This window comes from Stieleria magnilauensis, assembly GCA_007753675.1.
Taxonomy (GTDB): domain Bacteria; phylum Planctomycetota; class Planctomycetia; order Pirellulales; family Pirellulaceae; genus Stieleria; species Stieleria magnilauensis.
In genome coordinates, this window is the sequence record CP036432.1 from 4,201,728 (window position 1) to 4,432,413 (window position 230,686).

The window sequence follows — 230,686 nt, forward strand, 5'->3', positions numbered from 1 at the left end:
GATCACTTTTCACGATGAAACCTCTCGCCCGTCGAAGTCTGCCGATCGTCGCGATCTTGACTGCTGTCGCCGTTTTCTCCGTCGCATATCGCTGGGGCAGACGATCCGCCCACCCGAATTCGGCTGCGAGTGATTCGTCCGGCCGCCCCGCCAACGACCGCGCCCCCCTCCCCTCGGCGTTTCGGATCGTCGGCAATTCGATGGCCCCCACGCTGGTCGACGGCGACGTTTGCCAGCTCGCCGATTGCGACACTCTGCAGATCGGCGATGTCGTGGCAATCCGCTGGGGCGGCAAGCGTCACGTCAAACGCGTCGCCGCTGTCGAGGGAGACGTCGTGGATCGCGTCGAAGGTCGACTGACCGTCGGGGGGTGGCGGCTGGAAGATCGGCTCGCCCAGCGCGACACCGACGAGTTTCTGCCTCCGGCGCTGGTGCCAGTCAATTCGCAACCGGACCACTGGAGCCGTGACGCCGCGGTTCCCAGCCGACTCGTCTACGGCCATCGCAACCCACACCAAGCTGGCCGAATCACTCCCGTGATGGACGACTACCCGATCAACCAAACCGTGCGGCGAGTCCTCAATCGTGTCGATCGCTTGGTCGTTGAGATTCGAGCGAAGACGCCCACCGTTGGTCCCGAAGCTCCTTTCCGCGTCTTCTTTTATGATGCCGAGCGATCTTTGGTTTCCACCACCAGTCGCGGCGGCTGGGCGCGCTATCGCGATGCCGTTGCTGATCACACTGCTGATACCGAGCGAGGAAACGAACAACTCGGAATGCTGGACGCGGCCCATCCTGTCGCCGTCGAGTTGGACGAGCCGCAGGCATCACGGTACACGCTGCATGTTTATCGCGAAATCGAATATCGCGACGATCGACCGAGCGGCAACGTGAATTATCCGGTCACCGTGGGCGATGAAGAAGTCTTTGTGGTCGGGGACAACGTTCCCATTTCGGTCGACAGCCGAACCCTCGGCCCCCTCCAACGCACCGCCATCGAAGGACAAATCCGAACGCCAAGCCGTTGACCTCAAATCTAACAGCTAACAACTTGGCAGTTTTAACGCGGTCGCCTCTTCGGCTTGTCATCGCCGGGCGCCTTGGCCACCTCCGACGGCTTCTCGTTCTCGTCAGGCTTCTCAGACTCCTCTGGCTTGTCCGCGGGTTCCAATTCGGGCGGCGTCGGGATCGCTGATTCTTGCCCGTCGTCGCTTGAAGCGATCATGCCGTGGCCTTCACCGACATCGCCGAATTCCGGCCATCCTTCGTTGAACCGCGTTTCGGCGCTGTAGTCCACCGCGGGACGCTCATAGTCTTCGGCAACCGATGCGTTTCGACTCCGTCGGCCGAACGCAATGCCGCTGCCCACCAACTTGGTCTTTTCTCGGATTGACCCTCCCTGAAACGGCCCGATCCCCATCACCCAAGTGTTTTTCGCTGTCGCGGTTGAATGGCGGACGCCCGATTGCCAAATCGGTTTGCGGGTTTCACGGTCGTAGGCAAACGCGGCGATCTTGGCGGCGGCTTCGCGAGCCTCGCGTCGGGCCACGGAGATCTCGGGCAACGTGGGGATCGTCGGGGCGCCCGGGATGACGTTGGCTGCGCTGTTGAGCGAGTTGTTTTCCGGAATCCCGTACGTCACCTGATGCTCATCGGCACCCAACGCACCGATTCTTGCTTCGATGATGACGTCGGACTCGTTGGCCGAGTCCTGCAACAGACAGCCCGCAGCCAGGATTTGCTGACGCAAGGCACTGATCACATATTCCGCGTTGACAAAGCCGACACTCTTGACCTGTCTCAGATAGCTCGAATCCAGATAGACCTTGCGGCCCGAGAGCGGGCGAAAGTCCATGTGCTGAATGCCGCGATCGACGGCATCACTGACGACCAATTGTTCGGTCGCCTCGTACTGACGCGTGGTGCCGCAACCGGACAGTGCCAGAATCAGCAAGCTTGAGACCAACAGGCCCCGCATTGCTAGCAGGCATCGTAATCCGACAGCGTGAAACATCTGGTGCAAAGGCAGGCGAAGCGGTGGGAGATCGAGCGGCAGCCGGCACTCCGGCGTGAACTGTCACTGTTAGCGAGTCCCACCGGGCCCTGACAAGTCCGGTTCTGCCCCCGGCGCCCACCAGGAACAAGCGCCCACCGGGTCATATGCGCCCACCAAAAGAGTCGATTGGGGACACGGCACAGAGTCGATTGGGGACACAGACTCGATTGGGGACACGGCACAGAGTCGATCGGGGACACGGCGCCGTTGCAGCTGCAGGAGATAGAGTCGATTGGGGACACGGCACCGTTGCAGCTGCAGGAGATCGATTTGCAGTCAATTCCTAGCTTTCAACCGTTGCGATGCCTGCATTTTTGGAGCTGGTGCCATGTCCCCGTTTCCGAGGGTCTGTCCCCATTCCCCAGGGTCTGTCCCCATTCCCCAGGGTCTGTCCCCATTCCCCAGGGTCTGTCCCCATTCCCCAGGGTCTGCCCCCACTCCCCAGGGCCTGCCCACATTCCCCAGCGGTAGGGCATCGGGGACACGGCACAGAGGGCATCGGGGACACGGCACCGTTGCACTGCAGGAGATCGATTTGCAGTCAATTCCTAGCTTTCAACCGTTGCGATGCTTGCAATTTGGACCTGGTGCCGTGTCCCCGTGCGGTGAGTCTGTGTCCCCGTGCGGTGAGTCTATGCTTGCAATTTGGAGCTGGTGCCGTGTCCCCGTGTGGTGAATCAGTTGCAATGCTTGCAATTTGGCGTTGGTGCCGTGTCCCCGTGTGGGGAGTCTTTGAATAAAGCAACAACTGGCCTAAGAAAACCAGCGTTGAGGCGTCCAATGATCGGGGGCGAGGTGTCGTTTGCCGTTCGCCACCAGGTGGCTTACCCTGTTTCAAGCTGCGGTTTGCCGTGTCGTGGCAGCGTCTGGCGACCGGCATCGGCGGACAATCCATGGAGATGACCATGCTTCGAATTTTTCTGATCGCGTTCAGTTTGCTCGTCGCAATGGTGACGCCCGCGTCTGCGCTGATCACCGGCGGCAAAGACGAGCCCGTGAACGTCCAGGGCCTACCGGACGGCTCGTTGCCGCTGGCAAACTTAAAAACGCGAATCGCTTGGTGGGAAGGCCCGCCCTTCGGCGGTGGCCAATATCACTTTGAATACTCCGGCACGACAAGCGATCTGCAAGCGGCCATCGACCTGTTTGCTAAGATCGATTCCGCTCGCAAGCAGTTGATCGTTCGCAGCGGTGTCCAAAATAGTTTTTGGCTGAACATCACCGACAAAACGAAACAGCAAACGATCGACTGGCAATTCATGGTGTGGCGTCCGGCCAACTGGCAGCAACTGCGCGGCGCCAAAGCCGGCCTGTTGCCGCCGGGGGAAGAAGGAGACGGCCCCATGACCGAACTGGTGGTGCATGTGAGCGATCGGATCGACTGGAAGTCGCTGATCATTCCGCCAACGCTGACGGTGGTCGATGAACGCTTGGAATCCAATGGACTCTCGCTCGATCAAGGTGCCGCATTGCAGGGCCACATCCATGACACCGACGGGGGCGCGATCGCCGGAGCGACGATCACGATCGGCAAGGACACGGATCAGGTCACGGCAACGAGCGACGCCGAAGGGGCGTTCCTGGCGACCCAAATCCCTGCTGGCACCCATCGGGTCGTGGTCGCCGCCCAGGCATTTGCATCCAAAGACAACTACTACCATTCGTTCACAAAGTCGACCTTCAAAAGGCTGGACGCAACCTTGGCCAAAGCCGCCAACGTCCCCGTGCGCGTGGTCGATGACCAAGGCAGACCACTCGACGGTGTCGAGATCCGAGTCGCAGTCTGCCTCGATCGCTCGGGGGATTTCTATCGTGTCGCCGGCGAACATCAATACACATCGAATGCGGCCGGCGAGTTTGTGGTCACCGATGTGCCCCACGGCAAACTCAAGTTCAGCAGCCGAACCCAAGGCTATTACTACAATTCGGTGTTGAACGAACACGATACCGCCGAGTCACCGATCATTCTGACTTTATCGCCGACCGGAACGGTCAAGGTGTCCGTCGCCACCGTCGACGGCCAACCGGTGACATCGAAGTACATCGTTGAAATCGAAGAGGCCGGGATCGACCGCGACAAAGACACGACGGTGGGCAGCTGGGGCGGTTCGGCCAACATCGGCGGCGACGGCAGCTACACGTTCAAGAACGTTCCACCAGGCGAGTACACCATCAGCGGCAAACCGAACCCGGGACGAAGCGCCGATCGGACGGATCCGGCAACGGTCCAAATCAAGGGCAAGGACCAGCACCACGTCAAGCTGACGGCGAAGTGAGACGCGGCGACGATTGAAGATGCCCGCCGATGGCTCGGGATTCAGCAACCCTTGGTGTCTAGCCTTTAGGCGATTCTTGGGTCGCTGCGATGCAGCGAAGGTGGGCGGTAGTGGACGAGGCGACGAGTCCTTGTCAGTATGCCGACTACAGAGGACTCGTCGCCTCGTCCACTACCCGAAGCCTCGTCCACTACCCGAAGCCTCGTCCACTACCCGAGAATTGAGTTGCGGTAGACTTCTAGTGGTGCGTCAAAGTCTAATTTTAGGGTAGACGGATTTGAGTTTAACCCGGGCGTCGTCAATTTTCATCTGCCAGTCAACGCCTCGTTGTCTTGCATTGATGTCCGATGACCATGCTGCAATCTCTCTGGCCAACTCCTCAATACTTCCAATGCGTCGCCCGCCAACACATTGACGGGTGATGCTGCTTAACTCGTTCTCTGCGATATTGAGCCAGCTACCGTGCTTGGGCGTATAGCACCAGTTGATTCGCTTCACCAACGCCCGTGCTCGAGACGGCTCAAACACTTCGTAGAAAGCCCCGCGAGTGTGCGTGTTGAGATTGTCGCAAACCAACGTCACCGTCTCGCAATCGGCGTAACGTCCCTCAAGCAGCTCAGCCATTAGCAAGGCCCAGTCCGCTTTGGTCTTGGTCTCTCTGGCGTAGGCTTCTCGCCATCCTGCCAGCGGCTCGGTGTACATGAAAATGTTCGCTACTCCGGCACGTTCGTATTCATAGTCCACCCGGCGGGGATGTTCGGTGGTCGCTTCGATCGGAACGTTGACGTCCTTGATCAGTTGGACCGGTTGTTCATCCATGCAGATCACCGGATGACTCGAATCGTACGGTTTTTCGTAAGTTTCTAGCACATCTTCCATGCTCGCGGCGAACTCCGCATCGCACTGTGGCGGGATCACCCAGTACTCGATGTTGCGATTATTCATGCGATTTTTTTTAGCGTCTGGCGAACGGTTTCATGCGAGACCGAATCGCAGATCCCCAGTTCGACGACTTTCTCGGCGAGCAATCTCAGCGACCAGTTGGCATAGCCTGCTGGCGGTTTGCCTAGACGAGTGGCGATGATTTTCGCCTCTTCTTGACCGCTGAGGCATTTAGGTCTGGCAGGCTCCGCACGTTTCTTTCCCTGCAGTGTTTGCTCAAAGCCAAACTCGACAAACCGCTGTCGTATATTTTCGACCGTCTTGGTGCGGCAACGATAAGCTTCAGCAATCGCCGCATCGGTCCATGCCAAATCGTCTGCATCCGCAGCAAGCAAGATTTGGGCACGACGCACCTTCTGGCTAGAACCGCTAAACTTCTTGACGATTGCATCGAGCGTCCGACGCTCCTGATCGTTCAACCGAACGATGTACTTTTTCTGCATTGGAAAACCCTCCGTGTTCCCCAAAGCATGAAGCTTTTACGCGATTAGACCAACCCTAATTCTTGAAGCTGACGCACCACTAGTACGCCTTGGCAAAGATCGCCTGTTTCTCCGCCGGCTTTCCGGTCGCGAAGCACGTCCCCGGCGTGTCGTTGTTTTCACTCGGCACGCAACGGATCGTCACCTTCAATTCTTTCAACAGCGCGTCGATACTCGCTTCATCGGCGAAATGACACATTGCGAATCCACCATGGATCTCGGGGTTGTCCGCATTTTTGGGCGTGAAGAAATCGCGAAAATCGGCTTCGTTGGTGATCGTGACCGTGTTTTCGATTCGCAATTGATCGGCGCGATCGTAGAGCGATTGCTGGATCTCGCCGAGCAGTGTTCCGATATTCGCGACCAATTCGTTGCGGTCCATGCCGACGCTCTTAGGCTGGTCGCGTCGTCCCATGAAGACCGAGTTCTTTTCCATGTCTTTGGGGCCGACTTCCAATCGGATCGGGACACCGCGTTTGACGTGATGCCATTTCTTTTCACCGCCACGCATGTCGCGGTCATCGATTTCGACGCGAACGGGAGCACCGTTGTAGGTCTGATCGCGGAGGGCGTCGCGTAAGGCGTGGATGTATTCCATCACGGCGCTGCGCGAGTCGTCTTTGTAGATCGGCAGAATCACGACGTGGATCGGCGCCAATTTTGGCGGCAAGACGAACCCGTCGTCGTCGCTGTGCGTCATGATCAGGGCGCCGACCAGGCGTGTCGAAACACCCCACGACGTCGTCCAAGCATATTCGCGCGATCCCGATTCGCTTTGAAACACGATCTCTTGCGCTTTGGAAAAGTTTTGGCCGAGGAAGTGGCTGGTACCGGCTTGGAGCGCCTTGCGGTCTTGCATCATCGCTTCGATCGAAAGCGTTTCGATGGCACCGGGGAAACGCTCGCCGGCGGTCTTGGCGCCGATCGTGACCGGCATCGCCATCCAGTTGCGTGCAAAGTCGGCATAAACGTTGATCATCCGCTCGGTTTCTTCGATCGCCTCGGTGTCGGTGGCATGGACCGTGTGTCCCTCTTGCCAGAGAAACTCGGCGGTCCGCAAAAACATTCGCGTTCGCATTTCCCAGCGGACGACGTTGGCCCATTGGTTGATCAAGATCGGCAGGTCACGATAGCTTTGGACCCACTTGGCGTACGTCGCCCCGATGATCGTTTCGCTGGTCGGCCGCACGATCAAGGGTTCTTCCAGTTGGCCGGCCGGTCGTAATCCGCCCTCGGGATCGGGTTCCAAGCGATGGTGAGTGACGACGGCGCATTCTTTGGCAAACCCTTCGACGTGCTCGGCTTCCTTCTCCAGAAAGCTCATCGGAATGAACAACGGGAAGTAGGCGTTCTGGTGCCCGGTGGCTTTGAACATGTCGTCCAAGGCGCGTTGCATGTTTTCCCAGAGCTGGTAGCCCCAGGGTTTGATCACCATGCAACCGCGAACCGGCGAGTTTTCCGCCAGGTCGGCTGCTTTGATGACTTGTTGGTACCACTCCGGGTAATCGTCGGCGCGGGTGGGAGAGATCGCGGTCTTGGGGGCTTTGGCCATATCAAATCAGCATTGTCAGAGAACGAGAAAGATTCCTTCACTCAGTTAATCGGTCAATCGACTGAGGTCCTCAATTTCTTCCTTGGTGAATTTACGGTCCAACCGGGCGCCCAATTGCGCGACGACGCGGGCGGCGGCGTGCGACGCCAAGTGCCCCGCGGTCCGCCAATCCAAACCGTTGGTGATCCCGTACAACATCGCACCGGCGTACATGTCGCCGGCACCGGTGGTGTCGATCGCGTCGACCTTCACCCCTTCAATCGGGAACTCTTCACCGCCGTGCATCACGATCGACCCTTTGCCGCCCAACGTCAGCGCCACGTTTTCGCAGTGTTCGTGAATCTTGACGGCGCACTTCAGCGCGTCGGTTTCTCCGGTCAGCGACTTGGCTTCCTCTTCGTTGCAGAAGAACAAGTCGACAGGGCCGGTGATCAGCTCCCAGATCTCATCGCGGATCAAGTTGACCAGGAACGGGTCGGAGGCCGTGAAGGCGACTTTGACGTCATGCTTTTTGGCCAATTCGAACGCCTTGTAGGCGGCCGCTTTGGTGGTTTCGCCGGTCAACAGATAGCCTTCGACGTAGACGTATTTGGAACTGGCGATCTTGTGCTCGTCGATGTCGTCCGGGCACAGGCTGGTCGAGGCGGCCAGATTGGTCAGCATCGTGCGCTGAGCGTCTTCGGTGATCAGCACCGCGCAGGTGCCCGTGGGCTGGTCCGCCGGCGTGACTTGGATCGACACGCCCAGGTCGCTCATGTCTTTTAAGAAGAAGTCGCCGATCGCGTCGCTGCCGACCTTGCCGATGTAGCCCGCCGCCCCACCAAATTCGGCCAGGGCGACAATTGTGTTGGCCGCCGATCCTCCGGCACAGCGATTCAGGGGGCGTCCATCGAGACGGCTGAGCACGCCGGATTGTTGTTCGTCGTCGACAAGCGTCATGATGCCCTTGTCGAGTGATAGCTCGCGCAGCAGGGCATCGTCGACGCGTGCCTGAATGTCAACGAGCGCGTTCCCTACACCAAAAACGTCATACAAAGCCATCGGGAGGCCTCTGGGAGAAAATAACGGTCAAACCGGGATGACCGATAGCGTAGTGCAGAGGCGTGATTTCGGGAAGTTGACCCGCACCCAATCTCAACTGCGAGCGTTCCCCGCGGATCGTCAGCGCCGCTCTTGATTGACCCGAAGGTTTCCCGGGTGATTGCCCGAGCCCCGATCCATGCCCGCGGGGAGCGCCGTCGGCTTGTCCCCTGGCTCTTTCCGGGACCTCACTGAGATGGCATTCCAAGGCCGATGCCTTGGAACGAGGGGCCACGATTGCATCAGCGGATGCGTTTGAGGACCACGTCGAGGGTCTTGCGGAGTGCGGCGCCGCTGGCCCGCATGCCTTGGACCTCTTTCGGCCACAGATCGATTTCCATCCGATCGACGACGCCGGTTCGGCCGACGACCGTGGGGACCGAAAGCGCAACGTCGCGAACGCCGAAACAGCCGCGTTGGACGCTGCTGACCGGAAGCACACGGCGTTGATCCAGAATCACGGCGTCGATCACATCACGAATCGCGATGCCGACCGCAAAGCCGGCTCCGCCCTTGCGTTTGATCACTTCGGCGCCGCTGCCGCGCGTCCGCGTGAACAGTTGCGTCGCCAGCGTCGGCGACCAACCGGGGTACTTGTCCAACGGCAGTCCCGCGATCGTCGCACTGCTCCAAACCGGCACCATCGACTCGCCATGTTCGCCCAAGATCAAGGCGCGCGTCTGGGTCGGCGGTGCTTTGAGCTGCTCGGAAATCAACGCACAGAATCGAATCGTGTCGAGCTGGGTGCCCAAACCGATGACCTGGTTTTCGGGCAGCCCCAGTTTTTGCGCGGCGACGTAGGTCAAGATGTCGACCGGGTTGCTGACAACCAACACAATCGCCGTCGGTTTCGGGCCGGCCGCTTTGACGTCGTTGAGAATCTGGACGAACAGATCGGTGTTGCGATTGATCAAATCCAACCGTGACTCGTCCGGCTTGCGGCGCAGTCCGGCGGTGATGCAGATCACATCGCTGCTGGGGATGTGTTCGTAACCGCCACCGACGATCGTCTGGTCGGCGACGCTCGGTCCGCCATGCTGCAAGTCGAGGGCTTGACCGACGGCCAGTTCCTGGTTCACGTCCAGCAGCGCGATTTCACGGGCCAGACCGCCACACTGCAGAGCATACGCGGCACAAGAACCGACTAATCCGCCGCCGCCGATGATTGAAACTTTCATGATGTTTGATTGATGAGGGGATGATTTGTTTTGGATCGTCGCCAGGAAGCAGTGGGATCGGCTTCCAAGCTGTGCCGAGCGGATGCCGCGGTACCTAGGCCTTCATTTGCCGCATGACTTCGTCGGTGATCAGCTTGACGAGTTGTTCTTCGTTGATGCCGGCCGGCATCGCTTGTCCGTTGCCGGAACTGGCCGGTTTGGCCGGCATCGCCGGTGGCGGAGTGAACGCACGACGTTCGACACCCGACTCTTTCCACGAGTCACGGAAGATATCGTTGGCACAGATGTCGCAATCCTCGTACTCCTTGGTGTTCCGCGGGTCCTTGTATCCCCATTGGTCCTTCAAATCCAACAGCTCTTTCGATTTCTGTTGATCCAGATACGACACGTTGCCGAGTTGTTTGGCCAGCATCAGCATGCGGCAGTACGAATCCAGGATCTCCGTCCACCAGTACGCCTGTTCGACGGTTTCGCCATAGCTGACCGTGCCGTGGTTGGCCAGAATCATGACGTTGGTCTTGGCGACGAACGGAATAATCGTGTCGGCAAACGCCTGGCCACCGGGCGTTTCATACTTTGTGATCGGCACATCGCCCAAGAACACTTCGACTTCGGGCAAGATGCACTGCGGGATCGGCTCGCGTGCGATGGCAAACGCGGTCGCGTGCGGCGGGTGGCAGTGGACGACGCTGCGAATGTCTTCACGCTGTTTGTAGATCTCCAGGTGCAACAACGCTTCGCTGGATCGTTTCTTGCGACCGGCGATCTGCTTTCCCGTCATGTCGACGGTGGAAATGTCTTCGGGCGTCAAAAACCCTTTGCAGTGCAACGTCGGCGTGCACAAGACTTCGTTGTCGCTGATTCGCACGGTGATGTTGCCGTCGTTGGCAGCGGCGAATTGGCGGTTGTAGATGCGACGGCCGATGTCGCACATGTCCTGTTTGATCTTGTGGATATTTTGCATGGGATTCTCGAGTGACAGTGGAACGTGTGTGGTGTGGTGTGTTGGTCGAAACGTTTGAGTGAAACGGGCTACAATTCAACCTCGTCCAGCAAGGCGACGATCGAAGCATCCAAGGGTTTGACGTCTGGTTTGAATGGCTGGGCGGCCTCGGGGCCTTCGGCTAGGGCGACCAGGTCGCCCAGTCCGGTGCTGCACAAGTCCCAGGCCACGATGGTGTCCCCACCGAGCGGTTCGGTTTCGACTCGATCGATCGAATCCACGACCTCGACCAGACGCAGCTTGGCGTTGGCCATCGCGGGATGCGACTTGGAAAGTGTGATCGAGCCGATGGTGCGAGCGAGTTTCATCGGGAACCTCCGGAAGTTTGCGGCACCGCCGAGGAGCCCGTTGCTGAACAACGTGCGATACGAGCGGCCACGTTGACCGCCGCAACCAGATTCAGTTTCTGGCGATCCAAAACCCAAACGTTGGGCGAAAGTTCGGCGGCGAATCGTTCGACGTCCGACAGGGCGCTGACCATCGCCGCACGCTGTCCCCCGCTGCAACGCCGGTACACTTCCGCGGCGGGCTCGTCGGTCCAGAGGATTTCGACACCCGCCGGCAACGTGATTCCACGCCGGGCGAGTTGATTGCCAAGTGAATCCGGCAGCTGCATCTCTGTCGGCGGCGACGTGTCCGCTTGGGCATTCGCGGCGTTGCTGGACGATGTGATGCTGGGTGATGCGACGCCCGACGCGGCAAATTGAATTTGGATCCCCCGCTGCGCCGCTTCTTCACGGGCGGCGGGGGTGATGACCGCGCCTTCGACCGCGAGGATCTGGCCGGTGCTCGCATAACGATCCAAGGTTGCGATCGTGATCAGCTTTTCGCCGCCGACCGGGGACGGTCCGGCGGGAGCGGAGGTTGTCGAAGCCGAGGCGGCTGAACCCGGTGAACCACTTTCGCGCAGCCGCCGAATCACCTGGCGCGCAATGTCAGCGATCATCGCTGTCTCGTTGCTGCGGTCGTAGGTCAGGCGGCTCACGTTCGAATACTGGGGTTGGGTGTCAGGTGTAAAGAGGTTGTGAAGGCGGTTGGCTAAGCTTCGATGTCGTCGATCAATCCGATCACCGTCCAACGGGCCGGCGTCAGATCGTGTCCGCATGCCTCGCGGGCGTACGAACCGTCGCTGGTGATCATCACGTGATCGCCCTTGCGTGAACCGAGTTGGTCCAACGCAATCAGCGGCGGTCCGTCAGCCTTCTCGTCCGTCCCGATTGGCTGCAAGACGACCAAACGCATGCCGACCAAGCTTTCATGCTTGACGGTGGCGTGGGTCGATCCGAGGACAATCGCAGGCTGCATTCTTTGAAACTTGAAACTTGAAACTTGAAACCTCAAACCACCCGCAGTTCGCCGATCATGCTGCATCGTCGTTCGCGGGTGAACGTGGTCGGCGTGGTGACGCCTTCGCCGGTCGGCCCGGCGATGGAGAATGACAGGTAGCCTTCGCCGCCCAGGCCGAGTGACGCCATGCAGGGTCCGTTCTTGACGTACAGGGTCGTGTCCAGTTCGCGTCCCATCTTGGTCATGTTGCGAACATTGCGCGAGTGGATGATCGCGGTGTGACGGAAGCCGTGTTCGTAGTGTTTGGCCATCGCGATCGCGTGATCGACATCGCGGGCGCGAACGAAGGGCATGAACGGCATCATTTGCTCGACGCTGACGAACGGGTGATGCTCGTCGGTTTCCCCGAACACCAACTCGGTTTCTGGGGGGACCGAAACGCCGGCGGCGGCGGCCAGGAACGATGCGTCCTTGCCGATGTAGTCTTTGCAGGCCGCGTCGTGTTGGTCATCGCCGACGGTGACGATGGCTTTGGACGTCAGTTCGGCGATTTGCGCGGCGTTGAGCTGGACGGCACCGGCACGTCGCATCGCATCCATCATCGCATCGAAGACCGAGTCGACGACGAAGACTTCTTTTTCGGCGATGCACAGCAGGTTGTTGTCATAAGCGCCGCCGGTGATGATCGATCGGGCGGCCAGATCCAGGTCAGCCGTTTCGTCGACGACGACCGGCGGGTTGCCCGGTCCGGCGACGATGGCGCGTTTGCCGCTGTTGAGCGCTGCGCGGCCGACGGCGGGACCGCCGGTGACACAGATCAAGGCGACGCTGCGGTGCTTGAACAACGCTTCGGCGGATTCCAACGTCGGTTCGGCGATCACGCAGATCAGATTGTCGATCCCGATTTCCGCCTCGATCGCTTCGTTGAAACGACGCACGCCTTCGGCGGCGACTTTCTTGCCCGACGGATGGGGATTGACGACGACGGTGTTTCCGCCGGCGATCATGCTGACCGCGTTACCGGTGATCGTCGGCAAGCTGTGAGTGACCGGCGTGATCGCTCCGATGACGCCGAACGGGGCGCGGTCGATCACGGCCAGACCGTAGTCGCCACTGAAGGCTTTGGTTTCGAGAAACTCGACACCGGGCGTTTGCTCGCCCAGGGTCTTGAGTTTTTCGATCTTGTGTTCCAGACGGCCGATCTTGGTTTCTTCCATCTCCATCGTGCCCAGCTCTTCGCACTGCTCGATCGAGATCCGCCGAATGACGTCGATGATCCGTTTTCGATCGGCCAGGGTGCGTTCGCGCAGTTGCTCAAACGCCGCACGTGCCGCCGAGACGGCCGACTCGGCATCGTAGAACACGCCGTTGTGTCCGCCGGCCGAAGCCGCCTGCTGGGCCGCCTGCTGGGCCGCTCCGTTACCCGGTGGCATCGGACCGACCTCGGCCAGGACCTGTGCGACTACGTTTCGGATCAGGGTTTCGTCGTATTGCATGGTGGGTTGCTAGTTGGGGGTGAATGTCGGCCTGCCGCGATCACGCGAGAGCGGGGCGGTCTTAACGGTCGTTTGATTCGTTGCGCGAGTAAACGCTGAACTTGTCGATGTGGACTTGATCGACGATCCCAATGATGACGGCGTCGATGGGTAAAACCTTTGTTTCCGGCGTCAGGCGTGCGCTGCTGCCTTGTGTGATCAGGACAAAATCGTTCTCTCCGGCACCCAAGGTGTCGACGGCGATAAACGTTCTTCCGGTTGTGACGAGCGATTGACGCTTTTTGTCATCGAGCCGATAGGGCTCGACGACCAGTAATTTGTGACCCGTCATCGTCGCAACCTTTTGAGTGCTGACGACCGATCCGGTGACTCGGGCGATGAACATTCGTGCCAGGCTCGTTGGGGGTTAAGGGAGGAGGAAAGGTCGGCTTCACGAATGCTTCAATGCATGCAGGGTCTGCCTGGCCACGATCACTTCTTCGTTGGTCGGGATCACCCACAATTGAGTTTTGGAATCGCCGGCATGGAACGAGGCCTCGCCGAGATCGTTGGTTCGATCACGCAGGCTTTCGTTGGCCGATGAATCGACAACGATGCCCAGTTGTTCCAGTCCCGCACAGACGCGGCTGCGAACGAGCGTGTCGTTTTCGCCGATGCCGCCGGTGAACACGATCGCATCGGCGCCGCCGAGCGCGACCAGCATTCCACCCAGGTAACGCCGAATCTCTTCGATGAAGACATCCAAGGCCAATTGAGCTTGGGTGTTCCCCTCGGACGCCGCTTGTTCCACGTCGCGGATGTCACCGCTGTGGTTACTCAGCCCCAACAGTCCGCCTTTGCTGGCCAGTTCTTGCAACGCTTCGTCCAAGGACAAACCGGTCCGCTGCAGGATCAGGGGCAAGGCGAAGGGGTCAAAGTCACCGACGCGGTTGTTCTGCGGCAGACCCGTTTGGGGTGTCATCCCCATCGTCGTCTGAACGCTTTGTCGATTTTCGATCGCGGTGATCGAACTGCTGCCGCCCAAGTGACAGGAGATCACGCGGGCGTCTTGACGGCCCAGGATCTCGGCACTGCGGAAGGCGATGTAACGGTGGCTGGCACCGTGGAAGCCCCACTTTCGAATGTGGAACTCGTCGGCCCACTGACGTGGGATCGCGTATTCCTTTCGGGCCGGGGGAATCGTTTGGTGAAAGTCGGTTTCGAACGCGGCGACCAGCGGCAGATCCGGGAACCGGGCTTGCAGGGTCTTCATCGCCGCGATGTAGGGCGGGTTGTGTGCCGGTGCGGCGGCATTCATTTCGGCCATCGCATCGAGCACCTGATCATCGACCACAAACACGCCCGACAATCGTCCGCCGTGGACGGCTTTGAAACCGATCGCGGCGACCTGGGACGCATTTTCGATCGCACCGTTTTCGGGGTCGGTCAGCTGATCCAAGCAGGCTTGGACGGCCACCCCGTGATCGGGCACCGACATCGTCAGCTCGTTGGACCAATCACCGATCTCGACGGTGCACTTGCTTTGCGCATCGCCGATCCGCTCGACCGCGCCTTTGGCGAGGCAACGTGCGTTTTGGATGTCGTCGATCGCTCCATCATCGGTCATTTCGAACAACCGATACTTGAAACTGGTCGATCCCAGGTTTGCAACCAGTACGAGCACTGGCGGTACCCTCCGCGATGAGTTGGGGTCTGTCGTGGACGTCAGCGTGCGTTCGTCATCCCGCGGGCGGTCTTGCGACTCACCGGGCGGGTTGACGCTTAAGCCAAAAAAGCTTTCGCAACACCTTCGGCGGGACGAGGGATCACGTGGCTGGAAACCAACTCGCCGACTTGCGAGGCCGCGTTGGCACCGGCTTCGACCGCTGCGCGAACGCTGCCGACGTCTCCGCTGACCACGGTGGTGCAATACGCACCGCCGATGTCGACTCGCTTGACGATTTCAACGTTGGCCGCCTTGGCCATCGCGTCGGTCGCTTCGATCAGTGCCAGCAAACCCTTGGTTTCGATCAATCCGATTGCGTCATTCATCTTGGTTTTATTTCTTTCGATTGTTGTGGAGGGGGTGTTTCGATCGCGTCGGATGACACGACCGGTGGGCGTCCGCGATTGCTTGGCGGCCACTACTTCTTGGCGGTCGGTGCGCTGGTTTTGAGCACTTTCTGCAAATCGTCGTGCGGACGTGGGATCACTTGCACGCTGACGACTTCGCCGATGCGTCCGGCTGCCGCGGCTCCGGCATCGGTGGCGGCTTTGACGGCGGCGACATCGCCGGCGACAAACACGCTGACCAGTCCGCTGCCGACCTTGTCCCAGCCCAGGAATTCGACGTTCGCCGCTTTCAACATTGCGTCGGCTGCTTCGACCAGGGAAACAAACCCTTTGCACTCGATCATGCCGAGCGCTTCATTACTCTTCGCCATTGGAAATCTGCCTATTGATAGGAGAAAAGGAGGTGTAAGTACTATTGATGACAGCCGCAGCCGCCCTTGGTGAGTTCGACCTTGGACGCGCCGTCCAAGAAACACGCGTTGCCCTCATCGGTGTCGATGTGGACTTCCAGCTTGGCCGCTTCATCGGCACGCACCAGCACGTCGTCAAACACCGTGGTGCATTCGTGGCTGGTGACTTTCAACTGCATCATGTCGCCGTTGGAAACGCCGAAGTGATCCGCATCGAAGTAATTCATGTGGACGTGACGCGCCGCCCGGATCACGCCCTGTTCCAGCTGGACGCTTCCGACCGGTCCGACCAACACGCATCCGGGCGTGCCGTCGATGTGGCCGCTGTGACGGACCGGTGCGTCGATGCCCAACGAGATCGAATCGGTGAATGCCAATTCAACCTGGCTGGCTCCCCGCGTCGGCCCCAAGACCCGCACGCTGGGTAGCATTCGCCGCCGTGGCCCGACGATCATCACCGTCTGCTTGGCGGCGTAAAAACCGTCCTGGTACAGATCTTTATCCGGTTCCAGCACCGATCCGGCGCCGAACAAGATTTCAACGTGCTCGTCGGTCAAGTGAACGTGCCGGGCAGAAATGCTGACACGCAGATTCGGCTTGCCGTCGACCCAACCGGGAGGATCATGGGAAAGTCCGATGTCGGGCCGAGACGCCGACGAAGTGCCGAGGCCGCCGGCGATCGCGCGACGAACCAGGGATTCGATTCGGGCGCGGTCAATTTGAGTCGCGTTCATTCGGTTCGGGGAAAGGGAGGTGGTGATGGGGGAAAATAGATTAGAAGAGTGAAACGCTCCGCCCTCGGAGCTCATTCTGAATTGGATCCGGCGTCGGTTTCGTCGCTGCGTCGGTTGTCTGCTAACACTAGTTCGACACCAGCGTCGTCAATCCGCTTTTTCCAGTGCGATGCCAGACCGGAGTCGGTCACGACACCCTGGACGTCCTCCAACCGGCACAGATGGGACAAGCTGACTTTGCCAAACTTCGTGTGGTCGGTGACGACATACGCTTGGTCGGCGGCCGCCAACATCGCTTTCTCGCTTTCGACCAACATCATGTTGTTGTTGAAATACCCACGCTCGTTGATCCCCGCGACCGACAAGAACGCCAACCGCACGTTGATCTGACGCAGCATCGATTCGGCCATCGGGCCGATCGCCACCGCCGTGCGACCGCGGACGCAGCCACCGATCGTGACCAGGTCGATGGAATCACTGCTGGAAAGCAAGTGCGCCACGGGCAAGCTGTTGGTCACGACCTGAAGCCGCCGACCGACCAGACAACGGGCCAATTCATAAGTCGTGCTGCCACCGTCCAACAGGATCGTGTCGTGCTCTTCGATCAGCTTCGCGGCCGCCGCGCCGATCGCGGCTTTCACCGTCCACGTCGTGTCCTTGCGGCCTTCGAACGCCCGGATCGTCGCGCTCTCTCCGGTCCAAAACACCCCGCCGTGCGTGCGGCGGACATCGCCCGATCGCTCCAATTGCTCCAAGTCGCGGCGGACCGTCGATTCGCTGACCGAAAGCGACTCGGCCAACTCACCCAACGATGCGAACCCGGTCTGACGCACCATCCGTCGCAAACGCTCACGACGCCCGCCACTGGACGTGCGGGTTTCGCTGCTGACGCCGTTGGACGAGTTGACGGATCGGACCACAGAAATTGCCTATCTTGCGCAGGTATTGCGTTTCGTGATAGCTTTCTCTCATTCGTGACAGTTTTCAAGCACCAATTGACAAATATGAATCATTTCTGAAAGAAAACTTCCTTTTGAAGCACGTGCGGTGTTTGACGTCCCCCAGGCGATGGAGATGCATGCCCGTTGGGCAAAACGCGACTTATTAGATGCCAATGCCTGCCAGGAGGGCGACGTTAGAAACCCCACGACAGAGCCCCCTCCCCGACGGTTCGTCGCCCGCCCAGAAAACGAAGCGGTTCTTTCTCGATCTCTTTGCCGCATGGTTTTCCCGCGGTCGCCGTCGCGATACGCTTTTCGCTGATTCATTTCGGGCGGACTGTTTCACTTCTTGTAGCGTCAACACATCAACATGACTGAACTATCCGGAAAGCGGGCGATCGTCAGCGGGGCATCACTTGGGATCGGTCGCGGCATCGCGGTCGAACTGGCTCGTGCCGGTGCAACCGTCGCGGTCAACTATCGATCCAACCCCGACCAGGCCGACGAAGTGGTCGCCGAATGCAAGTCGGTCGGCGGAGATGCGTTCAAGGTCCAGGCCGACGTCTCGGTGCAAGAAGAAGCCGAAGCGATGATGCGGACGTCGATCGAGACGCTCGGAGGGTTGGACATCGTCGTCAGCAATGCGGCCTACAGCGACCGGCACCTGATGCTGGAATCGGACATGCAGGAGTTCCGCAAGACGATCGATGTCAGCATGTGGGGTGCATTCTACGTCGTCCGGTCGGGCGCCGCGGAGATGGTCAAGGCCGGCAAGGGCGGCAACATCGTGGTCATCAGCAGCCCCCACGCGCACCTCGCGATGCCCGGCGCGATGGCCTACAACATGGCCAAGGCGGCCAACGACCAGATGGCGCGGACGGCCGCCTGCGAATTGGCTCAACACCGCATCCGATGCAACATCATTCACCCCGGCTGGATCAACACGCCGGGCGAACGAAAATTCTTTTCCGAAGAGACGCTGAAAACCGAGTCGGCCAAATTGCCGATGAAACGTCTGGGCGAGCCGAAGGAAATCGGACGCGGCGTCGTGTTCCTCTGTCGCGAAGAAAGCGAGTACATCACCGGCAGCACCCTGACCATCGACGGAGGCATCCAGCTACCGTGGCGCGACATGTTCCGCGTCGAAGAGACCGCAGCGACGGCCAAGCCGATGCAGGACAACGCGTAAGCAGCGAGACGGTGCAGAATGGGCTTCCACTGGGAGCCTCTTCCACTTGCCGCCCTACTTCGCTGCCTGAATGTCCGCGAGCGTCTCGGCGTAGCGATGGCCGAATTCCAACAGCGATTGACGATCAAAATGAGTGTTGTCGCTTTTGAGCGCCAACCCGGTCGACTCGACGAACGCGCACGCCGGCAATTCCGAAGCGACTTCGCGATGGGCTTGGTCCACTCGCTTTCGATGCTCCGTCCACTTTGGCGTGTCGCGCTGCGCCAGACCGCCGATGAGGATCGGAGTTTTCGCGCCGACGTGACTGCGGAATCGTTCCATCACCTCCGTCAGATTTGACTTGTACGCCTCGGCCAGTCCCGGTTTGCAATCCGATTCGCCTTGATGCCACAGGATTCCCTTGAATGTTCCGCTGGCCATGGCCGTTTGAATCCGCCGCAAGGCGTCATCGTAAGGATGCGTTTTGGTTTGTGGGTGATAGCCTCCGGGCGCCCATGCGGCGATCGGTGATCCGCCGACGGCACAGGGCACCAATCCGACAGTGACATCGGGGTGCTCGCTCGCATAGCGTCTGGCAAACCCGCGTCCGAGTCCCACGCCGGCGATGGATTTGTCAAAGTGCAACGGGTCGGTCGCCGGGACCCAATTTCCGTCACGATCGAGCATCAGGATTCGCGGATCGGGGACACGATCGGCCGGCGTCACCTTGCCTCGACCGGCCATGTTCGATTGCCCGGCAAGCAGAAACAGGTGGAATTGTTTTTTCGACGGCAGGTCCGCGCTGGTAATGGTCACGCCGCCGAGTTCGATCATCTGGCCGTCCTGTTGGCGTTTCAGTTGCAGAGTCGTTTGTCCGGCCGCGATGTTGATCATCCCCAAAGACTGTTGGCCGAAGAACAGCATACGGCGGGGCGTTGCCTGAGAATCCCAGTCAGGACGGACGACCGATTCGGACTTGAAACGTTGCAGCGTCGCCGAAATGTCCTGGTCCGCGATCGCTGCCGAGACCGAGACGTCTTTGGCGTTGCAAACGTAGTGCAGCGTGATCTGGTAGCGTCCCGATTCGGCAACGTCGATCGGCCACGAGATCGTGTCGGCGGCCGAGGTCCAGTTGTCGACCCAGCCGTGCGCCCAGCTGATGTTGTCTGCGAACCCCGGGTTGCCGGTCAGTGTTGCATCGACCGATGGAATAAAGGTCGGTCGTTGTTTGGTAATCGGAACGTGACGTGCTTGCGTGATGCTTGGCGTGATGGCGTCGACATAGCCTTCGATCTCGGATTTCAACCGCTCGGTGGTCTCGGGATGCTGTTCGGCGATGTCGGTTTCCTGTCCGGGATCGGCATGCATGTCAAACAGCGCGACCTTGGCATTTTCGATGGTCAGCCGATATTGATTGGTGCGGACGGCAGCCTTGCCGAATTTTTCGAGCTGCGATTGGTTCGGGCGATAGGTCAAAATGGAACGCTCGGCGAGTGCCGGATCGCTGCCGTCTTGAATCAATTTCACCAGGCTTTGGCCGTCCAACGCAGCCGAATCATCCGATGGAATTCCACACCATTGGGCGAGTGTCGGCAGCAAATCGATGTGGGCGGTGATTTGCTCAATCCGCTTCGGTTGGATCTGCCCCGGCCAGCGGATGAAGCACGGCACGCGGCACCCGCCTTCGTGGACGCTGCCTTTGGCGCCGCGCATGCCGCCGTTGAATCGTTTGCCGTTGGGCCCGTTGTCGGTCAAGAACAGGACGATGGTGTCGTTCGTTTTGCCTTGCTGCTCGAGCGTGTTCAACAAGCGGTCGACGTTGTCGTCGATGTTTTCGACCATCGCGTAGACCGCCGCGGTTTTCTCTGAAACTTCTCCGGTGTCGTACTTGTCGAACAGGTCTTGGCGGACTTGGAACGGTCCGTGCGGCGCGTTGTAAGGCACGTAGCAGAAAAAGGGTTGCTCGCGCGGCGTCTTGAGGAACTCGATCGCGGCGTCGGTCAGCACATCGGTGATGTAGCCTTTGGTTCGCACGGGGACGCCGTTTCGTTCCAGCAGCGGATCGTCGTAGAGGTTGAAGTGACCGCCGCAAAAACCGAAGAATTCTTCGAAGCCTTGGCCGTTGGGATGCAACGGCATCTGGGCGCCGTTGTGCCATTTCCCGAAACAGCCGGTTGCATAACCGGCGTCGCGAAACCGTTCCGCCATCGTACGTTCCGCCGCCCGCATGACTTCGCGGCGACCGGTGACGCCGGCAACGCCGGTGCGTTCGGGGTACCGCCCGGTCAACAGTGCCGCCCGCGTGGGTGCGCAAACCGGTGACACATAAAACCGGTTCAGCCGAACGCTCTCGCCGGCCAGGCGATCCAGCGTCGGAGTCGAAATGATGGAGTTGCCGCTGGAACCCAAATCGCCCCAGCCCTGATCGTCAGTCAGAATCAACAACACGTTGGGGCGGGCGGTTGACTCTGCCGCCTCGGCCTTGAGCAACGATGTGAGTAGGGACGCGGTGGCGAGAACTGCGAGTGCCGTGATTTGACGTGACAATAGACGCAAAAACATACTGCGGGGACCGGGCGATGTCGGGTGATGAAACTTGGTGATCAGGCTAGATCTTATCCAAGTTTGCCGCGCCACTCGCCACATCTGAAAAAAACTCTGCAAGATCCCTGGGCGATCGACACATCCGATCGCAATGTCGACCTTACAAAGTTTGGCAAGCCGCCCCCGTATCTCCCCAACCCGTCGTCCGTGCGGCCATGACTCGCTCCGCGGAATCCGATACGCTGAACAGCTTGACATCCTCCTGCGTGCCCGTTCGGTCCGCAACTTGCATCGTCGACTCAGTCGTCTCCAGCATGTTCAAGGAGGAATCATTCGTGGCTGGCAACCCGACCGCGTTCCCGTCAAAGACCGTTCCACTCCTCCAGAATTCTATTGATGCCCCCTCGCAGGCCCACCGTTGAACTTCGCAAGACGCTTGCCGTGTTGCCATCGGTCGTGCTGGCGCTGTTGCCGAGACTCGCTTGTCCGTGCCAGTATCCCGCCTATGCGGGACTGCTCGGCTGGCTGGGGCTGACGTTTCTCATGCAGACCGTGTACCTGTTTCCGCTGACCGCCGCCTGTTTGACCTTTGCCGTCGGCGGGCTGGCCGTCGGTGCCACACGTCGCCAAGGCTACGCGCCGTTTGGGATCGGACTGTTGGCGGCGATTGGGTTGCTCGTCGGTAAGTTTGTCATCAACGTTGACCTCGTCGTCTACGTCGCGATCGCCGTCTTGTTGGCCGTCTCGGTTTGGAATGCGTGGCCGAGCAAGAAGCGGTCCAAATTGCGGTTTGACGCCGAGGGGTATGTCCATTCGGATGAACATTCGACGCGCTGAAGACCGTGGGCGTTCGGCCTCGAGTGGAGTCGCAGGTTAGGCTGTGCCTGACGGCCCGATAGCTCGATAGCGCGATGGCATGCACAGCATGCCCTACTTGGCTACTCGGCTCATTGCTTCGCTTTGACGCGACTTGAGATTTGAATTTGCGTCAGTTCCGGCGGGCGGCGACTGGGCGCAAACGACAACGCGGCGGTGGGGCAGGCGTCGACACACTCTTCCGCCACCTTCGTCAAGGCATCATCGAGTTGCCCTTCAAACGGCACGCTCAGCAAGACATCAAAACCGCGACCGACGAAGGCCAGCCCCAGCGGCTCCTGGGCTCGTTCGGCAATCTTGATGCACAGTTCACACTTGATGCACTTGCCCGGTTCGAACAACACCGAGGAGGCGCGTCCGACCACCTCGTAAGGACGGCGCACCCTGGGAAAGCGGTTCGGGTTTGCGCCGTAGTACTCGGACCAACGTTCCAGTTTGCATTTGTTGTGTGCCACACAACCACAGCCCAAACATCGCTCGGATTGCTCCGTCGCGTCGGAGGGCACGTAGTCCGTGCCGTTCGCGGGAACGGAGCGTGGGGCAGGGACGGAGTTGGCCAGAAACTCTTCGATCTCGCCCGATTCCAAGCGACCGATGCGCGAAGAAAACTCGTGCCCCAGGCTGAGCTTCTTCCAGCCGGCGAGGTACTGGTTGATGATCGTTGCCGCTTCTTTGCCGTCAGCCGTACTCCGCACCACCATGCCGTTTCCTCGCAACGCATTGCCGACGGCGAACACGCCCCGGCGGTTGGTCGCGTAGGTTGCCGAGTCGACATCGATGCCCTTTCGACTCGCTTTGATTCCCAAGCGTTCCACCTGGTCGGGAGTGGCCCTGCCGATCGCCAACAGCACCGCGTCAAACTCCTCGCACAATGCATCGAGTTGCTCTTTCGTGGTGACAGACGTCTGCAAACGCACGTCCACGCCGAGCCGAATGATCTGCTTGATTTCCGCATCCAAGATGTCACGTGGCAAACTCTGTTCGTCTTCTTCGGTGCGGAGACGGCCGCCGAGTGATTCGTTCTGTTCGATCAACGTGCAAGCGTGCCCGGATCGACGCAGGTAAAACACGCCGGCCAGACCGGAGGGGCCGGCGCCGACCACGGCCACGCGTTTTCCGCTGTCCGGTTTGCAGGGCGGCAGATACGGATCGTCGGTCGCCAAATCGGCATCCGCCACGAAGCGTTTCAGATCGCAGATCGCGACGGGTCCGTCGGCGGTCTTGCGGCGACAGCCCTTTTCGCACGGCTTGGGACAGACGCGGCCGAGCACCGCCGGCAACGCAATGTCCGCTTTGATTGTGACGATGGCATCACGCAAATTTTCATGGCTGATTTGATCCAACATCAGCGGGATGTCCATGTGTGCCGGGCAGGCAAAGTCACAGGGGGCGCGACAGTCTCCGACGTGCTCGCTGAGCAGCAACTCCAACGCCGTCCGCCGCACGTCGCGAATCTCTTCGGTTTCGTTGTCGATCTCCATCCCCTCGACAACCTTGGTGCCACAGGCCGAGATCAATCGGCCGGAGCGGCGATCCTTGACCGTGCACACCTGGCACGAATTCGAAGGCTCGTAGCCTTTGAGATAACAGAGCGTGGGAATTTCAACGCCCAACAGCTCGGCGGCATCGATGATGTTCGATCCCGGCGGAACCTCCACTTCACGATCATCGATTTTAATTTTAAGCACGGTGGGCGACCTCGTTCTGAACTCTACTGTAAGAGCGTTGCAGGTTTTGATTTCGATTTGGATTTAGATTTGGGTTCCGACGCGATGAAGACGGCATCCTCGGGACAGACTTGGTAACAGGTGTCACATCGTGTGCAGCGATCCAGGTCGATCGTGTGTTTGTAATAAGGCGTCATCGGGATGGCATCGACGGGACAGTGTTGCGAACACAGCGTGCACCCGATGCACTTGTCGTTGATGCAATAGTCGATCAGATCGACACATTTGCCGGCCGGGCAGTATCCGGCGATGTGCGCCTCGTACTCCTCGCGAAAGTACTTCAACGTGGAAAGGATCGGATTGGGCGCGGTCTTGCCGAGACCGCACAGGCTGCCCGCACAGACCGATGTCGACAGCGTTTCGAGTTGTTCCAGATCACCTTGCTTGCCGTTGCCCGTGCACAGCCGGTCCAGGATGTCGAGCAAACGCCTGGTCCCGACGCGGCAGAACGTACATTTACCGCAAGACTGATCTTGGGTGAATTTTAGGAAGTAACGGGCGATGTCGACCATGCAATCCTTGTCATCGAGCACCACCAGTCCGCCGCTGCCCATGATGGAACCGACCGCGGACAATGATTCATAATCGATTTGCGTGTCCGCCAACTCGGCCGGGACGCAGCCGCCGGAGGGCCCGCCGATCTGCACGGCTTTGAACGTTCGCCCGGGCTCCACCCCGCCCCCGATGTCCTCGACGATCTGGCGAATCGTGATTCCCATCGGGACTTCGATCAAACCGCCGTTGCGAACCTTTCCGGCCAACGCAAACGCCTTCGTCCCCTTGCTGGTTGCCGTCCCCAGCTTGGCGAGTTCTTTGCCGCCATGGCGCAGGATCCAGGGAATCGTGGCCAGGGTTTCGACATTGTTGATCAACGTCGGTTTCTCCCAGAGTCCGCTTTCAGCTGGAAACGGCGGACGGATCCGCGGCGTGCCACGACCGCCTTCGATCGAGTGAATCAGTGCCGTTTCTTCGCCGCAAATGTAGGCCCCCGCGCCTTCGCGAATTTCAAGGTCGAAACGAAATTCGGTGCCCAACACGGAATCGCCCAGGATGCCGCCCTGCCGGCAGATTTCGATCGCGTTACGAATGCGTTCGACGGCCAACGGGTATTCGGCGCGGACGTAGAAGATGCCGTCATGGGCGTCGACCGTACACGCGGCGATCGCCATGCCTTCGATCACGCGAAACGGAATCGACTCCAACAGCACCTTGTCCATGAACGCGCCGGGGTCGCCCTCGTCACCGTTGCAGATGACGTATTTCGTCGGGCTCACTTGGCGACGGACGGTTCGCCATTTGATGTGCGTCGGAAATCCGGCACCGCCACGGCCCCGCAACCCACTGGCCTCGATCTCGTCAAGGATTTGTTCCGGCTGCAGTTGCGTGAGACATTTCTTTAACGACTCGAATCCGCCATGACGCATGTACTCGTCCAAATCGAGTGGATCGATCGCATCGAGCAAGTCCAACGTCAGGTGCTTTTGCGGACCGATGAAGCAGTCGACCACACCGTCGCGAGCGGCGCGGTGTTTCTGCAACACATCCTGGTCTTCATCGGATTGGATCCAATCGAGAATCCGCGACGCGGCGTAGCGGATCGGCTTGGAAATGCCCTTCGGGCGAAAGTGTTTCTCGACGATCTTTCGAGCCATCTCGGGATTGACATTCGTGTAGCTCTGGGACGTGCCGTCGGGCGATACCAACTCGACCAGCGGGACCTTGCTGCAGATCCCCGTGCAACCAATTTGTTTGACGTAGGCGTCGCCGCCGGAGTCATCGATCGCATCACACAGCGCTTCATGCACCTTGTCGCTGCCCAGTGCCAGGCAACACGAGCCCAACCCGATCCGGACCTCCGTGGTGTGCGGCCCCCGCGGCTGTGAGATCGGACGGTGCACGGCAGACAATTTGACGAATTCCGCTTCGTCGTATTCCTGCAGCATCCGTGGCGTCGTCTGTGAACTGACATGGCCGAAAATCGCATCATCGATTTGCACGACCGGCCCCAAGGTGCAACATCCCAGACAGGCCACTTTCTGGACCGTGAACTCACCCTCGGTATCGGTGTCCTCGTGCGGGGCGAGCTTGAGCTCGTGTCGAATCGCATCGTCGACCAGATCCGCCCCTTTGACGTGACAGGCCGTTCCCGTGCACACGCTGATCATGTGCTTGCCGACGGGATGATGTCGAAAGTGATCGTAGAACGACGCGACGCCGGTGATCGCGGCCGGCGTGATCTCGGTTTGTTCGCAAATCCGCCGCAGCGCCTCCTGCGGCAAATAACGATACTCCCTCTGCACCGCGTGCAAGATCGGGATGACCGCATCGGGGCCGCGACCGATCTGTTCGATCATTCGATCGACGGCGGTCAAGTCGATTCGTGGGTTTGTCGTGATCATTCGGCAGCTCGCCCGAAACTCGAGTCATTGATCATCAGCGTTTGCGCTCCCGATGCAGAACAAGTGCTCGCTTCCTCGGATGAAAATCTTCCCCTGGTGAAACGCCGGACAGGTCACGCATTCTTCTCCCAATTGAGCTTCCGAGATGCGATTGCACGCTTCGCCGGTCGGCTCGACCACCCATGCCGTGCCGTCTCGGCTGAACAAATAAACTCGATCTCCAACCAGGCTCGGGGACGAAAGGAAATCCGCTCCGAAATCTTCTTCCCACAACGGTTCACCGCCTTTCTGCTTGTCGAAACAGAACAGCGTGCCGTAGGAAGCCAGCGTCAAAACAAACTCGTCGGTGACCAGGGGGCTGCAGGTATCTGGCAGCCCGTAATCGGCGGTCCACTGCACATGGGTTTCGGTCACGTCGCCCGATCCGTCGACTGCAATGGCGGCATAGATCGCAGTGTCGTTGCCGGCATAGACGATGCCGTCGGAGTACACCGGCGAGGGGCCCACTTCGACACGTTCCAAGCAGTTTGCCCGCCACAGTTCCATCCCATCGCTCGGCGAGTGCGACATCACCCAGGGATCGCAACACGTAATGACCTGAGCTTGGCCGTCGTGCTCGATCACGATCGGTGACGACCAGGACGCCGGTGTCGCACGAATCGTTTCCCAGATCGGACTGCCGGTTGCACCGTCGAAACACATTAATTTGGAAAGCTGGTCCTCGCTGCTTCCCTGGTCGTACTGCACGATCACCGAACCCTGGTACGTCACCAGCGAAGACGCGTGGCCATAATTGTTTCGCTGCGGCACGCCCAACGAACGCGTCCACATTTCGTTGCCGGCGAAATCGAGTGCGACCAACTGCCCATCGGCAAACATCGCAAACACCAGACGTCCATCGGTCGCCATCGTCGGCGCGGCATAGCCGGTGTCATCGGAGGTCTTGATCGGCTGGCCGGCGACCGTGGGATCGACGGCGATGTCGGTGCTCCAAAGCAAACTACCGGAGCCGGCATCGAAACAGTAAACACCACGTTCCTCTGCAGTCGCGCCGGAGAGAAACACGCGGTCTTGCCACACGATGGGCGAATTGACACCGGGCAGCGGCACCACCGCCTTCCAAACTATCCCTTCGCCGGATTCACCGTCCCAGACCGTTGGGGCGTCTTGATCGGAAGCGATTCCCGAACCATCGGCCCCACGGAAACTGGGCCAGTTCGCCCGCATCTCGGCAGCACTTGGAAGTTCTGCAAGCACCGGTTCGATCACCGCATCTTGACCGTCGCTCTTCCGCTCGCCGACCGGATGGTGGACCGACGCCAAGGCATCCAAGGTGGACGGCAACACACTTTGGTGACCGGCTTTCATCGCCCAGGCCGTGCCGACCAGGACCAGCATCACGACGGCGACCGCCCATGGCCCCCGGTGGCTCAAGACTTCGTCGCTATCAGGACCGGGCAGTTTCGGCTTGGGGCGGGGCAGCTTGCGGTACAGCGTGGCGGCCCACTTGCTGAAGATCAGCGTGACGAGGATGCCGCCCAGCAACAGGTACGAACCCCGCTCGGTGAAACGCAACTCGCGGAAGTATTCTTGACGCAGCGCCAGGTCCAACGCCTGGATCTCTTGCCGCAGCTGATCGTTGTCGGGCTGCTGGAGGAACTGTTCCCTGAGCTGGACGAATGAAGTCGCTTCCAGGGGAACCTTGTCCAACCGGTTCATGCCATCGATCACCAAGATCACGCCGACGAGCGTCGAAAACACTCCGGCCACCCACGCGGAGAGCAGGATCGATCGATAGCCCAAATAAGCGTTCACGATTTCTTCCCTCCGACGGTCAATTGGACCAGCGGCCCCGTCGGCAGCTGACCGTCGGGCAGGGCTTCGGAAACATCGGAAATCAGACCGAGTCTGACCTTTTCGACCGGGCAATACCAGTAGCAACGACCGCAAGAAACACATCCCGCACGGTCTGCCTGGTAATCATCACGGCGACGCCGCACCGACAGATGGATCAGCTTGAAACCGATCACCAACCCGGTCCACGCACCGAGCAATCCGCCGAGGGTGACAAAGTCATTGCGCCGCGATAGCGCCGATTGATACAGCTGTTCCACCGACCGTCCCGATCCTCGAAAGGCGTCGCTGGCTTCGGTGGTGGATGCCGCCACACCCAACTCTTCCAGCCGCACCTGTTCGGCCAAACGCGACTCCGGGTGCCACTGCGACAGTGGAACAGCCAGCGCCGTCCCGAGCCACCAGAAACCGAGCACCACGACCGGCGCTACCATCAAGGCGGTTACCAATCGACGTTTCCCTTTTCGCCGACGTTCCGGCGACTGCGTGACCGTCGGCGGATGAATCGCTCCGTAGGGACAGACGTCTTCACAAAGCTGGCAATTGATGCAGGTGTCCGGCGGAATGCTCAAACGCCATTTGGAAAAACACGACAGCACACGCAGAATCGCGCCGTAAGGACACAGATAACGACAATACGGTCGACCGACAAACACGCTGATCAGCAAGATGCTGCTGCCGAACAGCAGCATGTCGGTGTTCGCACCCAGGCGGAAAAAGGGAATGAACGGATCGTAGCGACAGATGATGAATCCGGTTTTGGTCGCGGCGAAGATGACCGCGGCACCCAAGTAGATGTAGGCGACCAAACCCAACGAATGGTCCAGCCAGCGGGGCACCCTGATCGAGCGAACCGCGAGCAGCTCCTGCATCGCGCCGAGGGGACAGACCGACGCGCAGAACGTGCGTCCAAAGAACAGCGTGAACACCAACGGCAGCACAAAGAACGCCACCACCGTCAACGGCACCACGTACGTCGGATCAAAAATCGCCAACGCGACGTTCTGGGTCGCCCCCACCGGACAGACACAGCCTTGCCGCCAAAAACCGAACCACAGCAAGCTTGCGATCGTCAACAACAGCACGTTACGACGCGAACGCGACACCAGCGTGAAGTAGGACGCCAGGCACAACGCGACAAACAGAATCGCCACGTCCAAGAGAGGCGCCACCTCGCCCTGCACTTCCGGGACACTGGCCGTGGGGATCGGATGATCGGAGAATTCCGGAACCGGGAACATCAGATCCGACGACTCGTCCGCCATCACGCCGCCCATCAAGACACCGCCCACCAGGGCAACGACCAGCAACGCGGCAACACGGAGTCGAAAGATCCTATTCATCGGCTTGCACCTGATCGATCAGCTTCTGCGCGGCCTTGTCGGCTTTCCCCGCCTTTTGCCGCATCACGCCCAACGCCACCCGTTTCAATCGATAGGGTTTGTCGGCGGAAACGTTGACGAACGCGTCGCTGGGACACGCCACCGCGATCGCACACTCGTTGCAGTTGACACAGCGATCGTGCATGACTTGCAGGTACAGCGAACCGTTCATCAGGGCACAGCCCTTGACGCACATCGCACAGCCGATGCAGGCGTCGGTATCGATCGTGTACTCGTAGAAGTTTTGGCCCGCTTTGCCTTCGACGAAGGTGCGAATGATCGCTTCGGTCGGGCACAGCAAGTCCTCCGCGGCCGTGTCGCGACTGTCCAGTCCGTCCAGCGTGTAGTAGCCGGTGCAACGGTTGCAGAACCCGCACATGTCGAAACACTGAACGCATTTGACGGCCGATTCGTCGAGCACACAGTGGGTGGCACAGTTGCCGCATCCGACGCATTTGTCGGGATCGATCTGCCAACGGTTCTCGTCGGCCTGACCCCGACGGCCGGCCAGAAATCCACCCAACACCCCCGCGGACACGACGCCGGCGACGCGTGCGCCGTCGGCGAGAAAACCGCGTCTGTCGGTTTGTTTTTCGCTGTTCATGACGCATTCCCCTCGCTCGTTGATTGCCTGGCCTCGGCCGCTTTGGAAAGCTCACACGCTTTGAACAGCTCGCAGCTCTGGCAGGGAGATTCCAGCCGCACGCATCCACCGCGCAGCGCGCGGTCGATCAAGTTCAGTGACAAGACGGACAGGCCACCGAGGAGCATGTAGCGTCCGGTGCGAATCAGATATTGTCGACGATCGTCGTTTGTTTCTGGATGCGTCATTGGATGGATCCTCTTGCCGATGCCAGCGGGAAGCGTAGGCGAGCGGCGCGTGGGCGTTGTCGTGCGTCATGCGCCACTGGCTGACGCCACGTGCTGATAACGTCACGCGCCACTGGCTGACGCCGTGTGTTGGCAACGTTGATTTCGGCTTGTTTTTTATGCATCGTCGCCACCGATCCTTTCGAAAATCCGCACCGACTTTCGTCTCGGATCCAAAACCAAGATGCGACCCCGGCTGTCGGTCGCCACGTCAAAGATCGCTTCGGCTTGGACGGCGCGGGGGTCTCCGATTTCCGACTGGGCGACTCCCAACATGCTCGGCCCCGCGACCACACACTCAAATTCTCCGAACTCGCTGTAAACCTTGATCCGTGGGATGCCCTTTTCCGACGTCACGATTTCGCCACCGGGCAAGACCGCAAACTCGCTCGGATTGCAGCAACCAAAGAAACGGTCGATCGTCGCGCCGGGCTCGCCCCAACGAACTTCCAGCGCTCCGTCGAACGTGTACGTCTCCAGTCGCAGGGCGCCCGGGTTGGCAACGTGCAGCCGTCCTTCGGATCCGATCGCGATGTCGAAGTGGGCACTGGGGACGTTGAAGGTTCGTCCGCCGTTATCCGGATCGCCGATCGTTCCCACGCGTTGGCCGAACGGGTCGTATCGCAACACCACGCGGTTGCCCGCGTCGGCGACGAACACATCGTTGCCCGCAACCGCGATCGATGCCAGGATCACGTTCTGCTCCGGCACGTTCCAAATCCCGACGCGACTGCCGTTCGGCTGGAACACTTCGATCCTGTCGCCGCCACCGACGTAGATTCGACCCGGGAAGACATGTTCGTCACCACCGACGGCCACGCAGCCGGGTTGGCCTTCGGTTCGGATCACCGCCAACTCGGTGCCGTCTTGCGAATACACACGTACGGCTTGGTCACCGGCGACATAAATCTTGTCCGCGGGGCCGACGTCCATGCAGCGAACGTCATCCAACTGGACTTCGATTTCGCCAGTCTGCTCGAACTGGATCAATCCCGGATCGATGTCGTAGACACTGGAAAAATCGATCGTGAAGGATCGACGACTGCGCTGGGCCAACGGGTCGCTGCTGACGACGGCATAACTGGCGATGCCGACCGCCACAGCGATCACGGCGGTGACCAGCGTTCCGCGATGCTGATTCAGGAATCGCATGTGTCGTTGAACTCCATCTTCATCGGGGATCGGGTTTTCATCGCCATCAATTCGCTCGCAGATCCAGGCAAACCAGTCGTGTCATGTCGCGGAGGATCAATCGGCCCGCGACCATCGCCATCGGGCCCCAGGCATCATGGCCGCCGGGTAGCACCTTGTGCCGGGCCAGTCGTTTGTAGCCGGACGGAGTCGCCTCGGCGGCCGTCAGCGTTGCGTCGTCGTCCAAGATCAGCAGCAGGTCGTCGGCGAACAGGTAGGGACCGAGTCCGAACCGATCGCCGCCGCTGTCCCAAACCTCATTGCCATCGAGGTCCAAACAGACCATCGTTTTTGCGCCGACCTTTCGAATGCCGAACAGATGGCCGTCGCGGTAGATCGGTGTCTGTTGTTCGGAACTGAACTGTTTGGGCGTCAGTTCAAACAGGCTCTGGGCCTCGATCCCGCTGTCGGTCTTGACCAGTTGCAACATCAATGCTCCCGATCCATAGCCTCGGGACAGGAAAAGACGATCATCGGGTAACACCACCGGTGACGGACTGGTGGCATTGATTTCTTTCCAGGCGGTCGTTTCCCAAAGCAGTGTTCCGTCGTCGGCCGCAACGCCGGCGACGCCGCCGCTGGCGCAGTAGACATACGTCCGACGTCCCTGCAACTCCATCGGAACGATAGAAACATGCGTCATGTTCCAGCCCTTAGGATTCGGTGACTGCCAAATCACGTCGCCCGTCCGGTAATCAATCGCCATCAACATCGCGTCGCCACAAGGGGCAACGATCAAACGGTCTTGATCCACCAACGGGCATTGGCCGGTATACCATTCCGGCACTCGGGTTCCATGATCGCGTTCCAGATCGATTAACCAATGCGATTTTCCGGTCGCCGCATCCCAACACGCCAGATGACAACGAGGTCCCATCGTGATCACGTAGTCACCGACGATGGTCGGCACCGTTCGTGTCATGCCGTGATGAAACGCGACGACCACGGGATAGCTGTTGCGCCAGATTTCGCGGCCGTCGTCGAGAGACAAGCAACGCAGCGTGTCCGCTTCGGCTTCCTCGTCGTAATCCAACACGTAGACTCGCCCGTCGCTGATCGCGGCGCCGGCGTAACCCTCGGCGACGTCGATCGACCAGAGCACGGGGGGACCTTCGGCGGGCCAGGAGCGTGCCAACGGTGGGCCGCCGGTTGCAATCGAATCGCGGCCCGGACCGAGGAATCCTGGCCACTGGCCGGGAATTTCCGACGCGGTTCCAGGCCCGGCGATCGGCTGTCCCGGCTCGGGGCGAGCCGTCTGGCCGGACCGGTCGATCGTGCCGTCGCGTCCCGAAGTCCGCGGTTCCAGATCGCTCGGCGGCCCGGTCGCCAACCAGAACGCCAGCAACACGACTCCGACCGTCGCGGTCAGCGTGGGGAGAATCGCTTCGGGGGCGTGGACTTTCACAGGAACTACCTAGACAAACTCAACGAACTCACTTGCCGATGCAATACAGATGCTCTTCCGTGCGGATAAAGATTTGTCCCTCCGAGAACGCAGGCGTCGCGTTGGTCACGCCGCCCAAGTCGTTGCTGGCAACCTCTTCGTACTCTTGCGGGTTGGGCTTCAAAACGATCGTCGAGCCGCGTTGGCTGAGCGCGTACAAGTGCCCACCGGCCAGCACCATCGACGCCCAATGATCCTTCGCTCGACTCTTCCACGTACTCTCGCCCGTTTCGGCATTCAAACATTCCAGCGTGCCGGGACCGGAGTTGGGTCGAAAGATGTGACCGTCGACCAAGACGCCCGTGCCGACGCTGCTCGGGTTCCGTTTCTCGACGTGCCACAGCCGATTCGATGCGGTGACGTTGCCGGTGCCGCCCAGCTTGAAACCCATCGCCGGACCGCGCAGGTCGGCCATGGCGAAACCGATGCCCTCACCGATCAGCGGTGAAGAGCTGACCACGTCGTAACGCGAACCGTTCAATCCGTCGCACCACCACATCAGATCGCCGCTATCGAGATCGTAGGCGTTCACTCGCGTGCTCATGGCACAGATCACCTGCGGTCGGCCATCGACTTGGGCGACCACCGGCGTACTCCATGACCCGACGTCGTCGGGGCTCTTGTCGCCGCTGTAGGCTTCGTCGGTTTCCCACAGGGTCTTGCCGCTGGCCAAGTCAATCGCGGTCAAAAAAACGCGTTCTCCCGGGCCCGTTTGCAGCAGGACCTTGTCCTTGTAAATGATCGGCGACGAGCCATAACCCCAGATGTGTTTGAACTCGCCCAGATCGCGCGACCAAAGCGGCTTTCCGGCAAAGTCATAGGCGTGCAATCCCGCCGAACCATGCCAGACAACGACGTGCTCGCCATCGGAGGCGGGCGTCGTGCTGCCGAACGGGTTCTTTGAATGCGTGATGTCTTCACCAAACTCGACCGTCCGCGTCCAGAGCAGCTTTCCGTCGCTGCGGTCGACGCAAAGCAGACTGCGTTGGCGACCGTCCTCGGTGGCGCTGGTGAGGAACACACGTCCGCCCGAAACGATCGGACTGCCGGCTCCGGCGTCGGGAAGATCGACTTTCCACTTGATGTTTTCTTGCGGACTCCATGTCAACGGATAGTCAACGCCCTCGGCCACCCCGTTCCCATTGGCCCCGCGGAACTGTGGCCAATCGCCGGCGTTCGCACCCGGTGCCGCCCAGATCGGTGCCGTCCAAATCGCGGCCGGCCAAACTGCCGCCACGACGATGACCACCAAGCCCATGGTCAGTCCACCTCTCAACTTCGTCATCCGCTGGTCCCTCTTCGTGATACACCTGTTACGTCGATCCCCCAAATGGTTTTTCTCCGTCCATCACTACCGCACGTCGTGTTCCGACCCCGTTAAAACTTGGCGTGTGGCGCGACGCCGATCCCTGATGCGGGTGATTGCCAGAGTTTGCCGGGAAAAGCCTGGGAATCTCACGCCGCCAGCCAATCCTGTCGGGCAACGCTGTGAAGCATTTATTCCCTGCGTTTGACGAGGTGTTAGCGGCAGGGCGCAAGCCCTCCGATCCCTCATCGTTCCCGAAACACCGGAGGGCTCGCGCCCTACCGCTAAAAAATGCTTCACAGCGTTGCCTGTCGGGGTGGAAAAAGATCTACATGCGAAACGAATTGCAGAGCGTCGCAACGAAGACGTGAGACAACGCGTCACGAAATGTTGCGATGCCTCAGCGAGCGCGGGCGGATACGCACGCGGCTATGTCGCACAGAGATCAAGAGTCTTCGCCGCTTCCGCTACCGGTGGGCGGACGAGATTCCCCCGTTTTAATGAAACAAGAACAGCGGCAGATGCGACGCTTCGATCAACGTCTGGGTGAACGATCCGAGCAACACCTCGCGGATCCGTGAATGGCCACACGATCCTGCGACCAGCAGCCCCGCGTCCACCTCGGCGGCGAGACTCAACAACGCCTGTTCGACCTTCGTTTCCCCTTCGATCGCGTGCAGCTGCCCGTCAATGCCGTGAAGCTGTAGAAAATCAATGGCGGGCTGCGCGATCATCCGGGCCGATTCGACTGAAGCCGCCGCGGTCGCGACGTGGACCTTTCTGCCCGCGCCCAGACCCAACGTGACGAACGCCAACAGCGCTTGTCCGGCCGGCCGGCTGCCGTCATAGGCAATCAGCACATGGTCTTGCTGAGGCAGTGACAGGGGCACCGTGATCAGCGGACGCGGAGCCTGACGGAGCACCTTGCCCAAGGTGCTGTTGGCGGACGTTGCCGATTCCAAGGGCGTATCGCGGCTCAGGATGACCAGGTCCGATCGTTGGGCCTCCGTCACGATCTGCTCTGCCACATCCCCGCTTTTCCCACAACACTCCGCGCTGATCCCGGCAGTGCGACATCGCTGCTGGAAAGCGTCCAGGTTTTGCCGGGCCCGTTCGCGCAGCTGCCGGATCTCCCGTCGACGCTCCGCCTCGGCCGTCTCATCGGCGACGCCATAGATCGCAAGTTCCGTGTCGTCTTCGTCGACAATGTCGATGCCCACCAATCGGCATCCGTAGCGGCTGGCGAATTGAATCGAAAAATCCACGGCCACGTGACCGTTGGCGGAGCCGCCCACCCCGACCAACACGCGTTGCAGGTTCGAGACTTGGTTCATTGAATTTCCTTCTTGCTCGACGGTGGCAAAACGATGCGCATTGTCGCAAATCGTGCGCCATGCCGTGACAGGTTGTTTGCGACAACGAGTCACCCGCGACGGCTCCACTCCGCCTCACACCGCTCTTCATCTCTTCATCATACCCGCTCACATCCGTTCGAGTGCATTGACGATCGGCCCTTGCTCGGTTCTCGACCACGGTGGGTTCCCGGCATCCAGGCAAACCGATCCAACCCGGTGATTTACGGGCTTTTCGCTTTGGATTCACGCAAACATTTGATTTGGCACGGCAATCGCGTCGGTCGGTTGGCACTCGGCAAGTGGTGAAGTCCACCGCTTTGAAACAACCTGTTTAAACCCTGGAGATTGACATGTTGAGTTGGGCACTAACCTTTTTGGTGATTGCATTGATCGCCGCCGTCCTCGGATTCGGCGGCCTCGCCGGAACCGCTGCCACCATCGCAAAAATATTGTTCGTCGTGTTCCTGGTGTTGTTCATCATCGGACTGATCATGGGGCGCCGCGGTCCGGCCGTCTGACCGCTGGGCAACCACTGGCGATGCCACGGTGACCGTGGACCTATGCGTTGCAGGGTCCAAGTGCCCGACATTTTGACGACAGACATTCCAGTCACTGCAAACCGTCAGTTTCTGTCCGTTTAGCTCTCAATCGTTTTTTGGAGAAAGGTGATGCGCGCGATCATTGGTATAGCAATCCTTCTGCTCGTTCTGGCTTGGGTCGGCTGGGTTCAATTCAGTTCACCCGAGGGTGATCCGACGATGCGCGTCGATACCGACAAAGTTCGGCAAGACACCGCCGTGATCGTCGAGAAGTCCAAACAGGTGCTCGACGAAACGGCGGAGAAAGTGGATGCCAGCCTGGACACCGAACCGCATGACCATGACACCGAACCAGTTGAGACGGAACAGTAGCAGTCGACGCGGGCAACATGCATTGCACGCCTTGCGTCATCCGATGGAGCCACGCCCCCTGACGATTGACGACATTCTGTGATCGCGACGATCCAACCATTTTCAGCCTTGGAGACAAACCATGACCAACCGATTGTGCGCCGTGCTGGCGATTGTGTGCAGTTCCATGTTCGCCGTCGCGCCGGCGCCCGCCGAAGAGAAACAGGCCGAAGAGAAACAGGCCGAAGAGAAACAGGCCCACGAGAAGCCGAATGATACGCTGATCGAAAAGCTGCAAGGTCGCTGGGAAGTTGTCTCGGGGGTCAACCAGGGCCGCGAGCTGAGCGAATTGGAGGTCGAGGGGACCTATGTCACGATCTCGATCAATCGGATTGTCACCTATGATCGTGACGACCAACAGCGGTTTCGCGCCGTATTTCGCATCGACTCGTCCGCCAAGCCCGCGAAGATCACGATGACATCGGTGCCACAGCTGGCCAGACCCAGCGAGATCGACCCGCCACCGAAACCGGACGCGGCGGTCGCGGAGGGCATCATCCGATTCGACAACGATCATCGTTGGACGTTGTGCTACGCACTGAACGGCGCCGATCGGCCGAAGGACTTCCAGTCGCCCAAAGGCAGCAAGAACATGCTGCTGACCTTGGAACGAAAACCTGGCGATCCGACTCCCGATGAGTTAACCAAGAACAAGTCCAACTAGTGTGCTTTTTCTCGCCACCTTTTTCGGTCGTGGGTACGGTGACGAGTCCTGTTGAAAGTTGAAACCATGCTTGACTCCGTTGATTTAGCGAACCTGCAAGCGATCGCGATCTCGGCCGCGTGCGGTGGGGTGCTCGGGATCGAGCGTGAAATCGCCGGTAAACCCGCCGGGATCCGCACGCACATTTTTGTCTGCGCCGGATCGGCCCTGATGATGATTCTGGGTCAAGAAATCGTTAATCAATTTGAGCAGCAGGAAACCGACTCCCTGCTCAAGGCGGACCCGATTCGGATTCTGCAAGCGATCGTCGTCGGCATCAGTTTTCTTGGCGCGGGGACGATCGTGCATCAAAAAGGCGAGGGCGTGGAGGGGTTGACGACCGCTGCCACGATCTACCTGACCGCCGGGATCGGTGTGGCCGTTGCGGTCGACCGTCTGGGGCTCGCGTTGGCGGTCACCGGACTCGCCATCGCCGCCTTGTTATTGCTGGGTCTTGTCGAACGCAAGATTCAGTTGTTCAACGATGCCGGCAAAGAAAGAAAAAAAGACTCCGACGATCGCAGGTGAATTCGTGCAGCCATCCGCGTTCACCGTCATGATGGTCTGATGACCGCTTCGCTCACCGCTCTTCAAACACGCCACCGATGACCATTGCCAGCATCAATCCAGCGACTAACCAAACGATCCAGGAATTCGCACCGCTCACCAAGGACGACGTGATCACCGCGATCAGCGTCGCCGACACCGCCTACCAGGACTGGCGTCGGAAGAGCTTTGCAGACCGCAAACGATGTTTGCTGCGGTTCGCCGAGTTGCTCCGCGCCGACGCCGACGAGTATGCCCGCACGATCACGCTGGACATGGGAAAACGGATTTCCGAGAGCCAGTACGAAATCGAATACTGCGCCAAGATCGCGGAGTTTTATGCCCACGGCGCCGAACGTTTTTTGGCGGACCAACCGATGGAAGTCGAAGGCGTCGATGCCTACCTCCATTACGAACCGCTGGGCGTCGTGATGGGCGTGATGCCGTGGAATTTCCCCTTCTATCAAGTCGTCCGCTTCGCAACGCCGAACATCATGGCCGGCAACACCGTGTTGGTCAAACACGCCAGCAACGTTCCCCAGTGTGCCAAGACGATTGAAGAACTGTTCTCTCGGTGCGGATTGTTACGGGGCGTGTACACCAACCTGTTTATTCCGTCGGAGTTTGTGGAACGGATTGTCTCCGACGCGCGGGTCCAGGGGATCTCATTGACCGGCAGCGAACCGGCCGGCGCGGCGGTCGCGGCACTGGCCGGCAAGAACCTGAAACGCAGCGTGCTCGAACTGGGCGGCAATGACCCCTTCATCGTGCTCGAAGACGCGGACTTGGATGAGGTGATTCCCCAAGCCGTCAAAGGTCGCATGGTCAACGCCGGGCAATCGTGTGTCGCGTCCAAGCGGTTCATCGTCGTCGAATCGGTCGCCGATAGGTTTTTGACCGGATTCAAAGAACAGTTGTCCGAGCTGAAGATGGGCGATCCGATGGACGAAGCCACCACGTTGGCTCCATTGTCGAGCGAGGAGGCGGCGGTGAAGTTACAAAAACAAGTCCAAGCATCCATCGACGCCGGCGCCACGGTCCTCTTGGGAGGCGATCGGCCGGACCGCGATGGCGCCTACTTCAATCCCACGCTGCTGACCGACGTCACACCGGACATGCCCACGTTTGATCAAGAGTTGTTCGGACCGGTCGCGACCGTGTACGTCGTCAAAGACGAGGCCGCAGCGATCGAGTTGGCCAATCAATCCTCCTACGGTCTCGGCGGCAGCGTCTTCACCGCCGACGTCCAACGCGGTCGCCGCGTCGCCGAGCAGATCGAAACCGGAATGGTGTTCGTCAACCAACCCACTCGATCACAAGCGGAACTGCCGTTCGGCGGAATTAAAAACAGCGGCTACGGCCGGGAGCTGTCCCACTTGGGCATTCTCGAATTCGTCAACAAGAAGCTGATCCACCTGGGTAAGAAATAGCTTGAAGGCTTTTCCCCAGGTCCATCGATTGTGGCTCACGCCATCAACAGACGCGTCAAGAGATTCGGCGTAGGTCAGGCTGTGCCTGACGCCCTTCTGGCATGCACAGCATGCCCTACGCGGCTACGGCATCCGGAAGGCGTCCTGAAAACGAAGCTCCGGGTTGATACGGCGTATAATCGGCCGGGCAAATCGCGATGAACCGCACGTCCATGGGGTCCACGTTCCAACACCCTGCCGCACCGAGTTTCCCCGACCATGCACCGAATCCTCTTTCCGCTCTTGCTTGCACTTGTCGCGACGCCAGGCTTCGCGCAGGACACATCGGTCCCGGTCAGCATCAACGACTTGCGAACACGCATAGCGGCGGTTGCCAAAACCCACCCGCGGCTGATCGCCGATGCGGCACAGCTTGATGCGTTGCGGACGTCACGGGGTGATTCGTCGTCGACGCGAGATGTGCTTGCCAACGCCGTCATCCGCCATGCCGATCTGCTCGCCGACGTTCCGCCGATCACGCGAGCACAGCAGGGGCGACGATTGCTGAGCCAATCGCGCCGCTGCATCGAACGGATGCTGAATCTGTCGATGGCGTACCAATTGACCGGCGAAGTGAAATACGTCGAACGCGGCAAACAGGAGATGCTGGCGATCGCGGAGTTTTCGGATTGGAACCCAAGTCACTATCTGGATGTGGCTGAGATGACACTGGGCATGGCGATCGGATACGACTGGATGTTCGACGCACTGGACGATGCCAGCCGGCAAACCATTCGCCAAGTAATCAAAGATAAGGGAGTGTCGCTGCCGTTTACCACCAAACACAATAAATGGGTCCGCGCCACGAACAATTGGGGACAAGTTTGCCATTGTGGAATGACCGCCGGTGCGCTCGCGATCCTGGAAGACGAACCGGAGTTGGCGGCACAGACGGTGCACCATGCGATTCAAAACGTGCCGCGGTCGATGAAAGCGTTCGCGCCCCATGGCAGCTATCCCGAAGGGCCGGGTTACTGGGCCTACGGAACCAACTTCAATGTCATGCTGTTGGCGATGCTCGACGGAGTCTTGGGAAGCGATTTTGATTTGAGCCAGATGGCGGGCTTTGATGAAACAGGTCAATACATGCCTCTGATCACGGGGCCGTCGGGTGAAACGTTCAACTATGCCGATGGCGGGTCGGGCCGAAAACCCCAAGCTGCCTTGTATTGGTTTGCACGTCGCTATCAGCGTCCGGATTGGTTGCTCGGTGAAGACGCACGAGTCCGGGCGGAGATCGCCGGCTTTGACCCACGCGAAGCCGGTTCGGGCGGAAACCGTTTGCTGCCGCTGGTGTTGCTCTGGATCGGTGACGAAAAACGATTGGACGAAACCGAGATCCGAATGCCGTTGCATTGGCAAAGTGAAAGCAGCACCCCGGTTGCGGTGCATCGCAGTTCGTGGACGGATCCACGGTCCACATTCGTAGGGCTGAAAGCCGGCTCGCCCTCGGCACCGCACGGGCAAATGGACACGGGTTCGTTTGTGCTCGACGCCGACGGCGTGCGTTGGGCGCTCGACCTGGGCGCCGAAGGTTACCACGGCATTGAATCGCGGGGCATGAACTTGTGGAGTGCGGCGCAGGATTCCGATCGCTGGAAGATCTTTCGCCAATGCAACGCCGGGCACAACACGCTGGTCATCGACGGAAAGCTGCAAGTCGCGAAGGGACATGCCGAGATCACGGACTTTTCAAGTGAACCTGATTTCCCACACTCCATCGCTGATTTGAGTTCGGTGTACCGTGGCCAAGCCGAAAAGGTTCGTCGCGGCGTGGCGTTGCTGCCCTCAGGTGAAGTCGTGATTCAAGATGAATTGGACGGATTGGCGACCGGCAGTCGGGTGCGTTGGGGCATGATCACGCCGGCCCAGATTGAATCACGATCCGGTCAGACGTTGCAGCTGACCCAACGTGATCAACGGCTGAAACTGACCATCGTCGAGCCGCGCGGGGCGAGTTGGACGGTCGTCAACACGGAGCAACCGCGGCATGAATGGGATTCGCCCAATCCCGGAACGCAAATGGTGGCGTATGAAGTCGAAGCTCCGGCCTCGGGCGAGCTTCGCTTGGTCGTCGTGGCAACGCCGGGAAGTTGCGAAATTCCTGTGGGCGAACGATTCACCGTCGGGTCGCTTGAAAACTGGTAGGGTGCTCGCGAGACTTTCGATTCATCCCCATCAGGCAACGCTGTGAAGCATTGATTCCTTGCGTTTGACGAGGTGTTAGCGGCAGGGCGCAAGCCCTCCGGTCCCGCATCGTTCCCGAAACACCGGAGGGCTCGCGCCCTACCGCTAAATAATGTTTCCCAGCGTTGCCCATCAGGCGAGTGAAAACCGGGCGTCGGGCACCATGTCTTCGAGATCGGCGAGCACATGGCGCAAGTGCCGCTCACGGATTTGTTTTCCCACATTCATGATGCTGTTGGTGTCGGCCAGGTACGGGCTGGCTGCGTGCGATTCGTCATGGTGGTACCCGATCGCGTGCAAAAACTCGTGGGGAATCGCGTTGTGGATTCCTGTTTTTCCCGCCACATTCGTCGGCTGATAGTCCTTGATGTCGGCGGTATCCAAGTGGATGGTCGAGCTATGCGGCATCACCTTGCTCTGATAGGTAAAGGACTCGCTGGTCGGATGAACTTTGCGGAGCAAGACGGTCCAGTGCCGATGTTTCTGCAGTCCACGACCGATGCTGAAGTCCACGCCGAGTGTGGTCGTGAACCCCCGATCGGTCGCGGTCATCCGAATGCGTGTGTTGCGGAACGCATCGGCCAACAACAGATTGAACACGTCGTGATAGAACTTCTTCTCACGTTCCACCCACGGCGTTGTCACTCCCGGCCCGAGCAGCCAGCGGTAGTACCAGCGGCTGACCAGGATCACTTTCGGGTACACCGAAAACGCGTCCACCTCGATCCGATACCAGGGTGTTTCTTTGGCAACCTCTTGTGAAATCGTGCGACTCATCTTTCACCTCACCCGGGACAGAACGTGGACGTTTGTGGAAGCCCCTTTCGCGCAGACGCGCTTTCCCTGTTATCGTGGCCACGATTGAATCGTGACCTGAAAACGAGAAAAATGGTTGCGAAAACACTCCACCTGTTCAGATGCATCCTGCCGTCACAGCGGGGCCGAGACGCAGACGCCGTAGGGGCTTGCGTCGTTTCCGCAATGCGCCCGACGATAGAGCCTGGCTGGCGGACGACGGAGACGGCGCCCGCTACACTGTTCTGCGATTCGGGTTCTCTCCATCGACCATCAACCATTGAGGCACTCCATGTGCGACCAAGATCACTTTGAAGAAGATCTCAAAAAATACTCCCGCCGAGACATCGGCACGCTGGCCGCCGGCGTCGGGGCGGCGATGATGCTGCCCCGCGCGGCGAACGCCGCGGAGGTACAGGACCGCGACGTGACGATCACGACACCCGATGGCGAGTGCGACGCGTACTTCGTCGCCCCGTCGACGGGCAAGCACGCCGCCGTGCTCATCTGGCCCGACATCTTTGGACTCCGTCCGGCGTTTCGCCAAATGGCCAACCGTCTCGCCGAATCGGGCTATAGCGTGTTGGTCGTCAATCCGTTCTATCGCACCCAGAAAGCCCCCACGGCAGCCAACGGTGCGAGCACGTCGATTTCGGACGTGAGACCGCTCGCGCAGTCGCTGAATGCCACCACACATACGACCGATGCCAAGGCGTTTGTCGCGTGGCTGGACGCGCAGTCAGAAGTGGACACGACCAAAAAGATCGGCACCACCGGTTACTGCATGGGCGGACCGATCGTGATGCGTACCGCCGCGGCCGTACCCGACCGCGTCGGCGCCGGCGGCACCTTTCACGGCGGCGGGCTGGTCACCGACAGTCCGGACAGCCCCCATCTGCTGATCCCGCAAATGAAGGCGCAGTTCTTGATCGCAATCGCCGAGAACGACGACCAACGCGACCCCGAGGCCAAGAACGTGCTGAAGCAATCGTTCGCCGACGCGAACCTGGCTGCCGAGATCGAGGTGTACCCGGCAGGGCACGGTTGGTGCCCACCGGACACCCGCGTCCACAACCCCGAACAAGCAGAAAAAGCCTGGGGACGCATGCTCGAGCTGTTCGAGCGGGCACTTGGCTGAGCCACATCTGACATGATTAAGACCTTCGAACAAGCGTTTCAATTTATTCTCGAACAAAAGGTCTGCACGGCCGGTCGGCGAGTTGGATTCGTTGTCACAACAGGTTTGTGAGTTCATCCGCTTGGAACCCAATTACACCGGGGCACTTCGCAAACAAGCGATCGCGCAGCTAGAGTGCACGAAGAGTCAATTCGATACGACGCTCAAGAGGCTGCAAGTGAGCTTGAATATCGTTCGCTCGAACGACCCGAAGCATAAGAAAGATTTCTGGTTGCCGATGCGTGAAGTGCATTTGGACATCGTGCAAATGCACGAGGCGAACCAGTAGAAACGAGTGGCATGCACAGCATGCCCTACGTTGACTTGCCACGACGATTTTCAATTTTTCTCGGAAACATCTCCACGACACCTTCGCTTGGATCGGTGTCGAGGAGGGTGGTCGGGTGTTCCGATCAACGCCAAACGTAGATTCTCGGCACACACTTTGTTTCGGGAGAAACTTCGATGGCTCGTTCCAAAAACCAAGCATCAAAAAAACGACGGCTCGGACTTCAGAATCTGGAAACCCGCAAAATGATGGCCGGTGACGTCACCGTGGATATCGATATCTCCGGTAGCCGAATCGATGTCGAACTGACCGGCGACGGGGCCGCCAACGGCGTCGAAGTGCGACAGATCAATGACACGCTGCGAATCACCGGTTTGACTCAAGGCGGCGCGCCGACGACGATCAACGGAAGCTCATCGCAAGTCAACATTCCGACCAAGCTGTTCACCGGGGGCTCTTGGAGAACGCTCGACGATCTGACCATCAAGCTCGGCAACGGTGACGACCAAGTCGTCATTCGCGACGTCAACATGCAGCACCATTCGCACAGCGATCTAAGGATCGAAACCGGGCGTGGCAATGACCGGATCACGATGCTGGATGTCAATGTTCTGGACGACATCGACTTGATCGACCACTCCACCGATGACGGCAACGATTACTGGTGGATGCGTAACGTCGATGTCGGCGACCGATTGAGCGCGAACATGGGTGATGGTGCCGATACCTTCGTCGCCTCGTACACCGACGCCCGAAGCCTGAACATCGACAGCGGACGGCACAACGACTACGTCAGCTTGTTCGGAATCGACGTCGACAACCTGGACGTCGAGCTGCGCAGCGGAAACGACACGCTGCGAATCGATGCATCCGATGCGGACAATGCCCATCTGGACGGTGGCAGCAACCACGACACGCTGGACGTCAACGGCACCGGCTTCTACGCCAACGCCTTCGATGCCGTCCTGGCTTCGGAAGACTTCGAGACGATTTACGCTTGAACGTGATCGGCAAGGCTTCGGGTGTCCCCTCGAAGCCTGCCACACATTTCATCGCGACTCGTTCCCAGGCACAGCTTGGGAACGAGTCCGCAAGATCATTCTGCCCCGCATTGTCTGGCTTCCTTTCCACGTCAGCGGTTTGTCTGATCGGAACCAGGTGGCATGCAGAGCAGATCCGACGCCTTACTCCTCGGTGGACTCGGCGGCCTTCTTCTTTCGCGCCGCAGCAGCTTCCTTCGCGGCTCCTTTGGCGCGAACATGGAAGCCGGCTTTGTTCATCAGGGTTTCCGAGTGTGGGGAAGGGAAGAAATCCGTGCGCTGCAATTCACTCGGTTATTCTACATCCCACGCGACCCCATGGGCGGCCCCATGGGCGGCCCCATGGGCGGCCCCATGGGAGGCCCCATGGGAGGCCCCATGGGAGGCCCTGCGAAGCGATTGGTACCGGGCGGCTATTGGTCGCCTTCGGAAGCGTCCGAGCTGGTCGCCATGTCTCCCTCGGCTGCCGCCACCGCCGCTTCGTATTCCGCGATGGCTTGCGCGTCGGCTCCTTCGGTGGACGTCTGGGGACGGCTGTCGCCACAACCGACAACGGCGGCGACCAAAAGCACGAGAACCAAGCAGGACGACAATTGGGTTTTCATTGAAGGGACCTGATGTAGGGAAGACGCGGGCGATGGACCCGCACAATCAATCGATCGACAAACATAAAATGACTACGGCCCGATTGCCCCTTTGGGCAGCGCTGTGAAGCATTGATTCCCTGCGTTTGACGAGGTGTTAGCGGCAGGGCGCAAGCCCAATACCGCTAAAAAATGCTCACGGCGTTCCCGTTGGTCCTGCCCGCTGGGACAATCGAGCGGCATAAGCCATACGGAGTGCGTTAGATCTCTTCGTCGATGGTTTCGTTGCTGGCACGCGTGCCCAACGCGCCCCAGAGCCCGTAGGGACTTTGCGAACCGGGAAGCTGGCCGCCGGTCCCGTTGAGCCAAACACTGCCGGCCGTCTGGTCACCGGCTTCGATGGAATCGGTGATGAACTTAACCGCTCCGTCGCCCATCAACACGTGACATCCGCCTTGGTGGCGGCTGGACATCGTCGCAATCAGGGTCGTGCCGAGCGTGTTGTACGGTCCGCAAAGCTCGCGATTGGGAGACAGAATCGTCAAGCAACCGGTAAAGAACGGCCCTTGGTCAGCCCAGCGATAGCCACGGGCAAACAGAGCACGAGAGATCATGTTGTACTGGGGATCCCAAAACCGGGGCCTGTCCGGGTCGATCAATGGCTGGCAAATCGACGGGTTGTCGCGAAGGTTCGCCAGGGAGACCCCGGGCGCACTGCGGTTTCGGGCCGATTCGGTCACCTGACCACGGATATCATTGTCGCCCAGATAGGTGATGATTTCTCCCATCGCGATGGTGTTGGACAGACCGTCCAGGCAATCGCGGAATTTTGCTTCCTGCAGCGGCTTGAAGAACCCGCGGTGGGCGGCGTTTGATTGTCGGCTCCGTCCGTTGGTCACCTGGGTTCGGTTGTTGTTGCGATTGGCGAGGTGGAGCAGCCACGAGGAATCTCCCAAGCAGGCGGCGTAGTTCGTCCGCCCCAGGGCCGGAAGTCCAACCCCGGGATCGCTCGGGCAACGGTACGTCGGAACCTCGGTCGTCCAGGGAATGTACTGAATCTTCTCGGGGGTCGGCCCCATCGCCGGCCATGGATTGGTCGGTGTGCCCACCGCCGCACTGGTGTTGCCGTCGGTTCGCTTCGAATTCGGGTTGCTGATTTCATTCCACAACGCCTGTTGCTCGATGAACGGCAGAATCGGAACCAGCATGCTCAAGCGGTGACGATTCCCATAGTCCGAGGTGCGGAACCAAGGCGCCGGCGTCCCCGGTTGGGTTCCCGAGCCGTGTGTCGGCAACTGTTTGTAGGCCGAGTGATAGTTGTGGATGCCAATCCCAAGCTGTTTGAAATTGTTACTGCAACTCATCCGTCGGGCTGCTTCACGAGCAGCCTGGACCGCGGGAAGCAAGAGTCCCACGAGGATTCCGATAATCGCGATCACCACGAGCAGCTCCACCAACGTGAAGCCCGCCCTCTGTTTCTGTCTGGGCATTACCATAGGAGCACCTTGACTGTTAAAGAGATAGAAAGAAATAAAAACGAAACTCGAACAAGATCGCCCGGTTTCCATCGTTTCTAGCTGACTGGATACAGCCGAGTGAAGTGATGTAAAAATGCGTCGTCGTGACAACAAAATGCGTCATGGCAGTTGACCGGCTCGAAGCCGCTAAATGTTTCAATTCTACAGCGGCCAAATGCCAAGGTGTTGGGAAACCAAGTAATCCCGTCCGCCGGTCAAGTCGCCGAGCGATTCGTTGCTCCCGTCGGGCCACGTCACGTTGACGTCTTCCAATGTTTCGACGCCCGGCACCGCCACCACGATGCACGCTTCGTTGGCGCACTGGAACCCGTTTCCGGTTAGCAATGATTGTTCAATGGTTCGGTCGTTCGCGGTGAACCGGACCCGTGCGCCGATCGCGTCGCGATGCGTCGCGGTGGCCCGCAAGAAGAACCGCGTCTGCTCGGCCGATGTCTCGGATCGATTGATCAACAGCGCCACCGGATCGAATAGATGTGTGACGATCAAGTCGGTGCGGCCATCACGATCGGCGTCGAGCGTCGCAACGGACCGGGCCAGTCGAGGCCGAATGAAATAGTCACCCAACGAGTCCGCATCCCTCTCGCTCCATCGGCCGCGCCTGGCCTGCTGCAAGAGCTGGGGAAGTTGCCGAAACGATCGTCCTTCGAATTCAAAGTCGTCGATGTCACCGTTGGCAATAAACACTTCCAACATGCCGTCATTGTCGACATCGATCCACTGGATGCCGTAAGCGAGCATCGGTTTGGAGGAATCCGCAAAGCCGGCGGCTTGGGACGCATCGGACCACACGCCCGGGCTGTCTTGCCGGTAGAACGTATTGTGATCATCGACGAAATGCGTCAACAAAAAATCGATGTCGCCGTCGTTGTCGGCATCTGCCGCGGCGATGCCCATCGAGGCCTGGGCGACGGAGCGACGGTTCAGCGCCAATCCACGCACGGCGGCTTGATCGGACAGCCCGAACGCGGGCGTCTGGTCCGATTTCGCCCAATAATGATTGGCCGTCATGTCGTTGGCCACATAGGTTTCCAAACCGGGACGGCGATCGAAGTCTCCAATCACCAGGGCGAATCCGCGGCCTGGTTCGTGCGGCCCGAACCAGTCGGTCGCGTCGGCAAACGTCCCATCACCATTGCCGACCCAAATCCGGTCGGGTTCGGCATCAAAGGCCATCGGGTTGCACGATCTGGCTTCACCGATCGACTCGACCACACAAGGCAATTGCAACGGTTCTTCGCCGCGGCAGTAACCGACTTCGTAAAGATCGGCGTGTCCATCTGCATTCAAATCGGCGATCGCGACCGACGTCGTCCAACCACTTCCGCTGAGTCGACACGACGCGGTGACATCACGAAACGTCCCGTCGCCGTTGTTTTGATACAGACGGTTTTCTCCGATGTTGGCAACCAAGACGTCCGGCCAACCGTCGGCGTTGTAATCACCGACCGCGACGCCTTGGGAAAACCCACGATCCAGCAGCGCCGAGAAGTCCGTGACGTCGGAATACTCACCTGCCAAGTTTCGATACAACCGATTGGGCCCGGAATCCTCGCGACGGGGCGTCCCATCCATCACCGTCAAATAGGTATCAGGCCAGCCATCCAGGTCAAAATCCACCACGCCCGCCCCGCCCGCCCCGGATTGATAAATCATCAGACCGGATTCGGCGTCGCCGGTCTTGTCGAGGGCACAAACGTGATCGAGCGATCGCGCTGCCGCTTCGTCGCGAAACCGCAGATTTCTGTCCGAGTGTTCCTCCATCGGCGGCGTGGGAGACCGATCCGAGCGATGCCAAACCATCGCCGGAAAAGAAGACAGGTCGACGTTCGCCGACACCGTTTGCTCGGGCAATTGCCACGGCGTCGAACCGGTCAACCGATCGCGGATCGCGCGGAAGGTCTTCTCGAACTCGGGATCGGGATGCTGTTTCATCGTCGCCCCGATCATCAACCAATTCGTCGCCTCCCACCGTCGCCCCAGTTGTTCCAGCGTCAGCGCGAGATCGACGACGGTGGATTGGGAATCAAGGTCCCAGCTGCTCAGCGTTGCCAGATGACTCCGCAGTGCGGCAATTTTTTCGCCGCGGCGGGCGACACGTTCCGCCTGCTCGGTGCGTCCCAATTGGGTCAACGCACTGGCCAGCCCCTGAAGCGCCTCGAGATCGTTCTCGTTCACTCTCACCGCCGACCAATAGGCGCGCGCCGCTTGGTCGACCGATCCGTGACGTGACGCCCAGTTACCCGCCGCCATCCAGTATTGCGAGTAAGTCTCGATGTCCCCGGGCAACGATTGGCTCCATTGTTCCACCGCAACGGTCTTGTTCTGTTCCACCAATGCCCGACCATACAGGGCGACGGCCGGGGAGAAATCGGGGTGCTGCCTGACGACCGCCGCGAGCGTTTGTTCAACTGCATTCCAATCGGACTCGGCGGCGTCGTGTTGAGCCAACGAAAACACCGGGCGAAGGTCTTCGGGGTTGCGACGCAGTGCCGATTTGCACGTCTCGTCGTGAGTCTGCGGACGTGTCAGGTCGGCCAAGATCAGTAGGATGGCCTGGCTGCCGTGCTTGTGTTGGACCAGCCATTGAAACTGCTCGGCGGCTTCGTCTTGCAAGCCGACGCGGGCAAGAAAACTGGCCAGGTTCTGTCGGATCTCCAATGCCTCGGGATAGTCTTGGACTGCCTCACGCAAAACCGCAATCGTCTCGAAGGGGCGTTCCGCGGTGATCGTCGCCCCCGCCCATTTGAACCACAACTCCTTCGTCGGTTTGCCCTCTTGCACTTCCCTTGTTGCTCTGGCTGCCGCCTCATAGAACCCGATCGCGGCGGCCGCATCGCTTGCCTGGATCGCACCATCACCGGCCATTTCCAGGGCTTGGGGATCGTCGGGGTGCTGTTGCAGATACCGCCGGATCACTTCGCGAGCGGCATCGAATTGCTTGGTCGCGATCAATCGACGCGCATTGTCCAAATCAGCCCCCAAAACCTGCGAGTCTGGATCGACACCCTCGCGGCCCACTTCTGTGGCCGAGCGGTCGCATCCGTTGCAAAACGCGAGCACTAGGGACAGACACAAGGACAGCGGTCGCAGGTTGAGTTCCATCATCCAGCCTGAATCAGCGGGTGAAGCCGTCACGGAACTGGAAGGCGTATAGATCGGCGTCCTTCATGACAAAGCGGAGGCGGACAGGGCGGCCGGCGAGAGGGGACACGTCGGGGCCGGATTTCCAGGAAACCACGCGTTGGATTTCGTTGCCGATCTGCTCGCGAGATTCGGCGAGCGTGAAGCCGGGGATCGGCGTTCCGGAAGCGTCTTGGATCTCCACGCGAATGCCGCCGGCGGCGGAGGTGGCAAAGTTGAGCGCCAACTGCGATCCGCTAAACGCCAGCGGCTTGGTGACCAGTTCCCCGCCGTGATAATCGGCTTGGGCCGACGCGAACCCGTCCAGCCGCATCGAATAGCGGCGCAGATGGGCCGTCGGTTGCGCGTAGTCCTGGTTCAGATACATCGACATCTCCGTCGGCCCGGTTTGCACGACGTTCAATGCCGGGTAGTTCGTTCGCGACACCCAGTTGTGAGCCCCGATCCCCGGTCGCACGAAGCTGCTCAGGAAGGTGCGGTCGTAAACGTCGCTTCCCGGCCGTGAGGTCATCAGGATCGCATCGGACGTGTCCTTGAAGTAACGCGGATTGACGTGGATCGCCTGAGCTTGCTCGTCGGTCAACACCTGTCTGCCCGGCATGAAACGGGCGGCGATGGAGACATACAAATGCGGGGCGCGAAAATACGGATGCGTTTGGTTCGTGTACAAGTGCTCGATCGGTGCCTCGCCGCCGCGATGTCGATACCCCATCAGCACCGGCGCCGACCACTGGACGAAATCGTCGCTGACCGCCCGCGCGATGCGACGAATCTTGTCCTGGAAGACGCGGAAATAGCAGACGTACTGTTGTTCCGCCTGCGACCAGAACGCCAGGTTTTGAGAGTCGAAGAAATGGGGATAGGCAACCTGGTCACTGGGGATCACGGGTTGTTCGCGCAGCTTACGCCAACGCGTTCCGTCGGCGGAAACCCAGGCGATCAGACCGCTTTTGACGGTCCCGCCGAGTGCTTTGAAACGCTCCTCCGCCGGGACGCCTTCGCGCGTGTCCAACATCGGGCAGAAATTATGCGTGACCGGCGCGGCGTCGGCCAACACCACGTTGTTCTCGCGCGTCCCCTGGACTTCGAACAGTCCCAAATTCGGCTTGGTCCACTCGATGCCGTCGGTCGACTCCGCGTAGCAAGTCGTCTCGGCACGGTTGCCATCCTGGCCGGCGACGCCGAGACCACGATAGTACAGTCGCAAGCGGTCGCCGTCGCGAATCACGGTCGCATAAGCACTAAAACCGCCTTCCCATGGCTTGTCAAACGCCAGCACCTGACCTTCGTCACGCGGCCGATGCATCACCAAGTCGACATCGTCGCGCGTTTCGATCAAGGCTTCGTCGACAAACAGCTCGCGTCGCGAACCGATCTCGTGGACGTTCGGCAACGGGTCTGCGGCGAAGGTTCGGCGGGGCATTGAACCGGTTGCAGCAATGACCGCCGAAGCACCCGCTGATTGCATCCAGCGGCGACGAGAAAGCGAATTCAAACTCATGGCAACTCCTTGTCGTGAATCGAGTGATCCAGCAGTTTACTCGTTCCGCGGACGCAAAGGTTGCGTCCATCGAGTCGCCGAAAATGGACTGGTCAAAAAATGGACTGGTCAAAAGATGGGGACGTCTGGGTTGAGATGTTTCAGGACTCAGCCAACCGCATCAAGCCGTCTTCCATTTCATACCGGGTGTCGAAGACGTCCAGGGATCGATGGTCGTGGGTGACGACGATGACGGCGGCTTGCTGTTCGTGGGCGACCTTGGCGAACAGTTCCATCACTTGTCGGCCGCGGTGGCTGTCCAGCGCCGCGGTGGGCTCGTCGGCCAGAATCACGCTGGGGTGGTTTGCCAGCGCGCGGGCCACGGCGACGCGCTGTTGTTGGCCGCCGGAAAGCATCGACGGCAAGTTCTCGCCCCGATCGCCGACGCCGAGATAGTCGAGCAACTCCTGCGCGCGGGTGCGGGCCGATTTGGGCGTGTCGCCGTTGAGCTGCATCGCGATCTGCACATTTTCGCGGGCGGACAAAAACGGGATCAAGTTCGATTTTTGAAACACAAATCCGAGGTGTCGGCGGCGAAACGATCGCAGATTGGTGTGCGGGACGTCGCCTTCGACCACCAACTTGCCGCCGATCAACACGCGTCCCGCCGTCGGCGGGTTGATCAGGCCGACGGCGGTCAGAAACGTCGACTTGCCAGAACCACTCGGCCCCAACAACGCCACCACTTCGCCGCGATGCACCTGCATCGAAACGTCGCGCATTGCGACGACTTCGGTATTGCCGCTGCCGTAGATCTTGGTCAGCCGGTCGGTTTCGATGGCCAACGTTTCCCCGGCATCGCTCATGACAGGGCCTCGTTGGGCGAGATCCGCAGCGCTTTCCAAATCCCCAGCACGCTGGACAAGATCGAGATTCCCAGCACGATAGCGGCAAGCTGTATCAAGTCGGGTTGCGTCACCAGGACGCGTCGGGGAAACATCGGAAACACCTTTTGCCCGACCAGGTAGGCGATCGCAAACCCGAACGCACCCAACAACAACGCTTGCTGCAGAATCAAACCCAAAATCACGGTGTTGGGGGCACCGATTAATTTCAACAGCGCGATCGAATGGATCTTGTCCAGCGTCATCGTGTACAGGATCAGCGCCATGATGATGGCTGCGATGACGGTCAACAGCACACGGAACAGTCCGATTTGGCGTTTGATCTTTTCGACCGTCCCCTTGAGCAACAACTCGCGTTGCCCATCGGAGGTGTACACCGAGACGTCGCCCCAACCGCCGATGATGTCGGCGACGACGTCGGCGTCCGCGTCGGGCTTGAGCGAAACCATCACGGCACTCAGCCCGGGACGGGCGACGGCGGGCAATTCGCTTCCCGGGCGTTGCGCGTTGGCCAGCAACATCGGTTGTTGTGCGACCAGATCAAAGCGGCGACCGCGGGCTTCCCGGGCGGCCCGTTCCAGACGGACCGCTTCGCCGGGCACGTCAAATTGAATCGCCTGGGCATCGCGGACGGTGACAAACGCCATGCCGTCGCCGCTGCTGCCGATCATGTTATTGGTCGTGCCGACGACCGTGTAGGTTTCCTGCCCCAGTTGGATGCGATGTCCGACCGGCAGCCCCAGCGATTCATTGGCGATCATTTCAAAGTGGTTTTGACGCAGCACTCGGCCGCCGGTCAGCGCGATCCATTCCCCCTTGTCGGTCGGCCAACTCAATCCCATCACCGCGATCCGTAGGGGTTTACCGTTCCGCTCTCGTTGAATGGTGTGGTAGACAAACTCGCGGGCCGAAGCGACGCCGGGCACCGCCGTCGCACGATGCACCAGACTGGGCGGCACCCGCGAAACTTCGGCGAACGGGCCACGGGTGTCGCGTTGGACGATCCACAAATCGGCATCGACGCGATCGATCAACAACGTCGCGTCTTCGATGACGCCACGGTAGATCCCTCCCATCCCCATCACCACCATCAACAACATGCCCACGCCGAGGGTGGTCAACGCAAATCGTCCAAAGCTGTAGCGGATGTCCTTCAAGGCCAGGTTCATGATTCGTCCACGCTCACGTGACGTCCGTCGACCAATGCCGCGCTGCCATGACGTGGCATGACCACCTGGTCCGTTGCGGAAAGCCCCAAGATGACTTCGACGCTATCACTTCCGCGCAATCCGAGCGTCACCGGTCGCAGCCGCGCCACTCCGGCGTCGTTGACGAACACGGCGTGACCGTCGTCTGTACGCACTAATGATGCGGCATCGATCTGAATCGCGGAAGGCTTTCTGCCGGTTTCCAAATACACTTCGGCGCGCTGCCCAACGGCCCACTGATCCGGCATTGCGTTGGCTTGCACGTCGACCACAAACTCACGCGTTTCTCGATCGGATTCGTTGGCCAATCGAACCACGGTCCCCGGATACGATTGCTCGGGTTGGGAACGGAACACGATGCGGGCGGGTTGGTCTTTGGCGACCCTCGACATCTCCGTTTCATCGACCCAGGCGCTGATCCAGAGCACGTCGGTGGAAATCAGTGTCAATATGCCGCTGCCGGGCACCACCACGTCACCGGATTCGCGATGTCGCGCCGTAATCAGACCGCTGAAGGGGGCGAGAATCCGCGTGTCCCGCAACCGCGCCTGATGGTATTGAAGCGTCTTTTCCGCCGCCAACAAAACCTTTTGTCCTTCGGTTATCGCCGCTTCGGCGCGGGCCACATCGGCGACCGCAACCGACATCGCTTCGGTGGCACGTTCAAACTCCTCCTGCGACGTTGCCGATCGTTCCAACAAACTTTCCAGCCGTCGACTGGTTCGTTGCGTTTGGTCCAGCACCACCGTCGCCCGTTCCTTGTCCGCACTCAGTCGCACGATGGCTGCTTGGGCGGCGGCCACGTTGGCTTCGGCGATTTCGACTTGCTGCTGCAATTCGGCCGCGTCCAGCTCGACCAGTAAATCGCCCTCGGCAACCGCGTCCCCCTGGTCGGCCGACACCACCGTGATGCGGCCGGATATCTTGGGGCTGATCGTTGTCGACACGCGGGCTTCGAGTGTCCCGGTCCCGATGATTTCCGAAACGATCGGACCGCTGCGAACCGGAACCCTTTGGACCGGAACCGGCCGAAACCGCAGCCAGTAAATCGCCCCCGCCAGAACAATCAACACGGCCAGCCACTTCGCAAACGTCCTGGACCATTGGATGAAACGACTCTGCATGGAAACTTCTTCAGGTGATCGGGCGTTCTGAGCTTGTGTCAGCGGGCTGAGAATATACACATTAACATATAGGATAGGGCGGCGCGTCAAGGTGATTGCCGACGCCGCCGTCCTTGCAGCTATCGCTCAATGCCACTTACTTTGGCACTGAGGGAGGTAGCGGAACGGCGCGAGCCGTCCGGTTTGACCTTGAAAGACCGGAGGGCTCGCGCCCTGCCGCTAACAAAAGTCGCCCGTTTGTCGCCAAAGTAAGTGGCATTAAGCTATCGCCCCCCAATCCCTTCGCCGGCGCCCCGCCCCTTCGCGCAGGCGGATTCCGTTTCCAGTCACACCAGTTCGAGGACAAGCCATTGGGATCCACCGGTTCACTTCAGACACCGCTGTGTGATGTGCTGGAATGCCGCTACCCGATCTTGCAGGCGGGCATGGGAGGCGTGGCGCGTGCGGAATTGGTGGCCGCGGTTTCCAATGCCGGCGCGTTCGGTTGTCTGGGCATGGTTCGCGAATCGCCGCAGCGGATCACGCAACAGATCAACGAAGTTCGATCGCTGACCGACAAGCCGTTCGGTGTCAATCTCATCCCCGCGGCGACCGACCCCGAACTGTTTCGTGTCGAACTCGATGCGTGCTTGCGTGCCGGTGTACACACGATGGTTTATTTCTGGGATGTCGTCCCGGACGCGATCAACCGCGCCAAGCAAGCCGGGTGCCGGGTCGTGTATCAGGTCGGCGATGTCGACCAGGCGATCAAAGCGGAAGCGGCGGGAGCCGATGTGATTGTCGCACAGGGAGTGGAAGCCGGGGGGCACGTTCACGGAACGGTCACTTCGCTGGTGTTGCTGCCGCAGATCGTCGACGCGGCCTCGATTCCGGTTGTCGGATCGGGCGGTTTTGGAAGTGGTCGCAGCCTGGTCGCAGCGTTGGCCATGGGCGCGCAGGGGATTCACTGTGGCACGGTGTTGCTGGCCACGCACGAGTCATTCGCCCACGACGTCCACAAACGTCAGATCGTCCGGGCCGACGCCGACGACACGCTGCACACCGACGCGTATGCGATCAACTGGCCGCCCCACTCTGCCGTCCGTGTGATCAAGAGTCAGAGCACCGAACCGTACGAACAGCAGCCCTTCGGACACCACGCCGACGAGATGCCGCGAGAACAGGTCGCCGAAGAAGAAGGCCGTCCGGTGTACTTGATGAGCACGGATTCGCCGTTGAAATCCATGACCGGGGAACTGGAAAAACTGGCGATGTTCGGCGGCCAGGTCGCCGGACAAGTCACCGCGATCGACTCGGCGGCAACCGTGATCCGGCGGATCGTCGACGAAGCCGAAGCGGTGATCGAAGGCTTTGCCCGATCGGCGGGTCCGGCCGGGGATTCCGATTCGATCACTTGATCGGGACGGTGAATCTCGCGACACACTCGGATCACGTCGGCAGACACGGCTGCCATTGAACCCAAGCCGAACAGCAACGACGCTGCGAAAACGAGTGGCCGAGAGGTGGTGTGCATGATGGGCAAGGGGGTCAGGGTCGCTGGATCAAGAATGCTTGTTCCAATTGATTCAGTTCCCGCAGCAAGGCCAGCGAGGCTTCGGTTTCTTCGGTGACGACGACATCGGCACCGACGCGGCGCAGTTTGGGGACACTGGCCTGGTAGCGGCAGCGAACCAGCAGTTTGCCGTCGGGGTTGATCTTGCGGATCGCGCGGACCACACGCAGGGCCACTTGATCATCCGGGACACAGACGACGATGACGCCGGCGTGATGAACTTCGGCACGCTCCAGGATACTCGTGTCGCTGGCATCACCAGCGACCGTGCGAAATCCCAACTGCGAAAACGGATGCAGATTCACGGGGCTGAGATCCACCAAACAAACGTCTTGCCCCGTGGTTTCCAGCTGGGAGGCAATTCGAGAGCCGATCGGGCCGGCACCGATGATCGTCGCCAGTCGCGTCGTGGTGGATTCGGAATCGGACTTGCGGGGTGTTTCGACATCAATGGTTTCGTCGTGCACCAAACGCAAACCCGTTTTCATCAGCAAGGGAGTCAAGATCAGTGATCCGACCGAGATTGCGATGACACGTTGATAATCGATCTCGCGGAGCACGCCGGATTCGACACCCAACAAGATCAAGACGAAAGCGAATTCACCGACGTGTGCCAGTCCGACCCCCATGCCGAACGCACGTTGCAGCGGCATGCCGGTCAGTCGAAACGCGAGAGTTCCGGCCAACGCTTTCAACGCGATCAGTCCCGCCAGTGCGGCGCCCATCGCGAGCGGTTCGTGCCAAATCAGCGCGGGGTCAAAGATCAATCCGAGTCCGACAAAGAACACGGCGGCAAAGGTCTCGCGGAACGGCAGCACCAACGCATCGATCTGCTTGGTCCAGCGGTTACCGTTAAAAATCAATCCGGCGGCGAACGCGCCCACCGCGGGCGGCAGGCCGACCGCGTGGGCAGCCAACGTCACGCCGCCGAGCGAGACGATCGTAAACAAGATCACCATTTCTGGGCTGCGATAGCCCGCCAGCAACGGGATCAACCAGTTGGACAGACAGTAACGCAGCGTGATCACGGCCAACACGAACAGCAGCGAAACGGCGGCCAACGCCAAATACTGACGCGGACTCGGTGCATTGCCCTCCCCGGTCAAGAGCGGGACCAGCAACAAGAGCGGAATCAAGGCCGCATCTTGGAACAGCAGGATCCCGATGGCGCATCGACCGTGCGGTCGCTGGGATTGCCCCCATTCGGTGAGCGCTTTAAAAACCAACACCGTCGAACTGAACGCGACCGCCGAAGCGATCAGGACGGCCGATTGCCAACTCATCCCGAAGGCGACCAGCAGCGCAACGACGGGCACCGCTACCAGGGTCATCTGCGTCGCTCCGCCGATGAAGAACTTTCTGCCCAAACGTTGTAGGTCATCGAGCGAAAACTCCAGTCCGATCGAAAACAGCAGCAGAAACACGCCGGCTTCGGTGAAGTGTTCCAACTGGTGTGTTTCATCGCGGACCCAGCCGAGCACGCCCTGGCCGAGCAGCGCGCCGACGACCAGATAGCCGATCAACACCGACGCGTGAAGCCACCTGCAGATCAACCCGGCAAGCAGCCCTGCGGCCAGGATAAAAAGCAAGTCGTGAATGAGCGTTTGCGTCATCGCGTTGGGCAGGTGATGAAGGACTCGACCCGATGCGTCGTGCCGGATCTTACCAGTGGGACAAGCGTTCGCAACGTGTTTACTTTTTCGTCAGTGTCAAAACGCCGTCAAAGTCCTTCGAAGGCTCATTCAGTTGGCCGCGGGCACGCTCCAGTAAATCACGACTGGGGCGGTCTTGGGGGTAAGCCTTGATTAGGGTTTCGATGAGTCGGGCTGATTTCTCAAAGCAACCGCGTTCAAACTCGTCGAGCGCCTGCTCGTATTCGATCTTTAGTCGCCGCCAGGTTTCGTCGGGCTGGACCGTGACCTCGTAGACGTTGATGCAGTCTTCGATGCCGACGACCGACAGTTTGGCCAGTCGACGGCATTGGTCGCTGCATCCGGCCGACTGCACGGTCGTCTCGCCGGCCAAACAGGCGACACCGAGTTGCTTGGTCGCCGATTGCAAACGAGAACTGAGGTTGACGGTGTTGCCCAACGGGCCGTACTGGAATTTCTGCCGCGAGCCGACGTTGCCGACCAGCGCCGGCCCGGTGTTGATCCCGACCCCGGCTCCGAATTTCTGTGGCAGCACACTGCTCCACCGCAGACGCAGCTTCTCGATCGCCCGCAGCATCGATTTGGCGCACGCGAGGGCGCGGTCGGCATGGTCGCGTTGGTCGCCGGGGGCACCCCACATCGCGAACACTTCATCGCCCATGTAATTGACCAACACGCCGTCGGAATCGATGACGCACTGGCTGAGCTCGGTCATCACGTCGTTGATCCATTCGATTGCTTTCCGCGGGCCCAGTTTCTCCGTCACGCTGCTGAACTTGCGAATGTCACAGAACAACGCCGTCACGTCGATCTCTTTCGCTTCCATCAGTTGCGGATCGGAAACCAATTGATCGGCCACCTTGGGTGAGAAAAATTCGGCCAAGGAATTGCGGATGCGTTCTTGGTTTCGACGAGCCAGGCCGCCGGCCAACGCCCCGGCCAGGATCTCGATCAACGTCGCTTCCATGTCGCTGATGCCGGTGGACAGCGCGCCGCTCGCGCAAATCGTTCGATCGCCGTAGATGACACCGATCACCTGATGTTCGGCATTCAGAATCGGCGACGCGACGGCACACTGTACGCTCTGCAGTGACGGCGCAAAGCGATCGGCGTCGTTGTCGGCAACGTTCGCGTCGGCGGGATTCGCTCCGCCCATTCCCGCGGTCTTGGGTTGGTGAATCACCGTCAAGCAGGTCTCGCGGACACGTTTGAGCAGCGTCGTGCTGATCCGGCCGCGCGGGTTGCCCAGCGATCCTTCACCGCGGGTGTGGTGGGCGACCTGGAACCAGCCGCCTTCCAATTCCGACTCGACGGGCAACTTGTCGGATTCGGCCGTTTCGCCACGCAGCAAGACGACGGTTCGATCCAGATCCACCATCTCGGCCGCCGCGCTGGCACACTTCTGAAAAAACGCGTTGCTGCCGACCGATTCCTGGACGACTTGCAAGGCCAGCTGGAGCATCTTGTTAACCTCCTGGCCTTCAGATTGGGCAAATTGCCCGATCGCGGCGGTGTGTTCGACGAAGCCCTGCCCACCGGGTACCAGTGGCAGACTTTCCAGGCTTCGGTAGTCGGCCGATCCCATTCCCGACGCATCGACCGCTTCGATCCGCAGGGAAAGCCGTCCGCCCAAATCGACCAGGATTTGTTCCTCGAATCGGCGGGTTTGTCCCGGCGGGATCTCTTGATCGCCGACGATCACGACCGGGCAGTGCTCGTGCAAATTCTTCAGTTCAAAGGCAAACGATTCGATCGGAGAGACTTCCATCCACTGTCGCGACATCTCCTTTTGCCGCACATCGGCAACGATCAGCCGCGTCTCGGTTGCCGTCTGATGCAAGGCGACCGGGGGCGGATCGCCTTTGCGTGGATCTCGTCGCCCGATCACCACCGGCTGGTCAACGTGCACCTCGTTGATTCGCAGTCCGGCATGGAAGGTGGCGAGACGAAGGTGAGACATGGAACGATGTGTTGTTCAGAAAAATGGGTTGGTCAAAAATGGGTTGGTCAAAAAATGAGCTGGTCAAAAGATGAGCTGGTCAAAAGATGGGGCACAGATGACTTGCGACCAACGTACTAGATGGAATCTCAGCCGTGCGAGATGACAGAAAGAGACAGGGAGATAGGGCTGCGTTGGATATTCATTTTTTGACCACCCCATTTTTTGACCCACCGATTCCTAAACCTTGCCCCACCCTGTCGCTCTACCGACGACTGATCCGCAAAAGCGATCCGCTGTCGCGTTGAAATTTATCGTCGACGACCCAGGCATTTCGCAGCAGGACATACAGCGCCCCGTCTGGTGAAAAACGCAGGTCGACCGGACGCCGCAGCCCGCTGGCAAACGTCTCGGCGGGCCCGCCGGTCCGGGCGTCGATGCTGTGGATCCAGCCGTGCACAAAGTCTGCGAAGACATAGCGGCCGGCCAGTGGGGCGCCCGCGGCATCGGGGGCGAAGTCGCCACCGGCGATGGAGGCTTCGCGGTAATGGTGAATCGGTCCGGTGTAGCCTGGTCGATCGATCGGACCGTGTTCGATGTCGGGCCAGCCGTAATTAGTGCCCGCGACCCCGGGATTGATTTCTTCAAACTTCCCGCCCACGTCATTGATCAACATCCGACCGGTGGCTTGATCGATGGCGAAGGTAAACGGGTTGCGGCAACCGAGTGCCCAGATAGCTTGATACTTGCCTTCGGTTTGGTCGACGAAGGGATTGTCTGGTGGGATGGATCCGTCTGCCATCAGGCACAAGATCTTGCCCTGCAGGGCCTTCATGTCCTGCGCGGGTTTCTTTGCCGTCTGTTCGCCGATGCCGACATACAGTTTTCGGTCGGGGCCGAAGTGCAACGCGCCGCCTTGATGGCCGGCCGGGACGTTGCCGCCGAACTTGCTCTGGTCGTCGCCGCGGAGCAAGATTTCTTCGCTGCTGGGGTCCGCGACGTCGCCGCGGACACGAAACCGGCTGACGCGATGATGCGTGAACGGTTCTTTGACGACATAGCAAACGTACAACCAATTCGTCGCCGGGAAATCCGGGTGAACGGTGACACCGATCAGGCCGCGTTCCCAGTGGTGTTCGACGTCCAGGGTGAGCATCGGTTGTTCCAGCAACTTGCCATGCTTGACGACTCTCAGATGACCGTCTTGTTCGCAGACCAGGACACGCCCGTCGTCCAGCACTTCCATCGCGGTCGCGCCGGAGAGTCCGGTGACCAGCATCTGGATTTCGTAGCCGGCGGGGATTCGAATCGGCCCGCGCGTCGCGGAACCGAATTTGTCGCCGACGCCGGTACGCAGCGTTTCCAAGTACGCGATCAGGTCTGTGAATTGCTGCTTCGATAACGCTTTGGCCAAGTTATCGGGCATCGTCGACGTGGCGCTCGGTTTGATCGATTCGATGTCACCGCGGGCGATCCGCCACTGTTTGCCCGCCGAATCCGTCAATAACAGAAACTGTTTGTTTTCCTGCGTGATGACACCCGACCGGACCTCCCCGGAGGAGGTCAGCACGACACTGGTCTGATAGCCCTGGACGATCTGCCGTGACGGTTCCAGCAGGGATTCGATCAGGTGGATGCGATCAAACTTGCCTCCGATCTTGGACAGGTCCGGGCCGACCTTGCCGCCCGACTGGCCGACCTGATGACAGGTCAGGCAACGGGTGATGCGTTCGTCGCGAAAGAGTTGCTTGCCGCGTTGGGCGTCGCCCGCGTGCGTCATCGCATGCCGTGCGAGTTCCGAGACCGAGGGCGGGGCGGCATGCGAATTTGCCGACACGATGGTGGTGACGAGGAAGCAGACGGCGAGCGTGAGACGTTGCATCGTTGATTCCGTGAAAAATAAATCCAGCGCCGCGGCGTCGAAACGCTACGGCAAAGAATACACGAAATCAGATGGACAGAGGCGTTCGAGTTTCGATCGTGTAATCAGGCCTCGAGCCGGTCGACGCCGTGTCGGCTGGCTGAAGACGTTTGCTGCCCTACCAGATCATCTGCTATCGGCGACGTTGCGATTGCGCCGAATCGGCGAGCGACTCGGGGATCCAGGGCGTGCCGGCGCGGAAGACGCGTTGGTGGTACATCGCCAAAGAACGCAACGCGTGTCCTTTGGGACCGATGCTCCAATCGTGATCCAAATCGGAGCCCATCGAGCGGAGGAGGAACGCCACGGCGGCGACCAGACGACGGTCTTGCAATTGATCGTCCGGCGTGACGGTCAACAACCATTCCACGATATGGCCGGTCGTCTGGACCTTGCGATCGACGTTTCCGTTGTCGGCTCGACCGTCGAACCAATTGGTGCTCATCGAACCGTCGCGGTTCTGGAGGGAGTACGCATAGTTGACGAAGTCTTCGGTAAAGATTTCGGCGCGCTTCCACTGGCCCGTGATCGGTTTGCCTTCGGCGCGTCGTTTGCGCAGGGCGTGTGTGTAGCCCATCAGACGATGCGTCCCGCCGCAGGCGCTACCGACGATCGGCTGTTTGAGTTCTTCTTCGATCAGCCGTTCAAAATCCCAGCGGGTTCCATCGGCGGCGACCCACCTGCTGTCGGTGTCGAGATAGTGTGACAGTCCGATCAGCGTGAACGTCAATTCTTCGCCCGCCTTGCAGGCCCGCTTTTCGGAGTCGATCAACGCTGCGACATCGTACTTCACTTTGCCGGCGTACAAGGGATAGTCGGTGGGAACATTGCACATGCCCAACACGGCCAGGAACTGGCCCTGGTGGCCTTGCAATCCGACGCCGCTTTTGGCTTGGATTCCGTTGGCGTCGTGGGTCAGCAGACGTTGCCCACGGCAATTATTATTGCCGGCGATCCAGGCGATCGTGCTGTAGTGCTCGCGCCCAACAACCACCTTGGTTTCCGCACCGAAAACCATCATCGCGTGCATCATGCCCCAGTTACTGCGTCCGGTGGCGATCTCTGGACGCTGGTAAAAGTAGGTCAGGATCCGTTCGATGCCGCGTCGCAGGTTCGCAACCGTGTGCGTCGGAGTGACTTCGGCGGCGGGACGCCCGGTGTAATCAAGGACCGGCGATTCGTCGGGCTGCAAGTCGCTGATCGATGCCGACGCACCGGCGTCGGCTGGGGGTTTCCGGTCGACGCTCTGCCGGGTCGGCTGCGCCGCTTCCTTCTGCGTTACTTCGTTCTGTGTCGCTTCTTTCTTCACCGCCGTCGAGGTGCTTTCGACGAGGTTGGTCAGCGGTTTTCGTTTGGGCAGCGGTTGGGTGTCGTCGACGACAGGTTGCCCCTGAGGCTCGTTGAGCGACGTGGCGGGCTTGTCCGCCTTGGTCGCCGGCTTCTCGCTCTGCTTGGTGTCGCTCTGCTTGGTGTCGCTCTGCTTGGTGTCGCTCTGCTTGGTGTCGCTGTTGTCGGCGGGAGTGCTGGCGTCCGGCGGTGGCAGCAAGGGCAGTTCACCAGCCGGAACCGCGCGTGTCGAGTCGACGGAAGATTTGGCTTCTCCCAGGGACATCGATCGGGCTGACGTCGATCGGGGCTGTGACAAGAACTGCGATTGGGGCTGCGATCGGTTGCGTTTGGAGAAGTCGTCCTGCGGGGGCAGCGCCGGCGCGAGACGCGTCGCCGGTGCCGACTCCGTCGTCGCTTCCACGCCCCCCCGGCCCGATTGGGCAACAGGGTCTCGCAGCGGCGAAACACGATTGATCGCGTCACGGGCGACCCAGCCGTCGTCGAGCACGGCGGCATTTGATGCACGGTCGCTGTGCATCGGACCGATGTCTTGCGATGCGTCCGGCTTCGCCACCGCTTCGTCGGCGTGCTCCGGTGGGGTTGCGTTGGCGTTGTCCAGTTCCACGTCGCCCGGCGTGGGGATCGACGGGGCGGCGGGTTTCCTGGAAGGCAGGCTCGGCAAGGCACCGCGGAAGCGATCCAGGGGCCCGGAGGCGGGTGTTGCGGAAATCGTCTTGGAAGCCGGCTGGGTCAGCGTGTCTTCGGCGACGACGGCGGCCGAAGCGCGCTCCTGGCCCGTCGCGGTGGTCTCAGTCCGCTTCGTCCAAGCGGTCTCGGCAGGCAACACCTCGGGCGTTACCTCGGGCGCAGCCTTGGACTCCACACGACTGACCGTCACGTCCTTCGGCACGGTCACGTTAGCCGGCGCGGTCAGCTGGATGGCTCCGTCGGCGACGGCGACGCCGGCCAAGCCGAGCGCGAGTCCGGCGGTCAATCCGGCAACCGCGGCGCGCAGCTGTCCACGTTTGACGCATTTTGGGGGGGGATTCAGTTGACTTCTAATTGGGCGGGTCGGCACAAGCGGGCTCCATCGAAAGCAGAGGGTTAGTGTCTGCTATCGGAAGCAATTCGCTTGGAATTCACCTAGAAACGCACCTCGATTTGACGAAGAAAAGCTCCGCGAGGTGGGGAATTTGTGCGGGCGGGTTGACTGCCAATTGCGGAAAAATTCCCGATCCGACTCAAGGCCTAGTTTCGTCGCAGCGTGGCGGCGGGATGCTGCTGCAGGAACCGCTGCTGACCCAGTGCAGTGACGCTGTCGGCGCTGACATAAACGTTTTTCAGATTTTTCAGGTCATCCAATTCGGCCAGTCCGTCGTCGCTGATGGATGTTCCGTACAGCCACAACCATTCGAGTTGTTTGAGCTTGCCGATCGATGCCATCGCGGCATCATCCAGGTTCGATTTCGCCACCCCCAGTTGTTTGAGATCGGGACAGGCCTTGACCAGTGCTGCCATGGCGCCATCGGCGATTCGTGCGTTGCTCAGGTGCAGTCGTTCCAGTTTCAGCGTGCCCAGAAGTTCCAGATCCGCTGCCTGGACGACGTTGCCTTCGAGACGAATTTCGGTCAGCCCGGGTAGTTCACGAACGAAGCGAAACACTCCACTATCAAGTTGCGGATTGTCACGCAGCGTCAACTGGGTCAGTGACTTGAGTTCGGCGATGCCGTCGAACGCCTGGTTGGTGATCTGGGGGCAGTTCCCGAAATTGAGCGAGTCGAGTTGCTGCTTGTCGCACAACCCCGTGATCAACGCTTGGACTCCCGCGTCAGTCAGCGGGGCCTTTTGAATCCAGAGTTTGGAAAGCGACGGGATGGCAAGGATGGCATCTTTGCATCCGTCAGTGAGTCGGTTGGACGTGACGGTCAAGGATTGCAGATGGGGATGCGCTTTCAACGCGGCCAGCCCCTGATCGGTGACGGCGTCGGAATCAATCACCAGTCCTTTGATCGGCAGCGTGGCGATCATTCGGACCTGTTGATCGTTGCTGTTGATGCGGGTCATGAAGACGGTGTGGACATCCTTTTCCTGACGCAGCTCTTTGAGCGTTGCGTCGGTCAGTGCGGTGCGCAGGTGGACGTTCTTTTTGTCGATTGCCGTCGTGACGCTGTACGCTTTGGCGGGCGTGAATCCCGGCGAATCGATTCTCAACGTGCGGAGATTGGGAAGCAGCTTTTTCAAGCGATCGGCGCCGGACTGAGTGACATTCGTCGCGCGAAGATTGATGTATCGCAGGTTGGTGAGTTCTTTCAGATGCAACAGCCCTTCGTCACTGACGGGCGAATCGGAGATGGTCAAGTACCTCAGTTCCCTCGCCGAGCCGAGACATTTCATCCCGGCATCGGTGATCGGGGATTGATAGGTCGACAAGGAATGCAGGTCCATTCGGCCGAGATGTTCCCAGCCGGCGAGTGTCAATTCGGGCGACCGCATCAGGGACAGGTAGGTGGCGGTTTTGATTCGCGCCAGATGCTCGCACTGCGGGTCCGTCAATCCGGTCGCGGACAGGTGCAGTTTCGTCAGCTGTGTCAAACGGCTGATGACGTCGACCAAGTGTTCCGTCACCTGCTTTGTCGACAGGCTGAAGGACGTGAGGCGTTGAAGTTCACCGACGGCCTGCAAAGACTCGATGTCGATCGGAGAGAACCAGGAAAGGGATGTTAACCCTTTGACCCCTTTGAGCTGTCGGATGCCGTCGGCGGAGAAGCGGTTGTCGAGCAGATGCAGTCCCGTCAGCGCGGGAAGATGTTGAAGTTGTGCCAGCCCCATGTCGGTCACCGCGGTGCCGGCGAAGGACAAGTCGGTCAGCTGTTTGCAATCGAACAGGTGTTTGAGGCCGCCGTCGGTGATACCGTTGCCGGACAGGTTGACTCGCCGCAGTCGGGGAAGAAACTTGAGCCAGAACAGATCCTCGTCGCGGCTGATTTGCAGAGAATAAATCTCTCCGCGGGTGGATCGCTGGACGCGGACCCCGGCGGCGATCAGTGCTTCCACGGCGAGTTCTTCTTTCGTCATCCTCAACCGTTTGGATTCCGACGCGGCCAGTTTGGCGATTCGCTTGGTGTCGTCCGCGGCGAGCCGGTCGAGAGCCATCAGGGCCGCCTCGGTGCATTCACTGTCGCGGGTGATTTCCGCCAGCGCGCGGACGCATCGTTCGGCAACGTTGAAATCGTCGTCGCCGGCGGCATGTTCCAAACTCGCGATCGCGTCCCTGCCGCATTCGATCAAGAACAGATAGGCCGCGTGCCGCCGCGAGAATTTGGGGTCGGACAGTTGGTCGATGGCCGTTTCGATCGACCGTTCATCAGCGCGGTGTGGCGTTGACGGCTCGCTCGGTTGATTCGAGTGTTCAGCTTGCCGGGCGGAGCTTTCTTGGGCTGAATCTTCTTGGGAGGGGGCCACCGACGCGACCACCCCGCAAACCCAAACCGCTGCGAGCACCGTGACAGAGCGAAGCCTACGAGTCATCGAACCCACCCCAGAAAAGATTGCTGCAAAACCAGACGCTCACGCGCTCCCCCAGACTCCCTCCATTGAACCGATCAGTTTAACCGATCAGTGGGATCGTTTTGGACGGTCATCGCCACGCTTCGGTGAATTTCTACGCATCGGACCGCAACGCCTTGTCAGAGGTTCAGGCCATCATGCCACTGCAAAGCGTTCTGACGTGGAGAGAGCGCCGTTGGCGACACGCGGCCATTTTTTGATTTCCTAGGTGGTGCAGGTGCACGCTAACTGGCATGCATGGTCGTGATTTAGCCATCGTTCAGATCGATATTGCATCGGATATCGCGTCCGCCAAACTGTCATCGGTCTCGACGCACGTTCTGTTTGCATGGCAGTGAGTTCACCATGGCTGATACGCAACGCCCCTTTCGGCACACCAAAATTGTCGCGACGATCGGTCCGGCAACCGAGACACTTGAGAAGCTGGAAGCCCTCATCGAGGCCGGCGTCGACATCATTCGGCTGAACATGGCTCACGGCAGCGTGGAATGGGTGGGGGAGATCATCGCGCGAATTCGCCAGGCCTCGCATCATGTGGGACGCGAAGTTGCCATCATGATGGACGTCAAGGGTCCCGAAGTGCGCACCGGGCCGGTCGATGCCGCGATCGAGTTGAAGTCCGGGGACCGATTGGAATTGCACACGCAACCGTTTCAACTCAGCGACGATGGCGTGCACCGCGTCTCGGTCAATTACCCCGACTTGCCCGCCGATGTCGAAGTCGGCGCGACCGTGTTGATCGACAGCGGGCTGCTGCGAACCAAGGTGATGGAGAAGACGGACTGCTCGGTGGCCTTGGAAGTCATCACACCCGGCAAACTCGGATCACGTCGACACATCAACTTGCCGGGCACGCGAATCAATTTGCCCGCCCTGACCCACAAAGACGAAACGGATCTGCGTGCCGGTGTGGCCGCCGGGTTGGACTTCGTCGCGCTCTCGTTTGTACGCCAGGCTGCCGACATCGCCACGTTGCAAGCGTTTCTCGATGAACTCGATAGCTGCGCCAAGATCATCGCCAAAATCGAAGATCAGGCGGGCGTGGAAAACATGGAGGAGATCATTCGAGAATCTGACGGCGTGATGGTCGCACGCGGTGATCTGGGAATCGAAATCGAATACCACAAATTGCCGCTGGTCCAAACCCAGCTGGTCAATGCCTGCCAGGTCCAGGGGAAACCGGTGATCATCGCGACGCATCTGTTGGAGTCGATGATTCAGTCTCCGATCCCCACCCGCGCCGAAATCTCAGACGTTTCCAACGCCATTCGAGAACAAGCCGACGCGATCATGCTGTCCGGTGAAACGACCGTCGGCGCGTACCCTCTGGAAGCGGTCGAAGTGCTGAAGAATATCGTTGAGAGCATCGAGCCGTCGGTCGATGGCCAAATCAATCGACGCATTCAGCTTCACACGCCCAAGGCCAAGATGCTTCGTTCGGCAGTGGTGTTGGCCAAAGAACTCGGTCACTCCGGCGTCGTCGTGTTCACGCGGAGCGGATTCCTGGCTTACGTGCTCGGCGCGATGCGGGCCCAAGAGGTTCCGATCTACGCGTTCACCGACATCCCGTCGACGTTCCATCAATTGATGCTGCCGTGGGGCGTCGAGCCCTTTCTGATGGAGTTCTCCGATGACCCCGAACACACCATTCAAAAAGCGTTGGCTCAGCTGAAAGCGAAGGGTTGGGCTACGCGCGGCGAATGGCTGGTCGTGATCACCAACGCCTTGGCCGATGACAAGATCATCGACACGCTTCAATTGCGACAGGTCAACGGGGAGTCGTGATGGGAGACCGGAGGGCTCGCGCCCTGCCGCTACGAATTCATTGATGCGCGAACGCACCGTGTTAGCGGAACGGCGCGAGCCGTCCGGTGATGGGAGACCGGAGGGCTCGCGCCCTGCCGCTATGAATTTGCCGATGCGCGAACGCACCGTGTTAGCGGAACGGCGCAAGCCGTCCGGTGATGCGAGACCGGAGGGCTCGCGCCCTGCCGCTACGAATTTGCTGATGCGCGAACGCACCGTGTTAGCGGAACGGCGCGAGCCGTCCGGTGATGCGCGAGGCCGCCCAACGCTAACGTCGAAGCATCGCCTCCAGCTCCGCCAACGCGCTCTTGGCTCGATTCAATCCCCCGACGGATTTGACGAATTGCATCGCCAGGGTCATGTGATCGTTAGACGTGCCCTCGGCCGACGTCGCGCCGGCCGACTCCGATGGCAGCTTTGCCGTCATCGAAACACCCAGGCTCGGACTGAAATGATCGTCGGCTCCACCCACCTGGTCGGCAACCTCGTCGGCGGCATTGACCAGATCGTGGTGGACTTGTTCAACCGTGGCCGCCGACGTCTTGATGCGAAAACGCTTTTCCACCGCGTCGACCACGTCGACGTAATCCATCGCTCCGCCTTCGGCGATCACTCGCTTGATCGCGTCGATTTCCGATTGCTCACTCGATTGCGTCATCTGCCCGTTCCTCCGCTTGAGTTCGGTGAGACCTGGACGGTTGGGGGGGCGGCCTCGGTTTGGGGTGCAGGCAGGGGCAAACACCGTGCCGGAACGGAGAGATCGAGGTCGATTGAAACGCCCGGACGCCGCGAACCGGCTGATGTCAATCCAAGACCAACCGTTTGACGCCCGCCGACGGGCCTCGGCCCGACCGAACCCGCGCCGAGAAACCGGCATCGCGACTGCGCCATATCGCACAGCGGGTGTGCCAATCGCGCCCAGAGGTTATCAATGCGGCAGCTTCGGTTTTAGGGCGGCATAGCTGAACATGCCCAGCAACGCGCCGACCAGCGTGAACAGCGCCATCCACTGGCCGCCTCCGATTTGGGCATAGATCGGTCCCGGGCAGGCACCCGTGATCGCCCACCCGGCGCCAAACAACATGCCACCGATGACGACACCGGTGTGATAGGGTTTGGGCGAGTACTTGATCGGCTTTCCTTCGATCGACCGGATCTGGAATCGTTTGATGACCTGCATCGAAAACATCGCGACCACGATGGCCGTCACGATGATCAAATACATGTGGGCTTCACGAAACAAAAACATGTCGTGAATGCGTTGCCAGTGGGCGACTTCGCTCTTGCTAAACAGGATGCCCAAGTAAACGCCCATCAGCAGCACCATCAGGTAGGCCGCTGGAGAAGTCGCGGGCTTGGCTTGCTCGGCTTGCTTGGGTGGTTGCGAGTCGTTTGTTTCCGTCATCGTTTCCATCATGATCTCCTCGTTAGAACAACCACCCACCGAGTCCCCACGTCACGGCCAACCCGCCGGCAAAGAAACAGACCGTCGCCAGCAGGCTGGGCCAATTCAAGTTGGCGATGCCGGTGATCGAGTGGCCCGACGTGCAACCGCCCGCGTAACGCGTTCCGAACCCGATCAGGAATCCGCCGACGAGTAACTTGATCGCTCCGGAAACACTTTCCATCGAGGCCGGCAGAAACGGTTTCGGGTCCGCCGACAAAAATTGGGTGGCCACGAAGGCCCCGATCGCGATCCCGATGGCGAACACGATCGTCCACAGATTGGCTTTGCGGTCGAACTTGGAAAAGTATTCCAGTTTGCTGTGGGGGGAACACAGCGCACCGATCTCTTGCAGACTGGTCGAGATCCCGAACGCTTTGCCGGCCAACAGGTACAGCAGCGGAACGGTCAAACCGATCAGGATCCCCGAGAGCCACCAGGGCCAGGGTTGCATCAGCCATTGCATGTCAAAGCTCCTCGGCGGGGGTTGGTGTGGAGGGTGTTTCGCCGCGATAGATCAACCAGTAGGCGGCGGGAATGACGATCAGGGTGAAAAACGTGGAGGTCAGGATTCCAAAGATGATGGCCCAGGCCAAACCGGAAAACACCGGGTCCAGCGTGATCACCCAGTTGGCCAACAGCGTCGTGCCGGCGGTCAACAAGATCGGTCGGGTGCGGACGGCGACGCTGCGGATGATCGACTCTTCCAACCCAAAACCTTCAGCCTGTGCCAGGTGAATGAAGTCGATCAGGACGACGGAGTTTCGTACCACGATCCCCGCCAAGGCGATCATGCCGATCATCGCCGTGGCGGTGATGAACACGGGATTGGGGTGACCCCCGACGGGTTGATTCATGATCAGATTCAAACCCCAAAAACCCGGCATGATGCCGATCATGGACAACGGAATCGCCGACATGATCAACAACGGTAGCGTCCGCGAACCGGTTTGGAACATCAGCACGACAAAGATGCCGACCAAGGCGGCACCGAATGCCAAGCCCAGGTCGCGAAACACATCCAGCGTGATGTCCCATTCCCCTTCACCGGCCCACTCGACCTGATAGCCGTCGGGAACGGACCAGGGAACGCCACCGCCGAGGGAAACCCAGGAACGCCGGCCGACGGGCCGTGGTTCGCCGCGGGCGTCGTCTGCCGCCGCGGCATCATCTGCCAACGCCGTGCGTCGATCCCACTCCACGTCCATGATCGCGTCGGCCGGCGGTCGGCCCGCGACCTCGGCGTAGACGTAAACGACGCGGCGGAGATTTTTGTGATAGATCGCCTTGTCTTCCAGCGTTTCTCGAAACCGTCCGAGCGAACCGAGCTGAACGATTTGTCCGCCCTCTCCCTGGACGTAGATCTCTTCCAAATCATCCAGTGCCGATCGGCTCGCCCGGGGGAGTTTCAGTTCGATCCACAGCGGTTCCACTTCCTGCGGCAGATGCAAGACCGTCGCCCGATTGCCGCTGAGCGCAGTTGCCACGGTTTGGGCGACGGTTTCGGTGGAGATCCCCGACAAGGCTGCTTTCGCTTTATCGGTTTCGAACACGAAACGGATTTGGTCGTCTTCGGCACTGACATCCAGGTCAACCACGCCGGGTTCATGTTTCAACCGGCCCATCACATTGCGTGCGACGTCGATCTGTTGCGTGTAGGTTCCGTCAGGCGGCCCATAGACTTCGGCCGTGATCGTCGACAGCACCGGCGGTCCGGGGGGAACTTCCACCAGTTTGATATTTGCGCCCATCGATTCAGCCAACTCGGTAACTTCATCGCGGATACGGAGCAAGATCTCGTGGGATTGCTGAACCCGTTGTTCTTTGGCCAACAGGTTCACGCGAATGTCGGCGACGTGTGGGCCTTGGCGCAGAAAGTAATGTCGGACCAACCCATTGAAATCCATCGGCGATGCCGTGCCGACGAACAATTCATAATCGCTGACCTCGGCCAGACCGCCGATGAATCGACCGATCCGCCGGGCGACCACATCGGTCCGTTCCAGCGTCGTCCCCTCGGGCATGTCGATGACCACTTGGAATTCGTTCTTGTTGTCATACGGCAGCATCTTGACGGGCACCCAGCGAAACACGGGCGGAATCAACGCAATGACAAACAACAACGCGATGCCCAACAGGACACCCCAGGCGTAAAGGGCGCGCGAGAGGATCGGCGCGAGCACGAAACGGGACAGACGATACAGCGGGCGGGTCGTCAAATCATAAGCGTCGTCTTCATCACCCGTTTGGTTGAGTTGCTTGAGTGAAACCATCGCCAACCAGGGCGTGATCACAAACGCGACGATCGTCGAAACGGTGACCGTCAACGGGACGTTGAGCGCCATCGGTGCCATGTAGGGCCCCATCATGCCGGTGATGAATGCCAGGGGCAGAAAGCTGACGATGATGGCCAGCGTCGACAAGATCAACGCCGGGCGAACCTCTTGAACCGCGCGCAGGACCGACTTGCGCGGTGGAAAGATCTTCATCGTGAAGTAGCGGGCGATATTTTCGACGTCGGTGATCGGGTCGTCGACCAACAACCCCAAAGCCAGGATCAACGCGAACATGGTAACGCGGTTGATCGAATAGCCGACCATCAGATTGACGAACAGGGTCAAACTGTAGCAGACCGGAATCGCCAGCGCGATCACCAATGCCGGACGCCACCCCATCGTCAAACCGATCAACCCGACCACGGTCAGGACGGCCACAACCAGCCCTTCGATCAGTTCATTGACCTTCTCGTTGGCGGTTTCGCCGTAATCACGCGTGACCCGGAAATGCGTTCCGCTGGGCAAGTGCGATGATTCCAGTTCGTGCAGTTTGGTTTCGACCGCGCCGGCCACGCGGACCGCATTGGCCCCCTTGCGTTTGGCCACCGAGATGTGGACGGCGGGATACAGTTCGGTCCGATCCCCGTACGATGGATCCGCCGCGCCGAATCCGATCCAGCTGTAACTGTCCGCTTCGGCCGGCCCATCGACGACCGTTGCGATGTTCTTCAGATACACCGGTCGTCCGCCGGCCACGTTGACGACGATCTCTTCTAATTCCGCGACGTCGCGGATGAAGGTGCCGGTTTCGACGTTGAATTGTGTGTTCTGTTGTTCGAAGCTGCCGTTGCGGGCCGTGACGTTGCCCACCTGCAGCGCCCGGGCGACCTGCAGCGGCGACGTCTTGTGGGCGGCCAACCGCTGGGCGTCCAAGTTGACAGAGATGCGGCGGGGCCGTCCGCCGACCACTTCGACGCGGTTCGTATTGGGAATCGCCTGCAGTTCCCGCTGCACTTCTTCGGCGATCCGACGAAGCTCGTGGTCGCCGTAACGCTGCGTCTGATCCGACCAGAGGGTCGCGATCACAATCGGCACATCATCGACTTCGATCGGTTTGACGACCCAAGACTCGACGACCGGCGGAATTTTGTCGGTCGACGAATTGATCTTGTTGTAAATCTTGACCAGCGAGTCTTCGCGATCTTCACCGACGTAAAAACGCACCGTGACGACGCATTGACCGGGCTGAGACATCGAATAGACGAATTCGACGCCATCGATTTGGTACAACAGCTTTTCCAGTCGATCGGTCACCTGGCGTTCCACTTCTTCGGCCGACAAGCCCGGGGCGGAGGCAAACACGTCGGCCATCGGCACGACGATTTGCGGTTCCTCCTCGCGGGGTGTCAAAAACAAAGCGGCCGTGCCCAGCAGCAGCGAGACCCCGATCAACAGGATCGCGACATCACCGCGTAAAAAAATCTCGACGATCCGCGTCATTAGCGGCGTGTCGGGGGCGTTTGCTTCGTCGCCGTCGTTCGTCATCACTCGGTGCCTCCTGCGTCCGCATCGCCGGCTTGCAACACCACCCGCTCACCGGCTTCAATCCCGCTGAGCACTTCCTGGCGGCCGGGCATGCCGAGCTGCCCGATTTTGACCAGCCGGCGTTCGATGTTTCCATCGGGAAGCACGACGTCGACGAAATCGAGTTGTCCGACCTGGATCAACGCGTCGGTGTTCAAACACAAGTGCCGGCGCTCACCCGCGGAGATTCGCAGGCGTCCGAACATCCCTTCGTACAGCTCTTCGGACTTGGGCAAACTGGCTTTGACCAGAAAGGAACGGCTGGGCGCGTCGGCTTGGGGAACGATTTCGTCGATCGTGGCATCGAATTCTCGATCGAGTGCGTCGACATATACGCTCAGACGATCGCCGACGTTGAGTTTCACCGCCAGGTGTTCCATCACCGGCGCTTCCAGCCGCAACGAGGTCGCATCGTACAGCGTCAGAATCGGCTCGCCGGGACGGGCGATGTCTCCGGGTTCGGCCGTGCGATCGACGATGCGGCCGTTCTTGGCGGCTTTGATGACCGTGTAGGAAAGCAACGCCTCGGCTTCTTGGATCGCCTTGATGGCTTGCAATTCGTTCGCGGTGGCCACCTGCAGGTCACGTTGGGCCAGATCGAATTCGGATCGCGACAACGCATTTTGTTGTTGCAGGGTGGTCGCACGCTGGAACGCTTTTTCGGCTTGCTCACGATTGGCCGTGGTGGCTTCGAGCGCCCGCTTGGCTTGGTCGAGTCGGGCTTCGTATTCTTTGCTGTCCAGACGGATCAGTTCCTGTCCCTGCTGGACTTGATCGCCCGCGGTGACGTGAATCTCGGTGATCGTCGCCAGCAACTTGGACGAGACGACGGTGCGACTGGACGCCTTGAGCGTCCCGATCGCCTCCTCGATGTACGGCTTTTCGATCTCATGCACGATGTCGGTCGGCTGGTCGGTGTGCTTGGGAACGCCACGCCCCGTCCAGCCCGGTTGGACTTTGTCTTCGAACATGCCGGAGAGCCAAGCGATGATCGCCACCAACAGCAACAGGCCGCCGCCGATCATGCCGATTCGCCCCAAGGCGGCGAACCATTTACGCATCAATTTCATTTGCACGACTGGGGCTCCTCTGAAGGATCGTCCATGGTTGGGGCTGTTGATCTGCCATCAAAGTCGGAATCGAACTGGTACTCGCTGACAAAACGCTTGTCGATCCACGTCTTCAGCCGCCAGCACCATCGAGCATGCGCGGTGAACCAGCCGTACTGCAGCATGGCTTTCCCGTCACCGGTGTTGAGCAGCTTTAAAAAGTCACGTTGTGGATCGAAATGCTGCATCGCGTTCTGGTTGAGCAAGGCGTTGACGTTGTGCCACAGAATCGGACATTGCCGGACGGCATACACGCCGGCTTTGGGACATGGCGATTCGATCATTGTTCCCGAATCGCCGACGGCAAAGATCCGCTCGTCCGAAAGCGATTGCAACGTTTTGGAGGTCGCGATGAATCCACGATCATCCGTTTGAAGCCCGAGGCGGGCGAGCACGGGAGGCGGGGCGGCACCGGTCGCCCAGATGACGCCGTTGGATCGATAGATTCGGCCGTCATCGGTGCGGAGCGTCGTGTCGGTCAAGGCATCGACGCGATGACCGCGGTGCACCGTGATCCCACGTTGCCGGAGCAGTTTCTCGATCGAACGCACGCTTCGGCTCGGCATCCCGTCGGCCACGTGCGGACTGCTGGTAAAGATCTCAATTTCGATCTCGCGATCGTCGTCGCGTTTCTGCCACCGCTGCTGCAAACAAAACGCGATCTCGACGCTGGCGACGCCACCGCCGACAACGGCGACCCGTAGCGGAGCGTTGTCGTCTGTCGGCGGGCTCATCGCTTGGTCGCTCAGGTGCGACTCCAACCGCTGCAAAAACGTTTGCATCGGCTTGATCGGGACCAACAACTTCGAATGGGTATGCTGCTCCCAACCAGCGGGCATCGAGCCGACCCCGATCGACAGGACATCAAACCGAATCGGTTCGTGATCGTGAAAGTGAAGCTGCCCGGCATCCAAATCGATGCCCTGGGTGTCGGCGATGACCAACTCCGCACCGGCGCGATGGGCCAAGGCCGCCAAATCGATTCGCATCTCCTGCTCGCTGAATTGCAGCCCCAACGTGCCGGGCAACATCCCCGAATACGTCGCCGCTGGAAACTTACTGATGCAAATCAATCGACAACCACCAATCGGTTCGCTGATCCACTGTTTGACCAGATGGGCATTGGTATGACCGATGCCCAGCAGGACGATATTTTTCAGCGAACCGTTGGCCGGTGAGGCGTTCACTGGGTGACCTGTTCGTACTTTGAAGGAATCTTGTATCGGTCGCTGTAGGTGTGCACGCGAGTGGTCGGCTTGCCATCGAGCGTGACCAAGGGCAGTTCGGCGTCGACCCATTTCAAGATGCTGCCCTTGTAGTTCTTGACTTTGACGCCCTTGGCGGCGAGCTGCTTGGCGTAGGCACCACTGCGGCCGCCGACGGTGCAATAGGGAATCACCGTGCGCCCCTGATAGCCCTCAAGATTCGCTTCGTACTGCTTCTTGGTGATCGCTCCGGGAATGATCGACACGTTGACTTCGGCGTCGGAGCGAACGTCCACCACCACAAAGTCCGCTGGGGGTGCGTCGTGCCCGGCGGCTTTCGCGTCGGCGGCGGCTTGCTGCTGCTTTTTCAGCAACGACTGCAATTCGTCGGTGCTGATCGTTTCGATCTTGGGACCGCCAAAGAGTCCACCGAACTGAGCCGGGGCGGGGTGGGATGCCAAGCCACAGATGGCCAAGGCCAGAATTCCAAACCAACTTTTTCGAATCATCTCGGTCCTCGGTTTCACGATGCGTCGGGAGTTTATTGTCGATGTTTCCGCAATCCAATAACCAATATATCGCTAGGTGACGAGGTGTCAATCAGTCTTTTTTGGCGGGATGCGTCAGCGGGCGGCGCGTGGCGGGTTCACGGTGACCACCCGACACTGGCTAACGCCACGTGCTGGTGCGGTTTCAGCGGGATGCGTCAGCGGGCGGCGCGTGGCGGGTTCACGGGCGACACCCGCCACTGGCTGACGCCACGTGCTGGGGACGCGTCGTGGGCGTAGCCGGCTTGTCACAGCAACGCCGAATCTGCTACAGGCGGACCGATTCGACCTTCCGCGACGCCGATGCTGTGAAATCAGAACGACTGGACCCGACCGAAAACGCTCCCACCGACGTGCGTGTCGTCCGTGAACTTGGAAAAGGACGGGCGGCGACGGCGCGGCTGGTCGATGCGGCGTTCCGAGACGGTTCGACGGTCCGTTGTGTCGAGAAAGTGTTTTGCCCGGGGCGATTGACTCGCGCGATCTATCGGATCTTCTTTTTCGCCCCGTTCGCCTATCAATTCAACCGCGACGCGATCATGGCGTGCTTCTATCGCCGCCGCGTGGCTGCCGAGATTCTGCAACGGGCGGGCGTGGACGTCGACGTCGCTGCTCCGCTCTACGTCCGCTTTGATGCCGCAGCCCCCGGTTGGGTGCTGGCAGCCGAGCATGTTGACGGTCGTGGTGTCCGTCCGACCGGCCTGGGCGAGGCGACGGGCGAAATCGATCAATTGGTGTCGGTGATGCACCGTGCCAAAGACGCTCTGGTGCAAGCGGGACTGACCGGCAGCGGCTGGCAGGTCGATCCGCGGGCGATGGTTTCCACCGCCAATTTATTGCGTCGCGGACAACGTTACACGATCATCGATTTGGAATCCGGCATCCCAGCGATCTTGGTCCCCAAGTATTGGCTGCTCGCCGCCGGCCAGCGAACCTGGCCGCCGTTTGATGATCTGGATGCTGGCCAGTTGCGTTCATCACGGTTAGCCGGGCAGGCCGATGTCGACGCGCTAATGGATCACACCGCTCGCTGGAAGACGTGCGAGCCGGCTCCGCTGCGACTGGACTCGTGGCGTCGGTTGGTGGCCAGGACGCGGCGTCATCTCAGCCGCACGGCGCGAGCGACGTGGCATCTGTTGACACGACGCCGCTATCAGACTTACGTGGGATTGCGGTACATCCGCCGTTCGATCCGGCGCTGGGAATCCGAGCAACGAATCGGTTCGGACGAGGCGTCCGATTTGGTTGGTCAGGTCGATGCGAACGAGGTCGCGACGTATGCGCGGGGCATGGCCCTGCATTTGGCGATCAAGGCCTGTTCGCCTTGGGTGGTACCGGCGAAATATGGCGGTGTGGCTGCCGCAGTGGTGACCGGCAATGCCTGGTTCTTGTTGCCCTGGTTGCTGTTGCCGTTGGCGCGTGCCGTGGCGACGCTGTCGAACTGGTTGGCGTGCGGCCGCGGCATCCGACATACCGAAGCCTTACTCTGGGGCTGTCTCCCCACCGTCGGTTCGCTGGCGTTTCCGGTTCAGATTTTCATCCGGCGTCCGGCGTTGGCGCACTTTCTGATTCGCGACTTTGCCTCGCGCATCGGCCGACGCCTGCCGATTTACGGCGGCAAGGATTCGCGGACGGAGATGATGTTGATTCGCTGGAGCGATCACATCCTGGTGGCGATGGCTTGGGTGTTCCAAACCGATGTGTCGCAGCAGGGCGATGCGGATCATGGTGCCACAGTCGGTCTGTCGCAGTCGGATCCTGTTGCGCTCGAGCACACGACCAAGCGAGCCGCTTGATCGACGTGTACGTCAACGGCGAGGCCGGACGCTGGCGCGAACCGGCTGATGCCAAACGATGATCAGCCGTTTGACGCGAGCCTACGGGCTCCAATCTATACCGCAAATGAAAACAGGCCGCCCGAATGGGACGGCCTGTTGCGTTGATTCATCGGGCGGGGAACCCTGGTCGAAACCCTCGCTTCGCTCGACCCTCCCGCACACAGGAGGGTTACTTAGCAGGCGTAGACTGCCAAGCCCTTGGCGGGATGGGGGTCTGCGACCGAAATCAGAACGGTTGTTGAGCTTGCCGTCCGGCCATGGCTGCGGCGCCGATCGCTCGGATCAGTCCTTCACCGATGGTCAGTTTCATGGAAGAGCCGTTGGGGATGGACTTGGTCGTGACGTTGACTTCGCCTTTGTCTTGCGAATTGGTCAGCGCGTTGATCATCGCCGCCATGTTGTCGTTCGCTTCGACCGACTGGGCCAGTTCCAAGAACGGCAACAGTTTGAACTTAAACTGCCCCAACGGACGATCGCCGCCGTTGTCGCTGCTGCCGGCGGTGATGAACTGCTTGAGCAATTCGTCGCTGCCACGACCGGCTGCGATGTAGACCGCTTTGGGTGCCGTCCCGATGTGGACTTGGATCTTTTCGCCGAACACTTTACGGACTTCGTCTTCGCTTGCCGGCACATCGGCTTCGATCATGTGCAGGGTGACGCCGCCAAAGTTGCCGATATCAAATTTAAACTTGGGGGCATCGGGGCTGTCGGGAACCTTCGTTGCCAAGTCTTTTGCCAGCGCGGCGACCTTCGTGCCATCGGCGACGAACGTACCGATCACGGCTTGGAATTCATCGCGTCCGGCCAGCACCATGACGCCCATGTCGGATTTGCCTTCGGACAAGGATTCGGTGACGATGTCGCTGAGCCGAGTGATGTACTGATCGATTTCGTTGATCTGATCTTCGCTCAAGTTCCCATCGGTTTCCAAGGCACCCTTGATCATTCCCAGCGAGGATTTAATGCCGTCTTTGGCTTGAGTGATCGCTTCGGGGCTGATCGACGTGGCGCTATGGATGTAGGCGGCCGCGTCGTCTCGGATGACCGAAGAGAAGCGGGACGGAATCGATTGTTGACCGCCATAGACGGCGGCCAATTGCGTTCCGCCGACTGCGGTGAAGGACACGTCCAAGGCGACCTGTTGATTGGCCTTGTCGATGTTCAACCCCAGATTCAACTCGTCGGCTTCTTGGATCAACCGCTCCAGCTGTGCGATCGAATTCTCGCCCATTTCGCGGGCCGATTCGGCGTCGCCTTGCTGAGCCATGGTTTGCTCGAAACCTTGACGCAGTTGATCGATCAAGATGTTGCGGATTTCGACGGGAACCTGTTGGACTTGCAACCGGACCGCCACGTTGTAGGCATTGCCCATGCCCTTGAACAGTTCGCTGGCGTCGGCCGGGGCGAGCTTCAGTGCGGCTTGGTTCTGTGCCGCGACGGCATTGTTGGCGTTCTGTTTGATGTACAGGGTGTTTTGGTTGACGGTCAAAACCAGGGTGCCGTCGTCGAGTTCGTCGACCGGTCCGGTTTGAGCTTCCAACCGTTTCAGGATGGGGCGGATGTCCTGGGTCGGCAACACAACAATCGGCTGCGGTGCTCCGCCGACCAGCGGCACCAGCACACCGATCGGCTGGTCCATGTCCATGCCTTGGGTGAACGTGGCGGCCAACATCGGGAACATCGCCAACTGGGGTTGGCTGGTGATTTCAGCCATGTAGCTGACGTCATCCATCAACTTTCTGACCGAGCCGAGCGTGACGACGACGACCGGTTGGGTGCCATCGGTGAGCGTCGCGCGCGACGAGCCGGCCGCCGGCGCAAGACGTTCTTGAGCCATGGCGGGTGCGGCGATGAACGTGGTTGCCAGAACCGCAACGGCCGCGACGGCTCGGGCGGCATGCCGGGGGCGGAGGCAATTTGTCATGAAACCCATAATCGTTTGTTGTCCTTGTGACAGATGGGGGTGCAAGATTCGAGCGTAGTGTCTACCAATTCGGCGAGGACCTGACAACTTTGGGACGCCGCATCGTAGAGATCTGTCAAGAATCCTGTGCTGAATCGCCCCCCGTGTGAAGGGGTCCCACCACTGCTATCTACCCGCCGACCGCGATTCAGGTTTCAACCGAACGGAAAAAAACGAAGGCTGCCACCCCGAAAAGGATGACAGCCTTTGAATTGCTAGCTGAATAAAGTCGTTTGCCGCTGTGACGGTTTAGTTGCCGAAACCGCCGCCACCGCCACCGCCCAGTCCGCCGCCGCCGCCGAGACCGCCGCCGGCGCCACCGCCCAGGCCACCGCCGGCACCGCCACCCGCACCGCCGGTACCGCCATCGACGAAGTTGAACGTACTGACATCACCGATCTGCGAGAAGAACGGCGCCGGTGAAATCCGCACGTAACGTCGGTCGGCGGAAATGATCGCCAGCGTCGACAGCGACGCACCTTCGGGCAACTGCGTGATCTGGGGCTGGAACCCGACGGCGTTGTTGCGGCCGAAGAAAGGGTTCGCCCCGACGCCGCCGGTCAAGCGTTGGGTGTCGCGGTACAGGTCACGCAGCACTTGGGCCGAGTCGTTTCCCGGGTTGGCGAATTGACCGAGCAGTTGTCCGTTGAGATCGCGTTGAACGTCTCGCAAGTGGGCCAACTGTGCCTCGCCGAGTTTCTCCTGGCGTTTTCCTTCTTTGACCTCGAACACGAACAAGGCGTTTTTCTCCGTCAGCGGGACTTCCTTGCGGATGAAACGCTGGCTCGGCCGTTTGGCATCGGTGACGATCTCCACGGTGACCTGTCCGGTCGAAACTTCGCCCCAGACCTTTCGGACCAGCAAACGATATTGGCCGCTGAACCCGCGCGGACAGATGTAGGTTTCCGAGACGGTCCCGGTGTTGTCTTCGCCTTGTCCCGGGTAAGAATCGCCCAGCAGCGTGCCGCCGCTGGCGCTGGATCGGTTTTCCAGTGAGCAAACGGTTCCGCCGGGTTCTTCGATCGCCAGATCGATGTCGGCATCACCGGTCCAGGAAACGCGAACGATGACATCGTGTGCGGCGGCCTGATCCAACGCTTTGGCGAACTTCGCCGCTTCGTCTTGCATGCCTTTTTCCTTCAGCTCGGCATAGGCGCTGCGGGCCAGCAGGGTGGCTTTGTCGACGACCGGCGCGAATTCAGCCGGCCAGGCCTGGGCCAAGACACCGCTGCAAGCCCAAGCGATGGCGCTGGGATCGTCGAGCTGTTCGGCCAGACGCAGGCCCATCACATAGGTTTCGCGTCGATTCGGGTCCAATTCGGCCACCCGCATGCACAGCTGCAACGCCGCGGCGTCGCTGCCCAGGTCTTCCAGACGACCGGCAACGTTCAAGATGTCGGCGGGGGTTTCGGCGAAATCGACCGCGGACAACAGTGCTCGCTCGACTTCCGACTGGGGAGCTCCGGTCGCTGTCAACGAGATCGCGTAGGCTTGGTACATCCACGGTTGAACATGACCGGCGCGAATCGCTTCGCTGATCATGTCGCGTGATTGAGCGAACGACTCGACGGCCGCTTTGCGATCGCCCCGCTCGTCGGCCGCAGCGGCTTTGAGCGAGAACTGGCGGGCGGTTGCACGAATCTGTTGATCCAGGATCGTGATTTCGCGAACGTCCGCCAGTGTCAGCCCGGCAAAGAACGCTTCCCACGCTTCGCCGCGTGTCTGGCCTTCTTTGGGAGTGACTTTCAAGGGTTTGATCAGCTGCTGTTCGGCAGCGGAAAGCGTTGCAGCAGAGGTGCTGTCTTGGACAACACCGGTGTCGGTCGAGGCCGGGGCGGATTCCGATTTTGAATCCAGGCTGACGTTGTCGGGCACGACGAACATACCGCCGCCCATGCCGCCGCCGCCCATGCCGCCGCCGCCCATGCCGCCGCCGCCCATGCCGCCGCCCATGCCGCCGCCCATGCCGCCACCCATGCCGCCGCCCATGCCGCCGCCCATGCCGCCGCCGCCGCCGAGCGAGACAACCGGCACGACGAGGTCACCGACGGGATAGACTTTGGTCACCAGGTTGTCTTCGGCTGCTTCCACCGTGGTGATTTGCATCACCTCGTCTTTGATCAGGTACGTCAGTTCCAGGTCACGCAGCATCAATCGCAGGAACGAACGCAAGGTGACGTTCTTGAGGTCGATGTTGACACCGGCATCGGCGTCGAGACCGATTTCTTCCAGGGCGCGGTTGTCGATCACGATCGGGATTTCGTGCGTGTCGCTGATCGTCTGAATGGCTTCGCTGAGCGGGGTTTCAATAAACGTCTGAGTCGTTTCGTCCGACAGCGACGCTTCGATCTTACGCTCGGTTTCGTTGTCACCGACCAGTTCGATCGAACCGTAACGCTCCAAGCGACGTCGGCTGAGTGCCTGCCAGACATCGGCATCGGGGTACAAGATCGGCGGCTCGTCGACAAACGGGATATTGCTCTTGAGCACCAGGGAGAACGCGTCGACAAAGTTACGCTCACGCATTTCCTTGTAGCGTCGGTCGCGGTCATAGGTTTGCAACGCCAGCGGCTGGTCGGTGAAATGACGTCCGGCGATCGAGTCTTCGGTGATCGAATCCCCCGCGATCTCGGCGAATTTCAACGAGACGTCACCGTCGGCTTCGGTGTAGCGGCCCTCGTCGATCAAGGCGTTCATCTGCTGGGAAAGCGTCTTCAACGTCGCTTCGCGGCGGAACGTTTCTTGCAACAACCGTGCGGTCGCACGCGACGCTTCGTCTTGAGCGACGATGTTGGCCTGTTGGGCGGCGAAGCGTGCTTCGGCACTGCTGGCCGCTTGGATGGCCGATTGCAATTGGCTTTCCAGATCCTGACGCAACTTCGGATCGATGTCCGGCAGCGTTTGCACGCGAGCGAGAACCGATTTCAGCTGGCCGGCGACGCCGGTCGGATCGGTGCGCAACGCCCGTTCGGCGGCCCGCAGCGCCGCTTTGACTTCGGCACGAAGTCGTCCGTTGGCGGCATTGCGTTGGGCTTCGATGCGGTCAAGCAGGTCGCCGCCACGCTCCAAGATTTCGTCATCGCCGACGATGCTGCGCCCCGCGGGAACTCTCGGTAGGCGTCCGCCGGCCGGCGCTGCCGGAGGTGGCGTGACCACCGGTGGTGCCGGAGCCGCGGGTGCCGGAGCGGGAGTAGGCGCCGGAGCGGGAGCGGCCGGAGCCGGAGCGGCCGGCGCGGGCTCGGGAGTTCCGAACAGGTCGTCGGTCGCATCCGCTGCCGGGGCTGCCGGTTCGGGTGTGCCGAACGGGTCATCGCCGGCCGGAGCGGCCGGTTGGGCATCGTCGTCGCCGAACAGACCGTCAAACGGCGAGTCGTTTTGGATGATCAACGTCGTGCCGCTGACCTTCACCAACGCTTTGGCGTCTTCGTTGTTCGGGTCGGCTTCCAAAGCCATCTCGGCGACCGCTTTGGCGCCCTTCTTGTTGCCCTGTTTCAGTGCCAGCTTGCCGGCCCGCACCAGTTCGTCCGACTTGGCGGTCAGGATTCGAGCGGTTTCGCGAAGCATGACGCTGCTGGCGGTGGGCAAGGTGAGCCCTGAATTCTTCTTCGCCCCGTCGACCAAACCGGGCAGGAAGGCAAAGTCAGGGTTGTCGCGTTCGACGCTGGCGTCGGTGGTGATACGGATGTCGGCGGTCGGGGTGGTGCCACGCAGAACAAACTTGACCGAATCGAGGTCTCCGGCGATTTGACCGATCAAGATCGAATCGCGGTCGACTCGCAATGGCGGCACCCGTTTGCCATGAGCGATCGTCACCGCCGCGGGCAAATCCGCATCATGGATCCAAATCGGTGAACGCACGGCCGACTCGCTCACTCGGTCGGCGATCGCGGTGGCGGTGTTGCCGTCGGCTTCATTCACGACGCCCAGGACTCCGCCAGTGTGATTGGCCAAGATGGCCATCAACTCAATGTTCTTGGATGGTCCGATCGCGATGCTGTGCACGGAGATATGGTCCGCCCGCAAGGCATCGACCAGGGCCGCGAAACGCGTTTCGTTGCCGGTGGCGTCGATCGACGCGCCGTCACCGATGTAAACGATCGATCGGGTGTGGTAGCGCGGGGCGGCGAGCAAGGTGCCGCGGACCGCATCGATCACCGACACCATGTTCGTGTGACCGAGCGGCAATCGCCGCTGGAGACCTTCCAGAGCGGTGTTGACGCTCGGTTGGTTTGCCGCGACCAGCGCGTCGTTCATGGCAACGGCGACCACATCGGCGGCGAACACTTGCACGCGGTCACCGGGCCGCAGCGAGGCGACGACTTTGTTGACGGCGGCCAGGGATTCGCGACGAAACTCGCCCGCCTGGCTGGCCGAGGTGTCCATCACGATGACGACGTCGGCGGCCGGCTTCTGGACCTCCAGGAACAACGCGTCATCGGCCGATGGCAAAATCGATGCGGCGAAATAGGCCGGGCTGTCGTCGCCCACCCCGTCGGCCTGGAAACTGACGATGCGGGCCTGGGCGCCGCTGTCATTGGCAGCGCTGCCCTCGGCCGCGTGGCTGAATCCTGGAGCCATCGGAATCGTCAAAGCCACAAGGCTGACAATCGGGCAAATCCACCGCCCTGGCGTAATCAAAGTCTTAAGTTGACGTGCGACGTCTCGCATCTGAATTTTCTCCGCGGTGCTTGAAAACGGCGATCTGCCTGTCTTCATCGGAACAACCGTTCTGTGTGCTAGGTTCCAAACCGCCCGAAATCCACGCATTTGGCGGGTTTCTTGCGATCTTGGGAAAAGGGATGAGTCAATCGAGAGAGATCTCTACTGGCAGAGTCTATTCCCGCTCAATTCAACTCGCTACGAAAAAAAACGCCTTTCGCCCACTCCATTTGCTCGCCATTCCGGTTGTGAGTGTTGCATTTTGCAACACCTGTATCGCAATTGATCAACTGGAATGGGCGAAAGACAAGTCAAACCCCGGTAGAGAATGAAAGAGACGCGAATGTTGTGCCAATCGGTAAAAGATCGTTGCGTGATTGTGTCAGGGGGCCAGGCTTTCAATGTCCACCGACTTGACAGGGCACGGTGGCTGAATGGAGAGGTAGGAAAATTTTGGAGGTAGGAAGATTGAAGAATTCGAATGGATGGTGCAGTTCATCATTTTCTTACCTCCAAAATCTTCTTACCTGTTTTCCGCAACGGCTAAGACAACAGGGGCCTGAACGCTTGCGAGAATCGGCTACCCCCCGGACCCCGCTACTCGGCTGCTGGGCTCTCGAACTTGAATTTGGACACCCCCCGTGACTTGCTCGGCAACTGCCCCCGAACCATCACTTCGGTGACCACCTGGGTCTCGGGATCGAAGCGGCGGTTGCTGCGTTTGTCGGTGAAGATCGCCTGGGGAAGCGTGAAACTTTCGCCCGGCTGAAGCGGGCTCGCCTGGGTGATCTCATACTGCCCGTTGAGGATGATCGACAAATGCCCGATCGGCTGGTCCAACTCGCTGGTGACCGTGACCACTGGAGTCAACACGGCCATCTGGCCACCTGTCGTCGGCAGCGGCGCCTCGTCCAGCGTCACGGCCACCGGCAAGGGTGGGCCGCCGATACTCTCGGGAAACAACGCATAAACGCTCAGCCCCACCCCGATCATCACGCAAAACGCGACGAACAACCCGCGGGAGGAAAGCTGGAACGTGGGAGCGACGCGAGGGATCTCGCTGGTTTCACTTGAATCGGCAGGAGCAGACGACGTCATGGGGAGGGCCGCGTCGATGGAGAGTCCCAGCAAAAGGGCGGACACATCAAGAACGAAAAAAAGCCGGCTGACAAATCGGTTGATCTGTCAGCCGGCAGTTGCTTCGACCCGTCGGCGGCAAAATGGAGCCGCTGGGAGAAACGCGTAAGTCTGAGCGTGCTACTGCACAAGCCGTTAAGTGACTTAGGCGAACCCTAAAAATGATCCCTCTGCCGAATTAAGAGGATCGAAGCGGGCGAGGTCTTTTTCAGACATCGCCGCGTAAGTGTAGGCCGCTGGTTCCTGACAGCAAGCTCAGGAACACCCCGACAGGAAAGTGATCGGCGTGCCGTGGCCGATGGCGTGAACCCATTTTGCAGCGTTGCCCCCGATTTTTTCGCACTGAAATGTTTTGCCAGCATCCCCAAACCCATTTCTGATTTTTTCCCGCCGTTGTTCCAATTCAGCGACTTTGGCGATGCACGACAGTTTTTCGTTCACATTTCGCGATGCCTTTCGCTTGGTGACTCAGACCTCTACCGACCCCGTAGCAACGAGTGACCGATCCATGCACCTTCTGCAACGAAATCCCGCCGCCCGAAATCCCGGCCGAAATCCCGCCGGATTATCTCCCGCGGCCCGATCGTTTGCCGGCCGGGTTACCGGCTCGGTTACCGACTGCGGCCGCGGGTTTCCTCGCCTGTCGACGGCGTTGGCCGCGATGGCCGCGATGGTGATGGCAATGTCGCTGACGCCGTCGGCGGGAGCGGGCTCGCCATTGGATGCGGAGTTGTTCAGCGAAATCTCGATGTCCGAGACGGTGGCCGATGCGTCTCGGCCACCCGCGACGTCGTCGAAAACAACGGGCACGGTCTTGGGGGCTGCATCATTGTCCAAGCTGCTTTCGGCGGATGGAATTCAGTGCGCCGTCGTGTCCTCGGCCGTTCGTGTCGAAGTGGCGGAACTGCTGCCGGCCAACAACGACGATGCCCCACAGGGAACGCTGCTCTGCACCGTGGATGCCGACGCCGATCGCATCGATGTCGTGCTGCCTGTGGACAATCTGCCGGTCGATGCGTCTGGAAACGAGCAGTCGGTCGACGGAGAGAAATTGATGGCGTTACTTGTCGCGATGCAAAACCATGACCATGTCCAGTTGGTCGCGTCGGGAAAAACGCTCGCGCTGCACACGTCGCTGAGCAATCAGGGCGTCACGGCGGACGGCTTGCGAACCGTGGCCGAGCGATTGGCGTTGGCGGCGACGAAGACAACCGGCATCGCAGCCACGGTGTTGACCAAGCAAGCTGTTGCCGGGGTCAACACCAACGACACGCCACCGGGGCGACCTGCAATCACGTCAGCCGACACAACATCGGTCGCAACGAAGGCAACCGCAACGAAGTCAGCCGCAGCGACGTTGGTCGGGACGTGGTCGGCGAAGACGTCAGCCAGCGATGCCTGGGCCATTCGCTTCGATGCCGACGACAACTTCGTGATGGTTCATACCCGAAGCGGAAAGAACTCGGTGTCGCGAGGCACGTACCAGACGACCGGGGATCGATTGGTGCTGAGCGAATCGTCCGGCGTGTCGTTGACCGGCACACTGGAGCGCACCTCGGGCAACGCGTTTCGATGGCGACTGCAGAACACCGGCGGCGACGTCGTCGCGACGCTTTCGTTCAGCAAGCAGTAGCACTCACTCCAACTCCGGAAAACGGATGAACGAATCGGGAGGTTGAAAGAGTTCCTCCCACGTGGCATCTTCGCGGTCGTCGGTGGCGTCCGCTTCGATCACGAGCGCGTCGGGTTCGACGAATTCGTCGTCGATGATCAATTCCGCCAGCGAACGGGCGACTTCCACGGCCGTCTTCACCTCGTCGACCAGTTCGTCCACCGCGGCGTCAGCGACGATGCGTCCCAAGTGCGGGTCAAGCTCGTGCCCGACATCCCAGCTGATTTGGAATTGCGTGGCCAATCGTGCAAAGAGCTGGACCGCGGCGGTCGCGATTCGAATCGGTTCGGCGGCCGCATCGGCGTCGCGTAACTCGGCGTCGCTTAAATCGACGACCAGTGCGACGCTCAGGGTGTCGGCGTCGATGGTTTCGACCTGCGTGGCGGCCGCATCGATCTGCTGCTTGCGGCACTCGGCCGGCAGCGCTGCCAGGATTCGCTCGATCCGCTCGGGATCATCCACGGGGCTACTGGTGTAAACGAAACGAATTTGCATGCCTGGGAGAAACAGTCGGGGATCCTGCCGGGTGAGATGACTGATAGACTAGTCCTCAATCAAGCGAACGCTAGCGTGGATTTTGCGTGACGCTTTCGGATTTTTGAGGCGCAGCAGCACGCTTGGGAGCACTGCTCCTTATTGGAAATTCGCATGGTATCGTGCTCATAAATTCGCTTCTCTCGGGTTAGGCGTTAGCGGCGGTACCGAAGCATCCGGACTTCGGCTTCGTTGGTTTCGACGTGTCACGTTCGAAGCGGCATCGCAATATGGTCACTGAGTGTGAACAAGTTTTCGACGCCGAGACGGTATGTCAAAATCCGCAGCTTCAGTTGACGCGATGAGCGGATGACTTGGGCCGGAATCTGGATCAACGAAGTCAAGAACGTCGAGAACTCCATTTTGATCACACGATCACGAAGGCGTTTTCGCGTCTTTCTCTGCCCGGGATTCCCTTTGACGCGGACCATCATTCCACTCCAAAGCTTCAGCGTCCAGGCAAGAGAAGCAATCAACATGTACGCCCAGTTGCTTTCCAGCGAATCCAGCGGCGCGGTCAATGCGTGACTCGCCTTGAGCTGGCTAATCGTGTTTTCCTGATCACAGCGATTGTTGCCGTCTCCGATCAGTTCACGCGACTGTTTTTCTTCCTTTGGTTCGTTGCTGATGTAGAAGAAGTACTTTTCGGTGCTGAACAAGAATTGCTGCCCACTCGTGACGTCGATGTCTTTGCGAACGGCAACCATCCGGTAGGGACGCTTGCAATTGCCAGGCTGATACGGGAACTCGGCATAGCTTTCAGCACGCAGCTTCTTGTTCTCGTAGCCGTTTTCTACGACGATTTCCTCTTTGTAGTTGGGTCGTTTTGCACGCGGATTCTCAGAAGTCTTTTTCTGCCGCCGAAGCGGTTTCCATGCTGATTCGTCGAGGGAGTCGGCAATTGCGGTCAGTGTTTTGTTGGCGTCATAGCCAAACACGAAACGGACATCCTGCGCGTCCCATCGATCGAGATGTTGGGTTGACGAAAAGTCCGTGTCGCCACGCAACAGGATCTTTCGAAACCCAGCATTGCGACATAGTTCGATCGCCCTGTCAAAGTAGAACGATGAGCCTTCACCGCTCGGGCGATTGCCGCTGCGGTTGGCCAGGTACAGTAACTCGTTGGTTTCCGCGAGCGTAACGACCAGTGGATGGTAGCCCCATTGTCCTTTGTAGTTGATTCCGATGCCCTCTTTCTTTTCACCGCAAGTCTCGACCATCGTGCCATCGGCTTCAATGGTGGCCTGCTCGAAGAACGCATCGGATTGTTGTTTCCAAACCTTCTTGCGTGCCACGTTGATTCCCTGCATCAATAGCAGTAGCTTGAAGCCATCAAAACGACGGCAAAAGTCACCAGCAGTTGTCGGATCGGGAATCCGTTCAGCGCCCAGTGCGTCCAGATACGCCTCGTCGGTGCGGCGATGCTCCAAATGTTCGAGGCAGGTCCCACCGGCCAATAGATTCAGGGCAATGTTGAGCACGTGATCGGCTTCGTCGTACGGCGCGTGAAGCTTGAACACCGGTGCGGACTGGTTGATGTGCTTTCGCAATCCGAGTTGCTCGACAAGCTGCATGACCATGCCGATACCGCCACAGGAAACCGCCTCAACTTTCTCGGCCAGTTCGTACTTTGCCCGCAAGGGGCGAATCATGGGCGTATGTGTCTTACCCTTCTTCTTGTCGATACGTTGTAGAAGAACTCGCTTGCGGCGCAGCAACCGACGGCGTAAGTTGTCGTTCACTCGAAATCCTCCGTTGAGTGAGTGCGTTGAAGTTGTCGTTATCTCCAATACACCCGCAAAACGCCGAGGGTTTCGAGTTTTTTCAATTTTTCACCATCAAGCGTTCGCTTGATTGAGGACTAGTGCTTCGGGCCTCGCCCTTGGGAAGATGACGTTAACTTAATGGTATCGGGCTGGAATCCACACACCTCTTTGGAATCGTTTCGGTGAAACCTTCATACGCCTCCATCATTCTTGCGGGATTGCTGTGTTTGAGTCTCGGTTGTCCGTCCAAGTCGTCGGTGGAACCGGGGCCGGAAGCGCAGGCAGACCCTGCACCGCGCTCGCCGACAGACTCCGCGGACCGGGCGGCAGACATCGCCGCGGCCGTTGAAGCGGTGGCGAAGACGCGTCGCGATGGAAACAACGCGGTGATCGAGGTCGACCTCCGCGACGCGGACGTCACCGGTGTGCTGGAGCAGCTTGCTGCGCTGCCGAAACTGCGCAGCGTGTTGCTGTCGGGATCCAACGTCGACGACGACGGTTTAATCAGTGTTGCGAAGATTGACTCGTTGCAAAACCTGGATCTGCGCGGCTGTGCGGTCGGCGATGCGGGGGTTGCGCATTTGGGCGGACTGAAACAGCTCAAGGCGATCAAGTTTTCGGGAAAAGACGACGCCACCCAGGTGACCGATGCCGGGATGAAAACGTTGGGTGGGATCAAGACGCTGGAAGTGATCGCGTTGGACTTTTTGCCGATCACCGACCAAGGCATCGCGTCGCTGGGGGGGCTGTCCAAGCTGAGTGAATTGTATCTGGCGGGGACACAGGTGACCGACGACGCCGCCCAGACGATGGCATCGTTTCCGCCGCTGAAGAAGCTGCGGATTGCGTCCACGTCATTTGGCAACGACGGGCTGGCTGAACTGGTCGGGCTGTCGCAGTTGGTCGAATTGGATCTCAGCGAGTGTGCGGGGATCGACAATGCGGCGTTGGAAACACTCGCAGGGTTCACAAAACTTTCCAAGCTGAATCTTTACGCGACGTCGGTCGGCGATGGGGACTGGGGACAACTGTCCGGCGCGAGCGGGTTACAGTGGCTCAACGTCGACAAGACCAACGTCGGTGATGCGTCGCTCGATGCCCTGGGCAAGCTGACCGGATTGACGTTTCTGCATTTGGGCAGCACCCAAATCACCGACGCAGGGCTGCCGCAGTTGGCGGGATTGTCGAAGCTTGAAAAACTGATCGTGACACGAACGGCGGTCACCCAAGCCGGCGTCGATCAGCTGCAACCGCAGTTGCCCGAGACCGAAATTCAACTCGAGTATGTCCCGGGCAAGTGAGCCCTGGTGGACCGTTTCGTCACGGGTGAACCTTGTCCGCGGCACGGCCATCGATCATGTTAAGCGACACGAATGATCAGAGGGCGGGGTGATCGCTCGTCGGTATTGCACCGGCGGGAGGAAAGTCCGGGCTCCGCAGGACAGGATGGTCGATAACGTCGACCGGCCGCGAGGCTAGGGAAAGTGCAACAGAGAGTAGACCGCCGAACGGTCCGCGCGGGGTTCGCCCCTGGCGGATGCGTGGTGAGGGTGAAACGGTGCGGTAAGAGCGCACCAGCGATCGGGGTGACTCGATCGGCTCGGTAAACCCCATCCGGAGCTAGACCAAACAGGGTGCAGAAGCGGTCCGCTTCGCGATCGACACCCGGGTAGGTCGCAATGGAGGCGACGAGCAATCGTCGCGCACAGATAAATGGTCGCCACCATCGACGTCGCCGGGCTCTGGTCCGGCATGGCGTTCGATCGGTACAGAACCCGGCTTACAAGCCCTCTGGTCGTTCGTCTTCATTGGCCGGGGGATTGCCCCGAGACGCCTCAAACCCGCGGAATCTCGGCTTGCGATGACCGCGGCGGATTGCCTAGATCTTTCACAGAACTCTCTGAGAACGAAATGGAATTCCGCAACTATCTGACCTGTTTTTGGCCGGGGCTCAGCGAGCTCTGGTGGCGTGGTCGGTTGTCAGCATTGCCGTTGGCGATCGGGTTCGGTATCGGTTTGAATTCACTGTTGATTCTCAAACACTTCTATCCGACCTGGTTGGATCCGTTGCTGGTTCGATCCGCCTGGTGGGTCGGCGTGTGCGTCTGGATCTGCTGGACGGTGAAGAGCTTCCGCGAATTGCCAGCATTGATCAATCCACGAGCGGTGACCGACGCACCCGATCGTTTTGTCGAAGCCCAAGCGGCGTTTCTGCGCGGCGACTGGGAGGCGACCGAACCGCTGTTGCTGGGGATTTTGGCGATCGAACCGCGTGACCCCCCGGCGTTGCTGATGTTGTCGAGCCTCTATCGTCACACAGGGCGAGTGACCAGTGCGGCCGTGCTGTTGGATGAAATGCGGCGTCTGGAGATTGCCGATCGATGGCAGATTGAGATGGATGCCGAGGCGGCTCGGATCGCTCGCGACGCCGAATCGGCAGAGGAATCCGACGAGGACGCGGACGAGGAGTCAAGCGAGCTGTCGGCCTCGGAGTTGCAGGAGGATGGCAATGCTGCCGATTTGACAGCGGCGTGAGTGGGTTTTATGAGGGAATGCATCGAGTGAAACGGTGCGTTTGGATCCTTTCCCCGTGAAACTGACAACGTGACGACGGATTTGGCTCAGAGAAACGTAAAAATTTAAACCGCGTTTTTGCTTCAAATTCATGTTTGAGGGCGGTTGTTTCGCTGGGACTCCTATCCCCCAAAATTTACAAAACCGATAGAATCGAAGTGAGCCGGTTGATTGCCGGCGATCCCTTCCGCCGCTGTGTCCTCAAGCGGTCGTTGTGACTCGATCTCGCTTGGAATGGCGTACGGTTTGCTGATAAGGGACTGACGAGGAATCGAGACGAACGAATCGCCAAGTTGACAGTTCGGCTGTCAATCTGAGTTTTGAACAATGCAAGGCTGACGTGGTTACAAAAAGCGGGATTCACCTCCCCTTTGGACGCTTCGTCTGATTTGAATGGACCAACCCAGGTGTGTTCCCCCCGCGGGCGCATCCCTGGCAAAACCCGCCGGGTAACGAGACAACCAAATGTACGAACGATTTACCGACCGCGCTCGCAAAGTGATGCAACTGGCCAACCAGGAAGCACAGCGTTTTAACCATGAATACATCGGGACCGAGCATATTTTGCTCGGACTGGTCAAGGAAGGCAGTGGTGTCGCCGCCAATGTGCTGAAAAACCTGGACGTCGATCTTCGCAAGATTCGCTTGGAGGTCGAAAAGCTCGTCCAAAGCGGCCCCGAGATGGTGACCGTCGGAAAGCTGCCGCAAACGCCCCGGGCCAAGAAGGTGATCGAGTATTCCATGGAGGAAGCTCGAAATCTCAATCACAGTTACGTCGGAACCGAACACATCTTGCTCGGCCTGCTCCGAGAACAAGAAGGCGTCGCCGCTCAGGTGTTGATGAACCTGGGACTGAAACTCGAAGACGTCCGCGAAGAAGTGCTCAACCTGCTCGGCCATGGACTCGAGGGTGCCGAAGTCGGTGAACGCGGTGGACGCGGCACCGAAGAAGGCAGCTCGGGTAGCGCGTCGGGCAAGAGCGGCAAGAGCAAGACGCCGGCACTGGACAGTTTCGGCCGCGACCTCACCGAATTGGCTCGCAAGGGCGAATTGGATCCGGTCATCGGGCGGGAGCGCGAAATCGAACGCGCCATCCAAATCCTGTGCCGACGAACCAAGAACAACCCGGTGCTGCTCGGTGAGGCCGGCGTCGGCAAGACCGCGATCGTCGAAGGATTCGCCCAAAAGGTGATCGAAGGCGAAGTCCCCGAAATCCTGGCCGAAAAACGAATCGTGGTCCTCGACCTGGCGATGATGGTTGCCGGCACTAAGTATCGCGGACAATTCGAAGAACGTATCAAAGCGGTCATGACCGAAGTCCGCCGCGTTAAGAACACGATCCTGTTCATCGACGAACTCCACACCCTGGTCGGTGCCGGTGGAGCCGAAGGCGCGATCGACGCCGCCAACGTGCTCAAACCTGCCCTCGCCCGAGGCGAGATCCAGTGCATCGGTGCCACCACGCTGGACGAGTACCGAAAGTACATCGAAAAGGACAACGCGCTGGCGCGACGCTTCCAAGAGATCATCGTCGAACCGACCGGTAAGCAAGAGACCATCGCCATCCTGAAAGGCCTACGCGAACGTTATGAAGAGCACCACCGCGTGCAAATCACCGACGACGCCGTGGTGTCGGCTGTCGAGATGAGCGAACGCTACATCACCGCGCGATGCCTGCCCGACAAGGCGATCGATGTGATCGACGAAGCCGGTGCACGGGTTCGTTTGCGCACGATGACGCGTCCGCCGGATCTGAAAGAAATCGACGAAGAAGTCGAACAGCTGAACAAAGAAAAGGAAGACGCGGTCGCCAATCAGGATTTCGAAAAAGCGGCCAACCTGCGTGATCAGGCCGAAAAGCTTCGCAAGAAGAAAGACCAGATCACCCAGGACTGGCGCGAGAAGAGCCAGCAAACCGACGGCGTCGTCGACGAAGAAGTCATCGCGGAAGTCGTCAGCAAGATGACCGGCATCCCGTTGACCCGACTGTCGACCGAAGACAGCTTGCGGTTGATGCGGATGGAAGAAGAACTGCACAAGCGAGTCGTCAGCCAGGACCTGGCGGTTTCGGCCGTTGCCAAAGCCGTTCGCCGCAGCCGCAGTGGTTTGAAAGACCCGCGACGTCCGACCGGTTCGTTTATCTTCGCCGGACCGACCGGTGTCGGGAAAACCTTGCTCGCCAAAGCGCTCGCCGAATACATGTTCGGTGACAGCGATGCACTCGTGCACATCGACATGAGCGAGTACATGGAGAAGCACAACGTCAGCCGTTTGATCGGGGCACCTCCCGGATTCGTCGGCTACGAAGAAGGCGGCCAGTTGACCGAGAAGATTCGACGTCGACCCTACGCCGTGGTGCTGTTCGACGAAATCGAAAAGGCACACCCCGACGTGTTCAACATGATGCTGCAAGTCATGGAAGAAGGCCGCTTGACCGACTCGTTCGGACGCAACGTCGACTTCCGCAACACGATCTTGATCATGACCACCAACGCCGGTGCCGAAGCGATCAAGAACGAGTCGGCGTTCGGGTTCCAGAAATCCGACACCGATGCCAGCTACGAATCGATGAAGACGCGTGTGATGGAACAGATCGAACGCGTCTTCCGGCCCGAGTTCCTGAACCGCTTGGATGACACCATCATCTTCCGTCACCTGACGCGTCAGGATTTGAAACTGGTCATCGATTTCGAACTCTCCAAGGTCCGCGAACGCTTGCTCGACCGCGGATTGGCGTTGGAACTACAAGACGAAGCGAAAGAGTTCTTGATTCGTCGCGGAACCGATCTGGATTACGGTGCTCGTCCGCTACGTCGTGCGATCGAACAGCGAATCGAAGACCCGCTCAGCGAAGAACTGCTCCGCGGTGCGTTCGAAGGCAAGGACACGATCGTGGTCAAAGGGATCCTGGAAAACTCCGATGGCGATTCCGTGGCCCCGAGCGACATGACCGTGACCGACGACGGAAAGATGATCGACCCCGACGGCAAGAAGGTCAAAGTGGTTCGACTCGAGTTCCACGGCGAAACCCGTGGCTTGGCCGAGGAAAAAGAACAACCCGTCAGCGCCTCGGTCGGCGAGTCCGAGGAAAACAAAGACGACTCGGGCAACTGATCCGTCGACCAACGGCTGATTGAAAAACGAAACCCCGCCGGTCATCAACCGGCGGGGTTTTTTATTGCGCCCTTTCGAGTCAACGCTGTGAAGCATTTATTCCCTGCGTTTGACGAGGTGTTAGCGGCAGGGCGCAAGCCCTCCGGTCCCTCGTCGTTCCCGAAACACCGGAGGGCTCGCGCCCTACCGCTAACAAATGCTTCACAGCGTTGCCTTTCGAGTGCTTCGTCAAGATGGAATCTTAGGGTTGAAGCCGTAGCGGAAGCCGCCAAGGCGGTCGGCGGAGCGGAAACCGACGGCCTGAACCAGCAGTCTACCGCAGCTCAATTTCCGGGTAGTGGACGAGGCGACGAGTCCTCTGTCGTCGGCATCTTGGCAAGGACTCGTCGCCTCGTCCACTACCGCCTACCCGAAAACCAAGGTGCGGCGGCATACTAAGCCGCCTCTCTGCGAAGCGGTGCCTCGGCCGAGGGCAGGTTGACCACGTGGGCTCTGTCGTTGGCCGATGGGACACTGTCGGGGTCGATCGCGCGACGGACCGCCGAAAGGCTGTTGCGATAGCGCATCATCCCGATCATCTCGCCCACCGAACTTGAACCCAACAGCGCCTCTCGTAGCATCGCGACCCTTCCGGGGACCGGCTCGCCGGGCAACACACGATTGCGGATCGCGCCCAGGCATTGGCCACGGGCCATGTCCGAGTCATCGGCCGTTGCCAATGCGTCTTCGGCCTCAATGCAGCAGCCGTCCGCCGAGGCGAATTTCCATCCGGCACGTTTCATCAGGCACCCCATCGCGTAGCTGACCGCGATCGGATCACTCATCGCCGGCGCGACGGCGTCGAGCAGATTGCCGAGCAGGTGGCGGCGGGCAAAAAAGGCGCTGACAAAAAAACCACTGAGTGGCCCTTCGGGCGCACGCCCGGAGCGGCTTTGGCAGAATCGCCCGTCGGAATCCGTCCAATGCGCGCCTTCGACGGGCCGGCCGGACTGGTCGACCAATGTCGGCGCCACGGCTCCGACTTGCGGGTTGTCAAATGGCTGCAACGCGTGCTCCAGCCAATCGGCCTGGGCCCGCATGCCGGTCCCCAGAACGTGGACGAACGGGGCCGTCGTGACATCAAACGCATCACGTACCAGGTCGGTCAAATTGGATGATCGGGCGGTCACAAAGCTGACTTCGTCGCTCAGCTCAAAGGGATCAGCATACGTCCCATTGTGGACCGCGATGATCTGGCAATCATCCGTCTGATTTTCCAAAACACTGAGCAGCGTTTCCTCGAAAAGTTTCTCGTCACGCTGCAGCGGAATCACAATCGAGACGCGGGCGGGCCGCGGAAATTTCGGCACTGGAAGACTCCAGTAATGCGTAGGTGAACAGGGTCTGGAAAGAAAATCGGAGTTCTGAGCCGGCAATATTCAGTCGATCAGCGGGCTAGGGCAGCGGTTTCAGTGGCAAGAAGATGCCGGCAGACGGTCCGAAGCTTACAACCGGAAAGGTTTGGCAGCGCGGGCGCAGTTCGCGGGAGCGAAGCCCGGGGTTTGCCAGCTGCGGCAGCGTGAGCAACATCATGGCGAGAAAGCCGAAACGGACCAAAAGATGAATTGGTCAAAAGATGAATTGGTCAAAAGATGAATTGGTCAAAAGATGACGTGGAGCACCGACCTTAAGTTGCCGGGAACTCCCGTTTTTTGACCAACCAATTTTTTGACCAACCAATTGTCTTGGCCAACCGATCGGCCTGCCCGTCAATCGCCGTGTTTTTCGCGCAGGCGTCCCGACAGTCGCAGCATCCATTGGATGCGTTCGAACTCGGCGAGCCATTCGGCGGTGACGGCTTGGAGCAGGTCGACATTGACGGCGCCGATGCCGGTCGGGCAACTGGGGCCGAGCTGGGTGGCCGCCATGTGTCGATAGGTCGCCAGGGTGCGGTCGCCATAGCGTCCGCAGACGAAATTGTCTTCGCTGAGAAACAAGACCGACGGGACGCGATGGGCGCCGCAGGTCGAAATGGATTCGGCGAACGCGCTGTGTTCGTCTCGATCAAAGAAACGCACCCGAATGTTCTCATTCGCGGCTGCGAAGTGATCGAACACGGGGCACTGATTGATACAGTCTCCGCACCAGGCGCCGGCCGAGACGAGCACCTTCATCTCGCGGACGAATCCCGCCAACAGTTCGCGTTGTGATTCGCTGAGGCGAACTTCCGAGTGCACCCCGCTCCAGCGACTCCGCTGAGCCTCGTTGCCGTGTTTGGCCAAGAACGCATCGTACGAGAGCCCTTGATCGAACAGGGCGGCAAGGTCGAGTGGCATCGATTAGCGATTTTCAATCGGGACGACGGTTCGTTCGTTTTGCCCGGTGTAGATTTGCCGGGGGCGATAGATTCGCTTTCCGGGCGTCGCGTGAAGTTCTTTCCAGTGAGCGATCCAACCGGGGAGTCGCCCGAGGGAGAACAGCACGGTAAACATCTGGACGGGAATTCCCATCGCCCGATAGATCACGCCGGAATAGAAGTCGACGTTCGGATAGAGTTTCCGTTCGACGAAGTATTCATCTTCCAGCGCCACGTCTTGCAGTTCTTGGGCGACGTGGAACAAGGGGTCGTCGATGTTCAGTTTGGCGAGCAGCTTGTCGCAGCAGGCCCGGATGATTTGGGCGCGGGGGTCAAAGTTCTTGTAGACGCGGTGGCCGAATCCCATCAAGCGGAAACTGCTGTTCTTGTCCTTGGCCATATCGACGTACTTCTTGACGTTCCCGCCATCGGCCGCGATTTGCTCGAGCATATTCACGCAAGCTTCATTGGCCCCCCCGTGCAGCGGTCCCCACAAGGCGCCGATGCCGGCGGAGATCGATGCGAACAGATTGGCGTTGCTGCTGCCGACCATTCGCACCGTCGAGGTGCTGCAGTTCTGTTCGTGATCGGCGTGGACGATCAACAGCAAGTTGAGGGCTTCGGCAAAGTCGGGGTCGACCAGATGATCGTGGGCCGGCGTGGCGAACATCATGTGCAAGAAGTTTTCACAGTAATCCAAATCGTTGTTCGGATACATGAACGGCTGGCCGATCGACTTCTTGTAGGCGTAAGCGGCGATCGTCGGCAGTTTCGCGAGCAGTCGATAGATCGAGATTTCCACCTGATCCGGATCATCGACCTGCATCGAATCTTGATAAAAGGTCGACAGCGCACCGACGACGCTGCTGAGGATGGCCATCGGGTGGGCGTCACGCGGGAATCCGTTGTAGAACGACCGCATGTCCTCGTGGATCATCGTGTGGTGGCGAATCCCGCTGCGAAAGTTGGCGGCTTCTGCCGGGCTTGGCAATTCGCCATGGATCAGCAGGTAGGCGACTTCGACGAAGTCACAATGGGCGGCCAGGTCCTCGATCGGATAACCGCGATAACGCAGGATGCCTTTTTCGCCGTCCAGGAAAGTGACCGCGCTGCGGGTGCTGCCGGTGTTGACGAAACCTTCGTCCAGGGTGACCAGCCCGGTGCTTCCGCGAAGCGCGGAGATATCGATTCCGCGTTCCCCCTCGGAGCCTTCGACGACAGGGAGCTCGATCTCCTGGTCACCGTAAGTCAGACGAACCGTGCCGGCGTCTTGGGTTTCCAAATTAACGCTTGAACTCATCTCGTGATCCAGGAAATCTCGATGGGGCGAGGGCAGTGCAGTACGGGGGGCTTCGCAATGGGAATGGCGGGGGCGAATGGCGGGGGCAGAATCGATCCGCGGCAGTCGCTGTGTCCACCGCAGGAGTGTACCCCGGTGTCACGCGATCGACAATTAGACTGTCAGTGGATCGGCAGAAGACTGCTTTTGATCGGCTCACAGCCTTTGCAGTAGGGGTGCCGATTCCGCAGCCGGTCGATGTCGCGGTGCAGGGCCCCATCAGCGGTCACATCGGGCAGGCGAGCCTCCCAGGGCCGGCACTCGCGATTGAGCGGGCCGTTGAACAAGCGATTCTCCGTCCGTTCCCACTCGATTTGGTTTCGCATCGGATCGCCTTCGCTGTAGTGACCGTCGCGACAGGGGTCGATGATGTGGGGGATTAGGGCCACGATGATCTCGGTCCGCGCCCGTGAGGTCTCGCGGCGTTGAAAGAACTTTCCGACGTGTTTGACGTCACCGAGCCACGGCAGCTTTTTGATCACCACGCGGTCTTCTTCCTGGATCAATCCTCCGACAATCATGCCTTGGTGGTTGTCCAGCATGACCGAGGTTTCCACTTCACGCGTCGTTTCTTCCGGTAGCAGGGTGTCGGGATTGATTTCGCCGCTGCTGACTTTGGGTTTGACCTGGAGCAGGATTCGGTGATCGCGGCTGATCGTCGGCGTGACGTTGAGCACGATGCCGGTGTCCAGATAGCGAACGTCTTGGATCGTTGACGTTTGCGTGACCGTGGCGACGGCAAAGCCGAGTTGTTGGCCGACTTGAATCTTTGCATTCTGGCCGTTGACCACCATCACCCGTGGCGTGGCCAACGTTTTGGCGTCGGTCGTTGTTTCCAACAGGGTCAACAGAGCTTTCAAGTCGCTGCCGCTGATCTCACCAAAGTAAAACGGGTTGGTCGACGTGGCGATGTTATCGGTCAACCGAAATCCGCCCATTCGAACGTCGCCGCCCAAGATGTCTTCAAAGTTGACGCCGTGCTCCATGTTGTCCTTGAGCTCAATCTCCATCACGCGAGCTTCGATCATCACCTGCAGCGGCGCCTGGTCGGCCTGCATCAAGTACCGCTCCACTTGTTCCAGCACATCGGGCGTGTCGACGACCACGATCGATTCGCGACCTTTGCGATTGTCGATATCGTCCGCCTTGGAACTGTAGACGCTGCCGATCGGTGACAGCAAGCCATTGACCGTCGGTTCGATGTCTTCGGATCGGGCGTAGTCCAGCGAGAACACGCGCAGCTCGCGCGATTCCCGGGGCAGATTGTCTTTCGGGTAAATCAGGATCACGTTGTCGTCGCGTTGGATCGCCAGACCGCACATCCGTGCGATGCTGGTGAGCGTTTGCTCGGGGGTCAGCCCTGCGACGTTGGCGGTCACCGTGCCCTCAACATCGGGAGCGACCAGGATGTTCATGCCGTAGCCTTTGGCCAACATCTCCAACACCGTTCGAACATCGACATCGACATCGTCAACGCTGAGCGTGACGTCGTCCGTGTTTCCTGGTGTCGGCAAGGTTTCGCGTCCGCCCATCTTGAAGGGCCATTGCAGCGCGACCTCAGCATCGGGCGCGGCAGCCGCCGGCGGCATCGTTGCCATCGGCGACGGAGACGAAGCCGTCTGAAGCGGTGCTTCGACGGGCGTTGAATCCGCGGACTCCACGACGGCTGCGGACTCCGTTGCGGCCAGCTGAGCCGTCGCGGGGGCTGCCACCAGCGAGCGTTTGGGTTCCGGTTTGACAGCGGCCGCGGTCGGGGAAACCGAATTCGGGCGCATTGGTTCCGGGCGCATTGGAGCTGGGCGAATCGGTGCTGGGATCGAATCATTCGGTTCGGGGTTCGGATCGATCGGGGCCGCCGCAACGACCGGTGCGGCGGGGGACACCAACGCGACCGCTGGCGTGTCCGTCAGAAACGCGGAAAAGCTTGTGTCTTCTGGGCCGTCGGCTGACGCGGCCGTTTGCGAATTGCGTTTGTCCTGCGGTTCAGATTCGCCGGCATCGCCGGGCCGGTCGGCCGGCGTCGCGAACTTCTGTTGACCGGCCAGGGATTCGTCGACCACCACCGATTCCAGAGCAGGGCTGTTGGTTTGACCTTCCAGTTTCTCCGAATGCGCGGGCACGACCACCAACGGGACGTATCGGTCCAGCCGTCGCGGTTCCTGCCTGAGATCACCGAGACCTGGCGCAGTGGTTTCGGGCGGAGCCTCCAGGCTGAACGACTTGGGGCGGAGCAACGTGACGACTTGGGCCGTGCCGCCCGTTTGATACGGGGCATCGTCTCGGAAAGCCGTTATCTGAATACGCTGACCGGAAACACGCTCACCGACCGTCGGCGGGTGGACCACCGGCGTCGCGCGATGCTGTCGATTGGCGGCACGTCGCGTGATCGACTGGCGCAGCTTGATGCGGGCCTGCTCGGTTTCGATCATGGCCGTATAGAGCGAATCCAACCGAGACGCTTTATCGATGCGACCGAGCGCGTCCAGGTTTCCCAACGCAATCGCCGCGTCAACTTGAGATCGCTCCATGCGTTGGCGATACGGCGCGTCGCTGGTTAGGCCGATCTGTTCGGCCGACGCAACCCCTGCCGCACCGATCGACGCCAACCCAATGATCAATCGAGCCAGCAGGGATCGGTAGGCTGCCGGTCCGCAGAGCGCCGTCGGCGGTCCTGCTCGTTGCCCATCATCGCTCGCTGGCGAAGGGACCGAGTTGGCAGAACGTGCGGGATAGGAGTTCAATTTCAGCATCGGGTGGCTCGTTGACCGGGACCGTCAGGCTTGTCGCAACCACCGGCGTCAGTCCGGCAGAGCCTCTTGTACCGTTCGCATCGGTCGATCCGACTGTTGGGGTTGATCGGCACGTTCGGGAAGACGCGAAAGTGCGGGTGGGCCGGTCATTTGTCCCGCAAGATCAAAACGAACCGCAGTACCGGCAAGATCACGCCAATCGGAAAACTCTGCCCCCCATCGCCCAGGTCCCACCTCGTGCGGCCCGATGGAGTGGGTGCCTGTTCACTGCCCCAAGCATTCTGTTCAGTGCCCCAAGCATTCAAAGAGCGTCTGTAACGTCGCCCGCAACGGCTGAACCATGCCCGAACCGCTGCGCTCGACGAGCAGCCAAGCCTGTCGCCCCGGGGCCGAGTCAATGGCTCGGTCCAGGCGAACGAGGCGATCTCCCAGCAACCCCACTTGGTTTCCGTTGACGGTCAGAATCCGGTCCCCCACGGAAAGCCCGCAACGCTCGGCGGCGCTGCCGGGCAAGACGGCCGTGACCACACATCCCGCCCCCGTGGGCGTGGAACGAACACCCAAAATCCAGCGCCGCGGCACGTCCTCTCGGTGACGCTGATCGGGCCGGGGACCGGTTCCGTGTTGGTTCACCGGGGTGAGAAGCTTTGCCGCACCCGTTTTGTCCGTAACACGATGATCGCCCTGTGCGGTTTCCACCGTGTCAGCGATGGCATTGGTTTTCGGCAGCAACGCGGGCGTGTGATCCGGTCCCTGGCCGAAGACGGTTGCCGAAAGCATGCCGACGATCAGGGCGACGGCGATCACCACGTAGCCCAACACCGGATTTTCAAGCTGATCTTCGTTCACGGGACGGCCTCGCATGATTCTCGTGGCGGTTTCAAGGGTCGCAAAAAACGCGGTTCACCAGACCAAGCGGGAAGCCACCACAGATGTTACCGATCACCTGGGGTCACCAAAAAGAAACACAATCGGTACCATTCCGCAGATTGGCGGCGGCGGCCATCGGGCCGCAAAGCCATCGCAGAACACCCCTCCTATCCAAACCAGGGATTCGCACGGTCCATGTCCGGGCACGAAACTTCAAAGGGCGGCGTTATCCGCTTCCTGATCGACAATTCTCTCCTGCTGGTGATCGGAGCCGTTGCGGCTTTGACGTGGGCCAACTTGGCCGACCGAAGCGGCAGCTCCAGCTATCAGGATTTCATTCATTACGATGTCCGAAACCTATGGGGCGGCGGTGAACACCACCCCCCCAGCCCCGTTTCGATCGACGATCACGCCGCCTCACCTTCGGCGGGGCAGTCCGCGTCGGCAGATCAAGTGGCCGCCGGGGCGACCGAACACAGTGAAGACGCTCATGGAGAAAGCCACGCTGACGGCGGCCACCATTGGTATTCGCTCGGTTTTTTGATCAACGATGTCTTGATGGCATTGTTCTTTGCCATCGCGGCCAAAGAGGTTTGGGAATCGTTGCTGCCCGGCGGGGCGCTGTCCAATCCGCGGAAAGCGGCGACGCCGTTGCTGGCGACCTTCGGCGGCATTGTCGGCCCGGCGCTGTTTTATCTCGCCGGAGCTTACGCGACGGGAACCCAGGCCGAATTGGGACAGGGATGGGCGGTGCCGTGTGCGACCGATATCGCGTTCAGTTACCTGGTTGCCCGATTGATCTTTGGGGCAGGGCACCCGGCGATCGCCTTCCTGCTATTGCTAGCGATCGCAGACGATGCAGCCGGCTTAATGATTTTGGCGATCTTTTATCCGTCGGCGCCGATCGAACCGATTTGGTTGCTGTTGACCGCCACCGCGATGGGTTTGGCGTGGTTACTAAGAAAACTGAAGGTTCATTCGCACTGGTTTTATATTCTGGGACCGGGGGTGCTGTCGTGGTTTTCGTTTTACTCGGCGCACATCCACCCGGCTTTGGGTTTGGTGCCGATCATCCCGCTGCTTCCCGCCGCGACGTCCGACCTGGGGATTTTCGCCAAGGCAGAGTTGCAGCGTGACGACACGTTGAACGAATTCGAGCACTTCTGGAAAACCCCCGTCGAATGTATTTTGGGCCTGTTCGGACTCGCCAATGCGGGCGTCGTGCTCAGCAGTGTCGGGACGGGGACCTGGCTGGTTCTGGCCGGACTGCTGCTCGGCAAGCCTGTGGGGATCACGGCGATGACGTTGCTGGCCGAAAAAGGGTTTCGATTGCAGAAACCGGCCGGAATGGATTATCGCCATGTCGTCACCCTCGGTATGGTTGCCGGCATCGGGTTCACTGTCGCGTTGTTCGTTTCGGTGGCGGCCTTCAAGATCCCCGGCGCGACACAGGACTCGGTGAAGATGGGCGCGTTACTCAGTTTCGGCGCCGCCCCACTGGCAATCCTGATCGCCAAACTGCTGTCGATCCGCGCCGACAGCGACGACGAGGATAACGACAAAGAAACCGAGAGCGACGTGGCCGCGTGAGCCGGCTTTTTGAGCCTTCCCCATGTTTGACGGATAAACGCAGATGCAACCGAATCCAACGGATCCGAAACACTTACCGCCCGAGGCGATCGGTGAATGCGAACTCGAACGGCCGCAACCGGCCGACGAACCGATTTCGACAGTCCCGGCGGTCGAAAGCTCGGATCTGTTTGACGAGATGCGTGCGACCATTGCCCGGTTGGAAAAAGACCGCACCTCCCGCGGTGACTTGAAGATCCTGTCCCGGACGCTGCTGGAACTGCGTTATGCCTTCAAAGTGTTTCGTCCCTACCGTCGCCGTCGAAAGGTGACGATTTTCGGTTCCGCCCGCACCAAACCGGATCACCCCGATTACCAATCGGCGGTCGAACTGGGGCGGCGAATGGCCGAACATGGCTGGATGGTGATCACCGGCGCCGGGGGCGGCATCATGGAAGCCGGCCACGTCGGTGCCGGCAAGGAAGCCTCGATGGGGCTGAACATCATGCTGCCCTTTGAACAGGGCGCCAACGATGTGATCGAGGGTGATCCCAAACTCGTGACGATGAAGTACTTCTTCACGCGGAAGTTGATGTTCGTCAAAGAATGCAGTGCCGTGGTCTGCTGCGCCGGTGGATTCGGCACGCTGGACGAAGCCCTGGAGACGTTGACATTGATGCAAACCGGAAAGCAGACGATGCTTCCGCTGGTGTTGCTGGACCATCCCCAGGGAAGCTACTGGAGCGATCTGGGAAAGTTCATCGACAAGCAATTGCTCGGCGGCGGCATGATCAGCCCCGACGACGTCGCGCTTTACCGCATCACCAACGACGTGGAGGTGGCGATCGACGAAATCCTAGGGTTTTATCGACGCTACCACAGCATGCGCTACGTCCGCGACCGCCTGGTTTTCCGGCTCAAGGAAAGTCTGCCGGAGGAGAAGATGGAAAAGATCCAGACCGAGTATTCCGGCATCCTGGTGGACGGCCGCTTTGAGCAATGCAAGGCCCTAGCCGAAGAATCGGGTGAACCGGATCTGGCCGGCCTGCCGCGTCTGGTGTTTCACTTCAACCGTCGCAGCCTCGGCAAGCTCCGCAAGTTGATCAACGAAATCAACGCCGACTGAGGCCCGATGATGCCGGGTCCGCGATCTGAGCGGTCAGAACAACATTCTGCCCCGTCGGGTTTCGAAATATCCGCAGCAGTCCCGCCAGCGACGGGGCGTTCCGGGTTATCATATCGGGTCAATTCTCAGCCCGTCGTCGACGATGCTGTACCCCCGCAACGGTAACTCATCCTCTTGATCTGCAAAGAGATTTCCAAATGAACAGACTCTCTCGCCGCCAATTTGTCGGCTCGACCGCATCCGCCGCTGCCGCCCTGACCGTCACGTCTGCGTTGCCGGGCCGTTCGCTTCAGGCGGCCAACGCGAACGACGAAATCAACCTCGGATTCATCAGCTGTGGCGGACGGGCCGGTCAGTTGATGGGACAATTCGAAAAAGTCGAGGGCGTCAACATCGCCGGGCTGTGCGATGTCGATGAAAATCGATTGGGCGCGGCCAAGCAGCGTTTCCCCAAGGCTCAGAGCTGGACGGATCTGCGCGAGTTGATCGAATCACCGAGCATCGACGCCGTGGTCATCGCGACGTGCAATCACTGGCACTGCTTGGCTGCGATCTGGGCGATGGAAGCCGGCAAAGATGTGTACGTCGAAAAACCGCTTTCGCATAGCCAGTGGGAAGGGCGCCAGACGGTGGCGGCGGCACGCAAGTACGACAAGATTTGCCAAATCGGAACGCAGCAACGCAGCGACCCGATGCAGGCCGAGATCAAACGGTTCCTGCATGAAGAAAAGGCGTTGGGCGAGATTCAGGCGGCGCGGGTCAATCGCTACGGCGTCCGTCCGTCGATCGGCCGCCGCGACACCCCGTTGGAAATCGAAAAGAACGTCGCGTATGACCTGTGGCTGGGACCGGCCGCCGATGAGCCGATCTACCGCGAAAAACTGCACTACGATTGGCACTGGGATTGGAACACCGGTAGCGGCGAAATGGGCAACTGGGGCGTCCATGTTCTGGACGATTGTCGCAACAACATCTTCCAAGACAGCGTGGCCTTGCCCCAGCGTGTCCTCGGCGGTGGTGGTCGCGTCGTGTTGAACGACGCAGGCGAAACCCCCAACGTCCACTTCGCCTATTTCGATACCGGATCGATTCCGGTGGTGATCGGGCTGAGCAACTTGCCGTCCCAGCCGGGCGGCAAGAAAAGCCCCTCCCATCCCGGCCCCGCCAGCGGCTACATGGCGTACTGCGAAGGCGGCCGGTTCGAGGGCCAACGTGGCGGCGCGGCCGCCTATGACAGCGACGGCAAAAAGATCAAAGAGTTCAAGGGCAATCGGGGCGATACCGTTCACCAACAGAACTTTATCGATGCCGTTCGCGCCCAGGATCGCAGCCTGCTCAACGCCGAAGTCGCCGTCGGCAACGACAGCACCGGATGGTGCAATTTGGCCAACGTCGCCTTCCAGGCGGGCGAAAGCTTTAGCCGTGAATTGGCCGGCGAGGTAAAACTGGACCAGTGGGACGGGCTGCTCGGTGAAATGGATGAACACCTCGCCGCGCATGATCTAAAACTGGACAGCAGCGAGATCAAGCTCAGTCCGATGTTGTCGTTGGATCCGAAGACCGAACAGTTTGTCGGCGCCGATGCCGATGTCGCCAACGGGTTGCTCCGCCGCCAGTATCGCAAAGGGTACGAAGTTCCCGAGATCGTCTAGCAGGAACTCGCCTACCATGCCGCCCGCCCCGATGGATCGACTCGTGTTTTTTCGCGCCCTCGCGGCGACGTGTCTATGCATGGCGTTTTTCGCCGCGTCGGGTCTTGCCACCGCGCAGGGTGACGCCGCGCAGGGTGACGCGAAGCAGGGTGGCACTAAGCGTCAGGCCGCAGTCGAATCCGGCGATGTCATCCACAGCCTGTTGGATTTGAAACGGCATTACGGGCGGACGGACGTGGAGTCACTTCCGGTCGATTTGCACGCTCGGGTCAACTACTGGGACGTACGCGACCGAGCGGTGTTTGTGCAGGACCAACACAGCGCGATCTACCTGTCCGTTCCGTTCGTCCAGTTCGAGCGTCACAGCCGCCTACCGCCTGGCACCCGCATCCGCGTGATCGGTCGCTTGGTGATGGACGGTCATTACGTTCAAGTTGAAACGGTCGAAGTCTCCGATGACGTCGTCCCCGTCGAACCCAAGTCGCTTCGCATCGAAGACTTGACGCTGGGCAATCGATGGTCGCAGCGGGTCAAGACGACCGGTGTCGTGCGGGAGGTCGCCCGTTTCGGTGACCGTTGGATCGCTTCCTGCACGTCGGGCGATACCTCGTTCTTGGTTCACCGTTTCGAAGAGAACGCCATCTTCCAATGGACCCGTCTGATCGGTCACGAAGTGGAGATGGAAGGGACGTTGATCTGCGAAGTCGATTCGGACGGACAGCCGACTCGATACATCGTCGAGATGAACGAATTTGATTCCCCCTTGCGACCGATTCGGCACGTCGATGACATCGTCTCGGTCGCCGATGCGGAGAGCAGAACGATCGAACAACTTCGCACCACCGACACGATCCCAGGCGGGTTGTATCAGACCAGCGGTCAAATCACATCGGTCGCGGCGGGCGACGGCTATTTGATTGAATCCGAGGGCGCTGGGATTTTCATCGCCACCGCGATGGCCCGGGAAGATGCGGCGGGGCACTTGGTGGATGTGACCGTACGCCGCCAGGGGACGAACCAGTTTCAAGCCGTCTCGCTTCATTCCAGGGCTTTTCAGACCGTTCCGCCGCCGCAGCGTGACGAGGCTCAATCCGTTGAGTTGTCGCTGCTTCCCTACCGTGCGACGATCGAAGCCGATTTCATTTTCTCACTCAGCCAGGACGACGAACGCATCATCATGCTCCGTGACGGCGACACGGAGTTTGCGGCGACGTTGACGGTCAACGACGCGACCTGGGAAGACCTCTCGTTGGAAAACGCTCGCCGTGTCGCGGTCACAGGAATGGTGTCCACGGCGCCGCCCGGGATGACCGAGCTGGAGCAAGATTTTTCTCCCGAGTTCATTGTTGAATTGGAAGGCCCCGATGGAGTGCTGGTCGTATCACGCTGGTGGCAATTTTCGCGTTCGGCGGGGATCTCCGCGTTGGCATTGATCGCGGTCTTGGGGATCGCTGGCATGCTCTGTTTCGCGACGCTGTGGTTTAGATTGCAACGAACGGTGCGAACCAACCGCCGATTGGAATTTCAATTGCGCGAGAGCCAGAAAATGGATGCCCTCGGTCGACTCGCCGGTGGCGTCGCCCACGACTTCAATAACCTGTTGGCCGCGATCTCATCGAACTTGGAATTGATCGACATCGGGGCTCCCCAAAACGATGATCAACCCAGCCACTGTTTAGCCTCGGCCCGCCGGTGCACGGCACAGGCGACCAAACTGGTTCGCTCGCTGCTCGGTTTCACCCGTCAGACGAATCTCGACTTGCAAGTCGGAAATCTTAATGACGCGGTCGAAGAGGCGGTGCTGCTGGCCAAGACGTCGCTGTCACCCGATGTCGTCGTTTCGCTGCAATTGAGCCCCCGGCTTCCGCCATGTCGGTTTGACCACGCCCAGCTGGAACAGGTGTTGCTGAATCTCTTGTTCAACGCCCACGACGCCTTGGGCCGGCAAACCGGAACGATCGTTTTGCAGACCGATCCGTTTGTCGACGCCGACGGTTCCCCGTTCACACGCATTCAGATTCGCGATGACGGTCACGGCATGGACCAGGAAACCCGTGCCCGTGTCTTTGAGCCGTTCTTTACCACCAAGAAAGTCGGCGAAGGCACCGGATTGGGACTGGCGCTTTCTTACGGCGTGATCAACCAGCACGGGGGAACCATTGACTGCCAAAGCGAGTTGGGCCACGGAAGCGTCTTCACGATCCTGTTACCCGCTGCGATCGATGCGCCAACGCCGGCCAAGACACACGGCGACGCCACACCGTTGAACCAAAACGCAAAACGTTTCTCCACGTCCACCGAAACCTGCGCCGAACGGGACGAACTGCTGCGCGTCGATGACGCCGAGCAGGCGATCCAGTCTCCGCCCGCTGACGTCGCGATGGAAATCCTGCTCGTCGACGATGACGACGAGGTGCGTCGCGTCGCCAAGTTAAGTCTCGAAGCGATCGGTCACCGCGTGACGGATGCCGCGGGCGGCCGCGAGGCGATCGCGAGGGTCCAGCACGGCGAGACCTTTGATGTGGTCATCCTGGACTTGATGATGCCCGATGTTTCCGGGGCTGAGACCTTTCGACAACTCAAGGCGATCCGTTCGAACCTGCCGATCATCGTCTGCAGTGGCCTGTTGATCGAGATCGAAAAACTCAAGCAGGTCTCCGGCAGGAAGCCCGATGCGAGTTTGTCCAAGCCGTTTCAATTAGCCGATCTTCAGCACAGCTTGCGACAAGTCTGCCCGCAGCCACGTTCCAGGACGGACGCATTGCAAGCCGGCCCCGTCAGCGGCGGCTGAGCTCTTCCTGGACGCGTTGCGGCGTGGCAATGCGGCGTGGACGCGTTGTCCGCCATGCGGCAAAGAACGAAAGCAGAGCCAGGCAAACGGCGGCGCCGACGATTTGCCCCAGAACGCCCGGCGGCAACCGTCGTTCCACGGCCGTTGCCATCGTGAATGCCCAATTGGTGACCTGCCAGGTCGAATCGTAACTGAGCGGTTGATAGTCGTTGTAATGCAGCTCCAACGAATACGGGACCAGCGCCGTCATCACGGCAACGACAATCAAAGCAGCCAAGCCGACTTCGACGCGAGGATTGTTGCGCAATCGGACCGCGAACATCACCACTCGCACGGCGACAAGAAAGCTGACCAGGTAGGCCGGGTACAGAATCGCCGGCACACCCAACAGCAGCCGCAGCTGTCGTCGCATCGACCCGCCGACGTTGGCCGTTCGCAGCACCCAATCCAGTGACAAATACTGGATCGACGCCAGGATCGCGATTCCGAGGATCGCGAAGACCAGTCCGGTCGTCGGTCCCGGGGTGAGCCACGTTAAAAACAGTCGGCCCAGAAAACTGCTCGGCAATTCTCGTCGAATGCGCGGCGTGATGGTCGAGCGCTCGCCCACCATCAAGGCTCCGCAAAAGGTCCACAGTCCGGCGATCACGAGTAGCCCGGCGACGTAGACCGAGATCCCATCACTGCCCAGCACGAGCATCGCCGCGGCAATCGTGGCGACGCAGATCGTCGTCAAAACCAGCAGCGACAGACGCAGCGACGTGGAACGGTTCTCCGTTTCCGGCGTCAATTGAGCCGCCGTGGCGGTCAACAACAAATGCCCCAACGATCCCGACAGCGCAAGCGTCGCCAACACCGTGAACAACAACGCCGATGCAGAGAGCGGATTGCCGTACAGGATCATCCCGACAACCATCGAACTGATCCCGTATTCGGCAAGCACGAGAATGAAGATCAGGACCAACATCGTCGCCACGCGTCCGGATCGGCCACGCGCCAACGGCGCGAAGAACAATCCGACCACCGTCAGCAACGATCCGGCCACCGCCAACGAAGCGACGATCAGCAGCGTCGTCGGCAAATCCACCCCTCGCAAGGAATACGCGTAGGCCAAACAAGGAAACAGCGTGACGAAATACAGCAACATCTGCAGCGACGCACTTGCCAATTTGCCCATCACGATCTGCCAGGGAGACAGTGCGGTGATCGACAACAACTCCAACGTCCCGTCGTCGATTTCGCTCTCCAAGGATCGATACGCCGCCAACGGCACCACCATCATCATCGGCAGCGCCAGCACCGCGTAATAACCGATCATCATCCGTGGCGCCGACGGCGTCGTGTAGATTTGCGGCATCAACGAAAGACTGCCGGCAATCGTCCACGCCAACGCCGCAAACAGGATCATCGAAAACGTGACCACAAACTGTCGGCTCTTGAGCGACTGTCGCGTCTCCTTGACCAAGATCGGATTGATCGCATCGCCCACACGCTCGCACCACCGATCCAGCCGCGCAAGCCAATCCGCCCCCGAACCGGCGTGCGTGCTATCGATCGTGTTGTCTATCGTCGCCATCGGGACATGCAGGGAAGGGGAGGAAGAAGTGGGCAGAAAAAGGGGCAAATCTCAAATCTCAAATCTCAAATCTCAAATCTCAAATCTCAAATCTCAAATCTAACAGCTAACAGCTAACAGCTAACAGCTAACAGCTAACAACCTACTGAACCAAGCCTTCGGTCACCTGCAAGAACAGGTCTTCCAAACTTTTCTTATGCGCGGTGACTTCGGCGACTTGAAATCCTTGGGTGACAAAGTGCGTCACGATGGCGGCCTGGTCGTCCGGTTTTCCGCTGAATCCGAAGCGAACGAATTGCCCGTCCAGGATCACGTTGTCGATCGCGATATGGTCCTCCAGACGTGACAGCGATTCGGTGATTTCGTCGTGGCGATTGAGGATTCGCAGGGTCAGCTCGGATTGGTTTTGTGTTTCGCTTTGGATCTGCTCGACGCTGCCGGTCGCCAGCAGTTTGCCCTGTTCGATAATGCCCACCGCGTCGCACATTTCGGCCAATTCGGTCAGGATATGGCTGCTGATCAGGATCGTTTTGCCGCGGTCGGCGAGTTCACGAATCATTCGTCGCAATTCGATGCGGGCTCTCGGGTCCAGACCGGCGGCGGGCTCGTCCAGAATCATCACGGCGGGGTCATGCACAAGCGCCCGGCCCAGGCACAGACGCTGTTTCATTCCCTTGCTCAAGCCGCGAATCGGTTTGGTGGCCATCCCGCCGGTGCCGGTAAAATCCAGCACCCACTGCAGTCGCCGGGTCCGCTCCCGCCCCACCAATCCATAGGCCCGGGCGAAAAAATCCAGGTACTCGCGACAGTTGACGTCGCGATAGGTGCCGAAGGAATCGGGCATGAACCCCAACCGTTTGCGCACCAGTTCGGGATCGTTGACGACGGAGAATCCGTCGACGAAGGCGTCGCCATAGCTGGGCAAGTCCAGCGTCGCAAGGATCCGCATCGAAGTCGTTTTGCCGGCGCCATTGGGGCCGATAAAACCGAACACTTCGCCACGGCCGACGCTGAACGTGACGTCGTTGACCGCACGGGTGTCGCCGAAAAAACGATGCAGTCGTCGCAGCTCGATGCACTCGGAGTCGTTCGTGTGCACACCGGCATGTGGGGCGACGGTCGCCTCGGCCCGCACCCGCGGTGTCGCCGATTCACCGGCGGCCGATTCACCGGCGGCCGAGTCGTTGGACGACGAGTCGTCGGACGCCGTGTCGCCGGACGGGCGCGCGGTGGCGTTGCCGTCGTCGAGTTCGTGGTCGGTGAAACTCATTGCAGCGTCCCCATCACATAGCGGACGCTGGCGACCTGCTCGGCATCCGCGATGGCGACGACGTCGGGGCTGGCCGCACCGATGCCGATAAACATGCCCGGCGGCAATTCACCACGCACAAACAGGCTTTCGTTGAGCCAGTGTTCAAACACGCCGTCGGTCACGACGAGCCCGTTGCGGCTGATTTCTTTGTTGACATAAAGCACCAGGTCGCGGATCCGTCGACTGCCTTGCGACCGCCCCGACTCGCTGACCGCGCCCACCGGTCGATGCCGGGTGTAGAGGCGTCCGAGCAACTTCGATGCGTCTTGAGTTTTGGGAATCCAGCCGGCCGAAGCGGTCTGGCCGGCTTTGATGGAGTCGGTCGACCAATAGCGACCGTCGGGCGAACAAACGACCAGATCGCGCAATTCAAAAGGCAGCGAACTGGACAGTTCAATCGAACGAGCATTGGGGACCTGACCGGAGGCGTCGAACGGTTTGAGTCCGTTGATCGAGAGTGTCCCCACGCCGCGGCGGACTTGATGGGTGACGAACTGGGTCTGGGTGCGAGACGGCAAAAACGCAGCGTCCAGCCACTGGTCGTCGGCGTCGATGTCGGCGTGCAATCGCACCTCACCGACTTCGCTGCGCAGGTCCCGCCATCGCTGCTGGCCGCCGTTGGGATACGCCATGACTTCGGCGTCACCGGCGAATCGCAGTCCCGTGCGGGGGCTGATCCCGGAAAACAGTGTCGACCGGGTCCGCTCGATCGCATCGCCGCTGGCGCCATCGATCCAGGTCAATTGCCGCACGCGAACGGTCGTCCCGAACCCATCGGAGATGATGCTGTAAGCGAACATCGCGGCGGTCGTGACCAATGCCAGCGCCGGCGCGATCAGAAACATCAAATGGGACCGATGGCCTCGCGTCGTCCAACGATAGGCGACCGGGCCGACCAGCAACACGAACAACGTCAAAATTCCCATGAACGTGTAGACCGGCGGTTCGGCGACTCCGGGAATCAGCCACCGGCGGCTGCGGAAGTCACCCATGATCGGATCAACGCCCCGGGTCAGCATTGTCGAGCAGCGATAACCGATCAATGTTTCAAGCAGATCAAAGGCCAGCAGCGAATCGATCGACTGGGAGGGGATCCCCACCACTTGACCACCGCCGACAGATCGTCGGTAGCCTTGCTTCCAATCCGAATCAAACGCTTGGATCCGCGCTTCAACCTCTTCGGTCCATTTCCCGGTCGCGACAAGCTGTGCCTCGGAAAAGCGTTCACGGATGCTCGGCCCCAAGATGACCATCGAATCGCCGCCGCCCATCGAATCGCCGCCGCCCATCGAATCGCCGCCGCCCATCGAATTGCCACCGCCCATCGAATCGCTATCGCCTATCGGAAGGGAAAGGATGCGTGGAGCGACCGGCAGCGGAGCGTTCTGCGAGGGCTCGGACACCGAGGACAACACCTCTCGAAATCGCTTCAACGAATCGTCCATCGTCGATGCGACTGAAGTGATCAGCGCGGCGAACCCGTCGTCCTCTGCCTTCTGTTGCACCAACTTCAGCCGCAACGACCGAGCCAATTCGGTCGCATCGGGGGCTTGCAGCACGACCAGCGTTCCCCCCATCAAGACCCAATCGCGGATCGCCTCGATCGCTTGACGCTCCGCCGTCGCCGCGCCCCCGGCTTGCCCCGGCGTCGGCGTGTCGAGTCGGTCACCCTGTAGTAGTCGGTCACCCTGAATCACGATGCAATCGATGTCACGCAGCAGACGCCAATCCGACGGCAGCCGCTGCAGTGACACGGTTTGCAGCGCCGGACTTCGCCTGGAAATCAACGACCGCCCCGCCCGACCCGGCCGATCGAATGAGATCGCGTCGGCCGGTTTACCGATCGGCTTGGGATCCGTGTCCACCAACAGGAAATTGCAGATCAGTTCATTGGGCAACACGGTCGCGGGGGATTGGATCGCGTAGCCGGGAAAGGGGTTGCCGACTTCAGCGGTGTAGGGTTTCAGCGGGGCGCCGTCCTCGACAATTTCGATGCGATAGGAGTTGCCGATCGTCCACTTCGGACACGATCGCGACAGCACGACCTCGGTTTGCCCCTGTGGAAAGGTCAGCGGAAACTCCGTCGCGATTGCGCGGTCAGCGGGCAGATGGCGATCGATCGGTGTTAGCCGGATCGACAATTCTCGATTTGACGTCAGCGGCCCCAGCGTCGACGTCAGCGTGACGTCGACACCGACATAGCCGACACCCATCAGATTACTCACCTGGATCGTCGCTTTGAATCCACTGCCGCCGGCTCCGTTGGCCGCATTGGGCAGCACGACTTGATGGGTGGAGAGGATTTCAGGGACGCTGAACTGGGCGTTGGCGGAGGTCGCCAGCGCGGCCAGGACCAGTGCCAGCACCGCGGCGGCCCGCATGCACCTACTGTGTGACAAGCCAGGCGGCGGAGCAGACGGTGTCTGAATGGGGGCCGAGATCAGATCGTTTGGGGAGGGCATCGCGGGGGTCAATTCGACGGCTCCCGCGGTGCGAAGATCTGCGGCGGCAGCTGATCGCCGGCAAACGGGCTGGCAGCGTCGGTTTCTTCGGTGGCTGTGAACGGATAGAGCAGCAAGAACCAGCCGATGATTTGAAAATTGATCAACCAGATCGTTTCCTGCAGCAAGGACAACATGCCCAGCGGGATCCCCAGCAATCGCGTCATGGCCAGCGCGATCCCGACGACCAGGGCCGTGACCCCGGCCACTCGCGGCAGAAAGGAGACCGCCCAGGAGAGCAGGAAGATGAATGCGGAACAGACGAACATGCAGACGGCAAAGAACAAACCGACCGCCGCGGCCGTGGCGTAGGGCCCGCCTTGGTCGGCGGCGTACACGACGGCGATCACGACGGCCGAAAACGCGGTCAGGACCAACAACGACTGAAACGAAATTCGTGGCAGTAAGCGACTGCGGAGCACCGGCTCGGTGGCCGAAACGCGTCCGCGGGGTAATTGCTGGTCCATCGCAACCCAATTGAAAAGAAGACGAGGGCGTCTCGCTGGCCCCTAATGGCACCATTCTAACAAATAGAGAGCCGTTGTAGACCGCCGCGTGGCAGGAAATCGCCACGGGCATGTGCCCCCGGCGAGCCAATTCGCTGGAAAACGCCGCCCCTTTGCCCCCCGGCGATCCTTTGCCCTCGACGAACCGCACTGCCGATCGCTAAACTCTCCCGCTTCGATCCCCTTTCCCTGCCCGATCTCCCGATTTTCATTCCAAGCCATTCACCGTGATTCTGATTCTCAAGGGCGGAGTGACCGACGAACAAGTCGACCACGTCATCGAGCGTGTCGAAGCGATGGGCTTGAAGGCGCACCTGTCGCGCGGGACGTTTCGGACGATCGTCGGCATCATCGGCGATGAATCGAAGATCGTGGTGGAATCGGTGCGTTCGATCCCGGGTGTCGCGCAAGTCGTCCCGGTGCTCCCGCCCTACAAATTGGCCTCGCGTGAGGCCCACCCCGAATCCAGCGTGATCGATGTCGGTGGGGTCAAAATCGGCGGCGGACACATCGGCATGATCGCCGGCCCGTGCAGCGTCGAAGAAGAAGACCGCATGCACCGCATCGCCGAACAGGTCGCCAAGGCTGGTGCGAACATTTTCCGTGGCGGCGCGTACAAGCCGCGGACCAGCCCCTATGCGTTTCAGGGACTCGGCGAAGCCGGGCTGAAACGACTCCGCGAAGTCGGCGACGCCCACGCCATGCCGGTCGTGACCGAGGTGACCGATCCGCGTTTGGTCGAATTGGTGGCCGAATACGCCGACATGCTGCAAGTCGGTGCCCGCAACATGCAGAATTTCGCGTTGCTCAATGAAGTCGGCGCGTCGAAGCGGCCCGTGTTGCTCAAACGCGGCATGTCCGCCACCGTGACCGACTTGCTGATGTGCGCCGAGTACATCCTGTCCAAGGGCAATCCCAACGTGGTGCTGTGCGAGCGCGGCGTGAAAGGATTTGACCCCGCGACCCGCAACCTGTTCGACGTCGCGGCCGTGCCGCTGGTGCAGCAACTCAGCCACCTGCCGATCATCGTCGACCCCTCACATGCCACGGGGAAACCCGAACTGATTCCCGCCTGTGCGATGGCCGGTTTGGCCGCCGGCGCCGACGGGGTCCATGTCGAAGTGCACGATTGCCCGGAAGTCGCCAAAAGTGACGGCCCGCAAGCGTTGCTGCCCGAACAATATGCCGAATTAGCGAGCCAGTTGAAGTCGCTCGCCACACTGCTTGGAAAAACCGTATCCCCCTTGCCGGAGAAGACTGCGTGAGCCGCCGAACGATTATCGCCGGAAACTGGAAAATGAACACGCGTGCCGCAGGCGGCGCGCAACTGGCTCAAGGCATCGCCGATGCCGTCGGGGAAAACCCGACGGTCGAAGTCGTTGTCTGCCCGCCGTCGGTCTACCTGAGCCGCGTCGGTGACGTGTTAGCCGGATCCGCCGTCAGCCTGGGAGCACAGAACCTGTATCCCGCCGCGGACGGTGCCTACACGGGCGAAGTCAACGCCGCCATGTTGTGCGATAGCGGCTGCCGCTACGTCATCCTGGGACACAGCGAACGACGCGCCATCCTGGGCGAAACCGATGCCCAGATCAGCGAAAAACTGGCCGCCGCGCTGGCCGGCAACCTGGTCCCGATCGTCTGCGTCGGCGAAACGCTCCAAGACCGCGAAAGCGGCAAGACCGAAGCGGTCGTCGAAACGCAACTCCGCGGCTCGCTGGAAGGACTCGATGAAGCCCGCGCCTCGGGCGTCGTCATCGCCTACGAACCCGTCTGGGCCATCGGCACCGGAAAAACAGCGTCGCCCGAACAAGCCGAAGAAGTCCACGCGTTCATCCGCAAGCTGCTCGGCGAGATGTTCACCAACGACGTCGCACAGCAGATGCGAATTCAGTACGGCGGCAGCGTGAAACCGGATAATGCCAAGGAATTGCTCGGCCAACCGAATATTGACGGCGCCCTCGTCGGCGGTGCCAGTCTAAAAGTGGATGACTTCGTCGCCATCATCAATGCCGGCTGATCCGATCAGCCCTTTTACCGTCCAGAGACAGACAACGGATTCGCAATGACCACGCTTACCAATCAGACCTTGATCCTGGGTTCACTCGGCAGTGCCGCACTGGGCTGGCTGATGTTCATCCTCTCGGTGTTTTTGATCCTGCTGATTCTCGTCCAACGCGGCAAAGGCGGCGGATTGACCGGTGCCCTGGGCGGCCCCGGCGGTCAAAGCGCCTTCGGCAGCAAAGCCGGCGACACGTTCACCCTGATCACCGCCGTCTCGGCCATCATCTGGGGCTTGGTCTGCGCCATCGCGATGTACTCCCTGGGCGTCCCGCCGCTGACCGCCGACGACGCCGATTACCCGATCGACGACACCCCGGCACTGAAATCATCCGCCGATGAAACCACCGGAACCACCGGCAGTGGTGGCCTGAGCGGTCTGAGCGGTTTGCTGTCCGACGAACCCACCGAATCCGGTGGGGATGCCGCAGCCGACACCGGAAGCGAACCGGCGACCGGAACGCCCACGATGGAATTGACACCGGCCGAAACCGCCCCCGCGGAAGAGACAGCGGACGAAACCCCGGCGGAAGCACCAGCGGACGAAACCCCAGCGGACACGTCTGAGTCAACGCCCGAATAGGCCACTGGCCGACACAGCGATTGGGCAACACTTGCGTCCCCGTCCCGCCAAGGACGGTGCGACGCAACGAGGGCGGCCGCATTGCAGGTTTCTTGCGAACGCGGAAGGCCTCCCTTTCTTCTCCCCCGGCATCGAATCACATGCCACTGATCCACCTTGACGCCGCATGACACAAGCCACCTCGACCCTTGCGCCCGCCTGCGGCATTCGCAGCATGACCGGTCAGGGAAGGGCCGCGGGAAAGACGGACATCGGAACCGTCACGGTCGAGCTGCGGACGGTCAACAACCGCGGGTTCAAGTGTTCGGTGCGGACCCCGGATCCACTCTCCGGCAGCGAAGCGCTGATCGAATCGGTCGTCCGCGAGCACTTGCACCGCGGCTCGATCAACCTGTCGATCAACCTGGAGCACCAGCAAGGCCAGACGCCGGTGCAGATCAACGACACCGTGCTGGCCGGCTACATTCGCCAGTGCAAAGCGGCCATGGAACAGTCCGGCGTGGACACCGACGCGAACGTTTCCCTGGACGTCGCCGCCTTGCTGAACCTGCCCGGGGTCCAGACCGGAGCGCGGCCCAAGGGCGATGACGCCGAAAAAGTATTCCAGCAAGCCCGGCTGGTCGTCATCGCGGCGCTACAAAACCTGATCGAAATGCGCGAGCAAGAAGGCGCCCACATGGCCGAAACACTGCTCGGCGATTGCGAAACGATCCGAGGGCACGTGCGAGCGATCGAGACACTGGCCCCGCAGGCGGCGGAGAGCTACCGGGTCCGTCTGGAGGGGAAAGTCCAGCGGGTCCTGGCCGAATATGATGCCGAAGTCAATCCGGTCGATCTGCTTCGCGAAGTCCAAGTGTATGCTGACAAGGCGGACGTCAGCGAGGAAATCACCCGCTTGGACAGTCACCTGAAGCTTTTTCAGGCGGTTTTGCGGGGGGAGAGCCCCGACGGCGACAAGGAATCCGGCCGCGACGAGCCGGTGGGGCGAAAACTGGATTTCATCATCCAGGAGATGTTCCGAGAGACCAACACGATCGGTTCCAAATCCGCTCACGCCGAGGTTTCGGCCATCGTGGTCGAAATCAAATGTGCGATCGAGCGGATGCGTGAACTGGTCCAAAACCTGGAGTAGCCCCCTAGGCGGAGCATCAACGATGGCTGAATCAACCTCCCCACGTCTGATCATCATTTCCGGGCCCAGCGGCGCCGGCAAGTCGACGGTGACACGACGGCTGTTGTCCGAGTGCGATCTGCCATTGCGATTGAGCGTCTCGGCGACCACCCGCGGCCCGCGCCCTGGCGAACAAGACGGAAGAGAATATCATTTCCTCTCTCAGCAACGTTTCCGTGAACTTCGCGATCAAGATGCCTTTCTTGAATGCAAAGAGGTGTTCGGCAAGGGACACTGGTACGGGACCTTGCGCAGTGAAGTCGCCGACGGGCTCGCCGCGGGAAATTGGATCATCCTTGAAATCGACGTTCAAGGTGCGATTGAGGTGATGGAGCATCTGGAGACCGATCCCATTTCGTTGTTCATTCATCCCGGCGGAATGGACGAACTGGAACGTCGTCTCCGCGACCGGGGAACGGAAACCGAAGCCGCGATTCAAAGCCGTTTGGAGACGGCCGCGGGTGAGATGCGGTTCGTGCACCGCTACCAATACGAAATCATTAACGGCTCGGTCGACGCGGCCGTCGCCCAAGTCTGCCAAATCCTCAGAGACCACCAGGAGAAACACACATGCTCGAAGAACTAAAAGACGAAGAGACCGTCAACAAGGTCGGCGGTCGATTCAAGTTGAGCACTTTGATTCAAAAGCGGCTCGTCCAGTTGAACCAAGGCAGCCGCGCGTTGGTCAACGTCGACACCCACGACAAGATGTCGATCGTGCTTCAAGAAATCATGCAGGACAAAATCGTCCTGAACATGGAAAACGAAGTCGAGCAAGTCCAAGAGATGGACTTGGATGCGACGATCGCCGCCGCCGAGTCCCCCGACTTGGACGCCGCGGACCTGTAGTTCGCTCGTCGCGGCAACGTCGGCCTGGTGACTCGTCCTGGCCAACGGTTTGTCGATTCAATCGCGACCGCAACAATCGTGAGCCGATGGCGCTAGCCACGGGCCCCCAACGGCAACGCCAGATACTTTGGGCACAAACCTGTTAGCGGAACGGCGCGAGCCGTCCGGTTTGACCGTCAAAGACCGGAGGGCTCGCGCCCTACCGCTAACAAAAGCCCCCCGTTTGCCGCCAAAGTAAGTGGCATCGGACTCGCGTCGTGCCGCTCATTCGATCGTCGTTTCCTTGGCGTTGGGGCCCGTCGGCTAGCGCCAAACGGCTGATCATCGTTTGACATCCGTTCGCCATTCCCCCAACGCTGTGTGCCATGCCGGAACCCGTTGCATCCAAGCGAATCCTGTTGGCCGTCGGTGGCGGGATCGCCGCCTACAAGGCCGCCATCTTGTGCAGCCGGCTGGCCCAAGCCGGCCACCGGGTGCAAACGGTGATGACGCGTTCGGCGACCGAGTTCCTGGGTCCGCCCACCCTGGCGGCGCTGTCTGGGCGGACGGTCGGCCTGGACGGTTTTGACGCCAAACATCCGCTCGGATCGCACATCGAACTGGCCCTTGACGCGGATCTGATGATCGTGGCGCCGGCGACGGCCAATTTGATCGCCAAGTTTTCTCAAGGCATTGCCGATGATCTGGTCAGCACGCTGTATCTGCAAAACACCGCTCCGGTCTTGATTGCGCCGGCGATGAGCGACCCAATGTGGAACAAACCGTCCGTCGGCCGCAACATTGCCCAGCTGACCGCCGATGGCTGCCAGCTGATCGGCCCCGAATCGGGATGGTTGTCCTGTCGCGTCAAAGGGGTCGGACGGATGAGTGACCCGGAAGCGATTTTCCAGCGAGCGTTGGAAATCTTGGCCGCGTAGGATCGACGTTGAAAGCGATTGCGATGACAATGCTCGCCAATCCAGCTCACCGTTCTCATCGAATCGCGTCTCATGCCTTTATTCGTTTTTGGTCATCGTAACCCCGACACCGACGCGATCTGTGCGGCAATCGCCTACGCGGATTTCTTGCGACGAACGACACGTCCCGATGCCATCGCAGCGAGTTGCGGACCGCCCAACCAGCGGACCGAATACGCACTCAAAATCGCCAAGTTATCGGCGCCGCGGATCGTGATGGACGTGCATCCCCTGGTCGAGGATGTCTGCCAAACCGATGTCACGCTGGCCCATCGCGACGAAGTGTTTTATGACGTCTATCGGCGAATGGACGAGCGTGGGTTGCGTAGCATTCCCGTGGTCGAACCGGACGGCAAGCTGTCCGGGATCGTCTCGCTGTTGGATATTTTGGAACTGGTGCTCAACAGCGGCGTCGATCCGCTCAAGGCACGTCAGGTACGCACCAACCTCAGCAAGATCGCCTCGGTGCTCGGCGGGACGTTCCAGCATGCGGTCAACCCGAACGTGGACGAGGACTTGATCGTCAGCGTGGGGGCGATGAGTGCCGGCGGGTTCACCGACCACATCAAACAATTCCCTGCCGAAAAATTGCTCGTCGTCAGCGGCGATCGCCCGACCGTGCAATTGCCGGCCCTCGAACTCGGCGTCCGCGCGTTGATCGTGACGGGCGGCTACCAGTTGTCCGATGGGTTGATGCAATTGGCCAGGGCGCGAGGGATCACCGTCCTGGGCAGCCCGTTCGACACCGCCACGACAACGATGCGAATCAAAGCGGCACAGCTGATCGGCGATGTGGTCGAAGAGGACTTCACTTGGCTGCCCGCGCGGATGCCCGTCACCGAGGCACGGGATAAAATCTTTCGGTCCCCGCAAGCCGTGTTCCCCGTCTTGGAAGACGGGCAACTGGTCGGCGTGCTCAGCAAAAGTGACTTGGTCAATCCGCCCAAAACCGAACTGGTGCTGGTCGACCACAACGAACTGGGCCAAGCCGTCGCCGGCGCCGACGAGGCGCGGATCGTCGAGGTGCTGGACCATCACCGATTGGGCGGATCGCTGAAATCGACCGAGCCGATTCGTTTGACGATGGAGCCGGTCGGATCGACGTGCACGTTGGTTGCAAAAATGTATCGCCAGGCCGGCATGGACCCCGAACCGGGGATCGCGGTCTGCATGGCATCCGGGATGATCAGCGACACGCTCTACCTGCGTTCACCGACGACCACCCCGACCGATCGCGACATGCTGGAGTGGTTGCAGCAGTTTTGCCCCATGCCGCTGGAATCGTTCGCCGAAAACTTCTTTCAAGTCGGCTCAGCCCTCCGCACCTGCTCGCCCGGTCAAGTCGTCCGCGAGGATTGCAAACACTTTGAAGAATCCGGGCACGCCTTTTCCATTTCGCAAATCGAAGAGATCGGATTCGATCTGTTTTGGGAACGCAAAGACGAATTGTTCGGCGCGTTGGAAAGCATGGCGCAAGAACAAAAGCTCGACTTCAGCGCCCTGTTGGTCACCGACATTGTCAGCAACGGTAGCCTGTTGATGATGAGCAGTGAACCGCAGGGCTGGGAAGACATCAACTATCCCGAACTCGAAGACCGCCTCTACCAACTCGACGGCGTCGTCAGCCGCAAGAAGCAATTGCTGCCCCTGATCAGCAGCCTGATGGAATCGATCTGATCGGCGGCATCAGAAGTTGAATTCACCGCCCAAGTGCAGACCGTGGGCGAGGTAGTCCGACTGGATCCACTGAACGCGCGGTCGTAGCGCACCGGCCAGCGGATCCATTCCGGGCGGAACCAACCCGGGATTCACGTCCCGGTCGATTTGCTCGGACGCGCGAATCACGTTGGGCAGATACAGCACCGAGTAACCGATGTTCGCGTGCAGCCGATCGGTCAATCGGATCCCCAATCGGACGCCCAACTCGGGCACCAACGAAAACTCATCGCGACTCCGCGTGCCGCTGTTGGTCCGCTGCGCCAATAGTCCGCCGTCGTAGGTTTGGCTCGTCGCCTGATCATCAATGGTGGTGCTGCCGGAAACCCGCAGCGTTTGTTCGGTGTTCCCCAGGGCGACGCGCATCGACGTTTCCAACCAGGCCCGCTGAAACAACATGCGATGCACGATGCCCAGCTGCAGTCCGTTGAACTGATTGGTCGTTTGAAACTGATCGGATGATGCGAACGTTTGCAGATCACTAGTGACTTCGCTGCGTCGGTTTTCGACGATCGACAGTGAATCGCGCAGACGAATGTTGCGGTAGCCGATGATCCAATCGGTGCGGTCACGCAGTCCACATTGTTGACAACACGCGCCATGCGTGGGGCAAAGCGAGACACGTCCGTCGATCAAGAACGATCGCAGGTTGGACTCGGTTCGAACGCGAACGTCGCCGCTGACCAAACCCGGGTACGCGATCAGCTCAGCCGTCTCGTCGCCGTCGGTGAGATCGAAGTACGGGCGTCCCAGGATCACGCTGCCGTCACTCGATCCGTTGTAGCGGTCATCGAGTTCGGACAATTGGAAGTACTCGGTTTCGATCGCGAAATTCCGTTGCGGAGAAATCCAAAGTCCGCCACCGATCAAGAACCCGCCGGTCGAACCGTCGTTGAGCGTCTTGCCGCCGAATGCGACCGAGGTGCCGGCTTCACCGAGCGTGGCGGCGACGTCCTGGCCGGTGCCGTCGGGGCTGGTCGTGACCAGCGGCGGGGCGTCCATGCCAGAGACGTCCCACAGCAGATACTCGGCGCGAAGGAAAAGCCGCGAATCGATGCGGTTTTGAAAACGTGGAAGTAGCGGATCCCATTGGCGGAGACTGTCCACCGCCGGGCTACCCGCAAAAAGTCCGCCGCCGGCAGGCAAAACCGCCGATGAAGGGTTCCCCGCGGTGGGTGCGACCATTTGGTACGGATCGGAGGAATGGGTCCCAAACTGGCTGCCGTCCAGGTTCGGATTAAAAATCGCCCCCGGTTGCTGGGCGTGACTCAAATCAGCGGAAATCAGGGCGCCGGCGAGCAAGCAAAGCTGGAAAAGTCGCCCTGCGGTCGCGCTACCGCCGGCTAAACTGGTCAGCCGCCGACTGGCAATGGCTCTCGACACGTGAAGCAACGGGCTGGTCTCCGAGCGAAAAAGGGTAGAAAATCGCCTGCGTCGCAGGATTTCGATCAAGTTTCCGGTGGCGGATGCCGACCGCGGTTGGAAATTGCGATAATTGACCGATTCACGTCAAGATGAAACGATAGGGTGTCCGCCAATTTGCACGTCGGCCGGAAAGCCGACGCGCGGCGACCGCCCCCCAAACTTCGGTTTACCCCGCCCTCGACAAAATCCACCTTCCCTTTGAAAAGGACCCTTCCATGCGATCTCTCGCTTACGGCGCCGCGATCTTGGCTGCTGCCGGAATCATGTACATGATCTCAACCCTACCGACCGAGCCCGCTGCCGAAGCGGTCCCCTCCTCGGCGACCCCGGCGGATGCGGTCGCAATCGCGCCCGACGCGGAGGTGACGACGGCATCGTTGACGATGACGGTTCCTGAAATGCATTGCCCGTTTGCCTGCTACCCCAGCGTGAAAAAGAACCTGGAGAAACGCTCGGACGTGGTCGCCGTCGAACTCGCTCCGCAAAAAGAAGAAGGCATCATCGATAACCCCCAAGTCATCGTGACCTACAAAGACGGATTTGACGCCGAACAGGCGATCGCCCAGTTAGAAGCCGCCGGGTTCACCGGTTCAACCGTCGCCACGAACTAGTATTTCGTCTCAGCTCAATTTTCGGGTAGTGGACGAGGCGACGAGTCCTCTGCAGTCGGCTGATTGGCAAGGACTCGTCGCCTCGTCCACTACCGCCTACCCGAAACGCAAGGTGACAAGGAGCACGAGTGGCCGGCAAACTCGCGGCAACGCCGCTTCGCGACGCAGACTTGCCGAGCGACGCAGTTCTGTTGGTCGGTCACGGGACCCGCGATCCGGCCGGGACCGAGGAGTTCTTTCAACTCGCGTCGGTCTTGGCCGAGCGGCTTGCACCGCTGCCGGTGGAAGGCTGCTTGTTGGAATTTCAGCAGCCCACGATCCCCGAAGCTTGGCGAACGTTGGTCCGACGCGGTGCGAAACAGATCCGTGTCGCGCCGTTGCTGTTGTTTGCGGCCGGACACGCCCGAAGCGACATTCCCGATGCGGTTGCCGCGTGCGCCGCGGAAACCCCGGGCGTCTGCTGCAGCCAATCCGGCCCCCTCTCACGCGCACCGACGATCATCGCGTTGCTGTCCAGCCGGATCCGGCAAGCCGCCGATCGGGAAGCAATCCCGATGGACGATTCGGTCGCGCTGGTGATGGTCGGCCGGGGCAGCTACGACCCCTGCGCGAAAGCCGACATGCGTGTGCTCGGTGAAATCGTGGCGCGGCGATGTGAGATGCCGCATCACGCGGTCGGTTTTTATGCGATGGCCGAGCCCAGGCTGCCGGACGTCCTGGACGAGGTTGCCGACCGCTCCGGGATCCGAACCGTGATCGTCCAGCCTCATTTGCTATTCCAAGGCCGCTTGTACGACGCGATCGCCGATCAAGTCGCTGAGGCCTCGCGGCGTCACCCGCAGGTACGATTCGTTGTGGCGGACTACTTGGGGCCGACGGCCGAAGTCGCTGAGGCATTGGTCCGACGCGGATTTGCCGAAATTCCCGACTCGCAGACGTGATGCGTCGGGAATTCAGCTTCACCACACTCGCGGACATTTGCCGGGCCGTTTATCATCGGTGCCCTTCGCCAGAACGGTTTTTTCTTCCATCCCTCTGATCGCTGCTATGTCATCTGCCACCGAACCTGAAGTCAAAGATCCCTATTTCCAGTCGTTGTTTGCCGATCGCATCGGCGGGGCAAACTATGGAAAGAGCACCGAGATCTACAAGTTCGAAAAGATCAAACGGGCCAAGCGGAACGCCTTGGCGGCCCACCCGGATCGCCAATTGCTGGATTTCGGAATCGGCGAAAACGACGCGATGGCCGACGAAGCGGTGCGGCAGGTGATGGCGACTGAAATCAATCAGCCCGAAAACCGCGGCTACGCCGACAACGGCGTGATCGAATACAAGCAGGCCGCCGCGCGGTTCATGAAGCGGCACTTTGACGTCGACTTGGATCCGGCCACGCAGATCAACCATTGCATCGGCAGCAAGCCCGCCTACGCCATGTTGCCGGCCTGTTTCATCAATCCCGGTGACGTGACGCTGATGACCGTGCCGGGCTACCCGGTCGCGGGCACCCACACGCGCTACTACGGCGGTGACGTGTTTCGGTTGCCGCTGTTGAAAGAAAACAATTTCCTGCCCGATTTGGATTCGGTTCCCGACGACATCTATCGCCGCGCCAAGTTGTTGGTGCTGAATTACCCGAATTCCCCGACGGGACGATTGGCGACGCCGGAGTTTTTTGAAAAGGTGGTCGCGTTGGCCAAGGAGAAGGAATTTGTCGTCGTTCATGACGCGGCGCACATTCTGCTGACGTTTGACGGCAAGCCGACCAGTTTCCTGGAAACCCCCGGCGCGATGGACGTCGGCGTCGAAGTCCATTCGATGAGCAAGGGATATGACATGATCGGTTGGCGGATGGGTTTCGTCGCCGGTCACCCGCAAATCGTCTCCGCGTTCGCGGACGTCAAGGACAACAGCGACAGCGGGCAATTCATCGCGACCCAAAAGGCCGCCGCCGCGGCGCTCGACGATGACTCGATCCCTGCTCGCATCAAAGCCAAGTATCAACGGCGGATGGAAAAGCTGGTCGCGGTGCTGAAAGATTGCGGCTTCGATTGCGAAATGCCCGGCGGAACGTATTTCCTCTACACGCCCGCCCCGAAGGGGACCGAAAGTGGTGAAACGTTTGACAAGGCCGAGGACGCGACGCGGTTCCTGATCGAACAACTCGGTGTCGTCACCGTGCCCTGGGACGATGCCGGATCGTACCTGCGTTTCAGTGTCACCTACGTGGCCGACAGCGAAGCCGACGAAGACGCTTTGATGGCCGAAACCAAACGGCGGCTCAGCGAAGCCAAGTTCACGCGTTAGCGAGGGCTCGCGCCCTGCCGCTAACCCCTTCTGCGCCAAGACTTCGGCCGCAACAGCGCGGCCAAAAACACAATCGCGCAAACCCGCGCCGGCCAGTCACCGATTGTCATCACCAGACTGGTCCGGCTGTCTAAACTCGGCTTGGCAATCACCCATCCGTTGCCGCCTTGTGGCAGCTCGTCGACGACACGGCCATTGCTATCGATCCAGGCCGTCGGCCCGTTGTTGGCGGCCGACAAGATCGGCCGGCGACAGGCGACGGCGACGAATTGGGCGCATCGTTTGTGATGCGTGATGACGCTGGAATCATCAAACCAGGCGTCATTGGTGACGGTCACGATCGCGTCCGGCAATCCGCCTTCGTCAGCCTTGAGTTCACGCAGGTGATTGATCGCGACGCGTTCGACCGCGGTCTCGATACAGATATTGGGGCACAGCGTCGTCGGACCGACGTGAAACCGTTTGGCGTGCTCGCCGGGCGTTAAACCGAGGTTCTTCGGCACCCAGTCGCGAACGATCGGCACGTGTTTGACCAGTGGAATGTACTCGCCGAACATGACCAGGTGCATCTTTCCGTACCAGTCGACGACGCGGCCTTCCGCACCGACGTGGACGATCCCGCTGTACATCTTCGTCGTCGGCCCATCGTCGATCACCCCGCAACCGCCGATGATGTCAGGCTTGGTCGCCTGGGGGCCATTGCTGGCCGCCAACATCGCTTGCAACGATCCCGCGCGAAATTGAAATCGCTTGCGGTGCTCGGCGGTCATCGCTTGCTCTTCTTCCCGGCTGAGCCCCAATTCGCGAGCCATCGCGCCGTCGCCCCGGCCGGCCATCCAAGGGATCATGCCGGTGAACATCGACTCGGGCCAAACAACGGCATCGATCGTTTCATCAGTCGACTGGAAAGCGCGAATCGACTCTTGCGCGTAGGCGTCGAACAACTCCAACTCGCGCGAACGGTCTTGATCGTATTCCACCGGTTCGTTGCGTCCGATCAACGCGATCGTCGTCGTGGACGGTTGCGTCGGTTGCCGTAGACGATAGCGGCCATAGAGAAACGTTGCCGAGAGCAGCACGAGGGCGGCGATACAGCAGGTCACGACGCTGCCGATCGAAGGAGTGAAGGGGTTGGCCGCGTCGGCCGATCCCTTCGTCGAGCACCAACGCCATCGCCATGCCGACACCACAGCCACGTTCACAACCACGATCACCAGCGAAACCGCATAGCTGCCACCCAAGTCGGCGATTTGAATCAGCGAGGGGACGTCGGCCAAGGTGTGGCCGAGCATGACCGCTGAAATTCCCGTCAGCATGTAGTTACGAATGCACTCCATGCCGACCCAAGCGAGCGGCGCGGCGAACACCATCGCCAGCCCCAGCCGCATCAAACGGCGCAGCACCACCACATAGGCGACCGGGTAGATCGCCAGATAGGCGGCCAGCGCGATCCAACAGGGATAGATCAACGGGTTAGCAAACCGCAGCCCTTGCAACGTCAAGGCCCAGTAGCCGACCGCGGCCAAGTACAAGACCGCATACTGTCTCGATGAAATCGTCGCCTGCGTTGCCGCAAGCAGCAGGGGAGTGACGGCGATCGCTGCGAGCGGCCACCAGCCCAAGGGAGGCTGGCTCAACCAAGGCACGACCAGCGACGCCATCGCGATCCACCACCAGGTTCGTCCGACGGGCGGCTTCGTCGACGACGTTTTCGCGGGCGACTCGGTTTCAGTAGGGGGGGCCGATTTGTTCATGCCCCAGATCCTAGGCAAATGCGTCGGTCAGCGGAATTCAGATCTCTTGATCGGCGAACGTCAGACGCGGAAAAAATGTTAGATTAGTGGATGCGATCCTTCATCCTCGCACCCTTCTCTTTTCCCCGACGCTCCCATTGAACATGAAGCCACCCGAATACCTCGGCCCCTACCGGATCGGAGAGACCCTCGGCACGGGCGGAATGGGATCGGTGTTCAAAGCCAAACACGCCAAATCCGGCCAGGACGTTGCGGTCAAATTGATCGCCTCGCAAATGTCCGACGAAATGCGTTTTCGGCGTCGATTTGACACCGAAGTCAAAACGCTCAAGCTGCTCAGCCACCCGAACATCGTCAAACTGATCGGATTCGGCGAAGAGCACGGCATGCTGTTCTATTCGATGGAGTACGTCGAAGGCGAAACGCTTCAGGAGTTGATCCGTCAACAGAAAAAGCTGCCTTGGATGACGGCCCTGGATATCTCGATTCAGGTCTGCGCCGCGCTCAAACACGCCCACGACTTCGGCGTGACGCACCGGGATCTGAAACCGGCCAACCTGGTGGTGCAGCGTGACGGAACCGTCAAACTGCTGGACTTCGGGATCAGCAAAATTTTCGGCGAGAATCAGACCGCGGTCGGTTCGATCATGGGCACGGCCGACTACATGGCGCCCGAACAAGCCGACGGATCCGGAGTCACGTCGCGGACGGACCTGTTCGCACTCGGCTGCGTGATGTACTCGATGTTATGCGGAAAGCCGCCGTTTCGCGGCAAGAACATCACCGAAGTCATTTCGGCGTTGCAGCACAAGGATCCGGTGCCGCTGGATATGATCGATCCCGACTTGCCCGACGATGTCGTCCAAATCGTCAGCGAACTGCTGGAAAAGCAGCCCGAGAAGCGGCCGCCCACCGCCTTGGCAGTGATGAACCGCTTGAAAGCCATGCGCGCCGGCTTGCATCGGATGCAGACCCTGTCCGATCGCACGGGCGAAAAGCCGGAAACACCTTCCAGCGCAGAGACCAAGCACCAATCCGCCGACGAGCCAGACCCTGACGAATCCGACTCGGGGCGACCGACGTCGGATCGCTCGGGACCAGAATTTGACACGACCGGGCCGGAGAAACCTAACGGCGGCAAGAAGACCCGCGTGCAGGCCGGCAAGACGCGGCCAGAAGACACCGTGCCGTTTTGGGACATCAGCGACGGCAACCAGACCTCGGTCTCAAGCGTGGACCCCTCGGCGCGCACGGTCCACACCGAAGGACACAGTGGCAAACGCGGAACCGTGCTCAGTACCGCCGCCACTGCGGCGTCGGACGACCGTCGGTCGCCGGATGATTCGACGGTCGATCCCGATGCCCCCAGCAACCGCGACACGTCGGTCGGCTTGAGCGGAAAGACTCACTTTCAAACCGTCTCCGATGGCGAGGTCCGCGAAGGGTTCTTCGTGACCCCCAAAACCAAGGCGGAACACCCGGCACTGCGGATCGTTTCAATCGTCGCGCTCTCGCTGATCCTTCTGGTCGGTTTCGTCTTCCTGGTCGTGTCCACGCGAGGGCCGACGGCGGAAGAATTGCTCGCCAAAATCGACAGCCCGGACAGCTCCGTTCAATCGTTTCAGATCCAAGACGAGATGGAACGATTCCTCAAGCTGTTCCCCGAGCACCCCAGAGCGGACGAGATTCGTCAGCGAGAAAAGATCTATCGCGTGGAAGCGGCCGTGCGACGATTGAAGCTGAAAGCCAAGCTGCGAACCAGCGACGGACCGCTGTACGAAAAAACGTTTCTCGAAGCGATGGCGCTGCGGCACAGCAATCCGCTTGCGGCGCGTGAAAAACTGCGGCAGTGGATCGCGGTCTTCGGTGATGCCGAAGACGATGACGGCGAGCCCGCGCGGTTGGCCCAACTCGCCGAATTCGAAATCGCCCGACTCTCCGATGCACAGTCGGAAATGCAAGCAGCCCCGGGAGACCCGAAGTTGGCGGAGCTGATGCGGCGGATCGACCGCGCCGAACAGTTGCCGTCCGAACAACGCAAGACGCTCCTGGAGGGCATCGTGACGCTTTATGAAGGTCAACCCTGGGCGAGCGAGGCACGCCAGCGAGCGATGTCGTTGTTACACGAACCCGCGCCGGACGACGCGTCGCAGCCGGACGACGCGTCGCAGTGAGCGTGGGTTGCATGCGCCTCGTGGTTTGCAATCAAGAACCCCAGCGGGAAGCGTCAGCGAGCGGCGTGCTCAAAACGCCCCGTCGCGGCGCCGCTCGCTGACCGGCTTGTTGATTGAATCCGATCGCACGTGGGATCAGCCGCGAGCGCGCGAGCGTACGGGAATGCATCATGTCGATGACTCACCGGCGCCCGTAGGCTCGCGCCAAACGGCTGATCAAATCAACAAGCCGTGACGCGGCCCGCTGAGATCAACCCGCCTTTACTCCCCCTCGACGTGACGCTCGTCCGACGACGGCTTCCCCGCGCGGCCGGCGGCCCAGTTTCGTAACCCTTCCAAACGCTGCTTGCCACGGGCGAAATAAGTTTCGTCGAGCGATGCGAGATGTTGCGTCGCACGCTCGCGGTAAGACTCCTCGGCGGAGGCGGTCGCCGGGATCTGAAACCATTCCATCACCGCATCGGAGACGGCCAACGCGATCTCTTGATGCCCGGCGATCGTCGGATGAACGTGGTCGACGAACCGCTGCGGGTCTTCGATCCCATCAGGAATCGGCCTCCACTGAGAATCCGTTCGATCGAACAATTGATCACATCGAATCACACGCAGCCGATGACGCTGGGCCAACTGCACGATCGTTTGCAAAATCGGTGTCGTCGCCCGCAGCGGACAGACATCATGATCGCGCACGGCATAAAGATGATCCTTGGCTTGTCGGGCGCGACCCTGCTTCCAATGCAGCATGCCGGCCAAGAAATGGATTCCGGCATGTTCGGGATCGATTTCCAAGCACGCCTTGCAGGCCGCGAGGCGCGGTTCCACCGCCAGCCGGCTGTCCTCCGCGATCGCCTGGTGCCGGAGAAAGTCATCCAGTGCCGCTTGATCCAGATCCGCCATTTGGACCTTCAGCGGCGGCGTGTTGACAACGTCACTGGTCGGCACACAAACCAACAACGGGACTTCGGCGGCAGCGCACATGCCGATCATGCGTTCCAGCGTGACGCGAAAATGGTTCACGACGCCACGTCGCCATTGTTCATCGCGGACGTAGCGAGCCATTCCATCGACGAAGTCCAAGCGTGTTTTCAATTCCGCCGGCAAGTCCTGGCCATGGCCCGCTGGGGGACGCAAGTGCCGACGGATCGATCGGACCAGGTAGGATCCTTGGGCCAGGCGTTGCAGCGGGTTGCTTTCCCACTCGATCGTGCTGTAGCTGCGTTCTTCCAGATACTCGTTGTGCCCGGTGTACAGCACGATCGCGTCGGGCTGATAGCGGAGGACTTCGTCCAACACGATCGCGATCCGATAGCTGGCGTAGGAGACGCCGCCGCAGTTGACGACTTCGTAGGCATGCGACGGATCTTGGGCTTCCAGCCGCAACTGCATCCATTTTGCGAATGCGGTTTCGGTTTCGTAGGGACGGCCCTGGACGGTGGACCCGCCGAGCACGAAGATGCGTCGCGTGTTCTCCGGTTTGTCGGCGGCAAACGAGGCCGGCCGAAAGAAGTTCAGCCTCGATGGCGGGATCTCCAGACGTGTGGAATCCGACGACAGGACAAACAGCGGCGACTGGCCGGCAGAATCAAACACCGGATCGCTCGCCAGGTCCCTTGGATCGACGCGGTGCGTCACCCGCAGGGCCAGTTCCGCGGCGAGGAAGGGCAACAGGGCGATCGCCAGACAGACCGATCGAAACAGCCACACGCGTCGCGTCGGCAACTGCGGCGACGGCGAGTCGGGGGAGCGGCGAGACACTGAAAGACCAAACAAACGAAGTCCGGCGGGGTAAACGGAGGTGAGGGTGACTACGGATCGAATTTACTTGACCGGCTACCGCGGCACCGGAAAAACGACGGTGGGACGATTGATTTCTGCCGAACTGGCGACCGAGTGTATTGATTTGGATCACGTCATCGAGCAGGCGGCCGGTAAAACGATTCGCGAGATCTTTGCCGAAGGAGGCGAAGACCTGTTCCGCGATTGGGAATCACGGTGCCTTCGTCAGGTGGCCGCCGATCGATCACAGGGACGCGTCATTTCGCTCGGCGGGGGAGCGATCCTCCGTGAACAGAATCGTGACGTGATCCGGCAAACCGGAGTCTGCATTTGGTTGACCGCCAGTCCCGAGGTGATCGCCGGGCGTCTTGCGGCCGACCAGACGACCGGGCAACGGCGGCCGGCGCTGACGGAACTATCGCCGGTGGATGAGATTCGTGAATTGCTTGCACGCCGCGAACCGCTGTATCGCCAGGTGGCCGATTTGACACTTGTCGGCGACGCCAAGTCCCCCGAGCAATTGGCCCGCGACGCGGTCCAGTGGCTGGGCCAACATGGGGGTCAGGGCGTGACACCGCAACGAAATGATTGAGGAATTAATGGTGGCGAACGCTCCCTCGCTCGTTTCGTCGCATTAGCCGGTAAACCGGTCTTTTGCCCAGATCGCCAAAATCGGTACGCTTACCTAAAACCATTCGTGGCGGCGGCTTGCACTCGATCGCCCGCCGTCATGCGACCAGAATTCTAGACGTTGAATTGAAAGGATACTCCCGTGTTGATCGCCGCTTCTACTGAATGCTTTCCCGGTCTCGAATTGCTCGCCGCGATCGAACTTGCTTCCGACTTGGATTTCACCGCCATCGAAATTGCGTTGCACGAATCGGGGAACGTCAAACCGAGTGAATTGCTGGAGGACATGGATCGCTCCATCCAACTGCTCCGCCACACCCACCGACTCGACATTTCAGGCTACAGCGTGCAACTGGCGTCCACCGGCGCGGATCACTACCAGCAATTCGCCAAGTTGTGTTGGTTGGCCAAGACGACCAAGGTGGTCACGATCACCATTCCGTCGGCCGAACAGGGCACCCCCTTCAACGAGGAGGTCGAACACCTGCAGAAACTAGTCGAGATCGGTGAGGCCGAAGGGGTTCGCGTCAGTGTGAAAAGCCAACTCGGTTGCTTGAGCGAGGATCCCGACACGTTGATGGTGCTGTGCAACAACGTCGACGGATTGGGAATCACCTTGGACCCGAGCGTTTACATCACCGGTTCGGCCAAAGGCAAAAGCTTGGACCACATTTTGAAATTTGTTTGCAACGTGCACCTTCGCGACACGCGTCCCGATGCGTTTCAGGTCAGCGTCGGCCAGGGGGAAGTCGACTACGGAAAACTGATCACCCAGCTTGAACGCGAGAAATACGATCGCGCGTTGACGGTCAACATGACGCCGATGGAAGGCTTGGATCATCGGGTCGAATTGCGAAAGCTGCGTCGACTGCTCGAGACCCTCGTCTAGGTGCCCGTTGTGTCCGCCAGGGATCGTGCCGCCGAGCAGCTGTTTGCCGCGGAATCCATCAAGACGTTTGGCAGCGTGGTCGCTCAAGTGCTCGCCCAGCGCAGCGGCAACCAGACGGGCAAATTCCCAAGCGGCCGATTCTTGAACCGTTCGACCAGTTCCCCGCGGGCGAGCGGCGGTTCGAAGCTGGCGCCGCGTTTGTCTTACGGTCGCCACCGTGGCCCCGCCCGATCGGATTCACGCCGGGCGGCCGTTGTAATTGTGGTCTATCCCCATCGGCAAACCGGGCGGTTGTGCCTGACGCTCACCCGCCGACCCAAGGCGTTGTCGCACCACGGTGGGCAAGTTTGTTTGCCGGGCGGACAAATCGAGTCTGGCGAATCCTCCTTACAGGCGGCGCTGCGGGAATACCACGAGGAACTCGGACTGCCGGTGCAGGTGATCGACGTGGTGGGATGTTTGTCGCCGATCTACGTGTTTGCCAGCGACAACCTGGTGGAAACGCAAATCGTCACAACAAAGTGCCCCACAACCCAGTGGCGTCCCGACCCGGTCGAGGTGGACGAAGTGATCGAGATGCCTGTGGAATGCCTGCTGCACCTGGGGGAATCCGATGCACCCCACTCGCCCCCCCATTGCACGCTCATCGATCAAAAAAAACAGCGGATCGGTAAGAGTCAGGGCAGCGGCGAGGTATTCCAGTACAGATTCGGACACCGGGCGATCGAGTTCGATGATTGCCTGGGGCGTCGACAAGACGTCTGGGGCGCGACCGCGATGCTGCTCGGCGAATTTGCCGAAATCGTCTCGCGTGCCGTCGAGCACTGGATGCGCAGTGACGTTCGGTGACTCGAACTTGGACTCCCCGATCGGGGCAATCCAGCCAGGATGGCCAACGCCAGAATGGAACGCGACGGAATCGGCAGCGACCAGATGAGCCCGGCGAGCTGAAATTCTCGCTTTGGCTAACTTGGCCGACCACCCCCAGCTTCCTACAATTCGCACTCGAGTATCGGCGGATCACCGTCGGCCTCTCCTTTTCCCTGTTGCTATCCCGAGGACCAAGACCATGGCTTCAGACGCCGTGAAAGAATTTACTGACGACAACTTTGATGCCGAAGTCCTTCAAGCCGATGGCGCGGTGCTCGTTGATTTTTGGGCACCCTGGTGCGGCCCCTGCCGTGCAATCGCTCCGATGATCGACCAGCTGGCCGAGGAGAACAGCAAGGCAAAAATCGGCAAATTGAACATCGATGACGCCCCCGGTGTCGCACAAAAGTTCGGCATCACCGGGATCCCCACGCTGTTGCTGTTCAAAAACGGCGAAGTCGAGCACAGTTTCCGAGGCGGCAACACGACCAAAGCCGCACTTCAGGAAGCGATCGACGCGTCGGTCTAAGACGAAATGCTCCAGTACCTCCGCCTTCTCGAAGACATCCTTGAATCCGGCTCTGATCGGGGCGACCGCACCGGCGTCGGCACGCGAAGCCTGTTCGGCCGCCAGTTGCGATTCGATCTGTCCGACGGATTCCCGTTGTTGACCACCAAGAAACTGCACCTTCGCTCGATCATTTACGAGCTGCTGTGGTTTCTTCGTGGTGACACCAACATCGCGTGGCTGAACGAGAACGGCGTGAAGATCTGGGACGAGTGGGCCGACGAAAACGGCGACTTGGGGCCGGTCTATGGCCACCAATGGCGGTCCTGGCCGACTCCGGACGGGCAGACGATCGACCAGATCGCCTGGGTCGAAAACGAGATCCGCACCAACCCGCTTTCGCGTCGGCTGATCGTCTCGGCCTGGAACGTCAGCGAGGTCGGCGCGATGGCCTTGCCCCCCTGCCACACGCTGTTTCAGTTCTACGTTTCCGATGGCCGGCTCTCGTGCCAGCTTTATCAACGCAGTGCCGACGTCTTCCTGGGCGTCCCCTTCAACATTGCCAGCTACGCCTTGCTGACGATGATGATGGCCAGCGTGACCGGATTGAAACCCGGCGCGTTCGTGCACACCTTCGGCGACGTGCATCTGTACCAGAACCATTTCGAACAAGCCCGGGAACAGCTTTCCAGGGAACCCAAACCGTTACCGGAACTGGTGATCGCTCGCGTGCCGGAATCGATCGACGGGTTTGTGTACGAAGACTTCGAGATCGTCAATTACGAGCCCCATCCGCACATCAAGGCCCCCGTTGCGGTCTGAAAGCCAATACCGCCATGCCCGCAACCAGCAACCCTCCCGTCACCGCCGTCGTTGCGATGACCCCCAGCGGCGTGATCGGACTGGAGGGGACGATGCCGTGGCGACTGCGTCAGGACCTGCAGCGGTTCAAGCGGATGACGATGGGCGGCGTGCTGGTGATGGGCCGCAAGACGTTTGATTCGATCGGGCGGCCGCTGCCTGGCCGGCGGACGATCGTGGTGTCCCGCCAAGCGGACCTGACTTACGAGGGTGTTGACGTCGCGTCTTCACCCGACGCGGCCCTGCAGATGGGTGGCCAGGCACCAATTTATGTGGTCGGTGGGGCAGAAATCTATCGTCAACTGATCGATCGTTGCGACCAGATCTATTTGACACGCGTGCTCTCGGGCGTCGCCGGCGACACCGAACTGGAGCTGGATCTGTCAGATTTCCGCACGGTGGAGCAATTTCGGGTCCCGGCGGGGCCGGCCGACGCGGTGCCGACGGAGTTTTTTCGGATGGTCCGCAATCGCCGGAGCGAAAATTCCTGAAAAGGCTCGAAAGTGGCCATTGAGCAAAAAGGGGACCATTCGCTATAGTCCGGGATTCTTGGCCAGCACTTTTTCTGACTTTCTGCGGTCGCGTTCCCTCCCGGGGGCGTCTCCAACCGCAAGGTGCTGTGTCTTCATAGTTTTAGCACGATGATTTTGCAGGAGCCTCGCCATGCCCCGTTTGTTGGGCGTCGACATCCCGAACGACAAACAGATCCAGTATTCGTTGACCTATCTCTACGGCGTCGGCCTTCACACGGCCCGCGAAGCCTGTGAGAAGCTCGGCGTGGACCCGACGCGCGCCGCAAGCGACCTCGGAGAAGATGAGCTGGGTCAAATCGCAGCATTGCTGGAACGTGAATACACGGTCGAAGGTCCACTGCGTCGTCAAACGACCCAGAACATCAGCCGGCTGCGTGAGATCAAGTCGTACCGCGGCATGCGGCATCGAATGGGATTGCCGGTTCGCGGACAACGCACCAAGACCAACTCGCGTACCCGCAAAGGGCCCAAGAAGACGGTCGCCGGAAAGAAAGGCGTCAAGGATCTTCGCTAACGTCTGGCCGATGCACCCGGCGATTTACAAGCCGAGCATCCCCGACGTCCCAAGACATATTTTCGTTTGGTCCGAAGCAGCGACCGCGTCGTCGACGCGTCGCGTTTTGGCCTCCCCTCCAGTTCGACATTAACCGTTTGAAGTTTTAGGACTTTGCAGTGGCAAAGAGCAACAAAAAGAAACGAGTACGGCGAAACGTGACCAACGGCATCGCCCATGTTCACGCGACGTTCAACAACACGACGGTGACCATCACCGACGTCAAAGGCGACACGCTGTGCTGGGCAAGCGCCGGAACCAGCGGTTTCAAAGGCAGCCGAAAGAGCACCCCGTTCGCCGGCCAGTGTGCCGCCCAACAAGCCGCCGAAAAGGCGTCGAAGTTCGGCATGCGAGACGTCGAAGTTCGCGTCAAGGGCCCCGGATCGGGACGTGAAAGTGCCATCACGGCACTGCAAGCGGCCGGACTGAAGGTCAAATTGATCGAAGACGTCACGCCGATTCCGCACAACGGATGCCGACCGCGGAAAAAGCGTCGCGTCTAGTAGATCGGTCTCTCGGCTACTCTTTACCCCCGCATTTGCACTCCCAAGCGACAGGATCACAACCATGCATATCCGTTGGCGTGGAATGGAACTTCCCAGCAATCTGGAAGTTGACCGCGATTCCCTTTCCCAAACGTACGGCAAGTTCATCGCCGAACCGTTCGAACGTGGCTTCGGCACCAGTGTCGGAAACAGCCTCCGACGCGTCCTGCTGAGCAGCCTGATGGGTAGCGCCGTCACGCAGATCAAGATTCGTGGCGCCCAGCATGAGTTCACCAACATCCCCGGCGTCTTGGAAGACGTGACCGAAATCGTCCTCAACGTCAAAAGCTTGGTGGTCCGCAACCACAGCGAAGCGACGCGGGTGATCACGATCGAAAGCGACAAAGCCGGTGAACTGCGTGCCGGTGACATCGAAACCGATTCGGATGTCGAAATCATCAACAAAGACCTCGTGCTGGCGACGCTCACCGAAGACACGCCATTCATGATGGAAATGGTCGTCGAAAACGGCCGCGGCTATGTGCCGGCCACCGAACACAGCAGCGCCGATCACGAAATCGGGATCATTCCCGTCGACGCCGTCTACAGCCCGATCACCCGCGTTCGATACGAAGTCGAAGAAACCCGCGTCGGGCAAAAAACCAACTACGACAAGCTGATCCTGGAAATCTGGACCGACGGGAGCGTCAACCCCGAACTGGCACTCGTCGAATCGGCAAAGATCCTTCGCAAACACCTCAACCCGTTCGTCCAATATCGCGAACTCGGACCGAGCATCTTCTCGGCCGCTCGCGGTGGCGCCGGGTCGCCCGAAGCTCAGCTGGAAGCCAAGCTGAACATGACGCTCGCAGACCTGCGATTGTCCGTGCGGGCGAACAACTGCCTGGAAAGTGAAAACATTCAAACGGTCCGTGATCTCGTTCAACGCAACGAAGACCAACTGTTGGAAGTCCGGAACTTCGGTGACACCACGCTGAACGAAGTCCGCGAAAAATTAGCCCAGTACGGATTGCACCTCGGCATGCGAGTGCCGGCGCAACCCATGTTCTAGCGGACGCCTCGCCGCAGATCCGCTCGAAACCCCTTCGCACAAATACACCCCCAACCCTATCCGAATACGTCATGCGACACCGACGACGTGGCCGCACGCTGGGACGCAGTCCCAGCCACCGAAAGGCCCTGCTGAAAAACCTTGCCAGCGCTCTGTTCCTGACCGAGCGTGATGCCGAACTCGACGACAACGCTCCCAAGGTTGCCGGTCGAATCACCACCACGCTGCCCAAAGCCAAAGAAGTGCGGTCGCTGGTCGAAAAATGCATCACCATCGCCAAGAAATCGCTCCCGCACGCCGAAGAAGCGGCCAAGTTCGCTTGCGACGCCGACCGCGGCAGTGACGAATACAAGAAGTGGCGAAAAAGCGAAGATTGGCAGAAGTGGGCCGCCGCCCGCGCTCCCGTCGTCGCCGCACAGCGACGCATCGTTCAATTGATCGGCGACAAACAAGCGACCGCCATCCTGTTTGATACCATCGCCCCACGCTACGTCGATCGCGACGGCGGCTACACCCGCGTCGTCCGTCTGGCAATCCCGCGTCTCGGCGATGCCGGCACCCGGGCGATCCTGGAACTGGTCGGAAAGAACGATCGCGTCTCGCGAAAAGCCGAACGGCCCTCGTTCGCCGATGATAGCGATAGCAGCGACAACGAGGCGGAAACGACGCCCGAACCCGTCGCAGCAGCCGCTGATTCCGACGACGAACAGTCCTGAGCTGTTTAGCGGTTAGCTTTTAGCGGTTAGCCCAATACCGCTTAGTGAATACCCAGTGGCGAGCCCGCTCGCGCTGCCGCGAACTGTGGCTGATGTCAAACGGCGATCAGCCGTTTGGCGCGAGCCTACGGGCCCCAACTCTCTCATCGACGCCGCACTGGGCTCGCAGCCCAGGCCTTCGGGCACGCTCACGCGACCCGACAACGCTCTGATGGGGCACGACGCGGCAGACGAGAAATTCATCTGGACGACATCGCTCGCCCCGAGTCTCCCCTACGCCGCGCCGCACGCCGCGGCATCGACGAACCAACGCGTCGGTTTGATCCGTTGCGACGGATAGCGATTCAGATCGGTTTCGCCTGACAGAACCTGCTTCAGGGCCTGCTTCAGGGCCTGCTGTTTCGCTTCGCCGGCGGTCATCATCCAGATGTTTCGCGCCGATTCAATCGCCGGAAACGTCAGCGTGTACCGAAAGCCGTCAAACTTCGGCACCCAATTCTCGACAAACCAGCGGTTCTGTTCGCCCAGCGCCAGCGTGTCGGGAAACAAAGACGCGGTGTGGGCGTCATCGCCCATGCCCAACAGCATCAGATCCCAAGCCGGAAACGGCTCGTCGAAGTGGTCACGAAGCGTTTGCTCGTACTGTTCGGCTGCTTCGGCCGGTGCATCGACATTCACCGGGACGGCATGAATGTTCGCCGCCGGGATGTCCACCTTACTCAGCAATGCGGTGTGCACCATACGGAAATTGCTGTCGGCATGATCGTGCGGCACATTGCGTTCGTCTCCCCAAAACCAATGGATTTGATCCCAAGGAAGCTGACGCTCGCTCAGCATTTCATAGACGCGGCGCGGGGTAGAGCCGCCCGACAGGGAAACGCGAAAGACGCCGTTCTGCTTGACCGTTTGCTCGGCCAATTCGCAAAAGGAATCGGTCACGGCCAGTTGCAACGATGCGACATCGCTGAAGGGATCAAAGGAATCGTTCATGGTCAGCGGGGGTAATCGGATTCGGACGTCGGGGCCGCTAGATTCTATCAATCGATCGACGTCAGCCCACGGGCCCTTCAGCCGAAAAGCAAGTCGTGCTGCGGCGGCCGCCCTTGATCTCGATGACGGTGGATCAGCCCGAGCTTCTGGAGTGCAAGTCGCGACAAGAATGCCGGGTTGGTCGTCAGATAGCGTTTGAACAATCGCTTCGGTTCGTGCGCCAGTCGAAACAGCCATTCCAGACCGTGGCGTTGCATCCACGGCGGCGCCTGGGCCAACATGCCGGCGTGGAAAGCAAACGCGGCCCCGACGGCAACCAGCGGCATGCTCAGGCGATCACGCATTTCATAGGCGAACACCTCCTGCCTGGGGCAGCCCAGTCCGACGAAGCAGATCCCCGCGCCGCTGGAATTAATTTCCTCGGCCAACTCGTCGCGTTCGAGTTGCGACAACGTTCGAAAACGACTGCTGCGTGTGCCGGCGATCCGCAGCTCGGGAAACTGCCGGCACAGCGAGTCAGAAAACCGTGCCAGGACTTCGTCGGTCGACCCGAACAGAAACACCGGAACGGATTGTTGCGCGGCCGCCTGACAAAGCTTGAGCGTCAAATCAGGGCCGTACACCCGGTCGTCCAGCTTGCAGTCGTGCAACAGATTCAACGCCCAACGAACCGGCTGGCCGTCGGGGCAGACCAGATCAAATTGATTGAGCCGATATTGATGTTCGGGATCGGTCACCCCCGTCATCACACCGTGCACCGCCAGCGCGGTGACCGACATCGCTTGCCGGCCCATGGCCGCATCGATCACCCTGGCAACGGCCGATTCATAATCGATCGCGTTGACACCGATGCCGAGAACGTTTCGCTTTCCGAGGTCGATCAATTTGATTCAGGATGGGTTGGAAATAGGTGTCCGGCACCTTTTAGTGAGGACGTTGGTGTCTAGCCTTTAGGCGATTCCCGGTCGCTGCGACGCAGCGACAGTGGGCAGCTAAAGCCTTCACACCAACGCTTACGCTGGTGCCATTCGTGTGCGACACGCTTCCGCCTCGGCGTTGAGCGAGCGCACTTGTTGGATCATGGTTTGCACGTTGAAGGTTCGACCGTAGCGTTGCAGTGCCCAACGAACCAGTTTGAGCTTTTCCGCCCGTGGCATTTTCATTCCGGGGAAGTAGGCCATGTCGGGATCGTCTTCACAGCCCAGAACATCGGGTGGATGCAGCAACAACGAAGGCGTCGTGCCTGTCCATCGGCACAACCGCAACGCGCTGCGGAGGTAGGATTTGGCCGCCAGCTTCGAAACGCCGGCCAAGAACAGGAAGTAGCTGAAGTGAATCGGCGTGCGGGTCAACGGCATCACCGTCACCGGAATCTCCCACAACCGACTCGCTTCGACCGTGCGACAGAAGGGGCGATTCGGATTCCGCATCGCGGCGAATCCGCCATAGAGCTGCTTGGCTTTTTCTTTTTGCTCTCCCTTGAGCTTGGTTCGGGCCAGGAAGACGGCTCGGGCGATCGGCGCGACCGATGTCGGGAAAACGGAAGCGTCGTAGGCGTAATCCAGCTTCGCCAACACGCGGAGGACTTCCTCGGGACACGAGAATCCTGGTCCACGAAACCCCCGTGGCTGGACACCGAGCGAGGACGCGATGGCCTGATGCGTTCCAGCGATTTCCGCGAAGATTTCTTCACGATCCATGGTGTGCATCCACGGCAGATGATTCATCGAGTGATTCGCGAACTCCACCGATTCCAGTGTCTTGAACGAATCGATTGCCTCGGTGTCGCGCTCACAGCCCAGGTCGCGGCCGACAACAAACACGGTCACCGGCAACTCGAGTTCGCCGAGCAGGCTCACCATCCGCTCGGCGGCCATCGGCAGGTAGCTGGACGCCGATTCCCAGTCTTGGCGGCCGGCGGCACGGAGGTAGGCCCACTTGTTGTCGAAGTCGACCGATAGGCTGGCCGGGGGGCGTGCGTCTTTTTTAACAGATGCGTTCATGCGTGTTTTCCGCTCGAGCGCCTCATCGCGCCGCGGTACCGATGGAGCTATTCACCCCCGCGTCCGGTCAATGGCACCAACGCGGTGCGAGCGATCAGCCGCAGGTCGCGCCACAGATCGTTGCGGTCGACGTACTGCAAGTCCATCCGCATCCAGTCATCGAACGTCTCCGCCGCGGCCTTGTCGACTTGCCAATAACACGTCATGCCCGGCGGCACGTCTAAACGGCGGCGTTGCCAGTGATTGCAGGCGCGACTTTCATGCCAGGGCAGTGGCCGCGGTCCGACGAGCGACATGTCACCGCGCAGCACGTTGATGAACTGGGGCAACTCGTCGATGCACGTCTTTCTCAACAGGTGCCCGATCGGTGTGACGCGAGGATCGTGCTTGATCTTAAACGCCGGCCCGTCACGGTGGCTTTTCTGACGAAGCGCCGATTGTTTGCTCTCGGCGTCCACCACCATCGTTCGCATTTTGTAAATCGTAAACGGCTTTCCCCCCATTCCCTCACGGGTCTGTTTGAAAAATGCCGGTCCGGGACTGGTCAGCTTGACCGCCAGGCCTGCCACGACCAACACCGGGCTGACCAGGACCAAGCCGATCGATGCCCCGGCAAGATCAATCGCACGCTTGGTCAAACGCCGCGTCAGCGGTCGATCGCTGAGGAGAGCTTCGCAGGTCACAAAGGCGCTGTGATTGGAGCTGTGCTTCGGAGTGTGCGCCAAACTGCGTGCCGTACCGGTTGCCGTTGCCGTTGCCATTGCGTCCTCGTCGCGAGAAGTGACCTCTGGGGAGCGTGGCGTCTCAGCGATGATGGCGGGACGCTGCTGGACGGCCAGTCCGAGTGCGTCGCTCGAGCTTCGATCGACACGCAGCCAGCTGGATTCCGGGGCATCATCGCGGCGTCGTTTGCCGGCGCCGCTGGGCAGGTCGACATCGCGATCGGGGTCAAAGCCTTCGGGATCATGCACGCGCAATGAAAGCGTCGCATCGATCTTCCGCGTCTCGCATAAGCTGGCAAGTCGATCCAAAACGGATCGCCCGCCCATTTCGGGTGTATCGACCAGCAAGACGGCAAATCGATTGTTTCCCAGTTCGGCTTTCTGGTCGGTCAGGCGAACGTTTCGGTGCAAGATGCGAATCAAAGCCCGCCGACGCACTTGCAGTTGCCGTCCGCCCGCAACGTCGATGGTGACAATGCAAAACGGAATCGATCGTCGCGTCGCACGGATGCGTTCGCGCGCCACTTCCCGATTGAATTCCGTTCGAGTCAGCAGCAACGAATCACCATCCCGAAGGATGGAGTTTCGTGACTGCAAGCGGTTGATCAGCGCGGCTAGCACAGCAGGGTCCAAGCTCGTGTCACAGCGTCCTCGTCCATGAGCGGCGATGTGGCGGAATACGTGTTGTCGACGGCGCCCATCCCGTGGCGCCTTGGTCCAGGTTGTCTACTCTTGGTTACTTCAGTCGATCGATCGAGCGGGGCGAGCCAGCCAGGCACAATCCCCGCAGGCACAATCCCCTTCGCCGCCCTAGGCTAGTTATCCCGTGAAATCGGTCTAGGCGGTTTCGCGACAACGATCGTTGTAGTCCATGAACCAGCGAAAATGGTGACTGTTACACGGATTTTTACGGCAGGGTAATTTCTGTAACCTTATGCAACGCGTAAAGTCACGTAACTTTACCCTCAAAATGCAGTTTTTCCGCGCGAGGAGACACGTTGAACACCCCCCAGCAGCCCGGACGGCCGTCCCTGGTTCGAACACTCGAACCAGAGCCCATGGATGACGAATCGGAGGTTCAAGAGTACCAGCAAATGGATCACGAGGGTGTCAACGGCGCCTTTGTCGACGATTTGATCGGCGGGGGTACGGTCGGCCCCAAAGTCGTCGATTTGGGCTGTGGGACGGCGGCCATCCCCGTTTTACTGTGCCAGCGTCTCAGTGAAATTGAGGTTCTGGGGGTCGATTGTTCGGTCGAAATGCTGGAAGCCGCCCGGATCGAGATCGAACTCGGCTCGGTCACCGGACGGGTGTTCTTGGAACACGCCGATTGCAAGGTGCTCGACGGGTTCCAAGACGATGCCGCCGACACCGTGATTTCCAACACGATGCTGCACCACGTCGCCGAACCGGAGCGGGTGATAGCCCAGGCGATCCGCATCCTGGCACCGGGTGGACGTTTGTTTCTACGTGATCTTGCCCGACCGGCCAGCGAAGCCGAGGTCGAGGGGTTGGTCGATCTGCACGCGGCCGGGGAATCCGACTACGGCCGGCAATTGCTGCGACAATCCCTGCACGCGGCGTTGACCGTCGACGAGGCCGTGGACATTCTGGCCGGTTTTGGTGTCCCCTCCGAAGCGGTCCGGATGACCAGCGATCGTCACTGGACGGTCGATTGGATCAAGACGAACTGACGCGTGGGGCTTAAATCGACAGGCAGCTCGCGCCGGTCCGCTAACTTCATCCACGGCAACCCCGGCGTCGAATCCCTGTTGGTTGTCGCCCCGATCCACTAGGATCTAAAGCGTGAACGTTACTCTCGCTTCTTTGTCGCAAGACCCCGGCGCATGAAACAAATTCGGAACTTCTGCATCATCGCCCATATCGATCACGGAAAGTCGACTTTGGCCGACCGCTTGATCCAGGCTTGCGGCGGCGTCACCCAGCGTGAGTTCCACGACCAGATGCTGGACTCGATGGATATCGAGCGGGAACGTGGCATCACGATCAAGAGCAACACGATCACACTCGCCTACATCGCGCCGGACGGTCAGGAGTATCAGCTGAACCTGATCGACACGCCCGGCCACGTGGATTTTTCACATGAGGTCCGGCGATCGTTGATGGCTTGCGAGGGGGCATTGATGGTCGTCGATGCGTCGCAGGGCGTCGAAGCGCAAACGGTGGCCAACCTTTATCTGGCCATGGAATACGATCTGGAACTGCTGCCGGTGATCAACAAGATCGATCTGCCGGCGGCGGATGTCGACCGCGTCCGCGAGGAGATCGACGCCGACTTGGGGCTCGATCCGTTTGCGGCGATCCCGGTGTCGGCCAAGACCGGCCAAGGCATCGATGACGTCTTGGCGGGTATCGTCGAGCATCTTCCGCCGCCCAAGGGTGACCCCGACGCGCCGCTGAAAGCGTTGGTCTTTGACGCCCATTTCGACAAGTACCGCGGAGTCATCTTGCAGTGCCGCGTGATGGACGGGACGTTGAAATCGGGACAGACGATTCACTTCATGCACGGGGGTCGTGACTACAAAGTCGACGAACTGGGATACAACCAGTTCAAACTGAATCCCCGCAAACAGCTTTCCGCCGGCGAAGTCGGCTACATCGTCGCCGGCGTGAAGAGTGTTCAAGACATCGAGATCGGCGATACCATCACGCTGCTCGATCGTCCCGCCGGCGAACCCATCCCGGGCTACCAACCGGCCAAACCCGTCGTCTTTTCGTCGGTCTATCCGATGAGCACCGATGAGTACCAGGATTTAACCAAAGCGCTCGACAAACTGGCGATCAACGATGCGGCGCTGACCTTCGAAAAAGACTCCTCGGCCGCACTCGGGTTTGGATTCCGCTGTGGCTTTCTCGGGCTGCTTCACTTGGATGTGATCCAAGAGCGTTTGCAGCGTGAATTTGACATCGGCCTGGTCATCTCCGCACCGTCGGTCAAATACAACCTGACGCTCAAAGACGGATCGACCATCGACGTCGACAATCCGTCTTATTGGCCCGACCCGAGCCTTATCGATTCGGCAACCGAACCCTACATCAAGGCATCGATCCTGACCCCGGAAGAGTTCGTCGGACCGGTGATGGAATTGTGTCGAGAACATCGCTCGGAAAGCCAGACGATGAATTATCTCTCGGCGGGGCGAATCGAAGTGTCCAGCGAGATGCCGCTCGGCGAGGTCCTGTTCGACTTCTACGGCAAACTCAAGATGATCACGCGGGGCTACGGATCGTTTGACTATGAACAGATCGAGTATCGAAAGACCGATGTCGTGAAAGTCGATATCCTGGTCAACAAAGAACCGATCGACGCGCTGGCCTACCTGGTTCACCGCGACAAGGCGCGAGCACGCGCTCTGCATTATTGCGAGCAGCTTGCCGAAGCAATCCCACGCCACCAATTCAAGATCCCCATCCAAGGCGCGATCGGCGGTACGATCATCGCCCGAGCGACGATCCAGCCGTATCGAAAAGATGTGACCGCAAAACTGTACGGCGGCGACGTGACTCGCAAAAAGAAATTGCTCGAAAAGCAGAAGAAGGGCAAGGCGAAGATGAAGCAATTCGGCAGCGTCAACATTCCCCAAAAAGCCTTCGTCTCGGTGCTTCGAGCGGATAAGGATTGATCGTACTCAGGACTTGAGCTGCCGTGATCGCCAATCGAATTCAACAGGTACAAGACCCCGTCATTCCGATCGTGGGACGATGGACGAGCGAACATCCCGGAACCATTTCGCTGGGCCAGGGCGTGGTGCACTACCCGCCGCCGCAGGAAGTGTTTCGGGCGGTCGCCGAATCCGCCCAGCCCGGTCGCGGATTGGATCGTTACGGGCCGGTCGCCGGGAATGACCCGCTGATCGAAGCGATCGAAAAGAAACTGATCGCCGAAAACGAGATCGATCCGATCGCCGATCAATCGTCGGTCGTCTGCACGGCCGGTTCCAACATGGGATTCCTCAATGCCGTCCTGGCGATCGCCGAGATCGGTGATGAGATCATCTTGTTGAGCCCGTATTACTTCAATCATCACATGGCGATCGAGATCGCCGGTTGCCGCCCCGTCGTCGTTCCGACCGATCGCGAAAACCAACCCGACATCGATGCCATCACGCAGGCGATCACACCACGCACCAAAGCCGTTGTCACAGTTTCGCCGAACAATCCGACGGGGGCGGTTTATTCAAAAGACGCTCTCGCGGAGATCAACCTGATGTGTGCCGCCCGCGGGCTGTACCATCTTTCTGACGAGGCCTACGAGTACTTCACTCACGACGGGGTGCGACACTATTCGCCCGGTTCGGCCATCGGCGCGAGCGAACACACGATCTCGCTGTTCTCGCTTTCCAAGGCCTATGGGATGGCGGGCTGGCGAATCGGCTACTCGGTCGTCCCCAATCATCTGCTGGTGGGAATCAAAAAGATCCAAGACACCAATTTGATCTGCCCCCCGATCATCTGCCAGGTTGCCGCCGAAGCGGCGCTTCAAGTCGGCTCGCAGTGGTGTCGAAAGCAAATCACCGGGTTGACCGCTGTCCGCGATGCGACGCTGGAAACATTGTCCGAGCTGGGCGACCGAGTTCAGTTCGCCGTTCCCCAGGGCGCGTTCTATGTCTTGTTCCAATTGCAGACCGACCAGTCCGACATGGAACTGGTAGAAACACTGATTCGACAATTCGGGGTCGCCGTGTTGCCGGGCAGTGCATTTGGTGAGTCGAAAAGCTGCACCCTGCGTCTTTCGTATGGGGCACTCGATCCGCAATCGGTCAGCGAAGGCGTGGGGCGCCTCCGCGACGGTCTCGCCACACTCCTTTCCTGAACCGGTTACCAACGATGCAGATTGCCGCCGTCCAATTGAACATGGCTTGGGAAGACAAAGCCGCCAATCACCAGCGCCTCCGCGACTTGCTCTCCGCCGCCGCGATCCAGCCCGGCACGCTGGTGATCGTCCCTGAGATGTTTGAAACGGGATTCAGCATGAACGTGGACGTGACCGCCCAAAGCGAAGCCCGCGAAGGCGAAGCGTTGCTGCGAGATCTGGCGCGACAGTACGATGTCGCCATGATGGGCGGCGTGGCGAGCCCCGTCAGCGATGGTCGCTCGAGTAATCAATGCGTCGTCTACGCCCCCGACGGGACGCAGTTGGCACGCTATCAGAAAATGCATCCGTTTTCGATTACCGGTGAAGCAAACCATTACACCGCCGGCACGTCTCCGGTCGTGTTTCAATGGCAGGGCGTCAAGATCACCCCCTTCATCTGCTACGACCTCCGCTTCCCCGAAATCTTTCGGCCGGCGATCCTCCGCGGCGCAGAACTGATCACCGTGATCGCCTGCTGGCCGGCCGTCCGCAGCGAGCACTGGGTGCGGCTGCTGCAAGCCCGGGCGATTGAGAATTTGGCGCCCGTCGTGGGAGTCAATCGCTGTGGCGAAGAACCGAAGCTGAAGTTCGACGGCCGAAGCTGCGCCTTCGATCACATGGGAACCCCGCTCTTCGAAGCCTCTGACCAAGAGCAAGTCATCATCACCGAAATCGATCTCGAAGCGGCACGGCGGTGGCGTTCAAAATTCCCCGCCTTGCAAGACATCACAGGCGTCAGCGATTCGGCTGTTGTTGACGATTCGACACCGAACTGAGCGACGATAGCGGCTCAGCATGGCTATCGAAACCTGAATCACCCTCCCTGGCAGGGCATCGGTGGGTGCGGGGCCACGGAAGCCCTCCCTTATAGCATCTCCTCAGTGTTCGGCGTTGAGCGTCCTTGCCATCGCGCAGCCCTTTCCGCAGCGCAGCTTTGGCATGGCGGATTCTCAACGCCGCGCTGATTATTATTTGAAGCGGTAGCCAGCGGAGTGCTACGGATCCCCTCCCCAGCCGCATGACGGCTTAGCGAGACTTCCGAGCACACCGCTCGCTTCATCCCAAAACGGATCACTCAGATGTAGCTTAGCGGGCTCTCTATAAGGTTTCCGAAGTGGGTGAGGCTGGACTACCAATCACACAAGCCTTTCAACTCGGTGAGACTACAGCATGAACGACAATTCACCCACACTCAACCAATCCATCGCGCTTTTTGTTGGAATCGATTGGGCTGATCAGAAACATGACTGCCACATCATTGATTCTCAAGGCAGAGAATCGGCGATGGAACTGCCCCACACCCCCGAAGCGATCAACCAATGGATCGCCAAGATGACTGAGAAAGCCAAGGGCGGGAAAATCGCGATCATGCTCGAACAGTCCAAGGGCCCCCTGATCCATGCCTTGATGTTCCGTCAGAACATCGTTCTCTACCCGATTAACCCTAAACAACTCTCTCGCTATCGAGAAAGCTATCCGGGTGGCGATGGCAAAAGTGATCCTACCGACGCGATGTATCTGGCCAGGCTTCTTCGCGAACGAATCGAGACCCTTAAGGCATGGCTGCCTGATGATGAGCAGACGCGATTGCTGAACCGGCTTTGCGAGCAAAGACGCTTCATCGTAGGCAGCCAAACAAAACTGCGTCAGCAGCTTATCAGCGTACTTAAACAGTATTTTCCTGTAGTTTTGGAGCTGTTCGGCAAATCCCACCAGCTGGATTTGCTACTGGCTGTACTCAAGCGGTGGCCTGATCCCAGGCAACTCCGTCGTGCTGATCGTCGGTTGATTGTTCGGGTTCTGCGAGAACACGGAGTCCGAAATGAGGAGCGGCAAGAAGAAGCCCTCGATGCCATTCGTAGCTCGCCGTTGCTCTGCGATGACTCTGCCCTGATCACTCCCATGTCCATGACGGTTAAGCATTTGGCTCAGCAAATCGAAGGATCCATCAAAACGATTGAGCAGTTCGACCAACAGATTAGCGAGTCGTTCAAGGCTCACGGCGATGCCCACCTGTTCTCCTCGCTCCGAGGAGCCGGCCCAGCACTTGCGCCTCGACTTCTGTGTGCGTTCGGTTCGCAGCGTGATCGCTGGTCCGATGCCGATGAACTGGCTTCCTTTAGCGGAATCGCACCCATCACGCGTCAAAGCGGAAAGCAGCGTCATGTTCAACGGCGCTATGCCTGCCCGAAATACCTTCGCCAAACCTTTCATGAGTTTGCAGCCGCAGCCCGGACATGGTGTCCGTGGACCAAAGCTCGCTACCAAATGTTACGAGCCCAAGGAATGAAACACCACGCGGTGCTACGCAAGCTCGCACGTAGTTGGATCCGGATTCTCTACCGCGTCTGGCAGACCCGCATCCCGTTCGACTGTGGTCGATACATTGAAACTCTCAAACGCCGATTACCCGGTATCGTCCCCTACCTCGAAAATTCCTGAAATCCGAAAACAAGCCACTTGCTCAGAGCTCAGATGTCTCGCTACGCTCGCCCCTCCCGCACACGGGAGCGTTACTACTTTACTGGGTGCCTATGGGGTCGATCGCAGCGAGGGAACGGTCGACCGATCGTCGCTGTGAGACCACCACGACGGATGGGTTCGGATCGCGTTGCGCGTTGTGGGTTCGCCGTGTGGCTTGGCAGGGCACTATAATGCAGACGTCTTTACCAGTTTTTCGTGAAGGAAACCCAAATGAGTTCTTCTGTTGTTGATGCGTTGCGACAGGTCGTTGCCGATTCGTACGCGTTGATTGGTCAAACACACCTTTGTCATTGGAATGTCCGCGGTCCCGGCTTCTTTTCGCTGCACAACGCGTTCGAGCTTCAGTACACCGAATTGTTTGCCGCGGTGGATGAGATCGCCGAACGGATTCGTGCCAAAGGCGCCCTGGCTCCCGGCGGCCTGACCAATCTGGCGAATATGGCGGGCATTCCCGAGATCGCCGAAGACGCGACGGCCGATCAGATGGTCAAGCATCTGATCGAGGCCAACGAAAAATTGCTCGGCGATCTGAAGAAGGCGCGTGACATCGCCGGCGAAGCAAGCGATTCCGAATCCGAGGACCTGATGATCGCTCGCATTCAAGTCCATGAGAAAACCGTGTGGATGTTGAGGAGTTACCTCGGGTAATGCCGCACCGGCCGCAGCAATGTTTCTGAAATCCGACTCAATTCGCCGCCGTGGAATCGGCGGCGTGGCGAGTTTGGAATGACGATCCAATTCTGCCCGACGGATGCGTCGTAAGGTTCACCGTTACTGATGAGATCGACCATGGGATCGAGCCGGAAAATTGTATCCGGCATCTGGATTATTCTACTGACGATCACGACTGGATGTGGTCGCCCCTCGGAAACGACAGTGCCAAGCGACCCGACCAGCACCGATCGAAAGAAGCAGGACGATTCCTTTGCGTTGCTGCGTCGTCAAATGGTGGCCAGGCAACTTGCTGGCCGTGGTATCAAGAATGAACGTGTGCTCGATGCGATTCGACGCGTCCCTCGTCATCAATTCGTCCCGAAGCGATTGCAAGACCGGGCCTATCATGACTCGCCGCTTCCGATCGGCAACGGACAAACCATTTCCCAGCCTTACATCGTCGGCTTGATGACCGAGTTGGTTGATCTGCAGGCTGACGATCGAGTGCTGGATGTCGGGACCGGGTCGGGATATCAAGCGGCCGTGTTGGCGGAATTGGTCCAGCATGTCGACAGCATCGAGATCGTCGAATCGTTGGCCAAGGCTGCAGAGGTGCGATTGAAAATGCTCGGGTACAAGAACATCCGTGTCCGCCACGGTGACGGCTACGCCGGGTTGCCGAACGAAGCTCCGTTCGACGCAATTGTTGTCGCCGCAGCCCCTGATCATGTGCCACCAGCGTTGATCGACCAACTCGCCCCCGGCGGCAAAATGGTGATCCCGGTCGGCGATCGGGTTCAATCACTGATCCTGATTGAGAAACAAAGCGACGGAGAGGTGGTTCGTCGAAACGTGGCCCCCGTGATGTTCGTCCCGATGACGGGCGAAGCGGAAAGGTGAACTGACGTCCGGCGGCGGGCAGCGGTTTCAGAATCAACCGAGCGGTTTTGGGTATACTGCCAGAGATTCACCACTTGCCGCGAGGAGCATTACGATGAAACCGCTGGGATTGAACAACGTCGGGTTGGCCATGGTCCTTTTGATCGGAGGTTGGATGGCTGGTTATGACGGGCATGCCGTCGAAGCGGTTGATTTGGAAGCCGCCAATCCGCTGATACCGATTCCTGATCCTCCGCTGGGGATCGGCGGTGAAAAAAATCTTCCCGCGACGCTGTTGGACTTGGACGACCCGCCGACTCCCGAAACCGTTCGACTCGGCCGCTGGTTGTTTTTTGACAAACGACTTTCGGCCGACAACACGGTGTCGTGCGCGACCTGCCACAAACCGGAAAACGCCTTCTCCGAAACGACTCCGGTTTCGACAGGGATCGGCGGCCAGAAAGGGGGCCGCAAGGCGCCTTCGTTCACCAACCAGGCGTGGGCCACGCTTCCCCATTTTTTCTGGGATGGACGGGCGGCGTCACTCGATGAGCAGGCCGGCGGTCCGATGACCAATCCGATCGAAATGGGACAGAAGGACCACAGCGTCGTTGTCGGCAAGATCGCGGCGATCCCGGGTTATGCAAAATACTTCGAAGAATCGTTCGGCACTCCGGAGGTGACGATCGAAAGAATCACCAAGGCGATTGCGGACTACGAGCGGACTCGAATGAGCGGCAATTCCGCCTGGGATCGCTACGTCGCCGGTGACAAGTCGGCGCTCTCCGAAGACGCCAAAAAGGGTCGCACGCTGTTCTTCGGTAACGGGTTTTGTAACAACTGCCACAAGGGCCCCAACCTGACCGACAGTGATTTCCACAACCTGGGCGTGGGCTGGGACGAAAAAACCCAGACCTTTGCCGATGAAGGTCGTTACGCGGTGACCGAGGACGAAAAAGATAAAGGTGCCTTCAAAACACCTTCGCTCCGAGATGTCAGCAAACGCGCCCCCTACATGCACGACGGCTCCATGAAAACACTGGAGGAGGTCGTCAAGTTCTACAGCAAGGGCGGAACCCCCAATCCCTACTTGGACCGTAAAATCGATCGGCGGTTTGCCGAGCAATTGGACTTTACCGATGCCCAAGTCAACCAATTGGTCAAGTTCATGGAATCGCTTGACGGCGAAGGCTATCAGGACACCGAGCCGGCGGCATTTCCCCAATAGTGCGGCTGCACCGCGAACGTGTTCCCGCCCCGACCCCGCGGATCGCGTTTTCGACGAGTTAGCAACGAGCGGGAACATCGATTCAATCAACCGTCCCACTGTGAATCATGTCGCGAGGTTGATGGAAACACCTGAGACGGGATCGGCAAATTCGGATAAACTGTGGTGGCGATTTAGCCCGACAAGAACGGACCACACCTACCCCGTGCCGGAGGACAGCATCGATGCGAAGGAAGCGTCTATCGGTTGCGTTGGTGGTGATCGCGGGTGTTTTCGCCGTCTTAGCAATCGAAACGCTGGAAAATTGGAGCGGGAAACGCGAAACGGAAACGCCTTTATTGTTGGGCACGAATTTGTGGCTTGGCTACGAACCCCTTTTTCTGGCGCGTGATCTCGGTCATTTTGATGAGAACTCTGTTCGATTGGTCGAGTGCGCGTCCTCGAGTCAAGTGATTCGCCAATTTCGTGACAATACGATCCAGGCTGCCGCATTGACGATGGATGAAGTCTTGTTATTGAGAGAGCGCGGTCTGGACCTGCGTGTGGTGCTGGTCATGGACATCTCACAAGGCGGCGACGCGATTCTTGCCCAGGGCGACGTGCAGGATTTGGCCGATCTCCGTGGGCGCAAGGTCGGGGTGGAGAACTCCGCCTTGGGCGCATTCGTGCTGACGCGTGCCCTGCAAAAGGTTGACCTCTCCGTCCAGGACGTGACCATTGTGTCGGTGGAAGCGGACGAACACGAACAAACATTTCTATCGCAAAAGATCGACGCGGTCGTGACGTTTGACCCCGTCCGCAGCCGACTGCTGGCTGCCGGAGCGATCCAATTGTTTGACAGCACCGATATGCCGAATGAAATCGTCGATGTCCTGGTCGTCCGAGCCGACGCATGGGAGCAACATCAATCGCACCTCGTCACGGCCCTGCGCGGGTGGTTCAAGGCACTCGAGTACCTCCGAGAAAACCCCGACGAAGCACTCCGCCGCGTGTCACTGAGGATCAAGCTGACACCCGAGCAGATCAGGCAGAGCCAAAAGGGTTTGCACGCGCCGAACTTACAGCAAAACCTGTCGCTACTCGCTGGGCAACCCTCTCCGTTAGAAGAAAACTCGCATCGCTTATCCAAGGTGATGGTCGATAACGCGTTGCTGGGAAAGGAGGTGGTTCTTTCCGATTGCATTTCGGCCGAGCCGTTGATGGAGGTGTCGGCGCGATGAACGATCGATCGGCTCCGACACGACCGCTCGATTCGCAGATCGATTCGACGATTCAATATCCGTTGCGGATTCTGTTGCCGCTGAGCCTGATGGTGATGGTGTTGGCGCATACCGGTTGGTCCCTGTTCTCCAATCGTTCGCAGATCGTCCACAGCACCAATCGCGAGGCGGTGATCGTTTTGAGGCGGACGATGTCGCAATTGGCGGGGTCATTGGAGCGGGCCGCGCGGCGCAATGAACTCTCCACGATGCAATATTCGCTCGCATCGCTGGGTGCAGATCCCGAGGTCAAGTTTGCCGTGTTGATCGATGAAAACGATGACGTCATCGTCTCCATGCGACGCGCCGATGTCGGTCATCGGTTTGCCGAGTCCTTGCCGCAAAACTATCAAGATTCACCGATCCTGGGTCCCGGCGCCCTCGCACGTGTCCGCATGTCGCAGATCAGCAGCACCGTTCCGTTCGGCGACGGGCACACCATCGTCGGCATCCACCCGGTCGTGCTGGGCGCCAAGGCCGATCGGATCCGCCCCGATCACTTGGGGCTGTTCGTCGTACTTCGTGACATCAGGCCGACCATCCAACGGGCCACCACCGCGGTGTCCCGCCAGGCACTCGGGACCTTAGTGATGAGTTGCCTGATCGCCATCGGTCTGGGGCTCTTCTTTCACTTCCGAATCGCCAAGCGTTTGGAACGATTGGAACAAATGACGCGGATGGTCGGCGCGGGAAACCTGACGGTGCGGACCGGCATTACCGGTGGCGATGAAGTCGCCGCGCTGGCCCGTTCACTCGATCGCATGGTGGTTGATCGCGACAGCGTCGAACAAACACTGGGCTTACAGGCGATGATTCTTGCCCATGTCCATGATGCGGTGATCTCGACCGATCTGAACGGAAATGTCGAGACCTGGAACAGTGCCGCGACGCGGCTGTTCGGATATTCGGTCGAGGAAGCCGTCGGCCGCTCCGTCGAGTTCCTGTTCTTTTCCGACCATGTGGTCGACTGGAAAGAACAGGTCATGCCGCCGCGAACGGAACGTTCCGCCGACGACCTGCAAATTCGATTGCGCCGCAAAGATGCCAGCGCGGTCCTGGTCTCGCTTCGTCTGTCGTTGATGAACGCCGATGACGGTCGCCCGATCGGCATCATCGGTTGCTGCAACGATATCACCGAGCAGAAACGGATCGAAGCGAAGTTGGGCGAAAGCGAAAAGCTGGTACGAGAAAAGTTGTCCGAATTGGAGCATCTGTATCGGACGACGCCGATCGGATTGTGCATGATGGATACCGACCTGCGGTACCGCCGAATCAATGATTACCTGGCCGAGATCAATGGACGGCCCGTGGAAGCGCATCTCGGCCGGCCACTACGCGAGGTCTTGCCAGACATCGCCGACAGCATCGAACCGCTTTATCGTGAGGTGATCGAGACCGGCCAGGCCAAACGCAGCATTGAAATCGAACGGCCTCCGGTTGACGGTCACGGCCAATCGTCGTTCTTTCTCGCCAGCTACCACCCGCTCAAAGATGATTCCGGTCGGGTACGGGGCGTGAGCACCGTCGTCAAAGATGTCAGTGAACGACGCCGCGCCGAAGAACGACTTCGAAACAACGAAACACAATTGGCTCACGTCTCACGACTGTCCACCATGGGGGAAATGGTGGCCGGGATCGCACACGAAATCAATCAACCCCTGTACGCAATCGCCAACTACGCGGCCGCCTGCGAACACCTCTCGCGAAGACGTGAGCCCGGCTGGGAGGACAAGGTTCAATCCGTCATGGGACAAATCGCCGACCAGGCCGTTCGTGCCGGGGAAATCATCCGCCGGGTGCGAGGCTTTGTTGCCAACACAGAATCAGACTACAGCCCGATCGATCTGAACGAATTGATTCGCGACACCACCCAACTCCTCTCCTTTGAAGCCAAACGTCTTGGTGCCACCGTGTCGTTGGAACTCGATGATGCCCTTCCACCGGTGATGGGCGACGCGATCCAGATTCAACAAGTACTCGTGAATCTGATTCGCAACGCATTTGAAGCGATGGACGGACAAGTCAATGGCAAGAACAACGTTCTGATCCGCAGTGCAATACTCGGTGGTGACGTTTCGGTGTCGGTGAAAGACTCCGGTCCCGGCATCTCCTCTGACATGGTGGATCAACTCAAAGAACCGTTTTACACGACCAAAGAACAAGGATTGGGGATGGGGTTGGCGATCAGCCAAACGATCGTCGCGGCGCATGAAGGCCACTTGGAGATCCGATCGGACGCGGCCGGGGCCGAGTTCTGCATCACGTTTCCCGCCCTGCACGAGATTTGCTGAAATGGTTGCCCCACCCACCGTTTTCGTGATCGATGATGACCCGTCGGCACTCAGATCGGTTTGTGCCTTGCTGACCGCGTTCGGGATGACGGTCAAACCCTTCGACTCCGCCGAAGATTTCCTGGCCGACTATGACGAATTGCAGCCTGGTTGTCTGCTTTTGGACGTGCAACTGCAGGGCATCGGCGGGCTGGATCTATTGCGACAGCTGAGAAGGAACCATCTTGATTTGTCCGTGATCGTGATCAGTGGGAACGCGGACAAGCAGGTCGTCAGAACCGCAACCGAGCTTGGCGTGACCGAGGTTCTTCACAAACCGGTCCAGCCGCACGATTTGGTGGACGTCATCCAGAGGGCGTTGGGATGATCGGCAACGACCGCAACCCCGCCGCGTCAACGGCTTGCCCGTTGCGACGTCACTTCGAACGGCATCGCGGGCAGGAAGCCATAGTCGGTACGTCTGGGTTTGGGTGCAGGGTCGGCTTCGGTCGGTTCGGGGGTGAATTCCTTGTAGACGCTCAACAACAGGTTCCCCCGCTCGCCCGGCTGAATCTTCTCACCAGACACCTCAAGCTTGATCGCGGCGCCCCCGACCGCATCCGGAACGATCGAAGCGGTGATTCCCTCGGGGGCTTCGTACAGTTCGACATACAATTGATCGACCGGCGTCCGTTGGGCATTGATCATGGCCCGTAACAAGAACGCTCCGTCACGCGGCAGCTCAATCCCGTCCTCGGGCATGGCGATCTTCAGCGGCATGTCGGCCCCAGGGCGTCCGCTGACCATCACGTTCCAGTTTTCCACCGGAACCAGGTGGTACCAGATGAACGCTTGCATCATATTCTCCGCGGGAATCGCCGGCCGCACGATTTTGGATCGGCTCCGCAATCGCCTCGGTGCGGAACCTTCCATCTGCAGGGTGATCGCTGTCTCAGTCGGCTTCTGAGGGACGGTCAGCGTCATCCGAATTTGATCGGATGTTCCAGGAATCATACCGCCATCGAGACGGTATCCGGGCGGCGGATCAACGAGGGTTAGATCGATGTCCTGGTCGAAGCCGTCTTTGCGCAGCGCGAACACGCTGATCGGTACGACCTGTCCGGCGCGGGCGATGATGCTGGACGGCACCACGCGGAGCTCATAGTCGGCTTGCGGTGGTCGGAGATGAAGTCGATACCCGAAATCGGGACCGCCGTTGCCTTGCGCGTCGGTGACGGTCAGGTAGTAGTCCGATCGCGAGCCGACCGAAGCCTCCAGGTGCGAATCGGCGTGATGGGTCAGCATCGCTTGCGACAGGTCCTTGTAGTCGTCATTGAAAGCGACTTCGTTTCCTTGGGCGTCGGTCAACGTCAACATCGAATCGAGTGGCGAACCGAGACGACGCGCGTGAATTTCGGCAATGATTCGACCGGTGGCGTTGATCCGATAAACGTCCACGTCACCCGGTTCATCGATTCGACCATTGACCGTCATGCGAGTGGAGATCTCTTGTGCGGTTTCTCGATCGTTGTTGGTCGCTTCCTCCATCACTTCCGGCCAATGGTCAATTTGCAACGGAAAACGCACGGCGTGATCGCCTTGGATGGAGGAGTACCAGCGTTGGGGGCGATACTGTTGACGCGACATGGTTCGGATCTTCTGCTCCGTTCGGGTCAGGTTCCAGCCTCGCAATTGGATCGTTGATTCCGATTCCACGCGTGCCCCGAGCGGAAAGACGCTGGTGACAAACGGTATTTCACCTACCGTGATTCGATACACAAAGTCCTCGCGGCCACGAAACAGTGCGTCGCGGATTTCAAGCGTGTAACGGCCGTCCCGGGGAACTTCAAAATAGAGCAACGGATCTTGGCGGTAATAAAACGAATCGGCGAAACTCACTTCGTCACCGGCTTCGTCCGTCATCCGTACGACCGCTTGAAACCATCCGGGGACGGCATCGGCGAGGTAGGGGATCACCTCACGGGCGGCGACGTGAACCACCAGCTTCATGCCTTGCTTGGCTTCCATTCGAAATCGATCGACGTCCCCCGGCATGATCTGGCCGTTGATCACCAGCGGAAAACGCCCCGTCACCTCCGTGGCAACCAGATCGTTCGGCTCCGACTCACGCGTCTCCATCCAGCGATCCACATGGAACCAGATCGGGTTGGAGATCGCATTGTCGCTCAGGAATCGCAACTCCCGCTTTCCCACCGCGGCTTCCAACGACGCGGTGATCCGCAACGTGACCTCTTCTTCGAGTTGGTCATTGGGTTGACGTTTGGGATCGCGGTCACGCCTGCGATAGATCTCCATCTCGCGGAGTTGTTCTTCGGTGATCCCGGCGGCCTCGGCGATCTCCTCGTCGGTCGGATTGTTGTTGCTGCCCCGTAAAACGGCTTGTCCCATCAGCCGTTCGCGCGTCTCGCGAAACTTCATGTTCAGGTTGTTGTACTCACCCGCAGTCAGTGGCCGGTACCAGCGGAGAATCTCTACTTTGACGCCCTCGCCGGACACGTAGACTTCGCTGGCGTCCTTCAAGTACTGTCCGCCGACAACGACTTCACAGGTCATCCCACGTTCGCATCCGGCTGGAAAGACGTACGCCAGATGCGGAGCTCTGCCGCGGTTTTGCGCCAGTGCCGGGGCAGACGCTACCGCGCACAACAACAGCACCGCGCAAAACGCTGACCGTGGAAGCGGGTGTTGATTCATCGTTGCCTCTCGATCATGAGGTGGGTTAAGCATCCTGCTTGCTGTTGAGCCTGAATCGCAAGCCGGAAGCTTACGGCACTTGTTTGTTAGGTGATTTCTTTGAGTCGTCCGCCGCTTTTCATGCCCTCGTCCGCTCCGGGCGTGGCGCGGACAAATTCGCCCATCGGATGCGGCAAACTGGCCTCGGGGTCGATGCCCAGTAATTCGTACATCGTGCCGATCAGATCGCCGGGATAGACCGGCCGGTCCTGGACGGTTTCGCCGCGTGCATCGGACGTCCCGACGACATGGCCACCTTGAAATCCGCCCCCGGCAACCAACGAGGAGAACACCGAACCGAAGTGATGGCGACCACCATTCCAGGGCGATTCGGAAGCGACCTTGGGCGTGCGTCCGAATTCACCGATGCACCACACAATGGTGCTGTCCAACATGCCGCGGTCGTCCAGGTCGGCGATCAGCGTCCCCAGACCGCGATCGAGTTCAGGCAACTTGCGACGCATCGACGGAAAATGATCTTTGTGTGTGTCCCAACCGCCGTGATTGATCGTCACAAATTTGCAACCGTTTTCGATCAATCGCCGCGCCGCCAAACACGATTGTCCAAACTTGGTGCGGCCGTAACGCGTCCGCATTTCATCCGGTTCGGTGTTCAAATCAAAGACCTTTCCGGCATCACCGACGATCAAGTCGTAGGCGTGTTGGCGGGCTTGGGCCGCCATCGACAAACTGGGACGGCCGGGGATCGCACTGCCGAGCGAGTTCATTTCGCCAAGCAATCGCCGTCGATCCAGTTGTTGCTCTTTGGACAGATGGGGCGAAATGATGCCTTCCACGGCGAACCGCGCCGCGTTCGGGTCGCCACCTGTGGCAAACGGTTTGTATTTGATTCCCATGAACCCGGCTTCGGAGAACCGACCTTGGGGACTGGTCAGGACGATGTACGGCGGGATCAAATTTTCTTTCTCACCCGGTTTCAGTTCGGGGAAACCTTTGAAGGCCGTGACGACGGCGCCCGCGGCGGGATAGACCAGCCGCCCCGGCATGCGACCGGTTTGAGTCAAGTAGGATGCGGTTTCGTGTCCATTGACGCCGTGGGTCATGCTGCGAATCAACGCGTATTTGTCCGCCACCTTGCTGAGTTCGGTCAACAGTTCCCCGATGTGGATCCCGGTGACGTTGGTCGCACTGGTGCCGCTGAGCGGGCCGGTGTAGTCGCTGCCCGATTCCGGCTTCGGATCAAACGTATCGGTGTGCGGCGGCCCGCCGGCCAACCAGATTTGGATCACCGCCTTGGCCTTGGCCGAATCCAGCCGGGCGGCCGAGTCCACGTCGACCGACGAGGGCGTTGCCCCCGCGGCAGCCGTGTCTGCGGCGCATCGGTGTGCGGAGATCAGCTGAGACGCCATCATCAAACCGGCGGCATTGATCGCGCCACCGTGCACGACCTGTCGGCGGCTCAGTCGCCCGCAATCGTTTCGTCGTCTCGGTCTCATCGTCATTCTCACAGGTAAAAAGTGGCGTAAGCTTCCAGCTTGCGATCGTGGCGTAAGCTTCCAGCTTGCGGTCGTGGCCTCAGCTTCAATGTCGGAACAAAAACTCATCACTATTGATCAGGACCCAAGCCAACTCGCGCGCCCCACGCGGATCGTCACAGAGCGCCGCAGCCGTATTGAGTTCATTTTCGGTCGGTCTTCGAGACAGGATGGCCAAATAAATTCTCTCGGCGGTGTCCCAGGAATCGCGGCCCTGTTGGACCAACGATTGGATTCCAGGTCCACGCTCGATCTTATTGCGGATGTGATTGGAATTGAGCAGATGCAGCGCCTGCGACGCCGTCAGGCGGTTGTTGCGTTCGGACAACAGACCGGTGTCACGCGCAGGGCGGCCGAACATTTCCAGGAAGCTGCTGGTGATGCTGCCATCGGGCAGCACGATCGCGCGGTGACCATCGGGCAGGAACGTAAAGGGTTCCGGGATGATGCTCATGTAGGTTTCGGTCGTGCCGGTGATTTGGCAAATCGCGTCAATCAAGACCTCGGCGTCGAGTCGTTGGGTCGGGTAATAGGCGAAGTGCTCGGCCGCGCGATCGTCATCGGATTCGGCAATGCACGAGAGTTGGTAGGCACTGGAGTTGAGGATCAAGCGATAGACGTGCTTGATGTCGTAGTCCGATGCGACCAGTTCCCGCGCGAGCGTGTTGAGCAGTGGCAGGTTGGCGGGCGGGTTGTCCTGCCGCACGTCGTCGGGCGGCTCGACGATGCCGCGGCCGAGCAACCAGTACCAGATACGATTGGTGACCGCGCGGGCGAACCAGGGGTTGCGGCGGTCGGTCAACCAATCGGCAAAGACCTGACGAGGGTCCTGATCCGGCGGAATGCGAACCGATACACCGCTGGGGTAGACGGCGTCGACGGCTAGATTGGGATCGGCTCCGTTGCGGCGTCGATCAAAGAACACGATCTCTTCTTTCCATTCGCCGGTCGGTTTGTAGCCGACCTTGCTGAAGAATTGTGCCACGCCGGCGCGTCGGGTTTCGGGCCAACCCTCGGATCGCTCGCCGAGAAACGTCAACGCGACGACGTGCGAGATCGCCTCGGGTTCCTTGCTCTGAAGCGCCCGATAGAAATTGACTTGGGGCGTTCGAAAGTTACTTCCCGACGCAGTCAACAACTCGCGTGCGAATCGGTCATAGGGCAGGTTGGTCTTGATCGCCGAATGGATCCAGCGGTGGTAGGCCTGCGCCGCTCCGGGCCACAGATTGATCGGAAACTCCGCCTTGACGCGCAGGACGTCGCACCATTTCATCGCCCAATAATCGGCGAATTCAGGTCGCTGAAGCAATTCATCGATCAGGGCTTGCCGTTTGTTCTCCTGGTGGTTGTCCAAGAACGACTTGGCCTCTTGGACCGTGGGCAGGGTTCCCAACACGTCGACATAGAGTCGCCGCAGGAAGACTTCGTCCGAGCAGAGTTTGGCGGGTTTGATGTTCAGCGCGATCAATTGTCGAAAGACATCGTCGTCGACGGCATTGTGGCCGTGGACCGGGTGGGAGCTTTCGTAGATGTCGCGGACATCGGGCACGTTGCCTGGAGCGGATCGGCCGAGCCCGGAGGCGGTGACCATCGTCGCGGCGTTGGCGAGCGGGCGAGGCTGTGAGGATCTCGGGTCGACACCGGCCAACAATCGGCCGGTCGCGTTGGGTGACGTCTGCCGGCGTGGGGCCGGATCCGGCGCGGGCTGCCCCGGCAACGCGGCAGCCGAACGTTCCGGACCGACGGCAGGCCGTTGCGTCGCGATCCGGGATGGATCGTCGGCCACATCGGGAACGGTCAACCACCAGACCAAACCGCACAACAGGGTGACCGAAAGTGACGCCGCACAGGCCAGGATCCACATCGGGCTCCAAGGTTCTCGGTGTCTTCGAAAACGGTTGTTCCGTACTCGAAGGACGCCAAAGTCCTGGGGGGCGAAGGGACGACTCGACATCACATGCCTGTTGAAATCAATTTAGGACGAGGGGGAAACATCTGAAAACGCGACGCCTTCGATCTCGACAAGCAGTTCGGGCCGACACACATCCGCCACGGCGTAGATCGCCGGCACGGATCCAAACCGGGCTTCGCAAATCGACCGACATGTCTCGTAGTCCTGCGGACGTTTGACATACACACGGACTTTGGCCAGATCCGTCAACTCGGCGGCCAGCCCCGGCAGTCCATGATGTTCAAAGTTCGCTCCGCTGATCAAGTTTTCGATGTTGTCGATCGTCTGTTCAGTCTGCTTTTCGACGTCGCCCAGGTGAACGCTTTCCGAATCCAGGATACTGGCGGTGCCGGAGATCCAGGTGGTCACGTGGTCGCCGATCTTGACGGCCATGGCGCGCGAGAAGAGCGGGCTTCGGGGTGAAAACTTTCTCGCATAATCGAAGGCCGATGTCTGTCGCGGGTTTTCCAGGGGATGCAACGAAACGTCTTCACGATCGGTTTGCAGTCCGAGGCAACTGACTGTCAGACCGGGGCCGGCCATTCCGATCCCCGTACTGGCCGGGTAAAACGGATGCCCGTCGCGCGACGTGTTGATCTGGCCGGCCGATTCGAGCCGTTGAAAGAATTCGGCGCGAGCCCGGTTGAGTTCTCGATACCGTTCGATCGGTTCTCCCGTCGGACGAGATTCCAGTTCGGTGATGCTGCCTTGGTACAACCAGATCCGGCAAACGTCGTTGAAGCTGGCATCGACATGCTGCAAACGTTCGGCCAGTCGACGAAACGAGTCTGCCGATTCCTCGTACGCGCTGGCGGCCTGCGGTGGAGACGTGATCCCGGCGACGTAGATCCAGCGGAGTCCATCGTAGGACACCGTGACCAGATCGGGTAACGGGAAATCAACCTGAACCCCTTCGCCGCCAAGGGCCCAGGCTTCGATCGCCAACGCCTGACCGTCACAGGGCGGTTGAATCACAAAACTGGTCGCCGGCACCCGGTCTCGGTAGGTCGCTTTGAACAACTCTTGAAACGTCGCGATGTCATCGGCCGAGCGGACAAAGACGGTTTGCTTCGTCAACGCCATCGGAACCGATTGTCGCCGCAGAATCTCGCGGATCGTCGAAACCGCCTCCCCAGCCTGGTCGATCGGAGCGCCGACGTTGGGCGGCGTGACCATCAATGCAATGCGTGTGACGTCGTCGAGTTGGACGAGACGGTGTTGCGGTTGGCTCATTAACATGTTGGTTTCATTGCCATTGAAAATGGTGACGCGACGGGGTCGCCGGGGGCGTGTATCGGCGTCAGGTTTGAAAGACGACACAGGAAACGTTGTCGCGAGCTTTGCGTTCCAACGCCGCGCCGATCAACTGATCGACGCATTCCTGCGGGTCAAAACAGCGGGCCATGATTTGTGCGATTTCGTCATCCGTCAGTTCGTCGGTCAGCCCATCGGACGTCAGCATGACGCGGTCGCCTATGCTGATCTGCGCCGAACGCAAACGGGCGCGTTGCTGCAATCCCTGCGCGCTGACACTGTTGGTGACGACGTGACGCCAGCGGTGAACCCGAGCCTGACGTGCATCGATGGAGCCCGCATCGACCAAGCCTTGGACCAGGGTTTCATCTTTGGTCAGTCGTGTCAGTGTGTTGCGATGCAGGAGATAGACGCGACAATCACCGACGTGACCGTAGTACATCCGGCCGCAATAAACGAACGCGACCGCCAACGTGCAGCCCATGTGATCGTATTCCGGATGATCACTCACCGCGCTCGACATTTCCCGCGTCGCACACGAAATGGCTTCCCGATAGACGGACTGGATCCCCGAGTAGGACAGTGAGTTTTGACGGGTCCTGCTCTGCCAAACCATCGGAATGGTTTCCATCGCAATCTGACTGGCCATCGCACCACCCAGGTGGCCGCCCATGCCATCAGCGACCAGATAAAACTGGCTCGGGTCCGATCGATAAAATCGGTCTTCGTTGTAATCGCGTCCGCCGCAAACCGATGCGCCCGCCGAACGGATCGCCAGTTCGAACCCGTACTCGTCAGCACCGGAGTACGTTTCCGCAGATTTCGAAGCGAGATATCGCTGAACAATGGAAGTGGGCATCGCAGAGGTCCTTCAGACGGGGAAGGACACTCGCAGGTGCACGAATGGTGCCAGCTGAATCGATTGTGTCAAAGTAAATGGTGCGAACGTGAAATCATCGGAGTTTCACGCCCTGACAGATGCCGGCTGTGACATTTTGTCCAAATCATGCATCGGCTGCGAGCGAGCGGCACGCGAAACCGAGATAGCGCCGTTGTGAGGGCGTGCTCTGGGCCGTGCGTCAACGGCACAGAAAAGGTGCGGATCGGCGCGCGTCCGGCGCCCGGTCCACCCGTCGTGATCGGCATCGATTCACTCGTGCAACGCGGCAACGGGGCGTCGTCGTCCGATCCGATGAATCTCGCTCAGCGGGATCGACCGGACGTGCTTGGACGGGGGCACGATCGCATAGAGGCGGTCTGCGTCGACGATAAACTGCCATGGGTCGGCGATGACGATCGTTTCGCCACCGATCAACTGGACCGCGATCGTGGCGAACGGTGTCTGCCGCTGCAGCTGCCGGAGCATCCGGACATGTTGCTGTTTTTTCTCGCAGTTTGGCTGATTCATCGATCCAATCGGCAAAGATTCGACACGCGTCGGGCGAACCATCATTGTATCGTCCAAAGTCGCTGATGCTCCAAAACAATGACGGCGTGCGCCCGATTTCCAGCCCAAACCCGGCCTTGGTTTTGTCTGGGCAGATCCGGGCGTTAAGATGAATCATGGCGCGACCCACCTCTCCTGAAGGATACCCATGCGAAGCTTCCCCCCCAGTTTGACGCTTGCCGCAATTCTGATCGGATGCTGTGGCTGCGAAAAAAATCCGTTCGCCGGCACGTTCGGATCCGACACGTCCACTGCCAGCCAAGTCGAAACCGCCGAGGGAAGCTCCACCGAGGGGGACTCCGCGATCGCCATCGTCTCGGAAACGATCGGCGACGGCCGGCTGCGCCAGCGCCTGGGCGATCTCTTCGAACGCGTCTTGCCGACCTTGGAAGAGACCCGACAGTTGGTCGATCGACATGCCGAGCTGCCCGACAGTTCGGTGATCCCCTTCAAGCTGGACAAACAATCCAACTCCGCTCAGATCAACGAACTGCTCGACCAGGCGATCGTGGCGCTGAGCATTTCGGAGGTCAGTGACTACCGCCGCCGGATTCGCGAGGCCAACGAGGCCATCGCGCAGTCCCAGACCAACATTGCCGACTATCGTCGCCAGCGGGTCTCCGCGTCCTGGGCCAAGGATCAAAGCCAGCTCGACAAGGTCAACCCGTTTGAGCTTTCCAAAGAAGCCCTCGATGAAAGCATCGCCTCGGAGGAAGAGGAGATCGAACGCCAAAAAGCAATCCTGGTCAAACTGAAAAAGACGTTCGCCGAGGAACTCTCGAAGATCGGTGTCGAAGTCGATCAAGAGGGGGTGGAATCGTTGCTGTCCTCGGTCTCGGGCGATGACATCGTCACGATGGCCGTCGTCTTCGACAACATCAAACACGTCACGGCGCAGCTTCAAGAACTGACCGAAGAAAGCGGCGAGGCGTTGGATGTGTCGAAGCGGTACTACGGGATCTACGTCGTCATGATCCACGTGATGGATCGAATTCAAAAGACGTTCGTCCGCGACGTCCACGAAAAACACATCCCGAAACTCAACGAGTTTTCCGCCCAAGCAGAACAGAACATCAAACAGGCGCAAACGCTGATCAAGGTCAGCGGCGGTGACCGCGACGTCCTCGAGTCGAACATCGCCTCCAACGAGCTGACACGCCAGACCGCCAGCTTGTACATCGAATACCTCAAACGCAACGCGGCACTGATCGAAAAGGAAAACAAGCTGGCTCAAAAGAAACTGGCCACCGCCATGAACACCTATGACACCGTCAAACTTTCCAGCGACGTCGCGGCGCTGATGAACACCGGACGCCGTGATTTTGAAACACTGATGAAACTCAAAGTCCCCTCGCTCCGCGAGTTCAACAACGAAGCGATTCGGAAAGAGTTTCAACGCATGACGAGCGAACTGCGAGCGGGACGCTAGGAGTCTATCGCAGCTCAATTTTCGGGTAGTGGACGAGGCGACGAGTCCCCTGGCCAACGTAGTGGACGAGGCGACGAGTCCCCTGTAGTCGGCATCTTGGCAAGGACTCGTCGCCTCGTCCACTACCGCCTACCCGAAAACCAAGCTGCGGTGGAATACGAGTGACCTCCGGAGGATGCTCGCTGGTGTCGGGTATCCCGGAGCGATGGAACGCCCGTCGGCAACGCTGTGAAGCATTTACTCCCTGCGTTTGACGAGGTGTTAGCGGCAGGGCGCAAGCCCTCCGGTCCCTCATCGTTCCCGAAACACCGGAGGGCTCGCGCCCTACCGCTAAAAAATGCTTCACAGCGTTGCCCCGTCGGCCTCGCGACAGACGGCTGATCCCGATCGATCAGCCTGCATGTTCGACGCCGCGCGTCTCAGCGAGAAAGCGTCCGATACGTCGTCGTGACGCTGCGAAACAAACCGATCGATGGAAACAGCGGCTCGGCGATCATGTCCAAGTGATCGTATCCTTTCTTGATCGGGGCATCCCCGGCATCGAGGCGGTCGATCACGATCTCTTCGATGTCTCTTGCCAGACCTCGCGTGTCACAGTTGGTGCTGGAATTGGTCATCACCGCGACCGCCAACCCGCGATTGGGATACAGCGACAGATGGCAGCGTGCCTTGGTTTGGGAGCCGCCGTGTTCCACTTTGAAATCCAAATCGCTCGCCGTCCCCTGGCGAATTCGCCATCCTAGCGACCAGTTCGTCAGGTCTCCGTTGCGGAGCGACTGCGGCGACCACATGTCTGATTTCTCCGCGGGGCTCAAAATCTCGTCGCCCAACAGTGCGGCCGCGTAACGCCCCATGTCCTCAACGGTGGAGATGAACCCGCCGCCGGCCAGCTTCCATGACACGTCGTCGTCTCGATTGTCGCGCGTCGCGACGCCACCGCTGAGCGTGTAGCCGACCGCCCGTCGTGGAGCCGGATTCCAGAGCGTGTCGGGGCGAAGCGTTGTCATACCGGCAGGCTGGGCGATCAGCATCTGCGTCAACTGATCGAACGAGCCTCCCATTTTTTGTTCTAGTACAACGCCCGCCAAATTGTACGCCGGCGTCGAGTAAGACCAGCGATTCCCCGGCAGATCGATCAGCGGGTTGTCGACCCAATAGCTCAGCGCCCATTCCATTCCGGTGTTGACATCCTTATCAGCCGCCAATGATGCAGGTGGCTCGGGTCGCTTCAGTCCGTTGCTGTAGTGTTGAATCCCCGAGGTATGGCTGAGCAGTTGTCGCATCGTGATGAATCGACGGAACCAGGGCACGCTCTGGCCGTTATTCAGATTTCCGCCAACGTAATACTTGCTCGGAACCTTGTAACTCGGGTAGTAATAGGGGACGTTGGTGTCCAGGTCGACGATGCCGTCGTTGTCGGCCATCACCGCCAGCACGCCCGTCAAGGTTTTTGAAACCGACGCCCAACGGAAACGCGTCGCCTTCGGATCGACGAAAATGTCGGCTTCACGGTCTTCTTTGCCGTAACCTCGCAGGTAAACAATCTCGCCGTCATGAACGACGGCCAGCCCCATCCCGACAACCCCTTTGTCCTTTCGATAATCATCGACTTGCTTTTCGATGTCTGGATCACCGAAATAGATTGTGGCGAAATCCTGTGACCAACCGACCGTGCCGGTGCACAGCATCAAACCGACCCAAAAAAAACGTTGTACCAACATTGCATTCGACTCCCGTACGAAGATGGTGAAGTGTGTTTGCTGCATCGCGAATGTTCGCAACACAGACACGCCTCCCAAGCGAGAACATCGAGCCGATGTGACAGGCTAAACTAAAAACCTCCGAACCCCGGGCCGAGGACGAGAGCGATTCCATGACGCGACAGACCATTCTGATTACCGGCGGATACGGATGCATCGGCGCGGAAACGGCCAAGTGGTTGATCGCCCACTGCGATGCCGAACTGATCGTGTGCAGCCGCAGCGTCAGTTCCGCGCGGAGCGAACGCGTGTTCCACGATGTCGATCGCGATCGGATGATGTTTGTCCAGGCGGATGTCAGCGATCCGAAGCGAATGGGGGAGATCCTGTGCGCAAACGAAGTCACGCACGTGGTGCACTTGGCGGCACTGCAAACCCCCGACTGCAATGCCCATCGTGATTTGGGGTTGCAGATCAACCTGGCCGGCACGCAACACCTGATCGAAGCGATCAAGGCCTGCGCTCGACCGTTGGAACGATTCGTCTATGCCAGCTCCATCGCCGTCTATGGGCCCCGCGCCGCCTACCCACAAGACCGCGTTCCGATGCTGGCGATGCCCGAACCGGTCAACGTCTACGGCGTTTGGAAGCTTGCCGGTGAAAACGTGGCGCGGCTGTTCTGTGGCGAAACCGGAACCCCCACCATCAGTCTTCGCCCCGGCGTCCTGTTCGGCCCCGGACGTGACGCCGGACTGACGTCCACACCGACGACCGCAATGAAGTGTGTCGCGCTCGGATTGCCCTACAAGATTCCATTCCGTTCGCGACAAGATTACCTGTTCGCACCCGATGTCGGCGCGGCGTTCGGCAACGCCGTCCTCGGGCCATTCGATGGATACGGCGCGTTTACGTTACCCAGTCAAACCGTCGACACGGCCACCTTTGTCGACGTGCTTCGTCACGCGACCACCGAACTCGGCATCGCAGACCGATTCCAAATTTCGATCGGCGATCAAATGGTCCCGTTCATCTGCGATCTGGAGTATGAACCGTTTCTCGAAGCCTTTCCGGACGTCCCACAAACCGACCTGCAACTCGCGATCCGAAGATCTTTGGAAGTGTTTTGCGATCAAGTCCAGCGAGGTTGGTTGACGGCCTCCGACGTGACGGGCGAGTCATTGCGGTAGGTGCCGTTGGATTGCGTTTGGAAATGCATTTCCCCGGTAGCAGTTCAAGCCGCTTGCTTGGCCGCGGGCGTGAGATAGGGGAACAGGTGCAGCCGCTTGGTGGATTGGTTTTCCAAATCCCGGCAAAACGCAGCCGGACTGAGGTGAGATTCGTAGTAGTCGATCACGCCGCGTCGCAGTTTGATGATTTGGCGTTCATCCATGGTTTCGATTCGTGCCGCGGCGCGACGCAAACCGTCGATGCCTTGGTAGGTGATGCAATTCTCACCATCGCTTAACGGCGGCGTGAACAACGAGTTGTACTCCAGCACCGGGATCGTGCCGACGGCGATGGCTTCGATCGCGTTGTGAGAAAGCGGGTAATCGCATCCGGGGGCGGCCAGAAAAAAATCCGACTGTGCGAGCAATCCCAGCCACCGACTCGCATCGGGACGATAGACCGCGTTATCGATCATGACGAACGATTCGTGGCGTTGCCGCTGTGCCGATTCGAGCTGTTCGTCGCAGTCGATCCAGAGCGTGGAGTCGTAGAAGTACCGATTGACTTCGCGGACCACGCGGTGCCGTTCAACGGGCTGCAGCCGCGTGTATTTATTGATCCGGCGATAAGACGCTTCGGAACAGTGCCCCCCAAAAAAAATTCGCCAGACCCGGGCGCGACTCCGGTAGTCTTCGAAGCGTTGATCCTCGCCGTGATCCCAGATGGCCGGAAAAAAACTGTAGGGCATCGCCAGATCGCCCGGCTGCAGCGGTTTTTGAGTGCCGGTCAGGACCGGCAGCGTTCGTCGTGCGTAGCGATGCGCCGCGGCGCCGTCGGACAGACAGAGATCAAAGGGACAAAAATCCGCAGGCAGTTGGTCTTCGAAGAACGGGCGGGTTTGCGATAACGCGTTCGCTTTGAAGGTGCGATGGCCGGTTTGCAAGAAGGCCAGACGGGGGACCATCGACAATTCATAGCCGCCTCGCCGCAGCAGCATCACCAAGGCGTGAAATCGCCGCCCCTGCTCGCCGTCGCTGGCGATCCGTCGCAGGTCCAGCAAACAACGCCGCGTTGCGTCCGGCCGCGATGTCGCAACCGCGTCACCGCCTGTCCGCTCGCTCCAACTGTCAAACACACGTTTGCAATGGGCATAGCGCCACAGCCAACGGTGCTGTTTGAAGGACCGTTCGAGCGTGAGACCGAAATGACGCAGGTTCACCAATGGTCTGGGCATGCTGGGTGGGGGACGAAAACGTGTTAAGATCTGCAGCGATCGTTGCCGCACGGGCCGATCCGTCGAGATCTTGCCGCGACGGCGCGATCCTACTGACCAGCAGCGATCGATCGCTAGGTCAGGTCAATTCGAGACACCCAATGGAGCCAACCGGGATTCACTGTGAAGACAATCGTCACCAAAACGCCGTCCGACATGGGACGGTACACTGCCGAACATGCCGCCCAAGACCTTCGAGATGCCATCAAAGAAAATGGAGAGGCCTATCTGATTGTGGCCACCGGTGCATCACAGTTTGAAGTTCTCTCGCATCTGGTCGCGCAGGACGACATCGATTGGAGCCGCGTGCACGGATTTCACTTGGACGAATACATCGGGATCGGCCGCGACCACCCGGCATCGTTTTGCGGTTACTTGAAAGAACGCTTTGTCGACAAGGTTCCTCTCGCGTCGTTCCACTATTTGAGCGGCGACACCGACGCGACCGAGACGGTCCGTCAGGCAGCCACCAAAGTCGCTTCCGTCACCGTCGACGTGGCATTGGTCGGAATCGGTGAGAACGGCCACCTGGCGTTCAACGATCCGCCGGCGGACTTTGAGACCGATTCGCCGTACTTGATCGTCGAATTGGATCATGAGTGTCGCATGCAGCAGGTCGGCGAGGGCTGGTTCGGTTCCTTGGACGAGGTCCCGACCCACGCGATCAGCATGTCGATCCAACAGATTTTAAAAACAAAAAAAATCTACTGCAGCGTGCCCGATGAGCGCAAGGCGGCTGCGGTCCGCGACACGTTGTGCGGTCCGATCACTCCCGATGTCCCCGCCAGCATCCTGAGGAACCACTCGGGGACGACGTTGATCATCGACGACGCCGCGGCGAGCAAGATTCCCGAGGACGTCAAAGCAACGCTGGAGCGAGTCGAATGAGCGGTTTTGTTGATTTGCAGGTCAACGGCTATTACGGCGTGGACTTCAACAGCGATGACTTGACCGACGAAGCCATCCTGACGGCTTGCCGGCAGATGCGCAGCGACGGCGTCACCTCGTTTCTGCCGACGATCATCACCGACCAGATCGATGCCATGGTCCGTCGGATCCGCCGCGTGGCCGATGCCGCCCAGTCGCATGCCGAAATCGACCAGATCGTCGCGGGCATCCATGTCGAAGGCCCCTTCATCAGTCCCGAACCGGGATTTGTGGGTGCCCATCCGGCAGACTGTGTTCGTGAGCCAACGATCGAATTGGCTGAACAGTTGGTCGAGGCGGGCGGTGGTCGCGTGCGGTTGCTCACGCTGGCCCCGGAAATGCACGGCAGCGTCGAAGTCACCCGCTGGCTGTGCGATCAGTCAATCGTCGTTGCCGCCGGGCACTGTGACGCGTCGATCGCTCAGTTGCGCCAGGCGATCGATGCCGGGTTGTCGATGTTCACGCACCTGGGCAATGGATGCCCTGGACAGATGCATCGCCATGACAACATTGTCCAACGCGTGCTCTCGCTCTCCGACCACCTCAAAATCTCCTTCATCGCCGATGGACATCACGTGCCCTGGTTTGCGTTGGGAAACTATTTGAAGTGCGTTCCGGAACAAAACATCGTGATCGTGACCGACGCGATCGGCGCCGCCGGCTTGGGACCGGGCTTCTATCGACTGGCCGGCCAGATGGTCGAAGTCGACCAGCACTTGGCCGCTTGGGCCGAAGGCCATCAGCACTTCGCCGGCTGTGCGACCACCATGCCGCAGATGGCCGAGATGCTCGCCAGCCGTTTGGGAATCGACGCCGAACGGATCGATCGCTGGACCCGGATCAATCCGATGGAATTATTGAAAACCGGCCCGTAGTGCTCCGTCAACTTTTTGATTGAGGGTGCGGCGGAAAAGGGGTCAGGCTCACACTTCGACCGTTCGCCGGCGGAGCCGGCGTCGGTGGCAAGCAGGATGCTTACCCCACATCCGCTCTTAGTTGCGGACGAGCTTTTCTCGGCGGAGGCCTTCGATGTAGTCACCAGCAATGTTGATGACTTCGCGGTTGTAGAAGGTATCACGGAAGACTTGTTTGTCCGTCTCCTGTTCGATTTCTTCCTTTTCCTCTTCCTTCTGGGCATCGAGTTCATCGCGTCGCTGCATGAACGCGGTTTCTTCCAGCGGAACGGTTTGCTCTTCTTTCTGCTTGACGAACAGTTCGATGCGTCGCATCAGGTCGACGAATTCTTTGTCGGCTTTGACGCGTTGCTCGGACTTTTGTCGCAGTTCGGTGAGCAGATCGTTCGGCACCAGGTTATAGATGTCGTGACGGGCGCCGTTGATGCGGTCTTCTTCGAGAGCGTATTTTAGATCGCCTTCGGCAACATCCATCTTTTGCGTCAGACTAGGCAGCACGATATCGGCCGCGACACCGCCGCGTTGGGTGCTTTCGCCGTCGGGCAGATAAAACTGTTGCAGGGTGACTTTCAACGCCCCGTAGTTTTGGCGTTGGGTCAGGAACAGGCGTTCGCCGAGGTCCATCAGCGTTTGCACGGTGCCTTTGCCGTGGGTGGCGGGGTCACCGACGATGATGCCTCGGTTGTAATCCTTGATCGCACCGGCGAAGATCTCGCTGGCGCTGGCGCTGAACTTGCTGGTCAGCACGACCAACGGTCCGCTCCAAACCGTGCCGACTTCTTCGTCGTTGTACTGTTGGATTTGTCCACGTGAATCTTTGACCTGGACCACGGGACCACGATTGATGAACAGCCCGGTCAGATTGATCGCTTCGGTCAGCGACCCGCCACCGTTGCGACTCAGGTCGATCACGACGCCTTCGACACCCTTGCTCTTGAATTCCATCAGGATGTTTCGGACGTCGCGGGTGCTGCTGCGGAAATCGGTTCGATTTTCGCGTGCCGCTTGCATGTCCATGTAGAAACTGGGCAGGTTGATGAAGCCGATCTTGCGAACGCTGCCATCGGGCATCGTGTGATCGAGAATCTTGCCACGTGCGGCGGACTCTTCCAGTTCGACCTTGGCGCGGGTGATTTGATAGGTTTCGACTTTGCCCTTGCCGCCGACTTTGACGCCCAGGCGGACGACGGTTCCGGCGTTGCCGCGAATCAGGCTGACGACGTCTTTCAGAGGCATTTCAACGATGTCCACCATCGGGCCTTCTTCGCCCTGGCCGACCGAAACGATCACGTCATCGGGCTGGAGCCGTTCGTCTTGATCGGCCGCACCACCGGGAATGATTTGCATGACAACGGTATTGCCGTCTTTTTCACGCAGGGCGGCACCGATCCCTTGCAGCTTCAATCCCATCGAGATGTTGAAATCGTCCAGCGTCGACGGCGACATGTAGGTCGAGTGGGGGTCAAAGGCGCTGGTGACCGACGTCAGATACGCTTCCAGCAGATCATCGTTGCTATAGGACTTGAATCGTCGGGCGTAACGCAGGTAGCGGCGGCGGAGAAGATCGCGTGCCTCGTCACCGACGGTGTCATCGTCACGCAGATCCAGCAGGGCGTACTTGATTTGCCGGCGCCAACGTTGGTTCGCTTCTTCGGGGGTTTTGGCGTAACTGGCCGCGTCGGCGTCGACGATGATGTACTCGTCTTTGGTGAAGTCGAATTCCGAATCGAGGATCTCCAATGCCATCGCGACGCGTTCGTCGACGCGTTGGGTGAATCGGTTGAAGATCGTGTAGGCCAAGCTCAGGTCACCCTGTTTGACCATGTCATCGATCTGGTTGCGGTGTTTGGCAAACTCGTCGATATCGGACTGATAGAAGTACAGTTTCAGGGGGTCGAATCGATCGAGATACAGATCGAGCGCCCGTTGGCTGATGGTGTCATCCAGTTCAGCCGACGAGATGTGGAATTTGGGAATCAGGGACGCAATCAACTTCGCAATCCGTCGATCCTGGGCCGTCGCTTGGGGAGGCGCCGTGGCGGTGGTATTCTCGACACCCGGAAGTTCGGGGACGGCGGGCTGGGCCAGTATCCTCTGCGAGGAACCGGCCTGCGCCAAACAAACAAGAACCGCGGCGGTGACGATCGTACGCATTGTGAAACGGCGATCCATATGATTGGTCCGGATTTCGGGTGGGATGTTTCGGGAGTCGAAAGAGGCGAGATTTCCTGGCGGAACCCGCTCTATCATAGGCCCTCGCAAGTTGGGCCGTTGTGGAATGGTAGGAAAGAGGCGAAACGCAGACAATGTTGGTTTCTCATTCTTGACCGGTCGGATCGTCGACCGTCGCCAATTCGACGGTCAATTCGACGCGTTTTCCCTTGCGCCGGACGACGATTGGCTGTTTTGAACCGATCGGTTTGCGTTCAATGGCCTCCTGAAGCCCAATGGAATCTCGCACCTGTTCGCCGGCGAATTCCACGATCACGTCCTGAGGCTCGATGCCCGCCTGTTCGGCGACCGATCCCTTGATGATCTGATAGACCAGGATACCAGAATACGGCTCCAAATTAAATTGTTTCGCGATTCGCGGCTTCAGTTCCACCAGGGTGGTACCGATCGCGGCACGGCGAACTTTGCCGTGGCGGTCGAGTTCGTCGGCGATCCAGCGGGCCTGGTTGATCGGGATCGCGAACCCCACGCCCTGGTAAAACCCGCTCCGGGTGGCGATCGCGGTGCTGATTCCGACCACTTTGCCATCCAGATCGATCAGTGCACCGCCGGAATTTCCGGGATTGATGGCGGCATCAGTCTGCAACATGCTGCTGCGTCGAATCCGATCCAAACGGCGGTTTTTGCCGCTGATAATCCCCGCACTGACCGTCGCTTCCAATTTAAAGGGGCTGCCGATCGCCAGCACCCAATCGCCGATTTCCAGCTTGTCACTGTCGCCGACCGAGATCGGGTCGAGCGGTTCGGAAAAGTCCACGCGGACCATCGCCACGTCGCTGTCCGGGTCGCCGCGGACCACTTTCGCGTCCACGCGGGTCTCATCGGGCAATTGCACGACGACACGCGTCGCCCCGGTGATGACGTGGTTGTTGGTGATGATCAGCCCGTCGGCCGAGACGATCACTCCGGATCCCAACCCGGTCAGTTTCTCTTCGGCCGGCGGCGGCGTCGGGATTTCCGCGCGTTCCAACAACGGCAATTCGTCTTCCGGGACTTCCGTTTCACTGGAGTCACCCGGGTCCCCATTTTGGCCGTAGGCATACAACACGACGACCGACGGCGTGGCACGCTTGGCGGCCATGCGAAACGCCAGGGACAGCGCGCGTGGGCCCGCTTGCAGCGCCGCAAGCACTTCGGGGCTGGCCTCGGCCGCACCACCGGATTCGGCACTGGCCGGCTCCGCTTTCGGGGTCTCCGCTTTCGGCGGCTCGGCTTTGGCCGGCTCAGCTTTCGGCGGCTCAGCACTCGGGGTCTCGGCCGCCGCAGCGGGCGGGGCGGGTTCCTGGTCCGGCGATTCAGAAGCCGCTTGGTCGCCTTCGGGTGCGGTGACATTCGATTCCGTTTGGGCCGCCAGACACTGGGTGACCATCATCGTGGTGATGACGGAGAAAACCAATGCGATCAAGTAACGGGAGCACAACATCACTTTTCCTGGAGGTCGACAGAAAGGGGAACACGTGGCACGATCTTTGTTGACGCAATCCACTATAACGACCTTGCATACCACGGTCATCCGCATGCTGACGGCTAACCTGCTTGCCAAAAAGCGCGACGGAAACGCGCTCCACGATGACGAGATCCGGTTCTTGATCGATGGATTCTGTGACGGCAGTGTCGCCGACTATCAAATGTCGGCCTTCGCCATGGCGGTCTGCTTGAACGGGATGACCGAGCGTGAGACAACGACGTTGACTCGTGCCATGCTGGAAAGCGGCGACCGGCTGCCGCGCGCGGTGTCTGGCCAGACGCCGCGCGTGGACAAACACAGCACGGGGGGACTGGGGGATAAAGTCTCCCTGATCCTGGCCCCGTTGCTGGCCGCCTGTGGCGTTCACGTGCCGATGGTCAGCGGCCGCGGATTAGGCCTGACCGGTGGCACGCTCGACAAATTGGAAGCGATTCCCGGTTTCCAAACCGATCTGTCCGAACAAGCCTCCGTTGAAGTGCTCCGCCAAGTCGGTGCGTTCATCATCAGCGCCAGCGAACGCATCGCACCGGCTGACCGCCGACTGTATGCACTGCGTGATGTGACCGGCACCGTCGAATCAATTCCGTTGATCACCGCCAGCATTCTCAGCAAAAAGCTTGCCGCCAACTTGGACGCTTTGGTGATGGATGTCAAAGTCGGCGGCGCGGCGTTCATGAAGACGCTCGATGACGCCCGCGCACTGGCAGGCTCGATCGAACACGTCGGCCGAGCGGCGGGGCTGCCGACACAGGCGTTGATCTCGGACATGGACCAGCCGCTGGGCAAGGCGATCGGGAACGCGATCGAAGTCAACGAAGCGGTGGGGATTCTGGCCGGCCAACCATCGGATCCCGCGCTCCAAGGCGTCCGCGACTTGACCGTCCGGCTGTGCGCCCTCTTGCTGACCAGCGTCGGCGTCGCCAGGGATGTTGACGATGCGACGCAGCGGCTCAACCGGGCCCTGGACGACGGGTCCGCGATGGAACGCTTTGAAGCGATGGTCGCCGCCCAAGGTGGTCGCATGGCGGGGGATTTGGACGTCGCCCCCGGCCGGCCCCTGCAGTCCGAACACGACGGCTACGTCGGACGCATCGATTGTCACCGGATCGGATCGACGATCGTTTCACTCGGGGGCGGACGCCGCAAGCTCGGCGATCCCATTGACCCGACCGTCGGGATCCGCATGCACGTGCGGATCGGAGACCGCGTCGAGCGCGGTCAACCTCTTCTGGATTTACACTGCCACACCAGCCGGCAAAACGAGTATCTTAGAAGTCTTCGCCAAGCCGTGGAGATCACGGCTGAATCCGTCGCCGCACGCCCCCTTTTCGTCTAGCTTCTTTCACGCTTTGCACTGCCCAAATGATTGAGTTGAAAACCCGAGAGATCGACCAGTTGGTGCGTGCGGCTGTCGAGGCGCGCGATCAAGCGTACGCGCCGCACAGTCACTTCTATGTGGGGGCGGCACTGTGGATTCCCGGTGGCGCCGTCGTCAGCGGCTGCAACGTCGAAAACGCCAGCTATTCGTTGTCGATCTGTGCCGAACGGGTGGCGACGGCAACGGCGGTGTCCCAAGGTCACCGCGCGTTTCAAGCGATCGCGATCGCCAGCGTGGGTGGCGTCAGCCCGTGCGGGGCCTGCCGACAATTCCTTTCCGAATTCGCCAGCGACATGCAAGTCATCATGACCGATGTGTTGACCGGGGCGCGGCAGATTCGTCGGCTTTCACAGCTGCTGCCCGACGCCTTTGACGCGTCGAACTTGCCGGTGACGTAACGGGCAGCATCCCCGAGGGATGAAAGCGACTAGCCAGAGCGGAGCGTTCCGCTCACGATAGCAACAAACGGAGTGCGTCTTGTTAGCGGCAGGGCGCGAGCCCTCCGGTCTTTGTTAGCGGCAGGGCGCAAGCCCTCCGGTCCTTGTTAGCGGCAGGGCGCTAGCGGCCTGTCGGTTTAGTGTATCCACAAAACGAGGGGAGGTGGCTTAGTAGGCATCGTCACGATGTTTGCTATTCTTGGCGGATCGTCGTCGCGATTCACTTCTCACGCAGGGAGGCTTGCCCAGTGAGCCAGAGACAACCCAAGACCAGCTATTGGCAGGAAGCTCCTACACCACGCGGGCAACTGGTCCTCATTCCCACCGCCCTGGAGGAACTCATCCCTCAGGATCATCCCGTTCGCTTGGTCGACGAGATTCTCGATCAGATGGACTGGACTGATTGGGAGGCGGCCTACAACGGCGGATTCGGTCAGCCGCCGATCCATCCCAGCGTAATGGCAAAGATCCTGCTGTTTGCCATGATTCGGCGAATCCGATCCAGCCGGAACATTGAATACGAACTCAAGCATTCGATCGATTTTATCTGGCTTAGCAGCGGTCGCCGCATCGATCACAGCACGATCAGCGACTTCCGCCGAAACAATAGTGATGCAGTCAAAGGCATCTTCAAACAAATGGTCAAGCTGGCGATCAACCTGGGGATCGCCAATCTCTCGGAACTGTGCATCGACGGCACACGCATCCTGGCTGACGCCAACAAATACAAGACTTGGACGGCCAAACGATTAGCCAAAGCACTCGAAGAACTTGACGCGCAAATTGATGAGGCCCTGGAAACCTTCGAAGTCAACGACGCATGCGACGAAGATCTCATCGGCCAGGACGTTTCGGCGGACCGCCTCCCCGCCGCCGTCGCCAACTTGAAGTCACGCCGCTCACAACTGGCCGCTCATCTGGAGACGGTCAATGCGATGGACGAAGTCCGCAGGAAAAATGGGACGAAGGGCCCCGCCCAGTTACCCAAGACTGACACGGACAGTCGCATTCTTCCCAATAAGGAGGGTGGTTACGCAGCCAACTTTACTCCGATGGCGACGACCGAAACGCAGAGCGGCCTGATCGTTGCGGCGGACGTCTTGATCGGCAACGTCGAACACCACGAATTTGCCACCATCGTCGACTGTGTGGCCAACGACTTTGGAATTGACATTAAGCGAGTCATGGCTGACTCGGCTTACACGACGGGCAAAAACCTCACTGCGGCTGAGGAAAAACAGATCGAACTGATTGGCCCGCTTGCCGAAACCAATCGCGAGAACAACCCTGCCGAGCGTTCGGATTTGACTGAGCCCGTTGCCGCCGATCAGATTGATCAGTTGCCGGTTAATCCACAAACCAAACGATTTGACAAAGCAGCGTTTGTGTACGACGAAGCGAACGACTGCTATTACTGCCCGGCAGGCAAAGTGCTTTCACATCGGACGACCGAGAACACGACGCATGGCGACGGCTCTCCGGTGCAGCGAAAGGTTTACACCTGTTTTGAATGCGAGGGCTGCACGCTGGCTGGGCGTTGTCGCAAGAACGTGAAGCCAAAAGACGAGGCAAGCAGCAGCGAGGCATCGTCCCAGGAGTCCAGCGAAGCGACCTCGTCGGACAAGCGAGCGGGCAAGCGACGTGGTCGCAAGCCTGGCCCGCCACGTGGTCGCGAGACGATGCATGATGAGCATGAAGGAGCGCGACGTCGGCAGCGTGCGCGAATGGAAACGCCTGCAGCCAAAGAGGCTTACTCTCGTCGTCAGCATTTCGGTGAAACGCCTTTCGCCGTGATCAAGAGCACGCTTGATATGCGGCGATTCCTGCTTCGAGGTATCGCAGGTGTGAATCAAGAATGGCGCTGGGCGGCGACCGGATTCAATCTGAAGAAAATCATGAGTTACTTGGCGAAGCTGCGCGCCGCCGCGGCGACACAATCGCTCGGAACAGCAAACTAGGGGAGATAGGGGGCATTTCGAACGAAATCCGCCACAAGCGAACGCCACGATCCCGTCAACACGCTTACCAACGACTCTGGATGCCCCGCATAGCACCATAAAAGCCTCGTCCGGAACCAAAATCGAATCAACCGTCCCCAGGAACTAAATCGACAGGCCGCAAGCCCTCCGGTCTTTGTTAGCGGCAGGGCGCAAGCCCTCCGGTCTTTGTTAGCGGCAGGGCGCAAGCCCTCCGGTCCTTCAATATCTTCTCCAGCTTCACCGGACGGCTCGCGCCGTTCCGCTAAGACGTTCTCTGCCAACGGCCGTGCCGCTTACACCGTCAGCCCTACGCGGCCGCTTTGGCGCCGGCCTGATAGTATCCGCCGATGCAGTCGACGACTTGCTGCTGTTCGGCTTCGGTCAACGACGGGAAGATCGGCAGGTTCAAGATTTCCGCGCTGGCACGCTCGGTTTCCGGCAGCGTGCTGCCGTCCACGTTCAAGTACTCAAAGCATTGCTGCTTGTGCATCGGAACCGGGTAATAGATTTCGCTGCCCACGCCACGTTCGGCCAAGTAGGCACGCAAGGCATCACGTCGTCCACCGCCGACGCGGATTCCGAATTGATTCCAGACGTGGAACGCATGGGGATCGACCGTCGGCAAGACGATTTGATCGGGACCGACGAGACCGCGGTCGGTCAACAGCTCCATGTAACCTGACGCGATCTTGCTGCGCGACGTGATGGCATCACCGAGGTGTCGCAATTTGACCCGCAACACGGCGGCCTGAAACGTATCGATCCGGCTGTTGATCCCGACCGCTTGATGGTAGTAACGGGGACGCATGCCGTGGCCGGCCAACAAACGCAAGCGATCGGCCATCACCGCGTCGCCGCTGGTCAGCATGCCGGCGTCACCCATCGCGCCGAGATTCTTGGTCGGGTAAAAACTGAAGCACCCGACCAGTCCCCAACTGCCTGCGGGCCGCGAGTGGTACGCCGCGCCGATGGCTTGAGCGGCGTCTTCGACGACGGGGATGTCGTGTTCGTTGGCGATCTGGCAGATCCGATCGATTTGGGCACACTGGCCGAACAGGTGCACCGGGATGATCGCCTTGGTGTTTTTCGTGATCGCCTCGGCAACGCACTGGGGGTCGAGATTGAACGTGTCGGGACAGATGTCGACGAACACCGGTGTCGCACCCAACCGCGTGATGCAGCTGACCGACGCGAAAAAGGTGAAACTGGGCACAATGACTTCGTCGCCGGCTTTGATGTCCAACGCCATCAACGACAGCAACAGCGCATCGCTGCCGGAGGCACAGCCGACGGCATGTTCGACTTGGCTGTACTGGGCGATCTCGTTTTCCAATTCTGCGACGTCGGGGCCGAACAGAAATCGACCGCTGTCGACGACCGCGGCGAGGGCTTCGACGAATTCGTCACGATGGGGCTTGTTGTCGCGGTTGACGTCCAGCAACGGGACGGTGGTGTTTGGGCCAGCCATGGTCGAACCTTCCTTGTTCGTATTGTTATGCGGAATTCGCGAGTGGCGGAGAGTCCCGTTTGCCGGTCGGACCACACCGATCGCGATGATTTTTGAGCGGGGAACTCCGCGTTGGGTGATAACCGCGGACAATCGATCAGGTCAATAGAAAACGGCTTCACAAAAACGACAGAAAAATCGAACCGTTTGCCTAACATTGGCGCCGCCCGTTCGTGTTGTCGTCTGTACCGCGTCCATGATTCGCCCCGGAACACCATGCCAGACCACTCCGCAGCCGAAATGTTGGCCGACGACCCCGAATCGGGGCCGAACGCCGGCGCCGATCCGACCGCGGATTTGCCGCCCCACCAGCGGCAAGCCTGGTCCCCGGATGAATTGTCGCAGCTGATCAGTCGCTACGAGGGGCAATTGCTTGCATATGCCCGCCGGATGCTCAATGGCGATTGGCAGGCCGCCCAGGACGCGGTGCAAGAAACCTTTTTACGGCTGTGTCGCGAGGAGCGTGGAAAGATCGTCTCCCGAGTCCAGCCCTGGTTATTTGCCGTTTGCCGCAGCCGAGTGATTGACATGCAACGTACCCGACATGCGCACCCGATCGATGCCGCCGAGATCACGGTGCAGGACCCCCACCCCGACGCCGCGACCGCGGCCCTGGCCGCCGAACAGACCCACGCGACGGAGAACCGGTTGGCGGTGCTGGTCGAACGATTGTCCGGTCGGCAACAGGAAGTGCTTCGATTGCGGATGCAAGCCGGATTGAGCTACCGCGAAATCGCCGACGTCACGGGCCTGACCGTCAGCAACGTCGGCTTTCACCTGCACGCCGCCGTCCGCGCCCTGAAAGACGCCGTCGCCACCACCTGAATCGACCGCCTTTTATTCGCCGCCGATTTATTTCAGCCGATCCATCCCAGCCCACACGCCGAGAGGCAAATACCATGTCTGATTCCAATCGCCCCCAGGATGCAACCGACGACTCGTCGGTTTGGGATGACGCCCGCATCACCGCCTATGTGATGGGAGAACTCTCCCCACAGGACGCCGCAGCATTCGAACAATCGATGGCCACGAACGACCAGCTCCGCGCGGCCGTCGACCAAGCCGGACGAGTCACCGAACAGTTACAAACGTTGTTCGCCGACGAACCTCCCAAGACGCTCGACGGTGAGCGACGCGAACAGATTCTGGCAGCGTCGGCAAGCCACCGCGCAGACCAGGCGACGATCGAGCCGAGCTTGTTGGAAACCTCGAGCTCCTCCAAACGACTGGTGCCCTGGCTGTTGGCCGCCGCCGCATCGATTCTGTTGTTGATCGGCATCGTGCCGGCACTGAAGCAAGCGCAGGTCGCCCAGTCTTCAACCGGCGCGTCCGAATCCGAACAGAAACCGGAACTGAAAGAGACAGACGACGAATTGCTGCTCGAATCGATCGCTCCAGTCCCCGCGGCGGAAGCGGAGCAGGACGAGCAACGTATGGAAGAACTCGCTGCCAGCGGCGCCAGCGACTCCATAGCCCGCCAATCGGTCAAGCTGAATCTCCAGCTGGAAAGCTCTGAAGCCGATGCGGGCGCAGCCATCGCGACCGCGTCTGACCAGACGGCGATCCTTCTCCCAGCACCGCCCGTCGTGGAAAAGCAGGTTGCCCGGCGGAACCTGCCGATCGAGCTTTCGCGGGAGGCGGTAAACCGCGATTCCTTCGGCGCCATGCCGGGACGGTCGGTCGCGGTCGCACCGGCCCCCGCCAGTGAACCGGCCCCCGCCAGTGAACCGGCCCCCGCCAGTGAACCGGCCCCCGCCAGTGAACCGGCCCCCGCCAGTGAGTCGGGCCCCGCCAGTGAGTCGGCCCCCATCGATGCGACGGCCCCCAAAGATGCACCGGCCACCACCAACGAGCCGCATCCGTTCGGGTTGTCGGCGGCAGCCGATGGGGCGATCCCCGCAGCAGACTCTGCTCCTGCTACGCCCGGGGGCGGCTCGGTGGCGTCAGCCCCCTCGTCGGCTTCGGGTCTGGCGAAGTCGCTTCGTGGGGGACGCACCCGACGCCTCGCAACGTTGCCTGGGGCGGGTGTGCCCGACGTCGCTGAAGGGGAATCGAAAGCCTTCTTTGACAAACGAATCGCGGCTCCGTCCGGGGACGTCGCGCTCAAAAAATCCGAAGCGAGGCTGGACTTGTATGCGCTGTCGCCAGACGGCGGCGCGCTGCCCTATACCGACGGAGATCGTTTTGATCGGATCGTCGAAAACGAATTCAAACAAGTCCGCGAGCATCCGCTCAGTACGTTTTCGATCGATGTCGACACCGCCAGCTACAGCAAGCTGCGACGCACGCTGGTCGAGGGCCGACTGCCGCGGCCGGACGCCGTTCGGATCGAAGAATTGGTCAACTACTTTGATTACGACTACGACTCGCCCCAAGCCGATTCCGAGCATCCATTCGCCACCGACGTGACGATCGCCGGCTGCCCTTGGAATGACGAACACCGCTTGGCCCGGGTCGCAATTCAAGGCAAACACCTCGCACCTGATTCCCGCCCACCTTGCAATCTGGTGTTTTTGCTGGACACCAGCGGATCGATGAATCAGCCGAACAAATTGCCGCTGGTGATCGAGGGCATGAAGATGCTGACCAAGCAACTGGGCAAGGAAGACCGTGTGGCGATCGTCGTTTATGCCGGTTCGGCCGGCATGGTGCTCGACAGCACTCCCGCCGGGAAACAAAAGAAAATCACCAAAGCGCTTTCGCAGCTCTCCGCCGGTGGCAGCACCAACGGTGGCGCGGGAATCCAATTGGCGTATGCGACCGCGCGAGACAACTTTATCAAAGACGGCGTCAATCGCGTGATTCTGTGCACCGACGGCGACTTCAACGTCGGCCTGAGCGGAACCGACCAGTTGGTGCGGCTGATCAAAGAAGAAGCGTCCGGCGGAATCTTCTTGACGGCCTTGGGATTCGGAATGGGCAACCACAACGACGCCATGATGGAACAAATCAGCGGCGAAGGAAACGGAAACTATGCCTTCATCGACACCGTCAACGAAGCCCATAAGGTGTTGGTCCGTCAAACCGATGCGACGTTGGTGACGATCGCCAAAGACGTCAAAATCCAAATCGAGTTCAATCGCCGCGTCGTTTCCAAGTACCGATTGATCGGCTACGAAAATCGCATGTTGGCGAAAGAAGACTTTTATGACGACAGCAAAGACGCCGGTGAAATCGGAGCCGGTCACCAGGTCACCGCGCTGTACGAATTGGTCCTCTCGGGCGCAAACGACGACGTGGAGCGACAGGTGGCCCCGCTGAAGTATCAGAAGTCACGCGAACTGACCGAAGCCGCTTCGTCGGGCGAGGCCATGACCGTCAAGCTGAATTATAAACAACCCGGCGGCGGCGCCAGCACGTTGATCGAACTGAGTGCCAAAGACAACGAACAAGCCTTTGCCAAAGCGGATTCGGATTTCCGATTCGCCGCCTCCGTGGCCGCCTTCGGCATGCAGCTTCGACAAAGCGAGTTCGCCGGCGACTGGACGCTCCGCAACGTCCTGGAAGTCGCCCAGGCCAACGTCGGCCCGGATGAGTTTCAGCTACGAAGCGAGTTCGTCCAATTGGTGACCGCGGCACTTCGTCTGAAGGGTGAGTAGCGGTTAGCTGCGTAGGGCATGCTGTGCATGCCAAAGTTAGCGTAGGGCATGCTGTGCATGCCAACGGGCGACACATCATTTCGATGTCGCGGCACCCTAAATCGAATCGTTGACGAAGCCCTAACGAACCAAGAACAGAATGTTCGCCATCGGGTCGGGCCCGGACTCGCCGCTGGGGTCGCCGCTGGGATCGCCGCCCGGCTGCGAGCTGATCAATTGCGCTTCTTGCTCGCCTCGAACAGGAATGAAGGGTCGATCGGCGAGCTGTTGGACCCAGGCATCAAACACTTCGTCGGCGTCACTGACGATCGGAACGATTTGACCCTGGTGACGAATCTTGGTCGGATCGACCGTTCGCACCGACTCGATCGATCGCAACAAGGGTGCGTCCAGCTGGACACTGATGGCGGAGAACCCGACCGCTTCGATGCCATCGCGGTCGCTGACCAATCGCATCACCAGGCGATCCAGTTTCTTGGCGGGCGATTCAAGCAACAGTGCTCGTGGCGACTGGTCGGCCGAAGCGTCGGTGTCGGCTTGGGGAGCGACCGCACGGGCGAGTGCTTCGTCGACCCGTCGTTCCTCGCTCTCGGCGATCTGAATCTCCGCCAGTGCTTGATCAAACGCACCGGTTTGTCGGCCGGCCTCGGACTGTTTGATCTCCACGACCATCAGCATGTTGAGCGGTCGCAGGGCGACCAACGGGGCCGTCTCGGGCGTGTCGGCGCCCGTCATCGCCGGGGCATCCTCCACCGACGGAGTTTGTGTCGTGGGATTCACCTCGGCCAACATCGGGCCGTTTGATTCCGGTTGCGTCTCCGGCGACAAATCTGGACGCGGAACATCAAGCGAATCCGCGGCGGGCTTGGCCACCGAATCATCCAACGAGTCCCCGCTGGCGGCGATCGCATCGCTCGGCGGGGCCGCCATCGGGTCTACCATCGGGTCCGCTGGGCGAACGGGATCGATCGATTCGGGTTGGTCCACGGTGGGCTGGGGCGACGTGACCAACAAAGGGTCCTCGGGTTGCGTCGTCGCAGAGCCGGAGAATTCTTTGACCGCCAGACCGATAAACAACACAGATGCCGCCAGGCCGGCGACCATCGCGATCAGTCGGGGCTTCGAAAAAGTTCGGTCAGATTGGGGGGCGACGAAGGATCCGCTTGCGGCCAACCGCAGCGGGTGGTCACTACGAAGCTCTTCGGCTTCGGCCCGGTCGATCGCGGCTTGCACGACTTGATCGGCGAACCCGTCGGGCAGCTTCGGGGTCGCCAACAAGGCCTGGCGATAGGCTTCACGCTGTCGCTTCAACCCTTCCAGCCGCTGGCTGATCGCGGGGTCATCGCTTAGCATCTGCTCGACCCGGGCGCGCTCGTCACCGCTGAGCGCACCATCCAGGTGCCCTGAAAGCAGCTCGTCGAGTAGTTCTTCTGGTAAAGCCATTTTTGAATCCGTCGCCGACAGTTTCCGAGTCATATCGGATCTACCGGGCTCAATGATACAGTGAAGAGCGGTCGCCAAGTGGGGACAGTAACAGCGTCACGCCGGAGGATGGGTTCGGCTGAGTGCCCCGAGCAGTTCAGCGTTCACGTCAATCGGATGAGCACAAGGCGGCGAAAGTTCCAGAAATTCCCGCATTTGACTTTTGTTTTCACCCCAGTTGTTGGGTTTTTCGTCAAAACAGCGGCCTGGCGGGATTTTTTTTGGGTCCATCCCGGAACAAAATGACCCGCCTGACGCGGGCCGCGTTTGGTTGTCATCACCGTGGTCAAATCACCCGGACTTCCCACCTACCCGAGAGTGTTGTGTGAATCACGACGCGACCCTGGATAACAATCGCCGTGTTTACGACCGAATGGCCGACGCGGGCAACCCGTTGTGCCGACCGGCCACCGAAGAGGAGTTGTCGCGTCCGCTGTCGGTCGTCGATCAGGCCGGTTGGTTGGGCGGATCGATCGCCGGCAAACGCGTGTTGTGCCTGGCAGCCGGGGGGGGCCGACAAAGCTCTCTGTACGCGGCCGCCGGCGCGGAGGTGACGGTGGTCGACCTGAGCGGTGCGATGCTGGAACTGGACCGCCAGGTGGCAGCCCAGCGCGGCTACCGCATGCGGGTGCTGCAAACGACGATGGAAGATCTGTCCGGGTTGAACAACGCCGAGTTTGACATCGTGATTCATCCGGTCAGCACGTGTTACGTCCCCTCGGTCACGCCGGTATTTGCCGAAGTCGCCCGGGTCACCCGCCCCGGCGGTCTGTACATCAGCCAGCACAAACAGCCGATCAGTTTGCAAGCCGGCTATCAACGCTCGGCCGACGGCTATCCGATCCGTCATGCCTATTACCGCGACGCGCCGGTTCCGCCGCCGGCGGTGATGTCGCCAAGTGCAAGTCGATTACGCGAACAAGGCGCGGTCGAATTCTTGCACCGCTGGGAAGACTTGATCGGCGGTTTGTGTCGCAGCGGGTTTGTGATCGAAGACTTGATCGAACCGCTGCACGCCAAAGCGAATGCCGTCGCCAACAGCTTCGCCGACCGGGCAACTTACATCCCGCCCTACGTCCGCATCAAAGCCCGCCGCATCGGCGATGCCGCAGCCGAGAGGCCTGCGATTGTGATCGCGTGAGGGGGAGTGGGAACTTGGCAGTCGTTTCAGGTTTCAGGTTTCAGGTTTCCTGACACTAACGTTTTCTATGTTTACCCGCGATGAAGCCCGAAGGGCTGGCACAATGCTTGCCGGTGGCGTCAGCCACCGGAATGGAAAGACCTCGATCACGGAGGCCTGAAAGGCCGGCACAATCGGTTTGATGAACCGCGGGTATTGCTTGAAGCTGGGGAATTGTGTCGGCCCGCTGGGCCTCAGAGATTCCGTGTAACCATCTCCGGTGGCTCACGCCACCGGCATTCACTCTGCCGGCCCTCCGGGCCTAACAGACTTCGCCTGTCCGGCGAAACGCGATACATAGAAAACGTTAGAGTCAGCAAATCTCAAATCGAACAGCTAACAGCTAACCGCTAACCGCTAACCACTAACCGCTAACCTACCCGCCGAAGCCGAGGGTCCGTTTCCAGGCGACGGATTGTTGTTCTCGGCCGAGTTCGTCGGTGATCGCGTCCCATTGCGTGGCGGCATCGGCGAGCGCCTCGGCGGCGGATTGTTCACCGGCCAAACAGCGCCGGACTTGCCGATCCAGCACGGCGTAATAGCGATCGGCGCCGGGCAGAATCAGTCCCCGCGTGACTTGCAGCGTCTGCAACCGCTCGGCCAGCCAACGCGCATACGGGCTGCCCGAAGGCGACGACTCATTGCCCGGGGTGGTTCGCGTTTGGGAGAACAGTCCGATCTGTTGCCGCACCGTCGAGATCCGCTCACCGCCGGAGAGCCAACCGATGAATTGTTTCGACGCGCTGGTCTGTCGGCACCCGCTGCTGAGACAGGCGAGCGGGGTTTGCGGTCCCAGCCACAACTGATCGGTTTCCGTTTCTCGCGGACAGTCAAACACACTGACTTCGAATTCTTCGCGGCCGTCTGCAGCGCGCTGATCCGACTCCGCGTCGTTGACGGCGTCAGGGACTTCATAGCCGATCCCGCCGGCCAGTTCACCGCGACGGATGGCATGCCAGATCTGACCGGGCGTCATCGCGGAATCGGGATATCGTTTTGCGGTCGCGGCAAGTTGTTCCAACGCGGCAACGTAGTCTTCGGAATCGATCTCCGGTTTCATCGTCGCGCGGTTGAACAACCAGCGACGCGTGAACGTGGACGCGCAGCGATTGAGAAACGAGGATCCGGCCCAGCCGGGCGCCAGCGGTTCGGCGGCTTTCCCGTAGAGCTGCTCGACCCAATCGTGATAGGCGGCCCAGGAATCACATTGGACTTCCGACTCGAGCGCCAACAGGGCCAGCACTTTGGCGCCGACGGCGATGCCCCAGGTGTTTCCGCCGTAATCGCCCAGTCCGTTGATCACGGCGGGGAAGGGTTTTCCGTACTGGGTCTGGTATTCCTTCAGCAGCTCGTCACTGAATCGGACCGCCGCGTCCTGTGCCCTGATTTCACCGAGATAGCTTTGCGGTGCGATCGCGACGTCGGCAAGCAGCATCTGAGCCGCGAAATCGGTCGCACGACTTTTCCCCACCGCGTCGTCAGACGACGATGACTCCGCTGACTCATCGGACACCGGTCCGGCTGAAACCGAGCCGTCGAACACTTCGATGTTGAGCGGCTGGTCTTGCGTCATCGACCAGGCCACACGGATCGACTCGGCAACGGATTGGCCGTCGGAGAGCAAACTGCCTGCGATCAGGATGCGGAGCGGCACCTCCGAGCGAGCCTGCTGGGCCGATGAGGTTGCGCTGTCAGCCCCCGTGCCGGTGGATTTGATGCCGGAGTCACCGCATCCGGCCACCACCGAGGCTGCGAGAATCGAGACCGCCGTGCGGCGATCGATTGGACGGGAGCGAAAGTCACGAGACATGGCGGCTGGCCGCGAGGGAAGCGGCATTTCTCGGTAATCGGGCGTGCGTGCGAGACATTTTGGCAAAACCATTCCCGTCAGAAGACGATGGAAATTACAGTCTGCCGGCGGCGCGATAACATACGCAGCACCCCGGGATCGGGTTCGGTAGGAAAGTTTCATTTCTAGTAGGCGCATCATGAGTCATTATTTGGGAATCGACATCGGCACCAGCGGCACCAAGACGCTGCTGATCGACGAGAGCGGAAAAGTCATTGCAGAAGCCGATGCGACGTATCCGATGGAGCAACCGAAACCGGGCTGGACGCAGCAGGACCCGGAGGACTGGTGGAAAGCGACGGTCAAGACGGTGCGGGCGGTGATGCGGTCGTCCGGTTGCAAACCGGACGACGTCAAAGCGATCGGGTTGAGCGGCCAGATGCACGGCAGCGTCTTCTTGGACCGCGACGACAACGTCATCCGCCCAGCGCTGCTGTGGAATGACCAGCGCACCGCGGCCGAGTGCGACGAGATCACGTCTGCCGCCGGCGGACGCAAACGCTTGATCAAACTGGTCGCCAATCCCGCCCTGACGGGATTCCAAGCGCCCAAGGTATTGTGGCTGCGGAACAACGAGAAACGACACTTTGATGCCTTGGCCAAAGTCCTGTTGCCCAAGGACGACATCCGGCGACGTCTGATCGGGGATTACGTGACCGAAGTCAGTGATGCCAGCGGCACGCTGTTCTTGGACGTCGTCCATCGAAAATGGTCCGCCCCGCTGCTTTCCAAACTCGGGCTCGATGCCGATCTGCTGCCCCGGGTGGTGGAGAGCCATGAAGTGACCGGGACGTTGACTAAGGCGGCCGCCAAGGCGCTCGGGTTGACCACCGATTGCAAGGTGGTCGGTGGCGCGGGCGACTGTGCCGCCGGCGCGGTCGGCAACGGTGTCGTGAAAAAAGGTGTGCTCAGCACCTCGATCGGAACCAGCGGCGTGATGTTTGTCCACAGCGACCAACCGCAATACGACGCGGCCGGACGCCTGCACACGTTTTGTCACGCCGTCGACGGCGCCTGGCACATGATGGGCGTCAACTTGACCAGCGGCGGATCGCTGCAGTGGTGGGTCGAATCGGTGCTGCAAGGGCTGGCCGGAATGGGCGGCAGCGACGTTTATCGGGCCGCCACCGCCGAAGCGCAAGCCTGTCCCGCCGGCAGCAACGGATTGTTGTTCCTGCCTTACTTGAACGGGGAACGCACACCGCACGCCGACCCACAGGCACGCGGCGCGTTCGTCGGATTGAATCTGACGCACACCCGCGGTTCGATGACTCGCAGCGTGATGGAAGGCATCACGTTTGCGCTGCGGGACAGCCTGGAAATCATCACCTCGTTGGATGTCCCCGTCCGCGAAATCCGCGCCTCCGGAGGCGGCAGCAAAAACCCATTCTGGCGACAAATGCAAGCCGACGTGTTTGGTAAAAAGATCACGACGCTGAAAGTGGAACAAGGACCGGCCTATGGCGTCGCACTGTTGGCCGCCGTCGGCGATGGCGCGTACAAGAACGTCCAAGCGGCCTGCAAAGCGACCATCGAAGTCGCCGAGCAAACGCCCGCCGATCGAAAATCCGTCAAGGCCTACAACGAGTTGTTCCCCGTCTACCGAAAACTTTACCACGACCTGAAGGACTCGATGCAAACGCTGGCCGGACTTCAACAGTGACGTCCGGCGAGAGGAAAGCACCGATCGATTGACCCGTTGGCACGAAACGGTTTGTGCATGGTTAGCGGCAGGGCGCAAGCCCTCCGGTACTGCCGACGGACATCGGATCATCCCCCGCCCTCAAACCAAACATCATGCAACACGTCGAACTGACCATCACCGACCACGTCGCCACGTTGGCGCTCAAGCGGCCGGAGGTGTGCAATGCACTCGATTCGGCATTGATCGCCGATCTCAGTCTGGCGCTGTCGGACGTGCACCAGGAACGCCGCGTCGGCGCGGTGCTGATCACCGGCAAAGGCGACCATTTTTGCAGCGGCGTCGATCTCAAAGCGTTCGCCAAAGTCGCCGAGCTGGAACCGATCGACGCCCAGGTCAAATGGTTCGAAGTCTGGCGTGAGCTGACCGAATTGTGCGAGACGATCTTGCGTTTCCCCAAACCCGTGATCGCCGCGGTCGATGGCCAAGCGATCGGCGCCGGACTGGCCATCGCCCTGGCCGCGGACATGATCGTGATGTCCGACCGCGCGGAACTGACGGCCAACGCCGCCGAGCGGGGATTGATCGGCGGATTGACCGCGCCGTTGTTGTCCTTCCGTTTCGGCGCGGCCATCGCCGCGCGAATGCTGTTGACCGGCGCGCCGCTCGATGCCGCCGAAGCGTATCGGTTGGGAATGTGTTGCGAAGTCGTCCCGGCGAGCCAAATCTGGATCGCGGCGACCGCGTGGGCCAAACGCTGCGGCGCGGCGCCACGGGAATCGCTGCAAGCGACCAAGCGGATGCTCAATGAAAGTATCGGCGAGACCTTGCTGACCAATTTGACCAACGGCGCCGCGACCGGGGCGACGGTGTGCAACACCGAGTCGGCGGCCGAGGGCATTCGAGCGTTCGTCGAGAAACGGATTCCCCAGTGGCCCTGAGCATCGACGAAATTGCCACCCACGCGATCAGCCTGGACAACCCAGTCGAACGGGATGTCTATCTGGCCGCGGCCTGCGGGGCGGATCAATCGCTGCGAAAACGGGTCGACTCGCTGCTGGCCGCACTGGAGTCCGCCGACGACGCCAGCTTTCTCGCCTCGGGGCTGTTCGGCGGCGGTGACCGACCGGCGGGCCTGGCGGAAGACGGCATCGCGGAAATCGGTGACGCATCCGACGATTCCGCTGATCGGTTCGAACTGCGAAGCAAGCACGCCGTCGGCGGCTTGGGCGAAGTCTGGGTGGCCTGGGACCGGCAACTCGGACGCGAAGTGGCGCTGAAACAAATGCGTCCGGAGTGGTCCGGAAATTTTAATGCCGCCGCGCGGTTTCGACGCGAAGCCGAAATCACGGGCTTTTTGGAACACCCCGGCGTCGTCCCGATTTACGCCCTCGGTCAGCAAGCCGACCGACGGCCGTTTTACGCGATGCAATTCATCCGCGGACGAACCCTGCAACAGGTCGTCGAAGAACAGCTGCATCGCCCCGTCACTCCGCAAGCGCTGGCCTCCCAAGATCGATCGCCACGCTGGTACGACACCGCATCGCTACGCAAGATCCTCGATCACTTTGTCGATGTCTGCCAGACGATCGACTACGCCCACTCGCGACAAGTCGTCCATCGCGATTTGAAACCCGCCAACATCATGTTGGGGACCTATGGGCGAACGCTGGTCGTCGATTGGGGGCTCGCCAAATGGCTGGACCCCTCGGTGCGTCCCAGTGATTCACCGGGCACCGAGAAAGAGATCGACCAACAGATCGATGCCACGCTTTCTCTGGCCAACCAAAATGATTCCTCCGTCGATGAAACCTGCCAGGGCACCACGCTCGGCACGCCCCGGTACATGAGCCCGGAACAGGCGGCGGGGATGATCGACCAGATCGGACCGGCCGCGGACATCTATTGCTTGGGCGCGACGCTCTATTTCATCCTGACCGGCCAGGCGCCGCACGCCGGTGAAGCGGATCTGCAGTCCACTTTCAATCGGATCATCGAAGGCCGATTTGACCCGCCGACGAAAGTGCGTCACGAGATCCCCGGCGCCTTGCAAGCGATCATCTTGAAATCGATGGCCACGCGGATGTCCCAGCGCTACGCCTCCGCCGGCGACCTGGCCGAGGACGTGCAAAAGTATCTGGCCGATCAACCGATCAGCGTGTTCACCGATCCTCCGATCGAACGGACGCTGCGTTGGGCTCGCAATCACCGCGCCTGGACCGCGGCACTGGCGGTCGGTTTGCTGCTGACGTTTGTCGGCACCATCGCCGGTGTGATGGTGCGGGGCGAGATGAACCGCCGCGCGATGGAAGCGGCGCGAATCGAAACCGAAAAAGAACGTGAGATCCGGTTTCAAGAAGAGACACGTCGGTTGGAGGCGGTGGCGGCGTCCGGTGCCGCGCTCCAACGCAGCGAAGCGGCGCTGGCGGAAAGCCGTTATGCGGACGCCGCCGCGCTGGTCGGTGTCGCCATCGATCGAATGGAACACCATGACTCGCTGGCCGGGCAACGCGAATCCCTGATCAGCCGCCGCGATCGGCTGCAGCGTTTGGGACGGTTTCATGCGCTGCAGCGTGAAGGCGAAGATCTGGACCACTTGGCACGCGACACCGAAGCCGCAGTCTTGCTGCAAGCTTCACTCGATGAGTTGGGCGTCTGGAAAAGCGACACGTGGTGGGACGACTTGCCGGATGAGGATCTGACCGCACTGCAACGCGACCGGCTGCGTTGGCAGGTCTATCGTATCTTGACCGCCCTGAATTCGTTGTACGTGACCAAAATGGTTGTCGCGATGGGCGGCGACTCCGATGGCGGATCACCGAGTACGTTGAAGTTGATTCGCAGCTACTTGTCGTCCGGCGTTGGCAAACGGGAAGCGCGGGCAGCGATGGAGCTGACCACACGGATCCAATCGTTCCGACGCAGCGAATCGGCTCGGTGGTTGGGAAGCATCGCCTCGTTTCGGCTCAGCGGCGGAAAACGCGTGGAACCGGCCGAACTGGGGCCGCCCCGAAATCCAGCCGATGGTCGATCGATGGCGATCTTCAGCCTGATCGCGAGCGTCGATGCCAACTACCGCTCCTGGTTTAAAAACTACGGCGAGGCGTTCATGGAACCGAGCGACGACGATCCCGCCGACCGGGCACTCGACGTCGCATTGGAGTCGCTGCGACGCGTTTCCGACCAGGCACCGGATGACTGCTGGATCCACCTGACCATTGCCCAAGCGTATTACTTGAAGGCGCAGCGGGCCGAATCCAACGACGACTTCGACAACGCCCTGTTGTACTACGAACTCGCGCGCGGCGAATATGGACGCTGCATCGCGATTCGCCCCGGCGCCGCGTTTGTGTTCGCCGATCGATCCACCGTCGCGCTCCGCCAAGCCGTCTTGCTACGCGATCATCCGAAATCCCACGCCAGCCACCGGCCCCGCGCCAAGGAACTTCTGCAGACCAGCTTTCGTGATGCCAGCCAAGCCAAGCGACTCAAGCCGGACGCGCATTGGGTGTACTGGCATGTCGGGGCGACCGCTGCGGAGCTCGGGCAGACCGACACGGCGATCGAAGCCTTTTTCCAGGCCGTCGAACTGGGTCTGGACCTGCAGGACACGATGGATGGCCCGCTGGTGCGACTGGACGATCTCCGCGGACGCGCACAAGCGATTGAATTCGCCTACCGCGATTCCGACCGCCTCGCCAACCTGACCGGCCCGGATCGCGCCGCCAGTCGCCGCGCGTCACTGATCGCATCGCTGGAGTATTCGCGCGGCAATCGAGAGCCCGCGCGGATCTGGTCGGCCAAAGCGATCGAGTTGGACGGCGACAACTCACGCGCCCACCAGATCGCCGGTTGGTGCGCCTTCCATGACCCGTCTTGGGAAACGGCGCAGCGGCATTTTGAAAACGCGATTCGTCTGTCACCGACCGATACCGTTTCGCTGATCGGCGCCGCACGCGTCGCCGAACAAATCGATGCTCAGAGATCGACGCAGGACGCCGGCCAGGAAGCAATGCACAGCGGGCAACTGGAGCAATCCGACAAGTGGTACCGTGCCGCCATCGAGGCGGCCGTTTCCCAGCGGCATCGTTCGACCGCTTGGTTCGGATTGGCGAAACGTGAATTGCGACGCGGAGCGTTGGACCGGGCGCTCGCGGCGATCGAATCCGCCCGAACGCTCGACCCGGCCTGTGACGTTTCCCGGTTTATCGATTTGTCTCGCACCGAAGCCAGGCGGTTGCTGCTGCATGCCCGCTCGGCGCCCGACGAACGCGAGAAACAACAGGCACTCGATCAGATTCAAGCGTTAAAAAACTTCCTCGACGAAATCTCGTCGCTGCCGATCGCTTCAGTCAACCAAATCGTCGACTCGGCCAGTGACCGCCCGCCCGCCACGTTGCCGCTGCTCGGCAGCGATTTCGAATTGCCTTTGGAAACCTATTGGCGACTCGAATCGGTCAGCCAGTCCAGCGATTCCGGCGAACAGATTCTCGGCGGCAGCCCTCCCTTGGCCGTCGTGTCAGACGATGCAAAATCGGGCAATTGGTGCTTGACGATTCGCCGCACCGAACGCGAGCGGCCCACCGGCAACTGGGCATTGTCCCAAACCATCCCTGCCACAACGGGACTGGATTATCGCGTCACGGCACGGGTTCAATCGAAAGACACAGACCGGCAAACGGCACAACTTGTGGTGCGTCACGCGGGAGCCGAACTGGTACGTCTGGAATTGGCGGGCGAGCGCGACACCTGGACGCGTCGGGCCGGCGAGTTTTCGATTCGGCGCACCGACACGTCGATCGATCCGTTGGAAATCCGCATCGAAGTCGCCGACCCGGAATTTGGAAGTGTCCTGTTGGATGAAATAAAAGTGACGCGGATCGAGTGACCAGTTGCCGTCGGTCACGCGGTGCAGGGCGATCGGCATGCACAGCAATGCCTCCCTCGCCTAAAATAAAGGAAAGTTCGAACTAGGCTTCCCCAGGGAGACTTTTGCGATGGATGCCTCTCAATCGGCGATGTCAAAACCCGTTTCCACCGCGTCGACTCGGCGTGTGACTGCCAACGTTTCGATCGCACAGTACTTGATCCAACGCTTGCAAGACTACGGGATCGGGCACATGTTCGGTATCCCCGGCGACTATGTCTTGTCGCTGTACAGCGAATTGGAAAAGAGTCCGATCGAAATGATCGGCTGCACGCGTGAAGACTGTGCGGGGTTCGCAGCCGACGCCTACTCCCGGCTCAACGGAATGGGCGCGGTGTGCGTCACGTACTGCGTCGGCGGGCTCAGCGTCTGTAACTCGATCGCCGGCGCGTTCGCGGAAAAATCGCCGGTCGTGGTCGTGACCGGATCACCGGGGCTGAAAGAACGATCCAGCGGGGCGTTGTTGCATCACATGGTGCGAGACTTTCGGACCCAATACGAGGTCTTCGAAAAATTCACGATCGCCGGCGTGGAGCTTTCCGATCCGCTGACCGCGTTCGCCGAAATCGATCGTGTGCTGGACGCCTGTGATCGTTTCAAACGCCCGGTGTATTTGGAATTACCACGTGACATGGTGCACGTCGTTCCGCCGATCGTCCATGGCTACCGCGGTTCCAGTCACGTCAACGACCAACAGGCAACAACGGAAGCCATTCGTGAAACGAGCCGCTTGATCGAAGCGGCAGACTGTCCGGTCATCCTGGCCGGTGTGGAACTGCATCGTTTCGGCTTGCAAGACGAATTGTTGCAGTTGGCTGAAGCGGCCAACATTCCGATCGCCACAACGATGTTGGGCAAAAGCGTGATCAGTGAACGTCATCCGATGTTCATCGGGCTGTACGAAGGAGCCTTGGGGGATCAAGCCGTCACGCAGTTTGTCGAGAACAGCGACTTGGTCCTGCTGTTGGGCGCGTTCATGAGCGACATCAACCTGGGAATTTTTTCCGCCAACCTCAATCCCGCACGCTGCGTGTACGCGACCAGTGAAACGCTGCGGATCTCCCACCACCACTATCACAACGTCGGTTTAAAAGAGTTCATTGTCGGGCTGGTGGAAGCGGGCTTGGTACCGCAGCAGCGATCGATTCCCGAACAGCTCTCCTCGACCAAACGTTCTTCGTCGAAACACTCCGAGCCCGGCGAAGGGGGCTTGCGGACGAGCTGGATGATGAGCCGACTGAATCGTCTAATCGACGCCGACACGATCGTGATCGCGGATGTGGGCGACTCGTTGTTTGCGGCGACCGAACTGACGATCCACGAGCGGGGTGAATTCTTGAGCCCGGCCTATTACACGTCGATGGGTTTCAGTGTACCCGCAGCCTTGGGGGCTGCCACCGCTCGCCCCGATCACCGTGTCGTCGTGCTCGTCGGCGACGGCGCGTTCCAGATGACCGGCCAAGAACTCAGCACCTTGATTCGTTGCGGCCACTGTCCGATCGTGATCCTATTGGACAACCACGGCTATGGCACCGAGCGCTACTTACACGCCGGCGATTGGAAATACAACGAAATCCATCATTGGGAGTATGGCAAGTTGCTCGACGTCTACGGTTGCGGAAAAAGCCACTACGCGGAAACGGAGCTGGAGTTTGAAGCGGCACTCCAAGACGCCTGGAACACACTCGACCAGCCGCACTTGATTCATGCAAAACTGGTCGAGGGTGATGGCAGTGATACGCTAAAAAATCTTGCCGATCGGATGAGCAAGACGGTTGGTTAGCTGGGCTTGTGCTTGCTGTGACAGGCTTTGCAATTGCTCGCTTTCTTCAGCATCGCGCTGGCGTCGGCGTCACCTTCGACCGCGGCCTTGCCGGCTTTGACCAACGCACCGGTCAGCTCTTTCCAACTTTCTTCCTCGCCACGCGGTGGCTCGTTCTTCGAAAGGGCGACCAGCATCGCGTGCAACTTCTTGGCGTCTTCGGCCGATCCGTCGCCACCGGCCACCTTTTTCAGCAACGGCCCCTTGAAGGCCTCTTTCATCACCTGCTTGGTCTTGAACTTGGGCTTGTCACCGTCATCGTCTGCGGCAATCGCCGGCAACCCGATCAAGGCCACCGCGACTAAACAAACCAGCCCACCGAAAATCTTCGCTCTCATCGTTGTCAACTCTCTTAATGGTACCATGAAGAAAAACCGGCCCGGGCGCTCCTCCGGATAGCGATAGATATAGGTGATCGGTCGGGCGTGTGCCACAAAAGCAGTGCCAGTGGACGGTAATTGTCGAGAATTCCCCAAACGAGTCGCTCTCCGGGTAACCAATTGTTCATGAACAAGCTGAGTCAAAACCAACGCGAACAAATCCTCTCGGAGTTCCAGACACGCGGCAAAATTGCGGCCGTCAAACGGTACAAGGATTGGATGAAGTGCTCTCTGCTGGAAGCCAAGAACGCCGTCGAAGCCATCGAGCGTGATGCGGAGGACGTCGAAGCCGACCAACCACAGTCGTCGGACTCGGTCGAATGGGACCGTGCCATGCGCGAGATCGACGAGGCCCTCGCTCGACGCAAGAAACTCAGAGCAGTAAAGATTTATCGCCAACTCTCCGGCAAGTCGCTTCGAGAATGCAGGGCCTTTGTGGATGCCAGGATGGAGCAGTCTCGATCAACCTCCGCGGAGTCGCCGGCCAGTTCGACGGCGGTCGATTCGCAACGCTCGGGATGCTTTTCTGGAATACTGCTCTTTGCCAGCCTGACCGGGCTGTGCTGCATCAGCGGTTTGATTGCAATTATAATTCTCGAATGAAATTATCATTCGCTCGACGAGTCCGCTACGCGAAGCTCAAGGGCCGACGGCTACGACTGCAACACTTAGAACCGCGTCAGTTGCTCGCCGCCGGTGCGGATTTGGCGTTTTACGAATTTGCCAATCACACCACGGCAACACCGGAACTGTTTTCGGTCGACACGCATGCGCAGACGACCGCCAGCGACATCAACTCGCCGCTCGGCCTGGGATGGACCGGAAACGGCGAACCGCCGAACGGTCTGGCGCTCGGTGGTGCATTCAACGAAACCAGCGAACCGACACCCGCCGGCGGCCAGGACGATTATTTTGAATTGACGATCACGCCCGACCCCGGTTACGTGTTAAACCTCGCTCGATTCAGCATGCAGATCCGTCGCAACGATCCCGATTCCAAGGACAGTTACTCCGTCTACTTTGACAACGATCCGGGACCCGGCGGAGACAACTTCACGACGAAACTGGCCAGCGGAAAAATCACCAGCGAAGACGTTTTTGAATCGATCAGCATTCCCCTGGAAGACGTGCCGGGATTGGCCGACCAAACCACGCCGATCACCTTTCGCGTGTACGCTTGGGGAACGGTGGGCTTGAACGCGATGCGGCTGGACAACATCCGTGTGCAGGAAGTGCAACGGACGGTCAGCGAATCGTCGTTGGCCTACTATGGCGATGCGGGTCGATTGCTTCATCCGTTGGACGCATTTGGCAATCGCATCGTCGATTTTTCGGCCGCCGGCTATCGCAACAGCAACGAACCCTTGCCGGATGTCACCGCGACAATTGATCCATCGCGGTTTGTCACGGTCGCCCCCGTCGCCGGTGATGACATGGCGAGTCTGCAGGCTGCGATCGATCAAGTCGGATCGTTGCCCGTCGCATCCGACGGCTATCGCGGCGTCGTGCAATTGACCGCCGGCGAATACCAAATCAGCGACCGACTCACGATCCTCGACAGCGGCGTGGTCTTACGCGGCGTCGGCGACGGCGACGATCCGCTGACCAGCACCATCCTCCGCGCGACCGGAACGACACAGCGGTCGGTCATCGTCGTCGGCCGGTCGTCCGGTTTCGCGTCCGGCATCGCCAACACGACGCACAACATCGTCGACAAATACGTGCCCGTGGGCGCGACAAGCCTGCGCGTCGATTCGACGGCCAACTGGAGTGTCGGCGATCCCGTCGTCGTCAAACGGCCCAGCACCGCCGAGTGGATCACCGCGATCGGCATGGACAACATTCCGCCGCGCAGTGACGGCGGAACCGTCAATCAATGGGCACCCGGCGGAAACTTTGACCATCTGTACGAACGCGTGATCACCCGGATCGAAGGCGATCGCGTCTTTCTCAATGCGCCGTTGATGTCGTCGTTTCAACAGGAATACGGCGGCGGCACCGTGTTTCGATACACGTTCCCCCGCATCGAAAACGTCGGCATCGAAAACATCCGCGGCGTGTCCGACTTTGTCAGCCCGACCGACGAGGCGCATGCCAGCACTTTCATCGAACTGCAATCCGTTCAAGACGCCTGGGTCCGCAACGTCACCGGACAACATTTCATCTTCGCAACCGTTCATGCGACCAGTCGTGCGATCCGAGTCACCGTGGACGATGCCCAGAGCTTGGATCCCGTTTCCATCATCACCGGTGCCCGACGATACCCCTTCACGATCGATGGGCAATTCGTGTTGATGCAGAACCTCTACTCGGAAAACGGACGGCACGATTTTGTCAACAATTCCTCCTGGCGGAATCGCGGACCAAACGTTTTTCTCAACGGAACGGCGGTCGATTCCCACAGTTCCACCGGCCCCCACCAACGCTGGTCGTCGGGCACGCTTTATGACACGATCACGACCGACAATCTGATCGAAGCACGCAACCGAGGCAATTTCGGCAGCGGACACGGTTGGGGCGGCGCCAGCATGGTGTTCTGGAACGCGCGTGCCGAACAGTTCATCGTTCAGAACCCGCAAACGGCCCAAAACTGGGTGATCGGGTCGACAGGCACACTGGTCAACGAAACGCGTTTCGGCCCCCAACCGCCGGCAACCGTCGACGCACACGCCACGCCGATCGATTTTGGCGACCCACAAAACCCGACCAGCAGCCTGTTCGTTGCCCAACACAACCAGCGGATGGCCGACCCGACCGCGGAAACCCGTGAGTACGTGCTGGGAGATTTCGATTCGCTCACCTACGACGGTTCGACCTCGGCAGATTCGCTGCCCGTCGATCCACAATGGATGAGCGACGTGACGACGTTGGCGGCGGGAACACCGATCCGGTCCAGCGACCAAGTGACCGACGGCCAGTACGTCACCTTTCGTTTCCAATACGCGCTGGACACCCACGAGGTGGTGCGTTCGGCGGTGCTGTCGTTGGGATTACGGGGAACCGGTGGAGCGACGTCCGATGATTCCATCTGGATCGACGACCTTTCGCGACCGCGATCGCTCGGCTCCCTTGGCATCACCGCTCCGCTGTCGACTTCCGAAACAACGACGCTGACGGTCGAACTGACCGGTCGGGATCTGATCGCGGCTCAAGACGGACAGCTGGACGTCTTGATCGGCCAGCACAGCGCCGTGGATTGGGCGGTCTTGAATCTGTCGGTCACCGAGCTCGACGTGTTTGATTTCGGCGATGCCCCCGCATCGTATCCCACAACCCTGGCCCAAGACGGAGCACGCCACGGAGCGACCGGGCCGCGTCTGGGCGAAACGCGCGATGAAGAATCCGATGGCGTGGCGTCCGCGGGAGCCGATGCGGATTTGGACGACGGAGTGTTGTTCGGTGCCATTCGCATGGGTCACCCGATGGCGGGCGTGAACATCGATCTGCAAAACGCGGCCGAAGCCAAAGTCGATGTCTGGGTCGATTTTGATTTTGACGGGACCTGGCAACCGAACGAACAAGTCCTTTCCGCCGCCCCCGTTTCCGCGGGACTGCAAACACTCAATTACAACCTGCCAGCCTCGGCGCCGCTCGGCCAGACCATCGCCCGCGTCCGACTCAGTTCGGTCGGTGGATTGCAACCGACCGGGTTTGCGTTTGATGGCGAAGTCGAAGACTATCCAGTCATCGTCCAAGCCGCCGTGGCCCCGGACGTCGAATCGATCGTGATCAATGACGGCCAGCCCCAACGCTCACGCGTGGATCGTTTGACGGTGAAGTTCGACAGCGAAGTCGAAACGTCGGCGGGCGCATTTTCGGTCCGCGACCGAGCGACCGGCCAACAGGTCGATCTTTCGCTTGCCACCGAAATCCAAACCGGGAAGACCGTCGCCACGTTGACGTTCTTGCCCGGCCCTGCCGTGGTCACCCGCGCGACCGGTCTGCATTCGCTCCGCGATGGCAATTATGAATTGACCGTGATCGGATCGGGAGTCACTTTCGGCGGACTGGGCATGGACGGTGACGTCTCCTTCGGCGATCAAGCCGCCGACGCGTTCTTCCGGCATTTCGGCGACACCGATGGAGACCGCGATGTGGACGGCCAAGATTACGGCCGCTTCGGATTGACGTTTCTGCGTTCCCCGACCGATGATGGCTTCCGCGAAGAACTCGATTTCGACGGCGATGGCGACGTCGACGGCCAAGACTACGGCCGCTTCGGACAACGTTTCCTCAAACGACTTGAGTTTTAGCCTGTTGGCATGCACAGCATGCCCGACGCACTGTCGGCATGCACAGCATGCCCGACGTCCCCGCCTCCCCATCGTTCTGCCCCGTATGATTCTGCGTTCTATCGTTTTGCCCCCATCGTTTTGCCATCATTCCCAAACCATGAACCGAGCCGCCACCACCTGCCTGCTGCTGATCCTCACCGTCTTCTCCGCGTCGACGCTGCCCGCCCAATCCGTCAAACCCGCCCGTCAAGCCCCCGCCCGTCAAGCTCATGCGCACAACGACTACCTCCACGACCGTCCTTTGCTGGACGCCTTGGACAACGGGTTTTGTAGCGTCGAAGCGGATATCTATTTGATCGATGGCGAGCTACTGGTGGCCCACGACCGAGACAAAACGTCGCCGGACCGCACCTTGCAAGGGCTTTACCTCGATCCACTGCGGTCTCGCATCAAGAAGAACAACGGCAGCGTCTACGGCGACGGACAAACGCTGACGTTGTTGATCGACATCAAATCCGAAGGCGAATCAACCTATCGCGCCTTGGACGCCGTGCTATCACAGTACACCGACATCTTGTCCCACGTCGACGAGCAAGGCGTTCAACCGGGCGCGGTCACCGCGATCATCAGCGGCAATCGTGCGGTCGACTTGATCGCGGCCGATCCAACGCGCTATGCCGGGATCGACGGCCGGCTTTCAGACCTGGACAGTGACCTGTCACCCGACTTGTTGCCATTGATCAGCGATCACTGGGGACGCAACTTCCAATGGCGCGGTGAGGGAGAAATGCCGCAGGCGGATCGTGAAAAACTAGAACGTGTGCTCCAGCAAGCTCACGCCGACCGTCGCCGTGTGCGTTTCTGGGCGACACCTGACAAGCAAACCGTTTGGGCTGCCCTGGCCGACGCGGGCGTCGACCTGATCAACACCGACGACCTGGTCGGGCTGGCCGAATTCTTGCGATCGCGATGACGCAGGCAGACGCGAGATCGCGGCGGATCGGATAGACTGCAGCCTCGTTGCCCCCGCATTTCCCCGCGCCTTTGACTGCTCGCCATGCGAACCACGCTCGCTTTGTTTTTGTCCGTTCTCGGATCGATCATTCACGCACAAGACGTTCCGCCACCGAAGCATCACGTTGCCGATCCGGCCGATGCCTCGATCACCATCTCCTCCGCCCGGGATCCGATCCGGTTGACCCATGGCCCGATGCTCGGCCAGCCCACCGCGACGTCGATGCGGGTCTGGGCGCGGACGTCCGATCCCGGACAATTCGAAGTCCATTACGGCACCGCGGCGGGCGCGATGGATTCGGTCAGCGAGCCCGGTGAGACGACGATCGGTCACGACAACACCGGCGTCGTTGATTTGGTCGAGCTGTCAAGCGACACCCGGTATCACTATCAGGTTTGGGTCAACGGGCGGCCCCACGGCTTGCCGGGCAGCTTTCGGACGCTGCCGAGTGCGGATCAGTCGCGGAACGAAACCTACAATCCCGACGGCTTGTTCAATTTCCGTTTCCAGATCGGCTCCTGTGCCAACCAAAATCCGCTGCACGGCAGCGGGCACCGAGCGACCACCTACGAACATCTGGTTCGCGACTGGGCCGACAAAGTCCACTTCCACGTGATGAACGGCGATTGGCTGTACGAAGAACAGCGGCGGTATCCGCCAGACGCCTGGCAGCTCGTTCAAGGAGCCAGTGCCAAACCGCGAGTCGCCCAGATCGCGCCCACCATCATCGGCGTTTGGGAAAACTACAAACTGTACCTGGATCGTGGTGAAGCCCTGTCGCAGTGGCATCGTCATGTGCCCAGCTACTTCACGTTCGATGATCACGAGTTGGTCAATGATATTTGGGGTTCGGCGGAAACGGGCAAACGTCACCGCCGCACGGTCTTTCGCGACATCGGCACGCAGGCCTGGTACGACTATTTAGGCTGGGCCAATCCGACCGAATATCACCACCCGATTCATTTCGGCAAAGCGACGATGCGCCGCGACAGCGAACTGCTGTACGATCAAAACGCCGACTTCACCAAGATGCCGCTGGCGGAAATGGGCAATCTGCACGTCCACTGGGGCACGCCCGAAGCCGGCGTCAACGACATGGAATTCGACGACGATTCCGGCCACAAGAATTCTTATGTTTACGACATCGTCGAAGTCATCGATCCGCACACCCTGCGGCTACACATGAAAGCCAAGATCGATGACACCAATGTCAGCTATTCGATCGGTCGACGAAGCTATGGCAAGAAACGTGTGGGCAATTGCGAGTTTTATTTCCTCGACACCCGCGGTGATCGTCAAATGCACGACGTCACCCAGCGAGACAAACCGGGCGTTTCGATGCTGGGCCGGCCGCAACGCGAATGGTTGCTGCGCAGCATGCGTGAAAGTGACGCGGATTTCCGCTTCGTCATCTCGACCGTCCCCTTCATGATTCCCCACAGCGGTGCCGGCGGGTTTGAAGCCGACGCGGCGAACAAGGAAGAAGCTTGGACGGGATTCTTTGATGAACGCGAGCAGTTGATCGCCGAATGGGAAAAGATCGGCAAGCGGGTCTTTGTGATGACCGGAGACTTGCACAACAGTTTTGCGATCAAGGTCACCGACAACGTGTGGGAGTTCTGCTGCGGACCGCACAACAGCGTCAACCACGTGCCGGTCAACGACGAGAGCGACCGCCCGGCGACGGGCAAGTTCAAGTTCGGACCGCGGGAATGCGACATCCGTTGGAGCAGCTACATCCTGCCGGATCTGCCGCGTCTGGAGCGGTTGTACCCGTACTTCTGTGTCGTCCAAGTCAACAACGTGTTCAACATGCCCCAGAAGTTGGGCGACAAACGTTTGGTCGCCTACCCGCACCCGCAAGTCGTCTTCCAGTACTACGACGGTCGAACCGGGGAACTCGCCTACGCCGAATCGATTTCAACGGAACGTTGAGACCGCCGGCGACTATCCCGCCACCCTCCTGGTAGAGGCGGAAAGGTGGATCCACGGATGAAAGGGGTGCTGTTTGACCCGCTGCTCGCCACAGTACATGCAGCTCATGCGTCGTTTGCTGAGCGTGCGTCCGCACTTGCCGCACGAGTCCGTCCCGCTGCCCATCTTTCCGTCGGCCACTCCATCGCGCAAGTCGATCTCACTCACCTTGGCCAACAACTGTTCGTCGCTGAGTCCTGAATGGTCCCGGGCGACTTCCCAGAGCGCTTGGCATGTCAGCGCCAGAGACTCGATTTTGTCCTCCAGGCGAGCGATCTCGAAGTGAACGTTCTGTGATTTTGATTCCGCCCGGGCTGCCGTTTCGCTGGCATCCCAAATTTGCGATTGTTGATACAGTTCCCACAACACAAGAGTCTCTCCTTTATCACGGATCGTTAGACTGACCGTGCCATTCGTCGTCACCCAGCCCGGGCTTAAGCAACAGGAGTAGCATCGGAACATTTGCGGTGACTTGCTGCCGAGGCGCCTGCGCGCTGGCATCGTTCGCATTGTATCCGGTCGACGCAGAGGATGTTCAGAGCGTCTGGGATTGATTGCTCAGCGATCTGCAAGAGTTGAATCCGCGCATTGGACGAATCACGTCCGCGCCTCGGTCGATGTAACCCGCGCGAGTTCAATGCTCCGGTTCAACGCACAATGTCGTCTTCGTCGCAGCGGTCGATCGCGTGGGCGCTGGCCAACAGAAAAAATCGGGTCGCCTCGACGATCGCTTCGGCGCTGATGCCGCCTCGGATCGGGATGTGGTAGTCAAACACGATGGACTCACGTTCGTTGACGTGTGCCCGGACCGTCGAGATGTCGTTGTTGACGCGATTGACGAACTCCAGCTTCGCGGCGCGATCGGTGTTCTCTTTGACGCCGACGAAGGTCATCAACATCAGTCGCTCGTTCTCGGCCGTTTGCATCACGTAACAGGAAACGCCACGCGTGACGACCAGGTCGCCATCGTTGTCACGCCGCACTTCCAGATCCGTCGGCTCAAAGATGGCGTCGAGTGTTTCTTCGGTCAGGTCGTTCGGTCGCAGCACTTCGTTGATTGGCATGTGATTTCCGGGGGCCAGGATGGATGCATTCGGCTTCAGGCGTGTTCGGCAAACCGACTTCGCCACGCCCAACCAAAACGGTAACGCCAACGGCTGTCAATGCCAATCCAATTCGCTGGCCCCAACCGCCGCGGGAAAGGGCCTTGCCCTCCATGGGACACAGGAGACCAATCGGACATCGAAGTCGTATGCGACTTATCCATCCTGTTTGTCGATCATGACCTACCGGGTGCAGATCCACCCAACAAAAAAACAGGCCCGCTGTTTCCAGCGAGCCTGTTTTGTGGTTCGTGCTTCAAACGCGGCGGCGGATCGTCACCGCGTCGGCGGCTGAACTCAGCCCGAGATCTTGGCGACCAGGTCCAGGACCTTGTTGGAGTAACCCCATTCGTTGTCGTACCAGGAGACGACTTTGACGAAGGTGTCATCCAATTGGATTCCGGCACCGGCGTCGAAGACCGAGGTGCGGGCTTCGCCACGGAAATCGGTCGAGACGACTTTGTCGTCGGTGTAGCCGAGGATGCCCTTCATGCTGCCTTCGGCAGTTTCTTTCATCTTGGCGCAGATTTCTTCGTAGCTGGCACCCTTTTCCAGTTCGACGGTCAGGTCGACGACGGACACGTCCGAGGTGGGAACGCGGAACGCCATGCCGGTCAGTTTGCCGTTGAGTTCCGGGATCACCTTGCCGACCGCTTTGGCCGCACCGGTGCTGGACGGGATGATGTTTTCCAAGATCCCACGTCCGCCCCGCCAATCCTTCTTGGAAGGACCATCGACGGTCTTTTGCGTCGCGGTGGCCGCGTGCACGGTGGTCATCAAACCGCGTTTGATTCCGTAGTTGTCGTTCAAGACCTTGGCGATCGGTGCCAAGCAGTTGGTCGTGCACGAGGCGTTGGAGACAAACGTTTCACCGTTGTAGGAGTCATCATTGACGCCCATCACGAACATCCGTGTGTCGTCTTTGGAGGGAGCCGACATGACGACTTTCTTGGCGCCGGCATCGATGTGCCCTTGGGCGCCTTCGGCGGTCAAGAAGATCCCCGTCGACTCGACCACGACGTCCACGCCGATGTCGCCCCAAGCCAGTTTGCTGGGGTCGGTTTCCGACGTCGCACGGACGGTCTTGCCGTTGACGATCAAATTGCTGCCGTCCACCGCGACTTCGCCCTTGAAGGGGCCGTGCACGGAATCGTACTTCAGCATGTAAGCCAAGTAATCGGTGTCGAGCAAGTCGTTGATGCCGACCACTTCGATGTCGTCTCGGCCGATGGAAGCGCGAAAGACCAATCGTCCGATTCGACCAAAACCATTAATTCCTACTTTGATAGCCACTGTTCGTTTTTCTCCTCATTGGGGTAGACTCAGCCAATTCGCTGGCCGGCATCGGATAAAGGTTCGATGAGTCAGCGGGAGCCCATTCTCACTCGCTTGGAGAAGCTGCGAATCGCTGCGATGAGCTGCAGTCGTGGCGCTGATCATGACGCCGGGATTATAGGAAGACAAATCCGTTTTGAACCAGCCCCCGCATTCCCCCCGTCCCCCGGACTGGCTGCGACCGCCCGGCGTCGCCGCCGGGACTTGGCAATACGTCCATCAGCGGACGATCGCACGCCACTACGACGACTTTGTGGCGGACACCCCGCTCTGTGAACTCGATCGACGCTACGTCTTGGAAACGCTTGCCGCCGTTTCCGCCGATCGGGCGACAGAACGTGCCGCAGAATCCGAGGATTCCCGCCCCGTGATCCTTGATCTGGGAGCCGGCACCGGTCGCTTGGCCGATCCCGTCCGTCAACTCGGCTACGACGTCCTGGCCGTCGACCTCAGTCAATCCATGCTAGAAACCCTGGTGGAGCGTCACGGTGATCAGGCAGCGGAACATCGGCGCGCGGCCGGAACGATCCTGCCGATGCGTGCCAATTTGGTACAGCTTGATGCGATCGCCGACTCCATCGCCGATCACGCGATCTGCATGTTCAGCACGATCGGCATGATTCAGGGCCGAGCCAATCGCGTTCGCTTTCTGTGCCATATCGCACGCGCCGTTCGCCCCGGCGGCTGCCTGATCCTTCATGTTCACCGACGCTGGGCGGCCTTGCGTGAAGCAGGCGGAATGCGGCGGCTGTTGCGCAGTTGGATCCATTCCTTTCGAAGTGACGCGGAATTCGGCGACGCGACCTATGCCTACCGCGGGCTCGACAAGATGTTCATGCACCGCTTCAGTGAACGCGAAATCAAATCGGAATTAAAAACGGCCGGCTGGACGGTCGAGCGGATCGACCGAGTGGGACTCGACGGCAGCGATCTGGCGAGGTCGGCTTGGGATGCGAGCGGGCTGTTCTTGGTGTGCACGCGATAAAGAGGGGCAGGCGGCGGATGTCGGTGGGGTAGGAAAATTTTGGAGTTAAGAAAATTTCCCAAAATCTTCCTACCTCCAAAATCTTCCTACCTCTACCGCGACTCGATCCGGGATCGGACCAGCGACACGATCTGCTGCAGCACTTCTTCGGGCAGCATGCCGTCGGTGTTGACGACCACGGCATCTTCGGCGGCGCGAAGTCGTCCGACGTCGCGCATCCGGTCTTCCAGGTCACGTTGGTTTTGCGCCGCCAAGACGTCTTCCAGCGAAACATAGCGTCCCGAATCGGCCAATTGCCGCATCCGTCGTTTGGCGCGTTCGACCGGCGATGCCGTCAAGAAGACTTTGCACTCGGCATGTGGAAACACTTCGGCGCCTTGATCGCGTCCCTCGGTGACGATGTCGCGTCCCTCGGCAATGTCCCGTTGGATCTGTGACAATTGCGTGCGGACGGCGGGGACGTCGGCCAAGTAGCGAATTGACTGGGTGACCTCCGGGGTGCGAATCAATTCCGAAACATCTTCCCCGTCGAGCCGGACGGTGCGATCCTGCCACGACAGATTGAGGGTAGCGACGAATTCGGACAGTCGTTCGGCGTCTTGCAAATCGATTTGGGCGCGGATCGCGGCCAGCGTTGCCGCTCGATAGAGCGCGCCGGTGTCCAGAAATTCGAAGGCCAGTTGTGCCGCAACTTGGTGCGCGATACTGCTTTTGCCGGCACCGGCGGGGCCATCAATGGTGACGATCAACGGAAAAACATCCTGTAATTGACGAAGTAAGATCACCGCCTATGGTGATGGCGCGACCCACGTTGTGCAATTGGGAGGAACTTCGAATCCCCACAACGATCAGGCTCCTCGCCCCCCACACCTGTCGTTTTGATTCGTGCGCGACTACCTGAAGCTCCACTTCGTCGTCTTGATCTGGGGCTTCACCGCGGTGTTGGGAAAGCTGATCGAATTGAGTGCGACCCAAGTCGTGCTGTACCGCAGCGCCGCCGCGGCCGCGATCCTGTTCGCCCTCCTGCCGCGCCGCGCGGCGGTTTCCAAACCACTCGCCGTGGCCTTGATCGCCAACGGCATGCTGGTCGGTGCACATTGGATTTTGTTCTTCCTGGCGGTCAAAGTCGCAAACGTTTCGATTTGCATGATCGGCATGGCCACCACATCGTTTTGGACGGCGCTGCTGGAACCGATTCTGATTCGAAAGGTTCGTTTTCAGTGGGGGAACCTGCTGTTGGGCTGTGTCGTGATTGCGGCGGTTTATTGGATCTACCGTAGCGAGACGCGATTTCACTACGGACTGTTGGTGGCGTTGGTCGGCGCGGTCGTGGCCACGTTGTTCTCGATCATCAACGGACTGTTTGCGGGCAAAGTCCATCCGCAATCCGTTGTCATGTACGAAATGGCCGGCGCCGGCGTGTTCTGCGGATTGGCGCTGGTCACGGCCGACGCCGTGGGGTTCCCGCTTGATTCGGACCGCTACTGGCCGACGGCCCTGGAATGGCTCTGGCTGGCGATACTCGTGCTGGCCGGCACGGTCCTGGCCTACCAGATCTACGTCGAACTGCTGGATCGACTTTCCGTGTTCACGATCAACTTTGCCAACAACCTGGAACCCGTCTACGGCATCTCGCTGGGGGCGTTGTTCTTTGGCGATCACGAACTGCTGGGTAGTCGTTTTTACGCCGGCACGCTGGTGATCCTGGCGGCGGTGATCGTCCAGCCCTGGCTGATGAAAACCAAACGCACGCCCGGGGCGGAGTGATCCGATAGAATAGATCGCCCGCCCGATGAACTCCTGTAGGTACGTCGATGTTTGATCCCGCCGACATGCTCCTTAAGCCCCGACGGCGACCGACCTGGCTGTTGTGGGTCGCCTTCCTCGTCACGGTCTCGGCCGTCGCGACAGGACGCTGCGTTGCGGAGGACCGGACGATCCAGCTGACGGTCGTCGATTCCGACACGGGCGCGCCCCTGGCCGCGCGGTTGTACCTGCAATCGACCGACGGCACCCCGTTCTATTTTCGGTCCGATGCCCCGACCGGTTCGGCGGTGCGATACGAAAAACAGAACTGGATCAACAAGCAATCCGTCGAATACCACACGACCGTCTCGGCACACCGCTGCTCGGCGACGGTGCCCGAAGGCGAGTACCGCTTGATCGTCCAGCGTGGCAAGACGTACTTTCCACATCGACAGACGTTGACCGTCGGAGCGGACGACCTTGATCTGACGGTGCGTTTGAAACGTTGGAACAATCCTCAATCCCGCGGTTGGTATTCCGGGGACACGCACCTGCACCGCACGATCGATGAACTGAAGAATGTGATCGTCGCGGAAGACTTGAATGTCGCATTGCCGCTGACGAACTGGGTGACGATCGCCGACCAGGCACCGCGTGCAGGAAACAAAAACCTGACGGACATCCCCGATGGGTTAGTCGTCGTCGATCCGACGCATGTGATTTGGCCGCGCAATACCGAATACGAAATCTTCACCGTCGCCGGACAGCGACACACCCTCGGTGCGTTGTTCGTGCTCGGACATCGAAACGGGCTGGAAACAGGCGTGCCCCCATGGCGACCGGTCGTCGAATCGGTCCGGTCCAGCGACCCGGGCGTGTTGTTCGACATGGACAAATTGGATTGGCCGTTCGCGATGGTGTTGCCGACGATCGTTCCCGATGCGTTGTACGAATTGTCCAACAACCACGTTTGGCGAACCGAATTCGCCTTTCGGAAATGGAACACACCCGCACCCGCGTACATGCAGCCTCCTCACGGTGCCAGCGAAGGCGGGCATCGTCAGTGGATCGACTACACCTTGGGTATGTACTACACGCTGCTGAATTGTGGTTTTCGCATGCCACCCTCAGCCGGAACCGCCAACGGAGTCCATCCGGTTCCGGCGGGGTTCGGTCGCGTTTACGTGCACCAGCCCGACGGATTTGAGTTCGAAAGCTGGATGCGGGGATTGAAGGCGGGGCGGTCGTTCGTCACGACGGGGCCGATGCTGTACGCCCACGCCGCGGGACAAGATCCCGGACACGTTTTCCGATTTAGCGAACCACAAACGATGCCTCTCGCGATCGACATTCTCTCGCAGACCAAGTTGTCCTACGGGGAACTGCTGATCAACGGTCGCCCAGAAACACTGCTTCGACCGCAAAACCAAGTCACGTCCGATGGAGCCTTTCGATCGGCGTTTTCCATCGACGTCTTGCCGAAACGATCGGGATGGTTTGCGGTCCGGTTTTGGGAACCCCGCGAGGACGGGCAGTCGCGATTCGTCCACTCGGCACCCTGGTACGTCGAGATCGGCGATGCCCCCGTTCGCCCGATGGCCCATGAGAAACGTTACCTGATCTCTCGGGTCGAAAACGAAATGCGTCGCAGTCGGGGCATCGTTCCCGATGCCGCGATGCAAGAATACGAGCGAGCGCTGGCGTTCTACCAATCTCTGGACCTGCACGACGATACGGCCGACGTGGCGGCCGAGGCGAGACAATCCGAAGGACAACCACTCGAACGCTGGCTGGACAACATGATCCTCGATCACCGCTTTGACGTCGATGAAGTCAGGCGGGCGACCGGACTGTCAACCGCAGACGTCATCACCGCGATGCAGCGGCGCGCCGACGAACGGCCCCAATCCGGATTCCGCATCTTGCCCTATCCCGGTGGCCGACATCCGCGGATCGGGTTTCTCGACGGAGCGATTCGGCCGCAACGTGAAACGAAGGTCAGCGTGTTCACCCCCTGGGCCGACGGAGGCTACGTGGTCGTCGATGTGCCCGAAGCGGTGTTCTCGAATCTGGGGCTGACCTATCTGGCACACGAGCACATCCCGACGATCTGGACCGAGCAAGACATCGATCTGCCACGCTTGGAATGGTCACGCGAGGGCGACACGCTGAACGTCCAGCGAAAGCTGCCCGGTGGGATCTTGATCGAAAGTCATGTGACCGAACAAGCCGGTGCAGCCAAGATGGAATTAAAACTGACCAACGGTACCCAGGAAAAATTGACGGGATTGCGCGTCCAAGTCTGTGTGATGCTCAAGGGTGCCGTCGGGTTCAACGCACAGGAGCAACTTGAGAGCGTGACGGCACCGCCCTTCGTCGCAATCGGTGCCGAAGACTCAAACCGCTGGATCATCACGGCGTGGCAACCGAACCACCGCGTCTGGACCAACCCGCCGGTGCCCTGCATCCACTCCGATCCGATCTTTCCCGACTGTGAACCCGACCAGACGGTCACCGTCAGCGGCGGATTGTGGTTTTACGAAGGCGACGAGATCCAAAGCGAACTCAAGCGTTTGGCCGATCAACCCTAATCAGGTGGAATCACATGAAAGCGACCATGATTGCGCTGTGTCTGGCGATCGTTGCGGTCACCTCGTTCGCGGCAGACTCCGTGCCCACGGTGCCCGTCGACGGGCAACCCCTGGGCGCCAACATCACGCGTTTGATCGAGGCACTGGAATACCTGGGACAGCCGCTCGATGACGAGATCGCCCGTTCACTTCGGGCGGCCGCGAAACAGCGTGATGCTGCGGCGCTGCAAGAAATCCTCGACGACCACGTGCTGTTCGTCGTCTCGTTGAATCCGGAGGTGCGTGTCAAGGTTGCACGTGGGCCGGCGCCGGCGAAACTGCAGCAAGCCGGTTACACCTGTCACATCGTCAAGGTGCTCAACAACAGCACGGTGACCCGTTCGCTACGCATCATGAGTCCCCAAGCCGGACCGGTTTATGCCGGTGCGGCGGAAGCGATCTTGAAGCGTCAGGCGCAAACCGAACTCAAAGAAAACGAAAACACCGATCGCGCCACCGATCGTTTCCTGGAACTGGAAATGTACAACGCCCAACCGATGTCAGCGCAGCTGAGCGGTCTGGAAGTCGAGTACGCGTTGGCGATGATCTATTGCAGCGAACGCGGTCAACGCGAAGCGACGATCGGGTTTGACGTCGGGGCCGGCACCCAAGACATCGGGTTCCGCGGTGAGTTGCCCGTCTTGTTTGACGTCCGGCCGGCCCAACCGCTGACGCTGCGGATCAAAGATATTGACGGCGCGCCGACGACCGCGCGATTGACGTTTCGCGACAAACTGGGGCATGTGTATCCGCCCCAAATGAAACGGCTCGCCCCCGATTTTTTCTTCCAGCCACAGATCTATCGCGGCGACGGCGAGACCGTTTTGCTACCCAGCGTTGAATTGGAAGTGACCTACAACCGAGGCCCGGAGTACAAGAACGTCACGACAACCGTTGCGTTGCAGGATCCAACCGTCGATGAACTGTCGTTGCAACTTCAGCGCTGGGTCAACCCGATGGCGTTCGGGTTTTATTGCGGCGACCACCACATCCATGGAGCGGGGTGTTCGCATTACGACAACCCGACCCAAGGCGTGACGCCCCGCGACATGTTCGCCCAGGTCAAGGGTGAAGGATTGAACGTCGGTTGCGTGCTCACTTGGGGGCCGTGCTTTGAGTACCAACGCCGTTACTTTTCACCGATCGCCGACACGGTCAGTGAGCCGACGACGATCCTGAAGTATGACTTGGAAATCAGCGGCTTCGGCTCGGCGGCGCTCGGACACGTCTGCCTGTTGCGGCTAGACGACCAGACCTATCCCGGATCCGGCGGCACCAAGGAGAAGGGCTGGCCGACGTGGACGGTTCCCGTCATGCGTTGGGCTAAACAGCAAGGCGGCGTGACCGGCTACCCGCACTCGGCGATGCACGTCAATCCCGGCGCCGCGGCCCAGCGGATGATCCGGCGCTACGATCGTGATCAGGACCAGTTCCTGAGCCGTGCGGAAACGTCAGACGCGCTGCTGCCAAAACCGTTTCCCAAAACGGACATCGACGGCAATGGAAAGCTGGACTTGAGCGAACTCGCCCAAACGATCGACGCGGCGGCTGATGAGATCCCCAATTGGTGCGTACCGGAAATGAACGGCGCCGGCGCGATGGAAATCTGCGTCAGCACGGCCGAGGGCGTTTGCGATTTCATCAGCGCGATGGACACCGAACGCATCCCGGAATGGAACACCTGGTATCACCTGCTCAATTGCGGGTTCCCATTGAAACTGAGTGGCGAAACCGATTTCCCCTGCATGAGCAGCCGGCGAGTCGGTCAAGGGCGGGTGTATGTTCAATTGGGCGATCCCCAGAACTTTAATTTTGACAGCTGGTGCGAAGGGTTGCGACGAGGCCAGTCTTATGTGTCCGATGGATTTGCACACGCGTTGCAGTTCTCCGTCGATGGTCAGACGCCGGGCAACAACGATGTAACACTGGACGTCCCCGCGTCGGTGTCGATCGAAGCCAAAGTCGCGTTCGCGGCCGAACAGCCCAATGCGGTCGCGTACGGCGGAATCATGCCTTCGGGCGGACGCCGGGTCGTCGGAGACACGCGACTGTTGCACGCGCCGCGAGAGTCCGGAATCCAGCGAGGCGGGAACCGTATGGTGGAGATCATCGTCAACGGCAACGTCGTCGATTCACGTGAAATTCCTGGCGATGGCCAGGTTCACGACCTGTATTTCCGCGTCCCCATCGAACAGAGCAGTTGGGTGGCGCTGCGTCAGTTTCCGCAACTGCACACCAACCCCGTCAACGTGATCGTAGCCGGCAAGCCGATTCGGGCGTCCCGCGCCAGTGCCCGTTGGTGCGAGGAGACGATTCACTTGCTATGGAAAAACCGCGAGCGATTCATCGCCGAAGATGAACGCCCCGAAGCGAGAGCGACGTACGACCGGGCGATCGAAACCTACCGAAAGATCGCCGCCGAAACGGCGTTGTAAGGCATGCATGACTACTGACTGAGCAAATCGCTGGCGTGGATGTGGACATACGCATCGAACCAGTCTTGGCGAGTGGGTAGGTCATCCGTCGTGAGTTCGTTGGATTCCGCTTTGCTCCGCTTCCAACGGACTTGTGCGGGCGTCATCGATTCCCAATCGACTGAAACCGCGTTCAGGTCGCTCTGCTTGAAGAGTTGTTGCACCGCGTTGTAACCGTCCGCCGTTTCTTTCTGCAGCCGTTCCAATTGCGGCGCGAGTGTTTTGGCCAATCGCAATGGCCGCACCAATCGCAATAATTCCACGATCGGATCGGAGTGCCGGAAATCACGCGTCGTGCTGACACTGATGTGTGAGACCCAGCTCTCCGGATAATTGCGCACCGCGAATTGACCGGGGGTGTGCCCGTTGAAGTAGGGATCGCCGAGTGGCGGATACGCATTGCTCCATTCCAGGCGGTTCGTTTCTTCAAATCGTTTGACGATTGCCTCGGTCAACGATTTATCACCACTGACGCGCGACGCAAATTCAAGATGTTTGTCCTGTTTCAGCCGCAGGACCGCTAGTGCGGCGGACAAATCAACCGGTTCTGTTTCATCGTCGGCAATCAATTGTTTGCAGAGGTCGAAGATCAGTTCGCCGGTCCAACCGCCTTCCGTTTCCCAGACCCAATTGCCCAACCAAAACATCGGCGAGATCAGGGGATCATCCGAGAGTGTCACTTCCCGCAGACGGTCACGCAGTTGTTTCCGCAACGTTGCGTCGTAGTTGGGATCAAAGGCGATCGCCACGCAGTAATCACGTGCCTCGTTGACCAGCTGAACATGACCGTCAGGGACCAGCACACTCTGCAGAATCCAGCGGCAAATCGCTTCGTGCGTTTCGATGTCGTCGCTTGCGATCCGACTCGCGTCGATCATTTTCGCAGCCCACCGCGGATCGCCACGTTCAAGCTGTTCGATCAGAAACGTTGCCAATTCATCCTCGGCGACCACGATCCCCAACGCGCGGGCGACATCGACCTTGGAAATTCGTTCATGATTGGAGATCACGATGTCGATCACTGCTGCCGCATCGTCGGGTGTCGCCAACGCCAACACGGCTTGCATGGCCGCTTTCAACCGAGCCTCCTCACGTTCGGTCTCGATAATGTTCAACCATTGCTGCAGCGTTTGACCTTCAAAAACGGGGACTTTTTCGGCGATGGGTTTGCTGTTCGCTCTGGCCGGCGTTCCGAGTGGAAGGTGGGGCGGTCCCGGCAAACCGACGGGGCTGCCGGTTCGCGGCGCGTCGAAATACATGAACAGCTCGACCGCGGGTTCGGCGTACCATTTCTTGTATGCCTGGTTCAGTTTCGTTTCGACCTGTTGCAGCGTCTGGTCGCGCACCGAGACGACCCCCAGCAAAGGTGGCTTGATCGTCGCGTCGGCCATCACCGTCAACTCCATTTCAAGCTCGTTGGCAGCCGATGAAGTCAGCTTCAATCGTTGTCCCGGCCGCAAGGTTTGGTCCGATGCGGGGATCGGCGAGCGGTCCTTCAACGCGGCGATGAAATCACTCGGGCCAGGTTGTGCAGCGACGGCCGCCAATTGTAAATCCTTTGATTCGCGGATCCGCGCGATCGTGGTTTCGCCGCGACGAATCACAATCGTTCCCTTGTCGATCGTCACTTGATCGCTGCCCGCCCCCAAGACCACCTGGTAGGCACCTGATCGCAAACGCGTCGTATTCACCCCGGGTTCGACGTTAAGTTGCGCGGCCGGTTCACCGTCTTGGATTAGACGGACTGAGACCTCATCGACTTCCGATTCGATCACCAGTTGCCCCTCGTTGGTCTTTAGGATGATTGCAATCCCCGCAATCAAGAACAGCGGCAGCGCAGCGACGGCGATCCACCAGCGACGACGCGGCGGGGGCTGTTGATCAGCCGCGGACAACGTCCAGGTCGCCGGGCCGGTGGGAGGCTCGGGAATCGACTCACGCGGCATTTCGTTCGATGCGTCGTGGACCAGCGCGGCCAGATCGCATCCGACGCAAAACTGTGACAACGCCTCGGCCACGTGCGACGCACTGGCCGGCCGCTGGTCGGCGGCAGACAGCAGACTGGCGGTCAACTCGACCAACTCGGGCGGTAAATCATCACGCAACGTATCCAGCCGGGGCGGCCGATGGTTGGCCAGCAATCGCAGTTTTGCCAAGGGTGACAGATCGGGGGCGGCTGCGAGCGGCGCTCGGCCGACCAGCAGACGGAACAACGTCGCACCGAGTGAATACAGATCAGCCCGATAGTCGACCGCGGTCGGCTGCTCGGCTTGTTCGGGTGACATGTAATCCAACGTTCCCATCAGCTGACCGACCGTCGTCAATTCGGCCAACTCGCCGTCCCAGCGGCTTACCTGTGCGAGCCCGAAATCCAGAATCTTCAATTCCCCATCGCGGCGCAACATTAAATTTGAAGGTTTGATGTCGCGATGCACGACGCCTTCGGCGTGGGCGTGTGCCAACCCGAGCGCGGCCTGACGCACGACTTCGCACGCGTCGGCGACGGAGAGTTTCACCGCACGGGCGACCTGGCTGAGATCCAATCCGTCGATGTATTCCATCGCCAAGTAGTGAACGCCGTCGTGCTGCCCCGCATCGGTCGCGTTGACGATCGATGCGTGTTCCAAACTTCCGGCCGCGCGGATCTCACGCAAGAAACGCTCCAATCGTTGGTCGTTACCGGTGGGCGCAGCCGGCAGCACCTTGATCGCCACCTGTTTTCCGAGGTCTCGATGACGTGCCAAGTAAACGGTTCCCATGCCGCCGCGGCCGATCGGCCGCAGCAACTCGTAGGGCCCGATCCGCTTGCCCGGTGCCATCATGCCGTTCGCGGCGTTGAAGTGGTTGGATTGGTCTGCGCCGATGAGCATCCGCGAAGACTCCAAGGCATTCTGCACGACGGGATCCAGCGGATTCGATTCGCCGGTTGCCCCCGATCCGGCGCGAAGCCGCCGCACAATCGTGTCGCCTTCACCCTCCAGCGATGCGAGCGTTTCATCGCACGATTGACAAACCGCCAGATGCGATTCGATCGCGGCGGATTGGAGTTCGTCCACGGAGCCGCCCAGGTAATCGCGCAGCGTGCTGGCTTTCAAACAAGCGTCGGTCTTGGCCATGATCATGATGGGGTGACAGCCGTTGGTGGAGTGTGTGACAATTCGATGCTAACATCATTTAGACTGATGCACGCAATTGGTCCGCTATTTCCTAGAACGATCCGGGTGTGACAGTGGTTTCTCAAAACGCCGATTCACACGCCACACGAACCAGCCTGCTCGGTCGCGCCCGTGATCGTGACCCGCTGGCCTGGAGCGAACTGGTGGATCTATACGGCCCATTGATCGCACATTGGTGCGGCCGCTGTGGGCTGGATCCCCATGCCGCGGCCGATTGCACGCAAGAGGTTTTTGCCGCGGTGGCGCGATCGATCGGAGAATTCGAAACGAAGCACCCCGGCGGTTCATTCCGGGGGTGGTTGTGGACGATCACGTCCAACAAGGCAAAGGACCGTCACCGCGCCGACGCGCGACACGTCCGAGCCGATGGAGGAAGCACGGCGTTTCGGACGCTGAGCGACATCCCTGATCCGATTGCCATCCCCGACGAAGAGCCGACCGGTGACGATCAACTCGATGAACTACTCGGCAGGGGATTAAAACAGATCCGCCACGAGTTCGCAGACAAGACGTGGCGAATCTTTGAGCGAGCGGTCATCGACGAGATCCCGTCGGCAACCGTCGCCGAAGAGTTTGGCATCACTCCGGCGACGGTTCGGCAAACACGCAGCCGCATCCTCCGACGGCTCCGCCAACATCTCGGCGACGTGAGTTAAGCGTCCCGCCTGCCTACCCCACCCTGGCCACACGACGCGTCACCGACGCATAGATCAAGCCGTACACCGCCACCGCGATCATCGCGACGACAAACGTGCCCGTCCACAGAGCCGTCGGCCCGAAACGGTACAACACCGCTCCGCCGATCGGAGCACCGATCGTCAACGCCGATGCGTAGCACATCGTAAAAATCCCCAGATAGCTGCCACGCAACTCGTCCGGAGCCATGTCGGTGACGATCGCCTGGTTGAACGGGGCTTGAAGAATCTCGCCCAACGTCCAAATCGCGATGCACACCGCGACAAAGACCAGACCGCTGCCGGTGGCCGTCAGCCCAAACCCGATCGAGATCAACACGCCGCCGATCAACACAATCGTCATCGCGTTGAAACGTGACAACCAATGCGTCAGCGGCAGTTGAAGGACCACGATCAACAACCCGTTGACGGACATCAGCAATCCGAATTGCAGGTTGCTGTAACCCAATTGCCGAATGTAAATCGGCAACGTGGACAAACCTTGCACAAACACCAACGCGATCAACAAGGTCGAGATACAAAACGACAGGAACGGAAGATCCAATCCGATCGTTCGAACTGACCTGAGCCAAGATCCGCGCGGCGACCGCGAAGGTTCCGCTTCGACAGACACTCGACGCGGATGGGTCTCTTCGATCGTCAGCGCAATGATCCCGCCGTACGCAATCATCGAAGCGGCATCGATCCAGAACAGCCACTCGAACGAGTAACCGGCCAGCAGCCCACCGATCGGTGGCGCGATGGCAAACCCCAGATTGACGGAGATGTACATCAGGGCGAACGCGTGCGGTCGGCGATCGATCGACACGAGATCCGCGATCATCGCAGCGGCGGCCGGCCGATACAGGTCCGCCACCAAGGCGAACACCCCGACCGACAGCATGAACAACCAACGGTTCGTCACCGTCGAAAGCAACAACAGAATCGCGGCGCCACCGAACAGCGCCAGCAACATCACGCCACGCCGTCCAACTCTGTCAGCCAAATGCCCGCCGAGCAACGACCCGGCCATCGAGCCCAAGCCCAACACGCCGATACACGCGGTGGCAAACGGCACGCCGAACCCGAGTTGTTCGCTCGCATAGATCGACAGAAACACCAACACGAACGACCCGGCGCGGTTGATCAGCGATCCCAAGCATAGGATGCGTACCGGTAGGGGTAATTGAAGGTAATCACGGAACATACGTCACGGCCTCGTCGCCAGGTCCATCCGGTCGAAACAGAAATGATCCCAACAGGACAGGACTAGGGCCCCCCAGGTTCGCGACTGGCTGCGGGCACTGGCCCCGCTGGCACAGGCCCCGCTGAGTCTTGGCAGCAAAGGTAGCGACTGAACATCTGCTGGTCTGGCAGGCTACAATGGACGCCATCCCCGCCTTCCGCCCGAAACGCCCGCCGTCTTTTCATGTCTCGCCTGTCCTGCACGATTCTGGTCGCCTTCCTCGCCCCGCTATGTGGTGTTTTTGACGGCATTGTTCTTGGAGGTGCTGCTGATCACGTCGCTGCTGCTGATGTCGACTTTGATTCGCAAGTCCGCCCGATCCTTTCGGACAAATGTTTCCAGTGCCACGGTCCCGACGAAGCGACTCGTGAAGCGGACTTGCGGTTGGACACCGTCGAAGGGGCGCGGGCTGATCTGGGCGGGTACGCCGCCTTTGTCCCCCACGACCCGGAGAACAGTGAAGGGCTGAGGAGAGTGCTGTCGAGTTATCCCGACGAAGTCATGCCGCCGCCGGATTCCAAGCTCACCTTGACCGAGCGGGAAAAAAAGATCTTGCAAACGTGGGTCCAGTCGGGTGCCACTTGGTCGGAACATTGGTCGTTCGTTGCCCCGAACATGCCCGATGTCCCAGAGGACCCGTCGTCGTGGTCACGAAATGAAATCGATCGGTTCATCCGAGCCCGGGCGATCGCGGCGGGAGTCTCGCCGCAAGCGGAAGCGGATCGCGAAACCTTGATTCGCCGCGTCACCTTGGACTTGACCGGGTTGCCACCGACTCCACAAGAAGTCGACGCGTTTTTGGCCGACCCATCCGATGACGCCTATGAACGATTGGTCGATCGACTGTTGGCCTCGCCACGCTACGCAGAACGGATGGCGTGGGACTGGCTCGACGCCGCCCGCTACGCCGACACCGACGGCTTTCAAGGCGACCCGACACGAACCATGTGGCCGTGGCGTGATTGGTTGGTCGATGCGCTCAACGCCAACATGCCCTTTGATCAGTTCACGATCGAAATGCTCGCCGGCGACCTGCTGGACAACCCGACGCCCGAACAGATTTTAGCGACGGGGTTCAATCGCAATCACATGTTCAACGGAGAAGGCGGACGGATCGCCGAAGAGACGCGTGTCGAAAACGTCTTCGATCGCGCGGAAACGACCGGCACCGTTTGGCTGGGTCTGACGATGACGTGCTGTCGTTGTCACGACCACAAGTTCGATCCGATTTCGCTGAAGGAATACTTTCAGTTCTACGCGTTCTTCGACAACACCTCGGAAACGGGACGCAGCGGTCGCGGCAAGACGCCGCCGGTGCTGAACTACCTGGACGAGGATCAGCGTCGGCGACGAGACGACGTCGCAGCGGAACTGCAATCGATTAAAGCCGAACTAACCGCACCGCGTCCCGACTTGGACAACGACCAAGCCGCATGGGAAATCGAATTGCGTGCCAAGCTGGCGTCCGATAGCGGTTCGGCCGAACTGGGACCCTGGTGGCAATTGGGGCCGATCCCGGCTGACGGGCGGCGAGCCTTTGACCAAGATCTCGGTCCCGAATCCGGTGTCGAACTTACGTCGGCCGTCGGCGAACTCACATGGACAAAGCGTGCGGACGTCAAAGACGGCGTCGTGCAGCCCTTGCCGGACACCGTCGGCGCGACGTATTTCTATCGCAAGATCGACTCGTCCTCCAAACGCACCCTGCAACTGTCTCTCGGCAGCGACGACGCCATCAAAGTCTTCTTCGGTGGCAAAGAAGTGCTGGCGAACTTTACCGCCAGGGCGGCGGCCGCCGATCAAGAACGGTTGCAGATCGAACTGGCGCCCGGCGAGAACGAGTTGCTGATCAAGATCGTCAACACCGGAGGGATCGGCGGTTTTTATTTCAACAAGACCAGCGAATCGGTTTTCGGATTGCCGACCGAAGTGGTCGCCGCGGTCAAGACAGAGCCGCAGAAACAAACGCCGGATCAGCGCAACGTTTTGCGAGAACACTTCCGGTCTAAACACTGGCCCCAATGGAAGACGCTTGCGCCGCGGCGTGATCAGCTGAACAAACAACTCGCCGCGTTGGACAAACAAGCGGTCACGGTGATGGTGATGGATGACTTGCCGAGTGATCGGCAACGCCAGACGCTGATCCTGGAACGCGGGGGCTACGACAAGCCGACCGATGTGGCCGTGCAACCCGGCACGCCGGCGGCGCTTCCGCCGTTGCCGGACGATGCCCCCCGCAACCGTTTGACGCTCGCCCGCTGGCTGGTGTCCCCGGCCAACCCGCTGACCGCACGCGTGACCGTGAATCGCTATTGGCAAACGTTCTTCGGGCGCGGCATCGTCGAATCCACGGAAGATTTTGGCCTGCAAGGCGATCGCCCGACCCATCCGGATCTGCTGGACTGGCTGGCCACCCACTTTGTCCAAAGCGGCTGGAACGTCAAACAACTGCACAAGCTGATCGTGATGAGTGCGACCTATCGACAATCATCCAAGTTCACCCAGGAATCGCTTCAATCCGACCCACAGAACAAATGGTTTGCCAGGGCGCCTCGCTACCGCCTTCCCTCCTGGATGCTCCGCGATCAGGCATTGTCGGTCAGCGGCCTGTTGAGCCCCGAACTGGGCGGCCCTGCGGTCAAGCCGTACCAACCCGAGGGCATTTGGGCCGAAGCCACGTTCGGAAAGATCCGCTACACCCCCGACTCCGGCGAAAAACTTTACCGCCGCAGCCTGTACATTTTCTGGCGCCGAATCGTCGGGCCGACCATGTTTTTTGACGGAGCCAAACGGCAAACGTGTGAAGTCAAACCGACCCGGACCAACACGCCGCTGCACGCACTAACGACACTCAACGAGACCACGTTTGTCGAATCGGCCCGGATGATGGCCCAACGGGTGCTTCAGGAAAAAGAGTCCCAGACCGCACGCTTGGGTTATGCGTTTCGATTGGCTACGGCGCGCAAACCCAAGGACCGGGAATTGACGGTTTTGAAAAACCGCGTCGAACAACTGCGCCTCGATTTTGACTCCAACCCCGAAGACGCGTTGCAGTTGCTGTCGGTGGGACAGTCGCCGCGTGATCCACAACTCGACCCCGCCGAGCATGCCGCCTACACCGTCGTCTGCTCCATCCTATTGAACCTGGATGAAACGTTATCGAAACCGTAAGCGGCCGTCAGTGAACTTTAGCGCAACGGCGCGAGCCGTCCGGTGCTGCAGTACCCACGTTAGCGGAACGGCGCGAGCCGTCCGGTGCTGCAAAACCGGAAGGGCTTGCGACCTACCGCTACGATCCATTCAGCCTTTGAGTCCGAAACGGTCGCTCACATTCGTTCCACCCGTCGCTATGAACCGCGCACCATGACACAGCCCTTTAACATGCATCCGATGAATCAGACGCGTCGCCAGTTCTTCGGTTCGGCCGGGACCGGAGTCGGGCTGGCGGCCTTGGCGACGTTGTTGGGGAACCGCGCCGCCAGTGGTGCGGGCGGATTGCCGACGTTGCCGCACTATCCGGCCAAGGCAAAGCGGGTGATCTATTTGCTCCAGAACGGTGCACCGTCGCACGTCGATCTGTTTGATCACAAACCGATATTGACCAAGCTGCACGGCCAACAGATCCCGGATTCGGTCGTCGGCGGCGCCCGATTCAGCACGATGACCGGCGGCCAGACCGCGCGCCCCTGTCTGAAGGAGATCACGACGTTCGCCCGTCACGGGCAAAGCGGAGCGACGGTTTCCAGCTTTCTTCCCGAAACGGCAAAGATTGCCGACAAGCTGTGTTTCATCAAATCGATGCACACGACACAGGTCAATCACGCTCCTGCGATCACGTATTTTCTGACCGGCGATGAACGCCCCGGTCGGCCGAGCATGGGGGCTTGGCTCAGTTACGGTCTCGGCAGCGAAACCGAAGAACTGCCTGCGTTTGTCGCCATGACCTCGCGCGACAAGGAAGCATCGTGTGGACAGATCTTTTACGACTATTACTGGGGCAGCGGTTTTCTGCCGACGGTGCACCAAGGCGTCAAGTTTCGTGGCAGCGGCGATCCGGTGTTGTACCTGTCGGATCCGCCCGGGATGAATCGTGATCGTCGCCGGGGCATGTTGGACGACCTCGCCGTGCTCAACCAAGGACAGCTCGATGTGGTCGGCGATCCGGAAATTGCGACGCGGATCAAACAGTATGAAATGGCCTATCGCATGCAAGCCTCGGTTCCGGAGCTGACCGATCTGTCGACGGAATCCGAATCGACGCTTGCGATGTACGGCCCCGACGTCACACGCAAGGGCTCGTATGCCTACAACTGTTTGATCGCGCGTCGACTGGCCGAACGCGGTACCCGATTCATCCAATTGATGCATGCCGGCTGGGACCAGCATCGAAACCTGAATAGCCAATTGGAAATTCAATGTCGTGATACCGACGCCCCTTCGGCGGCGCTCGTCAAAGACTTGGAACAGCGTGGGTTGTTGGATGACACGCTGGTGATCTGGGGCGGCGAATTCGGCCGCACTCCATTCTTGCAAGGGAAAATCGAAGACACCCAACGTTGGGGCCGCGACCATCATCCGTATGTGTTCACACTGTGGATGGCCGGCGGCGGCATCAAGCCCGGCGTCACGTATGGGGAGTCCGACGAATTCGGATTTACCGTGGCCGCCGATGGCGTCAGCGTCCATGATTTCCAAGCCACCATCCTGCATTTGCTGGGCATCGACCACGAACGATTGACCTACCGCTACCAAGGCCGACGTTTTCGTTTGACCGACGTTCACGGAGAGATCGTCGAACCCATCCTCGGATAAGACCTCAGCCTGTCGATCGCTGACTTGGTTCATCATCGACGCGATCGCGTTCACCCTCTCACACCCAGGCAATTCGCCATGACACGGATTCTACTTGTCGGCCTTGCGTTGTTTTCGATGACCACCCCCGCAGTCACGATCCGGGCTGAGTCCCCCGCGACCGGGCTGACGATCCAATGGAATGGCCGTTATCTGGACGTCCACGGGCCAAACCTCCCCGGCGACTTCATTCGCACACACTATCTGGAAGCTTATTGCCGTCCCGGATCGACCGATCGAGACTGGAGTGAAACAGTGATCAAGCACACCAGTGAATTGATCAAGGCGACGCCGGATCGCAAACGAATCGAAATTCGTGACACACTCGTCGACGGCGTGATCGTCGACCACGTGATCCTGGCCGGCGAAGACGAAGTGACGTTTGAATTGACGGCGACCAACCCGACCGACAAAGCATCCGAGGCCCATTGGGCACAACCCTGCATGCGGGTGGACCGTTTCACCGGCGCAGATCCTGGCAACGCCCGCGACATCTATCCGCCTTACATCAGGAAGTGTTTCCTGATCGTCGACGGAACACTGACCCGACTTCCGACATCACCATGGGCGCTCAAGGCGCGCTACGTTCCCGGCCAAGTCTACGCCCCCGAACACGTCGACCGCGACGACGTCAATCCGCGCCCGCTCAGTGATGTCGTTCCCTCCAGCGGCCTGACCGGATGCTACTCCGCCGACGAGAAAATGATTTTGGCGGTCGCCTGGCACCCCTACCAGGAGATCTTTCAAGGCGTGATCACCTGCATGCACAACGATTTTCGCATCGGCGGTTTGGCGCCGGGGCAGACGAAACACATTCGAGGTAAGCTGTACGTCGTACCGGCGGACACGCAAGCGTTGATCCGGCGGTTTCAAACTGATTTTCCCGAATCGTTGTAGCCCACCATGTTTCGCCCACCGTTGTTCGTGTCTCTGTTTGCTTCGTTCTTCCTGTCTCTGATCGCTCCCGCGGTTGCCCAAGTCCCCGACGCCGCCGACCGGGCCACGCAGCAGGTGAAGGTCGCGACCTACAACATCCGCTTTGCCAACCCGAACGATGGGGATGACGTTTGGCCCAATCGCCAAGAGTTCGTGATTGAGTACTGTCGCGGCAACGACATCATCGGGTTGCAAGAAGTCACCGAACCCCAGTTCGCCCAATTGCGAGCAGGCTTGTCAGACTTTGATTCCTACGGCGTCGGTCGCCACGATGGGAAAAGCGGCGGGGAGCACGCGCCGATCTTTTATCGTCAAGACAAGTTCGAAGTGCTCGACAAGGGAACGTTTTGGCTGAGCGAGACTCCCGAAGCGGTCGGTGTCAAAGGCTGGGACGCGGCACTGCCACGGACCTGCACCTGGATTCATTTTCGTGACCGACGAAATGGCGCCGAGTTGTATGTCGCAAACACCCACTTCGATCATCGAGGCGCAAAAGCGCGGGCCGAAAGTGGGAAACTGTTGGCCGAGCGTCTGGGCAAGTTGCCTCAAGAACTGCCGATCCTTCTGATGGGCGACTTCAATTGCCTGATCGGTTCGGAGCCATACAACGCAATTGTTTCGGCGTTTACCGATGCGCGACAGGCCAGCAAGTCCAAACCGACCGGACCGACCAGCACCTGGAACGGCTTCAGCAAGATCGCGCCCGACCGCATCATCGACCACATCTTCGTCCGCTCGGTCGAGGTGCTGCAGTTAGCCGTTGACAACCCCAAGACCGACCAGGGGCGTTTCGCGAGTGATCACTTGCCGGTACAGGTGGTCGTTTCACTCGCCGAGTAAATCGGTGGGGTCACGTTCGGCTTTGACAGTGGCATGCGCACGTTGGTGTCCAGCCTTCAGGCGCATCCCCACGCGCTGCGAAGCAGCAAGATGGGCGGCTAAAGCCTGCACACCAGCAACCGTTGGTGTCCAGCCTTCAGGCGCATCCCCACGCGCTGCGAAGCAGCAAGGCGGGACGGCTAAAGCCTGCACACCAGCCACCATTGGTGTCCAGCCTTCAGGCGCATCCCCACGCGCTGCGGAGCAGCAAGATGGGCGGCTAACCCGGATATTGCATCCGCTGACTGGTTGACTCTGATTTTAGACTGAGTTACGGCGAGGCTGTCCACGATAGCCGGTTTTTGCTGCAATCGATTCGCTGCGGGCAGAGGGCCCCCTACCCCCAGACGACCGGAAGTCGCTGCGCGGTGCCACACGATGCGATGGGAGTGGCTAATCGCTACGGCACAGACGTGCCAGCACCTGATTGAACAGCGGTTCCCAGGGGCAATGGCTGCAAAGATGAAATACCACCCGACGACAAGTCACTCGAACTCGGGCTGCTATTTTCAACAGTCGCAATCGAATCGTGTCCACACGTAGACGACTCTGTTTCGTTCCACTCAGGCCCAGGCGACGCAACCCATCGAGTAGAACGTAAGCAAATGATGAAAGCATCACGCGGAACTGATTGGCAATAAAACGGGTGCAACTGGTGCGATCAGCGAACAGACAAAGCTGTTGCTCTTTGATCCGATTCTCCATCTCGCCACGCATGCAGTAGTGCTCTCGATAAAACTTCTCCGGGTCATAAGCGACAGAGCACCATGTCCCTGGAGTCTTAACTTGTAGCGGCTGCCTTTTGCCATCGACCATCGGTCGATGGTAGGTCGTGTCGACAATGTCGTCACTTGAGAAACAGTTTGTTACGACGAAGCGAGGATTGGGGCCTTTGGCGGTATACTCTGCTTTGCCGACCACCCAGCGATGGCGGTCCCACGTCCTGCCGGTGCGATAGCGAAACCACTTGTAAAAGGCTTGTTTGCCACCACGGTGGAATCTCTCGACTCTTGCGCGAGTCATTTCGCAGGCAATTTGCTTGACCAAAACCTTATTCTTGGGTAAACCAAAGACGTAGTGGACATCGTTTTTGTCGCACCAGCGCATGAGGCGTTCG

175 protein-coding genes and 1 other RNA gene (1 of these 176 running past the window's edge) are annotated in these 230,686 nt (G+C 59.9%); 85 read left to right on the forward strand and 91 right to left on the reverse strand.

From position 1 onward, the window contains the following. Positions 1-14 precede the first annotated feature (14 nt). Complete coding sequence (locus tag TBK1r_RS14840) at positions 15-1,028, forward strand: S26 family signal peptidase (RefSeq protein ID WP_145211979.1); 1,014 nt, start codon at positions 15-17, stop codon at positions 1,026-1,028. Between the two features lie 32 nt (positions 1,029-1,060). Here TBK1r_RS14840 and TBK1r_RS14845 read toward each other — a convergent pair whose 3' ends face one another. After that, a complete protein-coding gene (locus TBK1r_RS14845; protein WP_145211982.1) occupies positions 1,061-1,978 on the reverse strand; it encodes a DUF6655 family protein in 918 nt (305 codons plus the stop codon). Between the two features lie 983 nt (positions 1,979-2,961). Between TBK1r_RS14845 and TBK1r_RS14850 the strand changes: the two genes are divergently transcribed. Continuing rightward, positions 2,962-4,332: an MSCRAMM family protein gene (locus TBK1r_RS14850; protein WP_419581363.1), complete on the forward strand. Its 1,371-nt coding sequence runs from the start codon at positions 2,962-2,964 to the stop codon at positions 4,330-4,332. A gap of 249 nt (positions 4,333-4,581) precedes the next feature. On the opposite strand, the gene TBK1r_RS14855 is transcribed toward TBK1r_RS14850, so the two are convergent. The 16 genes from TBK1r_RS14855 to TBK1r_RS14930 all read right to left on the reverse strand — a co-directional run bounded on the left by TBK1r_RS14855 (position 4,582) and on the right by TBK1r_RS14930 (position 17,393). Further along, positions 4,582-5,277, reverse strand: coding sequence for an IS630 family transposase (locus TBK1r_RS14855; protein ID WP_145209010.1), 696 nt, complete (start codon positions 5,275-5,277; stop codon positions 4,582-4,584). Beyond that, entirely contained in the window at positions 5,274-5,717 is a 444-nt protein-coding gene (locus TBK1r_RS14860) for a helix-turn-helix domain-containing protein (RefSeq protein WP_145209012.1), read from the reverse strand. Before TBK1r_RS14860 ends, TBK1r_RS14855 begins: the two co-directional genes overlap by 4 nt. A 79-nt stretch (positions 5,718-5,796) precedes the next feature. Next, positions 5,797-7,308 carry a proline--tRNA ligase gene (proS, locus tag TBK1r_RS14865; RefSeq protein ID WP_145211988.1) on the reverse strand — a complete coding sequence of 504 codons (1,512 nt, stop codon included), beginning with the start codon at positions 7,306-7,308 and terminating at the stop codon, positions 5,797-5,799. Positions 7,309-7,353: 45 nt separating this feature from the next. Further along, entirely contained in the window at positions 7,354-8,349 is a 996-nt protein-coding gene (locus tag TBK1r_RS14870) for an adenosine kinase (RefSeq protein WP_145211991.1), read from the reverse strand. Positions 8,350-8,630: 281 nt separating this feature from the next. Beyond that, positions 8,631-9,566: a lactate/malate dehydrogenase family protein gene (locus tag TBK1r_RS14875; RefSeq protein ID WP_145211995.1), complete on the reverse strand. Its 936-nt coding sequence runs from the start codon at positions 9,564-9,566 to the stop codon at positions 8,631-8,633. A 94-nt stretch (positions 9,567-9,660) separates the two neighbouring features. Continuing rightward, positions 9,661-10,530 (reverse strand): class II aldolase/adducin family protein, encoded by an 870-nt coding sequence (locus tag TBK1r_RS14880; RefSeq protein WP_145212000.1) that lies wholly within the window; start codon positions 10,528-10,530, stop codon positions 9,661-9,663. 68 nt (positions 10,531-10,598) lie between these two features. Further along, a complete protein-coding gene (locus TBK1r_RS14885; protein ID WP_145212003.1) occupies positions 10,599-10,877 on the reverse strand; it encodes a EutN/CcmL family microcompartment protein in 279 nt (92 codons plus the stop codon). Further along, positions 10,874-11,554 (reverse strand): hypothetical protein, encoded by a 681-nt coding sequence (locus tag TBK1r_RS14890; protein ID WP_145212006.1) that lies wholly within the window; start codon positions 11,552-11,554, stop codon positions 10,874-10,876. Before TBK1r_RS14890 ends, TBK1r_RS14885 begins: the two co-directional genes overlap by 4 nt. A 53-nt stretch (positions 11,555-11,607) precedes the next feature. After that, positions 11,608-11,874: a EutN/CcmL family microcompartment protein gene (locus tag TBK1r_RS14895; RefSeq protein WP_145212009.1), complete on the reverse strand. Its 267-nt coding sequence runs from the start codon at positions 11,872-11,874 to the stop codon at positions 11,608-11,610. Positions 11,875-11,906: 32 nt separating this feature from the next. Beyond that, complete coding sequence (locus tag TBK1r_RS14900; RefSeq protein ID WP_145212012.1) at positions 11,907-13,352, reverse strand: aldehyde dehydrogenase family protein; 1,446 nt, start codon at positions 13,350-13,352, stop codon at positions 11,907-11,909. A gap of 61 nt (positions 13,353-13,413) precedes the next feature. Continuing rightward, positions 13,414-13,737 carry a EutN/CcmL family microcompartment protein gene (locus TBK1r_RS14905; RefSeq protein WP_095742165.1) on the reverse strand — a complete coding sequence of 108 codons (324 nt, stop codon included), beginning with the start codon at positions 13,735-13,737 and terminating at the stop codon, positions 13,414-13,416. A 45-nt stretch (positions 13,738-13,782) separates the two neighbouring features. Then, a complete protein-coding gene (locus TBK1r_RS14910) occupies positions 13,783-15,015 on the reverse strand; it encodes an acetate/propionate family kinase (RefSeq protein WP_145212015.1) in 1,233 nt (410 codons plus the stop codon). 98 nt (positions 15,016-15,113) lie between these two features. Then, positions 15,114-15,383, reverse strand: coding sequence for a BMC domain-containing protein (locus TBK1r_RS14915; protein ID WP_095742163.1), 270 nt, complete (start codon positions 15,381-15,383; stop codon positions 15,114-15,116). Between the two features lie 92 nt (positions 15,384-15,475). Continuing rightward, positions 15,476-15,775 (reverse strand): BMC domain-containing protein, encoded by a 300-nt coding sequence (locus TBK1r_RS14920; RefSeq protein WP_095742162.1) that lies wholly within the window; start codon positions 15,773-15,775, stop codon positions 15,476-15,478. Positions 15,776-15,816: 41 nt separating this feature from the next. After that, on the reverse strand, positions 15,817-16,548 hold the full coding sequence (gene pduL, locus TBK1r_RS14925; RefSeq protein ID WP_145212018.1) for a phosphate propanoyltransferase: 732 nt from the start codon (positions 16,546-16,548) through the stop codon (positions 15,817-15,819). A gap of 71 nt (positions 16,549-16,619) precedes the next feature. Further along, on the reverse strand, positions 16,620-17,393 hold the full coding sequence (locus TBK1r_RS14930; RefSeq protein WP_419581564.1) for a DeoR/GlpR family DNA-binding transcription regulator: 774 nt from the start codon (positions 17,391-17,393) through the stop codon (positions 16,620-16,622). A gap of 466 nt (positions 17,394-17,859) precedes the next feature. On the opposite strand from TBK1r_RS14930, the gene TBK1r_RS14935 reads away from it, so the two are divergent. Further along, a complete protein-coding gene (locus tag TBK1r_RS14935; protein ID WP_145212021.1) occupies positions 17,860-18,678 on the forward strand; it encodes an SDR family NAD(P)-dependent oxidoreductase in 819 nt (272 codons plus the stop codon). 54 nt (positions 18,679-18,732) lie between these two features. On the opposite strand, the gene TBK1r_RS14940 is transcribed toward TBK1r_RS14935, so the two are convergent. After that, on the reverse strand, positions 18,733-21,219 hold the full coding sequence (locus TBK1r_RS14940; RefSeq protein ID WP_145212024.1) for a sulfatase-like hydrolase/transferase: 2,487 nt from the start codon (positions 21,217-21,219) through the stop codon (positions 18,733-18,735). Between the two features lie 378 nt (positions 21,220-21,597). On the opposite strand from TBK1r_RS14940, the gene TBK1r_RS14945 reads away from it, so the two are divergent. Beyond that, complete coding sequence (locus TBK1r_RS14945; RefSeq protein WP_145212027.1) at positions 21,598-22,038, forward strand: hypothetical protein; 441 nt, start codon at positions 21,598-21,600, stop codon at positions 22,036-22,038. Between the two features lie 110 nt (positions 22,039-22,148). On the opposite strand, the gene TBK1r_RS14950 is transcribed toward TBK1r_RS14945, so the two are convergent. The 10 genes from TBK1r_RS14950 to TBK1r_RS14995 form a co-directional block, all read right to left on the reverse strand. Next, positions 22,149-23,765, reverse strand: a complete 1,617-nt coding sequence (locus TBK1r_RS14950; protein ID WP_145212030.1) for a 2Fe-2S iron-sulfur cluster-binding protein — start codon at positions 23,763-23,765, stop codon at positions 22,149-22,151. Between the two features lie 23 nt (positions 23,766-23,788). Then, on the reverse strand, positions 23,789-26,203 hold the full coding sequence (locus TBK1r_RS14955) for an NAD(P)H-dependent oxidoreductase subunit E (protein ID WP_145212034.1): 2,415 nt from the start codon (positions 26,201-26,203) through the stop codon (positions 23,789-23,791). Positions 26,204-26,227: 24 nt separating this feature from the next. Next, positions 26,228-28,018, reverse strand: a complete 1,791-nt coding sequence (locus tag TBK1r_RS14960; RefSeq protein ID WP_419581364.1) for an outer membrane protein assembly factor BamB family protein — start codon at positions 28,016-28,018, stop codon at positions 26,228-26,230. Continuing rightward, positions 28,015-29,400 (reverse strand): 4Fe-4S binding protein, encoded by a 1,386-nt coding sequence (locus TBK1r_RS14965; RefSeq protein WP_145212040.1) that lies wholly within the window; start codon positions 29,398-29,400, stop codon positions 28,015-28,017. Before TBK1r_RS14965 ends, TBK1r_RS14960 begins: the two co-directional genes overlap by 4 nt. Then, positions 29,393-30,043, reverse strand: coding sequence for a 4Fe-4S binding protein (locus TBK1r_RS14970; protein ID WP_145212043.1), 651 nt, complete (start codon positions 30,041-30,043; stop codon positions 29,393-29,395). Before TBK1r_RS14970 ends, TBK1r_RS14965 begins: the two co-directional genes overlap by 8 nt. After that, positions 30,040-30,270, reverse strand: coding sequence for a hypothetical protein (locus TBK1r_RS14975; protein ID WP_145212046.1), 231 nt, complete (start codon positions 30,268-30,270; stop codon positions 30,040-30,042). Before TBK1r_RS14975 ends, TBK1r_RS14970 begins: the two co-directional genes overlap by 4 nt. A gap of 156 nt (positions 30,271-30,426) precedes the next feature. Further along, positions 30,427-31,461, reverse strand: a complete 1,035-nt coding sequence (locus TBK1r_RS14980; protein WP_145212049.1) for an NHL repeat-containing protein — start codon at positions 31,459-31,461, stop codon at positions 30,427-30,429. Between the two features lie 46 nt (positions 31,462-31,507). Next, positions 31,508-32,905 (reverse strand): outer membrane protein assembly factor BamB family protein, encoded by a 1,398-nt coding sequence (locus tag TBK1r_RS14985; RefSeq protein ID WP_145212052.1) that lies wholly within the window; start codon positions 32,903-32,905, stop codon positions 31,508-31,510. 28 nt (positions 32,906-32,933) lie between these two features. Next, positions 32,934-34,229 carry an outer membrane protein assembly factor BamB family protein gene (locus TBK1r_RS14990; RefSeq protein ID WP_145212055.1) on the reverse strand — a complete coding sequence of 432 codons (1,296 nt, stop codon included), beginning with the start codon at positions 34,227-34,229 and terminating at the stop codon, positions 32,934-32,936. A 518-nt stretch (positions 34,230-34,747) separates the two neighbouring features. Beyond that, complete coding sequence (locus TBK1r_RS14995) at positions 34,748-35,584, reverse strand: universal stress protein (RefSeq protein ID WP_145212058.1); 837 nt, start codon at positions 35,582-35,584, stop codon at positions 34,748-34,750. Between the two features lie 371 nt (positions 35,585-35,955). On the opposite strand from TBK1r_RS14995, the gene TBK1r_RS15000 reads away from it, so the two are divergent. From TBK1r_RS15000 to TBK1r_RS15025, 6 genes are all read left to right on the forward strand, one after another. Next, the gene (locus TBK1r_RS15000) at positions 35,956-36,123 is read left to right on the forward strand and encodes a DUF1328 domain-containing protein (RefSeq protein WP_145212061.1); all 168 of its coding nucleotides are present in this window, start codon (positions 35,956-35,958) and stop codon (positions 36,121-36,123) included. A gap of 150 nt (positions 36,124-36,273) precedes the next feature. Then, entirely contained in the window at positions 36,274-36,516 is a 243-nt protein-coding gene (locus TBK1r_RS15005) for a hypothetical protein (protein WP_419581365.1), read from the forward strand. Between the two features lie 121 nt (positions 36,517-36,637). Then, the gene (locus tag TBK1r_RS15010) at positions 36,638-37,219 is read left to right on the forward strand and encodes a TIGR03067 domain-containing protein (RefSeq protein ID WP_145212064.1); all 582 of its coding nucleotides are present in this window, start codon (positions 36,638-36,640) and stop codon (positions 37,217-37,219) included. 66 nt (positions 37,220-37,285) lie between these two features. Further along, positions 37,286-37,786, forward strand: coding sequence for an MgtC/SapB family protein (locus tag TBK1r_RS15015; RefSeq protein ID WP_145212068.1), 501 nt, complete (start codon positions 37,286-37,288; stop codon positions 37,784-37,786). A 77-nt stretch (positions 37,787-37,863) separates the two neighbouring features. Next, positions 37,864-39,234 (forward strand): NAD-dependent succinate-semialdehyde dehydrogenase, encoded by a 1,371-nt coding sequence (locus TBK1r_RS15020; RefSeq protein WP_145212071.1) that lies wholly within the window; start codon positions 37,864-37,866, stop codon positions 39,232-39,234. Between the two features lie 258 nt (positions 39,235-39,492). Then, positions 39,493-41,421 (forward strand): heparinase II/III domain-containing protein, encoded by a 1,929-nt coding sequence (locus TBK1r_RS15025; protein ID WP_145212073.1) that lies wholly within the window; start codon positions 39,493-39,495, stop codon positions 41,419-41,421. Positions 41,422-41,592: 171 nt separating this feature from the next. On the opposite strand, the gene TBK1r_RS15030 is transcribed toward TBK1r_RS15025, so the two are convergent. Beyond that, the gene (locus TBK1r_RS15030; protein WP_145212076.1) at positions 41,593-42,237 is read right to left on the reverse strand and encodes a hypothetical protein; all 645 of its coding nucleotides are present in this window, start codon (positions 42,235-42,237) and stop codon (positions 41,593-41,595) included. 310 nt (positions 42,238-42,547) lie between these two features. Here TBK1r_RS15030 and TBK1r_RS15035 point away from each other — a divergent pair, with 310 nt between their 5' ends. The 3 genes from TBK1r_RS15035 (at position 42,548) to TBK1r_RS15045 (ending at position 44,722) form a co-directional block, all read left to right on the forward strand. After that, positions 42,548-43,393 (forward strand): dienelactone hydrolase family protein, encoded by an 846-nt coding sequence (locus TBK1r_RS15035; protein ID WP_145212079.1) that lies wholly within the window; start codon positions 42,548-42,550, stop codon positions 43,391-43,393. A gap of 91 nt (positions 43,394-43,484) precedes the next feature. Continuing rightward, entirely contained in the window at positions 43,485-43,721 is a 237-nt protein-coding gene (locus TBK1r_RS15040) for a hypothetical protein (RefSeq protein ID WP_419581366.1), read from the forward strand. A gap of 176 nt (positions 43,722-43,897) precedes the next feature. Next, positions 43,898-44,722, forward strand: a complete 825-nt coding sequence (locus TBK1r_RS15045; protein ID WP_145212082.1) for a hypothetical protein — start codon at positions 43,898-43,900, stop codon at positions 44,720-44,722. Positions 44,723-45,174: 452 nt separating this feature from the next. Here the strand turns inward: TBK1r_RS15045 and TBK1r_RS15050 are convergent, their stop codons facing one another. The 7 genes from TBK1r_RS15050 to TBK1r_RS15080 all read right to left on the reverse strand — a co-directional run bounded on the left by TBK1r_RS15050 (position 45,175) and on the right by TBK1r_RS15080 (position 54,741). Next, entirely contained in the window at positions 45,175-45,366 is a 192-nt protein-coding gene (locus TBK1r_RS15050) for a hypothetical protein (protein WP_145212084.1), read from the reverse strand. Positions 45,367-45,605: 239 nt separating this feature from the next. Further along, complete coding sequence (locus TBK1r_RS15055) at positions 45,606-46,835, reverse strand: DUF1559 family PulG-like putative transporter (protein WP_145222638.1); 1,230 nt, start codon at positions 46,833-46,835, stop codon at positions 45,606-45,608. A 189-nt stretch (positions 46,836-47,024) separates the two neighbouring features. Further along, positions 47,025-50,018: an FG-GAP-like repeat-containing protein gene (locus TBK1r_RS15060; protein WP_145212086.1), complete on the reverse strand. Its 2,994-nt coding sequence runs from the start codon at positions 50,016-50,018 to the stop codon at positions 47,025-47,027. Beyond that, positions 49,999-51,525 carry a hypothetical protein gene (locus TBK1r_RS15065; protein WP_419581367.1) on the reverse strand — a complete coding sequence of 509 codons (1,527 nt, stop codon included), beginning with the start codon at positions 51,523-51,525 and terminating at the stop codon, positions 49,999-50,001. The genes TBK1r_RS15060 and TBK1r_RS15065 overlap by 20 nt, the downstream gene beginning before the upstream one ends. Before the next feature lie 140 nt (positions 51,526-51,665). Continuing rightward, entirely contained in the window at positions 51,666-52,370 is a 705-nt protein-coding gene (locus TBK1r_RS15070; RefSeq protein ID WP_145212088.1) for an ABC transporter ATP-binding protein, read from the reverse strand. Next, entirely contained in the window at positions 52,367-53,578 is a 1,212-nt protein-coding gene (locus tag TBK1r_RS15075) for an ABC transporter permease (protein ID WP_145212090.1), read from the reverse strand. Before TBK1r_RS15075 ends, TBK1r_RS15070 begins: the two co-directional genes overlap by 4 nt. Then, on the reverse strand, positions 53,575-54,741 hold the full coding sequence (locus TBK1r_RS15080; protein ID WP_145212093.1) for an efflux RND transporter periplasmic adaptor subunit: 1,167 nt from the start codon (positions 54,739-54,741) through the stop codon (positions 53,575-53,577). Before TBK1r_RS15080 ends, TBK1r_RS15075 begins: the two co-directional genes overlap by 4 nt. Before the next feature lie 350 nt (positions 54,742-55,091). On the opposite strand from TBK1r_RS15080, the gene TBK1r_RS15085 reads away from it, so the two are divergent. After that, positions 55,092-56,138: an NAD(P)H-dependent flavin oxidoreductase gene (locus tag TBK1r_RS15085; protein WP_145212096.1), complete on the forward strand. Its 1,047-nt coding sequence runs from the start codon at positions 55,092-55,094 to the stop codon at positions 56,136-56,138. A gap of 130 nt (positions 56,139-56,268) precedes the next feature. On the opposite strand, the gene TBK1r_RS15090 is transcribed toward TBK1r_RS15085, so the two are convergent. The 5 genes from TBK1r_RS15090 to TBK1r_RS15110 all read right to left on the reverse strand — a co-directional run bounded on the left by TBK1r_RS15090 (position 56,269) and on the right by TBK1r_RS15110 (position 66,662). Continuing rightward, positions 56,269-57,906: a cation:proton antiporter domain-containing protein gene (locus TBK1r_RS15090; RefSeq protein WP_145212099.1), complete on the reverse strand. Its 1,638-nt coding sequence runs from the start codon at positions 57,904-57,906 to the stop codon at positions 56,269-56,271. 79 nt (positions 57,907-57,985) lie between these two features. Next, on the reverse strand, positions 57,986-59,905 hold the full coding sequence (locus tag TBK1r_RS15095) for an adenylate/guanylate cyclase domain-containing protein (RefSeq protein WP_145212101.1): 1,920 nt from the start codon (positions 59,903-59,905) through the stop codon (positions 57,986-57,988). A gap of 244 nt (positions 59,906-60,149) precedes the next feature. Then, the gene (locus TBK1r_RS15100) at positions 60,150-61,766 is read right to left on the reverse strand and encodes a PQQ-dependent sugar dehydrogenase (protein WP_145212103.1); all 1,617 of its coding nucleotides are present in this window, start codon (positions 61,764-61,766) and stop codon (positions 60,150-60,152) included. A gap of 172 nt (positions 61,767-61,938) precedes the next feature. Further along, positions 61,939-64,128 carry a hypothetical protein gene (locus TBK1r_RS15105; protein WP_145212106.1) on the reverse strand — a complete coding sequence of 730 codons (2,190 nt, stop codon included), beginning with the start codon at positions 64,126-64,128 and terminating at the stop codon, positions 61,939-61,941. A gap of 254 nt (positions 64,129-64,382) precedes the next feature. Beyond that, positions 64,383-66,662, reverse strand: coding sequence for a leucine-rich repeat domain-containing protein (locus tag TBK1r_RS15110; RefSeq protein WP_145212108.1), 2,280 nt, complete (start codon positions 66,660-66,662; stop codon positions 64,383-64,385). Positions 66,663-67,046: 384 nt separating this feature from the next. Between TBK1r_RS15110 and pyk the strand changes: the two genes are divergently transcribed. Further along, entirely contained in the window at positions 67,047-68,486 is a 1,440-nt protein-coding gene (gene pyk / locus TBK1r_RS15115) for a pyruvate kinase (RefSeq protein WP_145212111.1), read from the forward strand. A gap of 289 nt (positions 68,487-68,775) precedes the next feature. Here pyk and TBK1r_RS15120 read toward each other — a convergent pair whose 3' ends face one another. The 7 genes from TBK1r_RS15120 to TBK1r_RS15150 all read right to left on the reverse strand — a co-directional run bounded on the left by TBK1r_RS15120 (position 68,776) and on the right by TBK1r_RS15150 (position 76,634). Next, positions 68,776-69,165, reverse strand: a complete 390-nt coding sequence (locus TBK1r_RS15120; protein ID WP_145212114.1) for a hypothetical protein — start codon at positions 69,163-69,165, stop codon at positions 68,776-68,778. A gap of 270 nt (positions 69,166-69,435) precedes the next feature. Continuing rightward, positions 69,436-69,912: a DUF6691 family protein gene (locus TBK1r_RS15125; RefSeq protein WP_419581368.1), complete on the reverse strand. Its 477-nt coding sequence runs from the start codon at positions 69,910-69,912 to the stop codon at positions 69,436-69,438. Positions 69,913-69,934: 22 nt separating this feature from the next. Further along, positions 69,935-70,417 (reverse strand): YeeE/YedE family protein, encoded by a 483-nt coding sequence (locus TBK1r_RS15130; protein ID WP_145212120.1) that lies wholly within the window; start codon positions 70,415-70,417, stop codon positions 69,935-69,937. A 1-nt stretch (position 70,418) separates the two neighbouring features. Next, positions 70,419-73,772 carry an efflux RND transporter permease subunit gene (locus TBK1r_RS15135; RefSeq protein ID WP_145212123.1) on the reverse strand — a complete coding sequence of 1,118 codons (3,354 nt, stop codon included), beginning with the start codon at positions 73,770-73,772 and terminating at the stop codon, positions 70,419-70,421. Further along, a complete protein-coding gene (locus TBK1r_RS15140) occupies positions 73,772-74,881 on the reverse strand; it encodes an efflux RND transporter periplasmic adaptor subunit (protein WP_145222642.1) in 1,110 nt (369 codons plus the stop codon). Before TBK1r_RS15140 ends, TBK1r_RS15135 begins: the two co-directional genes overlap by 1 nt. Next, on the reverse strand, positions 74,878-76,107 hold the full coding sequence (locus TBK1r_RS15145; RefSeq protein ID WP_419581369.1) for an FAD-dependent oxidoreductase: 1,230 nt from the start codon (positions 76,105-76,107) through the stop codon (positions 74,878-74,880). The genes TBK1r_RS15140 and TBK1r_RS15145 overlap by 4 nt, the downstream gene beginning before the upstream one ends. Continuing rightward, positions 76,104-76,634: a rhodanese-like domain-containing protein gene (locus TBK1r_RS15150; protein WP_145212129.1), complete on the reverse strand. Its 531-nt coding sequence runs from the start codon at positions 76,632-76,634 to the stop codon at positions 76,104-76,106. Before TBK1r_RS15150 ends, TBK1r_RS15145 begins: the two co-directional genes overlap by 4 nt. 347 nt (positions 76,635-76,981) lie before the next feature. Between TBK1r_RS15150 and TBK1r_RS15155 the strand changes: the two genes are divergently transcribed. Continuing rightward, a complete protein-coding gene (locus tag TBK1r_RS15155) occupies positions 76,982-78,469 on the forward strand; it encodes a hypothetical protein (protein ID WP_145212132.1) in 1,488 nt (495 codons plus the stop codon). A gap of 268 nt (positions 78,470-78,737) precedes the next feature. On the opposite strand, the gene TBK1r_RS15160 is transcribed toward TBK1r_RS15155, so the two are convergent. The 4 genes from TBK1r_RS15160 to TBK1r_RS15175 all read right to left on the reverse strand — a co-directional run bounded on the left by TBK1r_RS15160 (position 78,738) and on the right by TBK1r_RS15175 (position 86,711). Further along, positions 78,738-80,435, reverse strand: coding sequence for a hypothetical protein (locus TBK1r_RS15160; RefSeq protein WP_145212135.1), 1,698 nt, complete (start codon positions 80,433-80,435; stop codon positions 78,738-78,740). A 288-nt stretch (positions 80,436-80,723) separates the two neighbouring features. Beyond that, a complete protein-coding gene (locus tag TBK1r_RS15165; RefSeq protein ID WP_145212138.1) occupies positions 80,724-85,052 on the reverse strand; it encodes a VWA domain-containing protein in 4,329 nt (1,442 codons plus the stop codon). Positions 85,053-85,730: 678 nt separating this feature from the next. Continuing rightward, positions 85,731-86,231 (reverse strand): hypothetical protein, encoded by a 501-nt coding sequence (locus TBK1r_RS15170; protein ID WP_145212141.1) that lies wholly within the window; start codon positions 86,229-86,231, stop codon positions 85,731-85,733. 294 nt (positions 86,232-86,525) lie between these two features. Next, on the reverse strand, positions 86,526-86,711 hold the full coding sequence (locus TBK1r_RS15175; protein ID WP_145212144.1) for a hypothetical protein: 186 nt from the start codon (positions 86,709-86,711) through the stop codon (positions 86,526-86,528). A 67-nt stretch (positions 86,712-86,778) separates the two neighbouring features. Between TBK1r_RS15175 and TBK1r_RS15180 the strand changes: the two genes are divergently transcribed. Further along, positions 86,779-87,903 carry a lipocalin-like domain-containing protein gene (locus TBK1r_RS15180; RefSeq protein WP_145212147.1) on the forward strand — a complete coding sequence of 375 codons (1,125 nt, stop codon included), beginning with the start codon at positions 86,779-86,781 and terminating at the stop codon, positions 87,901-87,903. Between the two features lie 3 nt (positions 87,904-87,906). Here the strand turns inward: TBK1r_RS15180 and TBK1r_RS15185 are convergent, their stop codons facing one another. Together TBK1r_RS15185 and TBK1r_RS15190 are read right to left on the reverse strand one after the other, a co-directional pair. Continuing rightward, on the reverse strand, positions 87,907-88,437 hold the full coding sequence (locus TBK1r_RS15185; protein ID WP_145212150.1) for a hypothetical protein: 531 nt from the start codon (positions 88,435-88,437) through the stop codon (positions 87,907-87,909). Between the two features lie 245 nt (positions 88,438-88,682). Next, positions 88,683-90,218 (reverse strand): IS1380 family transposase, encoded by a 1,536-nt coding sequence (locus TBK1r_RS15190; RefSeq protein ID WP_145207156.1) that lies wholly within the window; start codon positions 90,216-90,218, stop codon positions 88,683-88,685. Between the two features lie 206 nt (positions 90,219-90,424). Here TBK1r_RS15190 and TBK1r_RS15195 point away from each other — a divergent pair, with 206 nt between their 5' ends. The 4 genes from TBK1r_RS15195 to TBK1r_RS15210 all read left to right on the forward strand — a co-directional run bounded on the left by TBK1r_RS15195 (position 90,425) and on the right by TBK1r_RS15210 (position 95,930). Further along, a complete protein-coding gene (locus TBK1r_RS15195) occupies positions 90,425-91,543 on the forward strand; it encodes a leucine-rich repeat domain-containing protein (protein ID WP_145212153.1) in 1,119 nt (372 codons plus the stop codon). A gap of 76 nt (positions 91,544-91,619) precedes the next feature. Then, positions 91,620-92,041, forward strand: an RNA gene (rnpB, locus tag TBK1r_RS15200) — RNase P RNA component class A. 112 nt (positions 92,042-92,153) lie between these two features. After that, positions 92,154-92,777, forward strand: coding sequence for a tetratricopeptide repeat protein (locus TBK1r_RS15205; RefSeq protein WP_145212156.1), 624 nt, complete (start codon positions 92,154-92,156; stop codon positions 92,775-92,777). 504 nt (positions 92,778-93,281) lie between these two features. Continuing rightward, entirely contained in the window at positions 93,282-95,930 is a 2,649-nt protein-coding gene (locus tag TBK1r_RS15210; RefSeq protein ID WP_095739685.1) for an ATP-dependent Clp protease ATP-binding subunit, read from the forward strand. Between the two features lie 434 nt (positions 95,931-96,364). Here the strand turns inward: TBK1r_RS15210 and TBK1r_RS15215 are convergent, their stop codons facing one another. The 5 genes from TBK1r_RS15215 to TBK1r_RS15235 form a co-directional block, all read right to left on the reverse strand. Continuing rightward, positions 96,365-97,279 (reverse strand): glycosyltransferase family protein, encoded by a 915-nt coding sequence (locus tag TBK1r_RS15215; RefSeq protein ID WP_145212159.1) that lies wholly within the window; start codon positions 97,277-97,279, stop codon positions 96,365-96,367. Positions 97,280-97,678: 399 nt separating this feature from the next. Next, on the reverse strand, positions 97,679-98,245 hold the full coding sequence (locus TBK1r_RS15220) for a thioredoxin family protein (RefSeq protein WP_145212162.1): 567 nt from the start codon (positions 98,243-98,245) through the stop codon (positions 97,679-97,681). A 3-nt stretch (positions 98,246-98,248) separates the two neighbouring features. After that, positions 98,249-99,565, reverse strand: coding sequence for a citrate synthase (locus TBK1r_RS15225; RefSeq protein WP_095738719.1), 1,317 nt, complete (start codon positions 99,563-99,565; stop codon positions 98,249-98,251). A gap of 161 nt (positions 99,566-99,726) precedes the next feature. Further along, positions 99,727-102,354 carry a hypothetical protein gene (locus TBK1r_RS15230; protein ID WP_145212165.1) on the reverse strand — a complete coding sequence of 876 codons (2,628 nt, stop codon included), beginning with the start codon at positions 102,352-102,354 and terminating at the stop codon, positions 99,727-99,729. A gap of 285 nt (positions 102,355-102,639) precedes the next feature. Beyond that, positions 102,640-103,203 (reverse strand): PDZ domain-containing protein, encoded by a 564-nt coding sequence (locus TBK1r_RS15235; protein ID WP_419581370.1) that lies wholly within the window; start codon positions 103,201-103,203, stop codon positions 102,640-102,642. A gap of 216 nt (positions 103,204-103,419) precedes the next feature. Between TBK1r_RS15235 and TBK1r_RS15240 the strand changes: the two genes are divergently transcribed. The 4 genes from TBK1r_RS15240 to TBK1r_RS15255 all read left to right on the forward strand — a co-directional run bounded on the left by TBK1r_RS15240 (position 103,420) and on the right by TBK1r_RS15255 (position 110,362). Then, a complete protein-coding gene (locus TBK1r_RS15240) occupies positions 103,420-104,814 on the forward strand; it encodes a Na+/H+ antiporter NhaA (RefSeq protein ID WP_419581371.1) in 1,395 nt (464 codons plus the stop codon). Between the two features lie 43 nt (positions 104,815-104,857). After that, a complete protein-coding gene (locus tag TBK1r_RS15245) occupies positions 104,858-105,919 on the forward strand; it encodes an LOG family protein (protein ID WP_145212174.1) in 1,062 nt (353 codons plus the stop codon). Between the two features lie 197 nt (positions 105,920-106,116). Next, on the forward strand, positions 106,117-107,571 hold the full coding sequence (locus tag TBK1r_RS15250; RefSeq protein WP_145212177.1) for a Gfo/Idh/MocA family protein: 1,455 nt from the start codon (positions 106,117-106,119) through the stop codon (positions 107,569-107,571). Positions 107,572-107,587: 16 nt separating this feature from the next. Continuing rightward, positions 107,588-110,362 (forward strand): hybrid sensor histidine kinase/response regulator, encoded by a 2,775-nt coding sequence (locus TBK1r_RS15255; RefSeq protein WP_419581372.1) that lies wholly within the window; start codon positions 107,588-107,590, stop codon positions 110,360-110,362. Here TBK1r_RS15255 and TBK1r_RS15260 read toward each other — a convergent pair. From TBK1r_RS15260 to TBK1r_RS15275, 4 genes are all read right to left on the reverse strand, one after another. Next, positions 110,349-111,938, reverse strand: coding sequence for an ABC transporter permease (locus TBK1r_RS15260; protein ID WP_419581373.1), 1,590 nt, complete (start codon positions 111,936-111,938; stop codon positions 110,349-110,351). The two genes, TBK1r_RS15255 and TBK1r_RS15260, sit on opposite strands and share 14 nt — an antisense overlap. Positions 111,939-112,080: 142 nt before the next feature. Next, positions 112,081-113,208, reverse strand: a complete 1,128-nt coding sequence (locus TBK1r_RS15265) for an ABC transporter ATP-binding protein (RefSeq protein ID WP_145212183.1) — start codon at positions 113,206-113,208, stop codon at positions 112,081-112,083. After that, positions 113,205-115,712, reverse strand: a complete 2,508-nt coding sequence (locus tag TBK1r_RS15270) for a hypothetical protein (protein WP_145212186.1) — start codon at positions 115,710-115,712, stop codon at positions 113,205-113,207. Before TBK1r_RS15270 ends, TBK1r_RS15265 begins: the two co-directional genes overlap by 4 nt. 8 nt (positions 115,713-115,720) lie before the next feature. Beyond that, positions 115,721-116,218 (reverse strand): hypothetical protein, encoded by a 498-nt coding sequence (locus TBK1r_RS15275; RefSeq protein WP_145212189.1) that lies wholly within the window; start codon positions 116,216-116,218, stop codon positions 115,721-115,723. 266 nt (positions 116,219-116,484) lie between these two features. Here TBK1r_RS15275 and aroF point away from each other — a divergent pair, with 266 nt between their 5' ends. The 8 genes from aroF (at position 116,485) to TBK1r_RS15315 (ending at position 123,551) form a co-directional block, all read left to right on the forward strand. Beyond that, positions 116,485-117,522: a 3-deoxy-7-phosphoheptulonate synthase gene (gene aroF / locus TBK1r_RS15280; protein ID WP_145212192.1), complete on the forward strand. Its 1,038-nt coding sequence runs from the start codon at positions 116,485-116,487 to the stop codon at positions 117,520-117,522. Continuing rightward, positions 117,519-118,274, forward strand: a complete 756-nt coding sequence (gene tpiA / locus TBK1r_RS15285; RefSeq protein ID WP_145212195.1) for a triose-phosphate isomerase — start codon at positions 117,519-117,521, stop codon at positions 118,272-118,274. Before aroF ends, tpiA begins: the two co-directional genes overlap by 4 nt. Before the next feature lie 45 nt (positions 118,275-118,319). Next, the gene (gene secG / locus TBK1r_RS38590; RefSeq protein WP_419581374.1) at positions 118,320-118,898 is read left to right on the forward strand and encodes a preprotein translocase subunit SecG; all 579 of its coding nucleotides are present in this window, start codon (positions 118,320-118,322) and stop codon (positions 118,896-118,898) included. A 166-nt stretch (positions 118,899-119,064) separates the two neighbouring features. Next, a complete protein-coding gene (locus TBK1r_RS15295; protein ID WP_145212198.1) occupies positions 119,065-120,030 on the forward strand; it encodes a YicC/YloC family endoribonuclease in 966 nt (321 codons plus the stop codon). 22 nt (positions 120,031-120,052) lie between these two features. Beyond that, entirely contained in the window at positions 120,053-120,655 is a 603-nt protein-coding gene (gmk, locus tag TBK1r_RS15300; RefSeq protein ID WP_145212201.1) for a guanylate kinase, read from the forward strand. Next, positions 120,640-120,918 (forward strand): DNA-directed RNA polymerase subunit omega, encoded by a 279-nt coding sequence (locus tag TBK1r_RS15305; protein ID WP_095741410.1) that lies wholly within the window; start codon positions 120,640-120,642, stop codon positions 120,916-120,918. The genes gmk and TBK1r_RS15305 overlap by 16 nt, the downstream gene beginning before the upstream one ends. A gap of 365 nt (positions 120,919-121,283) precedes the next feature. Beyond that, positions 121,284-121,835, forward strand: coding sequence for a flavoprotein (locus TBK1r_RS15310; RefSeq protein WP_145212204.1), 552 nt, complete (start codon positions 121,284-121,286; stop codon positions 121,833-121,835). A 72-nt stretch (positions 121,836-121,907) separates the two neighbouring features. Continuing rightward, positions 121,908-123,551: a putative manganese-dependent inorganic diphosphatase gene (locus TBK1r_RS15315; protein WP_145212207.1), complete on the forward strand. Its 1,644-nt coding sequence runs from the start codon at positions 121,908-121,910 to the stop codon at positions 123,549-123,551. 9 nt (positions 123,552-123,560) lie between these two features. On the opposite strand, the gene TBK1r_RS15320 is transcribed toward TBK1r_RS15315, so the two are convergent. Further along, complete coding sequence (locus tag TBK1r_RS15320) at positions 123,561-124,973, reverse strand: BBP7 family outer membrane beta-barrel protein (protein WP_145212210.1); 1,413 nt, start codon at positions 124,971-124,973, stop codon at positions 123,561-123,563. A 257-nt stretch (positions 124,974-125,230) separates the two neighbouring features. On the opposite strand from TBK1r_RS15320, the gene TBK1r_RS15325 reads away from it, so the two are divergent. From TBK1r_RS15325 to TBK1r_RS15335, 3 genes are all read left to right on the forward strand, one after another. Beyond that, positions 125,231-125,626: a heavy-metal-associated domain-containing protein gene (locus TBK1r_RS15325; RefSeq protein WP_145212213.1), complete on the forward strand. Its 396-nt coding sequence runs from the start codon at positions 125,231-125,233 to the stop codon at positions 125,624-125,626. Between the two features lie 128 nt (positions 125,627-125,754). Further along, positions 125,755-126,567, forward strand: coding sequence for a sirohydrochlorin chelatase (locus tag TBK1r_RS15330; RefSeq protein WP_419581375.1), 813 nt, complete (start codon positions 125,755-125,757; stop codon positions 126,565-126,567). A 106-nt stretch (positions 126,568-126,673) separates the two neighbouring features. Then, a complete protein-coding gene (locus tag TBK1r_RS15335) occupies positions 126,674-127,930 on the forward strand; it encodes an LL-diaminopimelate aminotransferase (RefSeq protein WP_145212216.1) in 1,257 nt (418 codons plus the stop codon). 20 nt (positions 127,931-127,950) lie between these two features. Here the strand turns inward: TBK1r_RS15335 and lnt are convergent, their stop codons facing one another. Further along, complete coding sequence (gene lnt / locus TBK1r_RS15340) at positions 127,951-129,684, reverse strand: apolipoprotein N-acyltransferase (RefSeq protein WP_145212219.1); 1,734 nt, start codon at positions 129,682-129,684, stop codon at positions 127,951-127,953. Between the two features lie 143 nt (positions 129,685-129,827). On the opposite strand from lnt, the gene TBK1r_RS15345 reads away from it, so the two are divergent. Next, positions 129,828-131,858: a serine/threonine-protein kinase gene (locus TBK1r_RS15345; RefSeq protein ID WP_145212222.1), complete on the forward strand. Its 2,031-nt coding sequence runs from the start codon at positions 129,828-129,830 to the stop codon at positions 131,856-131,858. A 261-nt stretch (positions 131,859-132,119) separates the two neighbouring features. On the opposite strand, the gene TBK1r_RS15350 is transcribed toward TBK1r_RS15345, so the two are convergent. Continuing rightward, on the reverse strand, positions 132,120-133,613 hold the full coding sequence (locus TBK1r_RS15350) for an SGNH/GDSL hydrolase family protein (RefSeq protein ID WP_145212225.1): 1,494 nt from the start codon (positions 133,611-133,613) through the stop codon (positions 132,120-132,122). Positions 133,614-133,659: 46 nt separating this feature from the next. Between TBK1r_RS15350 and TBK1r_RS15355 the strand changes: the two genes are divergently transcribed. The 10 genes from TBK1r_RS15355 to TBK1r_RS15400 all read left to right on the forward strand — a co-directional run bounded on the left by TBK1r_RS15355 (position 133,660) and on the right by TBK1r_RS15400 (position 140,751). Beyond that, the gene (locus tag TBK1r_RS15355) at positions 133,660-134,226 is read left to right on the forward strand and encodes a shikimate kinase (protein ID WP_145212228.1); all 567 of its coding nucleotides are present in this window, start codon (positions 133,660-133,662) and stop codon (positions 134,224-134,226) included. A 180-nt stretch (positions 134,227-134,406) separates the two neighbouring features. Continuing rightward, positions 134,407-135,153, forward strand: a complete 747-nt coding sequence (locus TBK1r_RS15360; RefSeq protein WP_095741420.1) for a sugar phosphate isomerase/epimerase family protein — start codon at positions 134,407-134,409, stop codon at positions 135,151-135,153. After that, positions 135,154-136,002 carry an NUDIX hydrolase gene (locus TBK1r_RS15365; protein WP_145212232.1) on the forward strand — a complete coding sequence of 283 codons (849 nt, stop codon included), beginning with the start codon at positions 135,154-135,156 and terminating at the stop codon, positions 136,000-136,002. 220 nt (positions 136,003-136,222) lie between these two features. After that, positions 136,223-136,552, forward strand: coding sequence for a thioredoxin (trxA, locus tag TBK1r_RS15370; RefSeq protein WP_095741422.1), 330 nt, complete (start codon positions 136,223-136,225; stop codon positions 136,550-136,552). Between the two features lie 6 nt (positions 136,553-136,558). After that, positions 136,559-137,353 carry a thymidylate synthase gene (locus TBK1r_RS15375; RefSeq protein ID WP_145212235.1) on the forward strand — a complete coding sequence of 265 codons (795 nt, stop codon included), beginning with the start codon at positions 136,559-136,561 and terminating at the stop codon, positions 137,351-137,353. A 14-nt stretch (positions 137,354-137,367) separates the two neighbouring features. Continuing rightward, a complete protein-coding gene (locus TBK1r_RS15380; protein WP_145212238.1) occupies positions 137,368-137,883 on the forward strand; it encodes a dihydrofolate reductase in 516 nt (171 codons plus the stop codon). Between the two features lie 184 nt (positions 137,884-138,067). Next, a complete protein-coding gene (gene rpsM, locus TBK1r_RS15385; protein WP_095741452.1) occupies positions 138,068-138,439 on the forward strand; it encodes a 30S ribosomal protein S13 in 372 nt (123 codons plus the stop codon). Between the two features lie 158 nt (positions 138,440-138,597). Beyond that, positions 138,598-138,981 (forward strand): 30S ribosomal protein S11, encoded by a 384-nt coding sequence (gene rpsK / locus TBK1r_RS15390; protein WP_095741425.1) that lies wholly within the window; start codon positions 138,598-138,600, stop codon positions 138,979-138,981. 64 nt (positions 138,982-139,045) lie between these two features. Next, the gene (locus TBK1r_RS15395) at positions 139,046-140,035 is read left to right on the forward strand and encodes a DNA-directed RNA polymerase subunit alpha (RefSeq protein WP_095741426.1); all 990 of its coding nucleotides are present in this window, start codon (positions 139,046-139,048) and stop codon (positions 140,033-140,035) included. Between the two features lie 71 nt (positions 140,036-140,106). Next, positions 140,107-140,751, forward strand: coding sequence for a bL17 family ribosomal protein (locus TBK1r_RS15400; protein ID WP_145212241.1), 645 nt, complete (start codon positions 140,107-140,109; stop codon positions 140,749-140,751). A 273-nt stretch (positions 140,752-141,024) separates the two neighbouring features. On the opposite strand, the gene pgl is transcribed toward TBK1r_RS15400, so the two are convergent. From pgl to TBK1r_RS15420, 4 genes are all read right to left on the reverse strand, one after another. After that, on the reverse strand, positions 141,025-141,741 hold the full coding sequence (pgl, locus tag TBK1r_RS15405; protein WP_145212245.1) for a 6-phosphogluconolactonase: 717 nt from the start codon (positions 141,739-141,741) through the stop codon (positions 141,025-141,027). Positions 141,742-141,818: 77 nt separating this feature from the next. Further along, a complete protein-coding gene (locus TBK1r_RS15410) occupies positions 141,819-142,625 on the reverse strand; it encodes a WecB/TagA/CpsF family glycosyltransferase (protein ID WP_145212250.1) in 807 nt (268 codons plus the stop codon). A 129-nt stretch (positions 142,626-142,754) separates the two neighbouring features. Continuing rightward, positions 142,755-143,744 carry a polysaccharide deacetylase family protein gene (locus TBK1r_RS15415; RefSeq protein ID WP_145212253.1) on the reverse strand — a complete coding sequence of 330 codons (990 nt, stop codon included), beginning with the start codon at positions 143,742-143,744 and terminating at the stop codon, positions 142,755-142,757. A gap of 47 nt (positions 143,745-143,791) precedes the next feature. Next, positions 143,792-145,024, reverse strand: a complete 1,233-nt coding sequence (locus tag TBK1r_RS15420) for a sugar transferase (protein WP_419581376.1) — start codon at positions 145,022-145,024, stop codon at positions 143,792-143,794. Positions 145,025-145,524: 500 nt separating this feature from the next. Between TBK1r_RS15420 and TBK1r_RS15425 the strand changes: the two genes are divergently transcribed. The 11 genes from TBK1r_RS15425 to TBK1r_RS15475 all read left to right on the forward strand — a co-directional run bounded on the left by TBK1r_RS15425 (position 145,525) and on the right by TBK1r_RS15475 (position 158,504). Next, positions 145,525-146,160, forward strand: coding sequence for a class I SAM-dependent methyltransferase (locus TBK1r_RS15425; protein ID WP_145212256.1), 636 nt, complete (start codon positions 145,525-145,527; stop codon positions 146,158-146,160). A gap of 153 nt (positions 146,161-146,313) precedes the next feature. Then, entirely contained in the window at positions 146,314-148,110 is a 1,797-nt protein-coding gene (gene lepA, locus TBK1r_RS15430; protein ID WP_145212259.1) for a translation elongation factor 4, read from the forward strand. 23 nt (positions 148,111-148,133) lie between these two features. Then, positions 148,134-149,300, forward strand: a complete 1,167-nt coding sequence (locus TBK1r_RS15435) for a pyridoxal phosphate-dependent aminotransferase (protein WP_419581377.1) — start codon at positions 148,134-148,136, stop codon at positions 149,298-149,300. 14 nt (positions 149,301-149,314) lie between these two features. Beyond that, on the forward strand, positions 149,315-150,118 hold the full coding sequence (locus TBK1r_RS15440) for a nitrilase-related carbon-nitrogen hydrolase (RefSeq protein WP_145212262.1): 804 nt from the start codon (positions 149,315-149,317) through the stop codon (positions 150,116-150,118). A gap of 394 nt (positions 150,119-150,512) precedes the next feature. Further along, complete coding sequence (locus TBK1r_RS15445) at positions 150,513-151,784, forward strand: IS110 family RNA-guided transposase (protein WP_145212265.1); 1,272 nt, start codon at positions 150,513-150,515, stop codon at positions 151,782-151,784. Positions 151,785-152,036: 252 nt separating this feature from the next. Continuing rightward, complete coding sequence (locus TBK1r_RS15450; RefSeq protein ID WP_145212268.1) at positions 152,037-152,474, forward strand: Dps family protein; 438 nt, start codon at positions 152,037-152,039, stop codon at positions 152,472-152,474. 141 nt (positions 152,475-152,615) lie between these two features. Continuing rightward, the gene (locus TBK1r_RS15455; protein WP_419581378.1) at positions 152,616-153,380 is read left to right on the forward strand and encodes a protein-L-isoaspartate(D-aspartate) O-methyltransferase; all 765 of its coding nucleotides are present in this window, start codon (positions 152,616-152,618) and stop codon (positions 153,378-153,380) included. 94 nt (positions 153,381-153,474) lie between these two features. Next, the gene (locus TBK1r_RS15460; protein WP_145212272.1) at positions 153,475-154,587 is read left to right on the forward strand and encodes a cytochrome-c peroxidase; all 1,113 of its coding nucleotides are present in this window, start codon (positions 153,475-153,477) and stop codon (positions 154,585-154,587) included. 224 nt (positions 154,588-154,811) lie between these two features. Further along, positions 154,812-155,807 (forward strand): ABC transporter substrate-binding protein, encoded by a 996-nt coding sequence (locus TBK1r_RS15465; RefSeq protein WP_145212275.1) that lies wholly within the window; start codon positions 154,812-154,814, stop codon positions 155,805-155,807. After that, complete coding sequence (locus TBK1r_RS15470) at positions 155,804-158,137, forward strand: PAS domain-containing protein (RefSeq protein ID WP_145212278.1); 2,334 nt, start codon at positions 155,804-155,806, stop codon at positions 158,135-158,137. Before TBK1r_RS15465 ends, TBK1r_RS15470 begins: the two co-directional genes overlap by 4 nt. 1 nt (position 158,138) lies before the next feature. Further along, positions 158,139-158,504, forward strand: a complete 366-nt coding sequence (locus TBK1r_RS15475; protein WP_419581379.1) for a response regulator transcription factor — start codon at positions 158,139-158,141, stop codon at positions 158,502-158,504. Between the two features lie 26 nt (positions 158,505-158,530). On the opposite strand, the gene TBK1r_RS15480 is transcribed toward TBK1r_RS15475, so the two are convergent. From TBK1r_RS15480 to TBK1r_RS15505, 6 genes are all read right to left on the reverse strand, one after another. After that, positions 158,531-160,831: a sigma-70 family RNA polymerase sigma factor gene (locus tag TBK1r_RS15480; RefSeq protein WP_145212283.1), complete on the reverse strand. Its 2,301-nt coding sequence runs from the start codon at positions 160,829-160,831 to the stop codon at positions 158,531-158,533. An 86-nt stretch (positions 160,832-160,917) separates the two neighbouring features. Continuing rightward, a complete protein-coding gene (locus TBK1r_RS15485) occupies positions 160,918-162,327 on the reverse strand; it encodes a DUF1501 domain-containing protein (RefSeq protein ID WP_419581380.1) in 1,410 nt (469 codons plus the stop codon). A gap of 85 nt (positions 162,328-162,412) precedes the next feature. After that, positions 162,413-164,230 carry a DUF1553 domain-containing protein gene (locus tag TBK1r_RS15490; protein WP_145212289.1) on the reverse strand — a complete coding sequence of 606 codons (1,818 nt, stop codon included), beginning with the start codon at positions 164,228-164,230 and terminating at the stop codon, positions 162,413-162,415. Between the two features lie 111 nt (positions 164,231-164,341). Continuing rightward, a complete protein-coding gene (locus TBK1r_RS15495; RefSeq protein WP_419581381.1) occupies positions 164,342-165,556 on the reverse strand; it encodes a Rid family hydrolase in 1,215 nt (404 codons plus the stop codon). 61 nt (positions 165,557-165,617) lie between these two features. Beyond that, complete coding sequence (locus TBK1r_RS15500; protein ID WP_145212295.1) at positions 165,618-166,430, reverse strand: PP2C family protein-serine/threonine phosphatase; 813 nt, start codon at positions 166,428-166,430, stop codon at positions 165,618-165,620. A 291-nt stretch (positions 166,431-166,721) separates the two neighbouring features. Next, complete coding sequence (locus TBK1r_RS15505) at positions 166,722-166,979, reverse strand: hypothetical protein (RefSeq protein WP_145212298.1); 258 nt, start codon at positions 166,977-166,979, stop codon at positions 166,722-166,724. A 187-nt stretch (positions 166,980-167,166) separates the two neighbouring features. On the opposite strand from TBK1r_RS15505, the gene TBK1r_RS15510 reads away from it, so the two are divergent. Beyond that, positions 167,167-168,447 (forward strand): hypothetical protein, encoded by a 1,281-nt coding sequence (locus TBK1r_RS15510; RefSeq protein ID WP_145212301.1) that lies wholly within the window; start codon positions 167,167-167,169, stop codon positions 168,445-168,447. Between the two features lie 419 nt (positions 168,448-168,866). Here TBK1r_RS15510 and TBK1r_RS15515 read toward each other — a convergent pair whose 3' ends face one another. Further along, positions 168,867-170,168 carry a serine hydrolase domain-containing protein gene (locus TBK1r_RS15515; protein ID WP_419581382.1) on the reverse strand — a complete coding sequence of 434 codons (1,302 nt, stop codon included), beginning with the start codon at positions 170,166-170,168 and terminating at the stop codon, positions 168,867-168,869. A 152-nt stretch (positions 170,169-170,320) separates the two neighbouring features. Between TBK1r_RS15515 and TBK1r_RS15520 the strand changes: the two genes are divergently transcribed. Continuing rightward, entirely contained in the window at positions 170,321-171,334 is a 1,014-nt protein-coding gene (locus tag TBK1r_RS15520; protein WP_145212307.1) for an NAD-dependent epimerase/dehydratase family protein, read from the forward strand. Positions 171,335-171,378: 44 nt separating this feature from the next. Here the strand turns inward: TBK1r_RS15520 and TBK1r_RS15525 are convergent, their stop codons facing one another. Then, complete coding sequence (locus TBK1r_RS15525; protein WP_145212310.1) at positions 171,379-172,548, reverse strand: hypothetical protein; 1,170 nt, start codon at positions 172,546-172,548, stop codon at positions 171,379-171,381. Between the two features lie 162 nt (positions 172,549-172,710). On the opposite strand from TBK1r_RS15525, the gene TBK1r_RS15530 reads away from it, so the two are divergent. Both TBK1r_RS15530 and TBK1r_RS15535 read left to right on the forward strand, forming a co-directional pair. Further along, positions 172,711-173,475, forward strand: coding sequence for a glucosamine-6-phosphate deaminase (locus TBK1r_RS15530; protein WP_473772510.1), 765 nt, complete (start codon positions 172,711-172,713; stop codon positions 173,473-173,475). After that, a complete protein-coding gene (locus TBK1r_RS15535; protein ID WP_145212313.1) occupies positions 173,472-174,389 on the forward strand; it encodes an N-acetylglucosamine-6-phosphate deacetylase in 918 nt (305 codons plus the stop codon). The genes TBK1r_RS15530 and TBK1r_RS15535 overlap by 4 nt, the downstream gene beginning before the upstream one ends. Before the next feature lie 117 nt (positions 174,390-174,506). On the opposite strand, the gene TBK1r_RS15540 is transcribed toward TBK1r_RS15535, so the two are convergent. Together TBK1r_RS15540 and TBK1r_RS15545 are read right to left on the reverse strand one after the other, a co-directional pair. Then, the gene (locus TBK1r_RS15540) at positions 174,507-176,582 is read right to left on the reverse strand and encodes a carboxy terminal-processing peptidase (protein WP_145212316.1); all 2,076 of its coding nucleotides are present in this window, start codon (positions 176,580-176,582) and stop codon (positions 174,507-174,509) included. 163 nt (positions 176,583-176,745) lie between these two features. Next, on the reverse strand, positions 176,746-178,083 hold the full coding sequence (locus tag TBK1r_RS15545) for a S1C family serine protease (RefSeq protein ID WP_419581383.1): 1,338 nt from the start codon (positions 178,081-178,083) through the stop codon (positions 176,746-176,748). Between the two features lie 73 nt (positions 178,084-178,156). Between TBK1r_RS15545 and TBK1r_RS15550 the strand changes: the two genes are divergently transcribed. The 3 genes from TBK1r_RS15550 to TBK1r_RS15560 all read left to right on the forward strand — a co-directional run bounded on the left by TBK1r_RS15550 (position 178,157) and on the right by TBK1r_RS15560 (position 181,901). Next, positions 178,157-179,464, forward strand: coding sequence for a thymidine phosphorylase (locus TBK1r_RS15550; RefSeq protein ID WP_473772511.1), 1,308 nt, complete (start codon positions 178,157-178,159; stop codon positions 179,462-179,464). Positions 179,465-179,490: 26 nt separating this feature from the next. Continuing rightward, positions 179,491-179,904, forward strand: a complete 414-nt coding sequence (gene cdd / locus TBK1r_RS15555) for a cytidine deaminase (RefSeq protein ID WP_145212324.1) — start codon at positions 179,491-179,493, stop codon at positions 179,902-179,904. Positions 179,905-180,191: 287 nt separating this feature from the next. Continuing rightward, entirely contained in the window at positions 180,192-181,901 is a 1,710-nt protein-coding gene (locus TBK1r_RS15560; RefSeq protein ID WP_419580133.1) for an IS1182 family transposase, read from the forward strand. A gap of 328 nt (positions 181,902-182,229) precedes the next feature. Here the strand turns inward: TBK1r_RS15560 and TBK1r_RS15565 are convergent, their stop codons facing one another. After that, positions 182,230-183,390, reverse strand: coding sequence for a DegT/DnrJ/EryC1/StrS family aminotransferase (locus TBK1r_RS15565; protein ID WP_145212327.1), 1,161 nt, complete (start codon positions 183,388-183,390; stop codon positions 182,230-182,232). A 255-nt stretch (positions 183,391-183,645) separates the two neighbouring features. Between TBK1r_RS15565 and TBK1r_RS15570 the strand changes: the two genes are divergently transcribed. Further along, positions 183,646-184,254 carry an RNA polymerase sigma factor gene (locus TBK1r_RS15570; RefSeq protein WP_145212330.1) on the forward strand — a complete coding sequence of 203 codons (609 nt, stop codon included), beginning with the start codon at positions 183,646-183,648 and terminating at the stop codon, positions 184,252-184,254. Between the two features lie 74 nt (positions 184,255-184,328). Next, the gene (locus TBK1r_RS15580; RefSeq protein WP_419581384.1) at positions 184,329-187,028 is read left to right on the forward strand and encodes a VWA domain-containing protein; all 2,700 of its coding nucleotides are present in this window, start codon (positions 184,329-184,331) and stop codon (positions 187,026-187,028) included. 120 nt (positions 187,029-187,148) lie between these two features. Here the strand turns inward: TBK1r_RS15580 and TBK1r_RS15585 are convergent, their stop codons facing one another. Then, complete coding sequence (locus TBK1r_RS15585; protein ID WP_145212333.1) at positions 187,149-188,471, reverse strand: anti-sigma factor; 1,323 nt, start codon at positions 188,469-188,471, stop codon at positions 187,149-187,151. Positions 188,472-188,883: 412 nt separating this feature from the next. On the opposite strand from TBK1r_RS15585, the gene TBK1r_RS15590 reads away from it, so the two are divergent. After that, entirely contained in the window at positions 188,884-189,651 is a 768-nt protein-coding gene (locus TBK1r_RS15590; protein ID WP_145222660.1) for a class I SAM-dependent methyltransferase, read from the forward strand. A 415-nt stretch (positions 189,652-190,066) separates the two neighbouring features. Here TBK1r_RS15590 and TBK1r_RS15595 read toward each other — a convergent pair whose 3' ends face one another. Next, positions 190,067-191,500: a hypothetical protein gene (locus TBK1r_RS15595; protein WP_145212336.1), complete on the reverse strand. Its 1,434-nt coding sequence runs from the start codon at positions 191,498-191,500 to the stop codon at positions 190,067-190,069. Between the two features lie 178 nt (positions 191,501-191,678). Between TBK1r_RS15595 and xylB the strand changes: the two genes are divergently transcribed. The 4 genes from xylB to TBK1r_RS15615 all read left to right on the forward strand — a co-directional run bounded on the left by xylB (position 191,679) and on the right by TBK1r_RS15615 (position 199,891). Continuing rightward, complete coding sequence (gene xylB, locus TBK1r_RS15600) at positions 191,679-193,202, forward strand: xylulokinase (protein WP_145212339.1); 1,524 nt, start codon at positions 191,679-191,681, stop codon at positions 193,200-193,202. Between the two features lie 134 nt (positions 193,203-193,336). Beyond that, complete coding sequence (locus tag TBK1r_RS15605; protein WP_145212341.1) at positions 193,337-194,122, forward strand: enoyl-CoA hydratase/isomerase family protein; 786 nt, start codon at positions 193,337-193,339, stop codon at positions 194,120-194,122. Continuing rightward, positions 194,113-198,069 carry a serine/threonine-protein kinase gene (locus TBK1r_RS15610; protein ID WP_419581385.1) on the forward strand — a complete coding sequence of 1,319 codons (3,957 nt, stop codon included), beginning with the start codon at positions 194,113-194,115 and terminating at the stop codon, positions 198,067-198,069. The genes TBK1r_RS15605 and TBK1r_RS15610 overlap by 10 nt, the downstream gene beginning before the upstream one ends. 109 nt (positions 198,070-198,178) lie before the next feature. Next, positions 198,179-199,891, forward strand: coding sequence for an alpha-keto acid decarboxylase family protein (locus TBK1r_RS15615; RefSeq protein WP_419581386.1), 1,713 nt, complete (start codon positions 198,179-198,181; stop codon positions 199,889-199,891). On the opposite strand, the gene TBK1r_RS15620 is transcribed toward TBK1r_RS15615, so the two are convergent. Beyond that, positions 199,888-200,268 (reverse strand): hypothetical protein, encoded by a 381-nt coding sequence (locus TBK1r_RS15620; protein ID WP_145212348.1) that lies wholly within the window; start codon positions 200,266-200,268, stop codon positions 199,888-199,890. The two genes, TBK1r_RS15615 and TBK1r_RS15620, sit on opposite strands and share 4 nt — an antisense overlap. Positions 200,269-200,436: 168 nt before the next feature. Between TBK1r_RS15620 and TBK1r_RS15625 the strand changes: the two genes are divergently transcribed. The 4 genes from TBK1r_RS15625 (at position 200,437) to TBK1r_RS15640 (ending at position 207,495) form a co-directional block, all read left to right on the forward strand. Further along, on the forward strand, positions 200,437-200,913 hold the full coding sequence (locus tag TBK1r_RS15625; protein ID WP_145212350.1) for a hypothetical protein: 477 nt from the start codon (positions 200,437-200,439) through the stop codon (positions 200,911-200,913). Next, positions 200,910-204,563: a GEVED domain-containing protein gene (locus TBK1r_RS15630; protein WP_145212353.1), complete on the forward strand. Its 3,654-nt coding sequence runs from the start codon at positions 200,910-200,912 to the stop codon at positions 204,561-204,563. Before TBK1r_RS15625 ends, TBK1r_RS15630 begins: the two co-directional genes overlap by 4 nt. A gap of 139 nt (positions 204,564-204,702) precedes the next feature. Next, positions 204,703-205,518 carry a phosphatidylinositol-specific phospholipase C/glycerophosphodiester phosphodiesterase family protein gene (locus TBK1r_RS15635; RefSeq protein WP_145212356.1) on the forward strand — a complete coding sequence of 272 codons (816 nt, stop codon included), beginning with the start codon at positions 204,703-204,705 and terminating at the stop codon, positions 205,516-205,518. Positions 205,519-205,602: 84 nt separating this feature from the next. Then, complete coding sequence (locus TBK1r_RS15640) at positions 205,603-207,495, forward strand: alkaline phosphatase D family protein (RefSeq protein WP_145212360.1); 1,893 nt, start codon at positions 205,603-205,605, stop codon at positions 207,493-207,495. A 12-nt stretch (positions 207,496-207,507) separates the two neighbouring features. Here TBK1r_RS15640 and TBK1r_RS15645 read toward each other — a convergent pair whose 3' ends face one another. The 3 genes from TBK1r_RS15645 to gap all read right to left on the reverse strand — a co-directional run bounded on the left by TBK1r_RS15645 (position 207,508) and on the right by gap (position 209,930). Further along, positions 207,508-207,903, reverse strand: coding sequence for a hypothetical protein (locus tag TBK1r_RS15645; protein WP_145212363.1), 396 nt, complete (start codon positions 207,901-207,903; stop codon positions 207,508-207,510). 278 nt (positions 207,904-208,181) lie between these two features. Then, on the reverse strand, positions 208,182-208,598 hold the full coding sequence (locus TBK1r_RS15650; protein ID WP_145212366.1) for a YbjN domain-containing protein: 417 nt from the start codon (positions 208,596-208,598) through the stop codon (positions 208,182-208,184). A 336-nt stretch (positions 208,599-208,934) separates the two neighbouring features. Beyond that, positions 208,935-209,930: a type I glyceraldehyde-3-phosphate dehydrogenase gene (gap, locus tag TBK1r_RS15655; protein WP_145212370.1), complete on the reverse strand. Its 996-nt coding sequence runs from the start codon at positions 209,928-209,930 to the stop codon at positions 208,935-208,937. Positions 209,931-210,108: 178 nt separating this feature from the next. Here gap and TBK1r_RS15660 point away from each other — a divergent pair, with 178 nt between their 5' ends. Then, positions 210,109-210,957 carry a class I SAM-dependent methyltransferase gene (locus TBK1r_RS15660; protein ID WP_145212373.1) on the forward strand — a complete coding sequence of 283 codons (849 nt, stop codon included), beginning with the start codon at positions 210,109-210,111 and terminating at the stop codon, positions 210,955-210,957. 92 nt (positions 210,958-211,049) lie between these two features. On the opposite strand, the gene cmk is transcribed toward TBK1r_RS15660, so the two are convergent. After that, the gene (gene cmk / locus TBK1r_RS15665) at positions 211,050-211,706 is read right to left on the reverse strand and encodes a (d)CMP kinase (RefSeq protein WP_145212376.1); all 657 of its coding nucleotides are present in this window, start codon (positions 211,704-211,706) and stop codon (positions 211,050-211,052) included. 136 nt (positions 211,707-211,842) lie between these two features. On the opposite strand from cmk, the gene TBK1r_RS15670 reads away from it, so the two are divergent. From TBK1r_RS15670 to TBK1r_RS15680, 3 genes are read left to right on the forward strand one after another with little or no spacing between them, the layout of a single operon-like run. After that, complete coding sequence (locus TBK1r_RS15670) at positions 211,843-212,724, forward strand: DMT family transporter (protein ID WP_145212379.1); 882 nt, start codon at positions 211,843-211,845, stop codon at positions 212,722-212,724. 47 nt (positions 212,725-212,771) lie between these two features. Next, positions 212,772-215,294, forward strand: a complete 2,523-nt coding sequence (locus TBK1r_RS15675; protein WP_145212382.1) for a CehA/McbA family metallohydrolase domain-containing protein — start codon at positions 212,772-212,774, stop codon at positions 215,292-215,294. Positions 215,295-215,308: 14 nt separating this feature from the next. Further along, positions 215,309-217,768 (forward strand): CehA/McbA family metallohydrolase, encoded by a 2,460-nt coding sequence (locus TBK1r_RS15680; RefSeq protein ID WP_145212385.1) that lies wholly within the window; start codon positions 215,309-215,311, stop codon positions 217,766-217,768. A gap of 11 nt (positions 217,769-217,779) precedes the next feature. Here the strand turns inward: TBK1r_RS15680 and TBK1r_RS15685 are convergent, their stop codons facing one another. Then, positions 217,780-220,923 carry a protein kinase domain-containing protein gene (locus tag TBK1r_RS15685; protein ID WP_419581387.1) on the reverse strand — a complete coding sequence of 1,048 codons (3,144 nt, stop codon included), beginning with the start codon at positions 220,921-220,923 and terminating at the stop codon, positions 217,780-217,782. A gap of 107 nt (positions 220,924-221,030) precedes the next feature. On the opposite strand from TBK1r_RS15685, the gene TBK1r_RS15690 reads away from it, so the two are divergent. Next, entirely contained in the window at positions 221,031-221,639 is a 609-nt protein-coding gene (locus tag TBK1r_RS15690) for an RNA polymerase sigma factor (RefSeq protein ID WP_145212390.1), read from the forward strand. 13 nt (positions 221,640-221,652) lie between these two features. Here the strand turns inward: TBK1r_RS15690 and TBK1r_RS15695 are convergent, their stop codons facing one another. Further along, positions 221,653-222,864 carry an MDR family MFS transporter gene (locus tag TBK1r_RS15695; RefSeq protein ID WP_145212394.1) on the reverse strand — a complete coding sequence of 404 codons (1,212 nt, stop codon included), beginning with the start codon at positions 222,862-222,864 and terminating at the stop codon, positions 221,653-221,655. Positions 222,865-223,086: 222 nt separating this feature from the next. On the opposite strand from TBK1r_RS15695, the gene TBK1r_RS15700 reads away from it, so the two are divergent. The 4 genes from TBK1r_RS15700 (at position 223,087) to TBK1r_RS15715 (ending at position 229,530) form a co-directional block, all read left to right on the forward strand. Next, positions 223,087-226,074, forward strand: a complete 2,988-nt coding sequence (locus TBK1r_RS15700; RefSeq protein ID WP_145212398.1) for a PSD1 and planctomycete cytochrome C domain-containing protein — start codon at positions 223,087-223,089, stop codon at positions 226,072-226,074. 192 nt (positions 226,075-226,266) lie between these two features. Next, the gene (locus tag TBK1r_RS15705; protein ID WP_419581388.1) at positions 226,267-227,715 is read left to right on the forward strand and encodes a DUF1501 domain-containing protein; all 1,449 of its coding nucleotides are present in this window, start codon (positions 226,267-226,269) and stop codon (positions 227,713-227,715) included. Between the two features lie 78 nt (positions 227,716-227,793). Further along, on the forward strand, positions 227,794-228,651 hold the full coding sequence (locus TBK1r_RS15710; RefSeq protein ID WP_145212401.1) for a hypothetical protein: 858 nt from the start codon (positions 227,794-227,796) through the stop codon (positions 228,649-228,651). Positions 228,652-228,657: 6 nt separating this feature from the next. Beyond that, positions 228,658-229,530, forward strand: a complete 873-nt coding sequence (locus tag TBK1r_RS15715; RefSeq protein ID WP_145212404.1) for an endonuclease/exonuclease/phosphatase family protein — start codon at positions 228,658-228,660, stop codon at positions 229,528-229,530. A 432-nt stretch (positions 229,531-229,962) separates the two neighbouring features. Here the strand turns inward: TBK1r_RS15715 and TBK1r_RS15720 are convergent, their stop codons facing one another. After that, positions 229,963-230,686: the 3' portion of an IS1380 family transposase gene (locus tag TBK1r_RS15720; protein ID WP_145208447.1), read on the reverse strand. The gene runs 734 nt beyond the window's last position; 724 of the gene's 1,458 nt are visible here — the last part of the coding sequence; its start codon lies off the right edge, out of view; the stop codon is at positions 229,963-229,965.

Coding starts and splice junctions, on each gene's coding strand:
- TBK1r_RS14840 (WP_145211979.1), top strand. CDS start 15: ATGAAACCTCTCGCCCGTCGAAGTCTGCCGATCGTCGCGATCTTGACT.
- TBK1r_RS14845 (WP_145211982.1), bottom strand. CDS start 1,978: ATGCGGGGCCTGTTGGTCTCAAGCTTGCTGATTCTGGCACTGTCCGGT.
- TBK1r_RS14850 (WP_419581363.1), top strand. CDS start 2,962: ATGCTTCGAATTTTTCTGATCGCGTTCAGTTTGCTCGTCGCAATGGTG.
- TBK1r_RS14855 (WP_145209010.1), bottom strand. CDS start 5,277: ATGAATAATCGCAACATCGAGTACTGGGTGATCCCGCCACAGTGCGAT.
- TBK1r_RS14860 (WP_145209012.1), bottom strand. CDS start 5,717: ATGCAGAAAAAGTACATCGTTCGGTTGAACGATCAGGAGCGTCGGACG.
- proS (WP_145211988.1), bottom strand. CDS start 7,308: ATGGCCAAAGCCCCCAAGACCGCGATCTCTCCCACCCGCGCCGACGAT.
- TBK1r_RS14870 (WP_145211991.1), bottom strand. CDS start 8,349: ATGGCTTTGTATGACGTTTTTGGTGTAGGGAACGCGCTCGTTGACATT.
- TBK1r_RS14875 (WP_145211995.1), bottom strand. CDS start 9,566: ATGAAAGTTTCAATCATCGGCGGCGGCGGATTAGTCGGTTCTTGTGCC.
- TBK1r_RS14880 (WP_145212000.1), bottom strand. CDS start 10,530: ATGCAAAATATCCACAAGATCAAACAGGACATGTGCGACATCGGCCGT.
- TBK1r_RS14885 (WP_145212003.1), bottom strand. CDS start 10,877: ATGAAACTCGCTCGCACCATCGGCTCGATCACACTTTCCAAGTCGCAT.
- TBK1r_RS14895 (WP_145212009.1), bottom strand. CDS start 11,874: ATGCAGCCTGCGATTGTCCTCGGATCGACCCACGCCACCGTCAAGCAT.
- TBK1r_RS14900 (WP_145212012.1), bottom strand. CDS start 13,352: ATGCAATACGACGAAACCCTGATCCGAAACGTAGTCGCACAGGTCCTG.
- TBK1r_RS14905 (WP_095742165.1), bottom strand. CDS start 13,737: ATGTTCATCGCCCGAGTCACCGGATCGGTCGTCAGCACTCAAAAGGTT.
- TBK1r_RS14915 (WP_095742163.1), bottom strand. CDS start 15,383: ATGAATGACGCAATCGGATTGATCGAAACCAAGGGTTTGCTGGCACTG.
- TBK1r_RS14920 (WP_095742162.1), bottom strand. CDS start 15,775: ATGGCGAAGAGTAATGAAGCGCTCGGCATGATCGAGTGCAAAGGGTTT.
- pduL (WP_145212018.1), bottom strand. CDS start 16,548: ATGAACGCGACTCAAATTGACCGCGCCCGAATCGAATCCCTGGTTCGT.
- TBK1r_RS14935 (WP_145212021.1), top strand. CDS start 17,860: ATGACTGAACTATCCGGAAAGCGGGCGATCGTCAGCGGGGCATCACTT.
- TBK1r_RS14940 (WP_145212024.1), bottom strand. CDS start 21,219: ATGTTTTTGCGTCTATTGTCACGTCAAATCACGGCACTCGCAGTTCTC.
- TBK1r_RS14945 (WP_145212027.1), top strand. CDS start 21,598: ATGCCCCCTCGCAGGCCCACCGTTGAACTTCGCAAGACGCTTGCCGTG.
- TBK1r_RS14955 (WP_145212034.1), bottom strand. CDS start 26,203: ATGATCACGACAAACCCACGAATCGACTTGACCGCCGTCGATCGAATG.
- TBK1r_RS14965 (WP_145212040.1), bottom strand. CDS start 29,400: ATGAATAGGATCTTTCGACTCCGTGTTGCCGCGTTGCTGGTCGTTGCC.
- TBK1r_RS14970 (WP_145212043.1), bottom strand. CDS start 30,043: ATGAACAGCGAAAAACAAACCGACAGACGCGGTTTTCTCGCCGACGGC.
- TBK1r_RS14975 (WP_145212046.1), bottom strand. CDS start 30,270: ATGACGCATCCAGAAACAAACGACGATCGTCGACAATATCTGATTCGC.
- TBK1r_RS14980 (WP_145212049.1), bottom strand. CDS start 31,461: ATGCGATTCCTGAATCAGCATCGCGGAACGCTGGTCACCGCCGTGATC.
- TBK1r_RS14990 (WP_145212055.1), bottom strand. CDS start 34,229: ATGACGAAGTTGAGAGGTGGACTGACCATGGGCTTGGTGGTCATCGTC.
- TBK1r_RS14995 (WP_145212058.1), bottom strand. CDS start 35,584: ATGAACCAAGTCTCGAACCTGCAACGCGTGTTGGTCGGGGTGGGCGGC.
- TBK1r_RS15000 (WP_145212061.1), top strand. CDS start 35,956: ATGTTGAGTTGGGCACTAACCTTTTTGGTGATTGCATTGATCGCCGCC.
- TBK1r_RS15005 (WP_419581365.1), top strand. CDS start 36,274: ATGCGCGCGATCATTGGTATAGCAATCCTTCTGCTCGTTCTGGCTTGG.
- TBK1r_RS15010 (WP_145212064.1), top strand. CDS start 36,638: ATGACCAACCGATTGTGCGCCGTGCTGGCGATTGTGTGCAGTTCCATG.
- TBK1r_RS15015 (WP_145212068.1), top strand. CDS start 37,286: ATGCTTGACTCCGTTGATTTAGCGAACCTGCAAGCGATCGCGATCTCG.
- TBK1r_RS15020 (WP_145212071.1), top strand. CDS start 37,864: ATGACCATTGCCAGCATCAATCCAGCGACTAACCAAACGATCCAGGAA.
- TBK1r_RS15025 (WP_145212073.1), top strand. CDS start 39,493: ATGCACCGAATCCTCTTTCCGCTCTTGCTTGCACTTGTCGCGACGCCA.
- TBK1r_RS15030 (WP_145212076.1), bottom strand. CDS start 42,237: ATGAGTCGCACGATTTCACAAGAGGTTGCCAAAGAAACACCCTGGTAT.
- TBK1r_RS15035 (WP_145212079.1), top strand. CDS start 42,548: ATGTGCGACCAAGATCACTTTGAAGAAGATCTCAAAAAATACTCCCGC.
- TBK1r_RS15045 (WP_145212082.1), top strand. CDS start 43,898: ATGGCTCGTTCCAAAAACCAAGCATCAAAAAAACGACGGCTCGGACTT.
- TBK1r_RS15050 (WP_145212084.1), bottom strand. CDS start 45,366: ATGAAAACCCAATTGTCGTCCTGCTTGGTTCTCGTGCTTTTGGTCGCC.
- TBK1r_RS15055 (WP_145222638.1), bottom strand. CDS start 46,835: ATGCCCAGACAGAAACAGAGGGCGGGCTTCACGTTGGTGGAGCTGCTC.
- TBK1r_RS15065 (WP_419581367.1), bottom strand. CDS start 51,525: ATGAGTTTGAATTCGCTTTCTCGTCGCCGCTGGATGCAATCAGCGGGT.
- TBK1r_RS15070 (WP_145212088.1), bottom strand. CDS start 52,370: ATGAGCGATGCCGGGGAAACGTTGGCCATCGAAACCGACCGGCTGACC.
- TBK1r_RS15075 (WP_145212090.1), bottom strand. CDS start 53,578: ATGAACCTGGCCTTGAAGGACATCCGCTACAGCTTTGGACGATTTGCG.
- TBK1r_RS15080 (WP_145212093.1), bottom strand. CDS start 54,741: ATGCAGAGTCGTTTCATCCAATGGTCCAGGACGTTTGCGAAGTGGCTG.
- TBK1r_RS15090 (WP_145212099.1), bottom strand. CDS start 57,906: ATGACGCAAACGCTCATTCACGACTTGCTTTTTATCCTGGCCGCAGGG.
- TBK1r_RS15095 (WP_145212101.1), bottom strand. CDS start 59,905: ATGTCTCACCTTCGTCTCGCCACCTTCCATGCCGGACTGCGAATCAAC.
- TBK1r_RS15100 (WP_145212103.1), bottom strand. CDS start 61,766: ATGCAACGTCTCACGCTCGCCGTCTGCTTCCTCGTCACCACCATCGTG.
- TBK1r_RS15110 (WP_145212108.1), bottom strand. CDS start 66,662: ATGACTCGTAGGCTTCGCTCTGTCACGGTGCTCGCAGCGGTTTGGGTT.
- pyk (WP_145212111.1), top strand. CDS start 67,047: ATGGCTGATACGCAACGCCCCTTTCGGCACACCAAAATTGTCGCGACG.
- TBK1r_RS15120 (WP_145212114.1), bottom strand. CDS start 69,165: ATGACGCAATCGAGTGAGCAATCGGAAATCGACGCGATCAAGCGAGTG.
- TBK1r_RS15125 (WP_419581368.1), bottom strand. CDS start 69,912: ATGACGGAAACAAACGACTCGCAACCACCCAAGCAAGCCGAGCAAGCC.
- TBK1r_RS15130 (WP_145212120.1), bottom strand. CDS start 70,417: ATGCAATGGCTGATGCAACCCTGGCCCTGGTGGCTCTCGGGGATCCTG.
- TBK1r_RS15135 (WP_145212123.1), bottom strand. CDS start 73,772: ATGACGAACGACGGCGACGAAGCAAACGCCCCCGACACGCCGCTAATG.
- TBK1r_RS15140 (WP_145222642.1), bottom strand. CDS start 74,881: ATGAAATTGATGCGTAAATGGTTCGCCGCCTTGGGGCGAATCGGCATG.
- TBK1r_RS15150 (WP_145212129.1), bottom strand. CDS start 76,634: ATGATTCGAAAAAGTTGGTTTGGAATTCTGGCCTTGGCCATCTGTGGC.
- TBK1r_RS15160 (WP_145212135.1), bottom strand. CDS start 80,435: ATGACAAATTGCCTCCGCCCCCGGCATGCCGCCCGAGCCGTCGCGGCC.
- TBK1r_RS15165 (WP_145212138.1), bottom strand. CDS start 85,052: ATGGCTCCAGGATTCAGCCACGCGGCCGAGGGCAGCGCTGCCAATGAC.
- TBK1r_RS15170 (WP_145212141.1), bottom strand. CDS start 86,231: ATGACGTCGTCTGCTCCTGCCGATTCAAGTGAAACCAGCGAGATCCCT.
- TBK1r_RS15180 (WP_145212147.1), top strand. CDS start 86,779: ATGCACCTTCTGCAACGAAATCCCGCCGCCCGAAATCCCGGCCGAAAT.
- TBK1r_RS15185 (WP_145212150.1), bottom strand. CDS start 88,437: ATGCAAATTCGTTTCGTTTACACCAGTAGCCCCGTGGATGATCCCGAG.
- TBK1r_RS15205 (WP_145212156.1), top strand. CDS start 92,154: ATGGAATTCCGCAACTATCTGACCTGTTTTTGGCCGGGGCTCAGCGAG.
- TBK1r_RS15210 (WP_095739685.1), top strand. CDS start 93,282: ATGTACGAACGATTTACCGACCGCGCTCGCAAAGTGATGCAACTGGCC.
- TBK1r_RS15220 (WP_145212162.1), bottom strand. CDS start 98,245: ATGCCACTCGACCTTGCCGCCCTGTTCGATCAAGGGCTCTCGTACGAT.
- TBK1r_RS15225 (WP_095738719.1), bottom strand. CDS start 99,565: ATGAGTTCAAGCGTTAATTTGGAAACCCAAGACGCCGGCACGGTTCGT.
- TBK1r_RS15230 (WP_145212165.1), bottom strand. CDS start 102,354: ATGCTGAAATTGAACTCCTATCCCGCACGTTCTGCCAACTCGGTCCCT.
- TBK1r_RS15240 (WP_419581371.1), top strand. CDS start 103,420: ATGTCCGGGCACGAAACTTCAAAGGGCGGCGTTATCCGCTTCCTGATC.
- TBK1r_RS15245 (WP_145212174.1), top strand. CDS start 104,858: ATGCAACCGAATCCAACGGATCCGAAACACTTACCGCCCGAGGCGATC.
- TBK1r_RS15250 (WP_145212177.1), top strand. CDS start 106,117: ATGAACAGACTCTCTCGCCGCCAATTTGTCGGCTCGACCGCATCCGCC.
- TBK1r_RS15255 (WP_419581372.1), top strand. CDS start 107,588: ATGCCGCCCGCCCCGATGGATCGACTCGTGTTTTTTCGCGCCCTCGCG.
- TBK1r_RS15260 (WP_419581373.1), bottom strand. CDS start 111,938: ATGGCGACGATAGACAACACGATCGATAGCACGCACGCCGGTTCGGGG.
- TBK1r_RS15265 (WP_145212183.1), bottom strand. CDS start 113,208: ATGAGTTTCACCGACCACGAACTCGACGACGGCAACGCCACCGCGCGC.
- TBK1r_RS15270 (WP_145212186.1), bottom strand. CDS start 115,712: ATGCCCTCCCCAAACGATCTGATCTCGGCCCCCATTCAGACACCGTCT.
- TBK1r_RS15275 (WP_145212189.1), bottom strand. CDS start 116,218: ATGGACCAGCAATTACCCCGCGGACGCGTTTCGGCCACCGAGCCGGTG.
- secG (WP_419581374.1), top strand. CDS start 118,320: ATGACCACGCTTACCAATCAGACCTTGATCCTGGGTTCACTCGGCAGT.
- TBK1r_RS15295 (WP_145212198.1), top strand. CDS start 119,065: ATGACACAAGCCACCTCGACCCTTGCGCCCGCCTGCGGCATTCGCAGC.
- gmk (WP_145212201.1), top strand. CDS start 120,053: ATGGCTGAATCAACCTCCCCACGTCTGATCATCATTTCCGGGCCCAGC.
- TBK1r_RS15305 (WP_095741410.1), top strand. CDS start 120,640: ATGCTCGAAGAACTAAAAGACGAAGAGACCGTCAACAAGGTCGGCGGT.
- TBK1r_RS15310 (WP_145212204.1), top strand. CDS start 121,284: ATGCCGGAACCCGTTGCATCCAAGCGAATCCTGTTGGCCGTCGGTGGC.
- TBK1r_RS15315 (WP_145212207.1), top strand. CDS start 121,908: ATGCCTTTATTCGTTTTTGGTCATCGTAACCCCGACACCGACGCGATC.
- TBK1r_RS15325 (WP_145212213.1), top strand. CDS start 125,231: ATGCGATCTCTCGCTTACGGCGCCGCGATCTTGGCTGCTGCCGGAATC.
- TBK1r_RS15335 (WP_145212216.1), top strand. CDS start 126,674: ATGTCATCTGCCACCGAACCTGAAGTCAAAGATCCCTATTTCCAGTCG.
- lnt (WP_145212219.1), bottom strand. CDS start 129,684: ATGAACAAATCGGCCCCCCCTACTGAAACCGAGTCGCCCGCGAAAACG.
- TBK1r_RS15345 (WP_145212222.1), top strand. CDS start 129,828: ATGAAGCCACCCGAATACCTCGGCCCCTACCGGATCGGAGAGACCCTC.
- trxA (WP_095741422.1), top strand. CDS start 136,223: ATGGCTTCAGACGCCGTGAAAGAATTTACTGACGACAACTTTGATGCC.
- TBK1r_RS15375 (WP_145212235.1), top strand. CDS start 136,559: ATGCTCCAGTACCTCCGCCTTCTCGAAGACATCCTTGAATCCGGCTCT.
- TBK1r_RS15380 (WP_145212238.1), top strand. CDS start 137,368: ATGCCCGCAACCAGCAACCCTCCCGTCACCGCCGTCGTTGCGATGACC.
- TBK1r_RS15395 (WP_095741426.1), top strand. CDS start 139,046: ATGCATATCCGTTGGCGTGGAATGGAACTTCCCAGCAATCTGGAAGTT.
- TBK1r_RS15400 (WP_145212241.1), top strand. CDS start 140,107: ATGCGACACCGACGACGTGGCCGCACGCTGGGACGCAGTCCCAGCCAC.
- pgl (WP_145212245.1), bottom strand. CDS start 141,741: ATGAACGATTCCTTTGATCCCTTCAGCGATGTCGCATCGTTGCAACTG.
- TBK1r_RS15415 (WP_145212253.1), bottom strand. CDS start 143,744: ATGAACGCATCTGTTAAAAAAGACGCACGCCCCCCGGCCAGCCTATCG.
- TBK1r_RS15425 (WP_145212256.1), top strand. CDS start 145,525: ATGGATGACGAATCGGAGGTTCAAGAGTACCAGCAAATGGATCACGAG.
- lepA (WP_145212259.1), top strand. CDS start 146,314: ATGAAACAAATTCGGAACTTCTGCATCATCGCCCATATCGATCACGGA.
- TBK1r_RS15440 (WP_145212262.1), top strand. CDS start 149,315: ATGCAGATTGCCGCCGTCCAATTGAACATGGCTTGGGAAGACAAAGCC.
- TBK1r_RS15445 (WP_145212265.1), top strand. CDS start 150,513: ATGAACGACAATTCACCCACACTCAACCAATCCATCGCGCTTTTTGTT.
- TBK1r_RS15450 (WP_145212268.1), top strand. CDS start 152,037: ATGAGTTCTTCTGTTGTTGATGCGTTGCGACAGGTCGTTGCCGATTCG.
- TBK1r_RS15455 (WP_419581378.1), top strand. CDS start 152,616: ATGGGATCGAGCCGGAAAATTGTATCCGGCATCTGGATTATTCTACTG.
- TBK1r_RS15460 (WP_145212272.1), top strand. CDS start 153,475: ATGAAACCGCTGGGATTGAACAACGTCGGGTTGGCCATGGTCCTTTTG.
- TBK1r_RS15465 (WP_145212275.1), top strand. CDS start 154,812: ATGCGAAGGAAGCGTCTATCGGTTGCGTTGGTGGTGATCGCGGGTGTT.
- TBK1r_RS15470 (WP_145212278.1), top strand. CDS start 155,804: ATGAACGATCGATCGGCTCCGACACGACCGCTCGATTCGCAGATCGAT.
- TBK1r_RS15475 (WP_419581379.1), top strand. CDS start 158,139: ATGGTTGCCCCACCCACCGTTTTCGTGATCGATGATGACCCGTCGGCA.
- TBK1r_RS15480 (WP_145212283.1), bottom strand. CDS start 160,831: ATGAATCAACACCCGCTTCCACGGTCAGCGTTTTGCGCGGTGCTGTTG.
- TBK1r_RS15485 (WP_419581380.1), bottom strand. CDS start 162,327: ATGAGACCGAGACGACGAAACGATTGCGGGCGACTGAGCCGCCGACAG.
- TBK1r_RS15490 (WP_145212289.1), bottom strand. CDS start 164,230: ATGTGGATCCTGGCCTGTGCGGCGTCACTTTCGGTCACCCTGTTGTGC.
- TBK1r_RS15495 (WP_419581381.1), bottom strand. CDS start 165,556: ATGTTAATGAGCCAACCGCAACACCGTCTCGTCCAACTCGACGACGTC.
- TBK1r_RS15500 (WP_145212295.1), bottom strand. CDS start 166,430: ATGCCCACTTCCATTGTTCAGCGATATCTCGCTTCGAAATCTGCGGAA.
- TBK1r_RS15505 (WP_145212298.1), bottom strand. CDS start 166,979: ATGAATCAGCCAAACTGCGAGAAAAAACAGCAACATGTCCGGATGCTC.
- TBK1r_RS15510 (WP_145212301.1), top strand. CDS start 167,167: ATGCGAAGCTTCCCCCCCAGTTTGACGCTTGCCGCAATTCTGATCGGA.
- TBK1r_RS15515 (WP_419581382.1), bottom strand. CDS start 170,168: ATGTTGGTACAACGTTTTTTTTGGGTCGGTTTGATGCTGTGCACCGGC.
- TBK1r_RS15520 (WP_145212307.1), top strand. CDS start 170,321: ATGACGCGACAGACCATTCTGATTACCGGCGGATACGGATGCATCGGC.
- TBK1r_RS15525 (WP_145212310.1), bottom strand. CDS start 172,548: ATGCCCAGACCATTGGTGAACCTGCGTCATTTCGGTCTCACGCTCGAA.
- TBK1r_RS15535 (WP_145212313.1), top strand. CDS start 173,472: ATGAGCGGTTTTGTTGATTTGCAGGTCAACGGCTATTACGGCGTGGAC.
- TBK1r_RS15540 (WP_145212316.1), bottom strand. CDS start 176,582: ATGCGTACGATCGTCACCGCCGCGGTTCTTGTTTGTTTGGCGCAGGCC.
- TBK1r_RS15545 (WP_419581383.1), bottom strand. CDS start 178,083: ATGTTGTGCTCCCGTTACTTGATCGCATTGGTTTTCTCCGTCATCACC.
- cdd (WP_145212324.1), top strand. CDS start 179,491: ATGATTGAGTTGAAAACCCGAGAGATCGACCAGTTGGTGCGTGCGGCT.
- TBK1r_RS15565 (WP_145212327.1), bottom strand. CDS start 183,390: ATGGCTGGCCCAAACACCACCGTCCCGTTGCTGGACGTCAACCGCGAC.
- TBK1r_RS15570 (WP_145212330.1), top strand. CDS start 183,646: ATGCCAGACCACTCCGCAGCCGAAATGTTGGCCGACGACCCCGAATCG.
- TBK1r_RS15580 (WP_419581384.1), top strand. CDS start 184,329: ATGTCTGATTCCAATCGCCCCCAGGATGCAACCGACGACTCGTCGGTT.
- TBK1r_RS15585 (WP_145212333.1), bottom strand. CDS start 188,471: ATGGCTTTACCAGAAGAACTACTCGACGAGCTGCTTTCAGGGCACCTG.
- TBK1r_RS15590 (WP_145222660.1), top strand. CDS start 188,884: ATGGCCGACGCGGGCAACCCGTTGTGCCGACCGGCCACCGAAGAGGAG.
- TBK1r_RS15595 (WP_145212336.1), bottom strand. CDS start 191,500: ATGTCTCGTGACTTTCGCTCCCGTCCAATCGATCGCCGCACGGCGGTC.
- xylB (WP_145212339.1), top strand. CDS start 191,679: ATGAGTCATTATTTGGGAATCGACATCGGCACCAGCGGCACCAAGACG.
- TBK1r_RS15605 (WP_145212341.1), top strand. CDS start 193,337: ATGCAACACGTCGAACTGACCATCACCGACCACGTCGCCACGTTGGCG.
- TBK1r_RS15615 (WP_419581386.1), top strand. CDS start 198,179: ATGGATGCCTCTCAATCGGCGATGTCAAAACCCGTTTCCACCGCGTCG.
- TBK1r_RS15620 (WP_145212348.1), bottom strand. CDS start 200,268: ATGAGAGCGAAGATTTTCGGTGGGCTGGTTTGTTTAGTCGCGGTGGCC.
- TBK1r_RS15625 (WP_145212350.1), top strand. CDS start 200,437: ATGAACAAGCTGAGTCAAAACCAACGCGAACAAATCCTCTCGGAGTTC.
- TBK1r_RS15630 (WP_145212353.1), top strand. CDS start 200,910: ATGAAATTATCATTCGCTCGACGAGTCCGCTACGCGAAGCTCAAGGGC.
- TBK1r_RS15635 (WP_145212356.1), top strand. CDS start 204,703: ATGAACCGAGCCGCCACCACCTGCCTGCTGCTGATCCTCACCGTCTTC.
- TBK1r_RS15640 (WP_145212360.1), top strand. CDS start 205,603: ATGCGAACCACGCTCGCTTTGTTTTTGTCCGTTCTCGGATCGATCATT.
- TBK1r_RS15650 (WP_145212366.1), bottom strand. CDS start 208,598: ATGCCAATCAACGAAGTGCTGCGACCGAACGACCTGACCGAAGAAACA.
- TBK1r_RS15675 (WP_145212382.1), top strand. CDS start 212,772: ATGTTTGATCCCGCCGACATGCTCCTTAAGCCCCGACGGCGACCGACC.
- TBK1r_RS15680 (WP_145212385.1), top strand. CDS start 215,309: ATGAAAGCGACCATGATTGCGCTGTGTCTGGCGATCGTTGCGGTCACC.
- TBK1r_RS15685 (WP_419581387.1), bottom strand. CDS start 220,923: ATGGCCAAGACCGACGCTTGTTTGAAAGCCAGCACGCTGCGCGATTAC.
- TBK1r_RS15695 (WP_145212394.1), bottom strand. CDS start 222,864: ATGTTCCGTGATTACCTTCAATTACCCCTACCGGTACGCATCCTATGC.
- TBK1r_RS15700 (WP_145212398.1), top strand. CDS start 223,087: ATGTCTCGCCTGTCCTGCACGATTCTGGTCGCCTTCCTCGCCCCGCTA.
- TBK1r_RS15705 (WP_419581388.1), top strand. CDS start 226,267: ATGACACAGCCCTTTAACATGCATCCGATGAATCAGACGCGTCGCCAG.
- TBK1r_RS15710 (WP_145212401.1), top strand. CDS start 227,794: ATGACACGGATTCTACTTGTCGGCCTTGCGTTGTTTTCGATGACCACC.
- TBK1r_RS15715 (WP_145212404.1), top strand. CDS start 228,658: ATGTTTCGCCCACCGTTGTTCGTGTCTCTGTTTGCTTCGTTCTTCCTG.